General features: G+C 63.3%; 206 protein-coding genes, 2 pseudogenes and 1 other annotated feature (2 of these 209 running past the window's edge). Of the genes and pseudogenes, 89 read left to right on the plus strand and 119 right to left on the minus strand.

The genetic code is table 11. The annotated features are described in order from the left end of the window. Together HWY05_RS10555 and HWY05_RS10560 are read left to right on the plus strand one after the other, a co-directional pair. Positions 1-1,530 carry the 3' portion of an ATP-binding protein gene (locus tag HWY05_RS10555; RefSeq protein ID WP_176058267.1) on the plus strand. Its footprint begins 480 nt before the window's first position, so only the last 1,530 of its 2,010 coding nucleotides appear in the window; its start codon lies beyond the left edge, outside the window; it ends in the stop codon at positions 1,528-1,530. Beyond that, complete coding sequence (locus tag HWY05_RS10560) at positions 1,527-2,795, plus strand: hypothetical protein (RefSeq protein WP_176058268.1); 1,269 nt, start codon at positions 1,527-1,529, stop codon at positions 2,793-2,795. Before HWY05_RS10555 ends, HWY05_RS10560 begins: the two co-directional genes overlap by 4 nt. Before the next feature lie 111 nt (positions 2,796-2,906). Here the strand turns inward: HWY05_RS10560 and HWY05_RS10565 are convergent, their stop codons facing one another. The 3 genes from HWY05_RS10565 to HWY05_RS10575 all read right to left on the minus strand — a co-directional run bounded on the left by HWY05_RS10565 (position 2,907) and on the right by HWY05_RS10575 (position 4,827). Beyond that, positions 2,907-3,119: an ogr/Delta-like zinc finger family protein gene (locus HWY05_RS10565; protein WP_176058269.1), complete on the minus strand. Its 213-nt coding sequence runs from the start codon at positions 3,117-3,119 to the stop codon at positions 2,907-2,909. Continuing rightward, complete coding sequence (locus HWY05_RS10570; RefSeq protein ID WP_347880803.1) at positions 3,116-3,415, minus strand: ogr/Delta-like zinc finger family protein; 300 nt, start codon at positions 3,413-3,415, stop codon at positions 3,116-3,118. The genes HWY05_RS10565 and HWY05_RS10570 overlap by 4 nt, the downstream gene beginning before the upstream one ends. Before the next feature lie 177 nt (positions 3,416-3,592). Next, a protein-coding gene (locus HWY05_RS10575; protein WP_176058271.1) for an IS3 family transposase occupies positions 3,593-4,827 on the minus strand; the annotation gives its coding sequence in 2 pieces (ribosomal slippage) (positions 3,593-4,533 and positions 4,533-4,827; 1,236 coding nt in all). Further along, positions 4,430-4,546 (minus strand) — a sequence feature (AL1L pseudoknot). Its footprint overlaps the gene before it by 117 nt. Positions 4,828-5,451: 624 nt before the next feature. Here HWY05_RS10575 and HWY05_RS10580 point away from each other — a divergent pair. Then, positions 5,452-6,138 (plus strand): phosphonate utilization associated transcriptional regulator, encoded by a 687-nt coding sequence (locus HWY05_RS10580; RefSeq protein WP_176058272.1) that lies wholly within the window; start codon positions 5,452-5,454, stop codon positions 6,136-6,138. Here HWY05_RS10580 and ald read toward each other — a convergent pair. The 6 genes from ald to HWY05_RS10610 form a co-directional block, all read right to left on the minus strand. Continuing rightward, positions 6,123-7,238 carry an alanine dehydrogenase gene (gene ald, locus HWY05_RS10585; protein WP_176058273.1) on the minus strand — a complete coding sequence of 372 codons (1,116 nt, stop codon included), beginning with the start codon at positions 7,236-7,238 and terminating at the stop codon, positions 6,123-6,125. The two genes, HWY05_RS10580 and ald, sit on opposite strands and share 16 nt — an antisense overlap. Positions 7,239-7,426: 188 nt before the next feature. After that, the gene (locus HWY05_RS10590; protein WP_176058274.1) at positions 7,427-8,503 is read right to left on the minus strand and encodes a putative 2-aminoethylphosphonate ABC transporter substrate-binding protein; all 1,077 of its coding nucleotides are present in this window, start codon (positions 8,501-8,503) and stop codon (positions 7,427-7,429) included. A 64-nt stretch (positions 8,504-8,567) separates the two neighbouring features. Continuing rightward, positions 8,568-9,701 carry a 2-aminoethylphosphonate--pyruvate transaminase gene (locus HWY05_RS10595; RefSeq protein WP_176058275.1) on the minus strand — a complete coding sequence of 378 codons (1,134 nt, stop codon included), beginning with the start codon at positions 9,699-9,701 and terminating at the stop codon, positions 8,568-8,570. A 35-nt stretch (positions 9,702-9,736) separates the two neighbouring features. Further along, a complete protein-coding gene (locus HWY05_RS10600) occupies positions 9,737-11,125 on the minus strand; it encodes an FAD-dependent oxidoreductase (protein ID WP_176058276.1) in 1,389 nt (462 codons plus the stop codon). Between the two features lie 36 nt (positions 11,126-11,161). Further along, a complete protein-coding gene (locus HWY05_RS10605; protein ID WP_176058277.1) occupies positions 11,162-12,889 on the minus strand; it encodes a putative 2-aminoethylphosphonate ABC transporter permease subunit in 1,728 nt (575 codons plus the stop codon). Further along, positions 12,886-13,977: a putative 2-aminoethylphosphonate ABC transporter ATP-binding protein gene (locus tag HWY05_RS10610; RefSeq protein WP_176058278.1), complete on the minus strand. Its 1,092-nt coding sequence runs from the start codon at positions 13,975-13,977 to the stop codon at positions 12,886-12,888. The genes HWY05_RS10605 and HWY05_RS10610 overlap by 4 nt, the downstream gene beginning before the upstream one ends. A gap of 149 nt (positions 13,978-14,126) precedes the next feature. Here HWY05_RS10610 and HWY05_RS10615 point away from each other — a divergent pair, with 149 nt between their 5' ends. The 4 genes from HWY05_RS10615 (at position 14,127) to HWY05_RS10630 (ending at position 19,558) form a co-directional block, all read left to right on the plus strand. Beyond that, entirely contained in the window at positions 14,127-14,927 is an 801-nt protein-coding gene (locus tag HWY05_RS10615; protein ID WP_244146568.1) for a phosphonate utilization associated transcriptional regulator, read from the plus strand. Then, positions 14,924-16,159, plus strand: coding sequence for a phosphonoacetate hydrolase (gene phnA / locus HWY05_RS10620; RefSeq protein WP_176058279.1), 1,236 nt, complete (start codon positions 14,924-14,926; stop codon positions 16,157-16,159). The genes HWY05_RS10615 and phnA overlap by 4 nt, the downstream gene beginning before the upstream one ends. A 34-nt stretch (positions 16,160-16,193) precedes the next feature. After that, positions 16,194-17,651, plus strand: a complete 1,458-nt coding sequence (gene phnY, locus HWY05_RS10625; protein ID WP_035549923.1) for a phosphonoacetaldehyde dehydrogenase — start codon at positions 16,194-16,196, stop codon at positions 17,649-17,651. A gap of 107 nt (positions 17,652-17,758) precedes the next feature. After that, positions 17,759-19,558 carry a methyl-accepting chemotaxis protein gene (locus HWY05_RS10630; RefSeq protein ID WP_176058280.1) on the plus strand — a complete coding sequence of 600 codons (1,800 nt, stop codon included), beginning with the start codon at positions 17,759-17,761 and terminating at the stop codon, positions 19,556-19,558. A 36-nt stretch (positions 19,559-19,594) separates the two neighbouring features. Here HWY05_RS10630 and HWY05_RS10635 read toward each other — a convergent pair whose 3' ends face one another. The 4 genes from HWY05_RS10635 to oxlT all read right to left on the minus strand — a co-directional run bounded on the left by HWY05_RS10635 (position 19,595) and on the right by oxlT (position 24,567). Further along, complete coding sequence (locus HWY05_RS10635; protein ID WP_035549917.1) at positions 19,595-20,023, minus strand: PAS sensor domain-containing protein; 429 nt, start codon at positions 20,021-20,023, stop codon at positions 19,595-19,597. 108 nt (positions 20,024-20,131) lie between these two features. After that, positions 20,132-21,382 (minus strand): formyl-CoA transferase, encoded by a 1,251-nt coding sequence (gene frc / locus HWY05_RS10640; protein WP_176058281.1) that lies wholly within the window; start codon positions 21,380-21,382, stop codon positions 20,132-20,134. Between the two features lie 25 nt (positions 21,383-21,407). Continuing rightward, on the minus strand, positions 21,408-23,150 hold the full coding sequence (gene oxc / locus HWY05_RS10645; RefSeq protein WP_176058282.1) for an oxalyl-CoA decarboxylase: 1,743 nt from the start codon (positions 23,148-23,150) through the stop codon (positions 21,408-21,410). Positions 23,151-23,235: 85 nt separating this feature from the next. Beyond that, entirely contained in the window at positions 23,236-24,567 is a 1,332-nt protein-coding gene (gene oxlT / locus HWY05_RS10650) for an oxalate/formate MFS antiporter (protein WP_176058283.1), read from the minus strand. Positions 24,568-25,006: 439 nt separating this feature from the next. Here oxlT and HWY05_RS10655 point away from each other — a divergent pair, with 439 nt between their 5' ends. After that, the gene (locus HWY05_RS10655; protein WP_176058284.1) at positions 25,007-25,396 is read left to right on the plus strand and encodes a hypothetical protein; all 390 of its coding nucleotides are present in this window, start codon (positions 25,007-25,009) and stop codon (positions 25,394-25,396) included. A 103-nt stretch (positions 25,397-25,499) separates the two neighbouring features. Here the strand turns inward: HWY05_RS10655 and HWY05_RS10660 are convergent, their stop codons facing one another. After that, the gene (locus HWY05_RS10660; protein ID WP_176058285.1) at positions 25,500-26,462 is read right to left on the minus strand and encodes a D-glycerate dehydrogenase; all 963 of its coding nucleotides are present in this window, start codon (positions 26,460-26,462) and stop codon (positions 25,500-25,502) included. 288 nt (positions 26,463-26,750) lie between these two features. Between HWY05_RS10660 and HWY05_RS10665 the strand changes: the two genes are divergently transcribed. The 4 genes from HWY05_RS10665 to HWY05_RS10680 all read left to right on the plus strand — a co-directional run bounded on the left by HWY05_RS10665 (position 26,751) and on the right by HWY05_RS10680 (position 30,659). Beyond that, positions 26,751-27,509, plus strand: a complete 759-nt coding sequence (locus HWY05_RS10665; protein WP_176058286.1) for an SDR family oxidoreductase — start codon at positions 26,751-26,753, stop codon at positions 27,507-27,509. Positions 27,510-27,564: 55 nt separating this feature from the next. Next, complete coding sequence (locus HWY05_RS10670) at positions 27,565-28,881, plus strand: MFS transporter (protein WP_176058287.1); 1,317 nt, start codon at positions 27,565-27,567, stop codon at positions 28,879-28,881. A 26-nt stretch (positions 28,882-28,907) separates the two neighbouring features. After that, a complete protein-coding gene (locus HWY05_RS10675) occupies positions 28,908-29,300 on the plus strand; it encodes a VOC family protein (protein WP_035549893.1) in 393 nt (130 codons plus the stop codon). A gap of 108 nt (positions 29,301-29,408) precedes the next feature. Beyond that, entirely contained in the window at positions 29,409-30,659 is a 1,251-nt protein-coding gene (locus HWY05_RS10680) for a citrate synthase (RefSeq protein ID WP_176058288.1), read from the plus strand. Positions 30,660-30,682: 23 nt separating this feature from the next. Here the strand turns inward: HWY05_RS10680 and HWY05_RS10685 are convergent, their stop codons facing one another. The 11 genes from HWY05_RS10685 to HWY05_RS10735 form a co-directional block, all read right to left on the minus strand. Continuing rightward, positions 30,683-32,083 carry an MFS transporter gene (locus tag HWY05_RS10685; protein ID WP_176058289.1) on the minus strand — a complete coding sequence of 467 codons (1,401 nt, stop codon included), beginning with the start codon at positions 32,081-32,083 and terminating at the stop codon, positions 30,683-30,685. Between the two features lie 248 nt (positions 32,084-32,331). Further along, positions 32,332-32,586: a hypothetical protein gene (locus HWY05_RS10690; RefSeq protein ID WP_176058290.1), complete on the minus strand. Its 255-nt coding sequence runs from the start codon at positions 32,584-32,586 to the stop codon at positions 32,332-32,334. Positions 32,587-32,641: 55 nt separating this feature from the next. Beyond that, positions 32,642-34,510 (minus strand): chloride channel protein, encoded by a 1,869-nt coding sequence (locus HWY05_RS10695; protein WP_176058291.1) that lies wholly within the window; start codon positions 34,508-34,510, stop codon positions 32,642-32,644. A 242-nt stretch (positions 34,511-34,752) separates the two neighbouring features. Continuing rightward, on the minus strand, positions 34,753-35,142 hold the full coding sequence (locus HWY05_RS10700; protein ID WP_156126603.1) for a MarR family winged helix-turn-helix transcriptional regulator: 390 nt from the start codon (positions 35,140-35,142) through the stop codon (positions 34,753-34,755). A 153-nt stretch (positions 35,143-35,295) separates the two neighbouring features. Next, complete coding sequence (locus tag HWY05_RS10705; protein WP_176058292.1) at positions 35,296-36,480, minus strand: serine hydrolase; 1,185 nt, start codon at positions 36,478-36,480, stop codon at positions 35,296-35,298. A 47-nt stretch (positions 36,481-36,527) separates the two neighbouring features. Then, the gene (gene glnQ, locus HWY05_RS10710) at positions 36,528-37,256 is read right to left on the minus strand and encodes a glutamine ABC transporter ATP-binding protein GlnQ (protein ID WP_244146569.1); all 729 of its coding nucleotides are present in this window, start codon (positions 37,254-37,256) and stop codon (positions 36,528-36,530) included. Next, complete coding sequence (gene glnP, locus HWY05_RS10715; protein WP_176058293.1) at positions 37,253-37,909, minus strand: glutamine ABC transporter permease GlnP; 657 nt, start codon at positions 37,907-37,909, stop codon at positions 37,253-37,255. Before glnP ends, glnQ begins: the two co-directional genes overlap by 4 nt. Further along, a complete protein-coding gene (locus HWY05_RS10720; protein ID WP_244146570.1) occupies positions 37,906-38,658 on the minus strand; it encodes a transporter substrate-binding domain-containing protein in 753 nt (250 codons plus the stop codon). The genes glnP and HWY05_RS10720 overlap by 4 nt, the downstream gene beginning before the upstream one ends. Positions 38,659-38,795: 137 nt before the next feature. Beyond that, the gene (locus HWY05_RS10725; protein ID WP_176058294.1) at positions 38,796-39,257 is read right to left on the minus strand and encodes a RidA family protein; all 462 of its coding nucleotides are present in this window, start codon (positions 39,255-39,257) and stop codon (positions 38,796-38,798) included. Then, positions 39,254-40,165 (minus strand): PhzF family phenazine biosynthesis isomerase, encoded by a 912-nt coding sequence (locus HWY05_RS10730; RefSeq protein ID WP_176058295.1) that lies wholly within the window; start codon positions 40,163-40,165, stop codon positions 39,254-39,256. Before HWY05_RS10730 ends, HWY05_RS10725 begins: the two co-directional genes overlap by 4 nt. A gap of 87 nt (positions 40,166-40,252) precedes the next feature. Continuing rightward, on the minus strand, positions 40,253-41,128 hold the full coding sequence (locus tag HWY05_RS10735; protein WP_051980499.1) for an AraC family transcriptional regulator: 876 nt from the start codon (positions 41,126-41,128) through the stop codon (positions 40,253-40,255). A gap of 259 nt (positions 41,129-41,387) precedes the next feature. On the opposite strand from HWY05_RS10735, the gene HWY05_RS10740 reads away from it, so the two are divergent. Both HWY05_RS10740 and HWY05_RS10745 read left to right on the plus strand, forming a co-directional pair. Next, positions 41,388-41,972, plus strand: a complete 585-nt coding sequence (locus tag HWY05_RS10740) for a TetR/AcrR family transcriptional regulator (RefSeq protein ID WP_035549863.1) — start codon at positions 41,388-41,390, stop codon at positions 41,970-41,972. Positions 41,973-42,061: 89 nt separating this feature from the next. Then, positions 42,062-42,802, plus strand: a complete 741-nt coding sequence (locus HWY05_RS10745) for an SDR family oxidoreductase (RefSeq protein ID WP_347880804.1) — start codon at positions 42,062-42,064, stop codon at positions 42,800-42,802. Between the two features lie 18 nt (positions 42,803-42,820). Here HWY05_RS10745 and HWY05_RS10750 read toward each other — a convergent pair. Continuing rightward, positions 42,821-44,475, minus strand: a pseudogene (locus tag HWY05_RS10750) (AMP-binding protein). 229 nt (positions 44,476-44,704) lie between these two features. Here HWY05_RS10750 and HWY05_RS10755 point away from each other — a divergent pair. After that, a complete protein-coding gene (locus HWY05_RS10755; protein WP_244146571.1) occupies positions 44,705-45,868 on the plus strand; it encodes an AraC family transcriptional regulator in 1,164 nt (387 codons plus the stop codon). Here HWY05_RS10755 and HWY05_RS10760 read toward each other — a convergent pair. Beyond that, positions 45,862-47,007, minus strand: coding sequence for a mandelate racemase/muconate lactonizing enzyme family protein (locus HWY05_RS10760; protein WP_176058297.1), 1,146 nt, complete (start codon positions 47,005-47,007; stop codon positions 45,862-45,864). The two genes, HWY05_RS10755 and HWY05_RS10760, sit on opposite strands and share 7 nt — an antisense overlap. Positions 47,008-47,134: 127 nt before the next feature. Between HWY05_RS10760 and HWY05_RS10765 the strand changes: the two genes are divergently transcribed. The 4 genes from HWY05_RS10765 to HWY05_RS10780 all read left to right on the plus strand — a co-directional run bounded on the left by HWY05_RS10765 (position 47,135) and on the right by HWY05_RS10780 (position 51,351). Next, positions 47,135-48,046 carry a LysR family transcriptional regulator gene (locus HWY05_RS10765; protein WP_176058298.1) on the plus strand — a complete coding sequence of 304 codons (912 nt, stop codon included), beginning with the start codon at positions 47,135-47,137 and terminating at the stop codon, positions 48,044-48,046. A 128-nt stretch (positions 48,047-48,174) separates the two neighbouring features. Continuing rightward, entirely contained in the window at positions 48,175-49,209 is a 1,035-nt protein-coding gene (locus HWY05_RS10770; protein WP_176058299.1) for a dihydrodipicolinate synthase family protein, read from the plus strand. A 114-nt stretch (positions 49,210-49,323) separates the two neighbouring features. Further along, complete coding sequence (locus HWY05_RS10775) at positions 49,324-50,631, plus strand: MFS transporter (RefSeq protein WP_035549848.1); 1,308 nt, start codon at positions 49,324-49,326, stop codon at positions 50,629-50,631. 75 nt (positions 50,632-50,706) lie between these two features. After that, entirely contained in the window at positions 50,707-51,351 is a 645-nt protein-coding gene (locus HWY05_RS10780) for a thiol:disulfide interchange protein DsbA/DsbL (RefSeq protein WP_176058300.1), read from the plus strand. A 95-nt stretch (positions 51,352-51,446) separates the two neighbouring features. Here HWY05_RS10780 and HWY05_RS10785 read toward each other — a convergent pair whose 3' ends face one another. The 9 genes from HWY05_RS10785 to HWY05_RS10825 form a co-directional block, all read right to left on the minus strand. Further along, entirely contained in the window at positions 51,447-51,974 is a 528-nt protein-coding gene (locus tag HWY05_RS10785; RefSeq protein WP_035549843.1) for a GNAT family N-acetyltransferase, read from the minus strand. A gap of 3 nt (positions 51,975-51,977) precedes the next feature. Next, a complete protein-coding gene (locus HWY05_RS10790; RefSeq protein ID WP_081935841.1) occupies positions 51,978-53,060 on the minus strand; it encodes an LLM class flavin-dependent oxidoreductase in 1,083 nt (360 codons plus the stop codon). 91 nt (positions 53,061-53,151) lie between these two features. After that, positions 53,152-54,048 carry an ABC transporter substrate-binding protein gene (locus HWY05_RS10795; protein ID WP_051981162.1) on the minus strand — a complete coding sequence of 299 codons (897 nt, stop codon included), beginning with the start codon at positions 54,046-54,048 and terminating at the stop codon, positions 53,152-53,154. A 100-nt stretch (positions 54,049-54,148) separates the two neighbouring features. Beyond that, positions 54,149-55,993 (minus strand): amino acid ABC transporter permease/ATP-binding protein, encoded by a 1,845-nt coding sequence (locus HWY05_RS38615; RefSeq protein ID WP_081935837.1) that lies wholly within the window; start codon positions 55,991-55,993, stop codon positions 54,149-54,151. 34 nt (positions 55,994-56,027) lie between these two features. Continuing rightward, a complete protein-coding gene (locus HWY05_RS10805; protein WP_176058301.1) occupies positions 56,028-57,350 on the minus strand; it encodes an LLM class flavin-dependent oxidoreductase in 1,323 nt (440 codons plus the stop codon). A 43-nt stretch (positions 57,351-57,393) separates the two neighbouring features. Next, positions 57,394-58,395 (minus strand): LLM class flavin-dependent oxidoreductase, encoded by a 1,002-nt coding sequence (locus HWY05_RS10810; protein WP_176058302.1) that lies wholly within the window; start codon positions 58,393-58,395, stop codon positions 57,394-57,396. Between the two features lie 166 nt (positions 58,396-58,561). Continuing rightward, a complete protein-coding gene (locus tag HWY05_RS10815) occupies positions 58,562-60,937 on the minus strand; it encodes a TonB-dependent receptor (protein WP_244146572.1) in 2,376 nt (791 codons plus the stop codon). Positions 60,938-61,184: 247 nt separating this feature from the next. Then, positions 61,185-61,736, minus strand: coding sequence for a GNAT family N-acetyltransferase (locus HWY05_RS10820; protein ID WP_176058304.1), 552 nt, complete (start codon positions 61,734-61,736; stop codon positions 61,185-61,187). A gap of 305 nt (positions 61,737-62,041) precedes the next feature. Next, positions 62,042-63,034 (minus strand): succinylglutamate desuccinylase/aspartoacylase family protein, encoded by a 993-nt coding sequence (locus HWY05_RS10825; protein WP_035549830.1) that lies wholly within the window; start codon positions 63,032-63,034, stop codon positions 62,042-62,044. A 212-nt stretch (positions 63,035-63,246) separates the two neighbouring features. Between HWY05_RS10825 and HWY05_RS10830 the strand changes: the two genes are divergently transcribed. Genes HWY05_RS10830 through HWY05_RS10850 form a run of 5 tightly spaced genes read left to right on the plus strand, consistent with a single transcriptional unit; the run spans position 63,247 to position 67,466 of the window. Beyond that, positions 63,247-64,059, plus strand: coding sequence for a GntR family transcriptional regulator (locus tag HWY05_RS10830; protein WP_176058305.1), 813 nt, complete (start codon positions 63,247-63,249; stop codon positions 64,057-64,059). After that, positions 64,056-65,804: a fumarate reductase/succinate dehydrogenase flavoprotein subunit gene (locus HWY05_RS10835; RefSeq protein ID WP_176058306.1), complete on the plus strand. Its 1,749-nt coding sequence runs from the start codon at positions 64,056-64,058 to the stop codon at positions 65,802-65,804. Before HWY05_RS10830 ends, HWY05_RS10835 begins: the two co-directional genes overlap by 4 nt. 46 nt (positions 65,805-65,850) lie before the next feature. After that, positions 65,851-66,096, plus strand: coding sequence for a ferredoxin family protein (locus HWY05_RS10840; protein ID WP_035549825.1), 246 nt, complete (start codon positions 65,851-65,853; stop codon positions 66,094-66,096). 12 nt (positions 66,097-66,108) lie between these two features. Then, positions 66,109-67,158: a HEAT repeat domain-containing protein gene (locus tag HWY05_RS10845; protein ID WP_176058307.1), complete on the plus strand. Its 1,050-nt coding sequence runs from the start codon at positions 66,109-66,111 to the stop codon at positions 67,156-67,158. Continuing rightward, positions 67,155-67,466: a gamma-butyrobetaine hydroxylase-like domain-containing protein gene (locus HWY05_RS10850; RefSeq protein WP_176058308.1), complete on the plus strand. Its 312-nt coding sequence runs from the start codon at positions 67,155-67,157 to the stop codon at positions 67,464-67,466. The genes HWY05_RS10845 and HWY05_RS10850 overlap by 4 nt, the downstream gene beginning before the upstream one ends. On the opposite strand, the gene HWY05_RS10855 is transcribed toward HWY05_RS10850, so the two are convergent. From HWY05_RS10855 to HWY05_RS10865, 3 genes are all read right to left on the minus strand, one after another. Continuing rightward, entirely contained in the window at positions 67,456-68,136 is a 681-nt protein-coding gene (locus tag HWY05_RS10855; RefSeq protein ID WP_176058309.1) for a hypothetical protein, read from the minus strand. The two genes, HWY05_RS10850 and HWY05_RS10855, sit on opposite strands and share 11 nt — an antisense overlap. Then, positions 68,133-69,539, minus strand: coding sequence for a selenium-binding family protein (locus tag HWY05_RS10860; protein WP_176058310.1), 1,407 nt, complete (start codon positions 69,537-69,539; stop codon positions 68,133-68,135). Before HWY05_RS10860 ends, HWY05_RS10855 begins: the two co-directional genes overlap by 4 nt. 223 nt (positions 69,540-69,762) lie before the next feature. Continuing rightward, positions 69,763-73,299 carry an ABC transporter ATP-binding protein gene (locus HWY05_RS10865; protein WP_176058311.1) on the minus strand — a complete coding sequence of 1,179 codons (3,537 nt, stop codon included), beginning with the start codon at positions 73,297-73,299 and terminating at the stop codon, positions 69,763-69,765. A 113-nt stretch (positions 73,300-73,412) separates the two neighbouring features. Between HWY05_RS10865 and HWY05_RS10870 the strand changes: the two genes are divergently transcribed. From HWY05_RS10870 to HWY05_RS10880, 3 genes are all read left to right on the plus strand, one after another. Further along, positions 73,413-74,360 carry a LysR family transcriptional regulator gene (locus HWY05_RS10870; protein ID WP_176058312.1) on the plus strand — a complete coding sequence of 316 codons (948 nt, stop codon included), beginning with the start codon at positions 73,413-73,415 and terminating at the stop codon, positions 74,358-74,360. A 131-nt stretch (positions 74,361-74,491) separates the two neighbouring features. Continuing rightward, positions 74,492-75,793, plus strand: coding sequence for a UDP-N-acetylglucosamine 1-carboxyvinyltransferase (locus HWY05_RS10875; RefSeq protein ID WP_176058313.1), 1,302 nt, complete (start codon positions 74,492-74,494; stop codon positions 75,791-75,793). A gap of 290 nt (positions 75,794-76,083) precedes the next feature. After that, a complete protein-coding gene (locus HWY05_RS10880; protein ID WP_244146573.1) occupies positions 76,084-76,890 on the plus strand; it encodes an AraC family transcriptional regulator in 807 nt (268 codons plus the stop codon). Positions 76,891-76,910: 20 nt separating this feature from the next. Here HWY05_RS10880 and HWY05_RS10885 read toward each other — a convergent pair whose 3' ends face one another. The 8 genes from HWY05_RS10885 to HWY05_RS10920 all read right to left on the minus strand — a co-directional run bounded on the left by HWY05_RS10885 (position 76,911) and on the right by HWY05_RS10920 (position 85,746). Next, entirely contained in the window at positions 76,911-77,867 is a 957-nt protein-coding gene (locus tag HWY05_RS10885) for a D-aminoacyl-tRNA deacylase (RefSeq protein ID WP_176058315.1), read from the minus strand. A 55-nt stretch (positions 77,868-77,922) separates the two neighbouring features. Continuing rightward, positions 77,923-78,519, minus strand: a complete 597-nt coding sequence (locus HWY05_RS10890; protein ID WP_035549802.1) for a LysE family translocator — start codon at positions 78,517-78,519, stop codon at positions 77,923-77,925. Continuing rightward, a complete protein-coding gene (locus HWY05_RS10895; protein ID WP_244146574.1) occupies positions 78,516-79,391 on the minus strand; it encodes a formyl transferase in 876 nt (291 codons plus the stop codon). Before HWY05_RS10895 ends, HWY05_RS10890 begins: the two co-directional genes overlap by 4 nt. Beyond that, positions 79,388-81,958: a lyase family protein gene (locus HWY05_RS10900; protein ID WP_176058316.1), complete on the minus strand. Its 2,571-nt coding sequence runs from the start codon at positions 81,956-81,958 to the stop codon at positions 79,388-79,390. Before HWY05_RS10900 ends, HWY05_RS10895 begins: the two co-directional genes overlap by 4 nt. A 3-nt stretch (positions 81,959-81,961) precedes the next feature. Beyond that, positions 81,962-82,966 carry a pyridoxal-phosphate dependent enzyme gene (locus tag HWY05_RS10905; protein ID WP_176058317.1) on the minus strand — a complete coding sequence of 335 codons (1,005 nt, stop codon included), beginning with the start codon at positions 82,964-82,966 and terminating at the stop codon, positions 81,962-81,964. A gap of 8 nt (positions 82,967-82,974) precedes the next feature. Further along, a complete protein-coding gene (locus tag HWY05_RS10910) occupies positions 82,975-83,886 on the minus strand; it encodes a GHMP kinase (protein ID WP_244146575.1) in 912 nt (303 codons plus the stop codon). A 398-nt stretch (positions 83,887-84,284) separates the two neighbouring features. Next, positions 84,285-85,004 (minus strand): ABC transporter substrate-binding protein, encoded by a 720-nt coding sequence (locus HWY05_RS10915; RefSeq protein ID WP_244146576.1) that lies wholly within the window; start codon positions 85,002-85,004, stop codon positions 84,285-84,287. Positions 85,005-85,311: 307 nt separating this feature from the next. Next, entirely contained in the window at positions 85,312-85,746 is a 435-nt protein-coding gene (locus HWY05_RS10920) for a rhodanese-like domain-containing protein (RefSeq protein WP_176058320.1), read from the minus strand. Positions 85,747-85,856: 110 nt separating this feature from the next. Between HWY05_RS10920 and ftrA the strand changes: the two genes are divergently transcribed. Further along, positions 85,857-86,885, plus strand: coding sequence for a transcriptional regulator FtrA (gene ftrA / locus HWY05_RS10925; RefSeq protein WP_176058321.1), 1,029 nt, complete (start codon positions 85,857-85,859; stop codon positions 86,883-86,885). A 55-nt stretch (positions 86,886-86,940) separates the two neighbouring features. Here ftrA and HWY05_RS10930 read toward each other — a convergent pair whose 3' ends face one another. From HWY05_RS10930 to HWY05_RS10945, 4 genes are all read right to left on the minus strand, one after another. Then, on the minus strand, positions 86,941-88,173 hold the full coding sequence (locus HWY05_RS10930) for a beta-propeller fold lactonase family protein (RefSeq protein WP_176058322.1): 1,233 nt from the start codon (positions 88,171-88,173) through the stop codon (positions 86,941-86,943). 453 nt (positions 88,174-88,626) lie between these two features. Continuing rightward, the gene (locus HWY05_RS10935) at positions 88,627-90,030 is read right to left on the minus strand and encodes a GGDEF domain-containing protein (RefSeq protein ID WP_176058323.1); all 1,404 of its coding nucleotides are present in this window, start codon (positions 90,028-90,030) and stop codon (positions 88,627-88,629) included. Positions 90,031-90,204: 174 nt separating this feature from the next. Continuing rightward, positions 90,205-90,660: a hypothetical protein gene (locus HWY05_RS10940; RefSeq protein WP_244146577.1), complete on the minus strand. Its 456-nt coding sequence runs from the start codon at positions 90,658-90,660 to the stop codon at positions 90,205-90,207. Continuing rightward, positions 90,641-91,060 (minus strand): helix-turn-helix domain-containing protein, encoded by a 420-nt coding sequence (locus HWY05_RS10945; RefSeq protein WP_035549785.1) that lies wholly within the window; start codon positions 91,058-91,060, stop codon positions 90,641-90,643. The genes HWY05_RS10940 and HWY05_RS10945 overlap by 20 nt, the downstream gene beginning before the upstream one ends. 105 nt (positions 91,061-91,165) lie before the next feature. Here HWY05_RS10945 and HWY05_RS10950 point away from each other — a divergent pair, with 105 nt between their 5' ends. The 3 genes from HWY05_RS10950 (at position 91,166) to HWY05_RS10960 (ending at position 94,637) form a co-directional block, all read left to right on the plus strand. Then, entirely contained in the window at positions 91,166-92,050 is an 885-nt protein-coding gene (locus HWY05_RS10950; protein ID WP_176058324.1) for an SDR family oxidoreductase, read from the plus strand. 465 nt (positions 92,051-92,515) lie between these two features. Further along, positions 92,516-93,535, plus strand: a complete 1,020-nt coding sequence (locus tag HWY05_RS10955; protein ID WP_176058325.1) for a glycosyl transferase family 1 — start codon at positions 92,516-92,518, stop codon at positions 93,533-93,535. Positions 93,536-93,563: 28 nt separating this feature from the next. Then, positions 93,564-94,637, plus strand: coding sequence for a hypothetical protein (locus HWY05_RS10960; RefSeq protein WP_176058326.1), 1,074 nt, complete (start codon positions 93,564-93,566; stop codon positions 94,635-94,637). Between the two features lie 330 nt (positions 94,638-94,967). On the opposite strand, the gene HWY05_RS10965 is transcribed toward HWY05_RS10960, so the two are convergent. Continuing rightward, a complete protein-coding gene (locus tag HWY05_RS10965; RefSeq protein WP_176058327.1) occupies positions 94,968-95,252 on the minus strand; it encodes a hypothetical protein in 285 nt (94 codons plus the stop codon). Positions 95,253-95,314: 62 nt separating this feature from the next. Between HWY05_RS10965 and HWY05_RS10970 the strand changes: the two genes are divergently transcribed. The 3 genes from HWY05_RS10970 to HWY05_RS10980 all read left to right on the plus strand — a co-directional run bounded on the left by HWY05_RS10970 (position 95,315) and on the right by HWY05_RS10980 (position 98,717). Then, on the plus strand, positions 95,315-95,908 hold the full coding sequence (locus HWY05_RS10970) for a hypothetical protein (RefSeq protein WP_156126599.1): 594 nt from the start codon (positions 95,315-95,317) through the stop codon (positions 95,906-95,908). Between the two features lie 373 nt (positions 95,909-96,281). Continuing rightward, positions 96,282-98,060 carry a serine hydrolase gene (locus HWY05_RS10975; protein WP_176058328.1) on the plus strand — a complete coding sequence of 593 codons (1,779 nt, stop codon included), beginning with the start codon at positions 96,282-96,284 and terminating at the stop codon, positions 98,058-98,060. A 156-nt stretch (positions 98,061-98,216) separates the two neighbouring features. Next, positions 98,217-98,717 carry a hypothetical protein gene (locus HWY05_RS10980; protein WP_176058329.1) on the plus strand — a complete coding sequence of 167 codons (501 nt, stop codon included), beginning with the start codon at positions 98,217-98,219 and terminating at the stop codon, positions 98,715-98,717. A gap of 247 nt (positions 98,718-98,964) precedes the next feature. Here HWY05_RS10980 and HWY05_RS10985 read toward each other — a convergent pair whose 3' ends face one another. Next, positions 98,965-99,633: a Type 1 glutamine amidotransferase-like domain-containing protein gene (locus HWY05_RS10985; protein ID WP_051980489.1), complete on the minus strand. Its 669-nt coding sequence runs from the start codon at positions 99,631-99,633 to the stop codon at positions 98,965-98,967. Positions 99,634-99,888: 255 nt separating this feature from the next. Next, a complete protein-coding gene (locus HWY05_RS10990) occupies positions 99,889-100,623 on the minus strand; it encodes an SDR family oxidoreductase (protein WP_244146578.1) in 735 nt (244 codons plus the stop codon). 129 nt (positions 100,624-100,752) lie between these two features. Here HWY05_RS10990 and HWY05_RS10995 point away from each other — a divergent pair, with 129 nt between their 5' ends. Together HWY05_RS10995 and HWY05_RS11000 are read left to right on the plus strand one after the other, a co-directional pair. Further along, positions 100,753-101,700 (plus strand): LysR family transcriptional regulator, encoded by a 948-nt coding sequence (locus tag HWY05_RS10995; protein WP_347880806.1) that lies wholly within the window; start codon positions 100,753-100,755, stop codon positions 101,698-101,700. A 70-nt stretch (positions 101,701-101,770) separates the two neighbouring features. Further along, on the plus strand, positions 101,771-102,691 hold the full coding sequence (locus tag HWY05_RS11000) for an NAD(P)-dependent oxidoreductase (protein WP_176058331.1): 921 nt from the start codon (positions 101,771-101,773) through the stop codon (positions 102,689-102,691). A 15-nt stretch (positions 102,692-102,706) separates the two neighbouring features. Here the strand turns inward: HWY05_RS11000 and HWY05_RS11005 are convergent, their stop codons facing one another. From HWY05_RS11005 to HWY05_RS11015, 3 genes are all read right to left on the minus strand, one after another. Continuing rightward, complete coding sequence (locus HWY05_RS11005; protein ID WP_035561673.1) at positions 102,707-104,089, minus strand: MFS transporter; 1,383 nt, start codon at positions 104,087-104,089, stop codon at positions 102,707-102,709. Positions 104,090-104,278: 189 nt separating this feature from the next. Further along, the gene (locus tag HWY05_RS11010; protein WP_176058332.1) at positions 104,279-105,958 is read right to left on the minus strand and encodes an AMP-binding protein; all 1,680 of its coding nucleotides are present in this window, start codon (positions 105,956-105,958) and stop codon (positions 104,279-104,281) included. After that, entirely contained in the window at positions 105,955-107,400 is a 1,446-nt protein-coding gene (locus HWY05_RS11015) for an aldehyde dehydrogenase family protein (protein WP_176058333.1), read from the minus strand. The genes HWY05_RS11010 and HWY05_RS11015 overlap by 4 nt, the downstream gene beginning before the upstream one ends. Positions 107,401-107,604: 204 nt before the next feature. Between HWY05_RS11015 and HWY05_RS11020 the strand changes: the two genes are divergently transcribed. Then, positions 107,605-108,369 carry an IclR family transcriptional regulator gene (locus HWY05_RS11020; RefSeq protein WP_035549754.1) on the plus strand — a complete coding sequence of 255 codons (765 nt, stop codon included), beginning with the start codon at positions 107,605-107,607 and terminating at the stop codon, positions 108,367-108,369. A gap of 12 nt (positions 108,370-108,381) precedes the next feature. On the opposite strand, the gene HWY05_RS11025 is transcribed toward HWY05_RS11020, so the two are convergent. Both HWY05_RS11025 and HWY05_RS11030 read right to left on the minus strand, forming a co-directional pair. Beyond that, a complete protein-coding gene (locus HWY05_RS11025) occupies positions 108,382-109,689 on the minus strand; it encodes an MFS transporter (RefSeq protein ID WP_035549751.1) in 1,308 nt (435 codons plus the stop codon). 217 nt (positions 109,690-109,906) lie between these two features. Continuing rightward, on the minus strand, positions 109,907-111,562 hold the full coding sequence (locus tag HWY05_RS11030) for a choline dehydrogenase (protein WP_176058334.1): 1,656 nt from the start codon (positions 111,560-111,562) through the stop codon (positions 109,907-109,909). Between the two features lie 223 nt (positions 111,563-111,785). Between HWY05_RS11030 and HWY05_RS11035 the strand changes: the two genes are divergently transcribed. Beyond that, a complete protein-coding gene (locus HWY05_RS11035) occupies positions 111,786-112,622 on the plus strand; it encodes an IclR family transcriptional regulator (protein ID WP_035549744.1) in 837 nt (278 codons plus the stop codon). 142 nt (positions 112,623-112,764) lie between these two features. Continuing rightward, on the plus strand, positions 112,765-113,517 hold the full coding sequence (locus HWY05_RS11040) for an IclR family transcriptional regulator (RefSeq protein ID WP_035561669.1): 753 nt from the start codon (positions 112,765-112,767) through the stop codon (positions 113,515-113,517). Positions 113,518-113,666: 149 nt separating this feature from the next. On the opposite strand, the gene HWY05_RS11045 is transcribed toward HWY05_RS11040, so the two are convergent. Next, a complete protein-coding gene (locus HWY05_RS11045; protein ID WP_035549742.1) occupies positions 113,667-115,196 on the minus strand; it encodes a PLP-dependent aminotransferase family protein in 1,530 nt (509 codons plus the stop codon). Between the two features lie 184 nt (positions 115,197-115,380). Here HWY05_RS11045 and tauA point away from each other — a divergent pair, with 184 nt between their 5' ends. The 11 genes from tauA to HWY05_RS11095 all read left to right on the plus strand — a co-directional run bounded on the left by tauA (position 115,381) and on the right by HWY05_RS11095 (position 126,214). Then, entirely contained in the window at positions 115,381-116,439 is a 1,059-nt protein-coding gene (gene tauA / locus HWY05_RS11050) for a taurine ABC transporter substrate-binding protein (RefSeq protein ID WP_176058335.1), read from the plus strand. Between the two features lie 46 nt (positions 116,440-116,485). After that, positions 116,486-117,301 (plus strand): taurine ABC transporter ATP-binding protein, encoded by an 816-nt coding sequence (locus tag HWY05_RS11055; protein WP_176058336.1) that lies wholly within the window; start codon positions 116,486-116,488, stop codon positions 117,299-117,301. After that, positions 117,294-118,223 carry an ABC transporter permease subunit gene (locus tag HWY05_RS11060; RefSeq protein WP_156126596.1) on the plus strand — a complete coding sequence of 310 codons (930 nt, stop codon included), beginning with the start codon at positions 117,294-117,296 and terminating at the stop codon, positions 118,221-118,223. Before HWY05_RS11055 ends, HWY05_RS11060 begins: the two co-directional genes overlap by 8 nt. A 187-nt stretch (positions 118,224-118,410) precedes the next feature. Next, positions 118,411-120,243, plus strand: coding sequence for a sulfoacetaldehyde acetyltransferase (gene xsc / locus HWY05_RS11065; protein WP_035549733.1), 1,833 nt, complete (start codon positions 118,411-118,413; stop codon positions 120,241-120,243). 165 nt (positions 120,244-120,408) lie between these two features. Next, complete coding sequence (gene pta / locus HWY05_RS11070) at positions 120,409-121,428, plus strand: phosphate acetyltransferase (protein WP_176058337.1); 1,020 nt, start codon at positions 120,409-120,411, stop codon at positions 121,426-121,428. Between the two features lie 84 nt (positions 121,429-121,512). Beyond that, complete coding sequence (locus HWY05_RS11075) at positions 121,513-122,400, plus strand: SDR family oxidoreductase (RefSeq protein ID WP_176058338.1); 888 nt, start codon at positions 121,513-121,515, stop codon at positions 122,398-122,400. A gap of 659 nt (positions 122,401-123,059) precedes the next feature. Beyond that, positions 123,060-123,371 (plus strand): flagellar biosynthesis anti-sigma factor FlgM, encoded by a 312-nt coding sequence (gene flgM / locus HWY05_RS11080; protein ID WP_176058339.1) that lies wholly within the window; start codon positions 123,060-123,062, stop codon positions 123,369-123,371. Between the two features lie 299 nt (positions 123,372-123,670). After that, entirely contained in the window at positions 123,671-123,799 is a 129-nt protein-coding gene (locus tag HWY05_RS38620; protein WP_279614144.1) for a hypothetical protein, read from the plus strand. An 8-nt stretch (positions 123,800-123,807) separates the two neighbouring features. Continuing rightward, a complete protein-coding gene (locus HWY05_RS11085; protein WP_176058340.1) occupies positions 123,808-124,569 on the plus strand; it encodes a hypothetical protein in 762 nt (253 codons plus the stop codon). Between the two features lie 519 nt (positions 124,570-125,088). After that, positions 125,089-125,634 (plus strand): hypothetical protein, encoded by a 546-nt coding sequence (locus tag HWY05_RS11090; protein WP_244146579.1) that lies wholly within the window; start codon positions 125,089-125,091, stop codon positions 125,632-125,634. A 151-nt stretch (positions 125,635-125,785) separates the two neighbouring features. Continuing rightward, positions 125,786-126,214, plus strand: coding sequence for a lipocalin-like domain-containing protein (locus HWY05_RS11095; protein ID WP_176058341.1), 429 nt, complete (start codon positions 125,786-125,788; stop codon positions 126,212-126,214). 86 nt (positions 126,215-126,300) lie between these two features. Here HWY05_RS11095 and HWY05_RS11100 read toward each other — a convergent pair whose 3' ends face one another. From HWY05_RS11100 to HWY05_RS11115, 4 genes are all read right to left on the minus strand, one after another. Continuing rightward, complete coding sequence (locus HWY05_RS11100) at positions 126,301-128,025, minus strand: cobalt chelatase (protein WP_176058342.1); 1,725 nt, start codon at positions 128,023-128,025, stop codon at positions 126,301-126,303. Beyond that, positions 128,022-128,999: an AAA family ATPase gene (locus HWY05_RS11105; protein WP_035549714.1), complete on the minus strand. Its 978-nt coding sequence runs from the start codon at positions 128,997-128,999 to the stop codon at positions 128,022-128,024. Before HWY05_RS11105 ends, HWY05_RS11100 begins: the two co-directional genes overlap by 4 nt. Positions 129,000-129,174: 175 nt before the next feature. Then, the gene (locus HWY05_RS11110; RefSeq protein ID WP_176058343.1) at positions 129,175-130,590 is read right to left on the minus strand and encodes an FAD-binding oxidoreductase; all 1,416 of its coding nucleotides are present in this window, start codon (positions 130,588-130,590) and stop codon (positions 129,175-129,177) included. 18 nt (positions 130,591-130,608) lie between these two features. Further along, complete coding sequence (locus tag HWY05_RS11115; RefSeq protein WP_035549708.1) at positions 130,609-131,013, minus strand: nuclear transport factor 2 family protein; 405 nt, start codon at positions 131,011-131,013, stop codon at positions 130,609-130,611. 320 nt (positions 131,014-131,333) lie between these two features. On the opposite strand from HWY05_RS11115, the gene HWY05_RS11120 reads away from it, so the two are divergent. From HWY05_RS11120 to HWY05_RS11155, 8 genes are all read left to right on the plus strand, one after another. Beyond that, the gene (locus HWY05_RS11120) at positions 131,334-131,543 is read left to right on the plus strand and encodes a DUF3311 domain-containing protein (protein ID WP_176058344.1); all 210 of its coding nucleotides are present in this window, start codon (positions 131,334-131,336) and stop codon (positions 131,541-131,543) included. A 12-nt stretch (positions 131,544-131,555) separates the two neighbouring features. Further along, positions 131,556-132,941, plus strand: coding sequence for a sodium:solute symporter (locus HWY05_RS11125; RefSeq protein ID WP_035549702.1), 1,386 nt, complete (start codon positions 131,556-131,558; stop codon positions 132,939-132,941). A 19-nt stretch (positions 132,942-132,960) separates the two neighbouring features. After that, positions 132,961-134,619, plus strand: a complete 1,659-nt coding sequence (locus HWY05_RS11130; RefSeq protein ID WP_176058345.1) for an amidohydrolase — start codon at positions 132,961-132,963, stop codon at positions 134,617-134,619. Beyond that, positions 134,616-135,551: a CobW family GTP-binding protein gene (locus HWY05_RS11135; RefSeq protein ID WP_176058346.1), complete on the plus strand. Its 936-nt coding sequence runs from the start codon at positions 134,616-134,618 to the stop codon at positions 135,549-135,551. The genes HWY05_RS11130 and HWY05_RS11135 overlap by 4 nt, the downstream gene beginning before the upstream one ends. A gap of 195 nt (positions 135,552-135,746) precedes the next feature. After that, on the plus strand, positions 135,747-136,538 hold the full coding sequence (locus HWY05_RS11140; RefSeq protein ID WP_176058347.1) for a transcriptional initiation protein Tat: 792 nt from the start codon (positions 135,747-135,749) through the stop codon (positions 136,536-136,538). Between the two features lie 9 nt (positions 136,539-136,547). Next, positions 136,548-137,621 (plus strand): substrate-binding domain-containing protein, encoded by a 1,074-nt coding sequence (locus HWY05_RS11145; protein ID WP_244146580.1) that lies wholly within the window; start codon positions 136,548-136,550, stop codon positions 137,619-137,621. A gap of 165 nt (positions 137,622-137,786) precedes the next feature. After that, complete coding sequence (locus HWY05_RS11150) at positions 137,787-138,464, plus strand: c-type cytochrome (protein ID WP_176058464.1); 678 nt, start codon at positions 137,787-137,789, stop codon at positions 138,462-138,464. Continuing rightward, positions 138,461-139,417: a c-type cytochrome gene (locus tag HWY05_RS11155; protein WP_176058348.1), complete on the plus strand. Its 957-nt coding sequence runs from the start codon at positions 138,461-138,463 to the stop codon at positions 139,415-139,417. The genes HWY05_RS11150 and HWY05_RS11155 overlap by 4 nt, the downstream gene beginning before the upstream one ends. A 71-nt stretch (positions 139,418-139,488) precedes the next feature. Here HWY05_RS11155 and HWY05_RS11160 read toward each other — a convergent pair whose 3' ends face one another. The 12 genes from HWY05_RS11160 to HWY05_RS11215 form a co-directional block, all read right to left on the minus strand. Next, positions 139,489-139,947: a hypothetical protein gene (locus HWY05_RS11160; RefSeq protein WP_035549686.1), complete on the minus strand. Its 459-nt coding sequence runs from the start codon at positions 139,945-139,947 to the stop codon at positions 139,489-139,491. Beyond that, on the minus strand, positions 139,944-140,345 hold the full coding sequence (locus HWY05_RS11165) for a hypothetical protein (protein WP_208459086.1): 402 nt from the start codon (positions 140,343-140,345) through the stop codon (positions 139,944-139,946). The genes HWY05_RS11160 and HWY05_RS11165 overlap by 4 nt, the downstream gene beginning before the upstream one ends. 273 nt (positions 140,346-140,618) lie before the next feature. Beyond that, complete coding sequence (locus tag HWY05_RS11170) at positions 140,619-141,377, minus strand: class II aldolase/adducin family protein (protein ID WP_035561658.1); 759 nt, start codon at positions 141,375-141,377, stop codon at positions 140,619-140,621. A 158-nt stretch (positions 141,378-141,535) separates the two neighbouring features. Continuing rightward, positions 141,536-143,155 carry a methyl-accepting chemotaxis protein gene (locus HWY05_RS11175; protein ID WP_176058349.1) on the minus strand — a complete coding sequence of 540 codons (1,620 nt, stop codon included), beginning with the start codon at positions 143,153-143,155 and terminating at the stop codon, positions 141,536-141,538. 14 nt (positions 143,156-143,169) lie between these two features. After that, complete coding sequence (locus tag HWY05_RS11180) at positions 143,170-145,779, minus strand: EAL domain-containing protein (protein ID WP_176058350.1); 2,610 nt, start codon at positions 145,777-145,779, stop codon at positions 143,170-143,172. A gap of 110 nt (positions 145,780-145,889) precedes the next feature. Continuing rightward, positions 145,890-146,576, minus strand: a complete 687-nt coding sequence (locus HWY05_RS11185; protein ID WP_176058351.1) for an amino acid ABC transporter permease — start codon at positions 146,574-146,576, stop codon at positions 145,890-145,892. Then, positions 146,573-147,340, minus strand: coding sequence for an amino acid ABC transporter permease (locus HWY05_RS11190; RefSeq protein WP_035561655.1), 768 nt, complete (start codon positions 147,338-147,340; stop codon positions 146,573-146,575). Before HWY05_RS11190 ends, HWY05_RS11185 begins: the two co-directional genes overlap by 4 nt. 131 nt (positions 147,341-147,471) lie before the next feature. Further along, positions 147,472-148,290, minus strand: coding sequence for an ABC transporter substrate-binding protein (locus HWY05_RS11195; protein WP_176058352.1), 819 nt, complete (start codon positions 148,288-148,290; stop codon positions 147,472-147,474). 148 nt (positions 148,291-148,438) lie between these two features. Further along, positions 148,439-149,566: a hybrid sensor histidine kinase/response regulator gene (locus tag HWY05_RS11200; RefSeq protein WP_176058353.1), complete on the minus strand. Its 1,128-nt coding sequence runs from the start codon at positions 149,564-149,566 to the stop codon at positions 148,439-148,441. A gap of 166 nt (positions 149,567-149,732) precedes the next feature. After that, positions 149,733-149,984 (minus strand): hypothetical protein, encoded by a 252-nt coding sequence (locus tag HWY05_RS11205; RefSeq protein WP_176058354.1) that lies wholly within the window; start codon positions 149,982-149,984, stop codon positions 149,733-149,735. Between the two features lie 185 nt (positions 149,985-150,169). Then, positions 150,170-150,679 carry a nucleoside deaminase gene (locus tag HWY05_RS11210; protein WP_035549676.1) on the minus strand — a complete coding sequence of 170 codons (510 nt, stop codon included), beginning with the start codon at positions 150,677-150,679 and terminating at the stop codon, positions 150,170-150,172. Between the two features lie 39 nt (positions 150,680-150,718). Beyond that, entirely contained in the window at positions 150,719-152,107 is a 1,389-nt protein-coding gene (locus HWY05_RS11215) for a nucleobase:cation symporter-2 family protein (protein WP_176058355.1), read from the minus strand. Positions 152,108-152,281: 174 nt separating this feature from the next. Between HWY05_RS11215 and HWY05_RS11220 the strand changes: the two genes are divergently transcribed. From HWY05_RS11220 to HWY05_RS11245, 6 genes are all read left to right on the plus strand, one after another. Next, a complete protein-coding gene (locus HWY05_RS11220) occupies positions 152,282-153,196 on the plus strand; it encodes a LysR family transcriptional regulator (RefSeq protein WP_035549674.1) in 915 nt (304 codons plus the stop codon). A gap of 360 nt (positions 153,197-153,556) precedes the next feature. Then, entirely contained in the window at positions 153,557-154,459 is a 903-nt protein-coding gene (locus HWY05_RS11225; protein ID WP_035549671.1) for a CoA ester lyase, read from the plus strand. Between the two features lie 23 nt (positions 154,460-154,482). Next, positions 154,483-155,172 (plus strand): pyridoxal 5'-phosphate synthase, encoded by a 690-nt coding sequence (locus HWY05_RS11230; RefSeq protein ID WP_176058356.1) that lies wholly within the window; start codon positions 154,483-154,485, stop codon positions 155,170-155,172. Further along, positions 155,163-156,410 (plus strand): cystathionine beta-lyase, encoded by a 1,248-nt coding sequence (metC, locus tag HWY05_RS11235; protein ID WP_244146581.1) that lies wholly within the window; start codon positions 155,163-155,165, stop codon positions 156,408-156,410. Before HWY05_RS11230 ends, metC begins: the two co-directional genes overlap by 10 nt. Further along, the gene (locus HWY05_RS11240) at positions 156,404-157,048 is read left to right on the plus strand and encodes a glutathione S-transferase (protein WP_035549665.1); all 645 of its coding nucleotides are present in this window, start codon (positions 156,404-156,406) and stop codon (positions 157,046-157,048) included. Before metC ends, HWY05_RS11240 begins: the two co-directional genes overlap by 7 nt. Before the next feature lie 31 nt (positions 157,049-157,079). Continuing rightward, the gene (locus HWY05_RS11245) at positions 157,080-157,910 is read left to right on the plus strand and encodes a glutamine amidotransferase (protein WP_176058357.1); all 831 of its coding nucleotides are present in this window, start codon (positions 157,080-157,082) and stop codon (positions 157,908-157,910) included. Here HWY05_RS11245 and HWY05_RS11250 read toward each other — a convergent pair. From HWY05_RS11250 to HWY05_RS11270, 5 genes are all read right to left on the minus strand, one after another. Continuing rightward, entirely contained in the window at positions 157,824-158,570 is a 747-nt protein-coding gene (locus HWY05_RS11250; RefSeq protein WP_051980483.1) for a LuxR family transcriptional regulator, read from the minus strand. The genes HWY05_RS11245 and HWY05_RS11250 overlap by 87 nt on opposite strands. Positions 158,571-158,661: 91 nt before the next feature. After that, positions 158,662-159,075 (minus strand): hypothetical protein, encoded by a 414-nt coding sequence (locus HWY05_RS11255; RefSeq protein WP_176058358.1) that lies wholly within the window; start codon positions 159,073-159,075, stop codon positions 158,662-158,664. A 96-nt stretch (positions 159,076-159,171) separates the two neighbouring features. Further along, a complete protein-coding gene (locus HWY05_RS11260) occupies positions 159,172-160,728 on the minus strand; it encodes a DHA2 family efflux MFS transporter permease subunit (RefSeq protein ID WP_176058359.1) in 1,557 nt (518 codons plus the stop codon). Then, entirely contained in the window at positions 160,725-162,083 is a 1,359-nt protein-coding gene (locus tag HWY05_RS11265) for an efflux RND transporter periplasmic adaptor subunit (protein ID WP_176058360.1), read from the minus strand. Before HWY05_RS11265 ends, HWY05_RS11260 begins: the two co-directional genes overlap by 4 nt. After that, on the minus strand, positions 162,080-163,537 hold the full coding sequence (locus HWY05_RS11270) for an efflux transporter outer membrane subunit (protein ID WP_176058361.1): 1,458 nt from the start codon (positions 163,535-163,537) through the stop codon (positions 162,080-162,082). Before HWY05_RS11270 ends, HWY05_RS11265 begins: the two co-directional genes overlap by 4 nt. Positions 163,538-163,750: 213 nt before the next feature. Between HWY05_RS11270 and HWY05_RS11275 the strand changes: the two genes are divergently transcribed. From HWY05_RS11275 to HWY05_RS11285, 3 genes are all read left to right on the plus strand, one after another. Continuing rightward, positions 163,751-164,674 carry a helix-turn-helix transcriptional regulator gene (locus HWY05_RS11275; RefSeq protein WP_176058362.1) on the plus strand — a complete coding sequence of 308 codons (924 nt, stop codon included), beginning with the start codon at positions 163,751-163,753 and terminating at the stop codon, positions 164,672-164,674. Positions 164,675-164,864: 190 nt separating this feature from the next. After that, complete coding sequence (locus HWY05_RS11280) at positions 164,865-166,268, plus strand: glutamate--cysteine ligase (protein WP_176058363.1); 1,404 nt, start codon at positions 164,865-164,867, stop codon at positions 166,266-166,268. A gap of 115 nt (positions 166,269-166,383) precedes the next feature. Beyond that, the gene (locus tag HWY05_RS11285; RefSeq protein WP_035549650.1) at positions 166,384-166,794 is read left to right on the plus strand and encodes an acyl-CoA thioesterase; all 411 of its coding nucleotides are present in this window, start codon (positions 166,384-166,386) and stop codon (positions 166,792-166,794) included. A 106-nt stretch (positions 166,795-166,900) separates the two neighbouring features. Here HWY05_RS11285 and HWY05_RS11290 read toward each other — a convergent pair whose 3' ends face one another. Beyond that, positions 166,901-167,722, minus strand: coding sequence for an AraC family transcriptional regulator (locus tag HWY05_RS11290; protein ID WP_176058364.1), 822 nt, complete (start codon positions 167,720-167,722; stop codon positions 166,901-166,903). Positions 167,723-167,902: 180 nt separating this feature from the next. Here HWY05_RS11290 and HWY05_RS11295 point away from each other — a divergent pair, with 180 nt between their 5' ends. Then, positions 167,903-168,664, plus strand: a complete 762-nt coding sequence (locus HWY05_RS11295) for an alanyl-tRNA editing protein (RefSeq protein ID WP_176058365.1) — start codon at positions 167,903-167,905, stop codon at positions 168,662-168,664. Between the two features lie 71 nt (positions 168,665-168,735). On the opposite strand, the gene pheA is transcribed toward HWY05_RS11295, so the two are convergent. The 5 genes from pheA to HWY05_RS11320 all read right to left on the minus strand — a co-directional run bounded on the left by pheA (position 168,736) and on the right by HWY05_RS11320 (position 173,916). Beyond that, positions 168,736-169,701, minus strand: coding sequence for a prephenate dehydratase (pheA, locus tag HWY05_RS11300; RefSeq protein ID WP_176058366.1), 966 nt, complete (start codon positions 169,699-169,701; stop codon positions 168,736-168,738). After that, the gene (locus tag HWY05_RS11305; RefSeq protein WP_244146582.1) at positions 169,698-170,795 is read right to left on the minus strand and encodes a 3-deoxy-7-phosphoheptulonate synthase; all 1,098 of its coding nucleotides are present in this window, start codon (positions 170,793-170,795) and stop codon (positions 169,698-169,700) included. The genes pheA and HWY05_RS11305 overlap by 4 nt, the downstream gene beginning before the upstream one ends. A gap of 80 nt (positions 170,796-170,875) precedes the next feature. Continuing rightward, on the minus strand, positions 170,876-172,033 hold the full coding sequence (locus HWY05_RS11310) for an acyl-CoA dehydrogenase family protein (protein WP_176058368.1): 1,158 nt from the start codon (positions 172,031-172,033) through the stop codon (positions 170,876-170,878). A gap of 533 nt (positions 172,034-172,566) precedes the next feature. Continuing rightward, positions 172,567-172,953, minus strand: coding sequence for a LysR family substrate-binding domain-containing protein (locus tag HWY05_RS11315; protein WP_176058369.1), 387 nt, complete (start codon positions 172,951-172,953; stop codon positions 172,567-172,569). Between the two features lie 264 nt (positions 172,954-173,217). Beyond that, positions 173,218-173,916, minus strand: a complete 699-nt coding sequence (locus HWY05_RS11320; RefSeq protein ID WP_176058370.1) for an NUDIX domain-containing protein — start codon at positions 173,914-173,916, stop codon at positions 173,218-173,220. 134 nt (positions 173,917-174,050) lie between these two features. Between HWY05_RS11320 and HWY05_RS11325 the strand changes: the two genes are divergently transcribed. The 6 genes from HWY05_RS11325 to HWY05_RS11350 all read left to right on the plus strand — a co-directional run bounded on the left by HWY05_RS11325 (position 174,051) and on the right by HWY05_RS11350 (position 178,620). Beyond that, positions 174,051-174,875 (plus strand): phosphoribosyltransferase family protein, encoded by an 825-nt coding sequence (locus HWY05_RS11325; protein ID WP_176058371.1) that lies wholly within the window; start codon positions 174,051-174,053, stop codon positions 174,873-174,875. Between the two features lie 48 nt (positions 174,876-174,923). Then, the gene (locus tag HWY05_RS11330) at positions 174,924-176,636 is read left to right on the plus strand and encodes a nicotinate phosphoribosyltransferase (protein WP_035549635.1); all 1,713 of its coding nucleotides are present in this window, start codon (positions 174,924-174,926) and stop codon (positions 176,634-176,636) included. Between the two features lie 212 nt (positions 176,637-176,848). Next, the gene (locus HWY05_RS11335; protein ID WP_176058372.1) at positions 176,849-177,139 is read left to right on the plus strand and encodes a nucleotidyltransferase family protein; all 291 of its coding nucleotides are present in this window, start codon (positions 176,849-176,851) and stop codon (positions 177,137-177,139) included. Then, complete coding sequence (locus tag HWY05_RS11340; RefSeq protein ID WP_176058373.1) at positions 177,136-177,522, plus strand: DUF86 domain-containing protein; 387 nt, start codon at positions 177,136-177,138, stop codon at positions 177,520-177,522. Before HWY05_RS11335 ends, HWY05_RS11340 begins: the two co-directional genes overlap by 4 nt. Positions 177,523-177,581: 59 nt before the next feature. Next, the gene (locus HWY05_RS11345; protein WP_176058374.1) at positions 177,582-178,160 is read left to right on the plus strand and encodes a YcxB family protein; all 579 of its coding nucleotides are present in this window, start codon (positions 177,582-177,584) and stop codon (positions 178,158-178,160) included. After that, the gene (locus tag HWY05_RS11350; protein WP_244146583.1) at positions 178,150-178,620 is read left to right on the plus strand and encodes a hypothetical protein; all 471 of its coding nucleotides are present in this window, start codon (positions 178,150-178,152) and stop codon (positions 178,618-178,620) included. Before HWY05_RS11345 ends, HWY05_RS11350 begins: the two co-directional genes overlap by 11 nt. A gap of 81 nt (positions 178,621-178,701) precedes the next feature. Here the strand turns inward: HWY05_RS11350 and HWY05_RS11355 are convergent, their stop codons facing one another. Continuing rightward, entirely contained in the window at positions 178,702-179,361 is a 660-nt protein-coding gene (locus HWY05_RS11355) for an NADPH-dependent F420 reductase (protein WP_176058375.1), read from the minus strand. 131 nt (positions 179,362-179,492) lie between these two features. Between HWY05_RS11355 and HWY05_RS11360 the strand changes: the two genes are divergently transcribed. The 4 genes from HWY05_RS11360 (at position 179,493) to HWY05_RS11375 (ending at position 185,938) form a co-directional block, all read left to right on the plus strand. Further along, on the plus strand, positions 179,493-180,413 hold the full coding sequence (locus tag HWY05_RS11360) for a LysR family transcriptional regulator (RefSeq protein WP_035549626.1): 921 nt from the start codon (positions 179,493-179,495) through the stop codon (positions 180,411-180,413). Positions 180,414-180,618: 205 nt separating this feature from the next. Next, positions 180,619-181,197: a DUF2760 domain-containing protein gene (locus HWY05_RS11365; RefSeq protein ID WP_176058376.1), complete on the plus strand. Its 579-nt coding sequence runs from the start codon at positions 180,619-180,621 to the stop codon at positions 181,195-181,197. Then, the gene (locus tag HWY05_RS11370) at positions 181,194-183,053 is read left to right on the plus strand and encodes an Hsp70 family protein (protein WP_176058377.1); all 1,860 of its coding nucleotides are present in this window, start codon (positions 181,194-181,196) and stop codon (positions 183,051-183,053) included. The genes HWY05_RS11365 and HWY05_RS11370 overlap by 4 nt, the downstream gene beginning before the upstream one ends. Further along, positions 183,050-185,938: an Hsp70 family protein gene (locus tag HWY05_RS11375; RefSeq protein ID WP_176058378.1), complete on the plus strand. Its 2,889-nt coding sequence runs from the start codon at positions 183,050-183,052 to the stop codon at positions 185,936-185,938. Before HWY05_RS11370 ends, HWY05_RS11375 begins: the two co-directional genes overlap by 4 nt. Here the strand turns inward: HWY05_RS11375 and HWY05_RS11380 are convergent. Then, on the minus strand, positions 185,919-186,950 hold the full coding sequence (locus HWY05_RS11380) for a fimbrial protein (RefSeq protein ID WP_176058379.1): 1,032 nt from the start codon (positions 186,948-186,950) through the stop codon (positions 185,919-185,921). The genes HWY05_RS11375 and HWY05_RS11380 overlap by 20 nt on opposite strands. Positions 186,951-187,136: 186 nt before the next feature. After that, entirely contained in the window at positions 187,137-187,919 is a 783-nt protein-coding gene (locus HWY05_RS11385; protein ID WP_176058380.1) for a glucose 1-dehydrogenase, read from the minus strand. Positions 187,920-188,070: 151 nt separating this feature from the next. On the opposite strand from HWY05_RS11385, the gene HWY05_RS11390 reads away from it, so the two are divergent. After that, positions 188,071-188,997 (plus strand): LysR family transcriptional regulator, encoded by a 927-nt coding sequence (locus tag HWY05_RS11390; protein WP_035548888.1) that lies wholly within the window; start codon positions 188,071-188,073, stop codon positions 188,995-188,997. A gap of 81 nt (positions 188,998-189,078) precedes the next feature. On the opposite strand, the gene HWY05_RS11395 is transcribed toward HWY05_RS11390, so the two are convergent. Next, complete coding sequence (locus HWY05_RS11395) at positions 189,079-190,110, minus strand: sensor domain-containing diguanylate cyclase (protein ID WP_231584811.1); 1,032 nt, start codon at positions 190,108-190,110, stop codon at positions 189,079-189,081. Between the two features lie 265 nt (positions 190,111-190,375). On the opposite strand from HWY05_RS11395, the gene HWY05_RS11400 reads away from it, so the two are divergent. Both HWY05_RS11400 and HWY05_RS11405 read left to right on the plus strand, forming a co-directional pair. Then, complete coding sequence (locus HWY05_RS11400) at positions 190,376-191,572, plus strand: amidohydrolase family protein (RefSeq protein WP_176058381.1); 1,197 nt, start codon at positions 190,376-190,378, stop codon at positions 191,570-191,572. A gap of 23 nt (positions 191,573-191,595) precedes the next feature. Then, positions 191,596-192,549 (plus strand): LysR family transcriptional regulator, encoded by a 954-nt coding sequence (locus tag HWY05_RS11405; RefSeq protein ID WP_035545653.1) that lies wholly within the window; start codon positions 191,596-191,598, stop codon positions 192,547-192,549. Between the two features lie 43 nt (positions 192,550-192,592). On the opposite strand, the gene phnX is transcribed toward HWY05_RS11405, so the two are convergent. Both phnX and HWY05_RS11415 read right to left on the minus strand, forming a co-directional pair. Then, positions 192,593-193,396, minus strand: coding sequence for a phosphonoacetaldehyde hydrolase (gene phnX, locus HWY05_RS11410; protein ID WP_176058382.1), 804 nt, complete (start codon positions 193,394-193,396; stop codon positions 192,593-192,595). 95 nt (positions 193,397-193,491) lie between these two features. After that, positions 193,492-194,718 (minus strand): 2-aminoethylphosphonate--pyruvate transaminase, encoded by a 1,227-nt coding sequence (locus tag HWY05_RS11415; RefSeq protein ID WP_176058383.1) that lies wholly within the window; start codon positions 194,716-194,718, stop codon positions 193,492-193,494. A gap of 119 nt (positions 194,719-194,837) precedes the next feature. Here HWY05_RS11415 and HWY05_RS11420 point away from each other — a divergent pair, with 119 nt between their 5' ends. Then, the gene (locus HWY05_RS11420; protein WP_035545657.1) at positions 194,838-195,719 is read left to right on the plus strand and encodes a LysR substrate-binding domain-containing protein; all 882 of its coding nucleotides are present in this window, start codon (positions 194,838-194,840) and stop codon (positions 195,717-195,719) included. 78 nt (positions 195,720-195,797) lie between these two features. Here HWY05_RS11420 and HWY05_RS11425 read toward each other — a convergent pair whose 3' ends face one another. The 4 genes from HWY05_RS11425 to HWY05_RS11440 all read right to left on the minus strand — a co-directional run bounded on the left by HWY05_RS11425 (position 195,798) and on the right by HWY05_RS11440 (position 200,447). Next, positions 195,798-196,550 carry a glucose 1-dehydrogenase gene (locus HWY05_RS11425; RefSeq protein WP_035545660.1) on the minus strand — a complete coding sequence of 251 codons (753 nt, stop codon included), beginning with the start codon at positions 196,548-196,550 and terminating at the stop codon, positions 195,798-195,800. Between the two features lie 243 nt (positions 196,551-196,793). Continuing rightward, a complete protein-coding gene (locus HWY05_RS11430) occupies positions 196,794-197,816 on the minus strand; it encodes a histone deacetylase family protein (protein WP_176058384.1) in 1,023 nt (340 codons plus the stop codon). Between the two features lie 53 nt (positions 197,817-197,869). Continuing rightward, positions 197,870-199,117, minus strand: coding sequence for a Zn-dependent hydrolase (locus tag HWY05_RS11435; protein ID WP_176058385.1), 1,248 nt, complete (start codon positions 199,115-199,117; stop codon positions 197,870-197,872). A gap of 19 nt (positions 199,118-199,136) precedes the next feature. Beyond that, a complete protein-coding gene (locus HWY05_RS11440) occupies positions 199,137-200,447 on the minus strand; it encodes an MFS transporter (RefSeq protein WP_176058386.1) in 1,311 nt (436 codons plus the stop codon). A 158-nt stretch (positions 200,448-200,605) separates the two neighbouring features. On the opposite strand from HWY05_RS11440, the gene HWY05_RS11445 reads away from it, so the two are divergent. After that, entirely contained in the window at positions 200,606-201,565 is a 960-nt protein-coding gene (locus HWY05_RS11445) for a LysR family transcriptional regulator (RefSeq protein WP_035548897.1), read from the plus strand. Positions 201,566-201,707: 142 nt separating this feature from the next. On the opposite strand, the gene HWY05_RS11450 is transcribed toward HWY05_RS11445, so the two are convergent. Continuing rightward, positions 201,708-202,457 (minus strand): sulfite exporter TauE/SafE family protein, encoded by a 750-nt coding sequence (locus HWY05_RS11450; protein ID WP_244146584.1) that lies wholly within the window; start codon positions 202,455-202,457, stop codon positions 201,708-201,710. Positions 202,458-202,617: 160 nt separating this feature from the next. Here HWY05_RS11450 and HWY05_RS11455 point away from each other — a divergent pair, with 160 nt between their 5' ends. Continuing rightward, positions 202,618-203,502 carry a LysR substrate-binding domain-containing protein gene (locus HWY05_RS11455; RefSeq protein WP_035545672.1) on the plus strand — a complete coding sequence of 295 codons (885 nt, stop codon included), beginning with the start codon at positions 202,618-202,620 and terminating at the stop codon, positions 203,500-203,502. Positions 203,503-203,566: 64 nt separating this feature from the next. Here HWY05_RS11455 and catA read toward each other — a convergent pair whose 3' ends face one another. The 5 genes from catA to HWY05_RS11480 all read right to left on the minus strand — a co-directional run bounded on the left by catA (position 203,567) and on the right by HWY05_RS11480 (position 208,770). After that, positions 203,567-204,475 carry a catechol 1,2-dioxygenase gene (gene catA, locus HWY05_RS11460; protein ID WP_176058387.1) on the minus strand — a complete coding sequence of 303 codons (909 nt, stop codon included), beginning with the start codon at positions 204,473-204,475 and terminating at the stop codon, positions 203,567-203,569. Between the two features lie 96 nt (positions 204,476-204,571). Continuing rightward, on the minus strand, positions 204,572-205,705 hold the full coding sequence (locus HWY05_RS11465; protein ID WP_035545676.1) for a muconate/chloromuconate family cycloisomerase: 1,134 nt from the start codon (positions 205,703-205,705) through the stop codon (positions 204,572-204,574). Between the two features lie 172 nt (positions 205,706-205,877). Beyond that, complete coding sequence (locus tag HWY05_RS11470) at positions 205,878-206,684, minus strand: ATP-binding cassette domain-containing protein (protein ID WP_176058388.1); 807 nt, start codon at positions 206,682-206,684, stop codon at positions 205,878-205,880. Beyond that, on the minus strand, positions 206,684-207,673 hold the full coding sequence (locus tag HWY05_RS11475) for an ABC transporter permease (protein WP_051980428.1): 990 nt from the start codon (positions 207,671-207,673) through the stop codon (positions 206,684-206,686). Before HWY05_RS11475 ends, HWY05_RS11470 begins: the two co-directional genes overlap by 1 nt. 8 nt (positions 207,674-207,681) lie before the next feature. Beyond that, complete coding sequence (locus HWY05_RS11480) at positions 207,682-208,770, minus strand: sugar ABC transporter substrate-binding protein (protein WP_035545683.1); 1,089 nt, start codon at positions 208,768-208,770, stop codon at positions 207,682-207,684. A gap of 374 nt (positions 208,771-209,144) precedes the next feature. Between HWY05_RS11480 and HWY05_RS11485 the strand changes: the two genes are divergently transcribed. From HWY05_RS11485 to HWY05_RS11505, 5 genes and pseudogenes are all read left to right on the plus strand, one after another. Beyond that, the gene (locus HWY05_RS11485; protein ID WP_035545685.1) at positions 209,145-210,665 is read left to right on the plus strand and encodes a diguanylate cyclase; all 1,521 of its coding nucleotides are present in this window, start codon (positions 209,145-209,147) and stop codon (positions 210,663-210,665) included. 251 nt (positions 210,666-210,916) lie between these two features. After that, positions 210,917-211,669, plus strand: a pseudogene (locus HWY05_RS11490) (HPP family protein); the annotation flags it as partial. Between the two features lie 61 nt (positions 211,670-211,730). After that, on the plus strand, positions 211,731-212,147 hold the full coding sequence (locus HWY05_RS11495; RefSeq protein WP_176058389.1) for a MarR family transcriptional regulator: 417 nt from the start codon (positions 211,731-211,733) through the stop codon (positions 212,145-212,147). A 2-nt stretch (positions 212,148-212,149) separates the two neighbouring features. Then, the gene (locus tag HWY05_RS11500) at positions 212,150-213,949 is read left to right on the plus strand and encodes a chloride channel protein (RefSeq protein WP_176058390.1); all 1,800 of its coding nucleotides are present in this window, start codon (positions 212,150-212,152) and stop codon (positions 213,947-213,949) included. A gap of 107 nt (positions 213,950-214,056) precedes the next feature. Next, entirely contained in the window at positions 214,057-214,944 is an 888-nt protein-coding gene (locus HWY05_RS11505; RefSeq protein WP_035545692.1) for a LysR family transcriptional regulator, read from the plus strand. Positions 214,945-214,982: 38 nt separating this feature from the next. On the opposite strand, the gene hypB is transcribed toward HWY05_RS11505, so the two are convergent. The 16 genes from hypB to HWY05_RS11585 all read right to left on the minus strand — a co-directional run. Next, the gene (hypB, locus tag HWY05_RS11510; RefSeq protein ID WP_176058391.1) at positions 214,983-215,909 is read right to left on the minus strand and encodes a hydrogenase nickel incorporation protein HypB; all 927 of its coding nucleotides are present in this window, start codon (positions 215,907-215,909) and stop codon (positions 214,983-214,985) included. Continuing rightward, positions 215,909-216,238 carry a hydrogenase maturation nickel metallochaperone HypA gene (hypA, locus tag HWY05_RS11515; RefSeq protein ID WP_035545697.1) on the minus strand — a complete coding sequence of 110 codons (330 nt, stop codon included), beginning with the start codon at positions 216,236-216,238 and terminating at the stop codon, positions 215,909-215,911. The genes hypB and hypA overlap by 1 nt, the downstream gene beginning before the upstream one ends. Positions 216,239-216,258: 20 nt before the next feature. Further along, positions 216,259-217,362 (minus strand): hydrogenase expression/formation protein HypE, encoded by a 1,104-nt coding sequence (hypE, locus tag HWY05_RS11520; protein ID WP_176058392.1) that lies wholly within the window; start codon positions 217,360-217,362, stop codon positions 216,259-216,261. Then, positions 217,362-218,675, minus strand: coding sequence for a hydrogenase formation protein HypD (gene hypD / locus HWY05_RS11525; RefSeq protein ID WP_176058393.1), 1,314 nt, complete (start codon positions 218,673-218,675; stop codon positions 217,362-217,364). Before hypD ends, hypE begins: the two co-directional genes overlap by 1 nt. Continuing rightward, on the minus strand, positions 218,672-218,995 hold the full coding sequence (locus tag HWY05_RS11530) for a HypC/HybG/HupF family hydrogenase formation chaperone (protein WP_176058394.1): 324 nt from the start codon (positions 218,993-218,995) through the stop codon (positions 218,672-218,674). Before HWY05_RS11530 ends, hypD begins: the two co-directional genes overlap by 4 nt. Before the next feature lie 56 nt (positions 218,996-219,051). Next, a complete protein-coding gene (hypF, locus tag HWY05_RS11535; RefSeq protein WP_176058395.1) occupies positions 219,052-221,457 on the minus strand; it encodes a carbamoyltransferase HypF in 2,406 nt (801 codons plus the stop codon). A 174-nt stretch (positions 221,458-221,631) separates the two neighbouring features. Further along, entirely contained in the window at positions 221,632-222,201 is a 570-nt protein-coding gene (locus tag HWY05_RS11540) for a hydrogenase maturation protease (RefSeq protein WP_176058396.1), read from the minus strand. Further along, entirely contained in the window at positions 222,198-223,721 is a 1,524-nt protein-coding gene (locus HWY05_RS11545; RefSeq protein WP_176058397.1) for a hypothetical protein, read from the minus strand. The genes HWY05_RS11540 and HWY05_RS11545 overlap by 4 nt, the downstream gene beginning before the upstream one ends. Then, entirely contained in the window at positions 223,718-224,389 is a 672-nt protein-coding gene (locus HWY05_RS11550) for a DUF6084 family protein (RefSeq protein WP_176058398.1), read from the minus strand. The genes HWY05_RS11545 and HWY05_RS11550 overlap by 4 nt, the downstream gene beginning before the upstream one ends. Continuing rightward, positions 224,382-225,023 carry a DUF5947 family protein gene (locus HWY05_RS11555; RefSeq protein WP_176058399.1) on the minus strand — a complete coding sequence of 214 codons (642 nt, stop codon included), beginning with the start codon at positions 225,021-225,023 and terminating at the stop codon, positions 224,382-224,384. Before HWY05_RS11555 ends, HWY05_RS11550 begins: the two co-directional genes overlap by 8 nt. Next, positions 225,020-225,688 (minus strand): NifU family protein, encoded by a 669-nt coding sequence (locus tag HWY05_RS11560; RefSeq protein WP_176058400.1) that lies wholly within the window; start codon positions 225,686-225,688, stop codon positions 225,020-225,022. Before HWY05_RS11560 ends, HWY05_RS11555 begins: the two co-directional genes overlap by 4 nt. Next, positions 225,685-227,499 carry a nickel-dependent hydrogenase large subunit gene (locus HWY05_RS11565; protein WP_035545708.1) on the minus strand — a complete coding sequence of 605 codons (1,815 nt, stop codon included), beginning with the start codon at positions 227,497-227,499 and terminating at the stop codon, positions 225,685-225,687. Before HWY05_RS11565 ends, HWY05_RS11560 begins: the two co-directional genes overlap by 4 nt. Positions 227,500-227,560: 61 nt before the next feature. Then, positions 227,561-228,619, minus strand: coding sequence for a hydrogenase expression protein HypE (locus HWY05_RS11570; protein WP_176058401.1), 1,059 nt, complete (start codon positions 228,617-228,619; stop codon positions 227,561-227,563). A gap of 277 nt (positions 228,620-228,896) precedes the next feature. Next, on the minus strand, positions 228,897-229,952 hold the full coding sequence (locus tag HWY05_RS11575; RefSeq protein WP_035545715.1) for a HoxN/HupN/NixA family nickel/cobalt transporter: 1,056 nt from the start codon (positions 229,950-229,952) through the stop codon (positions 228,897-228,899). 159 nt (positions 229,953-230,111) lie between these two features. Next, positions 230,112-230,492, minus strand: a complete 381-nt coding sequence (locus HWY05_RS11580) for a copper resistance protein CopC (RefSeq protein WP_176058402.1) — start codon at positions 230,490-230,492, stop codon at positions 230,112-230,114. A 42-nt stretch (positions 230,493-230,534) separates the two neighbouring features. Then, positions 230,535-230,686, minus strand: the 3' end of a protein-coding gene (locus tag HWY05_RS11585) for a hypothetical protein (RefSeq protein WP_035545718.1). Its footprint extends 745 nt past the window's final position; only the last 152 of its 897 coding nucleotides appear in the window; its start codon lies off the right edge, out of view; its stop codon occupies positions 230,535-230,537.

Here is a 230,686-nt window from a genome sequence, read left to right on the forward strand (position 1 = left end):
CGGGTCTGCGACATCCTGTTGATGCCGCAAAGCGATGCGCAGAAAGAGTCACACAGCGAAGAAGAAGGGTTCGTAACGGGAAAGGTAAAAATCCAAACGTTGCCGGCCGAAGACGTAGACGCGCAAGGAACGGAAATAACGTTGCTTGATATTCGGGGATTTGTGCGGGAAAGCCTTCAGTCCACCGCCTCATGGGCAGCCATCGAGGGAGAGTCTGCTGAGACAGCGGATGCTGAAGACGATCAGGGCGCGAAGTTGTTGGCCGAATTGAGCGGTGAAGTGCCACCAGACGACTTTTACGATCGGCCACCGGTGCCATCTTTCCACATCGGCCGCGTAAGTCGTGAAGATGGAGAGATGCTCGCCATTCAGCCGTCCCTTCCTTGGACCCCTGACGATAGCCCGAGAGAGAAATTCGAGAAGTTCGTGCTTGGCGTTACCGCGCTGGCTAGCGCTACTACCGAGCGGATTCGACTGAGTGAGGTCCTAGACACGTATCTTCGAACGATTTGGACACTCAGTCTATCCGTGCCACTTCCCTACGTCGAAAAGCATCCTTTTGATCTCACAGGCGATGATATAACGTCGTCGTTTGCTCTGAGCAACAAGGCGGTAAGGCCGAAAGTTCAGCCGCTCGACCTGACAGCGAAGCAGACTATTCGCGATAAGACAGCCTTGACGGCGTCGACAAATCCGGAGCCATTGCCGTTTGAAGTCATAGTAGACGGGCTTTCACTTGCACGCCCTTTGCGCTTTGGCGACGCCGCCGGAACTATCGACGGAGTGCGTCCGCTTATGTTCGTCGGAAAGATAAAATCAGATATGGCGAGCTTGCCGAACGAATATAGCGGCGGACCACTTGAATTCGAAGCATATTTTTACTGGCAGCAAAGCGTTGTTCCTGTGGATCATAATGGCATTATGGTTCGAATCAATGGTGCAAGCGGAATTCTGTTTGACGAACACTTTCTCAAATATCAAATTTCCGAACAAAATCGTCTTCGGCAAATCACTGCAGAGATCTTCGTTCACCGTGGACTGGATGCCGCGTTGAACATCGACCGTGAGTCGTTCAATATTGCTCACCCCCACTATCAATTTCTAAAAAAGTGGGTGCATCACTCACTTCGACAACTGATTACACGTCAGAAATCACTGACGGCGTCCGCAAGTGGCGAAAGAATGCAAGGCAACTTGTCAGCCGCGTTGGACGAAATCCGCGGCATTGTGGTGTCCGGGTCTCCGGAGTCACAACAAGCTCGAAAAATAGAGTTCTCTTCAGCGCCGCCACTGATCAGGCAAGCAGAAGACGGCTTGGTATTTGATCGCGCGACTGTATTCAGTCCGCGAAAGGATAAAAAAGCGGTCACGAAGTCGGACAAATTGCGAGAAGAACTTCTCGAGCAACAGATAAAAGCCGTTGCGACAGTTTTGGCTGATTTTAAGGTGTTCGAATCGATGGACAACTCCACTCGCGACGAACTACTGCAGAAAATTGTTGCTATCTTCTCGGTTGATTTCAAGAAATGAACGATTTCAATGCTGATTTTGGCGATCCGGATGATAGCTTCGAACAGGGGATCGCCCCGACATCGACAGACCACGTTAATTTCGAGGTCCGGACGAAGTTTCTGCCATGGCATAAACCTCGCAAACAGTGGGTGCGTACTAAGCAATGGGCCGACAGCATCGGAAAGCTCATTGACACGTTGAACCTGGTCGAATCACAACGACCTGTGCGGTATCTGAGCTTACCTGGCCCGGATCTTTTGGACGTTCGATCCATTCAACCGGTATGTGAGGCAAAGAACGTACCCTTGCAATTCCTTGGACTTAACAGCGGCGATGATGACAATGCCGAGGTTGGGCTTGAGGCTGCACTGTTGAATCGTGTCCGATCGCTTCCGTTCATCGATCCTGCGTCTGAGGTGGTGAAGGATCGTCTTGAGCAGCTTGCAGTAAAGAAGTCGGTAGCATACGCGCGCGTCATTTCTGCTCAGAGATCCTTCGACGTCGTCAACATTGATCTGTGTGGTTCGTTTGCAGAGGGGCCGACCGGCGTGAAAGGAGGGAACCTCGTCAACGCCCTTTTCTCACTATTGCATCACCAAGCAACCCATCGGCAGGATGACTGGTTGTTTTTCATTACGACGAGATCGAACAAAGACATGGTCGATCCGCAGACTATGGTTCGCCTAGTCAAAGCCGTAAATGACATTCTGGACGAAAAACCGGAACTCAAAGAAGATCTCCTCGCGTCTGGAATTGTCAAGGAATCGGACCTCACCGAGGGGCGGCTCGATATTGAGAAGCTTTCCACTAGCGCCTATTCCAACTCGTTTGCGCTCGGCATGAGCAACTGGGTAGTACATACTTTGTTCAACGCGGAGCGCGCTTGGCAGGCCAATATGCTTCCCCATTGTGAGTACCACGTGTTGCTCAACGATCCGGCTTGCGACATGCTATCACTAGGCTTCTATTGCAAGCGTGTCAAGGTTCCACATCCAGACGAATTTGGCCTTGCGCATATGGACGACAATATCCCTGAACCGCAACTAGACACGATCAAACTTCGAGTTAGGAGATTGATTCAACGTCGAGTCGCCGAACGGCAGGACCTGGATCGCACGCTTTGCCAGCAGCCGGAGCTATATGAAGAGTGTCTAGAAACATCCGCCAAATTACTTGGCAGTTCCAGCTACGACGAAGCGAAATACAGAGAATGGGCGAGCGACGAACAAAATAAGCTAGTCACGTTCATGAAAGCTGCCGGACTTGTCGAGCAGGTCGATTGACTCCCGCTTCTGAAAGATGCAATTTCATGGATCAGCACTGCAAGCGTCCAGTCGCATAGCTTAATCGGAAACCTGAATGTCGCGTTGCCGTCCCCATAGCGGCAACGCCTCCTAGACGTCGAACGGGAGTGCTTCGGTTTTCCGCGGCAGGCGTTCCGGTATGGGTAGTTCGGGTGGGAACATTTCGAGTCGCGTTCGGTACGTGTGTCCGCACGTCACGTCATCACACTGAAAATCAATCTCCCACTGCGTGCAGGATTTCTTTTCCATCGCTCGGGCGATACCGCGAGCGCCGCAATGTGGACAAGCAATCGTGAATCTCATCTGCGCTCATCCCGGTTCATCGTAGTGCGCGCGTTGACCGCTCCGCGAAGCATCGGCGACGGCCGTACCTCGAGTGACACGCCTTCCCGCGGCCGGGACGAAGCCGAGAGCGAGAACAGTATTTCGAAGGCCGCCGACGTACGATAGCCGCAGTCTTCGCAAGCGAAGTACATTCGTCGCAACGTCGTAGATAGACCTTCGGTATGGCGTGCGTCAATTTCACCGGCGCAGCACGGGCAATCGATCTTCATTTGTATCATGGAAATTTCTCGGTCTATAGGTTCCATTGACCCCATTTCGCGCAGTTCCCTTCCCCACCAACGCTGACTTCGTTACTTCGATCCAACTGCGCAGCCGGAACAGCCACCCCTGGCCGAACGGTACGCGTACAGTTATTGACACGAGTCCGAGTGCTCGCGGCTTCGCCGCTGCGCTGAACTGAACCGCCCCGGGAATCGTGGAGGCTGGTTGGTTTAAGTTGACGCAGATGCAACTGCGGCTGTTTCAAGTTGCCGATAGAAGTTTGCCTCAGCTTCGGCGGGCGGGATATAGCCGAGCGGTTCCATCAACCGGTGGTGATTGAACCAGGCCACCCACTCCAGCGTTGCCAGTTCAACGGATTCCCGCGTTTTCCACGTGCGGCGATGAATCAGTTCAGCCTTATACAAGCCGTTGATCGTTTCAGCCAATGCGTTGTCGTAGCTGTCGCCCCGGCTGCCGACCGACGGCTCGACGCCAGCTTCAGCCAACATTTCGCTGTAGCGAATGCTGACGTATTGGGACCCTCTGTCCGAATGATGTATCAAGGTTCCGTCGTCGCCCGGGCGCCGCGCGTAAAGCGCCTGCTCAAGTGCATCCAGAACGAAGTCCGTAGTCATCGAACTGCTGACTCGCCAGCCGACGATACGGCGAGCGAACACATCGATCACGAAAGCCACATACAGCCAGCCCTGCCACGTCGAAACGTAGGTGAAATCCGAAACCCAGAGCTGGTTCGGCCGTGCCGCCTTGAACTGGCGATTTACCCGATCCAGCGGGCGCGGCGCCATGGCATCAGGAACTGTCGTGCGAACACGCTTGCCTCGCATCACGCCGCGCAAACCCAGTTGCTTCATCAACCGTTCGACCGTGCAGCGCGCCACCGCGATATGCTCCCGGTTCATCTGCTTCCAAAGTTTATCCGCGCCGTAGACCTGCATGTTGGCCTGCCACACACGCTTGATCTCCGGCCGCAGACGTTCATCGCGGATTGCGCGAACAGAGCGCCGCGACGGATCTCGAAGCTGCGCGGCGTGGCGTCGGTAGCCCGACGGGGCAATCCGCAAGACCTTGCAGATCGGCTCGACCCCGAAGGTGTGGCGATGCTGATCGATGAAGGCCTTCAGGACTTGAACCGGCGGTCGAGCTCCGCCTGGGCGAAAAACGCGCTCGCAACCTTGAGAATCTCGTTGGCACGACGCAACTCCTTAACCTCGCGCTCCAAGGCCTTGAGGCGTTCGCGCTCGTCTGTGGTCACGCCATCGCGCTCACCGTGGTCGACCTGGTCGCGCTTGACCCACTCGTGCAGTGTCTGCGGTGTGCAGCCGATCATCGGTGCAATCGATTCGACCGCCGCCCACATCGACGGATGTTCGCTACGCTGCTCGCGCACGAGGCGCACTGCACGCTCCCGGACTTCCGGGGAAAACTTGGTTACCTTCTTGTTCATGGCTCCATTCTCTCAAGAGTTGGAGCCTCCACAAAATCCGGGGCGGTTCACTTGGGCGCCTCTCCACTTATAGTGGTCCAGCAAGATCAATGACCAACAAATTCGCATGCCGAATCAATTCGCGTAAACCAGATGACTCTTCCAGATCATTCGCGACGCCACGCCTTTTATAAAGAATCCTTTCTGACCACGACGCGAGGTGAGGCGGATTCTATGAGCAAAGAAAACAAACAGGCAATAACGTTGAATCGAATCCAGGATGTGGGAGCTTCTCGATTAGCGGAATTTGTCAGTTTGAAGCGATACCCAAATAATGAATAAATCCGGATTCCTATTTATGTAAGAACTGATTTTCACGTCGAAGCTTTTTCAAAAAAAGCTTCTGCCGATACGCGTCGAGGCGGGGAGATATTCCGGGTGTAGGGACTCTGTCGGTACGCGATCCACACGCTGTCGACCGAAGATCCACTGTGGACATCTTGATGTCGCGATGCGGCGACATGTGGCATTAAACGGCATTGTGTGTTTATTGTCAACAACCAACAAGTGCAGGCAAAAAGACACTTTGTTGACAGTTGACGATCCTCATGCTACCGTCGCCAATTATTCTGAGTCCGGTCCGCCATGATTGACGAGCCCTCCGTCGGTGCAATTCAACTACTCAAAAAACACTCGCTGACAACGTTGGTGCAGGATGAACTTGAGCGTCTGATTCTCAGTGGCGAATTCGCTCCTGGCGACAAATTGAACGAAGCGCAATTGGCCACGCGCCTGGGTGTCTCTCGCGGACCCGTGCGCGAAGCATTTCGCGCGCTTGAACAGGCGGGTCTGCTGCGCACCGAGAAGAATCACGGTGTGTCGGTGCGAAGCCTGTCGCTCAAGGAAGCCGAAGAAATCTATCAAGTCCGCGCCATGCTCGACGAGCATATTGGCCGGCTACTGGCCGGCGACATATCGGCTGAGCATTTAGGCGCGTTGCGCGGCATCGTCGAGTCAATGAAGCTCGCGCAGAGCAGTCACGACGGACAGACTTACGGTCATCTGAACCTGCAGTTTCATGACACGATGGCAGCCGCGGTGGGTAACCGGAAACTGCTCGACACGTATCGCCGCCTTGTCGGCGAACTAAGCCTGTTCCGGCAAGCGGTGCTGACACGTAACGTCGACGCGATCGACCAGTCCGCGCAGGAACACGAAGACATCGTCGAGGCCATTGCCGCCGGTGACGCGGATCTAACCGAGAGGTTGATCCGCAACCACCTTGCGCATGGGCGCGAACGCATGCGGCAAGCGCATCAGCCCAGCAATTGATCCGCTGAAACGTAGCGATAGCCAAGATCTTTGGCTACGGCTTCGTACGTGACGTGACCTTCGCAAACGTTCAGGCCGGCTTTCAGATGCGGATTATCTTTTAGCGCCTGCTTCCAGCCCTTGCCTGCCAGCGCGACCGCATGACCGATCGTCGCGTTGTTGAGCGCGAAAGCAGAGGTCCGGGCCACCGCGCCGGGCATGTTCGCCACGCAGTAGTGAACGACATCGTCGACGATATAGGTCGGCTCGGCGTGAGTCGTGGCATGCGAGGTCTCGAAACAGCCGCCCTGATCGATCGCCACGTCCACGACCACCGCCCCGGACTTCATTCGCGAGATCATGCTCGCCGTGACCAGCTTCGGGGCCGCGGCGCCCGGTATCAACACACCGCCGATCACCAGGTCGGCATCCAGAACCGACTCTTCAATGCTCTGTCCGTTCGAATAGAGTGTGGCAATACGATTGCCGAACACCAGATCGAGTTGCCGCAAGCGATCGACATTCGTATCGAGAATCGTCACCTTGGCGCCCATCCCGACCGCCACCTGCAGTGCGTTCGTGCCGACCACACCCGCGCCGATAATGACGACGTGCGCCGCGGCCACGCCCGGCACACCGCCGAGTAGCACGCCAAGACCGCCCTTCGATTTCTCCAGGTGAGCCGCGCCCGCCTGGATCGACATGCGACCAGCCACCTCGCTCATCGGCGCGAGTAGCGGCAGGCCGCCGCCCGGCCCGGTGATGGTCTCGTAGGCAATGCAGACCGCGCCGGACTTCACCAGCGCCGCGGTCTGTTCGGGATCGGGCGCCAGATGCAGATACGTGTACAGGATCTGCCCCGCGCGCAGCATCGCGCATTCGGCGGGTTGCGGTTCTTTGACCTTGACGATCATGTCCGCCCGCGAAAAGATCTCCGCCGCGCTGTCGCACAGTGTCGCGCCGGCAGCGGTATAAGCGTCGTCAGCAAGTGCAATTGCTGCGCCCGCGCCGGTCTGGACCAGTACCTGATGACCCCGTGTGGTTAGTTCACGTACGCTGGCCGGTGTCAGGCCCACGCGATACTCGTGATTCTTGATTTCCTTCGGTACGCCGATCAACATCTCTCACCTCGATCTGGATAGGTTCGCCGCGCTTCTAAAGCGCGACATGAGCAGGCCAGTATGCGCTGCAAAGCTGCCAAAACTGCCGAAGCGACTAAAGCGACTAAAGCGACTAAAGCGACTAAAGCGACCCAAGCGACCCAAGCGGCCAAAGCGCGAAACTGAAAGCGCTCTAGCCGCCCCGTCGACTATTGCTTCTTCTCGCTTTTCGCCGAATAGCGCTGACTCCATTGAGCGAGAATCTTTGCGCGATTATTCGCCGCCCAGGTGAAGTCGTTCTTGACCAGCAAGCCGGCATAATTGGCGGGGATATTGGGCAGCGGTTTGGCCGTTCCCGACACCGCCGTGATCGCGTAGCTTTTTGCGTAAAGCAGGTTGGCGTCGCGGCTCGCGGCAAAGTCGGCGAGCTTTTTCGCCGCGTCCAGCTTGGTGGTGTTCTTCATGATCGCGAACGCCTCCAGATCCCAACCCAATCCTTCAGCCGGGAACACCAGATCGATCGGTGCGCCCTGCGCTTTCAGCGTTGCCGCGCGGTATTCGAACGAGATACCGATCGGATATTCGCCGGAAGCCGCCATCGTGCACGGCGCGGAACCCGAATGGTTGTACTGCGCGATGTTCTTGTCGAGCGCATCCATGTACTGCCATCCGCCCTGCTCGCCGAATAGTTGCAGCCACGCGGTCACGTCGAAATAGCCGGTTCCCGATGAAGCCGGGTCCGCCATTACGATTTTGCCCTTGTAGACCGGCTTGGTCAGATCCTGCCAGCTCTGCGGTTTCGGCAGATGCTGCTCGGCGGCCGCCACAGTATTGAAGCAGATCGTCGCGCCCCACACGTCCATGCCGAACCAGTTCGGCGGCGACTTCGGATCGCGATAGGTCGCGCTGACGGCGGACAGGTTTTTCGGCGCATACGGCAGCAGCATGTTGTCGCTCTCGAACTTTGCGATGCTGGTTGCCGCGAGCCCCCAGATCACATCCGCCTGCGGGTTGTTCTTCTCCGCGAGAATCTTGGCGGTGATCACACCGGTCGAGTCGCGCACCCATTTGATTTCGATGTCCGGATTGGCCTGCTCGAACGCATCCTGGTACGGCTTGAGCTGTTCATCTTCGAGCGCCGTATAGACGAGCAGCGTCGTCTTGGCGACAGCCGTCGCCGTACTGCCGGCGAGCAGCGCGACGGCCACAGTCGTCAGCAGCGCAATCGTACGGACGCCGTGTAAAGCGGGAACACTGTGCAGCGTGGTGCTGTTGAGCCTGAACATCTCTTTCTCCCGGTATGAGGGTCTTTCACATGAGCCGCGCTAGCGGAAAACCATCTTCGTGCGCCTACGCGGTCATCTCGCGCGACGAGATCTGCTTGACGCCCATTTCGGCGAGCGTCTCCTCGATCGCTCGGACCGCGCGCTGCATCACATCGCGATCGATATCGCCGATACAGCCGACGCGGAACGTATCCACTTCGGTCAGCTTCCCCGGATAAAGAATGAAGCCTTTGGATTTGACCTTCTCGTAGAACGCGCGGAATTCGTAGGCCGGATCTTCCGGCGCATGAAACGTCACGATGATCGGCGCCTGGACGTTGCGCGGCAGGAACGTGCGAAAGCCGAGTTCCTCCATGCCGTTGATCAACGCGTCGCAATTGGCCTGGTAGCGTTTGCCGCGGGCGGCCTGCCCGCCTTCGGCTTTGAACAGATCGACCGCCGTGCGCAATGCGGCGACGATCGACGTCGGCGGAGTAAAACGCCATTGCGACGTCTTCTCCATATAGACCCACTGATCGTAGAGATCCATGGACAGCGAGGCCGAATGACCCTGGCACTTTTCCAGCACAGCGCGCCGTGCGATTACGAAGCCCATGCCCGGCAAACCTTCGAGACACTTGCCCGACGCTGCCACGAGTGCATCGAACGGCGTCGTGCGGACATCGATTTCGATGGCGCCGAACGAACTCATCGCATCGATAATGAGTCCCTTGCCCAGTCTCGCGCAGATTTGCGCGATCTCCTGCAGCGGATTGAGCGTGCCGGTCCCCGTTTCGCAATGCACCTGGGCGACGTGAGTAATCGCCGGATCGCGCAGCAGCGCCTCTTCGATCATGGCGCCGGTCGGCAACGTGCTTTCGGCGATCGGCAACTCGACGACAGCGCGGCCCATGTATTCGCAGATTCGCACCACGCGCTTGCAATACGCGCCGTTCTGCGGCACGAGTACTTTGCCGTCGCGCGGCACCAGCGTGCCGAGCGCGGCTTCCACGGAGAACGTGCCGCTTCCCTGCAACGGCACGCAAACGTGCGTGTCGCGCCCATTCACGATGTCCACCAGATCCGCACGCAGGCTGGCCGTGATCGAGTTGAACGCGGTGTCCCACGATCCCCAGTCGCGCAACATCGCGCTTCGGGTGATCAACGAGGTGGTCAACGGGCCCGGCGTAAGAAGAACGGGATCCTTTTCAGTATTCACGGTTGTCTCCTGATAATGGGTCAATCTGATCGAAGTTAAGCCTTGTCGGCCTTGCCGGCCGCCTGAGCAAGTCGGCTCAGCGCACGGTCGAAAAACCACGGTGTCGCGCCGGCGTCTTCCGCCCGCTCCTTGCGGCGAATGGCATCGCGCACGACGAGCGAACCGAGGTAGCGAATCGGCTCCGGCGGAAAAACGCCGCGCGGTCCGCGCACGATCGGCGAGCGCGTCCATGCGTTGTCGAGACCGAGTACGAGCGACGAAAGAATCTCGCCGCCCATGTAACTGGGTCCGACGCCGTTGCCTGAATAGCCGAAGCCATAGAACACGTCATGCCGGCCATCGAGGCGGCCGAAGAATGGCAGGCCGGTCGCCGAGCGATCCGACGGTCCGTTCCAGCTCGCCGTGATCGGCACTGCGGCGAGCGCCGGAAAGAAGCGGCCCAGATCGTCGGTGAGCGCCGCGCGATACGGCGACGGTTGGTCGAACACGGGCAGAACGCGTCCGCCGTACGCGAAGGTATTGCCGCCCTTGCCGAGCATCAGCCGGCCGTCCGGCGTGGTGCGGTAGTAATAGACGAAGGTTCTCGAATCGAGCACCGACAGACCGTCCGTCAAACCGACGCGTTCCAGAAGGTCGGGCGCGCGTTCGGTGATGATCATGTCGCTCGACACCAGCGCGATGCTGCGCTCGAACTGTTTGAAGGTTTGCGCCATCCAGGCGTTGATCGCCAGTACGACGCGCTTTGCGCGAATCGCGCCGCAGGTGGTGCGGACCAGCGGCCCGGGTGCATAAGACAGGGCTTCGAATGGCGTCTTCTCATACAGGCGCACGCCCATTTCCAAGGCGACGCGCCGCAATCCACGCACGAGCAACGCGGGCTGCACCGTCGCCGCTGCGGGCGAGAAATCACCGGCAAGGTGTCGCTTCGAACCCGCGCGCCGATGAACCTCGTCGACGTCGAGGCCCGAAAACGAGCTCATGCCACGTTCTTCAAGCGCCGCCACGACGGCCTCCAGGCTTCCCATCTGCGCCGCGCTCGTCGCGGTATATAAGGTGCCGTCCACACGCATCTGTGCATCGATCCGATGCTCGCGGCAAAAATCGGCGATCTTGCCGACCGCTTGCCGCGACGCCTCCACGAGCCGCCGCGCCTCGCTCTCGCCGAATAGCCGGAGCAGCGTCAGAAAGCGGGTTTCCCACGTCAGCATGCAGCCGCCGTTACGTCCGCTCGCGCCCGCTCCGCAGATATCCGCTTCGATCAGCACGACGTCCAGATGCGGATTGGCGCGCTTGAGTTGCAACGCGGTCCAGAGGCCGGTAAAACCGCCACCGACGATGCAAACATCCGCGTTCACCGTACCTTGCAACGCGGGCGCGTCCGCGGCTTCGCCGCGCAATGCCTGCTCGAGCCAGAAAGGTCTCATTGCTATTTCCTGTCGTGTCCTGTTGTTTCGTACGCGTTAGCGGCAACGCGAGGGTTGGCGCCAGCGCTGCGTATGCGCCAGCAGCAAGCGGTTCACCACCGCATACAGCACGCACACGAGCGTCGAGGTGATCACGATCAAGGTGGCCATGGCCGCGGCCGGTCCGATCTGCCCCGCCTCGTCGAGATTGAGAATGGCCACGGAAGCGGGTTGCGTCCCCGGCGAATAGAGAAATGCCACCGCCGAAATCGTCGTCATACCGTTGATAAAGAAGTAGCGGCTGATCTCGAGAATCGAGGGCAGACACACCGGCACCGTCACGCGAAAAAACGTCACGTAGAAAGGCACTTTCAACGACGCGGACACGGCTTCGAATTCGTTGTCGATCTGCTTGAGCGCGGTGATCGCGGTCAGATGGCTGGACGAGTAATAGTGAATGATCGTGACGATGGCGAGCAGCGGCAACGACCCGTAAAGCACATTCAGCGGATTGGCGGGATGATTGAAGAAGAAGATATAGCCGATACCCAGCACGAGACCCGGCACACCCATCGGCAATACCGCGCACAGGTTGATGACCGGACGCAGCCAGTCCATGCCGCGCGTCTTCTCGACCAGATAGGCGCCGCAAAAAACCAGCGCGGTTCCGGCTACGGCAACCAGCGTCGCCATTTCCAGGCTGTTCTTATAGGCGCCGATGATGCCCGCGCCGACGAGTCCCATCCGGTAATGACCGAGTCCGAGCGACAGGTTGTACGGCCAGAAGCGCACGAATGAGCCGTAGATCGAGATGCCGACGATCGCCATCATCAGCAGACAGACAACGCCGCAGTAAGCCAGCATCGCCATGTCGAAACCGCGCGAGGGCTTGGGCTCATACGGCACCGAGCGGGCGCCAAGCAGCGAACGCTGCTTGCGGCGCACGAAGAAATCGGTCGCGAAACTGAGCAGCGCCGGCACCAGCAACAGGATGCTCACCACCGCGCTGGTGTTGAAATCCTGCAGACCGACGATCAGCTTGTACACATCGGTGGAGAGGACGTTATACGAGCCGCCGATCACGATCGGCACGCCGAAGTCGTTCACGCAGATGGTGAACACCACCATCGTCGCGCTGATCAGCCCGTACTTCGCGCCGGGCAGCGTGATCGTGAAGAACTTGCGCAGACGGCTCGTGCCCATGGCGTCCGCGGCTTCGTACAGACGCGCATCGGTCAGCGACAGCGCGGTGATCAGAATCATCAGCACGTGCGGCATCGACGCGTACACCAGGCTTGCAATGATGCCCGGCGCGCCGTAGATGCTGTGGCCCACCATCCAGCGCCGCAACAACCCCGCATTGCCGAACCAGTAGATGAACGACACCGCGGAGAGCAGTGTTGGCGCAAGCAGCGGGATCAACGCGATGTTGCGCACCAGTCCCTTGAACGGCATGCAACTGCGGGTCAAGGCATAGGCGAACGTAAAGGCCAGCGGAATCGCAATGGCCGTGACCGACACGGCGACGATCAGCGAATGCGCGACCGAATTCCACAGCGCCGGCGTCTGAAAATACGAGGTGAAATTGGCGAGGCCGACAAAGCGCCCTTCGCGGTCCACCACGCATTTCATGACGACCATCGTGAGCGGCGCGAGCAATGCGAGCAGCAGAAAGGCGGTCATCAGCAGCATGCCCGCGTGGCCGATCCGGTCCTGCCAGTGAGTCCGCTGGCGCACGTCGGGGAGCACGACGGTCTTTTTCGGTTCGGTAAGCGTCGCGCTCATTGAACCCTCCGCTGGTCTTCGCCGAAGATCCGCACGCGGTCGCCGAGCACGGCGAGGTTCAGCGGCGAGCCCTGCTGCAGGCCGAACTCGGTCATATCGTGATACGACAGATCGGCAAGCAGTTCAGTCCCGGCGAGACCGTCCACCTGAACGCTGACGCGACAGAACGCACCGAGAAATTCCATCTTCTCGATCCGCCCGCGCAACGTGTTGCCGGCTTGCGCGTCGACACCGCGCACCACGAAATCCTCGGGCCGCAGAAACAGCGACACGCGCGCCCCGCTCGTCAGCGCGTTACGCCCGCGCACACATTGCAAGCCGATGTCACCGACCTGGATCGCCCCGTCGTCGCGCACGGTGGCGGGCAACATATTGGCCTTGCCGACGAAATCGGCGACGAACGGTGTGGCCGGTTCGCGGTAAATCTCGCTCGGCGTGCCGATCTGCTCGATCACGCCGTGGTTCATCACCACGATCCGGTCCGCCATGGAGAGCGCTTCTTCCTGATCGTGCGTGACCATGATCGTCGTCACGCCCAGCCGCTGCTGCAATTGCCGGATTTCCTGGCGCAGGCGAACCCGCACGCGCGCGTCGAGCGCCGACAAAGGCTCGTCGAGCAACAGCAGACCGGGCGACGTCGCCAACGCTCGCGCCAACGCGATCCGCTGCTGTTGACCGCCGGACAGTTGCCCAGGATGTTTCGCGCCGCTATCCGGCAGTCCGACGAGCGTCAGCAATTCGGCCACGCGCTGACGAATCACGGCGCGGCCGGCCTTCCGGTTCGTGAGTCCATACGCGACGTTGTCGGCCACGGTGAGGTTCGGGAACAACGCGTACGACTGGAACACGATGCCGTAGTCGCGCAGCATCGGCGGCAAATTGGAAATGTCCTTGCCGGCCTGCGCGATTGTGCCGGCGCTTTGCGTCTCCAGCCCCGCGATGATCCGCAACAGCGTGGTCTTGCCACAACCCGACGGGCCCAGAAAGCAGACCATTTCACCTTTGAAGATCGTCAGATTGACGTCCTTCAGAACCGGGGTCGCGCCGAACTGCTTGTGTATCGCGTCAATGCGCAGGTATTCCGTCATCGTCATCCTCCTGGAAATTTCTGTTCCGCTGCCGTGCTCCGGCGTTGCGGATCACAGCCGACCCGCAGCGCCGCCGCGGCGCGCCTGGTACTTCGGGCAAAGGACGTTGTGGAGACGCCTTTAGTTGTAGAGTGCTTTTTGTCTATTGCATGTTGTTGACAATCTACGATTCACAAAGTCTAATGTCAAGCATGCAAAAAAACTATTCGACGACTGCCGTGGAAACCCTGACTCGCGCACCGACTATCGGAATGTTGCAAAGCCATTCACTGACGCGGCTGGTGAGGAGCGAGATCGAGCGGATGATCCTGAGCGGCAAGCTGGAGGCCGGCGCCAAGCTGAGCGAACTGGCGGTCGCCGAGCATCTGGGCGTGAGCCGCGGCCCGGTGCGGGAGGCATTTCGCACGCTGGAAGAAGCCGGTCTGGTGCGGCTGACCCGCAATCGCGGCGTGTTCGTGCGGGAGATTTCAGTCGCCGAGGCCGACGACATCTTTGCCGTGCGGGCGTCGCTGGAGGAACTGATCGGGCGCACCCTCGCCCGCTGCATCACACTGCCCCAGCTAAAAAGCCTGCACGACCTGCTGGACCGCATGGATGAAGCGGCAGCGCTCGGGCAGATGGCCGACTACGCCGCGCTTAATTTCGAATTCCACGACCAGCTCGCCGTGTTTACCGGCAACCGCAAGCTGGTCGATATGTACCGGTGCCTGGTCAAGGAACTCACGCTGTTCCGGCATCAAACGCTCGCGCATCCGCAAACGCTTGCCGTCTCGCTGGCCGAGCATCGGGCGATCGTCGACCGGATTGCCCTCGGTAACGGCGACGCCGCCGGACACGCGCTGCGCGCTCACGTCGCCGCCAGTTGCGAACGCATGCACACCACTCACCCCGAGACCCAACGCAACGCCAGTCTCAACCCTCACCTGACTACTCAAAGGGAATCCTCATGAACGCGAACACTCCGACTGTCAACGTCAATGGACGTAGTTACCGCTGGATGGACCGGCCTCTCGTCGTCGTCTGTGTCGACGGTTGCGAATACGACTATCTGACGCAAGCCGCCGAGGCTGGCGTCGCGCCGTTTCTGGCCCAGATCCTCAAAGACGGCGCGGCGCTCAAGGGCGAATGCGTCGTGCCGAGCTTCACCAACCCGAACAATCTGTCGATCGTGACGGGCGTGCCGCCCGCCGTGCACGGCATTAGCGGCAACTACTTCTACGACCGCGAGAGCGGCGCCGAAGTCTTGATGAACGACCCCAAGTACCTGCGCGCGCCGACGGTGCTGGCGGCGTTCGCCGATGCCGGCGCGAAGGTGGCGGTGGTGACCGCGAAAGACAAACTGCGCCGCCTGCTCGGCGATCAGCTGACCGGCATCTGCTTCTCGTCCGAGAAGGCCGATCAGGTGACTGAAGCGGAAAACGGCATTACGGGTGTGCTGGAACTGGTGGGCAAGCCGGTGCCGGAGGTGTACAGCTCGGAGCTGTCCGAGTTCGTGTTCGCGGCCGGCGTGCGTCTTCTGGAAACGCAGCCCATCGACCTGATGTATCTGTCGACCACCGACTACGTGCAGCACAAATGCGCGCCGGGCAGCGTCGGGGCCAACGCGTTCTACGAAATGATGGACCCGTATCTGCAACGGATGGCCGAGCTGGGCGCCACCATCGCGATCACCGCGGACCACGGCATGAACGACAAGCACGACGAAGCCGGCAAGCCGAATGTGATCTACCTGCAGGACGAACTGGACGCATGGCTCGGCTTCGCGGTGGCGCGCGTGATCCTGCCGATTACCGATCCGTATGTCGTGCACCACGGCGCGCTGGGTTCGTTCGCCACGATCTATTTGCCGCCTTCCGTCGATCAGGAGCAGGTCATCGCCAGACTTCGCGAGCGCGCCGGGATCGAGCTGGCCGTCAGCGGTGCCGAGGGCTGCGAGCGCTTCGAGCTGCCGCGCGACCGCCTCGGCGACATCATCGTCGTGTCGGGCCGCCATGTGGTGCTGGGGACGAGCGAATCGCGCCATGACCTGTCCGGTCTCGATGCACCGCTGCGCTCGCACGGTGGCCTGTCCGAACAGACCGTGCCGCTGCTTTTCAGCCGCCCCGTCGAACGGGCCGCTTCGCAGCGGGCACGTCTGCGCAACTTCGACATTCTCGACCTCGCGCTCAACCATCTCCAGTAACCGTCCGTCACCTTCTGCCCTATCAGGAGACAGCATGAATGCCATCGTGGAACCGCGACCGTCTTTGGCGGTCCGTCATGAAGCCCTTCGAATCGGCGGCGAACTGATTCGACGCGAGCAGGTCATCGAAGTGCGCAATCCGTATAACGGCGAGCTGGTCGGCACCGTGCCGAAGGCGACGCTCGCCGACGTCCGGCACGCGTTCGCTTACGCCCACGCGTACCGGGCGCGGCTCAGCCGCTACGAGCGCTCGCAGATCCTGCGGCGCGCGGCGGAAATCGTGCGCGAGCGTACCGAGGAAATCTCCGCGCTGATTACCGCCGAAGCCGGTCTGTGCAGGAAAGACTCCCTCTACGAAGCGGGCCGCGTCAGCGACGTGCTGATCTTCGGCGCCAACGAAGCGCTCAAGGACGACGGCCAGGTGTTCTCCTGCGACCTGACGCCTCATGGCAAGAAGCGGCGCGTCTACACGCTTCGGGACCCGCTGCTGGGGGTCATTTCCGCGATCACGCCGTTCAATCATCCGATGAACCAGGTCGCGCACAAGATCGTGCCGTCCATTGCAACGAACAATCGGATCGTCGTGAAGCCGTCGGAGAAAGTGCCGCTGTCCACGTACCTGCTGGCGGACATTCTGTATAGCGCCGGCTTGCCGCAGGAAATGCTGCAGGTCATTACCGGCGACCCGAAGGAAATCGCAGACGAACTGATCACCAATGAGCACGTCGATCTGATCACCTTCACCGGCGGCGTGCCGATCGGCAAATACATCGCCGGAAAAATGGGCTACCGGCGCGCGGTGCTCGAACTCGGCGGCAACGATCCCATCATCGTGATGGAAGACGCCGACCTCGACGAGGCCAGCACGCTCGCCGTGTCGGGTTCGTACAAGAACTCCGGCCAACGCTGCACGGCGATCAAACGGATGCTCGTGCATGAAGCGGTGGCGGATCGCTTCGTCGAGTTGCTGGTGGAAAAGACCCGCGCGTTGCGGTATGGCGATCCGGCGGACCCGGACACCGATATGGGCACCGTGATCGACGAAGCGGCCGCGAAGTTCTTCGAAGCACAGGTCAACGACGCGGTGAGCCGTGGTGCAAAACTGCTGTACGGCAACATCCGCGACGGCGCGCTTTATTCGCCGACCGTGGTGGATCGCGTGACGCCCGACATGCCGCTCGTCAAATACGAAACCTTCGGACCGGTGTCGCCGGTGATCCGTTTCCGCGATATCGACGACGCGATCCGCATTTCGAATTCGACCGACTATGGCCTGTCGTCTTCGGTGTGCACGAATCGCATGGACTACATCGCGCGTTTCATCGCCGAGCTGGAAGTCGGCAGTGTCAACGTGCGCGAAGTGCCGGGGTATCGGCTGGAACTCACGCCGTTCGGCGGTATCAAGGACTCCGGTCTGGGCTACAAGGAAGGCGTGCAGGAAGCGATGAAGAGTTTCACGCATGTGAAGACGTACTCGTTGCCCTGGGCTTGAGTATCGATCCTTCCCGGTGCGCTGGAACGGCGCCGGGAAGGTTTATCTTTGGTGAGGCGCCTGCCTCACCAGCCACGACTCACCCCCTACTCCGAAAAACTCCCGACATGTTCTCTTCCATTCGCGCGCGCATCGTCGCCCTGTGCGTCGCTATCGTTGTGGTTGCGCTCGCCACCAACGCGGGCCTCAACTATCTCGTCGCCAGTTCGTATAACGCCGACGCGATCGAAAGCAGTCTGAGCGCCGTCGAAAGCGGTCACACCGACGGGATCGGCGACTGGATCGCCAGCCATGGCCAGATGATCGATTCGCTGCAGGACGCCGTGCTGCAGCCCGATCCGCTCACCGCGTTGAAGCAGGTCGCCGCTGCCGGCAAGTTCACCAACGTGTACGTCGGGTACGCGGACAAGACCTGGAAGTTCACCGACCCGACCGGCATCCCACCCGACTACAATCCGACCGGCCGCCCCTGGTACAAGCAGGCCGCCACGGCCGGCAAGCCGGTGGTGACGCCGCCGTACGTGGATATGGGCACCGGCAAACTGGTGGTCTCGTTCGCCGCGCCGGTGGTGCGCGACGGCGTGGTGAAAGCAGTGGTCTCCGGTGACGTCGCGATGGACAGCGTGATCGCCAACGTCAAGGCGATTCATCCGACGCCCGCGAGCTTCGGCATGTTGATCGACGCGAGCGGCCATATCGTTGCGCATCCGGATTCGAAACTGACGTTGAAGCCCGTGTCGGATCTCGTGCCCGCACTCACCAGCGACAAACTGGCCACCCTCCTCAGCACCGAACATCCGCTCGAAGTCGACGTGAACGGCAGCGCCAAACTGCTGCGCACCGAAGCGATTCCCGGCACCGACTGGTACGCGGTCGTCGCGCTGGATAAAGCGGAAGCCACCGCCGGCATGCGTTCGTTGCTGACGGCCTCGCTGATCGCGCTGGTCGTAATCGCGGGCATTGCCGCAGCGGTCGTGGCCGCCGTCACCGCCGTATCGTTCAAGCGCCTCTCGAACGTACGCGACGCGATGGACGCGATCGGTTCGGGCGACGGCGATCTGACCCATCGCCTGCCCGCCGACGGCAACGACGAAGTCGCGCAGATCGCGCGCTCGTTCAACACCTTCATCGACAAACTCAGCCATGTAATGCGCCAGATTCGCGATGCCAGCGAATCGGTGCGGGTGGCCGCGAATGAAATCGCCGCGGGCAACGTCGATCTGTCGGGCCGTACGGAATCCGCAGCGGCGAGCTTGCAGCAAACTGCCGCGTCGATGGAAGAAATCACCTCGACGGTCACGCACTCGGCAAGCGCCGCGAAGCAGGCCGACGACACTGCCGTGTCCGCGTCGAAAGTGGCTTCGCGCGGCGGCGTGGTGATCGCGGAAGTGATTACGACGATGGGCGAAATCGAACACGCGTCGGTGAAGATCGCCGAAATCATCGGCGTGATCGACGGCATCGCGTTCCAGACCAACATCCTTGCGCTAAACGCCGCAGTGGAAGCCGCGCGCGCTGGTGAACAGGGGCGCGGTTTCGCGGTGGTGGCCGGCGAAGTGCGTAGTCTCGCGCAACGCAGCGCGCAGGCCGCGAAGGAAATCAAGGCGCTGATCGAATCGACGGTGGCGAGCGTCACGTCGGGGTCGGGTCAGGTGCGTCAGGCCGGCGAAACGATGACGGAGATCGTCAGCAACGTCGCCAACGTCACCACCATCATTTCCGAAATCACCCAGGCCGCGAACGAACAGACGCGCGGCATTCAGGAAGTAAATCGCGCCGTCAGCCAGCTCGACGAAATGGTTCAGCAGAACGCCGCGCTGGTCGAGCAATCGACTGCGGCGGCCGCCGCGTTGCAGAGCCAGGCGGTGAGCCTCGCGGGTGCAGTGACGCAATTCAAGCTCGACTAACGCGCACCGCGGGGACTCACGTTGCCGCTCACAGGACTAGGCCGCCGACGCTTCCAGTTCCGCAAGCCGTTTGCGCAGCAGACGATCTTCGTGGAAACGGCTGGTCTCGTCGCGAATCACGGCGACGATGCCGTTGAGTTCGTTTTGCGGCGAATGCAGCAACGCGACCGTGAAGGCAATCGACAAGGCCCGCCCGTCCTTGTGGACGGCGGGAACGCGCAGCACGTCGTTGCCGTAGCGCGTTTCACCGCTTGCCATGGTCTGGTGATAACCGTCCCAATGGCGGCCGCGTAATCGTTCCGGAATGATCAGATCGAGCGACTGTCCGATCGCCTCGTCCTGAGTAAAGCCGAACATCCGTTCGGCCGCCGGGTTCCAGAATTCGATGTGGCCGCGCGCGTCGGAAATGACGATCGCGTCGCCGATCGCATTGGCCAGTTGCTGGAAATCGATGACACTCGGCACGGCGCTTCCCCGAAGTTGAGCGTAAAAATTTGAATCGAGAACATGACGTCACGACTGCAGGCCCGACTCTTCAGCCGGGCCTGCCCAACATGACTGCCGCTGAGCGCGTTAAACCGCTTTCACTTCGCGCAGATTGAAGATGTCCTGCTTGCTGTAGCCCAGGCTCGCGAGGACTTCGTCGGTATGTTCCCCAAGCAATGGCGACGCCGTCACCTCAGGTTTCATATCCGAAAACTTGATCGGGCTGCCCACGGTCAGATACGAGCCGCGCTTGCTGTGCGGCACTTCGACAATCGTGCCGCTGGCGCGCAATGAAGGATCGTTAGCCAGTTCCTTCATGGTCAGCACCGGCGCACACGGAATGTCGAACTTGCGCAAGATATCCACCGCTTCGAATTTGGTCTTGTCGGCCAGCCACTCTTCGATCGTCTTGAAGATCTCGAAGATATGCGGCTGGCGCGCTTCCGCGGTCTTGTAGGCCGGATCGTCGATCCACTCGGGTTTGCCGAGCGCCTTGCAGATCGGTTCCCACGCATGACCCTGAATCGTGAAGTAGATGTACGCATTCGGGTCCGTTTCCCAGCCTTTGCACTTGAGCACCCAACCCGGCTGACCGCCTCCACCCGCGTTGCCGCCGCGCGGCACCACGTCGCCGAATTCGCCGTGCGGGTACTGCGGATATTCTTCGAGATATCCCACCCGCTCCAGCCGCTGCTGGTCACGCAGTTTCACCCGGCACAGGTTCAGCACGCTGTCCTGCATCGACACCGCGACCTTCTGGCCTTTGCCGGTTTTGTCGCGGCCCAGCAGCGCGGTCAGAATGCCGATCGCCAGATGCATACCGGTGTTGCTGTCGCCGAGCGCCGCCGCGCTGATGGTCGGCGGACCGTCCCAGAAGCCGGTGGTGGACGCTGCGCCACCCGCGCATTGCGCGACGTTTTCATAGACTTTCAGGTCGTCGTAGTGGTGGCCGTCGCTAAAACCCTTCACCGAAGCGACGATCATCTTCGGATTCAATTCGTTCAGACGTTCCCACGAAAAGCCCATGCGGTCCAGTGCGCCGGGACCGAAGTTCTCCACGAGCACATCGGATTCGCGGATCAGTTTCTCGAGTACTTCCTTGCCTTCGGGTTTTTTCGTGTCCAGCGTCAGCGACCTCTTGTTGCTGTTGAGCATCGTGAAGTACAGCGCGTCGGCGTCGGGTATATCGCGCAACTGGTTGCGCGTCACGTCGCCGGAACCCGGCCGTTCGACCTTGATGACGTCCGCGCCGAACCAGGCGAGCAACTGCGTGCACGCGGGGCCGGCCTGAACGTGCGTGAAGTCGATGATCTTGATGCCTTCGAGGGGTTTGGTCATGGTGATATCTCCTGGGTTGCCCGGATTACTTTTTCGTTGCCGCGCTTTGCGGATTCAGATTGGTCAGGCGGCCGCTTTCGGTGCCGGCCGCTTCGTCGATCACGGCATTGATCAAGGTCGGCTTGCCCGATGCGATGGCTTCGACCAACGCCTTTGTCAGTTCTTCCGGCGTCGTTGCGTGGTGGCCGACGCCGCCAAAGGCTTCGATCATCCGGTCGTAACGCGCGCCCTTCACGAACACGGTCGGCGCGACGTCCTTGCCGCCGGTCGGATTCACATCGGTGCCGCGATACACGCCGTTGTTGTTGAAGACGATGGTGCAAACCGGCAGGTCGTAACGGCAGACGGTTTCGAGTTCCATGCCGCTGAAGCCGAACGCGCTATCGCCCTCTATCGCGACCACCGGCTTACCGGTCGTCACCGCCGCACCGATCGCGAAGCCCATGCCGATCCCCATGATTCCCCACGTGCCCGAGTCGAAGCGCTTGCGCGGCTCAGCCATGTCGATGATGCTGCGCGCGTAGTCGAGCGTATTCGCGCCCTCGTTGACGACGTTGATGTCCGGGCGCGTCTTCAGCACATCGCGAATCGCCCGCAATGCGCTGTGAAAATTCATCGGCGACGGATTCTGGTCGAGTGTCGCGGCCATCTTCGCGAGATTCTTGTTCTTGCGCTCGGCAATCGCGGCAGTCCATTCGGTGTTCGACGTCATGAAGCTCGTATCGACGCCGGCGCGCAGCGCCGCCACGCACGAGCCGATATCGCCGATCACCGGCGCGGCAATCGCGACGTTGCTGTCGATTTCGGTCGGCGAAATATCCACCTGCACGAACTGCTTCGGCTGCGCGCCCCACGTCTTGCCTTTACCGTGCGACAGCAGCCAGTTCAAACGCGCGCCGATCAGCACGACGACGTCGGCGTTCTCCAGCACGAACGAGCGCGCCGCGGACGCGGATTGCTCGTGCGTATCGGGCAGCAGGCCTTTGGCCATCGACATCGGCAGATACGGAATGCCGCTTTGCTCGACGAACGCGCGAATCTCCGCGTCGGCCTGCGCGTAGGCCGCGCCCTTGCCGAGCAGAATCAGCGGACGTTTGGCGTTCTTCAATACGTTGAGCGCACGTTCGACCGATTCCGGCGCCGGCAACTGACGCGGCGCGGCGTCGACCACTTTCACCAGCGACTGCTGCGCCTTGACGACGTCGAGCGTTTGCGCGAGCAGTTTGGCCGGCAGATCCAGATACACGCCACCGGGCCGGCCCGACACCGCGGCACGAATCGCCCGCGCTACGCCAATGCCGATATCCTCCGCATGCAACACGCGATACGCCGCTTTCGCGTACGGTTTCGCCGCATTCAACTGATCCATTTCCTCGTAATCGCCCTGCTGCAAGTCGACGATCTCGCGCTCGCTGGAGCCGCTGATCAGGATCATCGGGAAGCAGTTGGTGGTCGCGTTGGCGAGGGCCGTGAGGCCGTTCAGAAAACCCGGCGCCGACACGGTCAGGCAAATGCCTGGCTTCTGCGTGATAAAGCCGGAAATCGCCGCCGCATTACCGGCGTGCTGCTCGTGACGGAAGCCGATGAAACGCATGCCTTCCGCTTGCGCGAGCCGCGCGAGGTCGGTGATAGGAATACCGACCAGGCCAAAGATGGTGTCGATGTCGTTCAGTTTCAGCGCATCGATGACGAGATGGAATCCATCGGTCGTCTCAGCGGCCTGCTGTTTCGACGTAACGTCTGCTGCGGGCTGGTCGGCTTCTGCCATGACTGCTCTCCTTGGTGGCTGATCGCTGGGTTGTTATGCGTTGGGGTGTGAGCGGCGCGTTCGTGTGGTCGTGCAGCGTGATGGTTTATTCACGCGAGCTGCCGGATAAAGGTTGCAGTCGGGCTTCGTTGATCGCCGCGCCGGCTGTCGTGCCCGAGTTGTCGATCCAGCGCTTTCTCATCGGCGCGAGGACGAACTTCGCGGAGACGGCGGCGGCGATCGAGATCACCGCAGCCGAGATGAACACCGTGCTCCAGCCGCCGTTCGCCGAGAGCAGCGAGGCAAGCGGCACCAGCATCGACGCGGTGCCCTTCGCGGTATAAAGCGTCCCGGCGTTCGCCGCGGCGTATTTGCTGCCGAACGTGTCCGCGCAGGTGGCCGGGAAGATCGAAAAGATCTCGCCCCAGCACAGGAACACGGCCGCGGCAAAGAACATGAAGGCGTACGGGTTATGGCCGAACTGCATCAGCCCGAGCAACGCGACGCCTTCGCCGAGAAAGATCATGAACATCGTGTTTTCGCGGCCAATGCGGTCCGATAGAAAACCGCACAACGGACGGGTGAAGCCGTTGCACAGATTGTCGATCGACAGCGTCATCGTGAGCAGCGGCAGCGTGATGCCCATCAGGCTGACCGGCAATTTCGCGAAGCCGTATTCCTTTGCAATCGGTCCAAGCTGCGCGGTCGCGATAATGCCGCCGGCCGCCACGAACACGAACATCAGGTAGAGCACCCAGAACAGCGGCGAGCGGATCATCTCGCCGGGCGTGTAGTCGATCTTGCTGGCAACCACACGTTTAGCCGCGATCGCGCCGACAGGCGGCTTGGGTCGCACCAGCATCGTGGCCAGCAGCAGAATGCAAACGCCCTGAAAAATGCCGAAGAACATGAACGTATGCTCGTAGCCCGAGCGCTGGATCATGTTGGCGATCGGAATCACCGTGACGGCCGCGCCGGCGCCGAAGCCCGCCGCGGTCAAACCGGCGGCGAGGCCGCGCTTGTCCGGAAACCATTTGAGCGCCATGCCGACGCAGGTGCCGTACACGCAGCCCGCACCGATACCGGCGATGACGGCCGCGACGTACAGCGCGGCGAGACTGCTTGCATGCGCGTCGATGATCCAGCCGAGCGCCGCGCACAGCGAGCCGCCGATCACCACGGGACGCGGGCCGAACTTATCGACGAGCCAGCCTTCGACGGGCACGAGCCAGGTTTCGGTAACGATGAAGATCGTGAACGCGGTCTGGATCGCCGCTTGTCCCCAGTGGTGGGCGTTGTCCATCGGCACCACGAACAGCGTCCATGCATATTGCAGGTTCGCCACGAGTCCCATGCACACGACGCCGATCGCGAGTTGCGCCCAGCGGTGATGCCAGAAGGCGGTGCGGCCGCTCTCCCGTGAGTTGGAATGTTCCATGTCTGCGTCTCCTGCATGTTCCGTCGCGCTCGAACGGCGCGTGGGACTTACGTGATCGAATCGCTTCGCTGCCGGTCTGAGTGCAATGAAGCGCCAATGGTCGGCCAGAGGGAACTCGTTGTACGTGCAACCAGCCGGTAGCAGGCGGTTGGGGGCGTAGCGTGTCTGAGTGGATGCTGCGCGTGATGATCGATAAGTAAAAATTAAAACATTTTATGGTTTGTATTAGGTATGCCTAATACACCGGTCACTGCCCCGCTCCATGGGTCGATGAATAACGTGATGCGCTGTCGGGACGAGTGAGATCGCGTCGCGGAGGGGCTTCGGGTAAACCAACACATAAACAAAGCGCTATGGTTTTTCGAAAAAACTTTGACTGTTGTTTATCGATTCGTCCTTCTACTCTCCGTTCATGCCACCTGCCCTGAGGAGATTGACCATGAACGCCTCGTCATTCGAAGCATCCGATCCCGCGCTCGATGCGGAAATCCAGGCGCAGTTATGCGCCTACAACGCCGCGTTCGACGAACTCGGCCTGCGTTTTCGTTGGGACGTGCGCACGCTCGCGTCGCTGGCCGCGATAAACGGCGAGCGGGAGCAGATCGAGGCCTACATCGAGGCACACCATGCGCACTTGCTGAAGGCTTATAGCGCGGTGTTTTTAAGCGAGGCGATTCTTGAGAAAAAACGCCTGCGTTATCCGGCGTGCTTGCAGATTCAGATTGAAAGCGCGCCGCAGATGAATCGCGCGTTGCCTCAGCAAACGGCGATCAGCCGCAGCGAGCGGCTTTCGTTTGAGATGGAGTTGCCGGCGCTGGCCGGTATCTAGACGCGGCGCAGCACGTTCAGGGCGTTTTATCGCGTGTGGCGAGTGAGCCGGGGCATCCCCGGCCACTCAACCATCGCTTGCCCGGATGCCGGGCAAGCGCGCATCAGACCGGATTCAACGCAGCGCGCCGATCCAGCACGGCGGCCACGTTGTCCAGTGCCGTGAAGCCCATCTGGTCGCGCGTCTCGATCGTGGCGCTGGCCATGTGGGGCGTCAGGAACACGTTGTCGAGTCCGGAGAAGCGTTGGTCGACTTTGGGTTCGTGTTGATACACATCGAGACCCGCGCCAAACAGATGGCCCGAGGTCAGCGCGTCATACAGCGCATCTTCATCGACCAGGCCGCCACGCGCCGCGTTGACGAATACCGCTCCTTTACGCAGCAAGCCAAACTCTTTTTTCGCCATCAGCGGTACACCACCGCCCGGCACATGCAGCGTGAGCACCTGGCATTGCGGCAGCATGTCGTCGAGGCTGGCGTAAAACGTCGCGCCATTCTCCACTGCCGCATCCGCGCGCCGGACGTCGGTGTAGATCACGCGCATGCCGAAGCCTTGCGCACGCTTCGCGACCGCACGTCCAATGCGCCCAAAGCCGACGATGCCGAGCGTCTTGCCGTTCACGCGCGTGCCCAGCATGTCGGTCATACCGAACGACTTACCCCAGCCGTTGCGCATGATCCGCTCGTATTCCGACGCGCGTCGGCAGGCCGCCAGCACTAGCAGCAGCGTGAAATCGGCGGTGCATTCGGTCAATGCGTCGGGCGCGTTCGTGACGGCGATGCCGCGTTCGCGGGCGGCGGCGACATCCATGTGATCGAAGCCCGCGCTTGCGTTGGCAATGATCCTGACCGTCGACGGCAGCGCGGCAATATGCTCGGCCTGCAGGCCGGACTTCTTGCCGATCAGGATGGCCGGCACGTCGTGCCGGTTGCAGAAGTCGACCACTGACGCCGAGTCCATATCGGACTCGGTCACGAACGCGTGGAATTCGGCCTCGGCGCGACTCGCCACGGCGGCGGGGACTTTTCGCGCAATCAACAGACGGGTGCGGTGAGTTTGCGACATGATTTTTCCTTCGATGGAGTGACGTCGAGAGCCTACGAAACCGCCGACTCCGACGTCAATATTGATTCGATCAATCAACTCCTGCGACCCCTCCGACCCGCTCCCGTACCGGCACGGCCCACGCCCCCCCGCTTCCCGCTCCCCGCAATAAAACGCCTCAGGAAAACCCTAAGGCATTCCCGCCCGCCAAGCCCTTTGATGTTGATTCAATCAATCAAGCTTGCTCAACGACCTGGGCGAATGCAACTCTGTTTCCCATGTTCAATGGAATGCTCAGGAGGAGACGAAATGCCTGCATCGAAACAATTCGCCGCTGTGACGGGCGCCGGTTCCGGCATCGGCCGTGCCGCCGCCGTGGCGCTCGCCGAAGCCGGATTCACCGTCGCGCTGATCGGGCGCCGAGCCGAGCCGCTGCTCGAAACGAAAGAAGTCATCGGCGTGGCCGGCGGCGAAGCGCAGGTATTTCAGGCCGACGTCAGCAACGCCGCCTCGGTCGATCAGGCTTTTTCGCACATCGCTGCGGCATTCGGCCGGCTCGACGTGCTCTTCAATAACGCGGGCCGAAACGCCGGCGCCGTTCCGCTCGAAGACTACGACACCGATTTCTGGAACGACGTGGTGGCCACCAATCTGACCGGCGTGTTTCTGTGCGCGCGGGCCGCGTATCGTTTGATGAAAGCGCAGTCGCCGCAAGGCGGGCGCATCATCAACAACGGCTCGATCTCCGCGCACGCGCCGAGGCCGCATACCATTGCTTATACGGCGACCAAACATGCGGTGACGGGTATCACCAGGTCGATTGCGCTGGACGGACGCGCGTTCAATATCGCCTGCGGTCAGATCGATATCGGCAACGCAGCGACCTCGCTCACGGAACGGATGAACAAGGGCGTCCTGCAAGCGGATGGACGCATGGCGCCCGAAGCGCGAATGGACGTGACGCACGTGGCCAACGCGGTCGTGCACATGGCCAGCCTCCCGCTCGAAGCCAATGTTCTGAACATGACCATCATGGCGAGCGCTATGCCGTTCGTCGGCCGCGGATAAATCGTCATTCAGCCAGATATAAAAAAAATCAACTGGCCACTGTTTGGAGACACCGATGAAAGTCGCAGAGGAACACAGCTTGCCGGCTGGCAATCCGGCTTACGCGGATACCACGAAACGCTCCAGAGTCCGCTACGTCGTGCTCTCGATGCTGCTCGTGGCGACCGTCCTCAACTACGTGGATCGCTCGGCGCTAGGCATCGTCGCACCGGGTCTCTCGAAGGGGCTGGCGCTCAACCGGATGGAAATGGGCGAGCTGTTTGCCGGATTCGGCCTCGCCTATTCCATTGCGCTGGTGCCCGGCGGCGTGCTGACCGACGTGCTCGGTTCACGCCTCGCCTATGCGCTGTCGCTGGTCGGCTGGTCGTTCGCCACGCTGACGCAGGGTCTCGCGACCGGCTATCACATGTTGCTCGGCTCGCGGCTCGCCATCGGCGCGCTGGAGGCGCCGGCGTTTCCTTCGAACGCGCGCGCCGTGACGTTATGGTTTCCGGCCCGCGAGCGCGGCTTCGCGACCAGCGTCTACGTGATGGGGCAATACATCGGAACGCCGTTGTTCACCGGCCTGTTGCTGTGGATCTCCGCCACGTACGGTTGGCGTTCGGTATTTTTCGTGACGGGCGGCTTCGGTATTCTGTTCAGTTTCGTCTGGTACCGGATTTATCGCGACCCGCAGCATCATGCAAGCGTGAATGCCGCCGAACTGAACTACATCAACGAAGGCGCTACCGCCACGCGCAAGCCGCGCGAGAAGTTCAACTGGCGCCTCGCGCTCAAGCTGCTCAGCTACCGGCAGGTGATCGCCATCTGCATCGGCAAGTTCTGCAACAACACCTTGCTGGTCTTCTTCACCACGTGGTTCATGACCTATCTGATCGAAGCGCGTCACATGTCGATGATCAAGGTGGGGATTTTCCAGGCGCTGCCTTTTATCGGCGCGACGCTCGGCATTCTTATCGCCGGCTTGCTGTCGGACTTTTTTATCCGGCGCGGCGTCTCGCTGTCCACCGCACGCAAGGCGCCGCTCATCATCGGCACCCTGCTCGGCGCGTCGATCATGCTGGTCAATTTCGTCGAATCGAATGAAGGGGTGATCGCCATTCTGACGATCGCGTTCTTCGCGCAGGGCGTCGGCTCGATGTCGTGGGCCGCCGTCTCCGAAATCGCACCACGGCAATACGTGGGCCTGACCAGCAGCATCACCAGCCTCGCGGCCAATATCGCGGCGGTCACCACGCCGCTGATGATCGGCTACATCACCCAGCACACCGGGCACTTCTACTGGGCACTCAACCTGATGGGCGGCATCTGCCTGCTGGGGACGCTCTCGTACTCCGTGCTGCTGGGGAAGCTTTCGCGCATCGAACTGTAATGCTGTCGACTATCCGGAGAAACTGAATGATCGAATTCAAGTGGGATCATCTGCAACTGTGCTCGGCGGATGCCGAAGCCACCGCCGCCTGGTTCGGGCGCTGCCTGAACGCCGACATCGTGCGTCGGCCCGGGCGAGTGGATGTACGTATCGGCGGCATCAATCTGTTCATCACGGCGCTGCCGGGCGCACAAAGCGGCCGGTCGCCTGAAGGCGAGAAAGCCGAGGGCATCGACCATTTCGGCGTGCTCGTGGACGACCTCGACGCCGCGTTCGATCACCTGGTGCGCTGCGACGCGGAGATCGTCGAACCGGTCAAGCAGGTTCGCGCCGGTGTTCGAGCCTGCTTCGTGCGATCGCCGGGCGATATCCTCATCGAGATTCTGGAACGCCGTCCCGCCGAGATGACTTTTACCTGAAACAAGACCAGAATCGACCCAGCATCGGCCGTGGGTGCAGGCAACTCGCGAGCCGCGTCGACCGTTCTTTGCGGCCCTTTTCTCTCGCAGCATCGCGCCTGATATCCCATGCGAAACTGGATCACGCTAACCGAAGCGGCCCGACAACTCGGCGTGCAGGCGCAGACCGTCTACGCGTACGTCAGCCGCGGCAATATCGCGGTGATGCCGGATCCGCTCGATCCGCGCAAGAGCCTCTATCGCGCCGAGGACGTCGCCGCGCTGTGCCGCAAGAAACAGGTGGGACGCAAGCGCGAGGCGCTCGCCGCCGGCACGATATTCGGTGCGGAGCCCTGCATTTACAGCGGCATTACGACCTTCTCGAAAGATCGCCCGTATTACCGGGGACGCGACAGCATCCGCCTCTCGGAAACGGCCACGCTCGAAGAGGTCGCGGCCATTCTCTGGAATGCGCGCGCACCGATTGCGTTCGACACCGGCGACCTGCCGTTACAAGGCGAGGAGCGCGGCAGGCAATGCGCGTTCACGTCGCTGGCGGCGCTCGCGGCTTGCGGGCACTCCACGCTCGGGCGTACCGACAGCGCCTTGCATGTCGAGGCCGGCCGGCTCGTGGCGCTGATCGCGCGAGCGTTCGGCGCGCGCGGCGACACGCCCGGGCAACGCACGCATGAACAGCTCGCGCTCGGCTGGGGCCAGGACCGCGCCGGCGCCGAGTTGATCCGCCGCGCGATGGTGCTCGTCGCCGACCACGAGATGACGAGTTCGGCGTTCGCCGCTCGGATTACCGCGTCCACCGGCGCCTCGTTGCCGGGCTGCCTGCTCACGGGGCTCGCCACCTTCTCCGGCCCGCTACACGGCGACGCGTCAGGTCGAGTGCGCGCCGTGTTCGACGACGTCGAGCGACTCGGCGCGGAAAACGTGGTGGCCCATCACTTACGCTCGGCCATTCCCATTCCGGGCTTCGGCCATCATCTGTATCCGGACGGCGACACGCGAGCGGCGGCCCTGCTGGACGTGCTGGATCCGCCTGCTGAGATCATGTCGTTCATCGAGCGGGTGGTGGCGCTGACCGGGCTCAAGCCGAATATCGACGTCGCGCTCGCCAGCCTCGCGGCGCAACTGGCGCTGCCTCGCGATGCGTCGTTCGCGCTATTCGCCACGGCGCGCAGCGTGGGCTTGCTCGCGCATTGCATCGAGCAGCTGCGGGTGGGCAAGGTCATCCGGCCACGCGGACGTTACACCGGACGCGCGCTGGAAGACGCGAGCGCAACGAAACCCGAGCCCGCGGCCGATGCCGGCAAGCCGCTCGACCCGGTCACGCTCGACAGGAATCGCGTGTTCAAAACGGTGGGACGCTGAGCAGGCGCACCACCGCACGGGCTTCAATGCTGGTTGATGGTTTCGAGCGAGAGTCCCTTTGTGGCGGGCCCAAGCAGGATCATGCAGATGGCGACCAGCATGGAAACGCCGATGAAAGCCGCAACACCCGGCACGCCGTAACCATGCAACAGAATGCCGATGGCGAGACCGGCGAAGGCGGCCGAAATCCGGCTCCATGAATAGACAAAGCCGATTGCCCGGGCACGTATCCGGGTCGGGAAAAGCTCCGCCTGGTAGCCGTGATAGGCATACGACATGATGTTCGCCGCCAGCGTAAACACCACGCCGAGTACGGTCAGGATCCAGGGCGTCGACACTTGCGAAAAGACCGCGATCACCACGGCCATCGTGATGAGTCCGCCGCAGATCTGGGTTTTGCGTTCGAGTTTGTCGGCGAACAACGTGCCGATGAGCGGACCAAAAGGATTGGCGATCGCGATAACGAACGCATAGCCGAGGCTTGCCGTGACGTGAATGCCCCGATGGATCAGCAGCGTCGGCACCCACGCGGCAAAGCCGTAGAAGCCGATCACCTGCGCCATATTGAAGATCGACAGAATGATCGTCCTGCGCCGATAACCGGGGGCGAAGATTTCCCTGAACGCGCCACGCCCCTCTTTCTCGGGTTCCACCGCTTGCGGCGGCGGCAGCGTGATGCCTTTCTCGAGCGCGACGCGCCGCTCGATCTCGGCGACGATCCGTTCGGCTTCGTCGAAACGGTTATGCCGTGCGAGCCAGCGCGGACTCTCCGGAATGTTGCGCCGCAAGAACCAGACAGCGACGGCGCCGACCGAGCCGATCAGGATCACCACCCGCCAATAGTCGAGGCCGAGCGGCTTGGTGCCGTTCAACGCGTACGCGAGAAACGCGACCACCGGCACCACCGAGAACGTGATGAACTGGTTGACCGAATATGCGCGACCGCGCTCCCGGCTCGGAATCAGTTCGGAAATATACGTGTCGATCGTCACCAGTTCGACACCAATGCCGATGCCCGCGACGAAGCGCCAGATATTGAGTGCGTACCCGGTTGTCTGGAACGCCATGATGATCGTGCAGACCATGTACCAGACCAGCGACCAGGTGAAGATCACGCGCCGTCCGAAGCGGTCCGCCACATACCCCAAGGTCAGCGCGCCGACCCACAGGCCCGCGAACGTGGCAAACACAAAGGTGCCGAACCCCGCCACGGCGAGCGGCGCGAGCGCGGCGAACGGGCCGAGCGATTCGGGCTTGAATAGGCCGGACTGCACCATCCCCGGGGCCACATAGCCGGTGAAAAACAGATCGTAAAACTCGAACACACCGCCGAGCGAGATCAGGATCACCATGGCCCAGACAGTGCGCGAAGGGGGAAGCCGGTCGAGACGTGCGGCAATTTCAGCGGCCTGCTGGTTGGACATAGTCGCCTCTTGTTTCTTGTTAGAAAGGACCGCAATGAAATGAGCGCGTTCGCCGTGGCCCTACCGGCTGAATGAAGACGACGCGGCTTCATCGTTCACCGGTAGCCAAGGCACGTTTTGCAATTTCCCATAGGATCGCCCGGTTCTGCAATACGCATGAACACTGAGGCGCTGAGGCTAGGTGCGGGACACGACACGAGCGTCGTGTGCGTTGCTTGGGTGCGGCGTCCTGATCGAGCGTAAGGCTTTCATAAGCCGATGAAATAAGTCTGCACCTCCATTTCCTCGGACCAGATCTGAACGTCGAGCATTTCGTCGAATTCGATCGGTGCGCCCTCGTACATGCAGCAAAACCCCTGCGCCGTGCGGTAGACAATCACCCATCCGCACGCGGGCGCCTCTCTCGTTGCTCGCCTCTCGCCTGACACGCTTTTCAACCCGTTGAGGTGCAACGCCTTGCCGATGCGTTTGCATGCCGCATCCAGTTCATGGGACAGTTTCACGGTTCGCTCCTTCGCAATACACCCCGCGCGGCGGCATGCTATTCGCCCCTGCCGCCTAGCCGGGGAATATCCTGATGCTACTCGCCACCGCGTCGGCGATGTGCTCTTTCGCGATGATCCCAAGCACGCGCGCGGGGCCATGCCCCTCGTGACGCCCCACCACGACCGCCATCATTGCGTGCTGTTTCCACAACTGCGTGATCACACCGAACGCCACGTCGTTTTCTCGCACGACGATGAAATTCCTTTGTGCCAGCGCGCCGAGCGAGATATCCGATTCGCTCTCGCTCACCGCCCGGCGCAGCCCCGTGTTGATGCGCAAGACACCATAGATCTCGTGCTCGCGCGTGACCACCACGTGCCGGAATGCCGGGCCCTCCGAACGGGTCAGCAAGTCGCGGAACGGCACCTGGGCGTCGAGCACGAACACGTCGGTTTCCATCACCTGAGCCGCGTTCTGCACGAGAAACATGTTGGCATGCATCGCATTCGGAATCGGGTGGCCGCGCCGTACCAGTTTGAGCGTATAGATGCTTTCCGGCGACAACAGCCGGCGCGCGCCCAGGCTGAACGCCACCGCGAGAATCATCGGCAGCACGATGTCGTAGTCGCGCGTCATTTCGAAGATCATCGCCACCGCGGTCATCGCGGCGCCGGTGCCGCCGCCCACCATCGCACCCATGCCCACCATCGCGAAAGCCGGCGCGCTAACCGGCGCACCGGGCATGACCATCGCGACCAGCGACGCAAAGGCTGCGCCCAGCGTGGCGCCGATAAAGAGCGACGGCGAAAAGACGCCGCCTGACGAACCCGAGCCCAGACTGACCGATGTCGCCAGCGTCTTGCACAGCGCCAGCATCAATAGAAATGCGCCGCCCTGAAGCTGACCGTAAAGCGTCGCCTGAATCGTGGCGTAGCCCACGCCTTCCACGTAATAGTGACCCGCAAGGCGAAACAGCAGATACATCGTCATGCCGACCAGCAGCATCCCGCAGACGTGCCGCTGATAACGTCCGGGGATAAGGTCGAAGGCGTCTTCCGCCCAATGCAACGCGCGGATCAGCAGCGCTGCCGCGGCGCCCGTCAAGGTGCCGAGCAACGCGTAGAGAATCAGCGTCAACACGCTGCCCGGCTGATTCGGAATGGCGCCGAGTTGCGCCGGGACAAAGAATGCCGGGGCGTCGCCAAAGAACAGCCGCCCCAGAAACGTTGCCGTGCCGGTTGCGATCGCCACCGGTAAGAACGTGTTGACGCTGATTTCCGGCATCATCAGTTCCGTGGCGAACAGCACGCCGCCGATCGGCGTGTTGAAGGTCGCGGCGATGCCGGCTCCGGCGCCCGCCGCTACCAGCGTGATGCGTTGCCCGGCGGACATCCGCACGACCTGGCCGAGCGTCGAACCGAGCGCCGAGCCGATCTGGATAATCGGCCCCTCGCGGCCCACCGCGGCGCCGGAACCAATCGCGAAAGCAGACGCGATCGACTTCACGACCGCCACGACCGGGCGAATCACACCGCGCTTGTAATAGATCGCGTCCATGACCTCGGGCACGCCGTGACCTTTGGCCTCCGGCGCAAACGTGCTGACGATCCACGTGACGACGAGGCCGCCCAGCACAGGCACGAGAATCACGAACGCACCCCACGGCGATGCCGCGGTGAAATGACTGGCGTCATAAGCGAACGACAGACGGCCGAGAAAGAACGCGTTGTGCACAAGCCCGATCAAGGCGCGAAATACCACCGCGCCAAAGCCCGTGACGATACCGACGACAAACGCCAGCAGGCATAGCCAACGCAGCGCAATGGGCTCAACGGCATCGTCGTCCTGATGGCTAACCGCGCGCGGCTGGAGCGGCGCCACCTTGACGTGGCGCGATTCGCTTCTTTCTGTCTGATCAGGCCGATCGGCGTCGCCCGGCATCGTATGAGGTCCTCAGAGCACTACGGGTTCGCGGGCCGAACCGTCGGCGTGGACCTCCAGCACCTCGATTCGCCGCCGGCGAGTCCCTTTCCCGACAACGAACGCCGCGTTACCCAAACGCCGGGCGCGGCATGACGGTATATGTCACCCTGTGATCTATCATAGTGTGCGGAAGCCGGGTTTCCCAATTTCTTTCCGGACGAGGACGGGCAAGGCAAGGCGGGATTCCGCCGTCCTCACGCTCAGGACGGCGTGCGGTCGAACGCCCATCCGAACGCCTCGATTTCCAGCTTGTGCTTCGACGCGAGTCGCGCGAGGCACTGCTCGCCTTTAAGAGTCAGGCGGACTTCGACCTGACGCCCGTCGGCCCGGCTTGCGTGGCGCGAAACCAGACCGTTTGCCTCGCAGCGCGATACCAGTGCGACGGTACCGTGCGGCGCGGCCTGAAGCCGCTCCGCCAGTTCCCCGACCGTTGCCCAGTCACGGCCCGAGAAACCGCGGACGTGCAGCATCAGTTGATATTGCAGCGGCGTGATCCCTTCGGCATGAGTCACTTCCTCCGAGAAACGAAGAAATCGACGTAGCTGATAGCGAAACAGCGACATCGCTTCGAGGTCCTGTTTGGCCGGCATGCCTACTGGAACTGCAGGTTTCCTGCGCGTCGTCATGCTATCGGCTCTCGTGATCGGAATGGGCGGGTTGATTCGCCATCATACTCACGATGCACTCCATGAAACGACGTTTTCCCGCGCAGCACGCGGGAGTCCGTCATGCGAGGACAGCGTTCAGCCAGCCGCCGCAATCGATTCGAACAACGCGAGGTTCAGCCGCTTGACTTCGTTGTTCGTCGGGTCCGGCTGCGAAGAGAACTTGGCGATCACCGTCTCGTGTAACGGGTCGACGTACAGCCACTGGCCATGAATGCCGATCGCGAAGCACGCGCCGCTGGCGTTGCCGACCTGATACCACTTGTTGCGATACTTGCCGTTCGGCAGCCAGTCCGAAAAACTGCCTTGGCGCCACGCTTCGGCACTGCCGCCCGTCAACGTGTCGTTCATCCAGTCGGCCGCGATCAGCCGGCGTCCGTCGACCACGCCACCAAGGCGCACCAGTTCGCCGACCCGCGCCAGATCGCGCACCGTCATGCACAGGCCGCCGCCCGAACGTGCGGTGCCCGCGATGTCCACCGTCACGCAACCGTCCTGGCGCAGCCCCAACGGTTGCCACAGCCGCGTTGACGCGAAGTCCGCATAGCGCTGGCCCGAAGCGCGCTCGATCACGAGGCCGAGCACGTCGGAGTTGGGCGAGCAGTAATGAAACGGGCCGCCGTGCTCCCCTGCCCCTTTGCGCAGCAACGCGAGCAACTCGATCACCGTCTCGGCCGGTTCGCCGTCGCGCCGCGGATCCAGCAGACCGGCCCGGCGATAACGGGCGTAGATGCCGCTCGCGTTGAGATAGTCCTCGTCGAATTCGAGGCTCGTGCGCATATCCAGCACATGCCTGACACGGGCATCGCCGAAAGCCGAATGCGCGAGTTCCGGCACGTAATGCGCGACGAGCGCCTCGGGGTCCAGAAGCCCATCGCCGACCAGCATCCCCGCGAGCAGACCCGCCACCGACTTGCTGGCCGAAAACAGAATATGGCGGCTCTGCAGCGTGAAATGCGGAGCGTGAAACTCGGCGACGAACTTTCCGGCTCGCATTACCGTGAGCGCGTCGGTCGAGGTCTGCCGCAGAATCGAGGCGACCGTGCGGCGTTCGCCGTCGTGCATCAATTCGTGTGCGCTGAGCGCGTCGGCGTCGAGCTTCGGTTCTTCCGCGAGACCGGGCGTGGCCACGATGCGCGCCGTCGGAATCAGTTCGTGGACGTGGCGAAACGCCCAGACGTTCCAGGGCGCCTCGCGCCAGTTGCCATGCCGCACACTGTCGCGGCGAAAACCGTAGTCGTTTTCGAAGCTTGAAGAGATCATCTTGACTGCAAACTCCTGAGGCGGTCGATCGTGAAAACGCAAATGCATCAATGAACGTGCTGCAGGAACTCGCGAAAGCGATCCCCGGGCGGCGCAGACAGCATTTCGGCGGGCTTGCCGTCGTGCGCCACGCGGCCCGCTTCCATGAACAGCAGACGCGAACCCACGCGCTGTGCGAAGCCCATTTCGTGGGTGACGACAACCATCGTCATGCCCTCGCCGGCGAGCGTCTGCATGACCTTGAGAACTTCCTGGCGCAATTCGGGATCTAGTGCCGAGGTCGGTTCGTCGAACAACATCAGCTTCGGCTGGACCGCCAGCGCTCGCGCGATCGCGACGCGTTGCTGCTGACCGCCGGAAAGCTGCGACGGGTAGTGCTGCATCCGCTCGGCCAGGCCGACCTTGTGCAACAGCGCCCCGGCGATCTCGCGCGCTTCCGCCTTGGTCTGGCCACGTGCGCGAATCGGTCCGAACATGACGTTCTGCAGCGCCGTCAGGTTCGGAAACAGGTTGAACTGCTGGAACACCATGCCGGCTTCGAGCCGGATGCGTCTGATGTCGCGCGCGGAGCCCAGCACGCTGATGTCGTCCACGCGCAGATCGCCCGCGCTGATGGTTTCGAGTCCGTTGATGCAGCGTAGTAGCGTCGACTTGCCCGAGCCGGACGGGCCGACGATCACGGCGACCTCGCCGCGTTCGATAGCGAGATCGAGCGGATGCAGCACGACGTTGTGACCGAAGCGCTTCGAGACTTGCTTGAATTCGATCATGCTCATGGCAAACGCACTCTCCGTTCGAGCACTCGCAGACTCAGCGCGAGCAGGCTGATCACGAGCAGATAAATGATCGCGACGGCGGTCCAGATTTCTACCGCCCGAAAGTTCTCGGCCATGATCTCCTGGCCGCGCCGGGTCAACTCACCCACGCCGATCACGAGAAAGATCGAGGTGTCCTTGACCAGATTGACGAACTGGTTGCCCATTGCCGGCAGCGCGCGTCGAAACGCGATCGGGCTGATGACGTGAGCCAGCACCTTGTGAAACGGCAGGCCCATCGCGAGTCCGGCCTCGCGCAGTCCGAGCGGCACGCCATCCAGCGCGCCGCGGATGATTTCCGCGTTATACGCGCCCGAGTTGACGATCAGCGTGATGATCGCGGCGCTGGTCGCGCTGATGCGGATATCCATCATGATCGGCAGCGCGAAGTAGACGAACATCACCTGCACCACGATCGGCGTACCGCGAATCAAGGCCACGTAGATCTGCGCCGGGATGACGGCGAGCCGGCCGCCGTAGGTCAGCGCCACGCCCGCGAGGACCCCGAGCACGATGCCGCCGCCGAGCCCGGCGAGTGCGATCAGGAGCGTGAGCCGCAGACCCTGCAGCAGGTCCGGCAGCGCGGCAAACACTGCTGCCCAGTCGAAACTCATGACGCCGCCTCGCCGAACCATTTGCGGTTGAGCGCCTGTAGCCGCCCGTCGGCCCGCATGGCGGCGAGCTGAAGGTTGGCCGCGGCGACCAGCGGGCTGCCTTTCTGGAAGCCCATGCCGACATCGAGCCCTTCGAGCGGCGGTTGCACCACGCGGACCTTGCCCTTGCCGGCGGTGTTGGCGTAGTACAGCAGTTGCGGCTTGTCGTAGACGACCGCGTCGGTGCGACCCGCTTCCAGCGCGAGCAGCGCATTGTTGATGCTGGGCAGTTGTTCGAGCGTGGCGTCCCTGACGTGATCCTTGATGTAGGCAACCGCAACCGTGCCCGTTTCGGTGCCGATGTGTTTGCCGGCCAGATCGGCGGGCGTGTGGATGCTGGTGTTGTCGATGCGGGTCAGCGCGATCAGGCCGCTCTTGTAGTACGGCGTCGAGAAGTCGATCACCTGCTGGCGCTCCGGCTTGATAAAGAGCTGCGAGACGATCACGTCGAGGTTGTGCGTCTGCAGCGCCGGGATCAGCGCGCCGAACTCCATCGGTTGCAAGCGCCATGTGCGATTCAGGCCTTTGGCGACCTCGCCCCAGACTTCGACGTCGAAGCCGGAATAGGTGTCGCCCTGCTTGAACGCGAACGGCGGCGCGCCCACGTTGGAACCGACCACCAGTTCGGCATCGGCGGCCAGCACTGAGCGGGACAGCAGAATGGCGGGCCCGGCAGCCAGGCCGAGTTGCAGCAGTTGACGGCGATTCATGGTTGTTACTCCACGGTAGGTGATCGTGCCCGGCACGTCGTTTTCAGCGCGGCCGGATGGTGTGTCATGCGTCGGTGTCGCTACGGCTGCCGCCGCGTTTCAGCGGGAGGCGGATGCCGCTCGTGCGCTATTACCTCTTACATCAGCGCCACGGTGAGTTCGATTTCGAGCAGGCCGCTGCCCGGCAGACTGGAGACGCCGAGTGCCGATCTCGCGTGCCGGCCGTGATCGCCGAACACGTCGTGCAGCACGGCCGAGGCTTCATCCAGCACCGTGCTGTGATTCACGAAACCGGGCACGGCATTGATGAAGCCGCGCAGGAACAGGATGCGTTCGACCGCGCCCGACGCCGGCAGCGCGGCCACGAGCGCGCTCAACGCGCGCAGCACGCAGGTTTGTGCCGCGTACTGGACGACGCTGGACGGCGTGTCGCGATCCACCGGCCCGGCGATGATCCCGTCGGCGGTACGGCTCACCTGACCGCTGACGTAGGCGATACCGTTGTGAATCACGACGCCCTGATAGGCGCCGCGCGGCGTCGGCGCGGGCGGCAGCGTCATGCCCAGTTGCGCGAGCCGGGCTGGAATGTCGATCGTCATGACGGCGCTCCGCTGTGTGCTTCGAGGCGAACCGGACCGCCGAGCCAGCAGCCGTCGGGGCGGCCGGCGCCGGCTTCGGCGTCGAAGCTGAAGCGCACCGAGATCTGCGACGGCCGTTGCATCGCGCGTCCCTGACGGATCGTGATGGTTCGCGTGGACGCGTCCACCATGCCGTTGGCGAGCAAACCGAACGACAGCGCGGACGCCGCGATACCCGTGGCCGCGTCTTCCGGATAACCGGAGGCGCGCGGAAACTGCCGGGCGTCGAAGATTTGCCGGGCGGCGTCGAAGGTCGCGTAGGGATAGAGGCCGGTGGAGCCGATGCGCTCGCACAGGGCCTCGATTTTCTCGAAGCGCGGAGCGAGCGCATCGAGACAGGCGGGACTGGCCAATGGAATCAGCGTCTTGACCCGGCTGGTGCAGGCGTTCTGTATCGGCAGCGGCGCCAGTTGTGCGGCGCTGATGCCGAGCGCGTCGAGGATCTCGTCGCGGCTGAGTTGCGCTTGCGGCAAGGCTTCGATCCGGCCCACGGGTTGGGAAATTTCGACCGCGGCGCCTTCCGGTGTGGCGCCGGTGATGCGTACGCCGACCCGACCGCTGCGGGTCTGGACGGTCAGCCGGTCGCGCTGCAGGTGCCCATTTCGATGCAGCAGCCAGACCGCGCCAACCGTGGCGTGGCCGCACATCGGCATTTCGTGGTTCGGGACCCAGAAGCGAAACTCGTAATCGCAATCGGAATCAGGTGGCGCCGGCAGCACGAAGCCGCTTTCGTGGCCGTAATGCCGCGCGACCTGCTGCATGTCGCTGTCGGACATGCCGGCGGCGTCGACCACGATAGGTGCCGGGTTGCCGCCGCCGGGACCGGCGGCGAACACGCTGACGAGTTCGACGGTATGACGTAAAGACATGGCGGCGTGCGCCCCGCTGACCGGGGGATGTGTTTCCATCCGGCCAGATTACGGGGATCGGCGCCGCGCCGCGCGGTCGAGCGGGCCCTAAGATTTGACCGAACGGGCCACGCCGGCGCGCAACTCGGAGGGCGACTGGCCGCCGATACGGCGCATCGCGCGCGAGAGCGCCGCGCCGCTTTCGAAACCGACGCGGAACGCCACCTCGCCGACCGGCAGGTCCGTGTCGGCGAGCAAACGGCGGGCGTTCTCGTAACGCACCTGTTGCTGGAATTCGCCGATCGAGCGTCCGGTGTTTTCGCGGAACAGGCGCGTCATGTGGCGACGCGAGATGCCGAAACGCTCTTCCAGCGTGTCGAGCGGAATGTCCTGATCGGCATGACGGGTCAGGAAGGCTTCGAGGTCGGCCACGAGCGCCATGCCGTGCTCGCGCGGCGAGGTTCCGGGTTCCGTTTTACCCGCGATCACCTCGCCGATGCACTGCATTAATAGCGCCGACGACAGCGCCTGGCGGGTCGCCGCGCTGCCATAGGCGTCGCGGTCGTTGCGCAACGAGAGTTCCTGCAAGGTGCGGATGGCGGCGGTCCGGCGCACGAGAATCGGGTTGCGCGTACGGCGGCGGAATTCGCCCAGCGAGCCGACTCCGACGTCGAGTTTGTGCAGCGCGTCGCCGGTCACGTAGACGGCGACGTGCGTGTGCGTGCCGCAGCCCGCGCGGGTTTGATGGGCACGGCCGGGCGGCACCACCGCGAAGCGGTCCTGCGACAGCCAGGTGCCCGCGCGACGGTCTTCATGCCGCAGCTCAACCGCGCCATGGCTCGGCAGAATGAACATCAGGCAGTCGTGCCAGTGCCAAGGCATCGCGTAGGTGCCGCCGCCGGTGAGTGTTGCGTGGCCGTCGTCGGCAGCGACCAGCAGGTCCTTGTTGACCGGCTGACAGAGTTGATCGAACGAACGCAGCATGGCGGTACTCCTGGGCGATACGAAATCGGTGTCACACCGTTCGCCGGCCGCGACGACGTTTGATTCGCAAGGCGCTGGACAAGGCGTCGGCCGGGGATGAACGGGTTCCGACGCAGGATAGCAACTCAAAATAGCGGCGGGTATCGGGCTTCGCCCTGTCTTACATCCCGACAGGTAGCGCCGCTGTTGCTTCTTTCGTGTCGGAGTCGGCCGCACATTTGTTATTGACAGATCAGTCCATAACAAATAATCTCCGTTCATGGTGAGACCTAGAGAGTTCGATCGGGAAGAGGCGCTGGAGCGCGCGACGCGCGTGTTCTGGGAGAAAGGCTTTGCCTCGACTTCAACGGAAGACCTGCTCGCTGCGATGAATATCGGGCGGCAGAGTCTCTACAACGCGTTCGGCGACAAGCGGAAACTCTACCTTGAAGCGCTGGAGCGATATCAACGGGAAAGCACGGCGGGCCATCTGGAGCGGCTGAACAGCGCGACGTCACCGCTGGGAGGATTGGAGGCGCTTCTGCTCGGTCTGATTGCCGAAGACGAGAGCGAGCGCGCACTCGGGTGCATGGGCGTCGGGGCGGTGGGTGAATTTGGCGCCGCGGACCCGGAGCTGCTGATGCTACGGAGCAAAGCCGGGCCGAAGCTGTCGCGACGCCTGGTGGAGCGCATTCGTGAGGGACAGGCCGGCGGAGAAATCGACCCGAGCCTCGACGCCCGCGAAGCCGCCGCCTTTTTGCAGATGACGATGCAAGGCATTCAACTCGGCGCGCGTGCGGGTAGCGACGCGAAAAGTCTGCGCGTACTCGCCAGGTTCGCCATCAATCGCTTTAGAGCACGTTAAGCCGCGTTAGCGCCACGTCAGGCAAGAAGCGCCCGACGTGGTTTGCGTGCGCCCCATTATGGACTGATCTGTCAAAAACGGAGATGCAAATGAATGAAATTCGCCAGCTCACAGGAAAGGTTGCCCTTGTCTTCGGCGGTTCGCGAGGCATTGGCGCGGCGGCCGCGAGACGGCTGGCCAACGAGGGCGCCGATGTCGCGGTGACCTATGTATCGGCGCCGGAACGGGCAGCCGAGACGGTCGCGGCGATCGAGTCCACCGGACGGGCCGGCCTCGCCATCGAGGCCGACAGCGCTGACCCGGCAGCGATCGCAGCGGCGGTCGCGCAGACGGTGAAGCGCTTTGGGCGACTGGATATCGCGGTGGTCAACGCGGGCATTCTGTTGCGTGGCGATGTGGCGACGGTCAGCGTGGAAGATCTCGACCGGATGTTGAACGTCAACGTGCGAGGTGTCTTTCTTGCGATTCAGGCGGCGGCCGCGCGTCTCACTGAAGGTGGCCGCATCATCACGATCGGCAGCAACACGGCGGTGCGCAGCGGACACCCGGGTTCGAGCGTTTATTCGATGACCAAGGCCGCCGTCGCGGTCATGGTGAAAGGTATCGCGGTCGACCTCGCCGACCGCGGTATCACCGTCAACAACATTCAGCCGGGGCCGACCGTCACGGACATGACGGTCGAACATATCGAGCGGATCACGCCGCTCATTCCGCTCAAGCGCGCGGCAGATCCGGACGAGATTGGCGGCCTGGTGGCCTACCTCGCCAGCAAGGAGTCAGGCTATATGACGGGCTCCAGCATCACGATTGACGGCGGCATGGCGTTGTGACCGTCTCTCGCGAGCAGCTCATTCCACCTGACGAAGCGCCCGCCGCAGAATCTTGCCCACCGGCGACTTCGGCAGCGCGTCGACAAAGCGGACGATCTTCGGCACTTTATAAGCGGCCATGCTGGCGCGGCAGTGGGCGATTAGCGCCTGTTCCGTGACATCAGCATCCGGCGCCATCACCACGAAGAGCTTGAGCGCCTCGCCGGTCCGTTCGTCCGGCACGCCGACGCAGGCACATTCGGCGATGCCGGGGAACGCGGTCGCGACCGCTTCCACTTCGTTCGGATACACATTGAAGCCCGACACGATGACCATGTCCTTCTTGCGGTCGACAATCCTGAGGAAGCCCTCTGCGTCGAAGACACCGATGTCGCCGGTGCGAAAATAACCCTCGTCGGTAAACGCCTTCGCATTCGCCTCCGGCTGATTCCAGTAGCCGAGCATGACTTGCGGCCCCTTGACGCAGATCTCGCCGGCCTCCCCCACGCCGACCGCCCTGTCCTGCTCGTCCAGCAGCATCACATCCGTGGACGGCACGGGGAACCCGACGGTGCCCGTGAACGCGGCAATGGCCTGCGGATTGAACGTCAGAATGGGCGACGTCTCCGACAAGCCATAGCCCTCGCGAATAAAGCTGCCGGTGAGGCTTTCCCAGCGCGCCGAAACGACGTCGATCACCGCGGTGCCGCCGCCCGCGCCGAGCCTCAGACGCGACCAGTCCACCTCCGTCAGTCGCGGGTGGGCCACGAGGCTCGCGTAGAGCGTGTTGACGCCGGCGAAGACGGTCGGCCGCGCCGCCTTCAGCACGTCGATGAACGCATCGCCATCGCGTGGATTGGCCACCAGCCAGTTCGCCGCGCCGACCGAGAAGAAGGTGAGGAAATTCACCATCAGCGCAAAGATGTGATACAGCGGAATCGCGGTGACGACCACCTCTTCGCCGGGGCGCTGCACATCGGGCATGAAGGCCTTGAACTGCTCGATGTTGGCGACCAGATTGCGGTGCGACAACGCGGCGCCCTTTGACGGACCGGTCGTGCCGCCCGTGTATTGCAGGAACAGCAGGTCGTGGCCGCCCACCTCCACCGGTTCCAGTTGCAACCTCTCACCCTGAGCGATGGCGGCGGAGAACGTGATGGCATCGCTCAACGACGCATCGACGGGGGTCCTGGAATCGCAGCGCCGCCGCTGTTGCGATCGTTGTTACCCCAGTCGCCGGGACTGACCGTGATAACCGTCCTGATGCGCGTCTTGCCGATCGCCTGGGCTAGCGTGGGTGTCGAGCCGTTGTACACCACGACGACTTCGGCGCCGGCGTCGTTGAGTTGATGCTCGAGTTCGCGCGCGGTATAGAGCGGATTGACGTTGACCTGGACCCCACCGATCTTGGCGATCGCAATGAAGGCAATCGGAAACGCCAGCAGATTGGGCAGCATCACGGCCACCCGGTCCCCCTTCCTGATGCCCGCTACTTGCTGAAGATACGTGGCAAACGCGTGCGAGGCACGGTCGACATCGGCGAAAGTCAGTGTCTGGCCCAACGCGTGGAAGGCGGGCTTCCCGGCAAACTCGCGCATCGCGCTGTCCAGCAACGCATTCACGGATGGATAACGGTCGGCGTCGATCTCGGCGGGAATCGAGCCATACGACTGGAGCCAGTGTCTCTTGTTCATGTCGGTTTTTCGCGCAACGGCAGAGGATCGGATGCTGCGACTATGGCGCGCGACGCCGCAACTTGCAAATGCTCTACGCGGCCAAAACCGTGATTGAAATGGACAAACGCAACGCTTGCGCGCCATGGGCAACGTGCCAGCCGGACCACAAAAGCCAGCCCCCGCGCCGGCGATCAGGGTGAACCCTATGGCATCGAAGCACGGACGAGCGCAAAATCTGGCACCCACCATGGATATCGATTCGGACACAAGGCCTCACATGCAGCACAGCACGGCGACTCCGGCGCCGGCAACGCGACGTCAAAGCAATCGATGGAAACACGCGTCGTCGGCCATCGTCCTGCGGGAAAAACGCTTCTCGCCGTCCAAGCTCGCGGTGCTGATTGGGGTCGCCTCGCAAGCCGGTCTGGACGCGAGCGCGGTGCTGGCCGGCACCGGTCTCGACGTCGAGGCCATCGCCGACCCGTTCACGCTGACGTCGCCGCTGCAGTTTCTCACCGCCGCGCGCAATGCGGTCAGCCAGTACGGCGAGTCGGACCTGGGGGTTCGGGTTGGGCGTCAGATGCATGCGTCGAGTTACGGCATGTACGGCTACGCGCTGCTCTGTGCCGGCACCATGGCCGGCATGTTCGACACGGCGGTCAAATACTTCGAACTGGTCAATGGCGTGCTCGATCTGTGCTGGGTCGAGCACGAAGGTGTGGCGTCATGGCTCTTTCCGCAGCGCGAAGAAGTCCTGCTGCCCGAGGTGGACGATCAGCTCTACCGCTTCCTGATCGACCTGCAAATCACCGTGCACGCAACCGTCACCAGAGATGTGATGGGCACCTGGTGTGTGCCCGCGCATGCGTCCTTCACGCAAGCGGAGCCGCCGCATGCCGCCGCGTTGGCCGAGGCGCTGGAATGTCCGCTTGCCTTCGGCCAGCCGCGCAACACGCTCAGCTATCCGGCGGCGTGGTTGTCGCGCGCGCCGCAACTCGCCAACCCGATCACGGCCGCGCAGGTGTCGACGGAGTGCGCCCGTCTGCTCGAAACATTCCGCTGGCAGGCGGGCCTCAGCCGGCGCGTGTATCAGGAGCTGATTCGCACGCCCGGCCAGTTCCCGGTGATCGAGCAGATCGCCGGGAACCTGTGCATGACCTCACGCACGCTTCGTCGCAAACTGGACGCCGAGGGCACGTCTTATAGCGAGTTGCTGACCAGCGTGCGCAAAGCGCTCGCCATCGACTATCTGACGACCACCACGCTCGGCACCGAAGACATTGCCCTGACGCTGGGCTTTAGCGATGCCGTGGGTTTTCGGCATGCGTTCAAACGGTGGACCGGCAAAACACCCCATGAGGTCCGGCAAAACCGCACGACGGTGATTAGCGGTTCGACCGGCGATCAGTGATTGCCGGCGCCGGCAGCGTCGATCACCGTCCACTTCCCCACTTTCGCGACTTCCCGCTCGTCGAAATTGAAGCCGAGTCCGGGCGTTTGATGCAGCACGATGCGGCCATTCTTGTGGCCAAGTTGCCGGTCGATCAACCGCCGGAAGTTCAACACCTGATCGTCCCAGAAGTACTCGACATAGCGCGCATTCGGTGTGGCCGCAACCAACGGCGCGTGCACGTCGTGAAACCAGTGCGGGCACATCACCACGCCGTAGCTCGCGGCGGTTGCCGCGATTCGTCGCCATTCGCTGATGCCGCCGCACACCACCGCGTCCGTTTGCAGGATCGCCGCGCCGCCCTTGTCGAGCAGTTCCTTGTGATACCAACGGCCATAGCCGATCTCGCCGGTGGCGACCGGCACGCGCGTGAGCTTAGCGAGTCGCGCGTGATTGTCGATATCGTCCGGCGAGAACGGCTCTTCGACGAAGTACGGATCGTATTGCTCGATACGCCGCAAATGCTGCAACGCCTGGGTCGTGTCGGTCCAGCCGTTGTTGATGTCGATCATCAGTTCGACGTCGGGACCGATCGCTTCGCGCGCGGCGCGCACGCGCGCTTCTTCGTCGCGCGGCGAAAGACGGCCGCCCTTCATCTTCACCGCCTTGAAACCCATCTCGACATAGCTCGCCATTTCCTCGCCGAGCATGCCCGCCGATTTGCCGTCGAGGTAATAGCCGCCGCTCGCATACGCCGGCACCGTTTCGAGTTCCACCGCGCCGAGATACTTGTGCAGCGGCACGTTGTGACTGCGCGCGTTCAGGTCCCACAGCGCCGTGTCGAGAATACTGAGCGCGCGCATTACCGTGCCGGCGCGGCCGTGCAGCAGGGCTTCCTGGTACATCGCCTGCCACAGGCCCTCCACCGCGTACGAGTCCTTGCCGATCAGCACCGGCGCGAGCAACTGCTCGACGGCCACGCGCAGCAGCTCACCGCCCGCGCTGCCCACATAACAGAAACCGATTCCTTCGACGCCATCGGTCGAACGCACTTTGACCAGGCCGTAGTGACGTGTCGTCACCGTGCGGGTAGCAAACGAAGTCACACGATCGAGCGGCACACCCGCCGCGCAAACCGATACCGATTCAATCTTTGGCATTTCCACACTCCTCCATGTTGGCGGACCGTTCGCGTCTGATGCGCGTTCGGTGAGATCGAAGTGTGATAGCCGCGTGGCATCAAAAACAGTATCCTTTGGCTTCTTCAAAAGATAAAAATTCTATTCGATGGACTCGCGCTATCTGCAGAGCTTTGTCTATGTGGTCGAACTCGGTTCGATCGCCGAAGCCGCGCGGCGTCTCGATCTGACGCCGGCTGCGGTGGCGCAGCGCGTGAAGATGCTGGAACAGGAACTCGGCGCGAAGCTGGTGCGCCGGTCCGGCCGCACGGTCGGCACGACCGAGGCCGGCGAGCGCATTCTGGCGCGCGCCCGTGCGGTGCTGCACGACATTCGCGACCTCTCCGCCGATCTGAACGACGCGTCCGTGCTGGCGGGTCAACTGCGGCTGGGCGGCACGCCGACCATGATGACGAGCGTGATTCCGGACGTACTGGCCGCTTTGCTCGCGCGGCATCCGCAGATCGATATCTATCTGGAGCCCGGCAATTCAGTCGATCTGTACCGCAAGGTGGTGAGCGGCGACCTGGACGCGGCCATGCTGGTGCAGCCGCTGTTCGAGCTGCCGAAAAGCTGCGACTGGCACACCTTCCGCGAAGAACCGCTGGTGCTGCTGACACCCGCGTCGATGCAGGTCGGCGATCCGCACGAGGTGCTGCGGCGCGAACCGTTCGTGCGTTACGACCGCAATGTCGTCGGCGGTCAGCTTGCGGATGGCTACTTGCGTCAGCACGGCATCCAGCCGCATCAGCGCTGCGAACTCGACGGGCTCGATGCGATCGCGGTGATGGTGGACCGGGGGCTGGGCGTGTCGCTGGTGCCGGACTGGCTGATGACGCGTTTCTCCGGACTCGCGCTCGCCCGATGGCCGCTGCCGCATGCGTTCCCGAAGCGCGTGGTGGGCCTGCTGTGGGGGCGTTCGTCGGCGCGTATGCGGCTGGTGCAGGCGTTTCTGAAGACCGCGCAGGAGCTCGACGCGATGCCCGCGACGAAACCGCTTCGGCCCGGGACACAAAAATAATTAACGTTTGAAGCAAGCGGCTCACGCTTCTTCGCCGTTCATGGTCACGCAATACTGCTTCGGCGCCTGAATGCCGTCAAAAGGCATTCAAGGACGCGGCCACTCTGAACACCGAAGGAGACAAAAACATGAGCACGCCCTCGTCCTGCTTACCCGGCACACGTGGCTTACGTGGCGTCCGTGGCTTAGGCGGCGTCCTGTCGCCGGTCCTCACGCCGTTCAATGCGGACGGCACGCCCTCGCCGGTCCGCTTCGTCAATCACTGCCGCTGGCTGCTGGACCAGGACGTCGGGCTCGCCGTGTTCGGCACCAACTCGGAAGCGAACTCGCTCACCGTCGACGAAAAGCGCGCGCTGCTTGACGCGTTGCTGGAAGCCGGCCTCCCGCCCGAGCGGATGATGCCGGGCACGGGTGCCTGCGCGCTGCCCGACGCGATCGACATGACCCGTCATGCGGTGGCCAGCGGTTGCGCCGGTGTGCTGATGCTGCCGCCGTTCTTCTACAAAGGCGTGAGCGACGAAGGCCTGTTTCGCGGCTTTGCCGAAGTGATCGACGCGGTCGCCGACAGCCGCCTGCGTCTTTACCTGTATCACATCCCACCGGTTTCGCAGGTCGGTCTCAGCTTTGGGTTGATCGAGCGATTGCTCAAGCGCTATCCGGGCGTCGTCGCGGGCATCAAGGACAGCGGCGGCGACTGGCAACACACCGCCGCGTTGATCGAGACATTCCAGAGCGAACACTTCGACGTGTTCGCCGGCACCGAAACGACCCTGCTGCCCACGCTGCAACACGGCGGCGCCGGCTGCATCACGGCGACCGGCAACGTCAACGCGGCGGCGATCGTGCGTCTCGCGCGGAATTGGCGCGACGCCGACGCCGCGGACCGGCAGCAGCGCCTGAACGACACGCGCACGATATTCCAGCGCTACCCGATCATCGCCGCGATGAAGGCCGCGATCGCCTGGCAATCGGGCGACGCGCAATGGACCGCGATGCGGGCGCCGCTGGTCGAACTCGACGACGCACAGCAACGCGAATTGCAACAGGCGCTCTCGCGCGACGGTTTCGAAATGGAAGGCGAGGTGAGGCTTGCGGCGGGTTTTCAGCCGCAGAACGGCTTTGCAAACCACAAGCCGCGTCGTCAGGAGAGCAGCACCGCCTGACCCTGACCCGTGAGCCCCGCCCCTGGAAGCACGGCTCACGGGCCCGTACACTCTTACATCGTTCGCCCGCCACCGCACTCAAAATAACCAGTACGGCGGGCCAGGAGACAAGCCTTGCTCAGTCACACGTCCTACCCCGTCGCGCTCGACGCGACGTCCGCCGACTCATTGTTCCGCCGCGTCGCGTGGCGCTTCATGCCGCTGCTGTTCGTCGGCTACGTGGTCGCTTATCTGGACCGCGTCAATGTCGGCTTCGCGAAGCTGCAGATGCTCAGCAGCCTGCATTTCAGCGAAGCGGCGTATGGTCTCGGCGCCGGTTGCTTCTTTATCGGCTATTTCCTGTTCGAGGTGCCGAGCAATCTGCTGCTGCACCGCTTCGGCGCGCGACGCTGGATCGCCCGCATCATGGTGACGTGGGCGCTGCTTTCCATGGTCACCGCGTGGGTCAGCACGCCGCTGATGTTTTACATCGTGCGCTTTCTGCTCGGTGTGGCCGAAGCCGGGTTTTTCCCGGGCATGATCCTGTACCTCACGTACTGGTTTCCGTCACATCGGCGCGGCAAGATGACCGCGCTGCTGATGGCCGGCATTCCCGTCTCCGGTTTGCTCGGTGGTCCACTGTCCGGCTATCTGATGCATGCGTTCAACGGCGCATGGGGACTCGAAGGATGGCAGTGGCTGTTCATCGTCGAGGCGTTGCCGTCCATCGTGCTGGGCGTGGTGATCTACTGCTGTCTCGACGATCGCGTAGCCGACGCCAGCTGGCTCACCGACGCGGAAAAGCGCCTGATTCAAGGCGAAATCGATGCCGATGGCGTGGTCCGCACACACGGTTCGGTGCGCGCGGTGTTCGGGTCGGCGCGGGTCTGGCTGCTGTGCCTCGTGCTGTTCGGCATCGTGATGGGCTCGTATGCGATCGGCTTCTGGCAGCCGACCATTATTCGCGGCACGGGCATCGACGATCCGCTGATGATCGGCTTGCTGACCATGATTCCGTATTCGGTCGCGCTGGTTTCGATGCTCACGGTAGGCCGCCATGCCGACCGCACGCGCGAACGCCGCTGGCATATCGTCGTGCCCGCGCTGGTGGCCGCGGCCGGTTTCAGCCTGTGCGCGGCCAACGGCCACAGCTCCGTGCTGTCGATGCTCGGCCTCACGCTGGCCGTCTCCGGCGTGGTCACCGCGCTGCCGATGTTCTGGGCGCTGCCCACCGCGTTTCTCGGCGGCAGCGGCGCGGCGGCCGGCATTGCGTTGATCAATTGCACCGGCAATCTGGCGGGCTTTATCAGTCCGACCGTGATCGGCTGGCTCAAGGGGTATACGCATACGCTGGCGTCCGGGCTGGTGCTGACGGCGTGTACGCTGACGCTCTCGGCGGTGCTGATTCTGGTGTTTATTCCGGCACGGCTGGTGAATCGCTGAGGCCGGCCCAAATCCTTAAGCATCGTTTAATTTTTTTATGTTTTGCTCGGGGCCCGTTCCCTCCCTTTTGCGATCATGAAAACCCTCTTCCGCGCCTCGATCGTCGCCGTTACGCTGTTTGCCACCGCGCTTTCCACTGCCCATGCATCGACGTCGGCACCGGTGGCCGGCAAGGAATACACCGTTCTCTCCACGCCGCAACCGGTGGATGCGCCCGGCAAAATCGTCGTCACGGAGTTCATGTGGTACGGCTGCCCGCACTGCGCGGAGTTCGATCCGTATCTGGAGGCATGGGTTAAAAAGCAGGGTCCGGACGTGGTGTTTCAGCGAGTCCCGGTTGCCTTCCGCGACGATTTCGTGCCGCATTCCCGGATGTTTCATGCACTCGACGCGCTCGGCCTGGCATCGCGCCTGACGCCCGTGGTCTTCAACGAAATCTACGTGAAGAAAGACTATTTGCTGACGCCGGATTCGCAAGCGGCCTTCCTCGCCACCCAGGGCGTGGATAAAACCAAATACCTGCAGGCGTATAACTCGTTCTCGACGCAAAGCGCGTTGCAGCGCGACACCCGGTTGATCAAGGACTATCAGGTCAATGCGACGCCTACGTTAGCCGTACAGGGCAAGTATTTAACCGGTCCCGCCAGCACGGAAAGTTTGCCGGGCACGATTCAGGTGCTGGATTACCTGGTGGCGTCGGTGCGGGCGAAAAAGATGTAAAGACACACGTGCTGTAACAGCGGCGACCGCCTTCTAACCCACGAGGCGCGCCGCGTTCAACCTGAGGCCGCGGCTAGATTCCCCGGCCGCTTGCGCTATCCGCCCTGCAACGCGGGCAAAGCCTTCTCGAACAGATACCCCGGCGGCTCATCCTCACCGAAGTCATGCGCCGACAGCAGCGTATAGCCGTTGGTTCGATAAAGCGCGATCGCTTCAGGCTGACGCGGCCCCGTGCCAAGAAACACGCGCGTATAGCCCAGCCGCACGGCCTGCGCTTCCAGTTCGGTCAGCACACGCCGCGCGAGCCCCTGACGGCGATGCCGGCTGCTCGCCCAGATGCGTTTGAATTCGACGGTGCCGGGATCGGTATGGCGCATGAACGCACCGCCCGCAATCGCTTCGCCATTGCGCAATACCAGCACGAACGCCCCCTCCGGCGCGGCGAACGCCTCGACCGGATAGCGCTGCATTTCCTGCGCGATCTCCTGCTCGTCGATCAGGCCGGCGTAACGGCTGCCATATTCCTGAGCCAGTTCGTCGAACAGCGGACGTGCCAACGGATCGAGAACCGAAACGTAGACGAGTTGATCGTCTGTTGCGACGGAGGGAAGCACCGCTGACATACCCTATCTCCTTGCCTGCGCGTAACGAACCGGCAGTTCCGCGGGTGTGGTGAGTTGCGGTCCCGGCGCGTCGGCCGGCCGCCAGCCCAGTTCGGGGGCGACTCGCGTGACGACGTCTTCGAGGATCTGCTGATAGTTCTCGAACGGCAAATCATACGGCAACTCGAGCCGCAGTTCGCTCACCTGGTTGAGCACCGGGTCATCGAGCAAACGGCCGACGATTTCATCGGCCGATCCCACCAGATCGGGCACGAACAGCGTGCGCCGTTCGCCCTGCGGCGCCAGCGTGCGCGCGTGGCGCGGTTCGGCGAACTCGCGATAGCGCTGCCGGGTGCGAGCATCGGCGCCATCCGTCGGCACGATCACGCGACCCAGCGCAATGCGCGGCGCGCGCGTCTCGCGCCAGTGCGAACGAAAGATTTCGAGCTGGCTCACCTGCGCGTCGCGATAGTTGTCGGTGCCCTCGCCGGTCGTGATGTTGCCGATCAGCAGATTGAAGCCGTTGCGGCCGGCCCATTCGATCGAGCGCTGCGAGCCGCCGCCGTACCAGAGCCGATCCGTCAGCCCCGGTGCATACGGACTCACGCGCGGCCGCACGCGACCCGCCGCCGATTCGACAAAACTGTCTTCCTCGCCGAGCCATTCGCCCGCCAGATTGCGCCGCAAGCGCTCGACACGCGCGTGCGAAAAATCGATCAACTCGGGATTGGCATCGAACAGCCGCTCGCCGAGCAGAATGCCGTGCGCCGGCGCGCCCGCGCTCAGGCCGATATTCAGGCGGCCGTGCGACAGCACGTCGACGGTGGCCAGATCTTCGGCCAGCCGGAACGGATTCTCGTAACCCATCTGGATCACCGCCGCGCCGAGTCCGATACGCGTGGTGCGCTGGCTCGCCGCCGCCAGAAACGTCGCGGCGGACGACACCGCGCGCTCCAGATGTCGCTGACGTACCCACGCGCTGTCGTAGCCGAGCGACTCGCCGGCGCGAAACAGGTCGAGCGTGCGCTCGAAACCGGCGAGCGGCGCATCGTCGGGATAATTACCCGGCGTCAGGAAAGCGAGATGATCGATGCGAACCGCGCACATAGTGGACCTCGTTATTGTTCTGAAACTGCGTCGATGCCGCGCTTGAAACGCCCGGTGCCGACAAACCGATATCGGACAACGCCCCCCCGGTTCACGCATCCGGATACCCCGGCGGATTGGTTTCCGAATGCTCGATGGCTTGCGCCTGCACACCCCAACGCGTCAACGCCGCGCGATACTGCCCGCCGTGGATCAACTGATTGGTCGCCGCCGTCAGCGCCGACGCAAGCCCGCTATCTTTGCGCGTCGCGATCGCGACGTCGGCCTTGAGCGGCCAGCCCGCGTTGACCGTGCCGACGCGCCGGGTCTGCCCTTGCGTCGCGGCCTCGTAGGCCAGTTGCGCATCCGGATTGAAGATCGCGTCCACGCGTCGCGACAGCAGCGCGAGCCGTCCCGACGCGGGGTCGTCGTCGTAGTACTGCAGCGTGGCCGCCTTCAGGCCTTGCGCGACGTTGCGCCGGCTCCATTCGAGGAGGATGTGCTCCTGAATCGTCCCGGAGCCGGTGACGATCCGCAAACCCGCGATATCGCGCGGCTCGCGGATCGCTTTGATCGGGCTGTCGTTGCGCACATAGAAGCCGTGCAGACCGAGCCGGTAGGTGGTGAAGTCGAACTTCTTCTTGCGCCCCTCGGTCACGCCGACGTTCGAAATCACCGCGTCGTAGCGGCCCGACGTCAGACCGAGCGGCCAGTCGGCCCACGCGACCGGCACCAGTTGAAGCCGCAGGCCGAGCGCGTCGGCCAGCAGTTGAGCGTAGTCGGGATCGGCGCCCACCACGCTGTGCGCATCGGTCGCATAAGTGGCGATAGGCGGCGCGGCCGGCGCGACCGCCACGGTGAACACGCCGGGCGTGACGAAGCGGTAGCTTGCGGCGGCCTTTAGCGCTTCGGCGTCTTTCGGTGCGCGCACGCGGCCTTTCTGCTCCGCGCTGAAGTCGAAAGACTGCGCGGCGGCCTGCGCGATACCGGCATGCCACGCGAGCGGCATTGCGGCCAGCGCGGTTAGCTCAAGCAGGAACGTACGGCGTAGCTTGAGCGATGGATTCGGATTCTGCGTGTCGAGTTGTCGTTGTCGTCGTCGCATACGGTCAGAGTACCTTCGATAAAAACTCGCGCGTGCGCGGATGAGCCGGGTCGCCCAGCACGTTCGACGGCGGACCGGATTCGACGATACGTCCACCGTCCATGAACACGATCGTGTCGGCCACCTCGCGCGCAAAGCCGATTTCGTGCGTGACGATGATTAGTGTGGTGCCGGAGCGCGCGAGCTGGCGGATCACGTCGAGCACCTCGTTGACGAGTTCGGGATCGAGCGCGGAAGTCGGCTCGTCGAACAGCAGTACTTTCGGCTTCAGCGCCAGCGCGCGGGCAATCGCCACGCGTTGCTGCTGACCGCCGGACAACTGGCGCGGCCACGCGTCGGCCTTGTCGGCGAGTCCCACGCGCGCGAGCAATGCGCGCGCTTCCGCCTCGGCTTGCGCACGCGGCACGCCCGCCGCGAGCGGCGCTTCGATCACGTTGCCGAGCACGTTCAGATGCGGGAACAGATTGAAGCTCTGAAACACCATGCCGACGTCAGCGCGCCGTCGTCGCAAGATATCTTTTTCCTTGAGTTCGTAGAGCGTGCGGCCATCGCGCCGATACCCGACCAGTTCACCGTCGATATCGATAAACCCATCGTCGACGCGTTCGAGATGGTTGATCGTGCGCAGCAGCGTCGATTTGCCCGAGCCCGACTGTCCGAGGATCACCGTGACGCTTCCCGACGCGAACGACAGCGAGATGTCATCGAGCACCTTCAGCGCGCCGAAGCTCTTCGACAGGTTGTGAATGCCGACCCGGCCGCCGATTCGCCGCTGCGCCCAGCCCGCCGCTTCCACTGCCGCCGTGTCAGATGGGCATGCCGTACTCGCCGTGTTCACCGCACGCGGTTGCGCATCCCGTTGCGCCAGGCGTTCCGCCCGCGCGCTGCCGCGCGCACCGAGCCAGCGCCCAAACAGCGCGCTCAACGGCGACACCGCCACCTGGTCGCGTGTCGCGCCACGCGCGAAATACCGCTCGATATGCACCTGAATCGCCGACAGCACGGTCAGAATGATCAGATACCAGACGGTGGCGACCATCAGCAGCGGAATGACTTCCAGGTTGCGGTGATAGACGATCTGCACCGTGTAGAACAGATCCGGCATCGCGAGGATATACACGACCGACGTGCCTTTCGCGAGACCAATCACATCGTTGAACGCGGTCGGCAGGATCGCGCGCATGGCCTGCGGCAGCACGATGCGCCGCACCTGCCGTCCACCCGGCAAGCCAAGCGCGGCGGCCGCTTCACGCTGCCCGTGATCGACCGACAGCAGCCCGCCGCGAATCGCTTCGGCCGCGAACGCCGCGTGATTCAGCGTGAGCCCGAGCACGGCCGCGAAGAACGGGCTGATCAGATCGGTGGTCGACTCATTCAGCAGCGCGATATGCGTGAACGGCACGCCGATCCAGATGGTCTCGTACAGATAACCCAGGTTGTTCAGCAGTAGCAGCAGCACGATCAGCGGAATCGAGCGGAACAGCCAGATGAACGCCCACGCGCAACTGGCGAGCAACGGCGAACCGGACACACGCGCAAGCGCGAGCGGCGTCGCCAGTGCGAAGCCGAACAGCGCACCGAGCGCCGTCAGCACCAGCGTGCGTCCAAGGCCCGAGAGCACCGGTTCCGCGAAAAACCACGCCGAGAACACGCCCCAGCCCCAGCGCGGATTGCCCAGCACCGAGTTCAGGACGAGCCCGATCAGCACGATGGCCAGCACCGTGCCGGCGGTGCGCGCGTGATGCCGCGTGGGCACGATCCGGTAGTGCGCGTACTCGTGCCGCTCGGTGGTGTCCGGTAGCTGGCCCGAGTGGACGGACCCGGCAAACGGCGTGGTGGTGTCGCTCATGATGTTGCCCTCCTGCGTTGCAAACCGTCGTGGTTCATGCCGTTTCCGCGGCCGCGTAGCGGCTTTCGCGGCGCGGCAGACCCAGGTGATCGCGCAGCGTCGTGCCGGCCAAGGTGCGGCTATAGCGGCCGCGTGCCTCCAGTGCCGGAATCACGTAGCGCACGAAATCGTCGAGCCCTTCGGCCTGCACCGGAAAGCCGAGAATGAAACCGTCGGCCGCGCCGGCGTCGAACCAGCGGATCAGTTCGTCGGCGATCTGCTCGCCCGTGCCGATGAATTGCGACTTCGGCGTCGCGACTTCGAGCGCGACCTCGCGCAGCGTCGAGCCTTTGCGCTTCGCTTCGGCCTTGATGCGGTCGGTCGTCGAACGGAAACTGTTCGTGCCGAGTTCGCCCAGTTCGGGGAACGGCGCGTCGAGCTCGTATCGCGTGAAGTCGTGGTGTTCGAAGAAGCGGCCCAGATAGGCGAGCGCATCGTCCACGGTCAGCAGGTCGCGGATCACGCGATACTTCGCCTCGGCTTCCTCCACCGTCGCGCCGACGATCGGGCCGATGCCCGGGAAGATCTTCACATCGTCCGCCGTGCGCCCGTGCAGGACCGCGCTTTGCCGTACCTGTTGCGCGAAGGCCTTGGTTTCCTCCAGCGACGGTGAATGCGTAAACACCGCGTCCGCGTATTTACCGGCCAGCGCGATGCCCGAGTCCGACGAGCCCGCCTGGAAAATCACCGGCTGACCTTGCGGCGAGCGCTGAATATTCAGCGGCCCGGCGACCTGGAAAAAGCGCCCTTTGTGATCGAGCGTATGCAGCTTGTCGCGCTCGAAGAAATGGCCGCTGTCGCGCTCGCGCACGAACGCGTCGTCGTCCCAGCTGTCCCACAGGCCCTGCACGACGTCGAGATATTCGTCGGCGATCTCGTAGCGCAGTTCGTGATCGGGATGCTCGCCGCCGTAGTTCTTCGCCGACCCTTCGAGCGGCGACGTCACGACATTCCATCCGGCCCGCCCGCCGCTGATCAGATCGAGCGACGCGAATTGCCGCGCCACCGTAAACGGATGGCTGTACGACGTCGACAGCGTGCCGGCCAGCCCGATCTTCGAGGTCGCGGTCGCGAGCGCCGACAGGACCGAGATCGGCTCGAAGCGGTTCAGGAAATGCGGGATCGACTTCTCGTTGATATACAGGCCGTCGGCTACGAACGCGAACGCCACGCCGTTGGCTTCGGCCTTCTGCGCGATACCGGTGATGAAGTCGAGGTTGACGCTGGCGTCCGCGGGACCGGCGGGATGTTTCCACGAATTCATGTGGCCGCCTGCGCCGTGCAGCATGATGCCGAAAGTGAGGTTTCGCTGAGTCATGGTCGGGTCCGTCAAAGGGGGAATGGGGAGAAGCGGGATGCGATTAAACGCTGGCGGGTTGCCGCGTTGCGGCGAGTGCTTCAACCGATGCGAGCCGCAACGCGTAATCCGTCACCGGGGTGTCGATCACGAATTCCTCGATCCCGAAGCGTTCGTGCAGCGCGTCGAGTTCGCCGCGGACTTCATCCGGCGTGCCGGTGATCACATGCGGCCGCAGTTCGTCGAGCCGGAAGTCGGTCACGCCGGTCTGCCGCGCGAATTCCGCCGCCGCTTCCGGGCTCGGCAGGTTCACGGTCTGGCCGCCGGCGAGCCGCACCTTGAACACTCGCAGCGCGCCGACCTGACGCTGTGCCTCGGCCTTCGACTCCGCTGCGAACGCATACACCGCGAGCAGCGGCGTGCGGCCCGTCGCGCTGCGATACGCGTCGAACGAACGCTCGATGTTGGCCTCGTCGCCATTGAAATGGCCGGCGTAGCAGTACTGCCAGTCGTGCTGCGCGGCGAGCGCCGCGCTCTCGGGACTGCCGCCCAGCAACACGCGCTGCGGCGGCTCAGGCGGCGTGGGCAGCGCCACCGCGCCGGCCAGCGGATGATCTTCTGCCACGCCCCACTTCAGGAACGCGTCGAGTTCGGCGAGCTGATGCGCGAAGTCAGGCTTCTTCGCCTTGTCGTGAAACCATTGCAGCGCGCGCGTGGTCAGCGGCAGTCCGCCCGGCGCCTTGCCGACGCCGAGATCGACACGCCCCGGCGCCAGCGCAGCGAGTACGCGAAACGATTCGGCCACCTTGAACGGGCTGTAATGCTGAAGCATCACGCCGCCCGAGCCGACGCGAATGCGCGATGTATGCGCGAGCAGATGCGAGACGACGATTTCCGGCGCGGAACTCGCGAGACCAGGCGCGCCGTGATGCTCGGCGATCCAGTAACGCTTGTAGCCCAACGCCTCCGCGCGCTGCGCGAGACGCACCGTGAAACGCAGCGCGTCGTGGGCCGTTTTACCGTCGGCGATGGGACTCTTGTCGAGAATAGAAAGTGAATAGGACACAGTGAGCCCTCCTGGTGTACCGCCAGGTACATGGGGATAAGTTGTGGGGAATAAGCCAAACGAAGCGCCGAACGAGCCGAACGCGGCGAACGAAACCGTTGATCCATTATGGTCATCCGCGCCCGATTCCGTTCGAGCAAATTTTGCTTTGCATATCAGCAAATCGTCAGAACAGGTAGCGGGCGCGCGCGTAATAGAAGCCGCCGTTCACGCCGGTCGTCGACGCGAACGAATCGTATTGCGCGCCTTCGAGTTGCGCGACGTAAGGCAGCCTGGTCGGATACACATCGAACAGATTGTTCGCGCCCACCGCGATCTGGAATTTCTTCGTCACGTCGTAGCGGACTTCGACGTCGGTGATATAGCGCGCCGCATTCTCGAAGTGAAGGAACTGCGTTGTCGAAAATGCATTCGGCCCGACAATGTAGGTTTCCTCGCTCGACGTCGAGCCGAAACGGGTCTCGTGCAGGCTGACGCCCCACTTGTCGAGATGCCACGTACCGCCGACGATGATCTTGTTCTTCGGCGTCGACGTGCTCAGCCACGCGATCTGCTGCGCGTTGAGTTCGGGCCCGCCATTCGCACCGGTTGCGATATGCGTGACCGACGTCGTGTTGATGTTCACGCCGAGGTCCCAGTCCACCTGCCCGAACGCGCCGAAACCCGTGTGATAGGTGCCGGTCAGATCGAGCCCGCGCGTGCGGGTGTTCGCGCCGTTGGTGAAGTAACTCGCCGACACCGCCGAGGCCGGAATTGAACTCGGCACCGACAACCCCGCGGCCTGCATCGCGGCGATCGCGGCCGCGCCCGACGCGGTGCCGCCTTCGACGATACGGTTGCGGATATCGATCTGGTACGCGTCGAGCGCCAGGTGCAGGCCCTTGACCGGCGTCAGCACGAAGCCGAGGTTGTAGTTGGTCGACTTCTCCGACTTCAGCGGCGCGGCGCCGATCAGTCGGGCCGCGCCCGAGTTGGCCGCCAGCAGCCCCTCGACCGAGGCCGGCGATTCGTTGATGTTGCTGTAGTACTCCTCGGCCAGCGACGGCGCGCGAAAACCCGTGCTGACGCTGCCGCGCACGGCGAATGCCGGCGTGAAGTCGTAGCGCGTCGAGAACTTGCCGTTGGTCGTGTTGCCCACGTCGCTGTAATGCTCGAAGCGTCCGGCCAGATCGACGGTCCATTTCGGCGTGAGATGTGTGGACAGATCGATATACGTGGCGACCACGTTGCGCGAGTTGTCGCTCGCGCTGACGGGCGCGAGACCCGGCAACGCCTGCGAGCCGCCGTCCAGATACGAAGCGGGATCGCCCGCCCCCACCGTATAGGTCTCGCGGCGCTGCTCGACGCCCCACGACACGGTCACCGGCGCCGGCAGCACCGGCAGTTGGAACGCGCGCGAGAAATCGAGGTTGTTGGTCAACTGCGTGTTGCTGACCGTCGCCAGATGGAAACTGGTCGGCGTATAGCCCTGGCTTGCGAACAGCCCCGTGTTCGCCGAGTTCGTCATGCCGATAACGTCATGATCGCCGCCGTAGGTCGAACTCAGATCCCACGACCAGCCGAAAAGGTCCTGACCTTTGATGCCCGTAGTCGCCGAGAAGTCGTTTTCGTTGACCGTCTCGGTCGGCACGAAACCGTTCGGGTAGATTTGCGGCAGCACGCCAGGCGGACGGTAGTTCTGATACGCCTGCGCATTGCGGTGCGCGTAGGTGCCGAAGCCGTACAACTCGACGTCGTCGCCGACGTAGTAGCCGGCGTTGTAGCCGACCGCTTCGCGCGTGCTGGCCGGGTCGCCTTCAATCGGGTTGTAGTAGCCGTGCCCCGGCTTGAACGAGCCGAAATAGTCGTCGGGGCCGGTGCGTACCGTGTGGTTCTGACGGTTGTAGTCCGCGCTCAGATCCAGAAAGCCGTTACCGCCGAGATTCAGGCCAATGGTGGCCGTTTCGCCGTTTTTGAAGCCGTCGCCCGCGTAGGTCTGGCCGTTGGTGGTCTGCAACTCGCCGCCGTGCGAACTCCGCTTCAGGATGACGTTGATGACGCCCGCGATCGCGTCCGAGCCGTATTGCGCCGCCGCGCCGTCGCGCAGCACTTCGATGTGATCGATCAGCCCGACCGGAATCATGTCGATATCGACACCGGTCGAGCCCTGGTTCAGGCCGCCGTCGAGCGCGATATTCGCCGTGGTGTGGCGGCGCTTGCCGTTCACCAGCACGAGCACGTGGTCGGGGCTCAAGCCGTGCAGCGTCAGCGCGTCGGTGAGCAACGCGGCGTCGCCTGCGTAGGTTTCGCGCGAGATCGACGGCGACAACTGGACCAGCGCATCGCGCAGATTGCTCTGACCGGTGGAGCGCAATTGCGCGCCGCTGATCACGTCGACCGGTGTCAGGCTTTGGCTCGCTTTGGTATCGGTGCGCGTGCCGGTGACGACGACCGTGTCCTGCTGCACGGTGTTGACGCTGTTGGCCACGGCGCCCGACGCAGGCGCACCCTGCGCCCATGCCGTGCCGTTGCAGGCGACCGCCAGCACGGCCATCGACAGCATGGTCCTGCGAACCTCCATGACGGGCTGAGTCGCCCGATGCTTGCTGTTTGTCCCGCGCATCGACTGTTCCGTTTTGTATGGACGAAGGGCGCCGGCACACCGGCTGATCGCAGCCGTGCGCAAGGCAGTAACGTGGTGATGAAAACGATGGAAAGCGAATTCCCGCCAGGCAGCGATCGCTGCCCTCACGGTCCAGCTAGTGTTCCAACTGCCGTTTCCAGCTCTTGGGCAAGCCGGGAGTCTCGCGCTACGACCGTTGACCGAGCGGCTCGGCGCGGCGCAGATCGCTGAGCGATTCGAGGCGGCCCGGCGCCAGCAAGTCCTTGCCGAACGGCAGCCGGAAATGAATCTCCGGCGCGATCGAGCGATCGAACAGCGCTTCGTAGCCCGTGCTCGCATAGAGCCCAGCCGCTTCCGGCTGCCTGAAACCCGTGGTCAGGTAAACGCGGCGATAGCCCTGGCGTAACGCGCGCTTTTCGAGTTCCTCCACGACGCGGCGAGCGAGTCCCTGGCGACGCTCGCTCTCGTGGGTCCAGATCCGCTTGAGTTCCGCCGTGTCCGTGTCGTAGCGCTTGAACGCACCGCCGCCGACCGTCCGCCCGTCGCGCTGGATCACGATAAAGGCGCCCTCCGGCGGCGCGAACAGTTCGGCCGGATAACGCAACATCTCTTCGGTCACCGACGCGGCGCTATCTTTGCGGAACTCGCGATAACGCGTCGTGTATTCGATCTCCAACGCGGCCAATAGCGGTTGAGCGATGGAATCGAGCGGTGTGGTATCGATAATCTCGTAGGTCATGATGGATGCGGGGATGGCGCTGCCGCCGGTCGATTGTCCGTGGAATCTTGAGCCTGTCCGACTTCGAATGCTGTCGAACTAAAAGCAAGATAACAGGCCCGCAATGCGGAATGAACCAAACATTTAGCGAATGGTTATTCCATGATTAATGGAGTTTTATTGGCGTCGTTATTCGCGCTATAGCGGCGCGATTTAGCCATTAGAGAAAGATGGGAATTCAGAAATCGCGCGTTCGGATGCCGGTTATTGCAAATGAAACGCGCGTTTCTCCAGGATAACGCCGGTGAACGAATGTCTGCCCGGCTTCAAACCGGTTCGGCGAGATGGAACAGACAGTCGCCGCGCTCCACCGCGGCGGGCACGCGTTTGCAGACCACCTGCCCGGCTCCCGCAAAAAACGTCGTGACGGGTTCGCGCAACGGCGTGTCGGGGAAATGAATACGTGCCGCGGGCTGCCCTGCCACGACCTGATCGCCGAGTTCGACGAGCGGCTCATAGACACCGCGATCGTAGGCGTAGACGTAATGGCGCGAGCCGGACACGCTGAAGAAACGCGTTTGCGACGGCGGCGCGTCCGGTACGAGCGGCCCGCTCAGCAGACCGATAAAGCCGAGCAGATGCAGCAGCCCTTGCCGTGCTTCGCGCAACAGTCTCGCCTGCACGGTGCCGCCACCGCCGAGTTCCGCGAGGATCGACAGCGCGCCCTGCCGCCGTGCCGCGCTGGCCGAATGAACCGGATTCGGCCGATGCAGAAACGCCCGCGGCAACCCGAACGCGGCGAGCAAGGCTTTGAGGCGTTGCTCTTCTTCGGGGTCACGCGGTTCGATAGCAAGCATATTCGCGCCGTCGTAGAGCAGCGAACTGCCGCCCGAATGCAGGTCGATCAGATACTGCGCGCGAGTCAGCAGCGTGTTCTCGATGTAGTCGGCGATCGCTGCCGTCGGCGTGCCTTGCGGATCGCCGGGGAAACTGCGGTTCAGGTTGCCGCCGTCGAGCGGCGAGGTTCTCAGTCCCGCCGCTGCGGCGGGGAAATTCGCCATCGGCAGGAAGATCAGTTGGCCGCGCACCCACTGTGGCTCGATGTCGCGAATCAGGCTGGAGACTAAAACCTGACCTTCGTATTCATCGCCGTGATTGCCGCCCATCAGCAGCACGACGGGGCCTTCGCCGTTGCGCACCGAGGCGATCGGAATCGGGATCCAGCCGTACGCGGAACGGTGCACCGAATGCGGCAGGCGCAGATAGCCGACGTGACGTCCATCGGCATCCAGATCGATTTCGTTGTGCAAGGTAGTCATCGGGGCTCCATGAACGACCGGGAGTGGGACACGTTACCGGAATCCCGACTATCCGTGAACCGGGCTTTGCGCATTTGGATTCCCATCAGCGCATCGGAAAGGAACGCGCGCGCCGCTTGCACGATTGCGCAGATCGATAGCAGAAATAGTTGGTTTGATCCGCCCAATCCGCTCACTAGACTGCGACTCATCTTGTCATAACAAGTTGAACCATGACGAACTCGCTGTCTAGCCCGCTCCCCCAGTTTGCTTCGCCCTCGCCTCTGCCGCTCTACGCGCAGATCAAGGAAACGCTACGCACACGCATCCTCGACGGCAGTTACGCGCCGCATAGCCAGATGCCGTCCGAACACGAGCTCTGTGCGATGTTCGGCGTGAGCCGCATCACCGTGCGCCAGGCGCTCGGCGATCTGCAGAAAGAAGGCTTGCTGTTCAAGCTGCACGGCAAAGGCACTTTCGTTTCCAAGCCCAGGGCGTTTCAGAACGTGAGTTCGCTGCAAGGCTTCGCCGAAGCGATGTCGTCGATGGGCCACGAGATCGTCAACCAGTTGCGCAGCTTTCGTGTGGTCGAGGCCAATCGCCAGGTTGCCGCGCGGCTGAAGCTCGACGAAGGCGCGCCGGTCGTCGAAATTCATCGCGTGCGTTTGCTCGATCGGGAGCCGGTGTCGCTCGAACTGACGTGGCTGCCGGAAGCACTTGGCAAGCGCCTCGCGAATGCGGACCTGGTCACGCGCGACATCTTCCTGATCCTCGAAAACGACTGCGGCATGCCGCTCGGTCATGCCGACATCGCGATCGACGCGATGCTCGCCGACGACGAAATCGCCGACGCGTTACGCGTCGAGCCAGGTGGGCCCGTGTTGCGCATCGACCGTCTGACCCACGACGCCGACGGCGCGCCGATTGACTACGAGCACCTCTACTTTCGCGGCGACGCGTTCCAGTACCGGCTGCGGGTCGACCGGGACAGGACGGCCGGCGCCGACCACACGGTCAAACGCAACGCAACCAGGACAGCACCATGATTACCCATGTACTCGACTACGACATCGTGATCGTCGGCGGCGGCACGGCGGGCCCGATGGCCGCCGTCAAGGCGAAGGAAGCGAATCCCGGCCTCAAGGTGCTGCTGCTGGAAAAAGCACACGTCAAGCGCAGCGGCGCGATTTCGATGGGCATGGACGGCCTGAACAACGCGGTGATTCCCGGCCACGCGACGCCCGAGCAATACACACGCGAAATCACGATCGCCAACGACGGTATCGTCGATCAGGAAGCGGTCTATGCGTACGCGAAACACAGCTTCAAGACCATCGAGGAACTGGATCGCTGGGGCGTGAAGTTCGAGAAGGACGGCACCGGCGACTATGCGGTGAAGAAAGTGCATCACATGGGATCGTACGTGCTGCCCATGCCCGAAGGCCACGACATCAAGAAGGTGCTGTACCGGCAATTGAAGCGCGCGCGGGTGGCGATCACGAACCGTATCGTCGCCACGCGTCTGCTCAAGGACGCGCAGGGCAACGTGTGCGGCGTGCTCGGTTTCGACTGCCGTACCGCGGATTTCTACGTGGTGCGCGCCAAGGCGGTGATCCTGTCGTGCGGCGCGGCCGGACGACTCGGCCTGCCCGCGTCCGGCTATCTGATGGGCACTTATGAAAACCCCACCAATGCCGGCGACGGTTATGCGATGGCCTATCACGCGGGCGCCGCGCTCGCGAACCTCGAATGCTTCCAGATCAACCCGTTGATCAAGGACTATAACGGCCCCGCGTGTGCTTACGTGACCGGCCCGCTGGGTGGGTTCACGGCCAACGGCAAGGGCGAACGCTTCATTGAATGCGACTACTGGAGCGGTCAGATGATGTGGGAGTTTTACCAGGAACTGCAAAGCGGCAACGGCCCCGTGTTCCTGAAACTCGATCACCTCGCCGAAGAAACCATTCAGACCATCGAGCAGATCCTGCACACGAACGAGCGCCCCAGTCGCGGACGTTTCCATGCGGGACGCGGCACCGATTACCGGCAACAGATGGTCGAGATGCATATCTCGGAGATTGGTTTCTGCAGCGGCCACAGCGCCTCGGGCGTGTATGTGAACGCGCGCGCGGAGACGACCGTGCCGGGCCTTTACGCTGCCGGCGATATGGCCGCCGTGCCGCATAACTACATGCTCGGCGCTTTCACGTACGGCTGGTTCGCGGGACAGAACGCAGCGGCGTATGCAGCGGGTCGCGAGCATGCTGCGTTGGATCAGGAACAGATCGACGCCGAACGCGCGCGCATCTATGCGCCGCTCGAACGCGACAACGGTCTCGCACCTTCGCAGGTGGAATACAAGCTGCGCCGCATGGTCAACGATTATCTGCAACCGCCCAAGGTCACGCGCAAGATGGAAATCGGCCTGCAACGCTTCGCGGAAATCGCCGACGACATCACCGCGATCAAGGCCAACCATCCGCACGAGCTGATGCGCGCCGCCGAAGTCCGCGCGATTCGCGACTGCGCGGAAATGGCCGCGCGGGCGTCGCTGTTTCGTACCGAGAGCCGCTGGGGGCTGTATCACCATCGGGTCGACTATCCGCAGCGCAACGACGCCGACTGGTTCTGCCACACGCATCTGCGCAAGGACGACGCGGGCCGCATGGTCAGCGAGAAGCGCGCGGTCGAACCGTATGTCGTGGCGCTCACCGAGACCGAACTCGACTCGTACCGCAAGCTGCGCATCCCCGAAGCGGAGAGCCGCCCGCTCGCCGATGCCACTGTCTGAAAGAAAGAACGTAAGAACGCCAGAACGAAAGGAAGGAAGCCCCCCGATGTCCTATACCCCCCACGAGATTTTCCAGCGCAGTAGCGCGCCCGTCACGATCGATGAAAACAAATGCATCGCGGACAAGGGCTGCACCGTCTGCGTCGACGTCTGCCCGCTCGACCTGCTCGCGATCGACGTGAGTAAAGGCAAGGCCTACATGCAGTTCGACGAATGCTGGTACTGCATGCCGTGCGAGCAGGATTGCCCGACCGGCGCGGTGAAGGTCGAGATTCCCTATCTGCTTCGCTAGGCGCACCCGTTCATGACCGATTCCACTTTACTGACGCACGATCCCGACACGCTGGCGCCCGAAGCCGCTGCGCTGCTGCCGCGTCTCGCCGATACTGATCCGGTCGTGCGCCGGATCGCGCTGCTCGAACTGGCCGATCTCGAAGAACCGGATACCCTGCCGCTGATCGCGCACGCGCTGGCCCATGATGTATCGGCCGAGGTCAGGCGCGAAGCGGCGCGCGTGCTCGGTTCGTGGGAAGAAGCGTGGATTGCCGACGCGCTTTGCCACGCGTTGCTCGACGCCGATCACGACGTGCGTACGGCCGCCGCGCAGAGTCTGTCCGCCTTGAAGGACGACGCGTGCGGTCCAGTGCTGCACCGCTGGACGGATCACGCTGAACCGTTCGTACAGGCCGCCGTGTTGCGCGGCTTGCGCGAGCTGCGTTACGCCGACGCGCTGGAACCCGCGTTGCGAGCGCTCGACCATACCGACGACAGCGTGCGCACTGAAGCCGTCGTGCTGCTCGGCTGGTTGAAGGACACGCGCGCCTTGGCGCCGCTCGCCGACACCGTCACCGGCGACACCAACGCGGATATCCGTCGCGCGGCAGTCGGCGCGCTGGGCTTCGCACCGGCCACGCACACGGCGACGCTGACCGCATTGCTGCAAGCGCTGAGCGATCCGGTCTGGCAAGTCCGCGAAGAAACCGCGACGACGCTCGGCAAACTGCGCGCGAACGCTGCGCATGACGTGCATGACGTGCATGACGTGCATAAGGTGCATAAGGTGCATAAGGTGCATGACGCACTGATCGCCGCACTCGCCGACGACTACTGGCAAGTCCGCCTGCGCGCGGTCCGTGCACTGGGACACATGGGCGAACGCGCCGCCGCGTTGCCTATCGCCGCGTTGTTGTCGAATCCGATCAGCAATCTGCGCAAGGAAGCCGCGCTCGCGCTGGGCGAATTGCGCGAACCCGCGACGCTGCCCGCACTGCGCGACGCGTTGAACGACGCGGACCCCGACGTGCGTAAAGCGGTGCGAATCGCGCTTCAGCAGATCGAGGACGCCAGCCGATGAACATACCGAAGCGCGTCGAACTGAGTGCCGACGCCGTGATTTTGCATTGGCCCGGCGCGGCCGCGCAGCGGATCGCACACCGCACGTTGCGCGACGCGTGTCCGTGTGCGGGATGCCGTCGTCTGCGTAGGGAGGCCGGTGAAACTGTGCACGCGCAAGATGTGGTCGTAAGCACAGTCCAGCCGATGGGTTACGGCGTGCAACTGGTCTTCAGCGACGGACACGATCGCGGCATTTTTCCCTGGCCGTATCTCCACGCTCTGCCGGAGATCGCAAGCACAGTCACCGCCACTGCGCTCACAGCCTGAAACCGTCGACCGCGATCAGCGCCAGCGAAAGCGTGCCGACCAGCACAAGGCTCACGGCCCAGACCGTATCCAGATTGAACCAGCTTCGCGACACGAATTTCAGGCCGAGGTAGCGGTAAACCAGCCACGCCAGCAGACCACCGCCCGCCATCATCGCTGCGGCATGCACGGCGGACACCAGCAAGGCCATCTGGAGATTCGCATCGATCAGCGTCTGCGCGGCCCGATGCGCGTGATCCATGCCGTACGAGCGGCACAGTCCGAGATAAACCGGCACGAGCATCAACCCCGCGCCGTGCGCGATGGCCACGGCGAACGACCACAGCGCCAGCCGCGACGGCGGAATCCGCGCGAGCAAGCGCGGATGCCGTCGCTGGATCAGCAGCCACACGCCGAAGCCGATCACAAGTACGCTTGCCCCGGCCTGGATCTCACGCTGCCACGCGAGCAGAACCGCCAGCATCGCGAACGGCATCATCACCGCGAGCATGGCCAGCACGTGTCCCGCCGCGAGATAAAGCAGCGCGCCGGCGAGTGCCCGCGCGCGTCGTTGCATCAATCCGCTCGACACCGCGAGCGGCCATCCCATGGCCGGGTTGAGCCCGTGATAGAGGCCGCTCGCGAGCACCGCCAGCCACAGGCCGGTCTGCGACCAACCTGCGCCGATCAACTGCCCACCGACGGATAACAGAACGAATCGGTCGAGCAGTCGCCGCCTTCCAGCCGGATCTGATGCGACCGGTAGCCGTCGGGGAACGTGACCCAGAACTCCTTGTCCAGCGTGAGACCGCCGCCCGGCTCCACATGCGCCATGACCTTGGCTGCGGGTACGCCCTCCGGATAGAACTGGTCGTCCCACGTGGAATATAGCGAGTTGGTCCAGTAGACGCGCTTGCCGTCGCGGCTGATCTCGATCATCTGTGGGCCGCCGCCGAACGTCTTGCCGTTCGCATGCGGCGTGCGCCGCACGATGCCGCCGATATGCACCGAGCCGGTCAGCTTCGGCTTGCGCGGTTCGGTTACGTCGTACTGGCGCAATTCACCGGTGCCCCAGCAGGCGACGTAAAGGAATTTGTCGTCGATCGACAGATCGATGTCGGTGACGAGCGGCGGCACCGCGCCGAAACCTTGCAGCAGCGGCGGCAACAATTCCGCAGCGGCCGGTTCGGCCGGAATGGTCGCGGTCTTTTCAATGTGGAACTGCCCGCCTTCGCGCCACCAGGTCCAGATCGAACCTTCCAGATTGGTCGTGTCGACCACCACGCCGAGGAAGCCGTATTCGCGGCTGGGATCATGCGCGGGCCGCACTTCGAGCGCCATCTGATGATTCGCGCCGAGGTCGAGCGTCTGCACGTTGCGCCGGGCGCGCAGATCCCAGAAGTGGACCCGGTGCCCGTATTGATTGGAAAGCAGATCTTCGGGGACGATCCCGTTCTCGAACTGCGGCGGCAACGCCCACTCGCTCGACACCATGTAGTCGCGCGGCAGATTCCACCAGAAGTCGTAGTGCTTCGCCTGCATGCCGCGATCGATCTCCCAACGGCCGAGCACCTCGAAGGTTTCGCAATCCATGATGAAAATGCCCGGCGGCCCGTCGGTGCCGTCTTTGCCCGCGCCACCCAGCGTGCTGATGTAAATCCCTTCCGGTCCGCAATGCACCGTATGCGGACGCGAGTACCCCGTTTTGCGGAAAATTTCCTCGGGCTCGATGATCTTGTGAATGCGCGCCTGCGTGGGATGCGGCTTGGTATCGACAATGTAGATGCGCGAAGAACGCAGCCCCGGAATGATCAGATAGCGCCGTTCGAGAAACGCATGTCCGGTTAGCGGCGACAACGACGACGAACACGCATTCCAGCCGAAGTGATGGAATTCGTCGCCGGTGTTGGGCATGGTCACCGTGTGCACCACCTGGCTGTAGGTGGGCGAACCGGGTTTCACGTCGATCACGGCGAGCGCGTCGGGTTGCGAGAAATCGGGGCTCAGCAGCAGCGTGTACGCGTAATCTTCCGGCGGCGCCTCCATCGCGAGTTTCGGCGATGCGTGGAACGTGGGATCGGGGCGCATACCCATGACGGGAGTCTCCTGGTTTGTCTGATTCGGAAGGTTGGATACCGGATGATCTTGACCGTGCGCGCCACGCGATGCACGCGCTCCGGTTTAGATTTGTAGTGCACGGCGGCGACGAGAGCAACCGGAAGTTTGCCGATTCCGGCAAAGACTGTGACGATACGTGCCACGCCACGTATCGGACACTAGCAAAACGGATAGGTCGCCGAGGTCGCCTTAAGCCGTGCTACGCGGCCACCATCCACGACTGGTTCGCGACAAGCCGCGCATAGGCACCGCGCGCGGCCAGCAACTCGTCATGACTGCCGGCCTCAACCACACGGCCCGCGTCCATCACGAGAATCGTATCGGCGTTCTGAATCGTCGACAGACGATGCGCGATGATGATCGACGTCCGTTGCGACATCAATTCCTCCAATGCCGCGCGAATCTGCTGTTCGCTGATCGTGTCGAGATGCGAGGTCGCTTCGTCCATGATGAGGATCGGCGCGTCCTTGAGAAACGCGCGCGCGATCGCCACCCGCTGACGTTGCCCGCCGGACAACTGCACGCCGCGTTCGCCCACGCGTGTGGCCAGGCCTTCCGGCAGACTGTCCACGAAGTCGCTCAGCGCGGCGCGTTGCAGCGCCCGGCGCACATCGGCATCGGACACGTCGCGGCCGGCGAGACGGATGTTGGCCTCCAGCGTGTCGTTGAACAGATACGTGTCTTGTGCGACCAGCGCGATGTGGCGGCGCAAGCCGTCCGAGTGCAAGTCACGCAGATCGACGCCGCCCAGCGTGATGCGCCCTTGCTGCGGGTCCCAGAAACGCAGCAACAGATTCGCCACCGTCGATTTCCCCGCGCCCGACGCGCCGACCAGCGCCACCGTACTACCAGGACGCACCGCGAAGCTCACCTCGTCCAGTGCGCCTGCGCTGCGGCCCGGATAAGCGAAGCTCACCGTGTCGAAACGCACCGATGGGTTCGACGGCACCGGCTGATCGCCATCCACGATCGGTTCAGGCTCGGACTCCACGACATGCAGTCGGCGTGTCGACGCAATCGTATCGGCCAACTGGCGCGCCACCTGACCGATCTCCGCCACCGGCATGAAGGCCGCCACCGAAACCAGCACCAGCAACGGCAGCCATTCATGCGCAAACCAGCCGCGCGCGGCCAGCACCGCGCCAAGCAACGCCACGGCGAGACCGCCCAGGCCGGTCGCCACTTCGAGCGCGGCGCTCTGGCGCGACAGATCGTCCTGCAACGCCGAGCGCTGCGCCTGGTAAGTGGCGAGATCATCGAGAAAAACCGCGCGGCGACGCCCCGTCGCCTGAAACGCGATCAGTTCGGCGAGCCCCTGGATCGTCTCCGTGAGATGCGCGCCGACCTGTCCCAACGCGGCGCGCGCACGACCACCCAGACGGTCGATCTTGCCGCGCGCGAGGATCGGCGTTAAACCGGCCGACGCGAGAAACGGCAGCAACACCAGCGCGAGCGGCCAGGCGGTCCACGCGAGCAGCGCCAGCACGGCGGCGGGCACCAGCAGCGCGACGAACGCCGGCGCCACGGTGTGCGCGTAGAAATACTCGACGGTCTCGACGTCCTGGGTGGCCAGCGCCACCAGATCGCCGGAGCGACGGCGCAACAGATACGCGGGCGCGAGCCGTTCGAGCTTCGCGAACAGCGCGATCCGCATCTCGGACAGCAGACGGTACGCCATGGCATGCGCCATCCACGACTCCAGCCAGTGCAACGTTGCCGCGACCGGTGCGCTGATCAGCAGCGCAATGGTCAGCGTCGTGACCGGCCGGCCCGACGCAATGCCCGCGACCACCAGCGCGCCCAGCACACCGACGCCGATAAACGCCAGCACCCGGCCGATGCCGCATAGCACCGTCAGCGTCAATTGGGTTCGCCACGGCCGCACGAAGCGCAGCAAACTGCGCAGCGTGTCGACCCAGCCGATCTCGGCGGCGTCGACGGCGAGCGCGCGTTCCTCGGGCCCCGACGCACGCGACGCGGCACGGGCCGGCGCGGCTAGCGTGGAACGCTCGACGGGTGCGGCGACCTGCGGCCCCATCAACTGCCGATAGACCCCTGAACGCGCGATCAACTCGGCGTGTTTGCCGCTCTCGACCACGCGCCCCTGGTCCAGCACGAGAATCCGATCGGCGCCGATCACGCTCGACAGACGGTGCGCCAGAATCAAGGTCGTGCGGCCGCGCATCAGCCGGTCCAGCGCCTGCTGGATCACGGCTTCGTTCTCGGCGTCGACGGCCGACAGCGCTTCGTCGAGCACGAGAATCGGCGCGTCGCGCAACAGCGCGCGGGCAATCGCAATCCGTTGGCGTTGGCCGCCGGACAGCGTCGCGCCGCGTTCGCCGATGCGGGTGGCGTAACCGTCGGGCAGCGCCTTGATGAAATCGTGGATATTGGCGGCTTTGGCTGCGGCGATCACGTCCGCTTCGGCGGCGTCGTGCCGCCCGAGCCGCAGATTGTCCGCAATCGTGCCGTCGAACAGCGTGGTGTCCTGCGCGACGATCGCGATCATGCCGCGGATCTGGTCGGGGTCGAGCGTGCGGATGTCCTGTCCGCCGATCCGGATCGTGCCGGCCTGCGCATCGTGCTGACGCAACAGCAGGCGCAGAATCGTCGACTTGCCCGCGCCGCTCGGCCCCACGATGCCGACGGTTTCGCCCGCGGCGATCTCGAAGCTCAGACCGGTATGCGCGACCGCGCGACGTCCCGGATAGCTGAAGCCGACCTGCTCGAACGTGATGCGTGGGCTGAGATCCGGCACTTGCCCGGCGCCCTTGGCGGGGGCGTCGCTGCGCGCCTCCAGCAGCGTATGAATCGCGGTCGCCGCCGATTGGCCGATCATCCCCTGATGCAGCACGTTACGCAGATCGCGCAACGGACGAAACACCTCGGTGCCCGCCATCAGAACGATCAGCAGGGCTTCGAGGCTCATCTCGCCATGGCTGACCCGCCACGCGCCGACGGCAATCGCCGCGGCCGCGCCGAGTCCCGTGCCGAGGTCGGTGAAGAAGCGCGTCAGCAAGCCGAGCGCGAGCACCCAGAAGGTGCTGCTGGATAACGCCCGCGCCCGTTCGGCGAGCTTCTGCGCGAACGCGCCGCTCTGGCCGAACGCCTTCAGCGTGGGCAGACCCTGGACCGCGTCGAGAAACTCCTCGCCGAACGCCTTGAACGCACGCGCCCTTGCAATGGCCGCCTGCTTGTCGGCGTTGTGGACCAGCATCGGCAAGCCGAGCGTGGCCAGCGCGGCAACCAGCAGCACGGCAGCGGTCGGCACGTCCCACCAGGCCAGCACCGCGAAGATCATCAGCGGTGCGCAGGCGGCGATGATCAACTGCGGCACGTAGGCGCCGAAGAAGGTCTGCAACTGCTCGACACCGTCGATCACCGCCAGCATCACGCCGCCGGTCCGCTCCGCGCCGAACCAGGCTGGGCCGAGTTCGACGATCCGGTCGAACAGCCGCGCCCGCAGCACCGATTGCACGCGCCCTGCCGTGTGCTGCGCGACCACCACGCGACGATGATCGAGCGCGGCGCGCAACAGCACGCAAACCGCGACGCCCGCCGCGGCCAGCGCGATCTGGCGCACTGGCGCGCCCTGCAACGCGAGCGCCAGCATCCGGCCAAGGAACACGAAACGCAACACACCGAACACCATGGCGATCAGACCCAGCCCGACTGCCGCTGCCACGCGTAGTCTCAGCCCGGCCAGCATCGCCCATAACCTGCCATCGAAATACATGCCTGCCCCTTTTGATTGCTTGTCGTATCGGATGGATGCGACGTTACAGGGGCGCGCGAAGCGAGGCAAAAGATGGTTTTTCAACGGGTGTTGAGTATCCTACAATACCCCGCATGACTCTCAAGTCTCCCACGTCCCCCAAGTCGCATATCCCGCCGCTGGCCTCGCTGCGCGCTTTCGAAGCGACCGTGCGACTCGGCGGCTTTGCCCGCGCCGCGGTCGAACTCAGTGTGTCGACCAGCGCGGTCAGCCATCAGATTCGCGGCCTCGAAGACCTGCTCGGCGCGCGGCTGCTCGAACGCAGCACGGGCCTCGGCGGCATTGGCCTCACCGAGGCGGGCGCGAGCCTGCTGCCCGCCGTGAGCCACGCGCTGTCGCTGCTGGAAGAGGCCTGCTCGCAGGTCAAGGGCGTGCCGAAGAAACTGACCGTGGCAGCCAACGGCTCGTTTTCGTCGATGTGGCTCGCGCGCCGTCTCGCCGAATTTTCGGCGCGCTATCCCGAGACGCCGTTGAGCGCGATCACACTCGATGGCGAGCCGGAGTTCGCCCGTCATGAGGTCGATGTCGCCATCGTGCATATTCATGTCGACAAGGTGCGCGCCGACGATCTCGTGCTGTTTCGCGAGGAGGTTTTCCCGGTCTGCGCGCCGGAACTGCATCCGTTCGCGTCGAAGGCGGTGTGCCGCTGCCGTCTGCTGCAGGAAACCCATGAGAACGCGCCCGAATTCGAATGGCGCAACTGGAAGGGGCAGTTCGGCTTGCCCAGTGACTTCGAAACCAAGATCGTCCGTTATAGCGGCTTTAGCCAGGTGCTCGGCGCGGCGATCGGCGGCGCTGGAATCGCGCTCGGACGCTTGCCGCTGATCGAAGCGGATCTGCGCAGCGGCCGTCTGATGCGGCTTTTTCCGGACCTGTCGCGGCCGGCGTCGTGGTGCTTCGTGTTGCGCACGGCGCCGGAGCGCCGGCATAAGCTGCTCGAACCGTTGATCGAGTTTCTGCGTCTGGAGGCGGCGTTGCCGGCGGCGCAGGCGAGTTCGTCGACGGTGGCGGCGGGCGTGTAAACACTCAGGCTAAGCGCTCAGGCGCGCGATTCGCCGGGTCCTGCCCTGGCCCGGCGGATAGTTGCAGCAGGCACGCCCCGGCGATGGCATCATGACGGCCTCGCGTCTTCATTCTTCAAAGCTTTCCGAACATGTCCAACCTGATCGTCCACGGCGGCCTGCCGTTACGCGGCGAAATCACGCCGTCCGCCAACAAGAACGCTGTTCTGCCGATTCTCTGCGCTACCCTCCTCACCGATCAACCGGTACGCCTGATCGGCGTGCCCGAGATCACCGACGTCAAGAAAATCCTCGACATCTTCCGCGCGCTGGGCAGCGATGTGTCGGTGGACTTCTCGACCGGCCTGCTCGATCTGCATCACCACGCCACCACCTTCGATCCGGCCACGCACAAGCTGCCCGAGGAGATGCGTTCGTCGATCATGCTGGTGCCGCCGCTGCTCGCGCGTTTCAACGTGGCGCGGCTGGAAAGCGACGTGAAAGGCTGCACGCTCGGCGTGCGCGAGATCGACCCGCACGTCGAGGTGTTCGAGCGTTTCGGCGCTCGCGTCAAGCGCACCGACGAGTCGTTGATCGTGCGTACCGAGCGGCGCATGGCCGCCAACGATCACTGGCTCGACTATGCGTCGGTGACCACCACCGAAAACTTCGCGCTATGCGCGGCGGCGGCCGACGGCACCTCCACGCTCACCAACGCGGCGTCCGAGCCGCACGTGCAGGAGTTCTGCCGCTTTCTCGCGATGCTCGGCGTAGGCATCGACGGTATCGGCACCTCGCGGCTCAGCGTGACGGGCGGCAAGCGGCTCGGCGGCGGCGAGTTCCGCTTCAGCGAAGACTTCCACGAAATCGCCACGTTTCTCGCGCTGGGCGCGATCACCGGCGGCGACATCGTGGTCAGGAACTCGGCGCCCGAGCAGTTCCCGCTGATCGACCGCACCTTCGCGAAGTTCGGTGTCGACGTGGTGCATCGCGATGGCTGGTCGCGCGCGCATAGCAACGGCGCGCTGCAGGTGCGCCGGCCGTTCACCCAGAACATTCTCACCAAGGTCGAAGCCGCGCCGTGGCCGTATGTGCCGGTCGATCTGCTGCCGATCTTCGTCGCGCTCGGCGTGAAGGCCGAGGGCAGCGCAATGTTCTGGAACAAGGTTTATGACGGCGCGATGGGCTGGACCAGCGAACTGTCCAAGTTCGGCGCGCACGTGTTCCTGTCCGATCCGCACCGGCTGATCACGTTCGGCGGGCTGACGCTGAGCCCGGCGCGCGTCGAGAGCCCGTACATCATCCGCGTGGCGATTGCGTTGCTGATGGTCGCGGCCAGTATTGAAGGACGCTCGGAGATCATGAATGCACTGCCGATCCGCCGCGCGCATCCGCGTTTCGTCGAGAATTTGCGTTCGGTGGGCGCGAACGTGGAGTGGACCAGCAGCGAATAAAAGCCGCTGAAAACAGGTTGTTTTATGCGCGCTGGCTACCCCGCCCAGCCGCGCGCTCACCACCCTCATCTTCTGACACAATAGCCACCTCGTTGGCTACCTTATTGGCCACCTCTATTAGCCACAACGCATTCCGGACCGGCGGCCCGCTTCTGCTGATTTCCATGGCACAGCGCGCCGCCCCCCGCTCTACCACCAGCCGATAAGCGATCATTTGCAAGATGCGGTCTTCAAACTCGATTAACGTCAGAGGCGCGCTGAAATCGGCGGGTGCCGAGCTCGTCCGGTCCATGCACTTGCCGTCGGGCATCGTGGTGTCGGAATGGACCGGCCGCAATACGCTCACCGAGTATCAAAGCTCGAACGAAAACGTGCTGAGCGTATATCTGTCGGGCGGGGAAAACTGCAACCAGGTGCTGGGCCGGCAGATTTTGCGGCGCGGCTTCAAGAACGCGGTCTGCCTGTTCCCTATTGGCGAAGGCCAGTCGCAGTGGCAGATCACCGAGCGGCTGAATTTCCTGCACGTGTATTTCGATCCGCGCAACTTTGAGGAAAGCCTGCTGCAGTCGCTGCGCCAGCCGCCGGAGAGTTATTCGTTCCGCGAGGTGTTCCAGGAGGCGTCGCCGGTCATTAGCGCAGCGGCCGCGAGCATCGCGCTCGCCGATTGGGACGACAAATCGCTGCTGCTCGGCGTAGACGGTCTGATGAGCTGGATTCTGCTCAACACGATCCGCTCGTATGCCGCCACGGATCTGGACGCGCCGAATACGCGCGGCCGTTTCTCGGTCCAGCAGACCAAACTGCTGCGCGACTATCTGAGCGACAACCTCGGCGAACCGGTGCGGCTCGAAGATCTGGCGAGCCTGGTGAGTCTCAGCCGGTATCACTTTCTGCGTAAATTCAAAACCACCTTCGGCCACTCGCCGCATGCGTTTCTGACCCACGCGAGAATGAGCCGTGCGCACAACCTGTTGAAGAACAGTCCGCAGAAGATCACCACCATCGCGCTGGAATGCGGCTACGCGCAGCATAGCCAGTTCACGACCGCGTTCAAGAAGCACTTCGGCTATCCGCCGAGAGCGCTTCGAGGGCTTTGATCGGCCACGTCCATCACGCATCACGATTCGACGCGGGCGTCGCGAATCAGACCGGCTATGTCGTCCGATCGCAGTTTGCGGTGCGAGAACGCCGGCACGCCAAGCTCGCTGGCAAGCAATTGCACCTGATGTTTGTAGCTGCTTTTCAGATTGTCGTGGAACGCAATCGCGTCCACGCCGCCTTTGATCGAGCGGGCGCAGGCCAGCAGATCGGGCAGCCGCGCCGACGATTCATAACGATGCGCAACCAGCCAGTGATTCGGCAGCAGATGCGAAAACGCGAGCCCTTGCGATTCGCCGTAGTCGCGCAGCAGTTGCGTGAAGCCCGCTTCGAAATGCGTGCCGCCGATCCCGAGTAGCGAAATCGCCGGTTTCCGCGGTGACTCGAACGCCGTGAGCAGCGCCCGCGCGAGCACCTCGGCGGCGGCCGGATACGACCACGCGCGCGGCGTGCTGCCGATCTCCAGATCGATCACCGAGGGCTTCACGAGGTTGACCAGCTTGCCCGACGCGGCGCCGTACAGTGGCCCGGACCAGTGCGTCGCCTCCATCCACGTCGAGAATTGCCCGAGGCCGGCCTTTTGCCGCTGCGCTTCCACCGCGAGGAACAGCGCGCGCGTCACGGTGGGATCGACGGGGCTGAAGGTGCCGGTTTCGATGTCGCCCGTGGTTTGCACGGTGAAGATTGGATCGGGCGCGTTCTTGCCTTCGTGCCAGTTGACGATGATGACCGCGTCGGCGGTGCCGAACCCGTCGTTGAGGATCGGCGCGTAGCGGGGATAGTCGTGGCTCAGCACGTCGTCGAGTTGCAGCAGATCGCAGCGCACGCTGCCCAGTTGCGCACGCAACACGGGGTGGCCGTCCACGCTGCCGTCGGTCGGCGTGAAAGCGCCCGAGGCCAGCAGTCGCGCGAGCACATGCGACGAAACAGGATCTTTTGCCGGGTCGATGCAAAAAGCTAGCACGATGTGGTTCATGGCCGTCCTTGATAGAAATGCGCGCAAGCCGTGACGTCGCGGCGAATTAGCCAACTCAAAACAGCACGAAAAAGACCGACGACGCGGTCATCAACCCCATGGTCCGGTAAAACGCCCTGCCGCGCATGACCCCGCGCATCACGAGTCCGAACAGCGCCCAGATCGAGTTGCACGGAAAGAAGATCGCGCCGAGCGTGAGCGACAGCAGAATCGCGTCGACATGCACGTTGCCGGTCAGGGGGAGAAACGTGGAACAGGCCGTTGCCGCGAGCAGCCAGATCTTCGGATTCAACACCTGCAGCAAGGCCGCCTGAACGAAAGTGATCGGCCGTTCGGTCGATTTCTTCTGCGCGCTCGACGAATGCGACGTGAACAGCAGATACGACAGATACAGAATGTACGCGGAACCCACCACTTTCAGTGCGAGATGCAGTTGCGGATAGCGAGCCAGCACGCCGCCGAGACCCAGCGCCACCACCATGAACAGCACGAACACGCCGAGCGAAATGCCGACCAGCGAAGGCAGCGTGCGCCGGAAACCGAACTGGGCGCAATTGGTGGTCATCATCAGATTGTTCGGCCCCGGCGAAATGGTCAGCGGGATCGAAAACAGCGCGACCTGCGAAAGCTGGGCAATCAGGGCGCTGTTCATCGAGCCTGATTCCCTTTCCGGCGCACGGCCGACACCGCGTGCAGGTGGCGCAACAGCGCGAAGCGGTGCGCGATTTCGAGCAGCGGGCCGCGATCGCGCATCCGGTAAGTCGCGCCCGCGTCGGGTTGCGGTTCGCTGTCCCAGCGCGTGACATCCGGGTCCATCTTGAGGCGGGCGACCAGGTTGTCCACGGCCCGTTTTTCGGCGCGCGAATAGAGCGTTTCCGAATTGTCGCCTTGCTGGAATTGCACCGTGTGGTGCGAGACGATCTCGCCGGTATCGAGACCGGACGCCACGCGGTGCAGCGTTGTGCTCAGCTTGTCGAAATCGCCGTGATGCAGCGCGAAGAAGAAGCAGTGATTGCCCTTGTAGTGAGGCAGATGACCGCCGTGCAGATTGAGAATCCGGTCCGGCGGAATCTGCGCGAGCACGGCCTCGCCGATCTTCTTGGTGCCCATCACGATATACGCGTCGGCGCCCTCTTCCTGCAAGGTTTCGACGACGCAGGAATCGTTGATCCACGGCGTTTCGATCAGCCGAACGCGGGCGTCGCGGCGCAGCGCGTCCCAGGTGAGCGGCGCTTCGCCTTGCGTGAAATAGCGCTGACGGTACGCGTCGTAGCCGAACAGGCTGCGCCGCCATTGGTGATAACGCGTCCAGCCATACGCGCGGTATTGGCGGTTACGCCACAAACGCGACACCTGAGCGTGGCCGGGTTCGACGATGAGGCGCACCTTGCCGAAGGTCTTCAGGATTTCGCCCGCCAGATACAGATGATGCGGCCCGTCCGAGCACAGCACGGTGATGGCCGGCATCGACGGGCTGGATGGGGTGGACGGGGGCGATTGGGGCGATGGGGTCAAGCTGTTCACAGGGTTCTCCTGAAGCGGCGATCGAGTTCGCGCGCGAGCGCGTCGGCACGCGCGTCGCGCGCCAGATGATGTCGGCGGGCGTCGCGGAGTTGCGCGTCGAGGGCTTTCCATGCCGCGCGCGTGTTATCCGCCGATGGGCCGCCGCCGCCGCTGAGCCGCTCGAATACGTGGCCGGTGGTCAGTTCGTCGTTGATGCTGGCGAGCAAAGCTCGCGCGCTTGCGTCGGCGGATGTGGGCGCTGTGGTCATGGCGGCCGGCGCGAGTGCGCGGCCCACCCGCGAGTGGGCATCGCGGAACGACGCCTCGTGCTGCTGCACCAGCCGTTCCGCCGCGAGCGTCGCGCAACCGTTACCCGCTTCAAGCGCGCGACGTGCGGCGTCGGCATTGAAACGCGCGCCGTCGATCGCATAGGTCAGCACGGTCAGCATATCCACGATCTGCACGGTCGATTCGACCAGCGTTTCGATAGCCGTGCGGCTCGCCTGATAGGAGTTGCCGGTCGGCAGATGCGACAGCGACGATACGGCCATCGTCAAGCGGGCGGCGTTGCGTTCGTGGCCCAGACGCAGCCATTCGAGCAGGTACGGGTTGCGCTTTTGCGGCATGTTGGACGAGCCGCCATACATCGCGTCCGGCAATGCGACGAGCGCCAGCTCGCGCATGGTCCACAGTTGCAGGTCGCTGGCGATCCGGTTCAGGTTGCCGCTCAGTTCGGTCAGCAGATACACGCCGCGCTGCGCATGATTCTTGTCGCTGATCGCCCGCAACGAATTCGACGGGCCGCTCGCGAAGCCGAGCAAGGCCGCGGTGCTGTGGGTGTCGGTGGCGAACGTCGTCCCCGCGCCCGCGCAGGCGCCGAGCGGCGACACGCTCAGGCTGTCATGCAAAGCCGATAACGCACCCAGCGTATCCAGCAGGATCTGGCATTGCGCGACCAGATAGTGACCGGCGGAACCCGGCATAGCCGTTTGATACTGGCTGTAGATCGGCAACAGTATGTCCGCGGTTTCGTTGGCACGGCGCGCCAGCACGGCGGCCAGATCGACGGTGCGTGAACTCACCCGCGACAGCGCCTCGCGCAAGGTCAGCGACAGATGCGTGCTGTTGATGTCGTTGCGCGAGCGAGCCGCCTGGATCATGCCGCCCGTTTCGCGTCCGCACCGGTCGATCACGTAGTTTTCGTAATCGAAGTAATCGCCGCGGCCTGAGTTGTGATTACGTAGCAGACCCGGATCGGCTTCCAGCGCGAGGACGGCCTGTTTCAACGCCTCGAACTGGGGAGCGCTGAGCATGCGTTGCTGACGCAGCATCGTCAGGTGCGCTTTTTCAATCACGAGCAGCGTGTCGGTCAGTGCGCCGAAGCTCGGCCCGTTTTTGCGGTAGACGATCTCGTGAATCGTCTGCGCGTCGGGCGGCGGTTCGCGCCGGTCGTCATAGAGCACAGCAGAACGCATACGCAGCGACAGGCTTTGCCGCAGCGCCGACATCGCGCTACGGCCAACCGAAATCACATAACCCGCGCGGTCGGAAAAGTCGAACTTGCCCGCGTTGACGCCTTCGCTGCGGAACATGCCGGCGTCGGCGTAATCGCTCGGAAAGTCGATGCCGACATAGCGACGCCCTACCTCCGGCACCACGAACGCAACGGCGCTGTAGAGCGCGGGCGTCGGCACCACGAACTGGCTCCGGCCGGCCAGATAGCTGCGTATATACAGCTCCGCCATCGACCAGCCGAACGAGCGTTCCATCAGCGTCGGAATCATGCCGCCGGCGAGCCGCGCGTTGATTTCGATGATCGATACCGCGCCGTCGTGTACCTTCACCTCGGTATGCGCGGGGCCGAAGCTGTAGCCGACCGCGTCGAGCGCGCGCCGCACCGTATCGACGATCCGCGAGCGAATCGCGGTGTCGAGGTCGGCCGGAAACACGTGGGCCAGTTCGAGGAAGTGCGGCGGCTTGGTGACGAACTTGCGTGTGACGCCGAGAACCTGATGGCCGTCGGCGTCGCTGAACGATTCGACCGAAAACTCCGTGCCCGGAATGAAGCGCTGGCAGATCATGTCGTCGTCGAATTGATCCGGAAAGTCCTGCGCGCTTTCAACCAGCCGAACGCCGATGCTGCCCGTGCCTTGCCTCGGCTTGACGATCACCGGAAAGCTCAGGCGCGCCACGGCGTCGGCGGAGCGGATCGTGGTGGTGTGCGGATACGCGACGCCGCTGTCGCGCAGCACGTCCTGCAAGCGCAGCTTGTCGCGGCATAGCGCAATGGCCGCGGCGGAGTTGGTCGGCAAACCGAGTTCGTCGGACAGCCGCGCGGCGATGTCGATGAACGCATCGCTCGTCGACACGACATAGCGGATCGCGTCGATCTGCGCACACGCCTCGCGAAGCGCGTCGACTGAACGCGTATCGCAACGCACGACATTCACCCCGGCCGGCAACTGGTCCAGAAAGGCATAGCGCGCCGGGTCGCTAATGAAGAAAACCACGCTGTCATACAGACACGACACCTCCAGCAAACGATGCCCAAAGCCCGTGGTGTTCGATTCGACGTAAATGATCGCCATGGCTTAACGGTATTGTTGAATATCGGCGCGTTGCCAGTTCATCCATGCCCAGTCGGCGCCAGGCGCGTACGCGGTCGGCTGCGCGATCTGTTGCGGTGCGAGCGTGTCGTAGGTGGCGTTGGCGGGGTCGGCGGCGTAGGTCGTGTCGACGTAGCGCGAACCGTCGTCCGGACTCAGGAACACCACGGGCGTCGCTGCATAGCGCTCGCGGACGAAGCGCGCCACCGCGAAAGCCGCGCCGGTGGTCGGTCCGCGAAAATGTCCAGTGGACGAATACAGCTTGCGCGTGAAATGCTCGGCGAAGTCCGAGCCGACCCAATGCACGTCGTCGAAAAGGGTTTGCCTGAGGTTCTTCGGCATCACCGTGTTGCCGAGGCCGCGCAGTTTGCGCGGTCCGTCCGGCTGGCCGAACAGAATGCTGTTGAACGTATCGACGCCCACTAGCGTGCAGTCCGCGCCGGCCGCGCGCAATGCACTGGCGATCCCGCAGCTCGAACCGCCCGAGCCGACCGGCGCGACCAGCACCAGCCGCCGGCCCACGGCGGCGAGCAGCTCGCGGCCTAGCTCGCCATACGCGTTCGCGTTGTCCTCGTTGTCGTATTGGCGGCACCAGAACGAGCCGGGTTCGTCGTCGAGAATTTCATGCAGACGGTCCAGGCGCGCTTTCTGATAACCCTGACTGCCCTTTTTATCCGTGATGATTTCGACCTGGCCGCCCAGCATTTCCAACTGGCGCTGGTAGGACGGCTCGATAGCCGGATCGCCGATCGCGACGAAACGATGCTTCAGGCGGTTGCAGACGATCGCCATGCCGAGCGCGAAATTACCACTCGACGTTTCCACGACCGTGCCGCCCGGTTTCAGATCGCCGCGCGCGATTGCCTTCTGGATGATGAAGTTCGCGGGCACGATTTTCATCGCCTTGAACGACACCATGTGCAGCGCATCGTCAATCGGAAACAGCGTGGCGTCCCGCATCGCGTCCAGCGAGGATTCATATCTGAGCATCTGGATTCCTATACCGTCGTGTATTGACTCGATTCAATCTGTAGCGTGCGCAGCGACGCCTGAACGTGCGCCGTTTTGGCGTGACGCTCGGGGTCCTCGGTGTCGTAAAGCAGGCCGATGCAGGTGCCGGAATGGGTCGCCACGAGGCCGAGCGCGTCGGTCCCGGCACGCAGTTCGCGCATCAGGTCGATGTGCGGATGCGGATTGAACGCTTGCGACAGATCGCAACTGCGCGTCGCGATGGCGCCGATGGTGCGCAGGTCGGACGCGCGGATCGCCTCTTTCATGCCGGCCAGCATGTCCCGGTATTCGTGGCGCACCGCGCTGGGCATCTCGTGTTTGCGGCGGTTGAATTCGACGGTGTCGCATTCGCCGCCGCGATCGGCGGACACGATTGCGAGGCCCGGCGTGGCGCCGAGCTGTTCGTCGAGTTTGACTTCGCGGTGATAGAACGACACGACGCCGTCGTACATCACGCCGTCGGTCGGTTCGATGAAGCGCAGCACCGATTCGATCGTTTCCGGCGCGGGCGTCTGGCCGTAATGGCCGGCTGCCGCGCGAATCGCCGCGACCATGTCGGCAGAGGAACTCGCCAGCCCTTTGCCGACCGGGAACGTCGATCTGAAATTCAGCAGGCCGCCGGGCGGCAGGTCCGCGAGGCGCAAATAGTCTTCGACGGCGCGACACGCCTTGGTCTTGCGGCTGACGTCGGCGCCCACCCGGTCGGTGCGCGCGGCGCTGAATTCGATCACGCTCTTCAGGTTGATCGGCAGCGTGACGAGAATATGCCGGTTGTCCGGCAATACGCCTTGCATCAATTCGCCGAACGTTCCATGGCACTGACCCGTCGATGCCCGCGGTGCGGAATCGTGACGCTGAAGCACCTCGTCCAGCTCATCGTGCTCGAATAGAACAACCATATATCTCCTCGTAAAAGACGCGACGATTTGATAAAGCCGAGCCCGGAGCATAGCGACGGTTGGCCGGTCAGTTCTTAGGGGAAATTGCGCAGTGCTATCTGAAAATTGCTGTCTGGCGGCGAGTGGGCTTCGCCTTTGCTTGATCGGCCGTTGAGGCGATGGGAATCGATGCGCGGGACATGAGTTGCTGCGCGATCAAGGCAATAAGCGCAGTGGATTACGCGGTGTATGAACGACGCCTGATTGCCGCGTTCTGCGACGCGCGTCGTGTTTATGAGTCTTGAATCGTTATGAAGATTGAATCATAAACGCGGAAACGTTTGCGTGAGAAGTCGGCGCGTAAAACTTCATGCGCCGATTTGTGTTTCGTACCGGCGAGGACCCGACGACAGCGCTTGCTAGTCGCCCTCACCCGCGACGGCCGCGCCGTCGATATGGTGCCGCGCCAACGACGCCTTCACGAAGCCCGACGCCTTCATCTCCTCGACGAAGCGCGCGAGATACGCGGCCGCGTCCTCGCCTCTCGCCTTAGGTACACCCATCGCCTGACGGATCACCATGAAGCGCTGATCGAGTATGCGTAATCCACCTGTGTGGGCAGCGTCTTTCTGAAGTTGTTGTTTGACGCCCGCGGCCACGTCCAGATGCTGATCCAGGAAACCCTGCACCACTGCCGGCGACGTCGGAATGCGCACCAGCGTGGCGTGCTGAAGTTCGCGCGTCAGGAACAGGTCGTAGGCGCTGCCCTTGCCGACCGCGACCGTCACGCCCGGTTGATCGACCTGCGCGTTGCTGCTGATCGGCGATGCGTCGCGCACCAGATAGAAGCCCTCAATCAGCACGTACGGCTTCGTGAACGCGATCTCTTCGCCCCGTTTCGGATCGACGGCGAAGAAGCCGATGTCGGCTTTGCCCTGATTGACGTTGTCGACCGATAGACCCGCCGATTTGACCGGCACCAGTTGCAGCGGCACGCCGAGGCGTTTGGCGAATTCGGCGGCAAGATCGACGGATACGCCAACCGGTTGACCGGTGGCCGGATCGAGACTGGCCAGCACCGGATTGCCGAGATTGATTGACGCGCGGAGCGTGCCGTGCGGCGCGAATACGGAGGTCATGGCGGGCCCTGGTCGGTTGAGGGGGTTTGTCGGAGCCGTCGGTTGCGAGGCGCTTGCGTTTTGCGTTTGTGCGAATGCGGATGGGGCTGCGGACAGGAGCGCGATAGGCAAGAGCACGCTCGTTGCCAGTAAGACAGCAGCGGCCCGCGTTTTGATTTTGAACGCGGCGCGGTGGGATTTCATTATTGAAAGCTTGTTCATCTTCGGCTGCCTTGGGTTAGCGAACCAGAGCGACATTATGCGGGTGGTCGCTGGAATACTTCACCCCGGGCGGCGCAACGCGGCGGCGTGTGTCGCTTTTCCTGGGTCAGGGAACGGCGACGGCCTCGCTCACAGCCAGGCTGCAGCCCTCGTCGAGCCATCCCGTGATCCCACCAATCATGACCTTCACCGGCCGGCCCAATTGCGCAAGCCGTATCGCGCCGCGTGTCGCCCCGTTGCAATGCGGACCCGCACAGTACGTGACGAAGAGCGTATCGGACGGATAGTTCACCAGCTTCGACTCGACTATTTTGCCGTGCGGCAGATTGAGCGCGCCCGGCACATGGCCCTTCGCGAACAGCGCCGGACCGCGCACATCGAGCAGGACGAAACCGGGCGCGCCGCTGGCGAGCGCGCCGGCGATATCGGAGCAATCGGTTTCGAATTGCAAAGTCGCGCGGAAGTGCGCAAGCGCGACCGCGCTGTCGGCGGCGGGAACGGCGGTGACGGCATTGGTAGTCGACATGTTTGAATCCTGCATGAGTGGTCCGGTGAACATGGGCCTGGAAAAGTGATCCAGGAGCCTCATTCTGGCGTCGAGTCGCGAACCGGATAAGTGGCGTAATCGTCAATCTCCGGTAACATCGCGCCATGGACAAGCATCTCGTCGTCGCGCTGGTTTACGACCGGCTCTGTACTTTCGAATTCGGCTGCGTGACCGAACTGTTCGCGCTCGAACGTCCGGAGCTGGGCGTCGACTGGTATCGGTTCGCGGTTTGCGCGGGCGAGCCCGGCCCGCTCCGCGCCGCAGGCGGCATCACGGTCGCCGCACCCTACACGCTCAAGCTGCTCGATCGCGCGGATACGATCGTGGTGCCCGGCTGGCGCGATGCGGACGAATTGCCGCCCGACGCGCTGCTAAAGAAGATCCGCGCCGCCTACCAGCGGGGCGCGCGTCTTTGCTCGATCTGCTCCGGCGTGTTCGTGCTGGCAGCGGCCGGCGTGCTCGACGGCAAGACCGTGACGACCCACTGGCGATACGCGACGAAACTGCAACAGCGCTACCCGCTAGTGCGCGTGCAGTCCGACGCGCTGTATGTCGACGAAGGACAGATCATCACGTCGGCGGGATCGGCAGCGGGGCTGGACATGCTGCTCCATCTGGTGCGACGCGATTACGGTGGCGCGGTGGCGAATCGGGTCGCCCAGCGGCTCGTGGTGGCGCCCCATCGGGAGGGTGGTCAGGCGCAGTTTGTGCCGCGTCCCATGCCGCGGGACGAAAGCGGACGTCTGGCGAAGTTGATGGACTGGGTGCGCCAGCATCCTGCCTTGCCGCACACGCTGCGCTCGCTCGCAGAACGGGCTGCGATGAGCCCGCGCACGTTGCAACGGCAATTTCATGACGCCACCGGCATGGCACCTTACGAATGGCTTGTGCGTGAACGCGTGGCGGTGGCCCGTGAGATGCTCGAAGCGCAAACGCCATTGCCGATTGGCCGCATCGCCGAGCTGGCGGGGTTCGGCTCGGAGGAGTCGTTGCGCAGGCACTTCCGACGTATCGCGCTCACGAGTCCGGCCGCATACCGGGAGAAGTTCGGCCATGGCGCGAGGGCTCAGAAATTCGATTCCGGAATCGAGCGGCGGTCGCGCGGAACGCGGGGTCATACTCAGCCTGGCTGATCACGATGCGATGCGTGACAAGGGTGGGCTCGGTCATTGACTTCTGATTACGCTTCTACCGGCGAAATATCACAATGGACACGGGCGTCGGTCCCGCCTGCACGGCCGGGCCGCTCATGGTCGTGAGCGCGCCGTCAAGACCTATCGTGTACTGCACAACCGTGCCTTGGGGCGAGGTTGCCGTATAGGCGAAGCGACCTGAAGGATCAACCGCGAAGGTTGTTGGAGAGTCTTCGGTAGAGATGGTCGTGGGACTTATGGCCGTGAGCGCACCGTCAACACCTATCGTGTACTGCGAAACTGTGTCGTCGGTGCCGTTTGCCACGTAGGCGAAGCGGCCAGACGGATCGATGGTAATGGATTGTGGACCGAGTCCCGCTGGCACGGTCGGGGCACTCATGGCCGTGAGCGCGCCGTCAGCACCTATCGTGTACTGCGAAACCGAGTTGCTGTCCCTGTTTGGCACATAGGCGAAACGGCCTGAAGGATCGAGGGCGATGGATTCTGGAAGGCTTCCCGTAGGCACGCTTGGCGAACTCATGGCCGTGAGCACACCGTTCGTGCCAATCGTGAACTGCCAGACCGAGTTGTCCTGGCAGGGCACATAGGCGAAGCGACCCGTGCGATCGGTGATGATGAACTCCGAATAACGTCCCGTCGTCACAGTCGGCGAACTCACGGCCATCAGCGCGCCGTTAGTGCCTATCGCGTACTGATAAATCGTAGTTCCCTGTGCCACGTAGACGAAGCGACCTGAAGGTTCGACCGTGACGGACATTATGAAGCCGCCAATCGATGGGCTCGATACGCTCGTGGAACTCGCGGCGGTGAGCGCACCGTCAGCGCCAATCGTGTACTGCGAAACCGTGCCGTCGATTGAGTTTGTCACATAGGCGAAGCGAGCCGAAGGATCGATGGCGATGGAATCTGGTTCCTCTCCCGTCCGCACAGACGGGACAGCCATGGGGGTGAGCGCCCCGTTAGCGCCTATGGCGTACTGCGAAACCGAGTTGCCGAGTATGTTCACTACATAAGCGAATTCCGGGCCGATTACGCAGTTGATTCCCACGCTGGCGACATTGGCCGTCACGCCCGACCCGGAGCCGTTCGACAACGTGCAGGTTTGTCCTGCGGGCTGAGCGCCGATGGTGACGGCGTAAGCGCCATTGAGCGGCACCGGGGTAGCGAAGGTGAACCCGCCATTCGCACTCACAGTAAGCGGATCACCGGCATTGTCATTCAGCGTGAGCGTGGTGCCGGTGGCCAGCCCCGATACGGTGCCGCCCACGGTGAAAGTCGGGGGCCCCGCTGGCGGCTGCGGCGGATTTGCTGGCGCCGACGATCCGCCGCAGCCCGCTAGCGCGAGCGCGGTGCACAGCGAAACACCAGCCAAACGCCGGAACAGGTCTGGCACACCCCTTTCTTGACCCCGTGACATAAATGCGCTCCCGACGTTTATGTAGGTTTGGCTGAATTACCCACGATGATCATTGCCCATCTATTTTGAATTGTTTAAGGGGAGTTATCACGCGATGATTGGCGAAATTCGGCTAATCACTGCCTCCTGCAGTAAGCATATATCACCCCAACTCCGCAAGGTAGCGATCGGCAGCCGCCGCCCTCAGCTGACGTTCAGTTTTCCTCGAGGCGGACGCTCACGAACCGAACATGGGCCACCTACCGGCACCTCCACCGAGTTAGCCCAGTCGCACCCGGTGCACCTATCGCACCGCCGCCTCGCTTAAACCCCGATCACCCCAACGGTTGCACGTTGTTTGCCGTGACGACGCTTCGCCAGTTTCGCCTCATACATCATCGCGTCGGCCCGTGAGACCAGTTGCTCGAACGATTCGTCCCCGGTCGGATCGCGGCTCGCTTCACCGGCGCTATAGCTGATCGGATAAAACCTGCCGCCGTTTCGATTCATGGCCGCAGCGCTCTCATCCATCCGCGCCATGGCAATTTTGGCCTTTGCGCTACCGTCGTGTATCACCACGGCGAATTCATCGCCACCGATCCGCGCGACGATATCCGAGCCGCGAAAGGTGTTCCGAAGCAACGTTGCAACATCCACGAGAAATCGCGATCCTGCTTCGTGGCCAAAACTATCGTTGACCTGCTTCAAGCCGTCGAGGTCGAAGAACAGCACCGTCAGAGGGGACTCGTCCCGTCGCGCCTGCAGCACCGCCTGCTCGCCGAGCAGATTAAATCCGCGGCGATTCAATATTCCAGTCAGATCGTCGGTGAGCGACATGTCGCGCAGATCCCGTTCGAGCTCGTTGATCCGCCCGGCCATCAGAACGACCAGGCCGAACAACGCGACAGAGATAACGGACGCGCTCAGTGCCGCTGCGTACGACGCGGACAGCCAGCCCTGTCGGGTCGTATAAGCGCTGCCGCTCACCATCAGGAACGGCAAGAGCAGCGCGAATGGCAGAACGCTCCGTGCAATCCGGCTGCCGATGCCGATGCCCAGCAGAACGGAAAAATGGCCGCTCTCGGCCCGGCGGCCGATTTCCACGAACACCAGTAGCGCCATGCAAACGAGGGTATGGGGCGAGGTCCGCGTGTCGGACGATTCGCCAAACAGCCTGGCTGCCCCAAAGCAATATCCGGAGAGGACCACCAGCGTCAGAATTACCATCGCCAGCGTCAGCGCGTCGGCCATGTTTGAAAGTGGGCTTTTGCGCGAGCGGACAAACAGCAATGTCACGCCAAGCAGAAGAAAAAACACCGACGTCTGCAGGGCCATGCGTCCTGGCCTGCTCGATGTCGGATCGGCGGCCAGCAGGATATCGAAACCGCTCGCCGTTCCGGTCAAATGCTCAAGCAACACAGATCCGGCGATGAGCAGCAGCGCCCCGGCGAGAACGCGGCTTACCATCAGCTGACGGGCGGTTTGCCTGTTTCGGGACAATGCCAGACTGCCCGTTCCGAGCAGCAGGCACAACGCGGTGTTGACCTTCATCAGCGACCAGCCATGCGGAAGCAGCGTCGCTAGAGCAGGCATCAGCCAGGCGCACAGGACAATTCCCGCCGTGAGTGCGACGAGCGCGAGCGACACCATCTGCAGGGAGGCAAGCCGGGCGATGACCTTCAAGTCAGGCCGACTGGACAATAGTTTTAACGGATCGGCAATGGACATTGGAGCGACATCGTAATGCGTGACTTTCCTCTGGACGAGAGAGCGAAGTGTAGCGTTTCCGATGCCGGAGCTCGCCAGCATTTTCACGACGTTACAGTTTCCTCCTGGCTGAACGCCGGCTGAGACAGATCGATGGCACGCCTGCCTGAACCATTCGATGGAACGTCGTCAGAACTATCGTCGCGAGCCGGGTTGCGATCCCGCGTGCCAACGTCGCCGTACGTCACGTGTCGACCACGCGATGCAGGCAAGCAGCGCGACCTGAAGCGGCAGGCGAAGTGTCAGCGCCCAGTAGGGAATCGACGGGAATTGGCTCGCTTGCTGCCACATGTAGATGTTCGCGGGCGTCACCGCGATGGTCAGCAGCATGAGCCCATACCCGGCTGCCTGCCGGGTGCGTGGTATCAGCACACCGATCGCGCCGAGCAATTCGAACACGCCGCTCACCAGAACCAGAAGCCTGGGTTCTGGCAGCCATGGCGGCACAATGCGCATCTCCAGACCGGTCGCGGCAAAATGCGCAATCCCCCCTATGAAGAACCATAAAAACACGAAACCCAAGCCCAGCTTTCGCCCGATACCGCTTGTCTGCTGTTCGATGGCGCGTCTCCTAGGCAGATTCTTTCTCACGATCAAAGTCGAGGCGAGCTGCGGTGACCGCGGCATGATTCCCGTCGGCCCACATAATCAAAACGTTCAACGCGTCGAACATCGAACGACCAAGTTCGGTCAGGCTGTATTCAACGCCGGGGGGCTTTGTCGGGAAGACCTTGCGATGCACATAACCATCGCGCTGTAGCTCATGCAGCGTCTGCGTGAGCATTCGCTGCGAAATGTCCGGCACCAACCGGCGCAGTTCGCCGAACCGATGCGGATGCTCGGCTAACGCCATCATCAACAATGAACTCCATCGCCCGCTAATGACGTCAATGACATCGCGCACCGGGCAATTCGTCAAAGGACCGTATTGGGCCCGGGCCGCCTCCAGCCTCGTTTTGAGGGCGCCTGGCGATGCGTTGGTGGTTCCCATCGGGTAACTATCTCCTGAAAAACTGCCTTCTTTACGAAAGCCTGCCAAAGCTCGATGATCTGCTCGCTCTCAAAACGAGAGTAACACTCAAAACGAGGCCAGGCCATGAGCGATACGATTTTCGTCACCGGTGCATCCGGTCAACTCGGTCAACTTGTTGTCAAGCATCTGCTTGCGCGCGGCGTGGCACACAGCCGCATCATCGCCGGCACCCGCAGCCCCGGGAAACTTGCCGGCTTCGCTGCGGCGGGCATCGAGGTTCGCAAGACGGACTTCGAAGATCCGACGAGCCTGACCGAGGCGTTCAAAGGCGCGGGAACGGTCCTTATCATTTCAACCGATGCGCTGGATGGCGCGGACACACGCCTGAAGCAGCATCGCAATGCGGTCATGGCAGCCGTCGCCGCGGGCGTCGAGCGTCTTGCCTATACATCGCAGCCCAATCCGGACAGTTCGTTGCTGACCTTCGCGCCGGATCATCTGGAAACCGAGCGGGCCATCAAGGCCACCGGTCTGCCGCACGTGATTTTCCGGAACGGCTGGTATCGGGAGAATCTGCTCAGGTCGCTCCCCAATGCGCTGAAGAGCGGGCAATGGCATTCGGCGGCTGAAGGCGGCAGAACGTCATACGCCGCAAGAGAGGAAATCGCTGAAGCGATTGCCGCAGCGCTGGTTACGTCAACTCCCGATAACCGGACCTACACGCTCACGGGCCCCGAGGCGCTGTCGAACGAAGAGATCGCCGAGCTTGCTCGCCAGGCGACAGGCAAGCCCCTTGCCGTCGTCCCTGTGACCGATCAGCAACTCGCCACGGGGTTGAAAGCGGCGGGTGTGCCTGACGTGTTTATTGCTGTCCTGGTGTCGATTGAAGCAGAGGTTCGGGCCGGCAATCTTTCTATCGTGACGGACCATCTTGAATCGCTTATCGGCCGTGCTCCGAAGCGGCTTGCCGATTATCTGGAAGAGGCTCAGTCCAGCTATGCGGGGTGATTGTCTTTGCTACGGGATCGGAAAAATATCGAGCGGATGACGCGGTTCGGCTTTCCTTGTCGAACACATAAGAGAATTTGCGAATCTCAGGCTCAAGCGATGTATTGGACACGCTCTCATAAGGCAACAACAGACAACGAGGCAGACTCCCCTCTCCATCAGAGGGCAGTCCAACATCACTGCTTTGAGACTTTCAAGAGCGCCCGATTTATTTCGGCAATTTACGGAATATTCTGTAACCTGATAATTTCGCAAGCAACCCGAATATTCGGTAATCGAATCCCTCCGCCAGCGAGCCGTTTTCCGTCCTGTTTCGCCGACTCAGCGCCTGGTCCGCTGCTATGATGGTTCAAGCTATTCAGCCCCTCAACCTGACCACGGTTTCCGCACCTCTTTCGCTTCTGCGTTGGGTCGTCCTCGGCCTATGCATGACTGTGTTAAGCGTCTCGCGGCTCGAACCGCCTGATGACTCGCATTAATGCGCTACTAGGGCATATCGTGACGGAAGTCTATTCGCATTCCTATCCCTCTTTAGAAAATGACCTCCCCGCTGTCAATCGTTCACATACTGAATCGACGCTCATTGTCGTCTTAGGCATGCACCGAGGCGGAACTAGCGCCATTACTCGGGCCATGGAGACAATAGGCGCGGATTTCGGCACCAACCTTGGGAATCCCGTCGCAGGAGAAAACGACAAGGGCTTTTTCGAAGATCTCGATATTCACCGCATCAACGCCGAACTGCTGCACGCTGCCGGCGCGAGTTGGGACTCATTGGCCCCCATCGATCTCGATCGGATCGCACCCGCAATGCTCGATGTCTTTCGCGAGCGCGCGACTTCGGTGCTGCGCGAGAAGTGTCGAACGGGAATCTTCGCGCTCAAGGACCCTCGCCTGTCGCGATTGCTGCCGTTCTGGATGCCGGTGTTCGAGCGCACCGGGATACGCATTGCCTACGTCATTGCAATCAGAAATCCGCTCAGCGTGGCCCGTTCGCTGAAACGTCGGGACCGCTTCAGCATTGAGAAATCGTGCCGCTTGTGGCTCGCTCACATGGTGCCCGCGATTCGCGCAACAGACGGGCAACGGCGGGTACTCGTCGACTACGATACGCTTATCGATGCGCCGATCGCGGAGCTCACGCGTGTCTCGACGTGCCTGGGACTTGCGTTGAACGCTCAGCGAGTCGCCGTCTACGCGCAAGAGTTCCTCGATAATCGCCTTCGGCATTGGCAATTTACCCCTGAGGAGTTCGACGCCGCGCACGCCGCGCCGCAACTGGCACAGCGCCTGTTCCAGGCACTGCGCGCCATGCTTTCACACAAGGAAGAAGAGTCCAGATCCGCGCTCGTCCTGGCGCTCAGAGACGCCGAGCATTACGCCTTGTCTCAACAGGAACCGACGCGAACGCCCGCGGCGGTTCAGTCGATCTCGAGAATGGTCTCGGCTGCGGTGCGAGCCCTGCGCGCGGTTCGCTTGTCCTAGCCGAAATTTGACGAGTCACGCATTCGCCATGCCCTCTTTAGCGCACGATTCTCGCGGCCCCATCAACGTCCGGAAAACGTTGTTTTCATTCGTTGTCGACCGGCACCCCAAGTTCGCCTCCATGGGGTATCAGTTGGCGCTGTCTCTGCGTCGGCATAGCTGCGACGACCCGGCCGATATTCACGTCCAGTTTACGGAGAGCGTGCCGGATGAAGCCAGGCGTATCTTCGAAGAGCTGGGCTGCACGACGCACGAGATCGAACCGTTCGGCGACGGTCGTTACTGCAATAAGCTGGCGCAGCTGGGCAATCTGAAAGACCTCGACTTTTCGATTGTTGTCCTGCTCGATACCGACATGATCGCTCTTGATGATCTACGCCCTCATCTCAGCAACGCGGAGCTGACGGCCAAGGTCGTCGACGGTCCGAACCCGCCGCTGTCCGTATTGCGACAGGTCGCCCGCCTTGCTGGACTGCGCGAGGAACCGCAGCTGATTGAAGTCGATGCTTCGAGCGGATTGGGGCTCGTGGCGAGTAGCGATGGAGGCAAGCGCGCCGCTCACGAGTCTTCGGACAAACAGGCTGGCCACGCGTCCAGGCCGGCGATGATTCATCTGTTGCGAAAGCCGCTAATAGCGCTGCGAGAACTGGTGGGGTCCACCAGGAAGCATGCCGAGCAGGATCTGACGTTCGTGGGGAATTGCAACGGTGGTATGTACGGCATCCCCAAACATCTGGTCGAGCAAGTGGACACGGCTTGGCGATATTGGGCGCTCTGGCTGTTGCAGAACATCGAACCGCTAAAAAGAGCCCGCAAGCAAACGCACGTCGACCAGGTGGCGATGTGGCTGGCCATTCACGTAGGGCAGATTCCGTTCCGACACGCACCTTCGAACGCCAACTACTACTTGCATTTTGCAGGACGGCACAGGTGGTTCGATGAACGCACCGGTATCGCGCTGCTTCACTACCATGACTCGGCGGTGGATACGACGACGGGACGCCTCAAGGCACCGCCGGGAGCATCCGCCATGGAGCAAGCCGCCATATCGGCAGCCAACGCTCAGATAGATCGGTCGGGACGGTCTGCTGCGTGGGTTTAAGCGACGTTCGAACGCCTCGTCATGCATGGAGCTGCCGAGTCCACGTCCGTTAAAACCATTCCGCACACACAGTCCAGGCACATAACCGGCGATCGGTTCTTGAGGTCCCCAATGCCTTTCGCCGTCCAGATCGAGCGACAACGTTCCGACCGACGCGCCATCCCGTTCAACGACGTACACTTCTGTCTGAGTCGCCTGCCACGCGGATGAATATGTCTGCCATCGATCATTCCTTTTGATCGCTACGTGAGAGCGAATGTTAGCAACGTGCCGTTGCGTTGACGCAGCCAATTTTCAGGCTGTCAGAGATCGCGGGTACGCGGTTGAAAGTCAAGCTTGTGGCAGAGCGCCGCGCAAGACAATCTTTCGTCTGTTCATGCGCATCCGTTCGTGTTGCATTTCATCGTGAGTTACCCGGGTTTCATTGTCGACGATTTGGCTGATCGCATCGACCGTCACTTGTTGACCGAATTCCACTTCATGCAAATAGCATCGAAGCCTTGACCTTGCAAGGCTGCGACTGACCTCCAGTCTTTCATGAAAAAAATCTTCTAAAGTTTTCCGCCATGCCGCCGACATTTCATTACGGGAAGAAGATGCACAGGCCAATAACATTACAAATAGCCTTCCATGAAAGACGAAAAACTGATTTGCTTCTACGTTTCCACGGGGACTTAATGAACAGGTTTGGAATGATTTGCCTTGGTGCAGCGCTGGTCGGCGCGCTAAGCGGTTGTGCGGGTACGAACTTTGTACGTCCGGATGATATGGCCTTGCAAAATGGCAAAACCACCATCGCTGAGGCACGGACAACCTACGGCAGCCCGTTTCGCGAGAGCAAGGTCACCAAGAACGATGAGGATATAACACTGTTGTCTTATGCGTATGCATCGACAGGCGGCACACCACTTGAAGCCGGCGTGATACCGGCTCGCTCTTTGGAACTGGCCTTCTGGAAGGACCGGCTGGTGTCTAACGTCTTTATCTCTTCGTTCAAGGACGATGCCAGTACCTTCGACGAATCGACGCGCAGTGCAATCGTCAAAGGCAAGACGACACGCGAAGAAGTTGTCAAGTTACTGGGCAGGCCTGCCGGCTATGCTATCTACCCGGTCACCAAGGAAAAGAATGAACAGGCATTGGTGTACTCATACCACACGACTAGCGGCTCAGCCTTTAATTTGAAGTTCTCGAAGCGGGATCTGACCGTAACAGTCGATCCGAATGGAATTGTCACTGATGTGAGTTATGTTTCTTCTGGTATGCAATAGCAGCGAAATTTGCCAGAACGGTAGCGACCATAGAAACCCGGCCTGAGTGCCGGGTTTGTCTTTTACGACATCGCAACACATCGTGGCGCTGTCACCCGATTACGGCAATGAGTCGGCGATCTTGCGCTGAGATTGCTAGCGCTAACCTAACACCCGGCGAGCGGACATTGGTGGCGCGGCCACGACCAGCCGCTTCTGGCCGTCGGCCGCCACCCCATGCAATCGGCATGAATCGTTGCTCGCGCGACGAGATGCATGATTCGCCGCTGCTTTATTTTCCCGACTAGAATCACTGGCCGGCAATGGCCCCGTCGCGGGTTCCTGCAATACAGTCCGCATTTTGACGCTTCACTCTCCACTCAAAGGAAATTCGATGCTGAGCGATTCGCGTGATTTGGATTTGGGAAATGTCGATGAGTACATGCAAGCCTTAATACGTGACTGGCATGCGCCGGGAGTCGGCGTGAGCGTTGTCAGAAACGATCAGATCGTGCTGACGCGCGGCTACGGTTATCGCGACGCCGCAAACTTACTTTCGTTTACGCCCTCGACGCTCTTTCCTATCGCGTCCAACACCAAACTGTTCACTGCCATCGCCGCAGGTTTGCTGGTCGAACGTGGCCTGCTGAGTTTCGATGAGCCGATTCGCAATGCAGTACCCAGTCTGCGGTTTTACGACCCATCGCTCGATGCCGCGGTGACGTTGCGCGACATGCTCGGACACAGAACGGGTGTGCCGCGCTACGACATGATCTGGGACGACTCGGATTATTCGACAAAAGAGCTGTTCGAGCGTATCCGCTTCATGAAGCCGGTGGCGCCACTCCGTTCGCGGATGATCTACAACAACATGATGTACGAAGCGGTTGGCCATATTATCGAGTTGATGAGCGGCAAGCCGTGGGATCAATTCGTGCGCGACGAGATTTTGGCACCGCTTGGCATGCAACGAACCCTGTTCACGTATGGTGATGCCAAGGCCGAAGGTGACTACGCATTACCCTTCTCCGAACGACGCGATAGCGACGAATTCTGGCAACCGCCTGCACCCAAGGACGACGAGAGAAGCCCCGCAGGCAGCATCGTCACGAGTCTGGAGGACATCGCGCGCTGGTCGATCATGCTGATGAACGACGGTGTGATCGACGGCAAGCAGCTGATTCCCGCGAGCGTTCTGAAAGCGACGCTCGTTCCCGGCTTGGCATGGCCAAACGGCATGAGCGACCTGCTCGGTTTCGACACCGAATTGAACAGTATTTACGGCATGGGACGCATGACGTCGGTGTTTCGCGGCCATCTGTTGGCGAGTCACGGCGGCAATCTGCGCGCGTTTCATTCGCAGGTTTCCTATCTGCCGAACGAAAAGATCGGCGTATCGGTGTTCGTGATCGGCGACCATTGCGCACCGCTGTGCAACGCGATTGGCTTCGACATCTATAGTCGCGCGCTTGGCCTGGAGGCGACCGACTGGACGGCGCGATTCCGCGACCTTTGCTTAAAGGCCAAGGCCACGATGCGCGAGGCGCGAGAACGCTCCGGGTCGCGAGCGGTTTCGAATACGCGCCCGTCGCACGATCTCGCCGACTACGTTGGCTCGTACGAGCATCCGGCGTACGGCAAAATGAATATCACCATGGACGGCACGCAGCTTCTGTTCGGTTTCCGACATACCGACCTGCCTCTGATCCATTTCCATTACGACCGCTTCGACACCCGTGACGACGAAGCAAAAGGTGCATGGTCGGTTTCGTTCCTGACGAGCACGCTCGGCGACATCGACCGTGCGGTAATACAGCTTGACCAGATCGAAGCGGTGTTTGTCCGTCTGGCTATACGCCCTGAAGCAGACGTGCTCGCAAAGCTGGTCGGGACATACGAGACGCCTCTCGGCACGAAGATCGGCGTCAGACTGAATCGGGACGGCGATATCGTGCTCTCCGCCCCGGGCGATCCTGCCGAGGTTCTCAAGCCGCTCAAAGGCCTGCAATTTCGTAGCGACGATTTTCCTGACGTCACGTTCGAATTCGTCTTCCATGAGGAGCGCGTAACGGCGCTGCGTCACTGGGACGCACACGTGGAGATCGTGTGGCCTCGCATTGGCGACGCCGTCCCCGCGGACACGCTCGAGGACAACGCGTTACTCAGGAGTTAGCGTGTCTTGCCGGGCGACGGGAACGGTGTGGCTGAAAGAGCCCAGCACGCCGCGTGGAAATTGACGACAACGTATTCCGGGTGCGTGGCCTGAATCGATAGAATTCCACGAACTGTGGGCCGCCAAAAATCATATCCAACCGATATCGAAGACCAGATGCAATCCACGCCGAACGTACTTCCCTTAAAAAATACCCCAGATGAGATGGCGTGCAGTCTCGCAATGGGTCATCTTCTAATAAACCTTCAGCCGCGATTGAAGGGCAATCGCCGTGTCCACGCCGAAACCTATATTTCGGCGGTCGGGGCAATTGCGGGCTACGCTGCGCAGCGCACGCTATTCGCCGAGACGCCACCGGTTGTCGGGCGCAACATCCATTGCGTAGGCGCGAAGTCTGGGCAACAGTACGGGTATGGCGATGCACTGAACAACATGCTCCTACCCAAAACTGAAGCCGACGGGAATCGCTGTATTGGGTCATTGGCGGCTGGCGGCTGGCGGCTGGCGGCGCACTGGGCGCGGGCTTGCAACCTCGGAAAATGCCCAGTCTGGATGCGATGTTTAAGCACGTCACATCGACAATTGGCGGAGCAAATGAAGGTAGATCTTCAGTTCCGGCCCAACATCAAGCTCACCTTGCGGCACGCGACCTGCTGAAAATAGTGTGGCAAGTGTTGGCCCCCAATATCGCGCTGACGTTGTTTATGGAGTCCGCAATATCTTGCAGCAAACTTGACCAATCGAGTATCGAGTAGCTCCGTCGACAGTCCCTTTCTGGCCGAACCGAGACGAACAACGGCCCTCCCGTTTCGACCCTGAGGTGATGTTCGCTCTTCCCGGAAACGGCCGCTCCCGGGCCGAACATGCGCCACCCGCACAGTGCGTGCGAAACAACGGGATGACTTCAATCCTCGAGCGGAGTAGGACGAACTACTCCCAAATCGTAACGATGCACCTGTCCGAATAGCTCGACTTCCTTGCCATCGACGACGATCCCCGAACCATCCGGGCAAGCATAGAGTTCCGGGATCGTACAGGACAACTTCGACTGCTCCTGAGTCACACATTCGGCATTGAAGTGCGGCCAGAAGTTGAAATCAACAAGGCCGAGTCCTGCTTCATTCGTCAACGGTTCGTCCCGAACGTCGCCACACAGCAATGCGGAATTCACACTCGGCGTCATCAAGATAGCGCCCGCGCTTACACCGATCAGCACCCCTCCTTCGGAAACGTACCGAGCCAGAAGCGGCAGTACGCTTTGTCGCTGCAACCAGGATAAGAATGAAAACGTATTCCCGCCAGAGAGGTGGATCGCGTCGCATGTCAGCAGAGACGACCAATCCGCTTCCGATGTGTCTTGAGTCGGGTCTACGTACACGGCCAAATTCGCGCCAATCCCGGCGTAGTACTCGGCTTTGCGCCGAAAATAGATGCGCTCGGGATCGCTTGTCGCGGGAATATAACCAATCCTCGGCTGCGCTCGCCCGATCAGCCGTAGAAGACGCGCATCCATTTCTTCATTGGCAGGCATCTCCTGGTCACTATATAACGCCAGTTTTCGATAGAAGGCCATGTTGCTTTTAAATTCGCCCTGGTTGGATGTCTCTGCTGGTTATGTGGCACACCTCGTAACCACGAATTATCGTCATTTCAGAACCTTTGGTCGACCGTCCGAAACTGGCCGAACCAACACGGACTCGAGACCGTCCGCCACTCCGCCCGAGCACTCGGAAGGTTTAACGCATCTGTGCCAGGAGAGAATCTCCGACAAAAGCCCCCAAAGATCCCTACCGGCAAAGGCAAACAAATCAATCCAACAGCACCGCCCTCAGACCAACACCCCGCCGCCGTCCACCACGACCGTCTGCCCAGTCGCATAACGGTTGGTCATCAAAAAAACATAAGCGCCCGCCAGATCGTCGGCCTCGGCGACATACCCCACCGGCATCGCTTCCCCACTCGCAGCAAAAAGCGCCTCACGGTCAACATCGGCCAAATGGGCCCACAGCGGCGTGCGTACCAGCCCCGGGCTCACCAGATTGACGCGAACCGGCGCCAACTCCACCGCCAGGGCCCGCACGAGGCCTTCCATGGCGCTACAGGCACCGGCAAGCGCCACCCAACCCCGCTGCGGCCGCAGGCTGGCGACACCGCCCGTCAGTACCACGGAGCCGCCGGGACGCAGATACGGCGTGGCATGTTTTACGGCGGCAATGGCACCGAATACACGCACATCGAAAACCCGCCGCACCGTGTCGAGATCCATCCCGGCGAGCGGCCCGGTTTGCAGCGCATCGCCTGCGCTGTAGACCAGATGATCGAACGGCCCGAGTTGTTCGAACAAAGCGCGCACGTCGGACTGATCACTCAAATCGACCGCGTATCCGGAGGCCCGCTCGCCAAGCTCGCTCACGGCGTCGGCAACACGTTTAGCGCTCGACGAAACCACGATCACCGAGGCCCCCATGGCCAGCGCGGCACGAGCCGTGGCGAGGCCGATGCCCGAGGTGCCGCCCAACAGGACGACGCGTTGATTCCGAAGCTTCATGTCTGCCGTAGTCATTGAAAATTCCTTGCAAGCGGGTTGTGAGTGAAGCAAGGACGCCAGTATTATTCTTTAACTAAAGTTGATAAACCCGACTTATCTTCGAGCACCTCTTAACAGGACTTGCGAATGGATCGATTTAGCAGCATGACCATTTTTGCGCGCGTGGTCGAATGCGGCAGCTTTACCGCGGCGGCCGAAGGCAGCGGCATGACGCCGACCATGGTCGGCAACCACATCCGCGAGTTGGAGCGGCGCCTCAAAGGCCGGCTGCTGAATCGCACCACGCGGCGTCAGAGTCTGACCGAACTCGGCAAGCGCTATCACGCGCGGTGCCTCGAAATCCTGGCGCTGGTGGACTCCGCCGAACTGGACGCGCGCGAGATGCAGAGCAAACCGCGTGGCCGGCTGCGGGTGAGTTGTCCTGTGATCTATGGCACGCGCGTGCTCGTCCCGGCGCTTGCCGCTTACCTCGACCGCTATCCGGAGGTGCAGGTCGAGTTGTCACTCAACGACCGCTTTGTCGATCTGGCGGAAGACGGCTTCGACGCCGCCATTCGCGCCGGTGTGTTGCCCGACTCGGGCTTGATCGCACGACCGCTGGCCTGTTCGCCGCGCATTGCCTGCGCATCGCCGACCTATTTGGCGCGCCATGGGCATCCACAAGTGCCCGCCGATCTCGCCCAGCACAACTGCCTAGCCTTTATGGTCGCGACCGGTCCCGAACGCGAATGGAGTTTTCGACGCCCCGACGGCAAGGGCGTGGAGCAGATCCCGGTGCGAGGCCGCCTCGACGTGAATGGTGGTCTGGCGCTTCGCGAGGCCGCGCTCGCGGGATTGGGGATAATTTTCCAACCTCAGATGATGCTGCAGGAAGATCTGGACACGGGCCGGCTCGTTCGTCTGTTTCCCGACTGGCCTGCGCAAACCTGGCCCATCCATCTGGTGCATCTGCCCGACGCGCACCTGCCGCCGAAGCTGGTGACGTTCATTGCCTTTCTCCAGGAAACCTTCGGGCAAGGCAGCGCGCCGCGAAACCCGCTTACGGGAAGCCCCCGGCCTGGATCTTCCGGGCGGCGCACCAGGTCTTCGTAGCTGCTCTAGCCACTTCCGGCGTCTTAACGGGCATGATGCCGTTTTCCGACGCCACTTCAAGGAGCCCTCCATGAGCCATCCCGCCACCCACCCTTCCCGCCCTGCTATTCGTCGCGTCGCGTTTCTCGGCCTCGGCGTGATGGGTTATCCGATGGCCGGCCATCTCGCGAAGGCCGGCTTCGACGTGACCGTGTACAACCGCACCGCGTCGAAAGCGGATCAATGGGTCGCCGAATACGGCGGCCGCGCGGCACGCACGCCGCGTGAAGCGGCCGACGGCGCGGAGCTGATCCTCGCCTGCGTCGGCAACGACGACGATCTGCGCAGCGTCGTGCTCGGCGAGCACGGCGCGTTTGCCGGCATGGCGGCGAATACCGCGTTCGTCGATCACACGACCGCGTCGGCGAACGTCGCGCGTGAACTCGCGGCACTGGCGAGCGGTCAAGGCCTGCATTTCATCGATGCACCCGTCTCCGGCGGCGAGGCCGGCGCGCAGAACGGCAAGCTGACGATCATGTGCGGCGGCGAAGCGGAGGTGTTCGACGAGGCATCGCCCGTGCTCGCGCATTACGCGGCGGCCGTCACGCTGATCGGCCCCGCCGGCGCGGGGCAGCTCGCGAAAATGGTCAACCAGATTTGCGTTGCGGGCATGGTGCAGGGACTGGCGGAGGCGATCAACTTCGGCCAGATCGCGGGCCTCGATATGCCGCTGGTGCTGCAGGTGATCGGCAAAGGCGCGGCGGCGAGCTGGCAGATGGACAACCGCGGCAAGACCATGATCGACGGCAAGTTCGATTACGGTTTTGCCGTCGACTGGATGCGCAAGGATCTGGGCGTCTGTCTGGATGAAGCGAAACGCAATGGCGCGTCGCTGCCGGTGACCGCGCTCGTCGACCAGTTTTACGCCGACGTGCAGGCGCTGGGCGGCAACCGGTTCGACACGTCGAGTCTGATCTGGCGTTTGCGGGCGCTTAAACCGGCTGTTGAGTAAGCGCGCGCCCGGCCCTCACTTCCACCACCGCAACGGCCGGCGCAAGTGGTGCCGCTCCAGCCGCACCGCCGGCCCCGCATGCAGAAACGCGGGCATTCCATCGAGCGGCGCACCGATGGCGCGTTCGCGTTCCTCGTCGGCCTCGACGGTCTTGCTGGTGTCGATGAACAACGCAGCCAGCACGCCGACCGCGAGCAGCCCCGCCGAAATCGTGAACGGCACGTTGTAGCTGCCGGTCTTCTCGATCAGATAGCCGAACACGACCGGCGAAATCATCCCCGCCACGCCGAAGCCGGTATTCATCATGCCGCCGGCCGTGCCCGCGTACTTACCGGCAATATCCAGCGGCAAAGTCCAGAGCACCGGATTGGTAATTTCGAGGAAGAAGAACGACGCCGACAGATACCACACGGCGGTGAGCGGATTCGTGGCGGACACCATCGGCACCAGAAACACCAGCGATCCGCCCATGCCGACCACCAGCACCGCGCAGCGCGCAAAGCGCAGGCGTCCGGTGATCTTGAACAGCTTGTCCGACACCACGCCGCCGAGCGTATCGCCCACCACGCCCGCCAGCAGCGGCAACGCGGTGAACAGCGCCAGTTGCTTGAGATCGAAGCCGCGCGATTCGCGCAGATACGACGGCAGCCAGGTCAGATACACCCACAACAGCCAGCCATAACAGAAGTCGACGAAGGTCACGAGCCACATGCGCCGAATCAGTTTGCGCCACGGCGTCGCCGCGTGTTTCGCGCGGTCGCAATCGCCGGTGTGGTAGCCGATTTCGCTGGTTTCTTCGGGCGTGATGCGGCGGTTCTGCTCCGGCGAGTTCGTGAACACGAACAGGTACAGCACCGTCCACGCGAGGCTGGCGATCCCGAGCAGGATGAACGCATCGCGCCAGCCGCCGGTGGCCACCACCGCGAGCACGAGCGGCGGCGTGACGGCGCCGCCCAGGCGCGCGAAGCTGTGCGTGATGCCCTGCGCAAAGCCGCGTTCCGAGACCGGCATCCAGTAGGTAAATGCACGGGTGGCGGTCGGAAACGCACCGCCTTCGCCGATGCCTAGCGCGAAGCGCATCAGCACCAGCATGGTCACGCTGCCCGCGAAACCGGTGGCGAGCGTGGCCACGCCCCAGATCAGCGACAGCACGGTCAGCACCAGCTTCGGCCCGAACTTGTCGGCGAGCCAGCCGCCGACGATCTGCATTGCCGCGTACGGATACGCGAAGGCCGAGAACACCAGGCCAAGCTGAACCGTGGTGAGGCCCATCTCATGACGGATCAACGGACCGGCTACGGCAATGTTCACACGATCGATGTATGAGATGAAGTACATCAGACACATGACCGCCAGGATGATATGGCGTGTTTTGATACGCCGGATGCGCGTTTCCATGCTGTCTCCATGCAACGTAGTTGCTGTCTTTTGTGTGTCGAGAGCGGTGTCGATCAACCGCCGTTCGATGCTGCCGTTCTGCTGCGACTGCTGGCGCGATGCGGTGCGCGGTTCATCGGCTCTCTGGCCCTTCGGCACTTTTCCGCGTGGCTCGACGCCCCTGCTTCAACGCCCCTGCTTCAACGTCACTCACGTGGGCACCAGCTTCAATCGCTGCACCTTGCCCGACGGCCCACGCGGCAATTCGTCGACGAAACGGAATTCCTTCGGCGTCTTGTAGCGGCCCAGTTCGCGCAGGCAGTGCTCGCGAAGTTCGGCCGGATCGGGCGCGGCGCGACCGTCGTTCAGGCGCGGCACCACGAAGGCGACGATGTCCTGCCCATACGCCGGATCGGGCACGCCGACCGCTGCGGCATCCAGCACGCCCGGATGACGCAGCAACGCCTCGTCGATCTCGCGCGGTGCGATGTTTTCGCCGCCCTTGATAATCAGTTCCTTCGCGCGGCCGTTGATGTAGAAGTAACCGTCCGCATCGCGATAACCGAGGTCGCCGGTGCGTAGCCAGCCATCGGCGGTGAACGCGGCGGCGGTTTCTTCGGGGCGCTTGTAGTAGCCGCCCATCACCTGTTCGCCGCGCAGAATCAGCTCACCGCATTCGTCGGCGGCGCAGTCTCGCCCCTCGCGATCGATCACGCGCGCTTCGCCGCCCGAAGGCAGGCCGATGCTGCCCACCCGCCGCCGCTCCATCTCGTACGGGTTGCTGAACACTGGCGCGGCGGTTTCGGTCATCCCCATCGTTTCGATCACGCCGATGCCGAAGCGCGCCTCGAACGCGCGATGATGGTCGGCCGGCAACGCCGCCGACGCGCTGCGGCAAAACTTCAGCGCGGCCAGATCGTAGGTGCAGGCTTCGTCGGCGTTGAGCAGATAGGCGACGATGGTCGGCACCACGTTGATCCACGTACACGCATGCAACGCGACATCGCGCCAGAAGGTGCGTGCGGAAAACCGTGGCGTCATCACCGCCGAGCCGCCGTGAAACAGCGGCGCGAGCAGCGTCACCACCAGACCGTTGATGTGATAAAGCGGCAGCGACGCGAGCACGCGATCGTCCGCGTTCAGCCGATGTTCGGCGGTGATATTGCGTGCGTTCGCAACCAGATTGCGGTGGGTCAGCAGCACGCCTTTGGGCGTGCCGGTGGTGCCTGAGGTGTACATCAGCAACGCGACTTCGCTGGCGGCGGGTTCAGTCGAGGCGTCGGTGGGTTCGTCGGTAGCAAGTTGCGGGACGCCGCGCGGCGCAAGCGGAGTGGAAGCTGAAGTCAAAGCCGACGCCGCAGCCAGCGCAGCGTTGTGCGCTCCGGTTTCCGCCAACGCAGGCTCGCATCGCATCAGCAACGGCGGCGCCGGATCGTCCGGTTCCGTTTCAATCAACGCGATCTCGCGCGTTAGCCCTTCGGCGCGCAGAGCGGCGAGCGCCGTTTCGATCGTGGCGTGCGTGTCGCGCGCGGCGAAGATCATCCGCGTATCCGAGTGCCCGACGATGTAGCGCACCTGCGACGGCTGGCACAACAGATTCAGCGGATTCGCCACCAGCCCGCTGTACATCGCGGCAAGCAACAGCCGCGCGGTCTGGATGCCGTTGCCCATGAACACCGAAATCACGTCGCCCGGCCGCAGTCCGGCGTCCCTGAAACGCGTCTCCAGCACGCGGCAATCGTCGCGCAATGCGCCGAACGTCAGCACGGTCGCACGACGCTCGGGGGCGACCGTTTCTTCGTCGTCGAGCGCGGCCAGCAGAAAAGGCTTGTCGGGATACTGCGCGGCGCGCTCGTCGATCAGCGCGCGGAGCGTGGCGGGCGTGTTCATCGACCGTACCTCGCGAAGAAGTCGCCGAGCAGGTCGTCCGTATCCGGCACGCGCTCTTCGATCGGGTACGCGACCCGCGTCGTGTTCAGGTAGTGGCGGAAACCCAGGTTGCCCGAGAAGTTGTTGCGGCCCCACGTGCCGCAGCCCATCGACAGTGAAAACGGCAGGCCGTTGTCGAAATTGCCGCCGGTCGCGAGGCAATGCGCCTGATTCACGATCACGCGCGCCACCGGCAAGCTCACACCGAGTTGCACGGCTTGCGCCGCGTCGCTCGAATGCAGGCCGACCGAATGGCCGGCACCCATGTAGGCGTAGATGTCGCGCACCACGTCGGCGGCGGCGCCGAAATTCGCCGCGCGATAGACGGTCAGCACCGGCGAGAGTTTTTCGCCGGAGAACGGGTAGTCGCTGCCGGCGCCGCTCTCTTCCACCATCAGAAACGCGGGATGCCGCTCGGCGATCTCGTCGAGACCCGCCACGCGGGCGACGACCTCGGCGGATTTCGCGGTGCAGTGTTCGGAGAGCTTGCCGTCAACCCACATCGCCGCCTGCAGGCGGGCTTTCTGCGCGGCGTCGAGCAGGATGCCGCCACAGGCAGTCAGTTCGGCCAGCATCGGCTGATAAACGGCCTCTTCGATCACGATGCTGTTTTCGGATGAGCAACTCGTGGCGTTGTCGAAGGTCTTCGAGCGCAGAATTTTTTGCGCCGCATCATGCAGATCCGCGGAGGCAGTCACGATCGACGCGACATTGCCCGCCCCCACGCCGAACGAGGGCGTGCCGCTCGCATACGCCATCCGCACATTCGCCTGCGAACCGGTGGCGACCACCAGATCGCACTGCCGCATTAGCGCGGCGGTTGCGGCCTTGCTGATCGGCGCGGGCAGCATCTGCACGAGATCGGGGTCGAGCCCGGCTTTGGCGAACTGCGCGTGAATGAACCCGATCAGCAGCGCGCACGACGAATACCCCTTCGGCGACGGCGCGACGATGACCGCATTGCCGCATTTGAGCGCGTTGATGATCTTGTTGGCCGGCGTCGCGGCCGGATTGGTCGACGGCGTGATCGCCGCCACCACACCAACTGCGCGAGCGATCTCGATGATCCCGCTGGCGTCGTCGCGCGCGATCACGCCGGTGGTTTTCTCGCCTTGCAGATCGCGTAGCAAACCCAGCGTCTTGCGATAGTTCTTGCGGAACTTGTCGTCCGCGTTGCCGAGGCCGGTGTCGCGCACCGAGAGGTCGGCCAGTTGGCGGTTGCGCTGCGGCTCCATGATGGCCCACGCTGCCGCGGCGGCAGCGGTGTCGAGCGCCTCCTGCCCCGCGCTTTCGAAAGCGCGCTGCGCCGCGCGCGCTTTCGCCACGAGTGCGGCAACCACACGTTCGGCTTCGCCGTCCGTGCGTTCGCCCGCGATTTCGGCTCCTGTGGCCCTGACGTTCATATCGGTATGCTCCGGATAGCGGTTTCGATTGCAGTGCTACCAATCTAGCCACCGGCGCGCAGACCGAAGTCCCGTTTTTCGCGCTAAGCGTCGCAACGCATTCGCGCGCATCGGAAAGTGCGGAATTCGGTACTTTCCACAGTCCCGAAAACCGTTCAATCCGATGCAAAATCAGACTTATAGCCACGTGGGCAAGGAAGCGGAATGTCGACGTCGAATCAGTCGAATGCAGCGGCGGTGCGCGCGTTTCGCGTGCTCGAAACGCTGGCCGAAGCGGGCGGCCCGTTGTCGATGACGGAGCTCGTCAACGCGCTCGGCCTGCCCAAGCAGACCGTGCACCGCATTCTCGTGCAATTGATGGACGCGTGGCTCGTCACGCGTGGCGCGGGCGACCGTCTGTACGAGTGCTCGCCGCGCGTGCGGATGCTGGCCGTGAACGTGCTGATGCACGCGGGGCCTGCTGCGGCGCGGCACGTTTTGCTCGAACAGCTGGTGGCGAAGATCGGCGAGACCTGCAATCTGACCATGCTGTCCGGCAACGACGTGGTCTACGTGGACCGCGTGGAAACCGAATGGCCGTTGCGGATGCATTTGCAACCGGGCTCGCATGTGCCGCTGCATTGCTCGGCGAGCGGCAAACTGCTGCTGAGTTTTCTGCCGAAGGATCGACGCGAACGTGTGATTGAAACGCTGCCGCTACGCGGCTATTCGGAACGGACCATCACCGATCGCGACGCGTTGCGCAAGGAGTTGACGACCACGCGGCGGCGCCTGCTCGCGATCAACAATCAGGAGCATCTGCAAGGGCTGATTGCAATCGCCGTGCCGGTGATGCTGGACCGCAATCGCGCGTGCGCGGCGATTGCGGTCCAGGCGCCGGTGGGCCGCGTCACGCTCGACGATCTGCTCGCCTTCGTGCCCGATCTGCGCTACGCGGCGGAGGAAACCGCGAAAACGTTTCGCGAGTAAGGCGGTGAAGACTTACTGCGCGTGCACCACCGAATCGAACGCCCCCGCCCGCCGCCGCTCTATCGCACGCGCCGACAACGCCGACACCAACGCCGAGAACAGCACATACGCGCACACCGTCCACGGCTTGCCGCCGTTCAGCCGCATCAGGATCGTCGCGATGATCGGCGTGAGGCCGCTCGCGAAGATGCCCGAGAACTGATACACGAACGAGATACCCGTATAGCGGACTTTCGCGTCGAACAGTTCGGCGAACAGCGCGGCCTCCGGACCATAGACCATCGCGTAGAAAATGCCGAACGGAATCACGATCGCGGTCCAGATCAGCAGCGTGTTGCCCGGCTGCATTTCGATCAGCCAGAACGACGGAAACACCGAGATGCCGCAAATCAGCGAACCCCAGAAATACACCTTCGCGCGGCCGATCCGGTCCGACAGACTGCCGAACAGCGGAATGAAGAAACACATCACAGCGGCCGCGATCATCACGCCGAGCAACGCATCGGTTCGGCTCATCGCGACGTGTTGCGTCAGGTAACCGATCGAAAACACCGCGAAGACATTGAAGAACACGCCGTCGATATACCGTGCGCCCATGCCGAGCATCACCTCGCTGCGATAGCGCGTGATCATATCGATGAACGGAATCCTGGCTTCCCGTCCGCCGCGCTTGAGGGCCATAAATTCCGGCGTTTCCATCACTTTCGAGCGGATATACAGGCCGATCACCACGAGCCCCAGCGACGCGCCGAACGCAATCCGCCAGCCCCACGACAGAAACGCCGCTTCGGGCAGCAGGCGCGACAGACTCGCGACCATCCCCGACGCGAGACAGAGGCCAATCGACAGACCGATCTGCGGCAAGCTCGCGTAGAGCCCGCGCTTTTCAGGCGGCGCGTATTCGTACGCCATCAGCACCGCCCCGCCCCATTCGCCGCCGAGACCAATACCCTGCAATACGCGCAGCGACAACAGCAGAATCGGCGCCCAGATACCGATCTGCGCATACGTTGGCACGAATGCGACGCCGGCCGTGGAAATCCCCATGATGATCAGCGTCAGGATCAGCGCCGACTTGCGGCCGATCTTGTCGCCGAAGTGGCCGAACAGCACGCCGCCCAGCGGCCGCGTGACGAACCCGACCGCGAAGGTCGAATACGCGAGCAGCGTGGACACCAGCGGATCGCTGGCGGGGAAATAGAGCTTGTTGAAGACGATGCCGGCCACCACGCCGTACAGGAAAAAGTCATACCATTCGACGGTTGCGCCGATCACACTGGCGAAGGCCACGCGCCGGATAGTACGGGGATCGATTGCCATAGCAGTTGCTCCTCAATGGACGGCCATGCCACTTGTGTTCAGCACTCGTGCTCACAGGCGGCCGGACGAAAACCCCAGTTGTCTCCTCCGGGGGTGTTGTTGGCAGACAGCGAGCCGTTCGTGAAACGGCGGGCTCGCGACTGCATTGCGCGGCGCGTTTCGGCCGCGTTGTTTTGCACCTGCTGTGTTGCATCTGCTGTGTTGCACCTGCCAACTTCTAAGCCGCCACCTTCGCCGCGGGCGCCACCGCCGCGCCGCGATCGACGCCGCGCGCGTCGTCGAGAATCATGTCCGACGCTTTTTCCGCCACCATCACGATCGGCACATTCGTATTACCCGACACCAGCGTCGGCATGATCGAACAGTCCACCACGCGCAAGCCCTGCGTGCCGTACACGCGCAAACGCTCGTCGACCACCGCGAGCGGATCGCCGGCCGTCCCCATCTTCGCTGTACCAGACGGATGGAAAATTGTCTGTCCGTATTCCCGGCAGAACTCGAGCAATTCGTCGTCGGTCTGCGCGTCCGCGCCGGGCCGGACTTCGCGCTTCATCAGACCAGCCATCGGCTCGGTTGCCGCGACGCGACGCGCAAAGCGCACGCCGGCAATCGTCGTGCGACGGTCGAACTCGGTGTCGAGATAATTCGGCTGGATCGACGGCGCTTCACGCGGATCGGTACTGCGAATCCGCACCGCGCCGCGCGATTCGGGACGCAACTGGCACACCGAGTACGTGCAGCCGGGAAACGCGTGAACGTTGCCGCCCGCCGAATCCGCCGATAGCGTCGAGAAATGGAACTGGATATCCGGCGTTGGCGATTCCTGCGGCAACGCGCGGCAGAACATGCCGCCCTGGTTAATGCCGACGGCCAGCGGGCCACTGCGCAGCAGCGCCCATTGCAGGCCCATTTTTGCGCGGCCCGTCCACGATCGCAGTTGATCGTTGGTGGTGATCGGCTTGCTGACTTCATAGATCAGACGGATCTGCAGATGGTCCTGCAGATTGCCGCCGACACCCGCCCGATTGGCCACCACCGGAATACCGAATTCGCGCAGCAGCGCGGCCGGTCCCACGCCTGACAGTTGCAGCAACTGTGGCGACTGCAGCGCGCCGGCCGTCAGGATCACTTCGCGATTCGCGCGCACTTCCCGCAGTTCGCCGCGCTGCCGATACTGCACGCCACAGGCGCGGGTGCCCTCGAACAGAATTTTCGAGGCCATCGCATCCGTTTCGACGTGCAGGTTTTTGCGTTGCCGCGCAGGCTTCAGATAGGCCACCGCCGTGGAACAGCGGAAGCCGCGCCGGGTCGTCAACTGGTAATAGCCGACGCCTTCCTGATCGCCCGTGTTGAAATCGTCGACGCTTGCCACGCCTAACGAATTGGACGCCGCGATAAACGCGTCGACCAGTTCATGCCGCTGCTTGATGGTCGAGGCCCACAACGGCCCGTCGACGCCACGCGTCGGCCCTTCCCCGAGTTCGTTGTGCTCCAGCCGCCTGAAATACGGCAGACATTCGTTCCAGCTCCAGCCACGATTGCCGAGCCGCGCCCACTGGTCGTAATCGTCTTTCTGGCCGCGTACATAGATCAGGCCGTTAATCGAACTGCTGCCGCCGAGCGTGCGGCCGCGCGGCCAGTAAAGCCGGCGATTGTGCATGTTCGGATCGGGATCGGTATAGAAGCCCCAGTTATAGACCGGGTGAAACATCGTCTTGCCATAACCAATGGGGATATGAATCCACATGAAGCGATCGGCGGGGCCGGCTTCGAGTAAACACACCGAGTAGCGGCCGCCTTCGGAAAGCCGGTTGGCGAGCACGCAGCCCGCTGAACCCGCGCCGACGACCACGAAGTCGAATCGATCTGCCATGTGACGTGTCTCCGATCACGCAACCTGAATTGCGAGCGTTTTATAAAAACCGGTATGTTTCGTTGAAATTTATGTTCAGCCGGTTTCTTGTTCAAGAAATTCCCGCTAAGATCGGCCCATGTGAAACAGAAACACGATTTTTTGTTTCAGTTTTCGCAATGACCGCCCCGCTGCGCAACGGTCGCGGACGCCGGGCACTCCTCGATCGACAGCAAGGAAGCGTATGCAGGCACACTGCCCATCCCCTCGCAGCGAACCCCTGACCGAAGATTCACGGGCGTTGCGCGCATTGGCGGTGCTCGAACAACTGGCGGCGGCGGGACAGCCGTATTCGCTGTCGCAACTTTCGCTGCGCCTGCACATTCCCAAAGCCACCTTGATGCGCCTGATCGAATCGCTCGAAGCGCAGGGCTATGTCACGCATCTGCCCGACTCGCGCGGCACGGATCGCGGCATCACGCTGGGGCCGAAAGCGGCGCAACTCGCGCTCACCACGCTGGCCAACAACACCTTCGGGCGCGCCTGCCGCTCGCTGCTACGCGCGCTGGTGGATGCGCTCGGCGAGACCTGCAACCTGACCGCGCTCGACCGCGACACGGTGCTGTATCTGGAGCGTGTGGAAACCGCCGAGCCGTTGCGCCTGCATCTGCAACCGGGCACCCGCGTGCCGCTGCACTGCACGGCCAGCGGCAAACTGTTCCTCGCGCAGATGCCGCCCGTAGAACGTCGCGCGATGCTGGCGCGGCTGACGCTCGAACGCAAAACCCAGAACACGCTGACGGAGATGAATCTGCTGGAAGCGGAACTCGACCGGCTCGCGGTGCGCGGTATCGGGATCGACAATGAAGAGCTGGTGCGCGGCATGGTGGCGGTCGCGGTGCCGGTGCGCGACGCGAGCGGCACGCATCTGCTGGCGGCGCTGGCGATTCACGCGCCCACCGCGCGCGCGAGTCTGAACGATCTGCTGAAGACCGTGCCGCGGCTCAAGGAGGCGGCGCTGAAGCTCGCGCCGCTGTTGTCCGCCACGACCTCCATGGAGCACGCGAACCATGACCGCTGACGCCTTGCCGATGAGCGATCCGTACGATCCGGGCCACGTATCCGCCGACGCTTCCGCCGCCGCGCAAACCGCGCGTGCGAAGGCCGGGCCGCCCGGAACGGAACGGTACAATGACGCCGATCCATTTTCCGGAACGGCAGGCATGACCAAAGCGGATACCCCGACGCTGCGCGCCTTCGCGCTGCTCGAACACCTCGTCAATACCGACGGCCCGGTGTCGCTCGCCGACATCGCGCAAGACGTCGCGCTGCCCAAGGCGTCGTTGCATCGCATGCTCGCCTCGCTGGAGGCCGGCGGCCTGGTGATCCGCGAACCGGGGCAGAAGAACGCCTATGTGATCGGGCCGCGCCTCGCGCAACTCGCGTTGGGCGTGGTGATGCATCCGGGCACGCGGCGCTTGCGTCACGCGATCCTCGCGCGGCTGGTGGCCGATCTCGGCGAAACCTGCAATCTGACGATGCTGCATGAAACCGAGGTGCTCTACCTCGACCGCATGGAAGCGCCCTGGCCGTTGCGCCTCGATCTCAAACCAGGCTCGCACGTGCCCGCGTATTGCAGCGCGAGCGGCAAGCTGCTGTTGTCCATGCTGCCGCGCGAACAGCGCTCGGCGCTGGTGCGCGCGCTGAAGCTCGAACGCTTCACGCAGAACACGATTACCGATCCGGAGTTGCTTGAGGCGGAACTCGATCGCACCGCGCACAAGCGCATCGCGATCGATAACGAAGAGTTTCTGGCCGGTATTGTGTGCGTCGCGGCGCCGGTGGTGGATGACAGCGGTGCGTGTATCGCGGCGATCGCCGTGCATGCGCCGGTGTCGCGCGCGCCGCTGTCACGGACGCTGGAATTTGTGCCGCGGCTTCAGGAAGCGGCTAGAGAACTCGCCAAGACCTTCTGACGCGGTGTGGGGCGTGTGATGAGGTGCGTGAGGCGCAAACTGCGGGCACGTGCCTGCGTTATGCCTGCGTTGTACCTGCCTTGTGCGTATGTTGGCGCGCCGCCGGGTTCGCGTATCGCGCGCGATACGGTCCCGGCCGCTTCACCGCTTCATTCTTCCGCGGGCTTCTGCTTACGCACTAACCCGGCCAGCAAACGCACGCCCTCATCGATCTTCTCCAGCTTGATCGCCGAGAAGCCCATCCGGAAGCAATGCTTCTGCTCCAGCCCATCCATAAAGAACACGTCGCCCCGTTCGATCAGAATGCCGTGCGCTTCGGCATCGGCGACGAGACGTTCGGCGTCGAGCCATAGCGGTCCTTCCACCCAGCATGACGCGCCACCCGTCACCGGCAGATAGCGGGCCTCGGGCAGATACGCGTCGAGCGCGGCCATCAGCGCCAACGCACGCTCGCGGTACGCAAACGCCAGCCGCCTCAGCAGCGCATCGTGATGACCCAGCGACAGAAACGTCGCGAACGCGCGCTGAATATAGGCCGCCGGATGACGCACCATGAGCCGCCGCAGCGCGCGCAATTCCAGCACCAGTTCGCGTGGTCCGACGATATAACCCAGCCGCAAACCCGGCGCGAACGTCTTCGACAGACTGCCGATATAGATCACGCGATCGGCGGTATCCAGGCTCTTGAGCGCCGGATGCGGCGTGCCCGAGAAGTTGTTCTCGCTCTCGTAGTCGTCTTCGATCAGCACGAAATCGTGCTGCTGCGCGAGTTCCAGCAGCGCATGACGGCGGTCGATCGGCATGGTCGCCGTGGTCGGGCACTGATGGCTCGGCGTCACGTACACGTAGTCGCACTGCGCGAACAGGTGAGCATCTTCGACGGGACGCACGCCGCCCGCATCGACCGGCAGCGGCACCAGCCGCGCGTTGCGGTTCTCGAAGATGTTGCGCGCGTCCGGATAGCCGGGGTTTTCGAAACCCACGGTGGTGCGCTCGCGGGCCAGCAGATCCGCGATCAGATAAAGCGCCTGCTGACAGCCGATCGTGATGACGATCTCGTCCGGCATGGCGAACACGCCGCGCCGCGGCAGCACGCGCGTGCGAATCTGCTCGATCAACGTATCGTCGTCGCGACCGATCAGATCGGGCGCCCAGTTGCGGATCTCCATCACAGAAAGCGCCTTCATGCAGCATTCCCGCCAGTCGTTGGTGGGAAACAGCGTCTGGTCGAATTGTCCGTAGATGAAGGGATAGTCGTAGTTCTGCCAGTTGCCCGGCTTGACGATGTTGCGCTGCGCCGACGGTGGCCGCTGCACGCGCTGCGCCCAGTCGGGCCGCGCATGCGCGTCTTCGTGCCCATTCGTCGCGACCGTCTGCGTCGGCGTGAAACCGTGACGCCCTTCCAGCATCGCCGGATTGACGAAATGGCCGCTGCGCTCGCGCGAAATCAGATAGCCCTCCTCGACCAGCTGCTGATACGCCAGCACGACCGTATTGCGCGCGACACTCAGTTGATCGGCCAATTCGCGGCTCGACGGCAGCGCGGTCTGCGGCGGCAACTGGCCGTCCAGAATCGCGGCCACCAGCATCCGCCGGATCTGCCCTTGCAGGCTCATGGTCGAGTCGCCCGGACGCTGAAAACGCTGCGTCCATAGGGCTGTCGCGGTACGGCTGGACATGCTTCCTCCTCAAATGACAGGGAGCCGGGCGGATGTGGACTCAACGATCGCCGCCGTCTGGCACTAACTTGCTCCATTTTTTACTGACGATACTCGACTCACCCCGTCCAACGCGATCGGGACAAGCACCGGTCGTGGCCACACGATCTTCCTGCTCCATCGGCAAGACCTTCTGAGACCTATTATGAAACGCCATAAAAACTCGACATCAAGGCCCTGGTTCCAATGGACGGCGCGCTGCGTGCTGTCGCTGCTGTTCGCCGCCACGGCGGCTCTCGTGGCGACGCCCAGCCACGCCGAAGACAAGGAAATCACGATCGCCTATCAGCAGATCGTCGATCCGTGGGTGGTCGGCATCGCGAACGGCTCGATCGAAAAAGCCACCGGCTACAAGATCAACTGGCGGCAATTCGAGTCGGGCGCGAAAGTGGCGACCGCGCTTGCTTCCGGCGACGTCAAGGTCGGCGTGATCGGGTCGAGCCCGCTCGCGGCTGCGGTCAGCCAGGGGCTCGATCTGCAACTGTTCTGGATTCTCGACAACATCAATCAGGCTGAGGCGATGGTGGTGCGCAACGGCGCCGGCATCACGAAACCCACCGACCTGAAGGGCAAAACCATCGGCGTGCCGTTCGTCTCCACGACCCACTATCACACCATGTTCGCGCTGCAGCACTGGGGCATCGATCCGTCCAGCGTGAAGATCCTGAACATGCAGCCGAACCAGATCGTCGCGGCCTGGGAGCGTGGCGATATCGACGCGGCCTACGTGTGGAATCCCGCGCTCGCCGAGCTGAAGAAAAGCGGCAAGGTGCTGATCACGTCGGGCGATCTGTCGAAACTCGGCAAGCCGACCTTCGACGGCATCGCGGTGGACCGTCAATGGGGCGAAGCGCATAAGGACTTCATGGCGAAGCTCGTCAAGGCCATTGCCGACGCCGACCAGCAATACCGCGCCAATCCGGCGCAATGGAACGCGACCTCGCCGCAGGCCGCAGCGATCGCGAAGATGATCGGCGGCACGCCTGCCGACGTGCCGGACTCGCTGTCGCTGTATGCGTTCCCGACGCTGCAGGAGCAGGCCTCCGCGCAATGGCTCGGCGGCGGCGCAACGAGCCGCGCGGCGCTGGCGCTCAAGGACACCTCGGAGTTCCTGAAGAGCCAGAAGCAGATCGGCACCGTGCTGCCCGACTACTCGAAGTTCGTGACGCCGGCTTATGCCGAAGCCGCGGCCAAACTCAAGTGACGTCGCCTTGGGCTTCAACAGAGATTGACGCGTTTCAGGAGGCAATATGGAAAACATGACTATCAGGAACGTCAGCGTGACGTTTCCGGGGCGTCGGCCCGGCCAGACCGTACGGGCGCTCGACGACATCAACCTGACCATCCGCCCGGGCGATTTCGTGGTGGCGCTGGGCGCGTCCGGCTGCGGCAAGACGACGCTGCTGTCGTTGATGGCCGGCTTCATCGCGCCGACCCAGGGCGAACTGCTGCTGGGCGGCGAGCCGATTGCGGGCCCCGGTGCGGATCGCGGCGTGGTGTTCCAGAAGCACGCGCTGCTGCCGTGGCTCAACGTGATCGACAACGCCGAATTCGGCCTCAAGCTGCAAGGCGTGCCGCGCGCTCAGCGCCGTGAGATTGCCGTGCGTAACCTCGCGCTGGTGGGCCTGCAGGACTTCCACAAGCACATGATCTATCAGCTCTCGGGCGGCATGCAGCAACGCGTGGGGATTGCCCGCGCGCTCACCTGCGACCCCGCCATGCTGCTGATGGACGAACCGATGGCCGCGCTCGACGCCCTCACCCGCGAGACCATTCAGGAGCTGCTGCTCGACGTCTGGAAGAAGACCGGCAAGATGTATTTCTTCATCACCCACAGCGTGGAGGAAGCGCTGTTTCTGGCGAGCCGCCTGATCGTGATGTCGCCGCGGCCGGGGCGCATCACGCACACCTACGAACTGGATTTCAACCGCCGTTTTCTCGACACGCGCGACGCGCGCGCCATCAAATCGAGTCCCGATTTCATCGCGATGCGCGAGCAGGTCCTCAACATCATTTACGGCGACGAGAAGCTGCACGCCGTCGAAGCCGGGGTGGCGCATGTTTAGTTCCAAATCCGCACAAGCCGTTCTGCGGCACGAGGTCTCGCCGATGGACACCAACGCGCCGATCGAACCAATCGAACCACCCCGCCGGCCAGGCCGCAAAACCCGCGTGCTGGCGAAGAAACCCGCTCGCCCCGGCGACACCTTCGGCGTGCCGGGCCAGGGCAGCAGCGTCGTGACGAGTCTGATTACCGTGGCCGCGTTTCTCGGCCTCTGGTTCGCCGCGACCAACCTGCACTGGATCAAGCCGCTGTTCCTGCCGTCGCCGCAGGCCGTGTACGCGAAGTTCATCTTCGTCGCCACCGAAGGCTTCGCCAACTCGACGCTCGCGCAGCACACAGGCGTGAGCCTCTTGCGCGTGTTCGGCGCGTTCGCGCTGGCCTGCGTCACCGCGATTCCGATCGGCGTGATGATGGGCGTGTCGCGTTTCGCGCGCGGCGCCTTCGATCCGCCGATCGAGTTCTACCGGCCCCTGCCGCCGCTCGCGTATTTGCCGCTCATCATCATCTGGTTCGGCATCGGCGAATTTTCGAAAGTGCTGCTGATCTATCTCGCCATCTTCGCGCCGCTTGCCATCGCGGCGCGCGCCGGGGTGCGCTCGGTATCGATCGAACAGATTCACGCCGCGTATTCGATGGGCGCCTCGCGCACGCAAGTGGTGCTGTACGTGATCCTGAAGTCGGCGATGCCGGAGATTTTCACCGGCATGCGGATCGGTATCGGCGTCGGCTGGACCACGCTGGTGGCCGCCGAAATGGTCGCGTCGACCAGCGGCCTCGGCTTCATGGTGCTTAACGCCGCGGAGTTCCTGGCGAGTGATGTCGTGATCATGGGGATCATCGTGATCGGCTTCTTCGCGCTCTGCTTCGACCTGCTGATGCGCTACCTCGAACGCGTGCTGGTGCCGTGGAAAGGCCGGGTTTGACGGCTCGGGCGGCGACGCTCGCGGAGCGCTGCCGTGTTGCCCTTCGCATATCGGAACATATTGGTACAAAACGTTCCACTTATTGTATTTTCGATTGACGCCCCGAAAAGCCTGCCCTACATTTTAGACACCAAGCATTTTTCGGTATTTTTTGTTCCACTTATCTTAAAGAGCCGGAGACACCCCCATGAGCGAGCAGAATCCTTCCCCGCGTGACGCCAGCGCCGACCACCGCGCGAGCGGCCCGCAAGCCATGACGCCGTCCGAAGCCTTCGTCGAAACCCTGGCGGCCAATGGTGTGACCGACATGTTCGGCATCATGGGCTCGGCGTTCATGGACGCGATGGACATCTTCGCACCCGCCGGCATCCGCCTGATTCCCGTGGTTCACGAGCAAGGCGCCGGCCACATGGCCGACGGTTATTCGCGCGTGTCGGGCCGTCACGGCGTGGTGATCGGCCAGAACGGCCCGGGCATCAGCAACTGCGTCACGGCGATCGCGGCGGCCTACTGGGCCCATAGCCCGGTGGTGATCGTGACGCCGGAAGCCGGCACCATGGGTATCGGTCTCGGCGGCTTCCAGGAAGCCAAACAACTGCCCATGTTCCAGGAGTTCACCAAGTACCAGGGCCACGTCACGCACCCTGCGCGGATGGCGGAATTCACCGGCCGCTGCTTTGACCGCGCGATGGCGGAAATGGGCCCGACCCAGCTCAACATTCCGCGCGATTACTTCTACGGTCAGGTCAAGGTGGAGATTCCGCAACCGCAGCGGCTCGACCGTGGCGCCGGCGGCGATCAGCGTCTGGACGAAGCCGCCGAACTGCTCGCGCAGGCCAAATTCCCCGTGATCATTTCCGGCGGCGGCGTGGTGATGGCCGACGCCGTCGAAGAATGCAAGGCGCTCGCCGAGCGCCTCGGCGCGCCAGTGGTCAACAGCTATCTGCACAACGACTCGTTCCCGGCGAATCATCCGCTGTGGTGCGGCCCGCTCGGCTATCAGGGTTCCAAGGCGGCGATGAAGCTGCTCTCGCGCGCCGACGTGGTGATCGCGCTCGGCTCGCGGCTCGGGCCGTTCGGCACGTTGCCGCAGCACGGCATGGATTACTGGCCGACCAGCGCGAAGATCATCCAGATCGACGCCGATCACAAGATGCTCGGCCTCGTGAAGAAGATCTCGGTGGGCATTTGCGGCGATGCGAAGGCCGCCGCCATTGCGCTGACGCAGCGTCTGGCCGATCGCAAGATTGCCTGCGACGCGACCCGCAACGAACGCGGCGATCAGATCGCCTCGGAAAAAGCGGCGTGGGAGAAAGAACTCGACGAGTGGACCCACGAACGCGACCCGTACAGCCTCGACATGATCGAGGAACAGAAGCAGGAACGCACGCCGGGCGGCGGCACCTATCTGCATCCGCGCCAGGTGCTGCGCGAACTGGAAAAGGCCATGCCGGAAGACGTGATGGTCTCGACCGACATCGGCAACATCAACTCCGTCTCCAACAGCTACCTGCGCTTCAACAAACCGCGCAGCTTCTTCGCGGCGATGAGCTGGGGCAATTGCGGCTACGCGTTCCCAACCATCATCGGCGCAAAGGTTGCAGCACCGCACCGCCCTGCCATTTCGTATGCCGGCGACGGCGCGTGGGGCATGAGCATGATGGAAACGATGACCTGCGTGCGCCACAACATTCCGGTGACGGCCGTGGTGTTTCATAACCGCCAATGGGGCGCGGAGAAGAAGAACCAGGTGGACTTCTACAACCGCCGCTTCGTCGCCGGTGAACTCGACAACCAGAGCTTCGCGGAGATCGCGAAGGCAATGGGCGCCGAAGGGATCGTGGTGGACCGACTCGAAGATGTGGGCCCGGCATTGAAGCGCGCCATCGATCTGCAGATGAATCACGGCAAGACCACGATCATCGAGATCATGTGTACCCGCGAACTGGGCGACCCGTTCCGCCGCGATGCGCTCGCCAAGCCGGTGCGCATGCTCGACAAGTACAAGGACTACGTTTGAGCACAGCAGGCATCTGAGTGTCGGCGGGCTCCGGTTTTCGTCTTGTAGCTTGAGGCGGTCGGAGCCCGCCGTGCTTGCGGGTCGCCGGTTCGAATGCCGTTCGCGGCGTTCCTCTGCACGGCCCCTTCGCTGCGTGTCTTGCGGCCTCCGTTATCGGGCATTGCCATGAAAGCCATTCTTCGCATCATCGACCAGGCGCGCGCATCGCCCATGCGCATCGTGCTGAGCGAAGCCGACGATCCGCGCGTGCTGCAGGCCGCGCAGCGCGCAAGCCGTGAAGGTGTCGCGCGTATCGTGCTGGTGGGCGACACCGCGCGCATTCGCGAGGCCGCCGCGAGCTTCGATATCGATCTGTCCGGTATGGAACTGGTCGACCCCGCGAGTTCGCCGCTCGCCGCTGCCTACGCCGCCGAACTGTTCGCGCTGCGCGGCAAGAAAGGTATGACGCTGGATCAGGCGCAACAGGAAATCCTCAAGCCGCTGTGCTTCGCGAACCTGATGGTGCGTCTCGGCGACGCCGACGGTTCCGTGTCCGGCGCCGTCAACACCACCGCCGACGTGGTGCGCACCGCGATTCAGGTGATCGGCATTGCGCCGTCGTTCAAACTCGTGTCGAGCTTCTTCCTGATGATGCTGTGCGAGCCGTTCCACACGCTCAAGGGCGGCTTGATCTTTTCCGACTGCGCGCTCGTTGTCGAACCGGATGCCGACCAGCTCGCCGAGATCGCGATTGCCGCGGCCGACAGCGGACGCAGCCTGCTGATGGATGAACCGCGTGTCGCCATGCTGTCGTTTTCGACCAGCGGCAGCGCGCATCATGCCGCGGTCGATAAAGTGGTCAACGCGACGCATCGGGTGCAGGAACGTCGGCCGCATCTCATGATCGACGGCGACGTGCAGCTCGACGCCGCGATCGTCTCCGAAATCGCGCTGCGCAAGGTCAAGCATTCGCAGGTCGAGGGGCACGCGAATGTGCTGGTGTTCCCGAGTCTCGAAGCGGGCAACATCGGCTACAAACTCGCGGAGCGGATCGGCGGTGCGAAGGCGATTGGGCCCTTGCTACAGGGCTTGCAGAAGCCGGCTAACGATCTGTCGCGCGGTTGCAGTGCGGATGATATTTACTATGTGATCGCCGTGACGGCGGTCCAGGCGCAAGCGGCGCTTGCGCGCGTCGGATCCTGTTAGTCGGTTTACCATGATGAGCTCACTACTTCTACGGAAGGAGAAATGATCGGATAGTGAACGGGTGACACACACGGAGAGTTCACTATGCGTATTTTTCTCACGGGCGCGACGGGTTTTATCGGATCGGCCCTCGTTCCCGAGCTCATCGCAGCCGGCCATCACGTAATCGGCATGACGCGTTCGGACGCCGGCGCGCAAGCACTTGCCGATGCGGGCGCCGAAGTGCATCGCGGCACCCTGGAGGACACCGCGAGCTTGCGCGAAGGCGCCGCGAAAGCGGATGCCGTCATCCACGCGGCCTTCGATCACGACTTCTCGAACTTCGTCGCGAATTGCGAGAAGGATAAGCGTGCCATCGCCGCACTCGGGTCCGCGCTCACTGGCTCGGATCGTCCACTGCTCATCACGTCCGGAACGGGTGTGGGCAGCGGCGAGCACGGCGAACCGGCGAGCGAAGACGTTTTCAACACCGCCCACCCCAATCCGCGGATCGGCTCGGAACTGGCCGGCAATGCGCTGCTTGAGGCCGGCATCAATGTATCGGTGATGCGGCTGCCGCAAGTTCACAATCCTTTCAAGCAGGGGCTGATCACGCCGCTGGTCGCCGTTGCCCAAGAGAAAGGCGTGGTGGCCTATGTGGGCGAAGGGCGTAATCGCTGGCCCGCGGGTCATCTTTCCGACGTTGTGCGTCTGTATCGGCTCGCGATCGAAAAGCGCGAGCCGGGTGCCCGTTACCATGCGGTCGGAGAAGAAGGCATCAGCAGTCGCGAGATTGCCGAGTCGCTCGGACGCGGTCTGAACCTGCCGGTCGTGTCGATCTCGCAGGAAGAAGCGGCGGCGCACTTCGGATGGATGGGGATGTTTGTCGGTCTGGATATGCCGGCGTCGAGCGCGCTGACGCAGGCACGGCTGGGCTGGAAGCCGACGGGTCCGACGCTGCTCGCCGATCTCGACGAAGCACGATACGTGTAAGGGTCGTTGCGCTTTGAAGCCTATCTGATGGGCAGAGGATCGGGCTATGCCGCCCGATCCGTCGACGCCGCAAGGCAAGAAACGCCGCACGAGCGCGCCCTGCCCGTTCGCAGCCGACCGGCGCTCACGGTCGTTTCGGCACCGCATTCGCAGCGGCAAGTCCACAATCCATCGCCGGCGTACCGCAGCGTTGTCAACTGGCCGAAAACCTCGCCGCTTTTCAGCGCGGGGGAGCCCGGCCGCGACCGCCACACACGACGCTGCTCACGGCAACCGCAATCCTGCACTTCTCCGCTTTCCACCTTCTTCAGCGCGGCAGTCACCTGCCCGCCGCAGCGGCATTGCCAGAGCCACGACTCCGCGCCGCAATATTGAAGCGCGACGAGATCGCCGAACGAGCGACCAGCGACATCGCGACGCGGCGGAAAGGGCCATTGCGGCGGTAAAGGGCGGCGGATACGTTTGTTCACACGTGGTAAATGGGGTGCTGTGTGGTATTGCTCACACTTTGTTTCAATTTGTTCCAGGTGGCTGCAGGTCCCGCCCAGCAAGGCTTGGCGGCTTGAAACGGACCCCTGACACCGTTGCGCTTCATGCGACAGGGTGAAGATTTCAAACGCGGGACCGTTAAAGGATTCAACAGATGGGGAACATATACCATGAAGATTGAATCCGGCAATTATCCGCTCACAGCTCGACAGAGCGGCGCACGAGGCACAACCGTCAATAGCGATGCGGAGGGCGCGGTCGAGTCCGTGCCACAGGTCGGCGCTGCCGACGCGCAGAATTCGACTGTCAGTCTCTCGTCAATGTCGGCGGTGCACACGTCGGGCGATTCGGACATCGATACGGCGAAGGTCGAGTCGATCAAGGCCGCGTTGCGTGACGGTAGCTACCAGATCGACTCGGGCAAGATCGCCGATGGCATGCTCGGCCACGCGCGTGATTTGCTGCAAACGAAAACGCCTTGAGCAGAAGCTGAACAACGGCGTGCGCGACTCAGCCCGGCTGACCTCGCGGCTCGCTATGGATCATCAACTCCTGGAACCCGGTAACCGGATCGAACCCGCCGGCGGCCATAGGTCATAGCGCAGCCATCGGGGCGACGCTTTCGAGAGATTGGTCGCCCCTCTTCCCGTGAGATTTCCACGCGCTCAACGCGGCAACGACGCGCGTCTGCCTGCCCTCGCCTGTCGACGGACGAATGAGGGAATAAACGGCCCTCGCGAATAGTCTTGCAAGGAAAGCACACACGGAAGAGAGGGTCAAAATGGACATCATCGAGCGTTTTATTCGATTGCACCCGGCGCACCTTGCCCGCACGAAGCGGGAGCGCCGTGCTCACCAGAAAGCAATTGGCAAGGCGATGGTCGGCATATTCGCCGCTACCGCGAGTTGAACGTTCAGATGCAATCCATTCTGCGCCGTTTGCAACTCGGATCGGGTGTGGTGCTGCTCATCTATCTTTTTCTCCACCTGGTCAATCATGCGCTCGGGATCTGGTCACTCGAGCTTGCCGGACACGGACTCGCATTGGCGCTGCGACTCTGGCGAAGCAAGGCTGGCACGATCGCGCTATACGGTGCGGCGGCGCTGCATTTTTCGCTGGCGTTGCGCACGATATATGACCGTCGCCACTGGACGTTGCCACCCGCCGAATGGATCCGCCTGTGGGCAGGCCTTAGCCTGCCGCTGCTGCTCATACGCCATGCGGTGACAACGCGCCTTGCGTCCTCGCTCTATGGTTTTGAACCCGACTATGAACGCGTCATCGTCGCGCTGCTCATGAGCGGCAAGCAGGGTTTGCAACTTGCTCTGCTCGCACCCGGCTGGATACACGGATGCCTGGGGCTGTGGTTCCGATTGCGCCACTATCCGTTGGCTCGTCGACTGAAGCCTGCGCTGCTGGCACTAGTCATCCTGTTGCCGCTGCTGTCCGCGGTGGGCTTTTTCCGGATGATGCGCGCCGTCGAGGCAAAGAACTTCACTCTGCCAGCGCTCGATCCGAAACTGGTTGCGCATCAATTCGCCCTCGAAAGCTGGCGTCATAACCTCGTTACGTTTTATCTGGCGGTGATTGCCAGCGCTTTTGTTGCGGGGCAATTGCGTAACGGGCTTGAGCGTCGGAGATTGCAGAGAACCCTTGATAGTGGGCGCGATGCTGCGTAATGGCAGCACCTTGTGTCTATCGCCGTGGTGCCTCCTGATTTGCATCGAGGTTGTACTTTCAGAAAAAGTAGCCAATTCATGCGGGCGGAGACTGGGTTCGGCCGGGTACGGCCGCTCGGGGTTGTGCCGATGGCCCGTTTTGAATGTCCGATTGTGTCTGACGTTCAGACATGTCCATAATTTCGCCATCGGGTGAGCGTCGAGCTTAAAGAAGCGCCCCGTAAGCCGAGCGGATAGCGATCCCAATGCAAGCGCCAGCGATAGCCGGCGCTGCAACTTTTGCGATTCTTGAGCCGGCTGAGACCAAAATTGCAATTCCCGGCAGATCAAGCGGATGAAGCCAAAACCCGGCGTAACGATTAAGCACCGATGCCGGGAGTGCGCCATGTTTGACCATCTCGTTTGCCACACCTACGAGCGCCGTACTTCCTGCAAGATATTTCGCGCGGCCCCGTCGATCTGGAGCCGCTGGCAGCGTGGGTTCGCGACACAAACTCTGCCGTAGCAGTCGGGCCGCTTGTGCAGCAGGTCATAGGCCGTTTATTCAGTCCCAGCTTCGAAGCCGGCGAAGCCACCTGGGCCGCTGCGCAAGTGATTGCCGCGTCGCTTGCGCCGGGAAATACGCTGCGCAATCTGGCTTGGCAAATAACCGGCAAAATGACCCGCGCGAAGGCGTTACTCGCTCCAATGGTCGGCGGAGACCTTGCAGGTGTCCACGCGGTCGCCGTAGCAATACACAATGTCGTAAAAGGCCTGAATCAAATGCATAGTCTTTATCTCGATGCCTCGGTGCGGCAGACACTCTCGCCCGAGATGGTCAGCGATCGCTGCCTTTTCGCCCCGGGCGTGGTCCTTCGCCAAGCGACATCGAGTGGAACGGTCGGTGGCTGCCCCTACTCCGCAGGTACGCTGCTGTTGTTGGAACTGGAGAAGGCTCGGCAGACGAGTGGTGACGAATCGATGATTTTCCTTGCCGACACCTGGAGTCGCTGCCCGGCCGAGCAATGGGTGCCTGCGACGCTGGCAGGCGTATGGAGGCGAGCCACAAGTGCCCAGGAACAGTAAGATCCGTAGCCGGTGGGTACACGTTGAGCAAGCCTATCGGCAATGGAGACATTCTCCTGGTCATTCGGCCGTCGGACTTCTTGAAAAACAGGCGCTATCTCAAACATTCGACATGCAGCTACATTCAGGCGAACCACTACGGGAAGGGAATATGTCCGAGCACGACACAAATCTCCACGGTAACTGGCGATTGGTTTCCTTTGAAACCGAGCTTCAGGATTCAAAGGAGCGTACTCAACCGTGGGGCGCCGACCCCAATGGATACCTGATGTTCAGCGCTGATGGCCGAATGATGGTACTGGTCACCGCACAGGCGCGCGAGCCAGGCAATACAGACGAAAAAATGGTGGCACTCTTCCGCACCGTGATGGCCTATACAGGACGATATCGGATAGAACGCGACAGGTTCATCGTAAAGATCGACTCGTGCTGGAACGAAGCCTGGAACGGCACTGAGCAGGAACGCTTCTACAAGCTCGACGGAGACACGCTCGAAGTCAGTACGGCCTGGATGCCGAATCCGTTAGTGCCAGGCAACCCGATCGGAAGGGCGATTCTCAGTCTTCAACGAGAGTCATAGTCCCTGCGTTGAATTCGCAACCAGATCGACAACGAACACGCGACGTGATCGGTGCAACCTCACACCATCCGCACGGCCCAAGCCCCCTACCGCCGCGCACCAATCCAGCTCACCACTTCACCGAACAGCGCCATATCCGGCGGCGTCGACAGATCCACCGCAAGACAGCGCCGGTAATACGGACTCAGATCAAGCCCTACCCCAAGCCCCAACACTTCGACATCGCGCGCCGCTTCATTGCGCGCGACCACCTGCTTCAGATGATTGTCGAGGTAATACGCGTCGTTGACCTGCGCGGTCGCGCTGTCCATCGGACTACCGTCCGAAATCACGATCAAAATCCGCCGAGGCTCCGCGCGCGCGCGCAAACGCGTGCATGCCCAATCGACCGCTTCACCGTCCACGCCTTCACGAAACAGATCGGCCTTGAACAACGCGGCGAGATTCGTGCGCGCGCGCCGCCAACTCGTCGCGGCATCCTTGAACACGAGATGAGCGACTTCGTTCAGACGTCCCGGATGCTGTGGCCTGCCACCTGCCAACCAGTCCAACCTTGCCCGCCCACCATTCCATGCTCCAGTACTAAACCCGAGCACTTCAGTCGCGACGCCGGCCTGATCGAGCGCACGCGTGAGCACGTCGACCAGCACCGCGACCTGTTCGATATGTGCCCGCATCGACCCCGAACAGTCGATCAGAAAACTCACCACGCAATCGGCCATCGGCCGGTAACGATCGAGCAGAAACAGACGCCGCTCGCCCGGCGAGCTGACGAGTTGCGCGAGCCGGCGACCGTCCACACGCCCCTGCTCTTCGCCGAACGACCAGCCATCGCGACGCGGCACGGCAAGCGCCGCCTTCAGCGCATACGCGAGCCGGGGCACGTTGATGCGTTGCGCGGCGATTCGTTGATCGAGCTGGTCGCGGTATTGCGCGAGCAACTCCCTTCGAATTCCTGGGGCGGGCACAAGCTCGCGGTCATAGCGCGTCGTGTAGGCCTGATAACGCTGATCGGCCTCTCGCAGCACGCGGCTGTCGCCAGTGGCCGCAAGACCCATGTCGACCTGCTCGCCGGCGTCGGAATCGAACCATAGCGCGAACATCACGCGCACGGTTTCATCGTCTTCGAGCGCGTCTACGTCCTCTTCTGCGGCGTCCCCACGCGCTTCGCGCATCATCACGCCAACCAGACGCGCCAGTTCGAGCGCATGAAGCGCGAACACGCGCTGTTCTGCGCGATGCCGCCGCAATGCCGCGAGCGGCACGCCCAACGTCGGCGTGATCGCGGCGCGCGTCGCTTCGATCAGGCCTTCGCTTTCCTCCAGCACGGGCCAGCCCGACAATCGCGACCAGACAATCTGTGCAACCGTATAAAGCAGAATCCCAAGGTGCCCATCCGCCAATCCCGCGCGACAGAAAGCACGCGACCACGTTTCGAAACGATGCCGCAGATTGTGCGCAAGCCCCGGCATCGCAACCGGCGCCAGCGCTTCGCAACGCAGTTGCTCGAACAGTTCGAACAGCAAACGCTCGACCGGCTCCGTGGGGCAAAGGCTCGCGTGCAGAACCGCGTCCGAATGCGTAAGCCGCAACGCCGCGCCATCCGCCGCACCGCGCAGCGAGGCCAGATCGTCCACTTGCGGATCGGTGCGCAGATGCGGTGCATGCAGCGGCAGCGGATGCAACCCGCGACACAAACGGCCGGCGCGGTAATGCAATTGCGCGTCGCCGGTGAACGCGCGCGCGGCCGCCGCGCACAGATTCTGCCGCTGCTCCGCACGACGCGCCGCTTGTCGCTCGGCGGCGCTCATTGCGCCTCCGTAGAGCGGACCTCACTGTCCAGTTCTCGGTCGAAGCAGCGCTGAAAATATTCGGCGACGATCGCCCGTTCGGCCTCGTCGCACTTGTTGACGAACGTGAGGCGAAACGCGAGCGCCGGGTCGCGGAAAATCTGGCAGTTTTCCGCCCAGTCGATCACCGTGCGCGGCGACATCAGCGTCGACAGATCGCCGGTGGCGAAGCCTTTGCGCGTCAGATCGGCGACGCTGATCATCGACTCGATCAGCCTGCGGCCGGCCTCATCGGCCAGCTCCGGCACGCGCGCCTGCACGATGCTCGCCTCTTCTTCGCGCGGCAGGTAATTGAGTGTGGCCACCACATTCCAGCGGTCCATCTGCGCGTGATTCAGCAACTGCGTGCCGTGATACAAACCGTTCAGATTGCCGAGCCCGACCGTATTGGTCGTAGCAAATAGCCGGAAAAAAGGATGCGGATGAATCACGCGATTCTGATCGAGCAGCGTGAACTTGCCGTCGCGTTCGAGAATGCGCTGGATCACGAACATCACGTCCGGTCGGCCCGCGTCGTATTCGTCGAAGATCAGCGCCATGGGACGCTGCAACGCCCACGGCACGATGCCTTCCTGAAACTCGGTTACCTGCAGATCGTCGCGCACGACGATCGTGTCTTTGCCGACCAGATCGAGGCGGCTGATATGACCGTCGAGATTCACGCGCACGCACGGCCAGTTCAGGCGTGCGGCAACCTGTTCGATATGGGTGGATTTACCGGTGCCGTGCAAACCCTGCACCATCACGCGGCGCTCGCGCATGAAGCCGGCGAGAATCGCCAGCGTCACCTCGGGATTGAAGCGGTACACCTCGTCGATGTCCGGCACGTGGTCGTCGCGTTCGCTGAAGGCCGGCACCATCAAGCCTGAATCGATGCCGAACACCGTGCGCACCGAAACCATGCGGTCGGGTCGGGCTGTCGAGATATCGGTCACTGCGCTCTCCTCTGTGCTCTGTGCGTCGCCTGCCTGGCCTGTGTTTGGCCAGTATTTGGCCTGCCTCACGACAAGGGCCGCGCACACGGAAAAGCGTGGCGCGGCCTCGCCGGTTCATGATACGCAGTTTATTTTTCCGATACAAATCATTCCGTTTTTTATATTTCTGCGCGACTTACGGCTTCTCGTCACGACGGAAGTACAACTGGTACAGCGCCCGCTGCCCAATCCGCCGGAACGGCGCGAATGGATGCCCCGGCAAGGGCGACGCGAAAATCGGCAGCGTCTCTTTCGCGGCCTTCCCTGCAATGCGCTCGGCCAGCCGCCGCCCGGCCTGCTGCGAATACGACACGCCGTTGCCGCCATAACCCAGCGCGTAATAGATGGTCTCCCGCGGATCCGGCTGGAACACGCGCGGCATCATGTCGTGACTGACGTCCACCCAGCCCCACCACGAGTAGTCGATCGCGATGCCGCGCAGCGCGGGAAACTTGCGGACCATGCCGTCGACCAGCAGTTCGTAGTGGCGCGGATTCGGCGCATCGGCGCCGGTGATCGCGGAACGACTGCCGATCTGCAGGCGGTTGTCCGGCAGGAATCGATAGTAGAAGCGCAGCGTGCGCGTATCCGTCAGCACCTGGGTCGTGCGGAAATTGCACGCGGCGATTTCCTGCGCGGTGAGCGGACGCGTCACCATCGAATTCGACAGGATCGGCATGATGCGACTGCGCAACGAATCATGCAGCGTTTGCGCCGTATAAGCGCCGGTCGCGATCCCCACCGCGCGCGCGCGAACCATGCCGCCCGGCGTGCGCAAATGATGAATCCCGTTGATGGTCTCCCAGCCGAGCACCGGACTCGCCGGATGCACCTTCGCGCCCGCTTCGCGCGCGAGCCGCAGATAGCCGAACGCGAGCTTCAGCGCATGGATGCCGATACCCTCGGGCTCGTGCAGCGCGCCGGCCGCTTCCGCGTCGTTGACATACTCGCGCTGAAACGTCTGCCGGTCGATCAACTCCGACGGATAGCCGAACACGTCCTTCCAGACCTTGGCCTCCGCAGCGAGCTTCTGCATGATGCGCGGCCGGTGCGCGATCAGAAAGTGGCCACCCGGTTGTGGATCGCAATCGATCTCCGCGATCAGCGACTTGAAGTTGTCGAAGCCTTCCTGAATCTCGTCGTGCATTTTCAGCGCGACGTCTTTGCCCCAGCGCTCGATCCATTGCGAACGCGACAGCCGTCCCGACGCGTTCTGTCCTTGCCCGCCGTTGCGGCTGCTGCAGCCCCAACTGGTCTTGTTGGCTTCCAGCACCACCGCCTTGATGCCGTGCTCGCGCGCGAGACACAGCGCCGTCGCGAGCCCCGTATACCCGCCGCCGATAATCGCCACGTCCACATCCACGTCAGCGGTAATCGGGCCGTCGTCGGCGGGCGGCGTGCCGGCGGTCGCCACCCAGTAGGTCGGCGCGTACTGCTTGCCCCAGCCCGGTCCGGGCGACACCAGCGGGTCGTAGGTGGGATCGTAGCGGGTATCGTCCTCGCGCTCCGACGACAGACGCTGCGCGACGCGTTCGATTTCACTGTGCTCCATCTGCGGCTCCTGTGAGCATCAAACGTTCTGCTTCGGACGTTCCTTGCGGAAGGCGCGCTTGACCGCGATCAGTCCGTCGCGGAACTCGAACAGATCGCAGCCTTCCGCCTCGATGCGCCAGCCTTCCGCATGCGTGCCCGTGAACAGCCATTCGGATACGCCGCGCTCGCCGTTCACGGTGTGACGGCCTTGCCCCCAGTGCGCGTCGGGGAAGGTCTTGAAGACCGCTTCGAACGCCGCGCGCGTCGCTTCCCTGCCGACGAAACGTGTGCCGAAGACTTCCGGCCCGCCGGCCGCGTCGAATACGCAGTCTTCGGTCATGAAACCCATCAACGCCTGCGCGTCGTGACGATTGAAGGCGTCGGAAAACGCGGCGAGCGTCTCGGCCGTGACTTGCGGTTGTGCGGTTTGTGTTTGAGCCATGAAGCTCTTCTCCTGGATGATTTTCGGTCACGCATGGGATGCCGCCACCGACCCGGCGATCCGTGCGGAAATTGTAGGCAGGGGGGTTGTCTGACGGGTAGGTCCAGTGCCGGGCTTTCGCCTGGTGCAGCACGCTACGGCACGGCTTGCGATCCCACCTGGCACATGGCGCGCCGTCGGGGTTTCGTCACCTATGCGGCGTACACTGAATTGGACTCAACGAGTCCCGTCAACTGGCTCTATGGTTCTGTTTTTTTGTTCGGCAACACTGGTGGTCAGGCTCGCTTAATCATCCATGACTTCATCCGCGAGGAACCAAGGTGCTCAAATTCTTTATCGGACTCGGCATTCCGTATCTGGGCGTGATCGGCCTGCTGCCGTGGGTGGCTTCCGTCGACCGCTTCGTGTTCGGCGTGCCGTTCATCTACGCGTGGATCTTCGCGTGGTTCATTCTCACTTCCGGCTGCCTGATGATCTGCTGGCGCGTGTTCGACCGCCATCACGACGAGTCCCACCCGCAAAACCGCTAAAGGAGTGTCCGGATGGCCACCGCCGTATTCCTCGGTTTCATCGCTTTCTCGCTGTATCTTGCGATCCGTTCCAATCAGGGACGCGGCCCGCAAAGCATGCATGACTTCTTCGTGGCGTCGCGGCAGTTCGGCGCTTACCTGGTGTTCTTCCTGGCTGCCGGCGAGATCTACAGCATCGGCACGATGGTCGGTTTTCCGGGCGGCATCTATGCGAAAGGACCGACCTACGGCGTCTGGTTTCTCGGCTACATTCTGCTGGCCTATCCAGTCGGCTATTTCATCGGCCCGAAAATCTGGCAAGCGGGCAAACGCTATAACGCGATCACGCTGCCCGATCTGTTCAAGGGCCATTTTCAGAGCCGTCCGCTGGAGTTGATCGTGGCCGCCTCGGCGATCGTATTTCTGCTGCCGTGGGGCGAGTTGCAATTCACCGGACTCGTCGCCGCGTTGAACGGTCTCGGCTGGCACTTCAAACCGCTCTATCTGATCCTGTTCGCCGCGCTGCTCGCGTTCACCTATATCGCGATTGCCGGCGTGCGCGCATCGGCCTACATCGCCGTGCTGAAAGACATTCTGATGGTCGCCGCGATCGTCGTGACGGGTGTTGCCGTGGCCATGGAAACCGGCGTGACTGACGTCTTCCATGCAGCCAGTCTGCATGTGAGCAACCGGATGAACTCGCATCAGCTCACCTTCTCCATGAGCACCATGCTGTTCCAGTCGCTAGGCTTTTACGTGATGCCGTTCGCGGTGCAGAACTTCTTCACCGCGAAGAGCGCGAACACGATCCGCCGCACGCAGGTCGCCATGCCGCTCTACATGCTGATGTATCCGTTCCTCGTGGTCGCCTCTTACTATGCGATCAGCCAGAACCTGCAACTGGCGTCGCCGAACGAAGCGTTCTTCGCCGCCGCGATCCGTCTGCTGCCCGGCTGGCTGCTCGGGCTCGTCGCCGCGGGCGCGTCGTTGTCCGGCCTGCTGGTGCTGGCCGGCATCTGTCTGGCGATCGGTCCGATCGTCACGCGCAATCTGCTGCCGGGCATGCCCGAGTCGCGTCAGAAGAAAAGCGCGAAAGTGGTAATCGTGCTGTATCTGCTTGTGTCGATCGTGATGACGCTGCTCACGCCGAATCTGATGCTCACGCTGATCAACACCACCTACTACGGCGTCACACAGTTCTTTCCGGGCGTGATCATCATTCTGTTCGGCCTGCGCGTGCGGCCCGCCGCGATTGCTTGCGGCATGTTGACCGGACAGGTGCTGGCGGTCATTCTGTATATGCTGCAGGTCGACCTCGGCGGCTTCAATCTGGGACTGCTGTGTCTCGGTGTGAACCTGCTGGTGCTGACCGCGGTGAATCTCACCGCGAAAGCGAGCCGTGCGCATGCATTGCCCTGACCGAACCACTTTCCTGCCCATGACACAGTCAGATAACCGAAACCGGACTCAGGTGTTCGTCGCGAAGAAGATCGTGACGATGAACCCGATGCAGCCCCACGCCACCCACGTCGCGATTCGCGACGGCCGGATTCTGTCGGTAGGCGACGCGGACGACGTGAAGCAATGGGGCGATGCCGAGGTCGTCGACACCTTCCGCGACAAGGTGCTGATGCCCGGCTTTGTGGAAGGCCATTGCCATCTGATGGAAGGCGCGATGTGGGACGCCGTCTACGTCGGCTACTACGACCGCCGTGGACCCGACGGCCGCCGCTGGCCGGGATTGAAAACGCTGGACGCGGTGATCGAGCGTTTGCGCGAAGCGCAAGCCGACATGCCGTCCGCCGACACACCGCTGCTCGCGTGGGGCTTCGATCCGATCTTCTTCGGCACGCAGCGTCTGACCGTACGCGAACTCGACACGGTGTCGGCCGAGCGTCCCATCGTGATCCTGCATGCGAGTGTCCATCTGATGAACGTCAATTCGCCGATGCTGCAGCGCGCGGGTATCGACGAGGAAACCGATATCGACGGTATCGACAAGGATAGCAACGGTCAGCCCACCGGCGAATTGCAGGAGTTCGCGGCGATGTTCCCCGTGTATCGGGTGATCGGCGGCGGCTTGTCGATCGCCGCGAGCGAGAGCGTCGAGGCGATCTGGAATTTCGGCCGCGTCGCGCAACTCGCCGGCGTGACGACCGCCACCGATCTGGTCAACGACTTCTCCGAACGCGGCAATCGCAATCTGCGCGACGTCACCGGGGCGGCGGATTTTCCGGTGCGGATCATGCCCGCGTTCGCGCCGCAACGCAGTCCCGAAGGCGGCGCGCAACGGGTGCTCGACGCCATGAAAACCGCGACGCCGAAGCTGCATTTCGGGCCGGTCAAATTCATCGTCGACGGATCGATTCAGGGCTTCACCGCGCGGCTGAAATGGCCCGGCTATCTGAACGGCAAGCCCAACGGTTTATGGCTGATTCCGCCGAGCCAGTTCGTCGAGGTGTTCACGCCGTTCCATGAAGCCGGCCTGCAACTGCATGTTCACACCAACGGCAACGAAGCGACCGAACTCGTGCTCGACGCGTTCGAGCAGCTTCTGACACGCCATCCGCGCCGCGATCATCGGCACACGCTGCAACACTGCCAGATGGCGGACGCGAGCCAACTCGCGCGTGCGGCGAGCCTCGGCCTGTGCATCAACTTCTTCTCGAATCACCTTTATTACTGGGGCGACGCGCACTACACGCAGACCATGGGCGCCGATCGCGCGAACCGCATGAACGCGGCCGAATCCGCGCGACGTCTGGGCATTCCATTCGCGTTTCATTCCGATGCGCCGATCACGCCGCTCAATCCGTTGTTCACCGCATGGTGCGCGGCGCAACGCGAGACGTCGTCGGGCCGCATTCTCGGGGCGAGCGAGCGCGTGCCGATCGCGGATGCATTGCGCGCGATCACATTGGGCGCCGCTTACACGCTGAAGATGGATCACCTGGTGGGCAGTATCGAAGTCGGCAAATTCGCGGACTTCGCGGTACTGGCTGAAGATCCCGCCGAGGTCGCACTGGAAAAACTCAAAGACCTCGAAGTGTGGGGCACGGTGCTCGGCGGCCGCGTCTTCCAGGCGCCGGTGGGATGAGCGCGATTCCGCTCGTCGTGATCGGCGGCTATCTCGGCGCCGGCAAGACCACCCTGCTCAACCACGTCCTGACGAACGCCGGCACGCGCCGTATCACGGTGCTCGTCAACGACTTCGGTTCGATCAATATCGACGCCGCGCTGATCCGCGAACGCACCGACGACGTGATCAATCTGGAGAACGGTTGTGTGTGCTGTTCGATCGGCGGACGGCTGGTCGACGCGCTGCTCGCCATCAGCTCGCGCGACGATCCGCCGGACCTGCTGATCATCGAGGCGAGCGGCGTGTCGGACCCGGTTCGCATCGCACAGATTGGCTTGCTCGATCGGGCGTTCCGGCTCGACGGCGTGGTCGTGCTGGTGGATGCCGAGCGCATCGAGGCGACGCTTGCCGATCCATATGTCGGCGATATCGCACAACGGCAGATTGAAGGTGCAACGGCCCTCGTGCTGAACAAGATGGATCTGCTCGATGAGACATCGCGTGAGACGGTGAGAACGCGTGTCGAAGCGCTGGCGCATAGCCGCGTCATGCTCGAGGCGGTTCATGGCGTGGTGCCGCTCGGTTTGATCTTCGACCGTCAGGTCGTGCCCGCCCGGTGTCACGACGGGTCGCCGTTGTCCGCCGCTGCCTCGCCCACACCCACGCTCGCAGCGCTGAGCAGTTTTTCTTTCGTCACCGACGCGTGCCTGAGTCGCAGCAAGCTCAAGGAAGCGCTGCAAAGTTTTTCGGCGAAGCTGCTGCGCGCCAAGGGCTTCGTGCGTCTGGACAGCGACGGTGCGTTGCATGAATTGCACATGGTCGGCCGTCGTGTGCTGATTACGGCATCGCCCACGCGAACGGCGGCGGAGTCGCTGATCGTGCTGATCGGCATGTTCGATCGGGACGAGGAGTCGCGTGCGAGAGCCGCGCTCGGCGCGGCAGAAATCTGACAGCGTCTTGAGAAAAACAGAACGAACGATCGGACGCGCCAATACTTCACATCCGATTTTATGATTGTTTTTATGGAACGGATGTCTCTAGACTAGGCACGCGACAACGACGCCGCAGCTTGTCGGGCGCGAGGACTCACCTCGACCCCCAACCACGACGGCGAACGGTTCGGACAACAGGTTGGAGACATAACCATGACTAACAACACTACCCGCCGCAATGCATTGAAAACCTTCGCCGTCGCTGCCGGCACGGCGATCGTGAGCGCGGGCGGCTCATCGCAGGCGCTCGCGGCCGGCGCCGCGTCGCTGCTGCCCGACGGCGCCGCCAACCTCACCGAGCTGACCCGGCGCCTCGGCGCCGCGCCACGGCGCCGCGACTTCAAAACGGTGCCGATGATTCTCGACCACCCGGATCAGTGGGATCACGCGGCGCTAACGGAAGTGATCGGCTATCGCGCCGGTCCGAAACAGGCGTGGGACAACACCGACATTGCCGGTCCGTGGCTCAACCTGATGCGCAATTCGTTGAACGCGCAAATCTGGTCGTTCAGGCATCCGGATTTTCTGGCCGTATCGGCCACGCACGGTTCCGCGCATCTTGCGCTGTTCGATCAGCTCGCCTGGGACAAGTACGATCTCGCCAAAATGAGCGGCGGCAAGTTCGCGTCCAATTCGTTACTCGACAACAAGGCAGCCGCCGCCAGCGGCACGCTGGATCACCAGAGCCCCGACGGCGCGTTTTCGTCGCATGAAAACTGCATTCCCGCGCTGCAGCAACGCGGCGTCGTGTTCCTGTCGTGCCACAACGCGATCTGGGAACTGGCCGACCGGCTGAACGCCGCCAACGTGAATCCGGACAAACTGCCGCTCGACGCGCTCGCGGCCGATCTGACCAACCACGTGATTCCGGGCGCGGTCGTCACACCAGGCGCGGTGGCCACGCTGGTCGAACTTCAGCAGGCCGGGTTTCACTACATCGCGTAGGGGGTCGTCATGCCGTTTAGTTACGCGCTCAGCGCGTCGCAGGGCTTTCGACGGTTCGTGCGGATGACGTTGGCGGTCTCGTTGTGTTGCGTGGCAACTGGCGCGTTTTCAGCGACTGCTGCGCCAGGCCCAGACGCGAGCCCAGGCCCTGCTTCGAACCCGAACCTCTTCCCGCCCTGGCAGCACGGTGCGAACAACGACGCCGTGAATCGCGGCATGGAATTCACGGTCCCGCAGGTCGACGTGCTGGCCGATTTTCACGGCGACCTCACGGCGCCGAAGCTGGTGCTGTTCGTCGGCGGCAACTACTTCTTTGCGATGGCGCCGCTGGTGGCCCGCTTCGAGCAGGATCACCCCGAGTTTCGCGGACGCATCTACTGGGAAACGATTCCGCCCGGCCTGCTGGTCAAGCAGATCAAGGCCGGCGGCACGATCACCGTCGGCAATATGACGTGGACGGTCAAGCCCGACGCCTACTTCGCCGGGCTCGCGAAGGTCAAGGCGCTGATCGCGGACGGCACGCTCACCGGACCCGCCGTACCGTACGTGACCAATCAGTTGACGATCATGGTTCGTCAAGGCAACCCGCAACACGTGAGCTCGCTCAATGATCTGGGCAAACCCGGCTTGCGTCTCGCCATGCCGAACCCCGAGTTCGAAGGCGTGACGCGGCAGATCAATGCGTCGCTGGTCAAGGCCGGTGGCGAGGCGCTGGCGACTACCGTGTACGGCGACAAGGTGCGGGCGGGGTCGACTGAGTTGACGCATATTCATCATCGCGAAACCGCGCTCTTTCTGATGCAGGGTCGTGCGGATGCCGGCGTGGTGTGGAAATCGGAAGCGCTGTTCCAGGAGCAGATCGGTCATCCGCTGGAGCATGTGGATATTCCGGCCGCCGAGAACACGACGGCCATCTATGCCGGCGCCGTGGTGCAGGGTGCGGCGCATCCGCAAGCGGCGCGTCGGTGGCTGGCGTTTCTGCGCTCGCCCGAGGCGTTCGATATCTTCCAGCGCTATGGCTTCGGGAAGTATGATGAAGCGGCTTCGAAGTCGAGCGCCGCCGATCCTTCGAGCGCAAAATGAAGCGCTTTCGCGAGCACGGCGTCCCCACAGGCGAACGTTGTCCGCGTACCAGGCAGAAGCGGTGCAAGCGGCGGAAGTGGCAGAAGCCTGCGTAAGAACATAAAACGACAAATCGTAGGAGACGATGTGGACGATTCCATCATCAATTTACGGCGTGCCTGCGCGATGCTGGCCGTGAGCGTGGCATCGACGTTATCGGTCATGCCCGCGGCTCAGGCGACCGAGGCTAGCGCTGGGCAAAACATTGCCACTCATGGCACCGCACAAGGTGTCGCGGCCTGTATCGGCTGCCACGGTGCGAAAGGCGAAGGCAACGCGGCGGCAGGTTTCCCGCGACTCGCCGGCCTGAGCGCCGCTTATCTGTCGACCCAGTTGACGGCCTTCGCCGAAGGCACCCGTCCGAACCCGATCATGCAACCCATGGCCAAGCTGTTGACCGCGAGCGAACGCTCGGCGGTCGCGAGTTACTTCGCCGGCTTGCCCGCGCCTGCCGGAATCAAAGCGTCCGACAGCGCTTCCGTCACGCCGGCCGATGTCGGTGCGTGGATCGCCACGCGCGGACGCTGGGATCAGACACTGCCCGCGTGTGTGCAATGCCATGGACCGGGCGGCATCGGCGTGGCCCCGACGTTTCCGCCGTTGGCCGGGCAGCCGGCTGCTTATATCGTAAGTCAATTGCATAACTGGAAGGACGGCAAGCGTCCGCCTGGACCGATGGCGCTGATGCCCGTGGTCGCGAGCAAACTGTCCGACGCGGATATCACGGCGGTGGCCGACTACTATGCCGGCGTGAGCGTGGGTGTGACCGGCGCGGGCAAGTCGGCAAATGGGAGCAAGCCATGATCGATCGAAACAGCCTGGTTCGCATGGCGCTGATGGGTGCGTCGAGCGCGGTGTTGAGTGTGGCTTCGAGCGCGGCGTTTGCTGACGGGAGTGCGCCTGCCGTTGCGTCGGCGGCGGCGTCGGCGTCGGCGCCGTCAGTGAGCGCGGCTGCATCGCCCGCGAAAAAACCGTTCACGCCCCCCGCCGAATCCACCCTGCCGACGGATGGCTTCGGCCAATCCGTCAAACTCGGCGAACAGATTTTTACCCATACGACGCAGTTCGCCGGCAAGTACGTCGGCAATACGCTCAATTGCGCGAGCTGCCATCTGGATGCGGGACGCAAGGCGGATTCCAGTCCGCTGTGGGGCGCGTATCCGTTGTATCCGGCCTATCGCGCCAAGAACAATCGTGTGAACTCGTTCGCCGAACGCATGCAGGGCTGCTTTCAGTACAGCATGAACGGCAAGGCGCCGCCGCTCGGCGACCCGATTCTCGTGGCGCTCGAAAGCTACGCGTACTGGCTCGCGAAAGGCGCGCCCGTTGGTACGAAGTTGGCGGGGCAAGGCTATCCGAAACTGCCCGCGCCCGCGCAGAAAGCGGACTACGCGAGAGGCGGTGCGATCTACGCGCAGCACTGCGCGCTGTGTCACGGCGCGGACGGCCAGGGGCAATCCAGCGGCGGCGCGACGGTTTTCCCGCCGCTGTGGGGCGCGCATTCGTTCAACTGGGGCGCGGGCATGGGCGACATTCAGAACGCCGCGGGTTTCATCAAGGCGAATATGCCGCTGGGACTCGGAGGAACGCTGACGGATCAGGAAGCGTGGGACGTGGCGACGTTCATGGACAGTCATGAGCGGCCGCAGGATCCGCGCTTTGTGGGATCGGTGGCGGCAACGCGCGCGAAATTCCACGACTCGCCGCTGTCGATGTATGGGCAGAAGGTGAATGGGCGCGTTTTGGGGACGCCGTGAGGGGCGGGTCGTGACGGGGCGGTTTGTGGATCGCGAATCACAATCACGCCCCACCGCTCCCCCCTTAAAACTCACCGCACCGGCGTGCAATCTTCCCCCAGCTTCACGCTGCGCTTGCCCAACTGCAACCGATTCCCCGTCAGCTTCACGCGCCCCGAAAACGACTCGCTCTTCCACCGCACCTTGCAGGTCGCCGCATCGATCGCATAGACGTTCTGTTCGCTACCCGAGTACGCGGAAACGAGCAACTGCTTGCCGTTCGTGTACAGCGGACGTTCGACGATGCTCACGTTCGGATCCACCGAACACGCTTCGCCGCTCGCATGCGTGACGGTGACCGGCCCCAGCCACGCGGTCGGGTTATCCGAGCCGTCGCTTTGCCCGAGATCGATCGACAACTCGCCGGCGCTAACCTTCCCCTTGCCGGGATCGACTTCGCTGTAATGACACGTCTGTGCGAACGCAACCGGTGCGGCCACCACCAGACCGGCGACGATAATCGCTACCTGCTTGACGAAATGCTGTTTCATGGCTTGATGGCGTAATACTGCACGTTCGCGAGATCCGCATGGTTCCACGAAAAGTTAATCGCGGTATTCTGCCGGCCGATGCCGCCATAGCGGCCCCAGTAAGCAAGCGGATAGGGTTTGGATTGACCCGGCATGATAATCGCCACATGGCCATGATGGGTCGCCTTCAATCCGGCAACCACCAGATAACCCAATCCGGCATAGGCAACGGCTTTATCCGCATCCGCGCCGAGTTGAAGCCACGGCGAGCGACCCATCTGGTCGACAATGCTATTTGCATCGCCCGTCAGCGTGACGTCGAGGTCGGCGGCGACGGCTTTCAGAAAGCCGCTGCAGTCGGCTTTCCATTGCGTCCAGTGATTCTGACAAAGCGTTTTGATATTTTGTGCGGCAGCCATTATCGTGGTCCATTAACCGTGTGACGGCGTCAGTTTTTATGGCGATGTCGGCATCCCGTCAAAAAGCCCATCGCGCTCGCGCAGGTAAAGTGCCAAAAATGCAGGCGTTCGGATTATAGCGAGGTCGGATGAAATGTGAATGGGGATTTTTAGAGCGAATCAGATCGATTCTGGCCAGATCAATTCGGCATGAACGTTTTTGAATGAACTGTATTTTTTACCCGGGCCGCGCATTTAATGCAATGCGCGGCCCGGTTACCGGATTAGTTTTTATCAGCTTCGATACGCGGCGGCCTGATCGCCGATCAGCCGCAGCGCAGCCTGCCAGGCGAGGTCCATCAAGTCGTATTCACCGGCCGCATCGAATTGCTTCGCCGTTTTCTCGCAAACCGCCGCGTCCGGCACCCGCAGACGCGCGTTACCGGCCATCGCGCCGATCTGAATGCGGCACGCCTGTTCGAGAAAATAGATCAGGCTGAACGCTTCCGCCGCGCTCGGCGCGCCGACCAGCACGCCGTGATTGCGCAGCATCATGGCCTTGTGCGCACCGAGATCCGCCACCAGACGCTCACGCTCGGCCGTGTCGAGGGCGATGCCTTCGTAGTCGTGATACGCGAGCCGTCGATAGAAACGCAGCGCATGCTGGCTGATCGGAAGCAAGCCGTCTTCCTGCGCGGACACCGCGCTGCTCGCGGCGGTATGCACATGGATCACCCAATGCATGTCCTCTCGCGCGCCATGCACCGCCGAATGAATCACAAAGCCCGCCACGTTCACGCGATGCCGGACCGGGTCCGGATCGCGTTCCACCACGCGGCCTTCTGCATCGATCTTCACCAGGTCCGACGCCCGCATTTCGTTGAACAACACGCCGTAGCGGTTGATCAGAAAATGACCGGGCTCGCCCGGCACGCGCGCGGTGATGTGCGTGTCGATCAGATCGGACATCTTCAGATGGGCCATCAAACGGTATAGCGCCGCCAGTTCGCAGCGTACCTCCCATTCGGATGACTTCGATGCCTCCTGTTGCAGCCCCGCATGCGTCGCGTCTTGCGTTTGAACTTGCGTCACGTTGTGCCTCCATTGCGTCGATGCCGTGATTTCACGGATTGCTGGCGCCAGTGTACTGCGACAGCTAGCGCCGGCCGATCGACACCTACGCCACGTGGACTCACAACGCCGCCGGCCTTCTACGCGACTTCGGCCGTTTCCTCGCTACGCTCTTCACCGCGCGTCTCACTGCGCAAATGAAAAATACTCATCGCCGACTCGAGCGACTGCGTCTGTTGCTGAAGATCGGAGGATGCCACCGCCGACTGCTCGACCAGCGCCGCATTGCGCTGGGTCAGCCCGGCCACCTGCCCGACCGCTTCGTTGATCTGCGCAATCTGCACGCTCTGGCCGCGGCTCGCGAGCGCGATGTCGTACAGCGTGCGGGTCAATTGCGTGACCGTCTGCTCGACGGTATTCATCGTCTCGCCGGCGCGCGCCGCCGTTTGCGAGGCCGTGGTGACCGTATGCAGCGACGTTTCGATCAAGGTTTTGATTTCCTTCGCGGCGCCGGCCGCGCGTTGCGCGAGACTGCGCACCTCGGAGGCCACCACCGCGAAGCCGCGTCCGTATTGTCCCGCGCGCGCCGCTTCCACCGACGCGTTCAGCGCGATGATATTGGTCTGAAACGCAATCGCGTCGATCACCGACGTGATGTCCGAAATCTTGCGCGAATGCTCGCGCACGCGCTCCATTACGGCGACCGTCTTCTGCACCTCGCCGGCCGCGACTTCGGCGGTTTCCGCCGTTTGCCGCCCGGACGTATTGGCGCGCTCCGCACCGAGCGCGTTCTGTTCCGCCGTCTCCGTGATCTCGGCGAGGCTGGCGGTGGTCTGATCGATAGCGCTCGCCTGTTCGTCGGTGCGGGTGGCCAGATCGCTATTGCCGCGCACGAATTCGTGGGTCTTGTCGCGGATCGCATCGATTGAAATCTTGGCGTCGATCAGCACGCCGACCAGCTTCGCGTTCATCTGGTTCAGCATCCGGCCGAGCATGCGGGTCTGCGCGTCGCCGCGTTCCGGAAACCGCTGCTGGATGTGGCCGTTCAGCACGCTCAACGCGCCTGCGTTGAGCGCCTGCAGCGGCATCAGCAGATTGCGCGTCAGATAGACGCCGCAGGCAAGCGCGATACCGGTTCCCACGCCGGCCAGCCCCAAGGCCTGCCACAGCGGCGGCATCTGCGGCAGCACCCAACCACTCGCGACGAGCGTTTGCAGCAGGATCACGGCGATCAACATCGCCATGGTGGCCCACACGCGCAGATTGACCGGCAGGCGCAGCAAGCGGTCCACGACACCGGCCACACCCGTGCGGATCACCGTTCCGCCGGACAGGCGCAGCTTGTGGCCGGACGGCGAATTGAGCCGCTCATACAGGCGGTCGGCCCGCGCGATCTGCTCGCTGGACGGCTTCGTACGCACCGACATATAGCCGACCTTCTCGCCCTTCTCGAACACCGACGTGACATTGGCGAGCACCCAGTAATAGCCGCCCTGCTTGCGGCGATTCTTGACCACGCCGGTCCACGGCCGGTCGCCGCCGATGGTCTCCCACAAATCCCGATACGCTTCCTCGGGCATGTCCGGGTGGCGGACGATATTCTGCGGCTTGCCGATCACCTCGGCGTGCGGATAGCCGCTGCTGCGCAGGAACGCTTCATTGGCGTAGACGATGTTGCCCGTCAGGTCCGTGCGGGTGATGATCACGTCCAGTTCGGACAGCACGTACTCTTCATCGGTGACCGGGAGATTTTCACGCATGGGGTTGTCGCTTGTTACGCCTGTAGTGAGGCCGATAGTGATACGTGCAATGAGGCCGGTTCAGCAGCAGTTTCGAGCTTGCCGTCGAATCGGCCGCGCTCGCTCGCCAGGGCGGCACACGGCGCATAGCGCGCGTCGTGCGCGGTGCGGATCAACTGCTCGGCGGGAACCGGCCGGCCTAGCAAATAACCCTGCGCGCGGTCACAGCCGATTTCGCGCAGAAAGCGCCACTGGGCGTCGTATTCGACGCCTTCGGCCACGACCGTGATGCCGAGCGCCTTAGCCATTGCGACGATCGCGCGAACGATCGCGCCGTCGGTGGTGCCGGGTCCGATCTGCGCGAGAAACGAGCGGTCGATCTTCAGCGTATCCACCGGCAGACTCTGCAAATAGGCGAACGCCGAGTAGCCGGTGCCGAAGTCGTCGATTGCGAGACTGATGCCGCGCCGCGCCAGTTCACCCAGCAACGCGGCGGTCTCTTCGCGGCCGGTCATGGCCATGCTCTCGACCAGTTCGAACTGCAGGCGCTGCGCCGGTAAGCCGGTGTCGCTCAACACGCGGGCCACGTCGTGCAGAAAACCGTCGTGACGGCACTGCTTGCCGGACAGGTTGACGGCAATGCGTCCGAACTCGAAGCCTTCGTCGAGCCACGCGCGCGCCTGGCGGCACGCCTCGCGCAGCACCCAGCCGCCGATCGGCACGATCAGCGCCGACTCTTCCGCGGCCGGAATAAACTGATCGGGCCCAATCAAGCCACGCTGCGGATGCTGCCAGCGGACCAGCGCTTCCACGCCGGTCATCGCGCCGGTGCGCAGATCGAATTCGGGCTGGTAGTGCAGACGGAATTCGCCGGCCAGCAGCGCCTGACGCAATTCGCCTTCGAGCACGATCCGCTCTTTCGCCGACGAAGTCATCGTCGCCGCGAAGAACTGGAAGTTGTTCTTGCCGACTTCCTTGGCTTCGTACATGGCGCGATCCGCCTGCATCAGCAATTGCTTCGGATCGGTGCCGTCGTCGGGAAACATGCTGATGCCGATGCTCGGCGTCACGAACACGCTTTGCGCGCCGACACCGATCGGCCGGCCGATTACTTCGAGCAGCGATTGCGCGATCTTGCCGACATGGCGGATATCTTCGATATCTTCCGCGACGATCGTGAACTCGTCGCCGCCCAACCGCGCGACCGTATCGGTTTCACGCACGCCGTGCTTGAGCCGCTCCGCAATCACCTTCAGCGTTTCGTCGCCGATGCCGTGGCCGAGCGTGTCGTTGATCAGCTTGAAGCGGTCGAGATCGAGGAACATCACCGCGACCCGTTTGCCGCTGCGTTGCGCGCGCACCATCGCGTGACCGAGCCGTTCGCTGAACAGCGTGCGATTCGGCAGGCCGGTGAGCGCGTCGTGCGTGGCCAGATAACTCAACCGCTCCTCCGCCAGTCGGCGCCCGGTGATATCCGAAAAGATCGCGGCGTAATGCGTGCAGAGGCCGGTTTCGTCGCAGATACCGGAGATCGACAGATATTCCAGGTACAGCTCGCCGCTCTTCTTGCGGTTCCAGATTTCGCCTTGCCAATGCCCGGCTTCCTGCAGGTGTTGCCATAGCTCGCGATAAAAACCCGGCGGCTGGCGGCCGGAACTCAGCAGGTTGGCGTTGCGCCCCACCACCTCGGATTTCGCGTAGCCGGTCAGTCGGGTGAAAGCCGGATTGACCCGTTCGATGGTGCCGTGCAGATCGGTCACCATCACGCCATCGAGCGACGATTCGACCACCCGGTCGGCGAGGCGCAGGTTGTAGCGCGACTCGAACAACGCGTCGTCGCGCTCGCGCAGCGCGATTTGCAGTTCCTGCACGTACTCGTGTTCGATGTCGTTGAGAATATCGGCGAGACCCAGCACACCGATCAACACGTCGTGCCGGTCGAGAATGCCGACATGACGCATGCGATGTTCGATCAGATACTGGCGCGCGGCATACAGACTCTGCGACTGGCGCAGGCACCGAAGCGGCCGGCTCGCATGGCAACCCACCGTGCCGTTCGTCGCGCCGTTCGCGACCAGACCGACGATATCGCGCTCGGTCAGAATGCCGTGCACGCCGTCCGGATACGCGACCACCACCGCGCTCAGTCGTTGCGCGCGCATCAAACGCATGGCTTCCTTCACGCACAGCGCGTGATCGACCAGCACCGGCGCGGCGGTTTTGATCGATTCGATCGACTTCATCCGCAGGAAGTACTCGGCGCCCTGATTCATCACGAAGTCGGTCTGCGTGAGAATGCCGAGCGAGTGCCCCTGGTCGTCGACCACGAGGCAATGACGAATGCCGCTGTTCCTGAAGTGCAACGCGGCATCGCCCAGGCGCGTGTGCTGCGGCAACGACATCACCGGCCAGCTCATCACGGCTTCCACCGGCGTGGCGTGGACGTCGGTGTCGTCGGCCAGCGCCAGCGCGTCGTGTTCGGTCCAGATGCCGACCGCGCGCGGACCGTCCATCACGACGATCGCGCTGCGACGTTGCTCCGCCATGCAGTGGGCGGCGTCATGAATCGATGTGCGCGGCGAGCACTCCAGCATCGAGCCGGAAACCAGCCGCCCGATTTCGATATCCAGCGTGTGATGAGCCATGGCTTGACGGGATCGTAGGTCGCAATTCTGAGATGGCGCCGACAGTACCAGCGCCCACCCCAGCTCACCTTGATCCACGTCAAACGCGCTTTGCCTTGCGCTTTTCCTTGCTAGCCCGGCGTGCCGAAGCGTGCGCTCAGCACGCGCGTCACGGCCCATTGAAACGTGCAGCACAGCACCAGATATACCAGCCCGACGAACAGAAAGATCTGCGCGGGATAAACCATCAGCCGGCTATTGACCTGATTGGCAAGAAAGGTGAACTCGGGCACGCCGACGATATAGGCCAGCGACGTGTCCTTGATCAGCGACACCCATTGATTGACGAACGACGGCGTCATCACCCGCACCGCCTGCGGCAACAGCACGTAACGCAGCGCCTGGCCGCGCGTCATGCCGAGCGACAGCGCCGCCTGCCACTGCCCGTCGCCGATCGCGACGATGCCCGCCTGCACCGAATGCGACAGATAGGCGCCGCCGATCAGCGCGAGCGCGCACACCACGGTCGCGAGTCCGGGGACGTCCGCATGCAAAAGCACGGGCATCAGGAAGAAGGTCCAGAAAATCAGCATCAGCACGGGAATCGCGCGGAACAGGCCCACCACGGTGAGCAGCACGAGATGCGCGATGCCGCGCGTCATCGCCAGCGCGACGCCGCCGGCCAGGCCGAGCAGCACCGACAACGACGCCGACGCCAGCGTCAACACCACGGTCAGCGCGACGCCGCCGAGCGGGCCATTGGGAAACGTGCCGAGCAGCAGGTAGCGGAGGATAGACAGCCAGTCGGGCGCGTTCATGAGCGGCCTCCGCGCGTGATGTAAGCACCACGAGCACCACGAGTACTGCGAGCACCGTGAACGCCATTGCGCTGCCGCAGCAGCAACGCGATTTCAATCGTGGCAATCGTCGCGATGTAAAGCAGCGTCGCCATGCCGAACGACTGGAACGTCTTCAGCGTTTCCGTCTCGACCTGGCGCGACGAGTACGACAACTCGGCCAGCCCGATCGCCATGGTGAGCGACGAGTTCTTGACGATATTCATATATTGCCCGGCCAGCGGCGGCGTTGCGATCCGCACCGCCTGCGGCAGAATCACATAGCGGAACGCCGCGAAGCGCGTCAGTCCGAGCGCGGCGGCCGCCTGATGCTGACCGTCGCGCACGCCGCGCAGCCCCGCGCGGAATTCTTCGCCGATAAAGGGGGTTGCATAGCACGTGAGGCCGATCCAGCCGGCCAGAAACTCGAAGCTCGGCCAGCCGGGTGTCAATGGCCCGAGCGTGAGTGTATGCGGTGTATTCAGCCAGCTCATCGCGCTTTCCGGCATTAGCGCGGCCGCGCCGAAATACCAGAACAGCAGTTGCACGATCAGCGGCGAGTTACGGAAGATCAGCACATAAGCGGCCGCCGCGCGGCGCACGGCCGCATAACGCGCGCTGCGGGCGAGCGCCAGGCCGAAACCCAGCAGCGTCGCGCCCACGATCACACAGGCCGACAGCGCCAGCGTCATGGCGAAGCCGTGCCAGATCCACGCCGTGTAGCGCGGTTCGAGCCACGTGTTCATCGTCATTGTTTGGAAACCATTGCTGTGCGGGAAAATGCGAGGGAAATGCAGAAACAGATCAGCCCGCCGTCAGATGCGCGGCGGGCCGGAGGGTGAGCGCGCTGTGCCTGGCGCTCAGTTCAACGCTTCGCTCAGCTCTTCTGCGGATCGCCGATCTTGAACAGACGCGGCAGCGGCGCGCGGCTCTTCGGGCCGAACCACTGGTCGTAAATCTTCGACGCGTTGCCCTTCGCTTCCAGATCCTGCAGCGTCTCGTTGACCACGCTCAACAGACGCGGCTGGTTCTTCGGCACACCGACGCCTTCGTAGTCGTTCGAGATCGTGAACGGCGGAATCTCGTACTTGTCCTTATCCGGCACATTGGCCAGCAACGCGACCAGCTTCGGGCCGTCCTGCGTGATGGCCTGCACGTTGCCGGCGCGCAGCGCGGCAAACGCGAACGGCGTGTCGTCGTAAGCGACGATGGTCGCGGCCGGATACTGCGCGCGGACCTGCTGTTCGTTGGTGGTGCCCTTGTCCGCGCCGATCCGCAGACTCGCCAGTTGCTGCGGCGACTTCAATACGCCCTTCTTCGCGATGAACTGCGTGCCGGACGCGAAATACGGCGTGCTGAAGTCGATTTCCTTCTTGCGTTCATCTGTAATCGTGAAGTTCGCGAAGACCAGATCGACCTTGTTCGACTTCAGAAACGCGATCCGGTTGGCCGGGTTGGTGGGCTGAATCTCGAGCTTCACGCCGAGTTTCGCCGCGACGGCGCGCGCATAGTCGACGTCGAGACCGACAATCTGATTACTCTTCGGATCGACGAAACCGAACGGCGGATTACTGTCGAATGTGGCGACGCGCAAGACGCCGGCCTTTTTGATGTCGTCGAGTTGATCGGCGTGCGCGACGCCCGCCAGCGTCAATAGCAGTCCGGCAATAGCGGCACGGCGAGTCCAGTTCTTCATGGTGAAAGCCCCTTAAGCAATTGATTTTCTTGATCGTTGCGGGCGCACCCGTCAGCGTGGCGGCCACTGTAGCAGCGCGCCGGGAGGCCACGAACCAAGCATTTGTCAGCTACTAAGTCGGGGATGTCATAACAGCCGTGCGGCGAATCTATCCGCGCGCGGTCGACGACAAATGGCCGGGAAACGCCATCGTCACGGTCGTCCCCTCGCCGAGCGCGGAGTCGATCCGCAGCGAGCCGCCGGACGATTGCATGATGCGGTTGCAAAAGATCGTGCCCATGCCGTGGCCGCCGGCTCCCGCATACGTGGTGACGGGGTCCTGCATCAGACGCGCCTTGATCTCCGGCGCGATGCCGGGACCATTGTCGCGAACCCGGATTTCCGGCTCGGGCGTGGCGACGACTTCGAGTCGCAGCAGAGGATCGGCAGTCGTCTCAAGCGCGCGCAGCGCATTGGACAACAGCGAAGACAGCACCAGCGCCACGCAGTTGGGCATGGTGCGGACCACGAAATCGCCTTGCACGTCGACCTGAATCCAGTCGCGCTGCGAGGCGGCGAACGGATAAGTGTCGAGCAAGGTGGCGATCAGCCGCGTCGCGGTCACTTCGCGCAGACTCACGCCCGACGCCGATTGCTGGGCGCCGCTCTTGTGCACCGTCGCCCAGAACGACGAGATCAGCGTCAGGCAATACTGCGCGTTGTTGAGCATCGACGTGGCCGCGTGACCGATCTCCTTCTGACGCTCCGGATCGTATTGCTCCGCGACGTTGCTGCCGACCGATTGTGCGAACAGCGAGATCGTCGCCAGCGGGGTGTTCAGTTCGTGAGCCAGGAAGGCCAGCGTTTCGTCCATGGCCAGCAGGCGCTGCTGACGCGTTTCCCGCTCGGCGTAGCGCATCATGGCCAGTTGCAGCACCTCGCGGACCTTCTCCGTGCGCAACGGTTTTTCGAGGATGCGGAAAATCTCGCCGGTATTGACGGTTTTCAGCAGCAGGTCTTTATCGGCGTACGCGGTCACGAGAATCCGCACGATCTGCGGGTATTCGTGCGCGACGTGGCGCAGCAGATCGTCGCCGTCGCGGCCGGGCATGCGGAAATCCGTCACCAGCACGGCGATCTCCGCGCCGTGGCGGTCGAGCACGGCCATGGCCTCCTCCGCGCTGCCGGCGACATGCACGTTGTAATCCGCGCGAATGGCGCGTGCGAAATGGTTGCGCGACAGCTCGTCGTCGTCGACGAAGAGAATGGAAAACGGCGGCTGCGGGGTGTCACTCATAGCGTTGTCTGCCGATCGCGGTGGCCAGGGTTGAATGGCGCCCGATTCACGAGTGATGAAATTGGCGTTGGGGGGAACATGTTAGCGCGTTCGCCAAAGCGCGGGAATATTCCGCCTGAGTGCTTATGCGGATTGCGTCGACGCGCCGCTGTGCTGCACGGCTCACTCAGGGGCGCGGTTTGCGCCAGCCGCGCGTGTTTTTCAGGCCGCCGATCCGGCCGACGTTTCGCACGTCTCTGACATCCTGAACGTTGCGCACGTCGGGCACGTCGCGTTTCCCCAGCGCGCCTCGCAAGACGCGCGCGCCCTGTGAATCCCGCTCGCCGCGTTTGCCGCGCAGCACGCCGGAGCGCGCGAGGACCACCGCGACCCAGCAACCGGCGCAGATCAGCACGAGCATGTCGGCCGAGAAGCTCATCTCCGCCCTCCTTTCAGTTCCATGGCGCTTTGTACGCTTTGCATGACCGACCAGACGGGCGAGCGCGAAGAAACGGCGTGCGCGGCGCGTCGGCCGCTTAAAACGGGGGTGCGCCACGCGAGAGGATACTGCATCGGCGGGCCGTCCGGTATGCCGACGAGAACTCGCTCACTCAGTCACGCTCCTTAGCCCCAGAAGCCGATATGCGATTGTTCGGCTTCCTCTTCGAGCAGCGGACCGACCACTTCAATATGCCGTTGTCCGCGCAGGAAGATCTCCCGGCAAGGCAGCGAGAACGTCGGGTTCTCCGGATGATCCCCGGTGAGCGTCAACAGCCGATGCTCGGACAGCGCATACACAACCCGGCCGATGTTGCACCAGTAGATCGCGCCCGAGCACATGCAGCACGGTTCGGCGCTCGTGTAGAGCGTGCATTTCGCGAGTTCGTCCGGGGACAGCAGTTTCGCCGCTTTGGCCGCCGCCGCGAGTTCGGCGTGCTGGGTCGGGTCGCCTTCGGGTGGCATCGAATTATTGCCGGCGGTGGCGATGATTTCACCGCGCTCGTTCGCCACGATCGCGGCGAATGGATGGCGGCCGCTCTTCTTCGATTCCTCGGCGAGGTCGATCGCCGCGCGGAGCAAGGACAGATCGGTCTCGGACAATGTCGATGCGGTGGAAGCTTTTTGTATGTTCATTTTCTGATTCCTTGAATGAGAGTTGAGAGCGTTGAGTGATTAAAGAACTTCCGATTGCGCACTGTGCGCGGAAAGCGATGTAGACGAACCGTGGTCCAGCTCCGACGCCGATCCAACAAGCTGACCGGACCCGCTTTCGCGATTAAGCAAAACATTGAGCACGATGGCGCTGATCGCCCCAAGAAAAATCCCACTGTCCAGCACCAGCTTCAGCGGTCCAGTCACGTGACCGAACAGCGCGGGAAACGACATCGGCAACACGCCGACGCTTACCGATACCGCAACGATAATCGCGTTGCGGGTGCCGTCGAACTTCACACGCGACAACTCCTGAATGCCCGCCACGGTCGTCATGCCGAACATGACGATCGCGCAGCCGCCCAGCACCGGCCGCGGCACCGAAGCGATGATTGCGCCGAGCTTCGGAAACATGCCCATCAGAATCATGATCGCTCCCGCCGACGCCACCACATAGCGGCTTTTCACATTCGACAGCGCTATAAGGCCAGTATTCTGCGTGAACGCGTTATACGGAAAGCTGTTGAAAATACCGCCCAGCAGGGTCGACAAACCATCGGCGCGAAACGCGTTGCCGAGCGTGCTTTGCGACGACGGCCGGCCGATGATCGTGCCGATCGCGAGCACGTTGCCGGTGGTTTCCGCCATGATGACGAGCATCGCCAGTGTCATCACAAGGATAGGCGTCACCGCGAAACGCGGCCAGCCGAATGCGAACGGTGCGCTGATTTCGAACCACGCCGCATCGCCCACGTGCGCGAAGCTCGTCATGCCGCAAGCCGCCGCGATCAGCGTGCCCGCAATCAGCCCGATCAGCACCGAAAGATTGCCGATAAAGCCCTTGAAACGCGCGTAGATGAACAGCGTGATGGCCACCGTGACGAAGCCGAGCACGAGGTTCGCCACCGACCCGAAAGCCGGCGCGCCAGGATCGCCGCCGCCCAGCCAGATCGCGGCCGCCGGCATCAGCGACACGCCGATGATCGTGATCAGACTGCCGATCACGACCGGTGGAAAGAACCGCAGCAAACGGCTGAATACCGGCGCGATCAGCATTGTCAACGCACCGCACGCGATCACCGAACCGAACACGTGCGCCAGGCCATATTGCTTGCCGATCATGATCATCGGCGCGATGGCGATAAACGAACAACCCTGGATCAACGGCAGCCGCGCGCCGAACTTCCAGAAGCCGAGCGTCTGGATCAGCGTCGCGATGCCCGAGGTCAACAGATTGGCGTTGATCAGCGTGATCATCTGTTGCGGCGTAAGACCGAGCGCGCTGCCCAGAATCAGGGGAACGGCCACCGCGCCGGCGTACATCACCAGCACATGCTGCAGGCCAAAACTGACGAGTTGCCGGACCGGCAATATTTCGTCGACGGGATGGACGGCGCTACGTTCACTCATGGTTGTCTCCATTATTTGCATGGCTTCGGGACCGCCGGTTTGCACCGGCGTATCGGGGAAGCTGGCCCGTCGAAGCGCTTGGCCGCGGGCTGGTCGGTGCGCCATAATCCATCAAGGCCGCCGGGCCACCAAATGAACATCCATCGTTTTTTTCAATAGATCGGAAACACGGCCATGCGCTATTCCCTCGATCAACTCGAGATGTTTGCCCGCGTGGTAAAAGCCGGTTCGTTCTCGGCGGCCGCGCGCAGTCTCGGCAAAACGCAATCCACCATCAGCATGGCCATTGCCAATCTCGAAGTGGACTGGGGACTCGCGCTGTTCGACCGAAGCAGCAAATTGCCGGTGCTGACCGCGGCGGGACGCAAACTGCTCAATGAGGCGGAGTTGGTGCTGGAGCGCTGTCTCGATCTGGAGTCGCATGCGAATGATCTGGGTGAGCTGGTCGAGCCGGGTCTAACGCTCGCTATCGAAGTGCCCTACAACACGCTGATGCCCGCGTTGTTCGATTTCGCCGCGCAGTTTCCCGATGTCGATCTCGACATTCGTCATCCGCTGCATGGCGATGTGAGCAAGCTGCTGCTCAACGATGAAGTGGACCTGGGGGTCGCGTTCGCGCAACCGGACTATCCGCGCGATCTCGGTTTTTCGCAGATGGGCAAGCTGATTCTCGCGCACGTGGCGCGGCGCGATCATCCGCTGGCGCAACGCGATAGCGTCAGCTTCGCCGAGCTTGGCTCGCATCGGCGGCTGGTGTTCAGCGCGCACAACAACACGTTGCCGAGTACCGAATATCTCGACTCGACGCGTTGCTGGCAGGCCGAGAGTTATCTCGCGCTGCTGGAGATGACGCGGGCGGGCCTCGGCTGGACCACGTTACCGAGGCAATTGATCCGGCGCGAGCTCGACGAAGGGGAATTCGTCGAACTGCAACTTGCGGCTTATCCGCATACCGACTGGCAGGTCGGCGTCGATCTGATCTGGTCGAAGGCGCGCGTGCTCGGTAAAGCGGGGGTCTGGCTCAAGCGCCGGTTGCAGGAGCACAAGGTGTTCGAGCTGGACCGCAACGGCAACGCCACCACGTTGTAGCGCGTACGAAATACCTACGCTTGTCTGCCGCACACTGACATTCCTGATAGTTGTTGCCGGCGGCGGCCGCGTTTAATCTTTGGCCGACTCAACGACGCCTGACGCAACCGGGACTGCTCACCGACACAACGACCGATCGACCGATGCATGACGAGCGGTAGCCCGCACGGAATCACGTCATTCACTCAACCGTATCGGTGTTGCGGACTCAACCCGTCCCGGCCACGGGCGTCGCCAGATCACTCCATCCCATCACGTAGCGCACCGGCTTGAACGCTGGCGCGTTGCGCGGCCTATCCGCTTCATCGTCACCAACGTAGCGCGCGCACTCACGAGGTCCGCGCCTGAGAGGAATATCCGATGCCCCTGCTCAATCGACGTCCGCCGCAGTTGCGCCGCTCCTGGCTGTTTCTGGCCGGCGCCGACCGCGAAACACTTCTCGCCGGTCCGCAGACCGGCGCCGACGTCCTCGTTCAGGAACTCGAGACTTTCACGCCGCCGGCACGCCGGCCGGAAGCCCACCGTATCGCGGACGAAGTCCTGAAATGCTGGCGCGACGCCGGCGTGCTGACCTCCGTGCGCGTGAACCCGCTCGACAGCGGCGGCGTGGACGATCTGCGGGCCGTCATGCGCAGCCGCCCGGACATCATCATGATGTCGTTCGTGTCGACGCCCGAACAGGTCGTCGCGCTCGACGAAGCCGTCACGCGTTGCGAAGCGGAGTACGACATTCAACCGGGTTCGACCGAGCTCGTGCCGAATATCGAATCGCCGCTGGGCGTGGTCAACACGATGGCGATTGCCCGCTGCAGCCGCCGGATTTCCGCGGTGCTGGTCGGCACCGAAGACATGGTGGCCGATCTCGGCGCCGAACGCACGCACGCCGGCCACGAACTCGATTACGTGCGCTCGCGGTTTCTGCTCGAATGCGCGGCCGTCGGCGTCACGGCGATCGACTGTCCGTACAGCTACGCGGACGTCGAAGGCGCGGAACTCGACATGCGCAGGTCGCGCGCGTTCGGCTACAAGGCCAAGGGCATCGTCAACGCGCCGCTCACGGCGATCGTCAACCGCGTGCTGACGCCGAGCGCAGACGAAGTCGCGCTCGCCCGCCGCGTGATCCAGACCTTCGACAAAGCCCGCGAACAATCGAACGGCCAGCGGGTCGCCGCCGCCGTGGTGGACGGCTTTCTCGCCGAAGTCCCCGACTATCTCGCCGCGCACCGGTTGCTCGCGCGCGCCACGCAATTCGGCCTCGCATGAACGACATGGACACTCGCCTAGCTATGACCGCCTTTGAAAGCCGCCTGAAGTCGCTCAAGACCCTCGCGGGCGCTCACCAGACCTTCGACACGAACGCCGTGCCGGCCACGCCGCACGCGCTGTTCGAGCAGTGGTTCGATGCCGCGGTGGAAGCCCGCGTCAGCGAACCGCAAGTCATGACGCTCTCCACGGTCGATCTGGACGGCGCGCCCGACGCCCGCTCCGTCGTGCTGCTCAACATGGACACGCAAGGCTGGCATTTCGCGGCCAACGCCACGAGCCCCAAGGGCCGTCAGTTGACGCACCGGCCCGAGGCCGCCATCACGTTTTACTGGCCCGCCACGGCCCAGCAGATCCGCTTGCGCGGCAAGGTGGAGCGTTTGTCCGACGAGGCGTGCCGCGCGGATTTCATGGCACGTCCGGAGCGCTCGCGCGCCAGCATTCTGATCGGCCGGCAGAGCGAAGTGCTGAACAGCCAAGACGATCTCCGGCACGCACTGCACGAGCAACTCGCGCGCGTCGCATCGCAGCCGGAGCTGGTGTCGCCGCACTGGGGCATGTACGCGTTGGCGCCGCATGAAGTGGAGTTCTGGCAGTCGGATGCCGAGCGCCGTTTTACGCGACTGCGCTACGTGCGCGTAGGCAGCGGCAAAGACAATGGCACGGGCAGCGGCGTGGACGCTTCGTGGGAGCGCAGCCTGCTATGGCCATGAGTCGCGCTACGCCGGACGCGCCGCCCGCGTCGCCGTACACGCCGCTGCTGGACCGGTTCGCCGACGCGACCCGGCTCACGCTCGCGGGACGCGACCCCGGCGCCTATCACGGCTTCGTCAATCCGCCGGTCTATCACGGCTCGACGGTACTGAGTCCGACCACGCACGACCTCTTGCACCGGACCCAGCCGTACATCTACGGCCGGCGCGGCACGCCGACCTCCGACGCGCTCGAACACGCGCTGATCGAGCTCGAAGGCGGCGCCGGCGCGGTGCTGTGTCCGTCGGGGCTGTCCGCCTGCACGCTCGCGCTGCTGTCGTGTCTCACGCCGGGCGATCATCTGCTGATGACGGACAGCGTCTACGGCCCGGTCCGGCATGCCTGCGACGGCGTGCTGCGGCGCATGGGCATCGACACCACGTACTACGATCCGCTGCTGGGCGCCGCGCTCGAACCGTTGATCCGGCCGCGTACCCGCGCGGTCTACGTGGAGTCGCCGGGGTCGTACACGTTCGAAGTGCAGGACATCGGCGCGATCACCCGCGTGGCGCACGCGCACGGCATGAGCGTGATCGCCGACAACAGTTGGGCCACGCCGCTGCTGTTCCGGCCGCACGATCATGGCGTCGATCTGTCGATCCAGGCCGGCACCAAATATCTGGTCGGCCATTCCGACGCGATGCTCGGCACCGTGTCCGCGAACGCCGCCGCGTGGCCTGCGTTGAAGCAACTGCACGGCGATCTCGGTCTGTGCGTCGGCCCCGACGACATGTATCTCGCACTACGCGGCCTGCGCACGCTGGGGCTGCGTTTGCGCCAGCATCAGGAGAACGCGTATGCGGTGGCGAGCTGGCTCAAGCAGCAGCCCGAGGTGCTGGGCATTCTGTTTCCCGCGTTCGAGGATTGCCCCGGTCACGCGCTCTGGAAACGCGACTTCAAAGGCACCTCCGGACTGTTTTCGGTGATCCTGCATGCCGCGCCCGACGAAGCGCTCGCGGCCTTTCTCGACAGTCTCGAACTGTTCGGCCTCGGCTATTCGTGGGGCGGTTTCGAAAGTCTGGCGGTGCCGTTCGACCTGCAGTCGCAGCGTATCGCGCAGCGTTGGCCGGACGGCAGTATCGGCGTGCGTCTGCATATCGGCCTCGAAGCGCCCGCCGATCTGATCGCCGATCTCGCCGCCGGTCTGCAACGCTACAGCGCCGCCTGCCCCGCGCGGCAGGATGCCGCCACATGCTGACGATCTGGGGAAGACGCAGTTCGTTCAACGTGCAGAAAGTGCTGTGGCTCGCCGGCGAGTTGGGGCTGGCGTACCGGCATGTGTCGATTGGCGGTGAATTCGGCGGTTGCGAAACGGCCGAATTCGAAGCGCTCAATCCGACCCGGCGTATTCCGGTGATCGAGCTCGACGGCGAGATTGCGTGGGAATCGCACACGATCCTCCGGCTGCTTGCCGCACAGACGCGTCAGGCGCCGTTCTGGCTCGCCGATCCGTTCGCGCGCTCGCATGCCGAGCGCTGGATGGACTGGTGCCAGACCACGCTCGAACCCGATCTGATGACCGGGCTGTTCTGGGCGATGGTTCGCACGCCCGAGTCCGAGCGTAACTGGCCGCTGGTTCACGAGAAGAACGCGCGCTGCACCCAGCACTTCCAGATGCTCGACCGGATACTCGCCACGCGGCCGTTTCTGAGCGGCGACGCGTTGGGGCTCGGCGATATTCCGGTCGGCGCGACGCTGTTCCGCTATTTCTCGCTCGACGTCGACCGCCCGGCGCTGCCGCATGTGAACGCGTGGTATCGGCGACTGCAACAACGCCCCGCCTTTCGCGAGCACGTGATGGTCTCGTTCGAAGCATTACGCGGCCGTCCCGGCTGACCCACTGAATTTGCCAATCCGCCTATCCGCCATGTCCCTTTCACACGACGCACCGCACACGGCATCCGGCAACCCGCATGGCCGGATTCTCATCGTGCTGCATCGCGAGCAATCGAGCCCCGGGCGCGTGGGCCGTCTGCTGCTGCAACGCGGCTACGAACTCGACATTCGCCGGCCGCCGCTCGGCGATCCGCTGCCCACGACACTGCGCGACCATGCGGGCGCGATGATCTTCGGCGGCCCGATGAGCGCCAACGACAACGACGCGTGGATTCGCACCGAAACCGACTGGATCGGCGTGCCCTTGCGCGAGCAGGCGCCGTTTCTCGGCATCTGTCTTGGCGCCCAGATGATGATTCGTCATCTGGGCGGAAACGTGACGACACATCGCGACGGCCGCGCTGAAATCGGCTACTGGCCGATCAAGCCGACACCGCTCGGGCGCGCGTTGTGTCTATGGCCGGAGCGCGTGTATCAATGGCACCGCGAAGGCTTCGACAGTGTCGCGGGACTCGAACGGCTGGCCGCCGGCGACGAGTTTGAAAACCAGGCGGTGCGTTACGGCCCGGCCGCGTACGGCGTGCAATTTCACCCGGAGGTCAGCTATCAGATGATGCGGCGCTGGACCGCCGCCGCCGCACACAAGCTCTCCGCGCCGGGCGCCCAGGATATTCCCACTCAGACTCGCGAAGCGCATCGGCACGATCGTGCCGGCGTCGCATGGCTCAACAGTTTTCTGGACACATGGCTCGCCGGACGGCCTGCCGATTCGTTACTAGCTGGCGGCGAGACCCGCGGTCATGTCGGTGACGCTGAGCAGGCCCCATTCGATCGCCTTCAGCACGGCCTCATGACGACGTGACACGTTGAACTTGCGGCGGATATTGTTGAAGTGAAAGTTGATGCAGGACTCGCTCACGTTGAGAATGTGGCCGATCTCCCATGAGGTCTTGCCGAACGCATGCCAGCGCAGACATTCCGTCTCGCGGCGGCTCAGGCGGGGCGCCGAGCCGGATCGGGTATCGAACCCGAACTGGCCGATCGCCTCGCTCGTAATGTCGCGCAGCAACGACAAACGCGGCAGGCAGCGCAGGCAATTGTCGTAGGTGAGCGCGTATTCATCGTTCACCGCGCACGTCAGCATGCCCACCTCCCCCTTCAATCCATACAGCGGCAGCGTGACGCCACGGTTCAGACCAAAGGCGCTCGCTTCGTCATGAAACTCGCGCTGCGCCGGGGCGACGAAAAAAGCCGGGTCCCAGATCAGCGGCATGCGTGATCTGAAACAATGTTTGAGCAGCGGATCGACCTGATCGAAGGAACGCTCGCGATAGCGCTGCTCCCATTCCGGCTCGCAGTTGCTCCACATGTGCGCTGCGCAGAAAGACACCCCCTGCGACGGCAACACCGCGAGCACCACCTTGTCGAAACCCATTTTTGCAGTCGCGTCGAGAATACGGTGGCGTAGCGCGCACTCGTCGGTCGGCACGAGCAAATCCAAGTAATCATTCTGGCCGTTCATTCGTATACTCCCGTTTTTTCTGTTCGTTCTGGTGTACTGATATAACCGTCCCGAGCGTCTCGCAGCCCTGTTGCCAATCGGAACGGCGGCGTTAGTCTCCCGTTTCCGACAGCAATTGCCTACCTATCTTCTTGGCATCGTCGAGCGTGGCCACCGCTTCGAGCGGAATGCCGAAGGCTTTCGAGATCGCCGCCGCGCCGGCCTTCGACTCTTCGCGCTCGCGCTCGTCGGGTTCGACCGTGATCAAGGCCTTGCAGACTTGCGACAGTGCGTCGCGGTTCGTCTTGAGCCACATGCCGCGGTGCTTGCGGTCCTCGTGCGTTTCCTCGGGGCGCGGCGAGATGAACAGCAACACGAAGTGCTCGCCGGTCTTCAGCAGCGCATTCATGTCCTGCTCCCAGGCCACCGCGTAACCGGGTGCGATCGCGTCGTTGCGGGCGATCACGAGCGGGAATTCCGACAGATCGAACACGGCGGATGTGCTCAGTTCATGGCTCAGATTCATGATTCAGGTTCCTCTTGCAAGTTGAAAAAAATCTTGATTGGGCGGGTGCGCCGGCATTCGATGCCCGGCGCACCCGCGCTTCATTGCTTTAGCGATTCAGCGCTTGGCCCCCGCGGGCGCACCGCCGCCCGGCCTCGGCCCGAATGGCGGTTTAGCCAGCCACACCAGCACGATCACCGCGATGTAGACCCAACCCAGCGCGAACGCGACGTCGTTGAACGAGATCTGATAGGCCTGCGCGTCGATCATCCGGTCGAGCAGCTGATAGCCGGTTTGCGGATCCCCCTGCCCCAGCACGCGCAACTGTTGACGCACCGCCGGATCGAACACGCTGATGCTCTCGGTGATCTGCGCGTGGTGCTGCACCGCGCGGCGCTCCCACAGGAACGACGTGATCGACACCGCGAAGCTCGCGCCGAGCGTGCGCAGAAAGGTCGACAGGCCCGAGCCCGCGGCAATCTCGTCGGGCTTCAGATCCGACAGCAGAATGCTGTTGATCGGCATGATGAACAGCGCGAGCCCGAGTCCTTGCAGCAACTGGATCAGCGCGATGTGCTCGAAGTCCACGTCGAGAAAGAACTGCGACCGCAGAAACGACGCGCAGCCGAGAATGCCGAACGCCATGCACACCAGCATCCGCATGTTGAAGCGCGGCGCGTACTTGCCCATGAACGGCGTGAGCAGCACTGGAATGATCCCCATCGGCGCGGCCGCGACCCCGGCCCAGAAGGCCGTGTAACCGAGCGTGCGCTGCAGCCATTGCGGCACGATCACGTTGACCGCGAAGAACGCCGAATACGCCAGCACCAGCGTCAACGTCCCGGCGGCGAAATTGCGATGCTTGAAGAGCCGCAGGTTGACGATCGGATTCGGCTCGGTCAGCTCCCAGATCAGGAACAGCAGAATGCCGAACGCGGCCACGACCGACATCCACACGATGAAGGTCGAGTTGAACCAGTCCTCGTCGTTACCCTTGTCCAGCACGATCTGCAATGCGCCGACGCCGAGTATCAGCGCCGCGAGACCGACATAGTCCACCTTCGCCTTCGCGGTGGTTTCGGGCCGCCCCTGCATCTGCGCGTACACCATCGAACACGCGAAAATGCCGATCGGCACGTTGATCAGGAACGACCATTCCCACGAGTAGTTCTCGGTGATCCAGCCGCCGAGCAAGGGCCCCGCGATCGGCGCGACGACGGTCACCATCGCGATCATCGAGAGCGCGAAACCACGCCGCGCCGGTGGATAGATCGACAGCATCAGCGCCTGGGTGGTCGGAATCATCGGTCCGGCAACGAGGCCCTGGAACGCGCGGAACGCCACCAGTTGCGGCAGACTATGCGCCAGTCCGCACAGCAGCGAGGCGAATGTGAACAGCAGCGTCGCCCAGACGAACAGCTTCACCTGGCCGAAGCGCTTCACCAGAAAACCCGTCAGCGGCAGCGCGATCGCGTTGCTCACCGAAAAGGTGGTGATCACCCAAGCGCTCTGATTCGTGCTCACGCCAAGATTACCGGCGATGGTCGGCAGCGACACATTGGCGATGGTGCCGTCCAGCACCTGCATGAACACGGCCAGCGCAAGGCCGAAGGTGGTAAGCGGGACGCTGCGGGGCCGGAAATCGCTGCCGGCCACAGCCGCGGGCGCGCTCATTTCACGCTCGCCGTGGCACCGGCTACCGGCAGGTTGTCGTGGATCACCTTGTCGACCAGCGCATTCGCGAGCTGTAACTGGCGTTGATACAGATCGCTACTGAACAGCGGTTCGCTCGGCGGCTGATGCGCCAGCATCGCGCCGTCGCGATTATGCAGATCGACGCTGGCGTGCATCGACAGGCCAATCCGCAGCGGATGCTTTTCCAGCTGTGCCGGGTCGGTGAATTCGATCCGCACCGGCAAGCGCTGGACGATCTTGATCCAGTTGCCGGTGGCGTTCTGCGCGGGCAGCAACGCGAACGCGCTGCCGGTGCCCACGCCAAGCGCCTGCACCTTGCCGCTATAACGCACGCTGCCGCCGTACAGATCCGAGCGCAGCTCGACCGGCTGGCCGATACGCATCTCCGAGACCTGCTTTTCGGTGAAGTTGGCGTCGACCCAGACTTGCCGCAGCGGCACCACGGCCATCAACGGCGTGCCCGGTTGCACGCGCTGGCTCAATTGCACCGTGCGTTTCGCGACGTAGCCGGTGACCGGCGTGACCAGCGTGGCACGCGCGTTTTCCAGATAGGCGGCGCGCAAGCGCGCGGCGGCCGTTTCCACATCCGGATGCGACGCCACGGCCGTATCGTCGACCAGCGCCTTGCTGGTCTGATACTGCTGCTGCAGATTCGCCAGCGCGCTCTGTGCGCCGACGAACGCGCTTTGCGCCGATACCAGCGTGTCGTGTGCATGCGCCAGCTCTTCGGCCGAAATCGCACCCGTGCGGCCGAGATCGCGGCGGCGTTCGTAGTCGGCACGGGCTTTATCGAGCGACGTACGGCGCGCGTCGACTTCCGCCTGCGAGCCCTCGAGACTGTCGTGCAAGCCGCGTTCGTTGCTGTACAGCCCGCGCACCTTGCGCACCGAGCCGGCCAATGCGGCCTGCGCACCGGCCAGTTCCACTTCGGTATCGCTCGGGTCGAGCTTCACCAGCGTGTCGCCGCTGCGCACGAGGTCGCCGTCGTCGGCGCCGATCGACACCACCGTGCCCTGCACCTGCGGCGTGATCTCGACGACGTTGCCTTGCACGTACGCGTTATCCGTCGCCTCGTACCATTGGCCGTATAAAAAGTGCCACGCGAGCCACACGGCGATACCGATTGCGAAGCCGGCGATCAGCAAACGCAGCAGCAGTTTGCGACGCCCGGAAGCCGGCGGCGTCGGACTGCCGCCCGCGCCACCCGAGCCGCCGGGCGCGGCGCCGCCCGGCGACTGTTTCGCCGGTTCAGGCGGGGCGCCCGGACGTAGCGCGGTTTGATTCGCAGGCGCGGCGGCCTGACCTACGGGTTCGAGAATTTTTTCGCTGCTCATGGCGTAGCTTGAATGTCGAGAGAAGGAGAGACGGCTGCGAACGCGGCGTCGGGGCGCTGCGGCATGAAACCGCCGCCCAGCGCCTCGACCAGTTGCAGAGACAGATCGACGTGTTGCGCGCGCAATTGCGCCATCCGTTTGCTGGCAACCAGCAACTGCTGACGCACCACCAGCGCTTCCAGATAACTGCCCACGCCCGCGCGATAGCGCTGGTCGGCGAGCGCCCATGCGTCGTGGGCGGCGTCGAACGCGTGTTGCTGCGCGTCGATTTGCAGTTGCATCGATTGCAGGCTGTGCAGGTTGTCGGCGACCTGATTGAGCGCGCCGATCAGCGTCTTGTTGTATTGCGCGACCGCCACGTCGTATTGCGCGTCGCGATGCTGCAGATTGCCGCGCAATGCGCCGCCGTCGAAGATCGGCAGACTGATGGCCGGCGTCACCGAGTACGTGCGCGAAGCCGCCTGGAACAGCGACGCGCCGCCGCGCGTGGCGAGCCCCGCCATGGCGCTCAGACTGATGTTGGGCAGGAATTCCGTTTTGGCGCTGGCGATGTTGCGGCTCGCCGCCTCGACCCGCCAGCGCGCCGCGACCAGATCGGCGCGGCGGCCCAGCAGATTGGCCGGCAGGTCGGCCGGCACCGCGAGCGCGGGCACCGGCAACGCCGCAGGACGCTGGATCGACAGACCCGCGTCCGGCCCCTGGCCCAGCAGAATCGCGAGCGCGATCCGTGCGCTGGCAATCTCCTGCGCGGCCATCGCCTGTTGCTCCATGGCGGTTGCCACTTCGCTATCGGACTGCTTGAGTTGCGCCTGGTTGTCGATGCCTTTGTGAACCCGCTGCAGCGTCAGATCGCGCGCTTCGTTGGCGCGGTCCGCTTCCGACTGCGCGACTTCCTGCTGCGCATACGCGTAGTTCAAATTCGTATAGGCGCGCGCCACGTTCACCGAGAGCTGGATGCGCGCGGCCTGCGCGTCGACTTCCGTCGCGCGCGCTTCGCCTAACGCGGCTTCCCATGCGGCTCGCTTACCGCCCCACAGGTCGATGTCCCAGTTGAAGCCGAGATTGAGTCCGCGCGTGTGATAGAAGAAACCGCCGCCCTCTTCTTCGCTATACACGGTGCCTGACTGACGCTGCGCGGTGAAGTTGGCGTTCGCGGTCAGATTCGGAAAGCGTGCGGCGTTGGCTTCGGTCACCTGCGATTGCGCGTCGCGGGCCCGTGCGTCGGCGATCGCGAGGTCGGGGTTGCCGGCGAGCGCGCGCTCGATCAGCGCCGTCAATTGCGGGTTCCCCAGCGCGACCCACCAGTCGGTGGCAGGCCATGCGCGGTTGGCGTCGATGCCCGCGAGACTCTGCGACGCCTGCAACTGCGACGGATCGCTCAGCTTGCCGACCGGCGCGAGCCCGCGGCTGGTGACGCAACCAGCGGACGTGATCAGCAACGCCGTCGCCGTCATCCATGCCGCGATGCGAGATGCATCACGACGGTGCCATGTCGATCGTTTCGATCGTTGCGATCTCGTCGATCCCGTCGAAGTGACGTGTCGAATATCAGCCCATCCTTCCATTGAATACTCCATCTATCGGGCGACTTGCCATGACCCGCATTGTTGGACGTTCAATAGAAAAGCTGATAACGTTGTTTAGACAAAAAATAATGAATTCCAGCCATGCCATATCAGAAGACTACCCCGAGCAAGGCGCAGCACCTCCTGCACAAATCCGCGCATAAAAACGCGGACCACAGTGAGCCTAAAACCGCACGCAAAACAGCGACGCCGACCGCACCCGTCGCCCCGTCATCCGATCCGAGCGAACGCGCCGACGGGCCGGCGCTGATCGCCGTATGGGGCGAGCATGAAGGCGATAGCGACTATCAACTCGGCACGCGCGAAGTCGATTGGCATAACCATTTGCGCGGCCAGGTGTTTTGCGTCGAGAGCGGACTCGCGCATGTACGCACTCAGCACGGATCCTGGTTGTTGCCGCCGCATCGCGCCGGTTGGATCCCGCCAGGCGAATCGCATAAAGTCAGCATTAGCGGCGCAATGAGCGGCTGGAGCGTCGTGATCACGCCGGCGGCAAGCGCCAGCCTGCCGGAGCGGCCATGCGTGATCAGCATCAGCGAACTGATGCGAGCGTTGGTCAGGCGCGCGGTCTCGTGGGCCACGCAGTGCCGGCTCGATGCCGAACAGGAACGCATGAGCTTCGTGCTGCTCGACGAGATGCGCCGCGCGCCACATGAGCCGCTGCATCTGCCGATGCCCACCGACCGCCGGCTCGTGCGCATCGCCAACGCGATCCTCGGCCAGCCCGACGACACCCGCACGCTCGACGAATGGGCCGCCTGGGCCGGCCTGTCGGCGCGCACGCTGAGCCGTCTGTTTATCGCCGAGACCGGCAGCAGTTTCGCGCAGTGGCGTCAGCAGGCGTGTTTGACGCGCGCGCTCGAACGTCTTGCGCAAGGCGACAGCGTCGCCAACGTGGCCGACGCCTTGGGCTACGCGACGCCGAGCAATTTCATCGCCATGTTTCGCCGCTGTTTCGGCGATTCCCCCGCGCACTATTTCGCGAAACGCAAACCCTCGCTGTAACCCCCGTCCGACACCGTTTTCCTACACGGTGACGCGAAAAACCTGTCAACGCTATCAGTAGTCGCTTAGCAGCGGGCTAGATATAGTTAGTCCGTTGCGTCATAACGTGCGCGCTTCGCTCGAAGCGTCCGACACACTGATCAGGATCACTACCTGACGGTTTTCGCCCCCACTTATGTAGAGCTTACCCATGTCTAACGCCGTGGATTCAGACGAGACGCCTATCGTCTCCGTGCAGCAACTGGCCGACTACATCGCCGCGGGATGCAAAGACCGCGCGGCGTTTCGCATCGGCACCGAGCACGAGAAATTCCTGTTCGACCGCAACACGCTCAAACCGCTTTCGTATCACGGCAACGCGGGCATCGGCGCGGTGCTGCAACGGCTGCTCGAACAGCAAGGGTCGCCGATTCTCGACGACGGGCATCTGATCGGCGTGCGCTATGACGACGGCGCGGCGATCTCGCTCGAACCCGCCGGACAACTGGAATTGTCCGGCGCGCCGGTGGCGTCGCTGCATGACACGCAGACGGAACTGCACGCGCATCTGGACACCGTTAAGGCGATCGGCGAGCAACTCGGGTTCGAGGCGGCGCCGCTCGGTTTTCATCCGCTGATGCGCCGCGACGAGATGCCGTGGATGCCGAAGCGCCGTTACGCGATCATGCGCCGTTATATGCCGCAGGTCGGCACGCGCGGCCTCGACATGATGCTGCGCACCTGCACCGTGCAGGTCAATCTCGACTATGCGTCGGAAGCGGACATGGCGGCCAAGATGCGCGTGTCGCTCGCGCTTCAGCCGCTCGCCACCGCGCTATTCGCCAACTCGCCGTTTCGTGAGGGCCAACCGTCCGGCCTGATGTCGACGCGCGCCGACGTCTGGACCGACACCGATCACGACCGTTGCGGCATTCCCGCGCTGTTCATGTCGCGCAGCTTCGGTTTCGAGCGCTACGTGAACTGGTTGCTCGACGACGTACCCATGTATTTCGTGCGCCGCAACGACCGTTATATCGACGTGGCCGGCCACACGTTCCGCGATTTTCTCGGCGGGCGCATTCCCGGTCTCGAAGACGACACGGCGACGCTGGCCGATTTCGCCGATCACATGACGACGGCGTTTACCGAGGTGCGGTTGAAACGTTTCCTCGAAATGCGCGGCGCCGATGCCGGCACGCCCGCGATGATGGTCGCGCAGTCGGCGCTATGGGTCGGGTTGTTGTACGACGCGGGCGCGTTGTCCGATGCGCAGACGCTGACCGCCGGCATCAGCCGCGCGGAGTTGCTGGCGGTGCGCCGCGACGTTCCGCGCCTCGGTCTCGACGCGCGTCTGCAAGGCCGCACGCTGCGCGAACTCGCGGGCGACGTGGTGGCGATCGCGGCCAAAGGCTTACGCGCCCGAGCGCGGCATGACGCCGCCGGCGACGACGAAACGCAATACCTTGCACCGCTCCAGGACATCGCCGCAGGCGCGCCGAATCAGTCGGAGTACTGGCTCGCGCGTTTTCGCGAGGCATGGGACGGCGACGCCACGCGTATTTTTGGCGAGTTGTTGCAGAACGATCGCTCGGCGGAGTTTTTTGAAGTTCAGTAGCAATCAGGCAGGCGCATTAACCTGGCAAAAGCCAGGCAAAAACCAGGCATCAAGCAGGACGGCGAGACGCCAAGATCGAGCCGATACGACAATCACTTCTCATGTTGAGGCAACCATGTCAAAGCGACACTACGAAACACCGATCGACGTTAAGTACCGCGACACCGATTCGATGGGCCACGTGAGCAGCCCGGTCTATTACGACTACCTGCAGCATTCGTATTTGAGCTACATGTTCGATCTGCTGGACATGCCGCGCACGGAGAAACTGCCGCACATCATGGTCAAGACGCAGTGCGAATATCTGGCGCCCGCCATGTTCGGCGACAAGCTGACGGTCCGCTCCAGCGTCGTCAAATTCGGCAGCAAGAGCTTCGAGCTCGAACATGTGATGGAACGCGACGACAAGCAGATCATCGCGCGCGGCGCGTCCACGCATGTGATGTTCGATTACACGACCAATAAGACGGCGCTCGTGCCGGATGCATTCAAGGAACGGGTGATGACGTTTCAGGGTTCGCTGTAACGGGCGCGAGAAGCGCTTGGGTTTGAAATGAAACGACCCGGTCGCAGCCGCGACCGGGTCGTTTCAATTGCGGAGGACTTAACGCGGCGTCCGTACAGATCTTTTCTCAATCACCCCGCAAACGACTGGGCGTGATCCCCAGGCGGCTCCGAAACGCGGCCGTCATATGCGCGTGCGAAGAGAAACCGACCGCGAGCGCGATCTCGCGCAAATCATGACGCGAGCTTTCCAGTAGCACGCGAGCGGCGGCCAATCTGCGATCGATCAGGTAGCTATGCGGGCTCTTTCCGACCGCCGCCTTGAAGGCCCGAATGAAGAATGCCTCGGAGAGTCCCAGCGCGTCCGCCATCAGCTTGACGCTGATATCTTCGCCGAGGGTCGAGTCGATGATCTCGTCGATCTGCCGCAGGCGCGCGGAGGTCATCGAGCGGGCTTGCCGGGGCGCGCTCAATCCGCCATGAACAACGGAGTTGACGCGCTCCGCCAGAACGATGAGCTTTTCTTCCAGCAACAACGTGGCGGGTGCGTCCGTGAGCAACAAAGTCCGAATGGTTTGCGCGGCGTCGATCGCGATCGGATCGATGAAATCGTTGAACTGTCGCTGGACCGACACGCTGCCGGCAAGATCGCGAGACATGGTGACGCGCAGATATTCGCCCCCATCTTGCGACGACGAAAACACCGTGCAACCGCCAGGCACATAGGCCAGGCTGTTCGGCTTCGAGAAGAACGGCAACACACGATCGCTTGAAAACGCGTGATGGCCCCGCTGGCTTTCGAACGCGAAGCCGATCACCGCCTGGTCCGGGGTGTACATGACTTCATACGCATGTCGCGGCAATAGCTCGACGCCCCAGCGGCCGATCACGAGCCGCCGGCCCGCCTGCTGGCTTATCCGCTCCGGGTTCGGTGTTTCTGCCGTATTCATCGTCCCTCATGCGGGTTGAGCGATTGCGGAAACCACTGGTTGTTCGACGTGCCCGCGAGATGCGCCGACTTGTTCTTTGGGTCAGTTTTCTGACAACGCAGACGCCGCGATTCACTATCATCGCCTGAAATGCAGTCAGGCAGTCAAGCGACCGTTCTCTTTCTGGGCCTATCGGACATCATGTTTTCACTAAACCGGAAAACGCGCAAACTCTATTACGAGAACGCCGCCTTATCGGCGTGCGCCGCCAGGATCGTCAAGGTCAACGCAAACAGTATCGAACTCGATACGACGGTCGCCTATCCGGAAGGCGGCGGCCAGGAAGCCGATCATGGCGCGATTATTCTTGAGGATGGGCGCGCGTTGCGTTTCGTCGATGCGAGAAAAATGTACGGCAATTTCGCACGCATTCCCGATTTCCCGAGCATCCTCGTGGACGGCATTATCGAGCACGTGATTCATCCGGACGATCTCGCGTTGCTGAGCGAACTGGAGGTCGGCGCTGAAGCCACCGTGCGTATCGACCGGTTGCGACGCGCGCAGCTCTCGCTCAGTCATACGGCGTCACATCTGCTATATCTGGGCGTTAACGAGGTTCGACCCGATGCTATGCCGGGTCTGTTCGGTTGTCATATCAAGGTCGACGCCGCGCGCTTCGATTTCAGCGTGGAAACCCGCTTCACGGCCGACGAGCTTCAGGAAATCGAACGGATCGCCAACGCGTACGTGCTGCGCGGCAGTGAGGTCGTCACGTATCAGCATCCGTTGTATCGGGACGCGCGGTATTGGGCGTGCGAAGGTCAGGTGATTGCTTGCGGCGGGACGCATATCGCGTCGACGGCGCCAGTCGGACGCATTCAGGTACACCGGAAAAACCTGGGGCGTGGCAAAGATCGCCTTTCGTGTGACTTCGCGGAGTCGATGCCGGAGTTGCGGGCCTGAGCCACGGACCTTAGTCGCGTACCTCAGCCACCGCATTCACCAGGCGCCGCTCCGCCCGCGCAGCCTGACCGTCACAACACCGCACCACCACCCGGCGCCGCCGGAAACGAACCCAGCAAAACCAGCGCACGAGCATGCCGTTTCATCTGCGCGAGCGCGTGGGCCATCTGCACGTCATGCCGATGCCTGGGCAACTCGACGAAGAACCGGTATGCCCACAACTCGCTTCGAAGCGGCCGTGCGTCGAGCCGCGTCACCGGAATCCGATGCTCGGCCAGCGGCGCGAGCACGCGCTGCAGCGCCCCGCTGCTGTTCTCGAGTTCGACACACAACAGCGTGCGATCGTCGCCGGTGGGCGGCGGTTCGTCGCGGCCGATCACGTAGAAACGCGTGCTGTTGAAATGCTCGTCCTGAATCGCCGATGCGACGATCCGCAAGCCGTAGTGATGCGCCGCCCGCTGGCTGCCGATCGCCGCGTGACCCGCCGAACGCGCGGCAAGCTGCGCCGCCTGCGCATTGCTCGCCACCGCCTGTCGGGGCACGTCCGGCAGATGCGCGTCGAGCCAGCGCCGGCACTGCGCGAGCGCCTGTTCGTGCGCCGTCACACAGGTAATGCCGTCGAGCGCGCCATGCGCCGTCATCAGCATATGCCGCACCGGCAGCACGACCTCGCCGCTCACGGTCAGCCGGTTTTTCAGCAGCAGATCCAGCGTGCGTGCGACGATGCCTTCCGTCGAGTTCTCGACCGGCACGACGCCGTGACTCGCGCCGCCGTGCGCGACCGCATCGAACACGGCGTCGACGTTGGTGCAGGACATCGCGTCATGCGTCTCGCCGAAGCACAGCCGCATCGCGTCTTCGGTATAGGTGCCGCATGGCCCGAGAAAGGCGATCGCATTACGCTCGATTTCGCCGCAAGCCGGCGCGAGTTCGAGCAGGCGCGCGGCGTGTTGCGCGGCCTGCGGCGCGGCAACCTTCGGCGCAATAGCCGCCATAGCCGCAATAGGCGCGATTGGTGCATTCGGCGTCGCCATCATGCCGCCGACTGCAAGGACGACAACGACGGCAACGACGGCAAGCTTTCGCGCATCGGCGTCGCCTCGTGCCGCTGACGGCGCTGCCGCACGGCGTCGGCGAGTTTGCCCAGCAATGCTTCGGTCGCGTCCCAGCCGATACACGCGTCGGTAATGCTCTGACCGTAGGCGAGCGGCACGTCGGCCACCACGTCCTGGCGGCCGGGCAACAGATTCGATTCGATCATCACGCCGGCAATCCGCTCGCCGCCGCCGGCAATCTGCTCGCACAGCGAATCGCACACGCACAATTGTTTGTCGTGCTGCTTGCAACTGTTGCCGTGACTCGCGTCGATGACAACCCGCCCCGGCAGCCCACCCGCCGCGAGCGACGCGCAGGCTTCGGCGACGCTCTGCGCGTCGTAATTGGGCTGCTTGCCGCCGCGCAGCACGAGGTGACAGTCCTGATTGCCGCTGGTCGCGACCTTCGCGAACCGGCCGCTCTCCGTCACGCCGAGAAAATGATGCGCATGGCCGGCGGCGTGAATCGCGTCGATCGCGATCTTGACGTTGCCGTCCGTGCCGTTCTTGAACCCGATCGGACACGGCAAGCCCGAGGCCAGCTCGCGATGAATCTGCGACTCCGTGGTGCGCGCGCCGATCGCGCCCCAGCTCACCAGATCGGCCAGGTAGTGCGGCGTGGTCACGTCGAGGAACTCGGTCGCGACCGGCACGCCGGCCCGCGTAATGTCGAGCATCAATTGCCGGGCGAGCCGGATGCCGGCGTCGATCGCGTAGCTGCCGTCCAGATGCGGATCGTTGATCAGGCCTTTCCAGCCGACCGTGGTGCGCGGCTTTTCAAAGTACACGCGCATCACGATCTCGAGCTCGTCCTGCCACACATGCCGCTGCTTCGACAAACGCGCGGCGTATTCGAGCGCGGCGACCGGGTCGTGAATCGAACAGGGGCCGACGATCACGATCAGCCTGCCGCTGAGTCCCTGCAGGACCTCGGAAATCGCGCGGCGCGTTTGCATGACGGTGTGCAGGCTTTCGACGTCGCACGGCAACTGTTGCCTCAATTCCGCCGGCCCGATCACCGGCGTCGTCGCGCTCATGCCTCTTCCGATATCCCAACTCAACATAGACAGACCCCATGAGCGTGTCACGCCCGAGAGAAACCACGCGGCCGAACCGCTCAGCCTTGCGAGGACGATGCGCTGCCGGCGAGCCGCTGCATCTGGTTGAAAATATTCTTGCGGTGCATCTCTTCGGTGCCGCCGACGCTCGCAAACCCCATCGCGTCCTTCAGCAACGTGGCGATGCCGCCGTTGTGATAGCCGATGCTGCCGTACAACTTGACGAGGCTCGTGGCGTTGTCGATCAGATCGCTGGCGCCGACCAGCTTGGCCACCGAACACGCCAGCAGCGCCTCGGGATGCGCGTTCAGCAAACGGCCCAGCGCGCCGTAAGCGGCCCAGCGGCTGCGCTCCATGCCGATCTTCATGTCGACTAGACGCTTCTGGATATATTGATGCGAGTCGATCGTGCTTTTAAAGCTGGTGCGCTGCGCCGCGTAGTGCATCGCTTCGTCGACGAACGGCAGCGGCAGGTTCGCCGCCACCAGCCCGTAGTAAAGGCGGCCGAGCGAGATGATGTCGATCAGGTGGCCGAGGCCGCGCCCCGCCTGGCCGAGTATCTGCGACGCGTCGACGTGGATGTCGTCGAAGCGCAGTTCGCCGGTGGGCAGATTGCGGTTGCCGAGCTTGTCGTCCTGCGCGCCGATCACGAGGCCCGGCGTATCGCGATCGAGCAGCACCAGCGCGATGTTGCTCGACTCGCGCCGCTCCAGACGGCTCACCACGAGGATGAAGTCCATGATCGGCGCATGCGCGATGTTGTATTTGCTGCCGTTGAGGCGGTAGCCGTCCGGCGCCTCCGACAGCGTGGTTTCGATGCTGCGCACGTCGGTGCCGGTGGACGGCTCCGCAATGCCGGTCGCGCTGACCTTGCCGCGCATGATGGCGGCCAGATAACGCTCCTTCTGCAACGGGCTGCCGTGCCGCACCATCGCACGCACCATGCCGGCCTGGGCGATCACCGACAACAGCAGTTCCGGCGTACGGATCGTCGACGACAGCCCGTCGAGCGCGGCGGTGAAACCCCACCAGTCTTCGCCATGGCCGCCGTAGTCTCTGGGGACCACGAGATGCCAGAGCTGCTCGTCGCGCAAGCGGTTCCACCCGGCGTAATCGAAACCTTCCGGCTGCTGGTCGCGCGCTTTCGCAAGCTGCTCGCCAACCGCGGCGAAACGCTCGCGCAGTGTCAGTTGTTCGGGGGTCCAGTCGTGAAACATCGTGCGCCGCTCCGTCGATCAGATTTAAATGGACGGCATGGCGGAGTCCGCATCGGAAAATATGCGCTCTGATACCAGGCCGGTGATAGTCGAGTCGTTACCGCGCGCCGGATAAATCGCCGCTGTCATCCGGCTTTAACATTTTCTCTATCAGTCAAAATAATCGCGAGATTATGCATTTCGCAGATTTTTGCGAATTCAGCACCCCGGCTATTCGCACACGTCAAATTAACCGCGCGCCTGCAACCGGATCGGACTGTATTAATGGAGAATCGGATATTCACGCACAGCTATAGTGCATGGGAGATGTCGCCCTTATTTTGCGGCGAGCTGTATGCCCATTGATCGTGCTGCGGGTTGATTCGCTGGCTAGTCTACTCGCGGATCTTCTTGCTGTACGCCTGAGATTTCTGATAGGGGTCGAGCTGGTATCGCGAATGATATAAGGCGCGCCGGTTTATTCTCAGGAAACGAAGTGAGTAAAACAACGCGCACGCAGACTCGCCTTATATTTCCAGGATATGCCGCGATATTTATCGACATACATAAACCATTCCAAAGCCGTTCGCCCGGTGCGGATTCCCGTCAGCGCGCCGCAGCCGCGCCTTCCGCGCAGCGTTTCGCCAGCCGGACAGCACGATGCTTTGCAACGTAGCCGGCACGAGTGCGATAGCCAGCCCAGTCGCGGTCAGCCCGATCAATGTGGAAGCCTGTTGCGCCTCCTGCACGACCTCCGGGTCGAAGCCGCGTTTCGCGCATAGCGCGAGCGTCCACTGCGAAATCGTTACGCCCGCCTGGCGCGGATAGGCGATAAACGGCTCGCCGCGCAGATACTTCAGCTTGAGCGAGGCCGCCTTCGCCAGCCAATGCCCCGCATGCATCGCCACCAGTAATGGCTCTTCCGTCAGTGGCGTGAACATCAGTTCGGCGGCGGCGTGCTGCCACGACCTATCTGCGCACGTTGGGGGCGCCGCGCCAGTGTTCCTCGGCGGGGGGCGGCGCCGGTGTTTACCCATGGGATGTATGTGGGCACCGGCAGTTCGTCGACGGCGGTGCGGGTGGGGATGCGGACGTTGTTTTGAAGTGGGTGGCGCTTGTGGTGTGGCATGAGCGGCGTGTGCGGTGCGATGGCGCGCGCGCCGCACTGCAGCCGCCGCTTGCCGCTGCATGTCACGCCTCCCGCCCTACCAGAACGCCCGCCTGAACAGACTCAACCGATTCACCCTGAACAACCGCGCGGGCCGCTGATTGCCGCCCTGAAACTCGTCGGTGGCGATCAGGATATCGGCCTCGTCCGCCGCGTCGCCGGGTTGCAGATCCGCCACCTTGATCCCCAGTCGCGAGCGGAACGTGCCGCGCGACACCGTCTCGCCAAAAATCTGTTCGTAGATCGACTGCAGTTGCGTCAGCGTGAACAACTCCGGCAGCAGCCAGCACGGCAACGTCGAATAGCTCGCCTTGTTGCGCACCCGCTGCACCGCTTCCTCCACTTGCTCGGCATGATCGAATGCCAGTTTGGGCAGGTCGTCCACATCGTAGAACTGAAACACGCCCGCACCGGCCTCGCTCAATTCCGCATGCGGGATCAGCGCGACGTGCGACACGGCAACCGACCAGCCGCGCGGATCGCGCGCCGGGCCGCCGAACGTGCGCAGTTGCTCGAGATAGCGCGGTGCGAAGCCGGTCTTCTCCCCTAGCACGCGCTTCGCCGTCGCTTCCAGCGACGCGTCTTCGCCCACGTGGACATAACCACCGGGTAACGCCAGGCTATGCTTCGCGGGCGCTCGATCGCGCTGGTGCAAGGCCACCTTCAGCAGGCCCTCGTCCAGCGTCAGCAACACAATGTCAACGCTCACGTCCGGCGTGGTGTAGCTCTGTTTCATGGATCACTCCTGTGCCCGGTCCGAATATGCGTCGTGAGTATTTCCACCTACATAGTTGCAATTCTCAACTAAGTCATCTTATACTGGCAACCAGTTAGTCGGATATTCCGACGAAGCCGGACGGAGGATAACAAATGATTCAGGTTTTTGCCGTATCGAGCGATCGGGGTGAAGTGCCGCTGGAACTCCGCAAGCTGGTGTTCCCCGGCGGCGAGGTCAACGTCACCGTCGAACTGGGTAAGCCCGCGCACACGCTGCGCATTCAGGCGCATCTGCCCCACGCCGAGGCGGTCATGACGCTGCTGCTCGTGACCGACGCGCTGCGCCGCGGCTACCCTGGCACGCCGATCCTGTTGTCCCTGCCGTATGTGCCTTATGCCCGCCAGGACCGCGTGGCGAATGCGGGCGAAGCGCTCAGCGCGCGCGTCTTCTGCGACCTGATCAACACGCAGCAGTATGCGCAGGTCGAAGTGCAGGACCCGCATAGCGACGTCGTGACCGCCCTGCTCGACCGCGTGGTGATTGCCGATCCGTTGCCGTCGTTGCGCCGTGCGCTCACAAGCCTCGGCCTCGGCCTGGGCCGCGCTGCGCTGGTCGCGCCGGACGCCGGCGCCCGCAAGCGCGTCATGCACCTGGCGCACGCGCTGGAACTCGACGTGGTATTCGCCGAGAAAGTGCGCAACACGCAGACCGGCAAGATCACCGGTACTCAGGTGGTGGGCGATTTGCCCGACGCGCCGCTGCTGGTGGTGGACGATATCTGCGACGGCGGCCGCACCTTCACCGAACTCGCCGCGGCATTGCGTACCCGTCAGGCCGAACAGCGCCAGAGTCAGCCGCTGTACCTGTATGTCACGCACGGCATTTTCAGCAAGGGCCTCGCGCCGCTGCTCGAACACTACCAGACGGTTTTCACGCGCAACAACTGGACGAGCGACGCACGCTGCCAGCTGGTTTGAACCGAATCCGAACCTATCGTCTGAATCCGAACTCGCCAGGAGATGTTGATGAACGCCCCCGACCGCACGGAAGTCCTCGAAAAGAACCAACTCGTTCCGTTCAATCTCGCCGATTTCTACAAGACCGGCCACCCGTCCATGTACCCGAAAGCGACCACCAAACTCGTCGCGAACTTCACGCCCCGTTCCGCGAAGTACGCGCCGGTGCTGCGCGAACTGTTCGATGACAAGGTGGTGTGGTTCGGCCTCCAAGGCTTCATTCAGGAATTCCTGATCGATTTGTTCGGCGCCGAGTTCTTCCAGAAGCCGAAGGCGCAGGCCGTGCGCAAGTACAAGCGGCGCATGGATACCGCGTTGGGACCGGACGCCGTGCCGGTGGCGAGCCTCGAAGCGCTGCACGATCTCGGCCACCTGCCGCTTGAAATCCGCTCGCTGCCGGAAGGCTCGCGGGTCGACATCAAGGTGCCGCCGGTGATTTTCACTAACACGCACCCGGATTTTCCGTGGGTGTCCACCTACTTTGAAACGGTGGTGAGCTGCGAATCGTGGAAGCCGTCCACGGTCGCCACCATCGCGTTCGAATTCCGCAAGCTGCTGACCTACTTCGCGAACCTGACCGGCGCGCCGCTCGACTTCGTGAACTGGCAAGGTCACGATTTTTCGATGCGCGGCATGAGCGGCGTGCACGACGCCATGCGTTGCGGCGCGGGTCACCTGCTGTCCTTCACCGGCACGGACACGATCCCTGCGATCGACTATCTCGAGGACCACTACGGCGCGAATGCGGAGCGTGAGCTCGTCGGCGGTTCGATTCCGGCGTCGGAACACAGCGTGATGGCGCTGCGCATTCTGCTGACGCAGCAACGCCTCGAACGCGATCCGGCGCAAGCCATGCTCGACCCGAAGGCGCTGCGCCGCAAGGCCGAACTGGAAGTGATCCGCGAGTTCGTCACCGAAGGCTACCCGCAAGGAATGGTCTCGCTCGTCAGCGATACGTTCGACTTCTGGAACGTGATGACGGTGATCGCCAAAGAACTGAAGGCGGATATTCTCGCCCGCCGGCCGGACGCGTTGGGCAACGCCAAGGTGGTGTTCCGCCCCGACTCCGGCGATCCGGTGAAGATCCTCACCGGCTATACCGACGACGAACTCGTGCTGGACAGCGACGGTAAGCCCGCCGTTACTGAAACGGGCCGCTACACGGTCAAGGAAAGCGGCGAGACGATCAGCGAAGCGGAGCGCACCGGCGCGGTGGAGTGCCTGTGGAATATCTACGGCGGCACCACCACCGAGAAAGGCTACAAGGTGCTGGATTCGCACGTCGGGCTGATCTACGGCGACTCGATCACGCTGACGCGCGCGCGCGACATCATGTTGCGCATGGCGGCCAAGGGGTTCGCTTCGTGCAACGTGGTGCTGGGCATCGGCAGCTACGTGTATGGGATGAACTCGCGCGACACCTTCGGCTATGCGCTCAAGGCGATCTACGCCGAGGTGGATGGCGAAGCGGTCGACATCTATAAAGACCCGGCCACCGACGACGGCACCAAGAAGTCCGCGAAGGGGCTGCCGCGTGTCGAGAAGGAAGGCGATCACTTCGTGCTGTACGAACAGCAGACGGTCGAGCAGGCTGAAGGCGGTGCGCTGGTGCCCGTGTTCCGGAATGGCGAATTGCTGGTGAGGCAGTCGCTGGCGGAGATTCGCGAGCGCTTGCAGTCGTCGTGGACGTGTCCGGAGGCGGGGTCGATTGTTTGGGGGTGAGGATGCGGGTGAGCCCTGGTGCGATGGTGTGCCGGGGCGAGCAATCGTCCCGATCCTCCCATTGCCGGTGAAAACGCGGGCTTGCGGCCAGCGTGCCCGCCAGTCGCGCGTGGCGGGGGCAATCGAGGCGTTACAATTCTCGACTATAGTTCTTGAAGCGGTATTCTCAGTCTCTTACCCTTTCAGCGGGTTTCGATAAGGAAAGACGCACTATGCGACCGTCCGTTGTGCTTGATCTCAAGCGAAGCGCTGTGCGCGAAGCAGCGAGTCGCTTCCGCACAGTGAATCCGCGCGTGTTCGGCTCGGTGCTGCATGGCACCGACCAGGACGGCAGCGACCTCGATCTGCTGGTCGATGCATTGCCCGGCGCCACCTTGTTCGATCTGGGCGGGCTACAGGACGCGCTTGAATCCTTACTCGGCGTCCATGTCGATCTTTTGACGCCTGCCGACCTGCCGCCGAAGTTCCGCGCCAAGGTCCTTGCGGAGGCCAAGCCGGTATGAGCGAGAACCGCCTTCCCGACTACCTGGATCACATGCAGCAGGCCGCGACGGACGCGATCAGTTTCCTGGATGGGTTGAGTAAAGACAGTTTCCTCGAAGACAAGCGCACTCAGCAGGCGGTCATCATGAGTCTCATCATTATCGGTGAGGCTGCAACGAAGGTGATGGACGGCTACGCGGAGTTCGCCAATGCCCATGCCGGGGTGCCGTGGCGCAGCATGCGCGGCATGCGTAACCGTATTGCTCACGGCTATTTCGACATCAACCTCGACGTGGTGTGGGACACCGTGCAAACAGCACTGCCCGATCTGTTGAAGCAACTGTCTGCCGCGCACCTGGATGCCGAAAGTAAAACCGGCGACGACGACCGGACGCAGTCATGACCGCAATAGAACGCGTTTCCTGACGCCATCAGCATTGCTCGTGTCCGCTAGACAAAAAAATGACCAACTCCGACACGCAGCTCCCCTTTCAAGTCTCCGTCACCTTGACGGATGAAGACTTTATCGCCGCGCATGTCGTGCTTTATTCGGCGAAACGCACGCTGCGCAGACGGCTTCGTTCGATCGGGATTGCCGCGGTAGTCGGCGGACTCGCCGGCTGGTATTGGTCCGCAACGCATGTCGACATATCGATCGCAACAAGCATCGCCGCTTGCGCGATTGCGGCCGCCGCGCTGGCGTTCTGCAACGACGCGTATTTCGCCCCCCTCTTCCTGCGCGGTATCGCGCGGGCCGGCCTCAAAGCGCGGATCAAACGCGGCGCGGTGCCGTTTCTCGGTCTGCAGCAAGTCACCTTCGACGCAACCGGCGTAACCGGCGAGTCGACGCTATCAAGCCTGCGTCTGAACTGGTCGAGCCTGACCTCGCGCGCGGACGACGCCGAGCGCATCTATCTGTTCGCAGGCGGCTCCGCGTTCGTCGCGCTGCCGCGTCGCGATTTGCTGCCGACGCAGCTCGCGGCAATCGAGCGTGTGATCGCGCGATATATGCCGGTGAGGGACCGCAGCGTTGAACGATGAACCGAACGGCGCATCATGCGTGACGCCCATCCAGCGCTTCACACTTGAACAACACCACGGCCCCTATGAATCATGGCCGCCCGCGTCGCGCCTGATCGTCGACGGCAATACGCTGCCGCTCGCGATTCCCGGCTACACGTTGCTGTTCCAGTTCGACACGCCATCCGGCTATCTATTCGCCACCGACTTCGATTGCCTGTTCGAAGAAGCGGCGGCGTTCGTGCTGGTCAGCAAGGACCTGCAGCGCGTGCTTGCCGTCCGTCAGATCGGCGCGCCGTATTGTTCGTTCTGGCTGGAGGACATCCGCTGGACGGACAGCACGCATTTCATCGCGACGTTCGCCGACGATCCGAACCGCTGGTTCTTCACAATCCGCGAACACGGGATCACGTGGCGCGGCCTCAGGTGGCTGTGTCCGCGCCTGATGATGCGAAGGATCAAAGCATCCAGCGAAGCATGAATCGATAGCGCGGCGCCGCAACCGCCCTCCAGACTGCGCCGCGCCTTCACCCTTCGCTCCCTCCCTCGCCGCAACCGCCCCTCACTTGCGCCACGACCCATGCGGCAACTCGACGTCCCGCTGCGCCGCCGCCAATCCCGCAACCATCCCATCACGGTCGAACGGAACGCAATACACCGGCTTCGCCCGTTCAAAGCGCCAACTATCCCGCAACGCGCCGACGTCGACCGGATCGAAGCCAAACTGATCCATCAGCCCACTCACGACCTGTTTCGCCGCCGCGTCATCGCCCGCGAACGGCAAAGCGCGACGCTGCGGCGCACCAACCGGCCGACCGTCTGTGTGCAGATCCGCAGCCAGAATCGCGTTGAACGCCTTCACCACCTTCGAGCCCGGCAACAAAGCGGCCAGCATCTGGCTGGTCGTAGTCGTACGCTCGTCGAGCGCCGCGATAGGGCCGTCGCGCTCCGGATAGTAGTTGCACGTATCGATCACGATCTTGCCGTCGAGCGCGGCGACCGGCAGCGCGCCGATCTGCGAAAACGGCACGGCCATCACGACCACGTCACCGAAACTCGCCGCCTGTTGCGCGGTGCCGAGCGCGCAACCGAGCGCGGCGGCAGTGCTCATCAAGGTCGATGGATCGCGCGAATTGCTGATCATCACGTCATGCCCGCTCTGCTTCGCGAGGGTTGCCATCGCGCGGCCGATAAAGCCCGCGCCGAGAATGCCTATCTTCACGTTTCACACTCCATCACTGGTTGAGGACCGCGCCGTCGAGCGCGCCTGTCGGTGAGAAACACTATGATTCAAAACTTCAACATGATAAACACGCATGATCCGACGATTGTCGAAACCACAAGTAGGGAATCATGGACCGTCTGACCAGCATGGCCGTGTTCGTCAAAACCGCGGACAGCGGCTCGTTCGCCGCGGCCGCGCTCGCGTTCGGCATCTCGTCACAGATGGCGGGCAAGCACGTGAGCACGCTGGAAGAGCGCGTCGGCGCGCGCCTGCTCAACCGGACCACACGCCGCCAGAGCCTCACCGAAATCGGCCAGATCTTCTACGAGCGCTGCAAGGCGCTGCTCGCAGATGCCGAAGCCGCCGAATCGGTCGCGCAGGAACTGTCGGCCTCGCCGCGCGGGCGCCTGCGCATTACCGCGCCGGTCACGTTCGGCGCCAATTGCCTCGCGCCGATGATCGCCCGTTATCTGAAGGGCCATCCGCACGTGCGGGTCGACCTGACGCTGACCGACCGCTTCGTCGATCTGATCGACGAAGGCTACGAGGCCGCGATCCGGCTCGGCGCGCTGACGGATTCGTCGCTGATCGGCCGGCAACTGATGCCGTACCGGCTGCTCGTGTGCGCCTCGCCCGACTATCTGGCGGAGCACGGCGAGCCGCGAACGCCCGCGGAATTAGCCGATCATGCGTGCCTGAGCTTCGTCTACATGACCCGGCCGGTCGCGATCGAATGGCATTTCTCGGACGCGCACGGCGAGTACGTGGTGCCGGTCTCGGGCCCGTTTCACGCCAACGACGTGAAAGCGCTGCGCGCCGCCGCGCTCCACGGCGCGGGCGTGATGCTCGCGCCCGAGGTGGCCGTGCAGGAGGATCTCGCCGCAGGCCGTCTGGTGCGCCTTCTGCGCGACTACGAAACGCCCGCCCGGCCGATGCATCTGGTGTTCCCAGCGAGCCGTGCGACCCCGAAACTGCGGGCCTTCATCGACCAGGTGGTCGCGGAATTCGGTCCCGACACGGTGCAGGACGGCCAGTTCGAAGCGACCTGACGGCGCTTGAATCCGGCTCTTCAAAGTCCGCCAAATTACGCGCGCCGAACGCTAGAATGCCCGGCTTTGTCCGCGTCGGACCCGCCGCAAGGCAAAATACGGGTCTCGCACGCGCCAACCACGGCCCGATGAAGCCTCGCCAGGCCCGTCGCGTGCGGCACAGTCAGGACAGCTCGTCCTTTAACAGAGCCTCTCAGGAGCATTGATGACCGATTCGAACCCATCCTTCCTCGGCAGGATTTCACTTGCCGTCGGCACGTTTTTTAGCATTCTCGGCGACGGTGAATTTGCTGCCGGCGTACTGCGTCTGCGTCAAGGCGGCACGACCGCTGCCGCCACACCGGCTCCGGCGCCCACACCTGCGCCCGCCCCCGTTGCAGCCCCCGCGCCCGTGCTGAAAACCGCCAGCCCCGACGCCGCGCTGCAACTGCTCGGCCTGCTGCAACGCGACGCACGCTTCATCGATTTCGTCGAAGAAGACATCAAGAGCTACAGCGACGCCGACATCGGCGCGGCCGCGCGCCTCGTGCACGACGGCTGCCGCACGACGCTGCGCGAGCATTTCACGATCCGTCCGGTGCGCGACGAAGCCGAAGGCAGCCGCATCACGCTGGCCGAAGGCTTCGACGCCAGCTCGGTTCGCCTGACCGGCAACGTGGTCGGCAAGGCGCCGTTCAACGGCAGCATCAGCCACCGCGGCTGGCGCGTTGACGAGGTGCGTCTGCCGAAACTCGCCGAGAGCCACAACGCGAACGTCATCGCACCGGCCGAGGTGGAACTATGAGCGACGCCCGCTATTCGATCGGTATCGATCTCGGCACCACGCACTGCGCGCTGTCGTACGTCGACACCAGCGCCAGCGACGGCGAGAAAACCACGCAAGGCGTGCTGCCGATCGCGCAACTTACCGGCCCCGGCGCGATCGACAATCTCGATCTGCTGCCCTCGTTCCTGTATTTGCCGCACCCGGACGAACTGGCGTCCGGCGACCTGTACCTGCCGTGGACCGGCCAGCGCGAATTCGCGGTCGGCGAGTTCGCCCGCAATCGCGGCGCGGCCACGCCGATCCGGCTGGTGTCGAGCGCGAAGAGCTGGTTGTGTCATCCGGGCGTCGACCGGCGCGCGGCGATTCTGCCCAACGACGCGCCGCCGGAAGTCGCGCGCGTCTCGCCGCTCGAAAGCTCGGTGCGCTATCTGACGCACTTGCGCGAAGCATGGGATCACGCGCATCCGGAGGCGCCGTTCAGCCAGCAGGACGTCACGGTGACGATCCCGGCCTCGTTCGATCCGGCCGCGCGCGAACTGACCGCCGAAGCCGCCGAGGCCGCCGGCTTCGCCCGCATGACGCTGCTCGAAGAACCGCAGGCCGCGCTGTATAGCTGGATCCAGAAGAGCGGCGGCCAATGGCGCAAACAGGTGAAGGTCGGCGACATCATCCTTGTGGTCGACGTGGGCGGCGGCACGACCGACCTCTCGCTGATCGCCGTGATCGAGCGTGAAGGTAATCTCGAACTGCATCGCGTCGCGGTCGGCGAACATATTCTGCTCGGCGGCGACAACATGGACCTCGCGCTCGCGCACGTCGTCGCACGCAAGCTGGCGGCGCAAGGCACCCAGGCCGACGCGTGGCAATTGCGCGCCCTCACCTACGCGTGCCGCTCGGCCAAGGAAACGCTGCTCAGCGATCCAGCCACCGACACCGTGCCGCTCGTCGTACCGAGCCGCGGCTCGAAGCTGATCGGCGGTTCGATCCGCACCGAACTCACGCGCGCCGAACTGACACAAACAATCCTCGAAGGCTTTTTCCCGCAGGTAGATAGCGCGGCGCGTCCGGTGAGCCGCGCGCGCGCCGGTCTGACGCAACTCGGTCTGCCGTATGCGCAGGACGCGGGCATTACGCGGCATCTGGCGGCGTTCCTCGGCCGCCAGGTCGGCGCGCTGGCCGAACTCGAAGGCCTCGGCGAGGCGGCGGCCCACGCCGCCGCGCAAGGCGCGAGCTTCCTGCATCCCACCGTGGTGCTGTTCAACGGCGGCGTGTTCAAGTCGCCGCTGCTGGTCGAACGCATCATGGGCACGCTCAACAACTGGCTCGCGGCGGAAAGCGCGGCGCCGGCACGACTGCTCGAAGGCGCCGATCTCGACCTCGCGGTCGCACGCGGCGCGGCCTACTACGGCTACGTGCGACGCGGCCAGGGCGTGCGGATTCGCGGCGGCACCGCGCGGGCGTACTACATCGCGATCGAATCGGCCATGCCCGCCGTGCCCGGCCTCGAACCGCCGATCCAGGCGCTGTGCGTGGCGCCCTTCGGCATGGAGGAAGGCACCGACGCCGAGTTGCCCGCGCAGGAGTTCGGTCTTGTAGTCGGCGAGCCGGTGCACTTCCGTTTCTTCGGCTCGTCGGTGCGTCGTCAGGATCAGGTCGGCACGCTGCTCGACTTCTGGGGCCCGGATGAATTGCAGGAACTCGAAGAGATCCAGGCAACGCTGCCGGCCGCCGGCCGCACCGCCGGTGAAGTCGTGCCGGTGAAGCTGCACGCGCGCGTGACCGAAACGGGCACGCTCGAACTCGAAGCGATACCGCGCGGCACGGACGCGCGCTGGAAAGTCGAGTTCGACGTGCGCGGCAACGCGAATGCATGAGTGAGATGAAGCGGTATAGCGTCGGTATCGATCTCGGCACCAGTAATACGGTGCTGGCTTATGCGCAGGTGGGGTCGCAGTCGATCCACGTGTTCGAGATCGAGCAACTGGTCAGCCCCGGTGAAGTGGCGGCGCGGCCGTTACTGCCTTCGGTGCGGTATCACGCGGCCGAAGGTGAACTGGCCGCGGGCGATGTGCAGTTGCCGTGGTCGTCGGTGGAACGCAGCGCCGACGCTTCTACGCCGCCGGTCGTGATCGGCCGCCTCGCGCGCGTGCTCGGCGCTCAGGTGCCGGGACGGCTGGTGGCCAGCGCGAAGAGCTGGCTGTCGCATGCATCAGTTGATCGCGTCGCGCCGATCCTGCCGTGGGGCGCCGCCGACGACGTCCGCAAAGTCTCGCCGGTCGAAGCCAGCGCGAGCTATCTCGCGCATGTGCGCTCGGCGTGGAACCAGCGTTATCCGGATGCGCCGCTCGAACAGCAGGACGTGGTGCTCACGGTCCCCGCTTCGTTCGACGAAGGCGCACGCGCGCTGACCGTGGCCGCGGCGCGCATGGCCGGGCTACCCAAACTGAAACTACTGGAAGAGCCGCAAGCGGCCTTCTACGACTGGCTGTTTCATCATCGCGAACGGCTGGCGGACGAACTCGCGGCGTCCCGTCTCGTGCTGATCTGCGACGTGGGCGGCGGCACGACCGACCTCACGCTGATCGCCGTCGACGTGCGCGACGGCGAACCGCAGTTGACCCGCATCGGCGTGGGCAATCATCTGATGCTCGGCGGCGACAACATGGATCTCGCGCTCGCGCATCTGATGGAAGCGCGGCTGCCGGGCGGTGGCGAACGCGCGCGGCTGTCGGCGGCGAGTTTGTCGCAACTGGTCGAGCGTTGCCGCGCGGCGAAGGAACAGTTGCTCGGGCCGCAGGCGCCCGACTCGGCGTCGATCACGCTGCTCGGCGCGGGCTCGAAGCTGATCGGCGGCGCGCGTAGTGCGCAGGTCACGCGGGACGAAGTGGAGCGGATCATCGTCGATGGCTTCTTTCCGGCGGTGGCGTCGCATGAACGGCCGGGTAGACCGCGTGGCGCGATCGTCGAATTCGGTTTGCCATATGCAACCGATGCGGCGGTGACGCGGCATATCGCGGCATTTTTGAGCCGGTTTGCGGCGCAGTCGCGTCAGGCGTTGGGCGCGGGCAATGCCGCGGAAACTCCGGCAACAGACACGCTCGCCCCATTGCCGATTCCCGACACGCTGCTGCTCAACGGCGGCGTATTCCGCGCCGAAGCCCTCACGCGACGTCTCGCCGACACCCTCGGCGCGTGGCGCGGCGAAGCGCTCAACGTGCTGCACAACGACAACCCCGACGTCGCCGTCGCGCGCGGCGCGGTCGCCTATTCACTGGCGCGTGCGGGCGCCGCGCCGAAAATCGGCGGCGGCTCGCCGCGCAGCTACTTCCTCGTTCTTGAGGAAAGCGGCGAACGCGCGAGCGAACGCACCGATGCGAACACCGAAACCAACACCGCCGAACCCGCGCAACGCGGCATCTGCCTGCTGCCGCGCGGCACCGAGGAAGGCCAGGAAATCCTGATCGCGGACCGCACGTTCGCGTTGCGCCTCGGCCACCCTGTGCGCTTCCACCTGGTGTCATCGAGCGCGGACGCGGTCTATCGCGCCGGCGAGCTGATCGATCTCGCCGATGGCGATTTCGTGCGCCTGCCGCCGATCGCCACTGTCGTTCAACCGCGCGGCGCGAGCACCCCACGCGAAACCGTCGTGCGGATCGCCACCTCGCTCACCGAAGTCGGCACGCTCGACGTGCACTGCATCGAACTCGACGATCCCGCGCAACGCTGGCTGCTCGAATTCCAGTTGCGCGGCGACACCGCGCAGGTGAATCTCGCCGCCGATCCGGCACAAGCGCGGCATCCGCGGCTTGACGACGCGATCGAACAGATCGACCGCAGTTTCGGCACGCGCGCGCAGAAAATCGACCCGAAAGAAGTCAAGCGGTTGCGCGCGCAACTTGAGCAACTGCTCGGACCGCGCGACGGCTGGAACAGCGCGCTGCTGCGCGAACTGTTCGGCGCGCTGTGGGAACGCGCGCGGCGTCGGCGGCGTTCGGCGGATCACGAGCGGCTGTGGCTGAATCTGGCCGGCTATTGCGTACGCCCCGGCTTCGGCTATCCGCTCGACGCATGGCGCGTCGAACAACTCTGGACTTTGTTCGACGACGGCATTCAATACATCAACGAAAGCCAGGTCTGGTCCGAATGGTGGACGCTGTGGCGGCGCGCGGCCGGCGGTCTCGACGAAAGCGCGCAACTGCGCGTGCTCGACGCGATGGCGTATCTGCAAAACGCCGCGCAATCGCGTCACAAGCTGCCGTTCGACGTCGCGAAAACCGGCATCGCCGATATGGTGCGGCTGAGTGCATCGCTTGAACGGATTCCTGTCGAGCGCAAGATCGAACTCGGCGAATCCGTGCTCGCGCGGCTGCAAAAGGCCGCCGAAAATCATCAAAGCTGGTGGGCGGTCGGACGGATCGGCGCGCGGCGACCGTTCTACGGCAGCGCACATAGCGTGGTGCCGCCCGAGATCGCCGCGCAGTGGCTGAACGCGATACTCGCGCTCGACTGGAAGAAGGTCGACCCAGCCGCCTTTGCCGCGACGCAGATCGCCCGCATGACCGGCGACCGCTCGCGCGACCTCGCCGACGATTTACGTCATGTAGTCGTGCGGAGGCTCGAAGCGGCCAACGCGCCGCGCGCGTGGATCACGATGGTGAGCGAGAGCGTCGAACTCGATAACGCCGACGAAGGCCGCGTGTTCGGCGAGTCGCTGCCGGTGGGGTTGAAGCTGATCGGGGCTATTGATAGCTCATTGTGAACATCGCGAGCCCTTTCACCGTGCCGCCACTCACCGGCCCCGTGCGCACATAGCGCGCGCTCAACGGAATGCGGTTCGCCCCGGCGCTCATTTTTCCAACGAACGAAACATTCACGTCGCCGCTGTCCGGATCGTGCGGACCGAACGACAACGCTCTCGACTCCGACATGATCTGCATCCCCACGCCTTTGGCGGTCGACCCTGCCGCAGCGCTCAGGATCGTCGACCGGTTACCCGGGTTCGACGCGTCGTCGAGCGACAGATAGGCACTCGCCGACGCGGCGCAATTGAGCCCGATTGAAAACGGTGCAGCGCCGGCACTCGCCAGGTTCGACGGCGACACGCGCGGCGGCAACGCAACCTGAATCGCCCGGGTCGTGACGCTGCATGTGCCGGCCGTGAACATACTGCCGGGTGTCACGTGCTGCGTCCTGCTGACCGTATCGAAGCAGCGGCCGGCAAAGGTGACGGTGAGGCTCGGAATCGTCGTCAACGTGCCGCCGCCGAGCGGCCCCGTCACCACGAGTTCGGCCATGATGTGGTACTCGGCGGCATGGCTGACAGGTGGGAAAAAAACCGTGGAATACGGCGCGTTCCTGAACTGACCTTTCGATTGACGCTTGATCGAATAGCGCACGCCCAGGCCGGGCACATTGGTCGTGAAGAGTGAGGCTGAACCGGATGCCAACGTCCCGTTCACCGCGACCGTCTCGAAGATCCTGCAGAGAACCTGCGGCGTGCCCAGGCCGACCTCATGGGAAGCCGATTGCAACACCTGTCCCACCGATGGGTTGTTCGGAACCCGGATCGTCGGCGCAAACGCGAGGTTGGACAGCGACGTTCCGTTGCCCGGAAACCTGATCGAGCCGGTGAACGCCACTGCGCCGCTCGCGTACAGGAGCGCAGCGGCAAGCACGCCGGCACGCGCCGTGGCGAACCGTGTTCTGCACGAAGCGGTATTCGCGCACCTTCCACCGAACCCTCCGGCGCCCGGATTAACCCGATCGAACATCTTGACGCTCCGCGTTACCGCATGGATAGCAGGCGCCCATGCTAGCCATCGCGGCGGCGAAAAACCATGAGACCGATGTTCGCATCCATCGCCCATAAAAAACCCGTCGTATCGTTGCCGATGGACGGGTTTCTTTTTGCAGCGCCGGTCATTGCGCGGCTAGCGCCGCTGCGTCGCCGCTCGCCTTTACACCTGCGCCATGCCGCCATCCACAAACAATTCGATGCCCGTGATGTAGCTCGCGTCATCGGACGCCAGGAACGATACCGCCTTGGCGATCTCATCGGCTTCGCCGACGCGGCCCAGCGGCGTCGTGTCGCTGACATGCTGGCGATAAGCTTCGATCTGCTCGTCGCTCATCTTCAGTTCGGTTTTATAGGCGGGCGTCACCACCACGCCCGGCGCGACCACGTTGACGCGAATGTCGCGCCCCTTCAGATCCGACGCCCATGTCCGCGCGAACGAACGCAACGCCGCCTTGGTCGCGGCATACACGCCAAAAGCCGGCACGCCCTGAATCGACGTGATCGACCCCGTCAGCACGATCGCACTGCCCGGCTTCATCAGCGGCAACGCTTTCTGCACCGTGAACAACGTGCCCTTGACGTTGATATCGAAGTACTTGTCGAACTGCTCCTCGGTAATCGCGCCGAGCGGTGAAAACTCGCCGCCGCCCGCGTTCGCGAACAGGATATCGAGCCGCTGATGCGCGGCCTGTACCGTGCTGAACATGCGGTCGAGGTCGGCGGCCGACGCAATATCCGCGCGAATCGCCACGGCGCCGTGACCGATCTGCTCGACCGCGGCGTCGAGTTCGGCCTGACGGCGGCCGGTGATAAAGACCTTCGCGCCTTCCTGCGCGAAACGCACCGCGGCCGCAAGGCCGATACCGCTGCTGCCGCCGGTCACGAGCGCGATCTTGCCCGCGTGTTTGCTGGTGTTGACGTTTTCAAGTGTGGACTGGTTCATGGAAAGCTCCTGGGTGACATCCGTTGAGTTCGTTAAGTTCGCTGAGGTCGCTTGACCCTTGACGTCAGCTTATTTGATGCGCCCATGGAGATAAATAGCTATGCTGTGGTTTCTTTATCCACTGTTGTGGATAATCAATCGGAACTGGACCATGGATCATTTGCAGGCAATCCGCATCTTCGCGCGCGTGGTGGAAACCGGCGGCTTCAGCCGCGCGGCGCAGTCGCTGCAAATGCCCAACGCCACGGTCAGCAAGTGGGTCAAATCGCTCGAAGATCACCTCGGCGTCAAACTCCTGGAACGCAGCACGCGCAGCGTCAACGTCACGACCGAGGGCGCCGCGTATTACGAGCGCACCCGGCATCTGCTCAGCGAACTCGACGATATCGAGGCGACGCTCGGCCGTGACCGCGCGAGTCCACGCGGCGCGTTGCGGGTGGATAGCGGCGGCTCGACCGCGAGCGGCATTCTGATTCCGGCACTGCCCGAGTTTTGCGCGCGTTATCCGGACATTCAGATGCAGTTGAGCGTGACGGACCGCACGGCGGATCTGATCGCCGAGAACATCGACTGCGCGATCCGCAGCACGGCGAATGACCCGGCGCTGGTCACGCAGGCCATCGGCACGCTGCGCTGGACCACCTGCGCGAGTCCGGCGTATCTGGCCGAACATGGCACACCGTTGCATCCGCAACAGATCGTCGACGACCGTCATGCGGTGGTCAGCTATTTCTCCGCGAGCACGGGGCTCACCCAGCCGCTGCAATTCACAGGCGATGCCGATGCCGATGGCAACGGCGAGCCCATCGTGCTCGAAGGCGTGCGCAGTCCGGTGATGGTGAGCGAAAGCAATGCGCACCTGGCCACCGCGCTAGCGGGCCTGGGCATTGTTCATACGTTGGATTTCATGGTGCGGCCCGCTATCGCGCGAGGCGAGCTGGTGCCGATTCTGGCGGACTACCGGCGTCCGCCGCTGGAGGTGTATCTCGCGTATCCGCCGAGCCGCCGTTACAGCACGAAGCTGCGGGTGTTCGCCGACTGGGTCAAACAGGTTTACGCGAACGTGCGGGAGCGTTGAGCGCGGCGGCGGAGAAGCGCTGCGTTAAGTGCGGATCGGGTTGCTCGCGCCGCACGCGTCGCGTTACGTTCGCGTTACGTCTTACGCCATCGTCACCAGATTGCGCCCCGCATGCTTCGACCGATACAGCGCCCGGTCGGCGCTCGCAAATCCATCCCGATGTGCAGTTCGCGAGCCTTCGTTGATCCGCGTCATCGCACCGCCCACGCTCACCGTCACCACGCCCAACGGCGACGCGCGATGTTCGATCGCCAGATCGACCACGCCCTGCCGCAACGTTTCCAGCGTGCCCTGTAGCGCCGCCGGTTCCGCGTGCAGCACCAGCAGACCAAATTCCTCGCCGCCCATGCGCCCGGCGATGATGCCTTCGCCATCGGCCGCGGCCTGCATCACCGACGCCACCTTGCGCAGGCAATGATCGCCCGCCTGGTGACCATACGTGTCGTTGTATTGCTTGAACCAGTCCACGTCGACCACCACCGAACCCATCACGTCGCCGTCGCGGGCTTCTTTCCAGCGGCGCGCAATGCTCTCCAGCAGGAAGCGGCGGTTATACAACTGCGTCAGCGGATCGATCGCGGTGGCCGTGCGCATCTTCAGATCGTTTTCGATCATCGCGCGCAGGTGGTAGAACACGCCGCGCTGACCTTCGTTGAGGCGGCCGGGCGACGGGTCCATCGCGCACAACGCGCCGACGATCTCGCCGTTCGGCGCGCGCAACGCGATCGCCGCGTAAAAGCGCACGAACGGATGACGCTGCACCAGCATGCACTCGCCGAAGCGGGCGTCGTCGTGCGCATCTTCGATCACGAACAGGTCCGCGTCGCGCACCGCGTAGTCCGCGAGCGAGCGCGCGCGCGTGACGAGCGGCATCGCCATGCCGACTTCGGCGCGGTAATGCTGGTGTTCCTCGTCGAGCAGCGTGATCGCGGTAATCGCCGCGCCGGTTACGCTCTTCAGGATTTCCGCGGCGTGCGTGAAGCACTCGCGCATCACCTGATCGTCATGCAACAGCCACTCGATCACCGACGATTCCACCTCGGGTTCGCCCGCGATGGACGGGTCGACCGCCATCCGGCTGGACAAACGGTCGTTACTGTAAGCGAGTTGCACGGCTGGGTTCCCGAATTTGATTTGCATGTGTGTCAACGGCATCGACACGCGAAACTTGAGCGCCTGTAACGGTTTGCAACGGGTTTTCGCGGGTCGGCGGCGAAACCGCCAGGCGGATGGGCCCGCTGCATCAGGAAGTACAATTCACCCGCCGGACGTGCGCCGCCCGCGCCTGCTCAACAAACAGGCAGCGCACTCTTTCAGCAGACCATTGCTTATCGCCGACGCGCGCCCGGATCACGCGCATCGCAGCCGACCCGCTCTCATGACCACCACCACCCACGCTTTGCTCATCACCAACGTCCGTCTGCCGGACGGCGCCCGCGTCGACGTATCGATCGCCGACGGCCGCATCGCGGCGCTCGGCCCGAACCTGCCGCGCGAGCCCGGCGTGACGCGGGAGGACGGCGCGGGCGCGTTGCTGCTGCCCGGTTTCGTCGAAGGTCATACGCATCTGGACAAAACGCATTGGGGCTTGCCGTGGTATCGCAACGAGGTCGGCCCGAAGCTGACCGACCGGATCGAGAACGAACGGGGGTTTCGCGCGCAAGGCGATCACGATGCGGGCGTGCAGTCGCTCGCGCTCGCCCGTGCGTTCGTGCAGGCAGGCACGACGCGTTTGCGCACGCACGTGGATATCGACACCGACGCGGGGCTGCGTCATCTGGAAGGCGTGCTCGCCACATGTGACGCGTTGCGCGACGTGCTGGAGATGCAGATCGTCGCGTTTCCGCAGTCGGGCGTGCTCGGGCGTCCCGGCACCGGCGCGTTGCTCGGGCAGGCGCTGGACGCCGGTGCGGACGTGCTGGGTGCGCTCGATCCCGCGCTGATCGACGGCGATCCGGTGGCGTCGCTCGACCTGACGTTCGAGCTCGCGCAACGCCACCAGAAGCCGATCGACATTCACCTGCACGAGCCCGGCGAAGTGGGCGCGTTCACGCTCGGGCTGCTGCTCGATCGCGTCGCGGCGCTCGGCATGCAAGGCCGCGTGGTGGTCAGCCATGCGTTCTGTCTCGGCGCGCTGCCCGAACGTGAACGCGACGCATTGCTCGCGCGCCTCGCCGATCTGCGCGTCGCGCTCTTGACCACGGCCCCCGCTTCGACGCCGGTGCCGCCGCTGAAAGCCTGCCTTGAAAAAGGCGTCACGCTGTTCGGCGGCAACGACGGCATACGCGATACGTGGACGCCTTATGGCTCGCCGGACATGCTCGAACGCGCGATGCTGATCGCAATGCGCTACGGCCTGCGTCGTGACGACGAACTGGCCATCGCGTTCGATTGCGTCAGCACGACAGCCGCGCGCGCTTGCGGCTTCGCCGACTACGGCCTGTCTGCCGGCGCCCGCGCCGATCTGGTGCTGGTCGACGCGGACACGCTCGCGCAGGCGATCGTCGCGCGGCCCGCTCGCAAACTGGTGGTGGCGAACGGGCGGATCGTCGCCCGCCACCCCACACACGCTTAAACGACACCGCTTTTCGCACTGACATGATCAATCTCTTTCAGGCCATGCAGGCCTTCGTCAAGGTCGCCGAAGCGGGCAGCTTCGCGCAGGCCGCCGAGCAACTCAACGTCTCGACCTCCGTGGTGACGCGCCACGTGTCGAGCCTCGAAAAACATCTCGGTATCCGGCTGTTCCAGCGCACCACGCGCAAGGTCGTGCTGACCGAAGCCGGTGCGGATTACGCGGACGGTTGCCGCGTGGTGATGTCGGAACTGGAAGAGGTCGAATCGCGCGCGACCACCACGTCGAAAGAAGTGGCGGGTGATCTGCGGATCGTGGCGCTCGGCAGCTTCTCGCTGTTCCGTCTCACGCCGCTGTTCGCGGAATATCAGGCAAAGTTTCCGCAGGTGAATCTGCGCGTCACGCTCACCGAGAAACGGGTCGACCTGCTTGAAGGAGGATTCGACGTGGGGATCGTCACCGAACATATGATCCGTTCGGAGTCGCTGGTGGTGCGGCGGCTGATCAACTCGCACGCGGTGCCGGTGGCGGCGGCCGCGTATCTGGCGCAGGCCGGCCAGCCGAAAACGCCGGCCGATCTGGCGCGGCATCGCGTGATTGCCGCCGCGCTCGACACCAGTCCGCAGACGTGGGTGTTCAGCCATAGCGGTGACAACGGCAGGCACGGTAACAACGGCACTGCGAACGGCACCGCGAACGGCACGGCGGGCAACGAAGAAAGCATCGCGCTCGACGCCTCGTTCACGGTCAACAGCATGATCATGCAGAAGCAGGCCACGCTAGGCGCGATGGGCATCGCGCTGTTGCCGCTCGAAATGGTCGCCGACGAATTGCGCAGCGGCACGCTCGTGCGCGTTCTCGACGACTATGCGGTCACCAACGGCGACGTGGCCGTGTCGCTCGTGTACCCCAGCCGCGAGTTCGTGCCGCGCAAGATTCGCGAGTTTATCGATCTGGCGGTGGGGTTTTTCAACTGAGCGCCTGACTCACAAAGCCAGACGAGGACCGATCAAGGACCGCTTACGGCCGCTCGCCACGCTCCAGGCGCGCTTCGATGTCATACACCACCGGCATCAGATCCGCGACGCTGTCGATCACATAATGCGCGCCGGCCGCCTGCAATTTCTGAATCGCCGCCTTGCGCCGCCAGGCGAACTCGGCCGGCGCCAGGGCCTTGACGTCGTCTTCGGCCATGCCGAACGCGTTGCCGCTCACCGCGACGCCGACCGCCCACGTGCCGCCGTTGATGCCTTCTTCAATGCCGACCTCGGTGTCGTCCACCTTGATCGCCTCTTTGGCGCGCCACACGCCGAGCGCCGGCAAGGTCTTGTAGATCATGTACGGTGACGGCCGGCCTTCCGGCGTATCGCCGGTGCAGACGATGCTATCCGGCGAAAAACCCTGCTCGGCCGCGCCCGGCACGATCTCGGCCATGATCTCGCGGGTGTAGCCGGTGGTCGTGCCGATGCGGATATCGTCGCCGCGCAGCGCGCTCGCCACGGCCGCGACGCCCGGAATCACCGAACTGTAGCTCGCCGCCACCGCGATGTTCTTCGGCACGAAGACGTCGTAGACCGCGTCGATATCCGCTTCGCCCGGCGCGTGGCCGTACTTGTCCGCCCACGCCTGCGCGACGCGCGGCAACGCCATCAGCGCCGCGATATGCGGGCGCTTGGCCATGCCCATCGGACCGCGCGCTTCGTCGACCGAGATCGACACGCCGAACTGTTCGAAGGTCTCGACGAAGGCGCCCATCGGCGCGAGAGAACCATAGTCGACCACCGTGCCGGCCCAGTCGAAAATCACTGCTTTGACGTGTTTCATTTCACTTCGATCCTTTGATATTGCCCAGCCGCGCGCAGCGTGCCGCGCGGTTGATGACCCGCTATCCTTGCGTGTTCCGCCGACGTCCGGCGCATTCAGTCCGCGTCCGCCAACGCCTTGCGTTCTTCGAGCGCGGCAGCCGGCGGCTCGGCGCCCGGCACGCCCATCTCTCGCAGCGAACTGGCGCAAGCCCGCACCACAGCGCGCATGACGTGCTCATCCACCTGACCGATACAGCCGATGCGAAAGCTGTCCGCCACCGTCAATTTGCCCGGATAGATGATGAAACCCTGCTGCTTCATCGATTCGTAAAAGCGCTCGAAGCGGAACGACGGATGCGCCGGCGCAAAAAACGTCACGATGATCGGCGAGCGCCAGCGCGCGTTCAGCAGCGGCTCGAAACCGAGCTTGCCCATGCCGGCGACCAGCACGTCGCGATTGTTCGCGTAACGCGCGAGACGTCCGGCCTGGCCGCCTTCGAGCTTATGCAGACGCAGCGCTTCGATAAACGCGGCCACGGTGTGCGTGGGCGGCGTAAAACGCCACTGCCCGGTGCGGTTCATCACGTCCCACTGATCGTAGACGTCGAGCGCGAGCGAATGGCTGCGGCCCTTCGCGTCCTGCAACGCGCTTTTACGAGCGATCACGAAACCGAACCCCGGCACGCCTTCGATACATTTATTCGCCGACGAAACGAACGCCTCGCACGGAATCTGTCGCACGTCGAGCGGCACCGCGCCGAACGCGCTCATCGAATCGATCAGCAGTTTGCGGCCCTGCTTCGCGGTGGCGGCGGCGATCTCTTCGATCGGATTGAGAATCCCCGAGCTGGTCTCGCAATGCACCGCGACCACGTGCGTGATGCTCGGATCCGCGGCCAGCAGACGTTCGACTTCGGCGCCGCGCGGCGGCAGGTAGTCGCCCTTGTCGAGCACCGTGGCGGTGCGGCCAAGATAGCCGAGCGTGGTGGCGATGCGCTTGCCGTACGCGCCGTTGGCGAGCACCAGCGCATGGCCGTCGCGCGGAATCAGGCTGCCGAGCATCGCCTCGACGCAGTAGCTGCCGCTGCCTTGCAGCGGCACGCATTCGTAGTCGCCGGCCGTATCGCCCGCGATCTCCAGCAGGCTGGCGCGCAGTTGCGCGGTCATGGCGCGGAAATCGCCATCCCACGAGCCCCAGTCGCGCAGCATCGCCTCTTTGGTCGAGAGCGCCGTGGTGAGCGGGCCCGGCGTCAACAGATATGGCTCGCCTTTGGCCGGCGCCGCACACATGAAGGTCTCTGCCGGGGACGCTGCGATGGGACGGTCGATCACGCTGTGCATGGCCGGAATCTCCGATAACGCTGTTTCGATGACTGACACAGTAGCGAAACTTAGTCCATCGGTAAAATCGATATAATCGATGCAGGTATCGCAAAAACTTATCACTCAGCGAGGCACAGGTGCAATACGCGCAATTGCGGGCGTTTCATGCGGTCGCGGAACACGGCGGCTTTTCCAAAGCGGCGCAGGCGCTGTCGCTCACGCAACCGGCGGTGTCGGACCACGTGCGACGGCTGGAGCAGGATTACGGCGTCAAACTGTTCGAGCGCGGGCCGCGCGGTGTCGAAACCACGGAGCTCGGTCTGCGTCTGTTCGCGGTCACGCGGCATATGCTGAGTGGCGAGCGCGACGCGCGGCAACTGCTTGAATCGGCGGGCGGGCTGGAGTCAGGTTCGCTGTCGATCGTGGCCGACGCACCCGATCTGGCGGTCGCGCTGATCGGCGCGTTTCGCAAGCTGCATCCGGGAATCGTCGTGACGCTGTCGATCGCCAACGCGGCGGACTGCATGCAGCGCGTGCTGTCGAGCGCGGTGGACGCCGCCATTACCGCCGCGCCGCAAGTGCACAGCCGGCTGGAGGCGCGGGTGTTGCGGCGCGATCCGCTGGTGGCGATGGTGCCGGCGAATTATCCAGCGGCGAAGAAACGCAAGCTGAGCTACGCGGAACTGGTCCGGCAGCCGATGATTTTTCGCGAGCCGCAATCCGTCACGCAGCAGTTGCTCGAAACCGAGCTAGTGCGCGAGTCCTTGCAGGTCGAACCGGTGATGTATGTGGACGGCCGCGAAGCGCTTGAAGAAGCGGTCGCGCAAGGGCTGGGCGTAGGGGTGATCGCGCGCGCGGAATTCAAGGAGTCGCGGCGGATCCGCATGGTCCCGCTGCAGGATTGCCAGGTGCGGATGATCGAATCGCTGACGCGACTCGCCGAGCGGCCTGGATCGAACCTGCTCGATGCGTTGTTCGCGGTGGAGTTGCCGGAACCGGCGCCGCATGTGGCGGGATAGCGCGATAGCGCTATCGCGGCATAAAACAGCGGCGGCGCCAAGACGTTTAAAAACCTCACGTCTCAGCGCCGCAACCACTTAACGCGAGCCGCCGCTCGCAATCAGGCTTTCACCCGTCACCCAGCGTGCGTCGTCCGACACGAGGAACGTCACCACGTCGGCGATATCGTCCGGCTGGCCGATGCGGCCAAGCGGCGTCGTGCTGAGCGCCCACGCTTCGAAATCGGAGTCAGCGCCGGTAATGCCCGCGCTATGCGTGCCTTCGGTCGCGACCATGCCTGGATTCACCGAGTTCACGCGGATCTTGCGCGGACCGAGTTCGCGTGCGAGCGCGCCGGTAATGCCGTCCACCGCGCCCTTGGTTGCGGTATAAACCGCGCTGCCTGCCGGCGTGATACGGCTCACCACCGAACTGACGTTGACGATGCTACCGCCTTCGCCGATATGCTTGACGGCCGCCTGCGTGACCAGCAGCACACCCAGCACGTTGACGTTGAAGTGCTTATGGAAATGCTCTTCGGTGATTGCTTCGATCGGTGCGAACGCGTACACGCCCGAGTTGTTGACCAGAATGTCCAGACGGCCATACGTTTCGACCGCCGCGTCGACGATACCTTGCGCGTCGGCCGCTTTGGACACGTCGCCGCCCACCGCCACGGCCTTACCGCCCGCCGCAGTAATCGCGGCGACGACGTCGTCGGCACCCGCCTTGCTCGACGCATAGTTGACCACCACCGACGCACCTTGCGCAGCCAGCGCCTTCGCGATGGCCGCGCCGATACCTTTCGATGCGCCGGTTACCACTGCCACCTTACCTGTGAGCTTGCTCATGATCGTTTCCTTTAATGGGGTTTCGCGCCGGCCAGTTGCCGCGAAGAGTCGCGGTACTGACCCCGATGAAGCCGATGAAGCCGGACATGCAATGGCGCTGTCACTGGAAACAATGTAGGCGGATATGCGTTGCGGATAAAGCGGTTGCAAACGAACAGATACGTCGCTTGAGCAGAACAATCGGAAACGGATGGCGCAAGCGTTACGCGTTGCGCCCGGAAAAATGTTATCGATCCGATTACATTAACGCCTCGAAGCAAAGCCGCCGAAGAACGAACGCGCATTCGCATCCAGCGTTTCGATGTGATAGCCGCCTTCCTGCACGATCAGCGTGGGTAGTTTCAATCCGCCGAGCTTGCTGCCTAATTCGCCGAAACCTTCGGTCGTCACGGCCACCATCGCTTGCGGGTCGTCCTTGTAGATGTCGAAGCCGAGCGCAACCACCAGCACATCTGGTTGAAAACGCGCGAGCGCGCCCAGCGCGGTATCGAGTTGCTCGAAGAACACCGCTTCCGGCGAACCGTGCGGCATCGGCAGATTGATGTTGTAGCCCTCGCCTTGCGCCGTACCGCGTTCGTCTTCGAAACCCGCGACCACCGGATAAAAATTGGTCGGGTCGCCGTGAATCGACACATACAGCACGTCGTCGCGGTCGTAGAAAATCTCCTGAATTCCCTGCCCGTGATGCATGTCGGTATCGAGAATCGCCACGCGTCCATACCGCTGGCGCAGCGCCTGCGCGGCGACGGCCGCGTTGTTCAGATAGCAGAAACCGCCGGCCGCTTCGGCGCGCGCATGATGCCCCGGCGGACGGCACAGCGCATACGCTTCGCCCGCGCCGTCGAGCAGCGCCTGCGCACCCGCCAGCGCGCTTTGTGCGGACCAGTAGGCCGATTCGTAGGTGTGCTCGCCGACCGGGCAACTGCCGTCGGCCAGATAGCGCGCGGCTTGCGCGAGCACGCCGCGCAGCGGATTGTTCTCGCGGATATACACGTTCGACATCACTTCGTCGCCCCACTGCGCGGGCATCTTCTTCCACTCGCGGTGCGCTTCTTCGAGAAAGCGCAGATAGTTCACGCCATGCACGGCGGCAAGCGGCGCGCTGCCGAAATCGGCCGGCTCGCGCACGTCGAAGCCGAGTTTCTTTGCCGCCTCGACGAGCCGCAACGCGCGCTCGGGGACTTCCTGCGGCGTGCGCATCTGGCCGCGCGACAGATAGCTGCGCGGATGATGCTTCAACTGCGCCGGATGAAAAAACGTCTGCATCGTGAGATTCCTTGGTTCAGGCTGGTTCAGGCGGGTTCAGGCATTCAGATGTGTCACGCGACCACCGGCGCAACCACTTTCGCGCGCGCCAGCACCGCATTGAGCAACACGTTCGCGCCGGCGGTCACATCGGCGGGCAACGCGTCTTCGGCTTCGTTGTGCGAGAGGCCATCCACGCATGGAATGAAGACCATTGCGGTCGGCACATGGCGCGCCAGATGAATCGCATCATGCCCCGCACCGCTGACGATACGCTCATAGGTGTAGCCGAGTTGCCGCGTGGCGTCCTCGACCAGCGCCACGCAGGCTGGATCGAACGGCGTGGCGGGACTCGTCCAGTAGGTCGAGATCGACGCCTGCACACCGCGCGGCGCGGCGACGCGTTCGAAGGCGGCGCGCACGTCGCGCTCCATCGCGTCGATCTTCGTGTCGTCGGGATGACGCAGGTCGACGGTGAACGCTGCCTTGCCCGCAATCGTATTGCGCGACGAATTCGGCACGTCGATCTGGCCGATCGTAACGAGTCCGTGCGGCGCGTAACGCCCGGCGACGGCTTCGAGTTCGAGCGCCATCGCCGAGGCCGCGAAGAACGCGTCCTTGCGGTAAGGCATCGGCGTGGTGCCTGCATGCGCCGCTACGCCGCTTACGTCGATATCGAGCCAGCGGATAGATTGCCCGCCCGTCACGACGCCGATCGGATGACCGTGGCTTTCGAGAATCGGCCCCTGTTCGATATGGGCTTCGAAATAGGCTTCGACGTCATGCGTCGTCAATTTTTCGGCATCACTCGTGCAGCCGCACACTTCTAGCGCTTCGGCGAGCGTCACGCCTTGCGCGTCCTGCGTGCGCAACGCATCGGCCAACGGCGTCGCGCCGACGAACACCGCCGAGCCCAGCATCGCGGGCGTGAAACGCGCGCCTTCTTCGTTGGTCCACGACACGACCTCGATCGGATGATGCGTGTGGATTCCCTGTTCATTCAGCGAACGCACGACTTCGAGACCGGCCAGCACGCCATACACGCCGTCGAAACGGCCGCCCTCGGGTTGCGTATCCAGATGGCTGCCGATCAGGATCGGCTTCGCATCCGCATCCGTGCCTTCACGGCGCGCGAACAGGTTGCCGACCGCATCGGATCGCATCGTCATACCGGCCGCTTCGCACCATTCGGCGAACAGCGCGCGGCCGCGCCGATCTTCCTCCGTCAGCGCCAGCCGGCGCACGCCGCCACGCGCGGTCGCGCCCACTTGCGCCATTGCCATCAAACTCGCCCACAGGCGTTGTCCATCGACTTTCAACATCACGATTGTCCTCTTCGATTCAACGTGCCGGCAGCGCTTCGGGCGCATCGGCGCGGCGGTGCTTGAGCGCATCGAGCGCGACGATGCACGACAGCGAAATGCCCGCGAGACACGTATAAAACACCGCCAGCGGCCACCATTGCCCCACGAACTTGTGCGCGAGCCAGGTGCCCGCGAGCGGCGTCAAACCCCCGGCAATCGCGCCGCACACCTGGTACGACAATGAGATCGCGGAATAACGCACGCGCACCGGAAACACACCGCTGACAAAGCCCGCGATCACCGAATAAAAGCTCGCCATGCACACCACCGCCAGCGCGATACCGATGATCATCGAACCGCGACTACCGCTCTGCACGAGCGTAAACATCGGATACGGCGACAGCATCGCGGCGAACGCGGCGAGTTTCAGAAAACGCGCACTGCCGAGTTTTTCAGCGAGCAAAGCGGCGAGCGGCTGCGCCAGAAACTGGATGATCGCCACCGCGAACAGGCAGTCGAGAATCAGCGACTTCGACACGCCGACGTTCTGCGTGGTGTACGAAATCATGAACGTGTTGGTGAAATACACACCGGCAATCCCGATCGTATTCGCGCCGATGCACAACGCGACGAGCGCGCCGGACGAGCGGAACACCTCGGCGATCGGCAACTCGACGGTGCGCTTCGCCGCTTTCTCGCGCGCGAATTCCGGCGACTCGTTCACGCCCATCCGGATGAAAATGCCGACCGCGAGCAGCACCGCGCTCGCCAGAAACGGCAGGCGCCAACCGTAAGCCAGGAAATCGTCATGCGGCATGGCGGTCACGGCGCGAAACGCGATCAGCGACAGAATCAGGCCAGCCGGACTGCCCAGTTGCGCGAACGACGCGAAGAACGTGCGCCGCCCTTGCGGCGCGTGCTCGCCCGCCATCAGCACGGCGCCGCCCCATTCGCCGCCGACCGCGATGCCCTGCACCACCCGCAGCAACACCAGCAGCACGGGCGCCAGCATGCCGACCTTCGTGTAGGCCGGCAGCAGGCCGACGCATACGGTTGCCACGCCCATCATCATCAGCGTGGTCATCAGCGCCTTCTTGCGGCCGATCCGGTCGCCCAGGTGGCCGAAAATCACGCCGCCCAGCGGCCGCGCGAAGAAGCCGACCGCGAAGGTCGCGAACGACGCCATCGTGCTGACGAACGGATCGTGCGACGGGAAATACAACTCGCCGAACACCAGCGCGGCGGCCGTGGCGTAGATATAAAAGTCGTACCACTCGATCATGGTGCCGATGAAAGCGGCGCTGGCCGCTCGCACAGGCTGGCGGGTCGGGGCGGTCGAAGTGTTCATGGCGGCTCCTCAGTTGTTATTCCGGATGGATATCTGTCGAGGGCTTTTATCGCCATCCATAAAACATTAGTCAAATTTCGGTTTATTATCTTGACTATAAATCTGGCTAATACCTCAGCCCTACTTTGCCGACCCACCGAGGCGAACCGATGACCCAACTGCGCGCGGACGTCACGCGTTTTCTGAACGACCGGCTCGACTGGAACCTGCTGCGCACCTTTCTCGTGATCATGCAGGAGCGCAGCGTGAGTCGCGCGGCGGCGCGTTTGCATCTCACGCAACCCGCGGTCAGCCAGGCGCTCAAGCGGCTCGAAGACACGCTCGGGCGCACGCTGATCCAGCGCCGTGGTCCGCACTTCGAACCCACGCGCGCCGGTGAAGAGGTGTATCGCATCGCGAGCGATATCTACGGCCACATGTCGCGGCTCGAAACCGAACTCGACGATCGCAGCGACGACATCACCGGTTCGATCCGGCTGCTGAGCGTGAGCCGGATCGACTCGGGCGTCTACGACGAATTCCTCGCGGAATTCCACAAGACGTATCCGCGGGTGGATTTGCAGATCGAGGTGATGCGTTCGTCGGACATCATCTCGTCGCTGTTGCAGAAGACCGCGACCGCCGGGCTCGGACTGTGCCGCACGCCGGTCGACAAGCTCGAACAGCGCTGTTTTCTGCGGCAACGGTATGCGCTTTTCTGCGGCCGGCATCATCGGCTGTTCGGGCGGCATGCGCTGTCGGTCGATCAGTTACTGGCGGAAAATTTCGTGTCGTTCACCAGCGATCAGATCGGCGACAGCCTGTCGCCGCTCACCGTGTTTCGCGATCAGCGCGGTTTTACGGGGCGCATCGTGGCCGCGTCGCCGAGTCTCGACGAAGTGCGGCGGCTGATCTTCGCGGGTTATGGCATCGGCTGTTTGCCGGAGCACATCGTGCGCGACGATCTCGCGCAACAGCGGCTGTGGCGTCTGCCGCCCGATGAAGGTCTGGTCGATGTCGATATCGATCTGCTGTGGCTGCGCGCGCGCAAGATGAATGCGGCCGAGCAGGCGTTTCTCGACGGCATGGAGCGCACGATGCAGCGCTATGCGCTGCCGGAGCGGCTCGCGCCGCGTTGAGCTTTACGGCTTGCCGCGCAGAAACGCGATCTGCGCGGCCACACTGGCCAGCACCGCCAGCGCGCCTAACGTATCCAGAATAGTGGCCCACACGTTTTCACCTCGCCTTCGTTTTGACTGTCGGTTGACTATCGGTCATGGGTTAAACGAGTACACGCGCCATCAGTTGAATGCCGAGCACGAGGAGACAGATAAAGAACCAGCGCCGGAAGGTTTCCGCACCGATGCGCCCGCGTATCCGCTGTCCGATCCACATGCCGAGCAGCGCGGGCACGACCGCGAACAGCGACTCGCGCAGATCGTCGACGGCGAACGCGTGCTCGCGGGCAAGCCCGACCGCGAGCGCGATCGTGGACACGGTGAAGGACAGCCCAAGCGCCTGCACCATGTCTTCCTTCTTCAGCGCAAGACCCTGCAGATAAGGCACCGCCGGCACGGCGAACACGCCAGTGCCGCCGGTGATCACGCCCGTCACCACGCCGACTGCAGGCGACAGCCAGCGCTCGTGTCGCGCCGGCACCGAGAACCGCCAGGCCAGCAGACCGGCGGCCGCATAGAGCGATAACGCGGCGCCCAATCCGACGACGGCCCATGCCCCGCCGCCGCCCGCAATGAACGACGCCGCCGCGATCGTGCCGGCGACGATGCCCAGCATCATCGGCCAGAGCCGTCTGAGCAACGCGCCGACATTCGGCCCCGCGAATAGCTGCCAGACATTCGTGACGAACGACGGCAACAGCAGCATCGCGGCCGCCTGAGCGGGCGGCATCAGCGTGCCGAGCACGGCCATCGCGACGGTCGGCAGTCCCATGCCGGTCACGCCCTTGACGAAGCCGGCGAGCACGAACGTCGCGGCCACCACGCCCGCCCGCATCGCAAACGAAGAGATCATTGGAGAGTTTTAGGGAAGCGATGTCGGCGATTGTCGATTGCGTCAACGCTGCCCACAATGCGTAAGATACGTACCGTGACTTAGGCCAGGACTAAGGCTGAAACCCAGGCCAAGGCCCAGGCTGAACCTTGGCGGCCTGCCCTCTACTACCACGCCCTCCATGCGCTTCGATCTCGTCGACTTACGGCTGTTTCTCTACATCCTCGAAACCGGCAGCATTACCCACGGCGCGGCACGCGCGAACCTGTCGCTGCCGTCGGCGAGCGCGCGGCTGCGCGGCATGGAAGACACGCTCGGCATGCCCCTGCTCGAACGCGGCCGGCGCGGTGTGGAATCGACGCCGACCGGCGACACGCTCGCGCATCACGCGCGGCTCGTGCTCGGTCAGATCGAACGGATGCAGGGCGAACTCGGCGAGCATCAGGAAGGCCGTAAAGCCTGCATTCGCCTGTGGACCAATTCCGCGGCGATCACCGAGTTTCTGCCGTCGCCGATCGGCCGCTTTCTGCGCGATCACCCAAACGTGCAGATCGATCTGAAGGAACGCCAGAGCAGCGAAACGGTGAAAGCGGTGCTGACCGGCGCGGCGGAAATCGGCATCATTTCCGATGCGGTCGAACACGGCGCGTTGCAGACGCTACCGTTCGCGGTCGACAGACTGGTGCTGATCGCGAGCCGCGACGACCCGCTCGCGCAATTGACCCGCACCACGCTGGCGGAGGTTGCCGGGCGGGAATTCATCGGCCTGAGCGCGGACAGCGCGTTGCAGGCCTACCTCGGCGAGCGCGCGCTGATGGCCGGGCGCACGCTCAGTTTCCGCGCCCACATGCGCACCTTCGACGGCGTCTGCTGCATGGTCGAGCAAGGCGCCGGCATCGGCATCGTGTCGGCTGCGGCGGCGCAGCGCTATCGCGGCACGCCCGGCATCGGCACGATCGAACTCGCCGATAGCTGGGCGACCCGCCAGTTGCTGATCTGCATGCGCGACCGGGACGCGATGCCGCGCGCGGAGAAGGCGCTGGTGGAGCATCTGGCGGGAGTTTGACGTTGCACGCTTTGACGTTCCACGCGTTGAGACCTCACGCTTCGAGACCTCACGCGTTGAAGCCTCACGCTTCGGCGCGCACACGCTCCACTTCGGCATCCGGCAGGTTGTCGCGTTCCTTGAACAGCGTGAAGTCGAAATCGATCAGCGCGAACCGACCGTCCACGCCATACGCCTGACCTTCCGCCCCTTCGGCCTGTTTGACGGCCGGCACGAGACCGTCTCGCGTGGCGAACGCGAAGTCGTCCCACAGATACGGATCGCCGTCGATATTGATCTGCGTGGTCAGCTTGCGACAACCGGGCGCGGAAATAAAGAAGTGGATATGCGCCGGACGATGCCCATGCCGACCCAACTGGTCGAGCAGCAACTGCGTCTGTCCTTGCGGCGGCACGCTATAGCCCACGGGTACGACGCTGCGAAAGCTGTACTTACCCTCGGCATCGGTACGAATGGAGCGGCGCAGATTGAAGGCCGGCTGCGATTTGTCGAAGTACGAGTAATTGCCGAGATGGTTCGCGTGCCACACCTCGACCAGCGCATGAGCCAGCGGCTGACCGCCTTCGCCGAGCACACGGCCGCGCATTACCAGCGTCTGGCCCGGATCGGTGCCGTCGTCGAGGCGCGCGTGTCCTTCCGACAGCGGCGCGCCCGCCACATACAACGGACCTTCAATCGTGCGCGGCGTGCCGCCCTCGATGCCCGCCTTCGCTTCCGCTTCGTCCAGCCGCAGATCGAGAAAATGCTCGAAGCCGAGACCCGCGGCCAGCAGACCCAGTTCGCCGCTCTTGCCGGCATCGCCGAGATAGTTCAGCGCGGTCCAGAATTCGTCGGGCTGCACGTCGAGGTCTTCGATCGTATGGAACAGATCGCGCACGATCCGGTGGACGATCTGCTTCGCGCGCGGATTGCCCTCGCGGGTGGCGCTGTCGTTGATCTTTTGCAGCAGGGCGTCGATGGTTTGCGGGTTCATGGGGCATCTCCTTCGTTTGATGTTCGGGATGGCTAGCGGATGAGCCTTCCGTGCGTACTGGTGCGGATAAAGCTGCGGGTAATGCCGGGCGAGGCGCTAATGCGTAGCGCGCCGCAGCCGGTCGATCTTGTCCCAGTCGAGCGCGATGCCGAGACCGGGACCGTCAGGCAGATGCAGCGCGAAATTCTCGTAGCGCAGCGGTTCGGTGAGGATTTCTTCGGTGAGCAGCAAGGGGCCGAACAACTCGGTGCCCCACTTCAGCTCGCCGAAGGTGCTGAAGAGTTGCGCGGAGGCCATCGTGCCCACCGCGCCTTCAAGCATGGTGCCGCCGTAGAGATCGAGATGCGCGGCCGATGCGATCGCGGCCACTTGCGCCGCGCCGGCCAGACCGCCCGACTGCGCGATCTTCACCGCGAAGACGTCGGCGGCGCGCGCGCTCGCGAGGGCGAACGCATCGGCGGGACCGTGCAGCGCTTCGTCGGCCATGATCGGCACGATGGCAAGGTCGGTCAGGCGTTTGAGGCCCGCGCGGTTGTGCGCCGCGATCGGCTGCTCGATCAGCGTCACGCCCGCGTCGGCGAAACGGCGCGCGGCCCAGATCGCTTCGGTTTCGCTCCACGCCTGGTTCACGTCCACCCGCACTTCGCCACGGCTTTCGAGCGCCCGCCCGATCGCGACCACATGCGCGACGTCGTCGGCCAATGCGCGCGCGCCGATTTTCAGTTTGAAAATGCGATGCCGCTTCGCTTCGTAGACGCGCGCGGCTTCGTCGATATCGCGCTGCGTGTCGCCGCTCGCGAGCGTCCAGGCGACCTCGACGGAATCTCGCACGCGGCCGCCGAACAGCTCCGACAAGGGCACGCCGAGGCGCTGCGCCTGCGCGTCGAACAACGCGGTTTCCAGCGCGGATTTCGCAAACCGGTTGCCCTGGAACAATTTGCGCAGCGTCGCCATCGCGGCGCCTGGGCGCGTGGCGTCCCGCCCTTTGAGCAGGGGCGCGAAATAGGTGTCGATATTGATCTTGATGCTCTCGGGGCTCTCCTCGCCATACGCGAGCCCGCCGATGGTGGTGCCTTCACCGACGCCGACGATGCCGTCCGCGCAACGAATGCGCACCAGCACGAGGGTCTGGCAGTTCATCGTCGCGACCGAGAGGCGGTGCGGGCGAATCGTCGGCACGTCGACGAGAATCGTCTCCACGCTGTCGATCTTCACGGGTGCTGCTGTCATGCGTTGTCCTCCTGAACTGCGCGACTGAGGACACCATGGTAGAAACAAACCCGCGAAGCCGTCCAACACCGATTCCGACTACTTTCATACCTTGGCGGTATGGAAGGCGAAGCGTTCAGGGAAGTAGAGCTTCAGGCGGAATCACGCCGCGGCGGCGTAAAAACGGCCAGGATCACGACGCGGCGCTGCGCATTTCCCGATACTCGCGCCGCACGATCTCCATCAGTTCCGCCACCGAGGTACTGGCCGCTTCCCGCTGATAGGTCACGCGGCCGCGCTGCATCAGCATCACGCGATCGGCGATGTCGAGCGTCTGCGCGTAGTTGTGCATGATCATGACGATGGAGAGCCCGCCCTTCTCCTTCAACCGTAAAATCAGGTCGATAATCAGCCCGGCCTCGCGAGCGCCCATGGCCGCGAGCGGTTCGTCGAGCAGCAGAATCCTGGCGTTGGAGTTGACCGCGCGCGCCACCGCGATCGCCTGGCGCTGCCCGCCCGACAACTGCTCGACCGGCAGATCCACTGAAGGCACGTGCACGCCGATCTCGTCGAGACACTCCGCGGCGCGAGCGCGCATCGCGCGATTGTTCAGCAGCCGGAACGGACCCCGGCGGATGATCTCGCGATTCAGGAACATGTTGTGATAGATGCTCAGCGAGTTCGCCAGCGCCAGGTCCTGATACACGCATTCAATGCCCAGCGAGCGCGCGTGATCGACCGAGCGAAGCAGCGTTTCCTCGCCATGCACGAAGAGCTTGCCGCTGGTCTGCTGATGAAAGCCCGTCAGAATCTTGATCAGCGTCGACTTGCCCGCGCCGTTGTCGCCCAGCACGCCGAGTATTTCGCCCTGCCTGAGCGTCAGGCCCACGCCGTCGAGCGCCGTGACCGCGCCGAAACGCTTGACGATATCCTCGCCGCGCAGCGCTTCGGGTGGCACCTCGGGTGGCACCTCGGGTGGCACTCCCGGCAGCGTCGCCATCACAACTCCCCCTTGCGCGCGAGCCGAACCACGTGGATGTTGAAGATCATCGCGGCCAGAATCGCGGCGCCGAGAATCATGTTGAACGTGAACGCGTTGATGCCGATCAGCGTGAACCCATCGTTAAGAATCCCCAGAACCGCCGCGCCGATCAGACCGCCGATGATCGTGCCCGATCCGCCGGCCAGGGGCGTACCGCCAATCACCGCCGCGGCGACCGCGAGGAACATGATCTGGTTGCCGCCCGCCTGCGGATCGATCGAGGTAATCCGGAAGCCTTCGAGAATACCCGTGAAGCCCGCGAGCACCGCCGCGATCACGAAGTTGCCGAGTTTCAGGCGTCGAACGTGAATGCCGGCCTCGCTCGCGCCGAGCGGATTCGCGCCGCCCGCGATGGTATGCAAGCCCCAGCGCGTATGCCGCAACAACACATGCATGATGGCCGCGATCGCGACCGTCCAGATGATTTCGCTGTAACCCCACGCGCCCATGAAGGCGGCGAAATTCGCATTGTCCGGCGGCGACACCGGCGTGCCGCGCGAGATCGTCAGCGTGAAACCGTTGACGAAAAAGAGCGTACCGAGCGTAGTGACAAATGAAGGAATGCGCAGATACACCGTCACCGCGCCATTGATCAACCCCACCAGCGACGCCGCCAGCAGACCGGCAAGCAACGCGGCCCACACCGGCAGACCGGCTTCGGCCGCGAAGTGCATGACGAACGGCGCGAACGCGAACACCATGCCGGCGGACAGATCGATCTCGCCGCCGATCATCAGCATGATTTCGCCGAACGCAATCAGCGCCACCGGCGCGATGAACTGCGACAGGTTTTCCAGGCTCGCGCCCGTCAGCAGGAAGTCATGATTCGCGGTTTCGAAATAGGCGCACAGAATCAGCGCCACCGCGAGAATACGAATCTCGCTGGAACGCCAGATGCGCCTCGACCCGAAGCGCCGGCGTTCGCGCGATGTCGAGGCGTCCGTCACGGAAGACGTCACCCTTTGATCCCACCCGTATGCGGCACGATCTGCGGCTTGGTGCTCTTGCCTTCATACCGCGTCGAGGTGCTCAGATACGGATCGACGCTGCCCTTGGTGACGAATTTCAGACCGGTGTTGACGTTCGCCGGTCCCACCAGCCCGCCGGAAGCGAGAAACACGAAGGCCTGCACCACGGTATAGAAACCTTGCACGTACGGCTGCTGGTCGATCGTGAAGTCGAGAAAGCCGTCGTGGATCAGTTCGACCGTGCGCGGCAACAGATCGAAGCCGCCGCCGTGCACGCCCTTGGACGGCAGGTTCGACGCCTTCATCACTTCGGCCACGCCTTGCGTGCTGCCCGCGTCGACGGCGAACATGCCCTTCAGGTCCTGATGTCCCAGATAGAAGGATTTGATCTTGGAGAGTTCTTCGTTGACCGTCGCGCCGGTCGCGATGGTCTGCACGTCGATCTTCTTGCCGGACTTCCTGATCGCGGCGACCGCGCCGTCGAGTCGCGGCTGAATGTTCAGTTGCCCGGGCGTCGCGATGAAGAGCGCGACCATGCCGCTATCGATCAGGCTCGCAATGCGCTCGCCCATCTGATACCCGGACAGATACAGATCCTGGCCGATGTACGCGAGTCGTGGATTCGACGTGCCTTGCGGCGCATCGGCGTTATAGGCGAATACGGGAATGCCGGCGTCGAGCGCGGCCTGGATCGGTTTGTCGAAGGCTTTCGGATCGACGATCGGCACGGCGATCGCGTCCGCCTTGCCGGCAATGGCCGCGTTGACCGCGTTCACCATCTCGGCGATATCCGCATTCGCGGAGCCGGTCCACTGGTAGTCCATACCGAGTAGAGCCGTGGCGTCCTGAATGCCGTACTGCGTCGGCACGAAGAAAGGATTCGTCGTGACGTGGTTGACGAAGACGATCTTCCAGCGCTTGTGATCCGGAAACGGCCCGCCTTCCGCCGCCTGCGCCACCTGGGTGGCGGCCAGGCCACCGCCCAGCAGTGCCAGCGCCGCGCCAAGGCCCGCGCCTTGCAGCAGTCCGCGGCGTGTGTGTTGTACGTCGCCCTTGTCTTCCTGTTCGTCCGCCATGTCAGTCTCCAGTCGTTCAGTTATGGAATAACTCGCTGTGTGCATGACGGCGCAGGCCAGGAAAGCGCCGGTGCCGGGCTCCACCACACCCACAAACCCGTGTGCATGCGCGTGCGCCAGACAACCCCGAAGAAAATGCTATATCACGTACTTTTGCCCGCTAATCGATGTATACCCTGGACTCGTTAGAGGATTGCGAAGCACGCTTACCGTTAGCCGACGTCCGCCTCAAACAAACGGGAACAGGCGGTTTAAGCCTGATACCATGAGCACCGCATCAGCGAAGCGGGATGCCCGGCAGAGCCTGCCGCCACGGTGTCCTCCTGACGATCGACCCGGCGTCGCCAAAGCCGGGCTTGCGTAGTCCGATAAAGATGATAAAAACGGAAAACGATCTGCTTGCAAACTTCCGGGGGCTCGTCACACGGAAATTCGCGTCGTCGTCGCTACTCGTTGCGGGATGCGGCGCGGTGATCGCAATCGTCATGGTCGGGTTATGCGGAATCGTGCTTTACCAGAGCCGCCAGGACACGCTCGATCACACCCGCGAGACCTTGCGCGATATCGCGCTGATCGCCGAACGCGACATAGAACGCAATTTCGAGCTTTACGACCTCTCGCTGCAAGCCGTGGTCGACAACGTCAAGGACCCGGAGGTCATGGCGCTGTCGCCGAGAATGCGCCGTGAGGTGCTGTTCGACCGGGCTGCCAGCGCCAAATATCTGGGCTCGATCCTCGTGCTCGATGCCAAGGCCAATATCGTGATCGATTCCGGCGGCGACGTGCCGCGCCACGGCAATTTCGCCGACAGAAAATACTTCACCGTTCACCGCGACAACCCAAATGTTGGTACGTACGTCAGCGATCCTTACGAGTCGCGCCTGAGAGGCGGTTCGCCGAGTATCGCGCTGACCCGGCGCATTTCGAATCCCGACGGCTCGTTCGGCGGCATCGTGCTGCTGGCGGTCAATCTCGAGTATTTCCACGCGCTGTTCGCGGGGCTTTCGCTGGGGCCGCACGGTTCGCTGTCGCTGATCGGCAAAGACGGCGTGATGGTGATGCGACAGCCTTACGATTACAAGATTATCGGCCGCGATATCCGCAAAGCCAGCACCTTCCGTCATTTCATGGCGGCCAACGAAGGCAGTTTCGAAGACACCGCGTCGATCGACGGGGTTCGGCGCCTCTACTGGTTCAGGAATTTCCCCAACACGCCGATGATCATCATGGCCGCCGCCGCGGAAGATGACATCTACGCGAACTGGCGCCGCCGCGCGCTGACGATCGGGTCGCTGATGGTCGTGTTCGGTTCGGTGTTTATCGGCTTGACCTCGCTGCTCGGCATCCAGTTGCGGCGGCGCATGCGCGCGGAGTCGGAATTGCGCCTGCTGGCGCGAACCGACGGTCTGACGGGTTTGAACAATCGCCGCAGCCTCGGCGAGATTCTCGATACGGAATGGCGCCGCGCGAAACGCACCCGCAGCATGGTGTCGCTGCTGTTCGTCGATATCGACCGGTTCAAGTCGTACAACGATACCTACGGCCACCAGGCCGGCGACGATGCGCTAGCCGCCGTGGCGCGCTGCATTACCGACAGCATCCGGCGGCCGGCGGATACCGCCGCGCGTTACGGCGGCGAGGAATTTATCGTCGTGTTGCCCGATACGCCGGCGGAAGGCGCAACGGAAATCGCGGAACGGATTCGCAACGCCATTTCCGAATGCGCGATCGAACACGCCGGCAGCGAATATGGACGCGTGACCGCGAGTATCGGTGCGGTCAGTTGCGAGCCCCAGCGCGACGACGAAGTGACCGCCGTAATCAAAGCCGCGGACGAAGCGCTCTATGACGCCAAAGCGAGCGGGCGCAATAAGGTGTCAATGTCGCGGGTGTAGCGGTCGAATTCGGGCGCGTGCGACGGCGCCCGGCAAGCGCGCATATAGATCATGTTGTGATAGATGAGCCAACGGCTCGCCCTTCGCGAAACGCCAGGCCGCTGCTTAGTGGCCCAAAAAGGCCACGACAGGCCCGCCAGCAATTTATATCACATTGACATATAATTGCGGCCACCGCGCCTTCGCGTTGCCGGGTTTTCTTCGGCAATTTCGCGCCCGGCATTGTCTTCAACCTCGCTCGTCCCTACACCGTGTTCCATTCCGTCGCGCTTCGCTGGCTGGCCCGTTTTATCCCCGCACCGGTTTCCGTGCGATGGCAGGAGCGCGTGCGTTCCTGTCTCGGCGCGCTGATCGGCATCGCTTTCACCAGCGGCTCCATGCGCCTGCTGCTCGGGCCCACGGCGAACATTCCGTTGCTGGTCGCGCCAATGGGCGCCTCCGCCGTGCTGCTGTTCGCCGTGCCCGCGAGCCCGCTGGCGCAGCCCTGGTCGCTGATCGGCGGCAATCTCGTTTCTGCCGCAATCGGTGTGACCTGCGCCAGCCTGATCGGCGACCCGACGCTCGCCGCCGCGTTGGCCGTCGCGCTGTCGATCTGCGGCATGTTCGCGCTGCGCTGCGTTCACCCGCCGTCAGGCGCGGTGGCGTTGACGGCAGTGCTGGGCGGCCCCGCCATTCACGCGCTGGGCTACCGCTTCGTGCTGGAGCCAATAGCGATCCAGTCGGCCGCGCTGCTGGCGGCGGCGCTGGCTTATCACGTCGCCACCGGCCACCGCTACCCGCACGCGCACCGGCCGAGCCGCGCCGCGACCGGCAACGCCGTCGGCGAACCGCCGCACGCCGGCTTTACCCGCGCGGATTTCGAAGCGGTGCTGAAGCGTCGCAGTGAAATGCTGGACATCGACCCGGACGATCTCGAAGCGCTGCTGCATGAAGTGGAGCTTCAGGCCATGTCGCGCGGTTTCAACGGCAACGCGCAAAGCATGCAAAACGTGCAAAGCGCGAACGGAGCGGCCGCGCAAGCCGTTGCATCATCACGTGACACGAATTCGAACCAGCAGACACGCCATGAAAGCACGCACTAACGGCTTGAAAAAAACCGACTTCGAGCAACTGTCGGAGTTTCGCTACCAGATGCGCCGCTTCGAACGCTTCTCCGAACAGGCCGCGCAGAGCGAAGGCATCACGCCGCTGCAGTATCTGCTGCTGCTGCATATCAAGGGCTATCCGGAGCGCGACTGGGCGAGCGTCGGCGAACTGGCGGAACGCTTGCAGTCGCAACATCACGGCGTGGTCGCGCTGGTGTCGCGTTGCGAAGCGCTCAATCTGGTGCGCCGCCAGGTCAGCGAAACCGATCGCCGCCAGGTGGAAGTGCATCTCGAGAAAGCCGGTGAACAGGTGCTGGCGCGACTGGCGGAATTGCACCGGGCGGAGTTGAAATCGCTGCAGGGCGCGTTCCAGGTTCCACAGATCGACTACGAGTAATCATGAGCACAGCCTCACACAAGCGCGATTTTGCAGCCAACGCGCGGCTGCCCGGCATTTTTGCGTTGGCCGCGTGCATCGGCGCGGTCAGTACGCTCGCGGCGTACGCCCTGCTGAATCTGATTCGCCTGTTCACCAATCTGTTCTTCTTCGGCACGCTGTCGTTCGTCGAACGCTCGCCGGCTGGAAATACGCTCGGTCTTTGGGTGATCGGCGTGCCGGCGGTGGGCGGTCTGATCGTCGGTCTGATCGCCCGTTACGGTTCCGAGAAAATTCGCGGCCACGGTATTCCGGAGGCGATCGAAGCCATCCTGTTCGGCAAGAGCCGCATGTCGCCGAAAGTGGCACTGCTCAAGCCGTTGTCGTCCGGTATCGTGATCGGCAGCGGCGGGCCGTTCGGTGCGGAAGGCCCGATCATCATGACCGGCGGCGCACTCGGCTCGCTGATCGCGCAATGCGTGAAGGTCACCGCGGCGGAGCGCAAGACGCTGCTGGTTGCCGGCGCCGCGGCCGGCATGACCGCCGTGTTCGGCACACCCGTAGCGGCCGTGCTGCTGGCGGTCGAACTGTTGCTGTTCGAATGGCGGCCACGCAGCTTCCTGCCGGTGGCGATCGCCTGCGCGGTGGCCGGTTTCGCTCGCGCGCTGTGCTTCGGCGCGGGCCCGCTCTTTCCGCTCGAAACCGCGGTGCCGGATAGCTGGGCGCTGCTGTCCTGCGTGATTGCCGGCTTGCTGTCAGGCGCGCTCGCGTCCGGGCTTTCCGCGGCGTTGTACAAGACCGAAGATCTGTTCGGCAAGCTGCCGGTTCACTGGATGTGGTGGCCCGCACTCGGTGGGGTTGTGGTCGGTATCGGCGGCTGGCTCGAACCGCGTGCGCTCGGTGTCGGCTACGACGTGATCGGCGACCTGCTGCATCAGCACATCGCATTGCAAATCGCCCTGCTGCTGCTCGCCGTGAAGGCGGTGATGTGGGTCGTCGCGCTCGGCTCCGGCACTTCCGGCGGCGTGCTCGCGCCGCTATTGATGCTCGGCGCCGGCCTCGGCACGGTGCTGTCGCACTGGCTGCCGGGCAACCAGCCGGCGCTGTGGCCGCTCGTCTGCATGGCCTCCACGCTGGGCGCCACGCTCGGTGCTCCGTTGACGGCGATCGTGTTCGCTTTCGGCCTGACTCATGACAGCAATGCGCTGCTGCCGCTGTTGACGGCCACGCTGATCGCGCATGGTTTTTCGACGGTGGTCATGCGCCGTTCGATCATGACGGAGAAAATCGCCCGGCGCGGGTATCACATCTATCGCGAGTACGGCGTCGATCCGCTCGAACGTCATTACGTCGACGAGGTCATGACGGCCACCGTCGACTCGATCGATGCCAGCATGACGGTCGGCGCGGCACTGAACGCGTATTTCGGCGCCGGCCAGTCGCGTCGCGCTTATCCGGTCACACGCGACGGCGCGGTGATCGGTGTGGCCGACCGGGCAACACTCGACCGCTTCTGTCGCGACGATGAAGCTCTTGCACGCGCGGCGACACTCGCCGACGTGTTCGCTCAAACGGCGCCGGTCTTTGCGTTGTCGTCCGAAACCTGCCGGCTCGTCGCCACGCGGCTGGCCGTGCAGGGACTCGAACGGCTGCCCGTGGTGGCCGACGGCAAGACCTTGCGCCTCGTGGGCATCGTATCGCGCAGCGACCTGGTGAAGCCGTCGTTGAGCCACTTCGAAGAAGAACACAAGCGGGAACGTTTCAGAAGGCCCGTCCCGATGCCGGCCAGGCGACGTTTTGCGGCGGGTCGCAAAGCCGGCTGAAGGCAACCGCCGCCCGCGCCGTGCGGGAATCTGCGCGGCAAACCGCGTGGCAAATTGCGTAACAAACCGCGGCAATCGATCAGCGCACCTCTCCCTCAGGGATCTGCATGGAACTTCGTCAACTGCGTTACTTCATCGCGGTCGCGGAAGAAATGAACATCACGCGGGCGGCGAATCGTCTGCATATGACGCAGCCGCCGCTGAGCCGCCAGATCCAGCAGATCGAGGAAAGCGTCGGCTTGCCGTTGTTCGAACGCGGCGCGCGGCCGTTGCGGCTCACGGAAGCCGGGCGGATTTTCTACGCGCAGGCCAGGCGCCTGATCGACGATGCCGACGAACTCGCGCCGCTCACCCGGCGTCTCGCGCAACTGGCCGAACGTATCGTGATCGGCTTCGTGCCGTCGACGCTCTACGGCGCGCTACCCGCCGTGATCCGCGCGTTTCGCGAGGCCGCGCCGCAGATCGAGCTGTCGCTGATCGAGATGTTTACGATCGAACAGCTCGGCGCGCTCAAGGGCGGACGGATCGATGTGGGCTTCGGCCGCCTGCGTTTCGATGACGCGCAACTGGCGCGCGAGGTGCTCGTCGAAGAACGGATGATCGCCGCGTTGCCGCAAGGCCATCCGCTCGCGAAGCAGAAGAAGGCCGTGACGCTGGCCGCGCTCGCGGCGGAAACCTTGATCGTCTATCCGAGTACGCCGCGGCCGAGCTACGCGGACCAGCAACTCTCCGCGCTGCACGATCATGCGCTGGAGCCGAAAGCGATTCATGAAGTGCGGGAATTGCAGACCGCGCTGGGTCTGGTGGCCGCGCAGGTAGGCGTGTGCCTCGTGCCGGAAAGCGTGGAAGGCTTGCGCGCGCATGGCGTGGTGTATCGGCCGATTCCGGCGGCCAACGTGGTCTCGCCGATCATCATGAGCCGCCGCTTGCAGGATGAATCGCCGGCGACCACGCTGCTGTGCTCGCTCGCACGAGAACTGTTCAAAAAGAGCTGACTCGAAGACCTGCCCCAACGACCTGACGCGCCGCGTTTTCAGCGCGCGGCGGCATGCGGCGCGGCGTCCGCCGTCAGCGTGCGCAGCCAGCCGTACCATCCGTCCATGCCCTCGCCCGTCTGCGCCGACACCTGAAGAATCCGCATGCGCGGATTGACGCGTCTGGCGTAGTCGATGCAACGCTCGACATCGAACCGCATGTGCGGTAACAGATCAATCTTGTTCAACAGCAGTAACGAACAGGCCTGGAACATGTGCGGGTATTTGACCGGCTTGTCCTCGCCTTCCGTCACCGACAGAATCAGCACCTTGGCGGCTTCACCGAGATCGAACAGCGCCGGGCACACCAGATTGCCGACGTTCTCGATCATCACGACCGAATGCAACGGCGGGTCGAGTTGCGTCAGTGCCCGCGCGGCCATGGCGGCGTCCAGATGGCATCCCGTCCCCGTGTTGATCTGCACCACGCGGGCGCCGGTCGCGCGAATCCGTTCGGCGTCGTTGAGCGTGGCTTGATCGCCTTCGATAACCGACATCGGCAACGTGTCGCCCAGGTCGCGGATCGTCCGTTCGAGCAGCGTGGTTTTGCCCGAACCGGGAGAGCTCATCAGGTTGAGCGCCACGATCGAACGGCCCGCCAGCCAGCCGCGATTGCGTTCGGCCAGTAGCTGGTTTTTCGCCAGGATGCCCTGCTCCAGGGTGATCGTCGCGCCGTGTTCGTCGTGGCGATGCGGCGTGTGGTCGTGCTCGTGCGTGTGCTCATGATCGTGTTCGTGAGGATGCGTGTGCGGATGCTCATGCGCGTGCGCGTGCGGATGAGCATGCCCATGCGCCCCCTCATCCACCCGCCGATAAACCGTCTCAACCGCCCCAGCCGCCCCCACCGCCGCCGGCTTCGTCTGCGCATCCAGATCGGTCACGGCCGCCGCACGCCCCGTCTCCGAGCACCCGCATGTCGTACACATCACACCACCTCCATCTGCCGGATTTTCAACTGCTGGCCGGCGATCAACTCGAGATCCTCGCTACCGCACGCACACTGTCCGAACGGCACGTCGACGACGAGCGTCGCGCCGCAGGCGAGGCACTTCGCCTGCCCCGGAATTTCGACGATCTCCAGCGTGGCGCCTTCGAGCGCCGTATCTTTCGCGCACACGTCGAAACAGAAGCGGATCGCCTCCGGCATCACCGCCGAGAGTTGCCCGATCTCCAGCGTGACCCGTCTGACGCGCGCACCGTGCGCCTGCTCCGCGCAAATCTCGACGACACTGGTGGCGATACTCAACTCGTGCATGAGACGCTCCCGGCGTGTCGTCAGCAGATGCGCGGCAATTGCTCGCCCACCAGCATATCGACGATACGTTGCCCGCCGAACGTGGTCTGCATCACCACGAGGCTTTCATCCGCGCTTTCGTCGCACGCTTCGACCGTGCCGATCACCGCCGCCTCGCGGCCGGCCGGATGCGCGCGCATCGCCGCCAGCACCTGCTGCGCGGCATCGGCGGGCACCACGGCGACCAGCTTGCCTTCGTTCGCCAGATAGAGCGGGTCCAGACCGAGAATTTCGCACGCGCCCTGCACCGGCTCGCGCAGCGGCAATGCGGTTTCGTCCAGCCGTATCCTCACGCGCGAGCTCTGCGCGAACTCGTTCAACACGGTCGCGACACCGCCGCGCGTCGCATCGCGCAAACAGTGGATTCGCGGGCACGCGTCGAGCATCGTCGCGATCAGTCCGTTGAGGGGACAACAATCGCTTTCAATGTCGGCGTCGAGCGCAAGCTGCTGGCGCGCCACCAGAATCGCGGCGCCATGATCGCCGAGAAAACCGTTGACGATCACCACGTCGCCGGGCCGCGCATTGCGCGCCGAAATCGACACGTCGCGACGCACCACGCCAATCCCCGCCGTGTTGACGAACAGCTTGTCGGCGCAACCCCGCTCCACCACTTTGGTATCGCCCGTGACGATCGCGACGCCGGCTTCGCGCGCGATCCGTTGCATGCTCGCGGCGACGCGCCGTAGTACGTCGACGGCGAGCCCTTCTTCGATTACCACCGCGCACGACAGATACAGCGGCGTGGCCCCGCAGACCGCCAGATCGTTGACCGTGCCCGATACGGCGAGCGTGCCGATGTCGCCGCCGGGAAAGAACAGCGGGTCGACGACATAGCTGTCGGTCGTAAAAGCGAGGCGGTCGCCGCGTGTGGCGAGATCGGCCAGCGCGAACACCGCCTGATCTTCGAGCGCGGCCAGCGTCGGATTGTCGAAGGCCGACACGAACACGTCTTCGATCAGATCGCGCATGGCGCGTCCACCGCTGCCGTGCGCGAGATTGACGGCGACGTCGTTCACGCGGCGCCGCTGACGCACGCGCCGCGGCTCGCCCGGTTCGATGGAAACAGCCACCCGGTCGTTCATCACGCGCCTCGCGCGATCGAAGCGGCCAGCGTGTCCGCCGTCAAGACAGGCTCCGCGATCGCGCTAACGGTGTTGCTTGCGGCCCCTGCGCCGACGCGTTCCGCCGTGCTCGCAGCGCTCGCACCGAGGCACGCAGCGGCCGCCTCGCCTATCTCGCCCCCTGCCGCCTGCCGCGCACGACGCCGTTCCTCGATCGCAGATACATCGATACGCCCGTAGTTGTAATACGCCGCGCAAGCGCCTTCGCTCGACACCATCAGCGCCCCGAGCGGCGACTCCGGCGTGCACGCGGTGCCGAACACCTTGCATTGATGCGGCCGGATCAAGCCCTTGAGCACCTCGCCGCATTGACACGCCTTCGGATCGGCCACGCTCAGATTCGGCATCGCGAACTTGCGCTCCGCGTCGAAGCCCGCGAACGCCTCGCGCACCCTGACACCGGAACGATCGATCGACCCAAGCCCACGCCACTCGAAGAACTCGCGCGTCTCGAACACCTGATTCACCGCCGACAACGCCTGTGCATTGCCGTCCTCCGGCACGATCCGGCCGTATTGATTCTCGACCTCGCAACGGCCCTCGGCAATCTGCCGGATCACCATCCACATGGATTGCAGGACGTCGAGCGGTTCGAAGCCCGCCACCGTAATCGGCTTGCGATACTCGCGAGCAATGAAATCGTAGGGTCGCGTACCGATCACCATGCTGACGTGTCCCGGTCCGAGAAAACCGTCGAGCTGCAAATCCGGCGCATCGAGAATCGCCTTGATGGTCGGAATGATCGTGATGTGATTGCAGAACAGCGAGAAATTCGTGATCTTGCGCGCGTGCGCCTGCAACACGGTCATCGCGGTGCTCGGCATGGTCGTCTCGAAGCCGAGACCGAAGAAGATCACCTCGCGGTCCGGATTGAGTTGCGCGATTTTCAGCGCATCCAGCGGCGAATAGACCATCCGCACATCGGCGCCGTCGGCCTTTGCTTTGAGCAGGCTCTTCTTCGAACCGGGCACGCGCATCGCGTCGCCGAAGGTCGTGAAAATCACCTCGGGCCGCTCGGCCAGCGCCACGCAGTCATCCACTCGGCCGATCGGCAGCACGCACACCGGACAACCGGGGCCATGCACGAATTCCACCGTGTCGGGCAGCAGTTGCTGGATGCCATAGCGAAAAATCGTATGGGTATGGCCGCCGCACACTTCCATGATCTGCAGCGGCCGCTGCTTCACGCGCTCGATGCGCGACACCAGCGCGCGGATCTCTCTCGCCAGCGTCCGGGCTTTATCCGGATCGCGAAACTCGTCGACGTATTTCATGGCGCGCGACTCCCTTCGGTGCGCATCTCGTCCGTCTGGTTCATCTCGTCCGTCTGGCTCATCTCGTCCATCTCGCCTTGCGCGACGCCCAGCTCGTGCAGTAACGCGAGCGTGCGGGCCGCTTCCTGCTCGTCGAGCCGGCTCATTGCAAAACCGACATGCACCAGCACCCACTCGCCGACACAGGCACTGGCGGGCCGGTCGTCGTCGATCACGAAGGCGATGTTGATCACGCGTCGCACGCCGCCCACATTCACGAGCGCAAGATCGTTCGCCGCGTCCGTCACTTCGACGATCTGTCCTGGGATTCCCAAGCACATGTCCCTCTCCCCTTAGCGCGCTCATGCAGCATCCCGCCAGCGCGATTCAACGCGATTCAACGCCCTCGCGCCGCCGCCACGACCGCCTGGCCAAGCGACAAGCCACCGTCGTTAGCCGGCATCTGCCGATGCGTGAGCACCCGAAACCCGGCCGCGTCGAGGCGCGTCACGACCTGCTCGAACAGCACGCGATTCTGGAACACGCCGCCCGACAGCGCGACGCTGCGGGTATCCGCGGGACCGCTCAGCAGATCGGCCAGACCTTCCACCATCCGTTCGATCGCGATGGCAAGACCCTTGTGAAAACGTACCGCGATCAGCGGCGCCGGCACACCACGCAGCAGATCGTCGAGCAGCGCTTCCCACATGGAGCGCGGCTCGATGCAGCGCAGGCCGTCCGGCACGGTGCTGACGATTTCGAACGGGTACGCATGGGCGTCGCTGTCGTCGCGCAGCGCGCGCGGATCGACCAGCGCCTCCAGTTCGATCGCGGCCTGACCTTCGTAAAGCACGCGCTCGCGACAGATCCCCACGGTGGCCGCGACGGCGTCGAACAGGCGCCCCGCGGAACTCGATAGCGGGCTGTTCACGCGCTGCGCAATCATCGTATCGAGCGCGGCACGTGGCCGGCGGCTCAGGAACCTCACGATATCGAGGCCGCCGTATTGCCGTGTCAGACCTTGCCAGTCGAAGGCCGCGCGCAACTGCGCGTATGCGTTGCGCCACGGCTCGTCGATCGCGCGTGTGCCGCCCGGCATCGCCACCGGTTTGAGGCGGCCGAGGCGCGTGTAGCTGCGGTAATCCGCTAGCATGAATTCGCCGCCCCACAGCGTGCCGTCGTCGCCGTAACCGAGACCGTCGAGCGCGACGCCGAGCATCGGCAACGCGTCGAACGGCACGCCGTTTTCGGCCATACAGGCCGCCAGATGCGCGTGATGATGCTGCACCTCGACCACCGGAACCTGCATGGCTTGCGCGAGCTCGTAGCCGATCTTGCGCGACAGGTACTCGGGGTGAGAATCGAGCGCGATGACTTCCGGCTCATGGTCGAACAGGCGCAGATACTGGGCGATCGCGCGGCGATAGTCCGCATACGTCAACGCGTCGGCCAGATCGCCGAGATGATGCGAGACGATCGCCTGCGTATCGCGCGCCACACAGAAGGTGTTCTTCAGTTCGCCGCCCATCGCCAGCACGGCGGGCGTGTCGGCGAAACCTTCGGGCAAGAGCAGCGGCGCGGGCGCGTAACCGCGCGCGCGGCGCACCATGCGCGGCGTCCCCTGCACCACCCGCGCGACCGAATCGTCGACCCGTCTGGCGATGTCGCGATCGTGCATCAGAAAGACATCGGCGATACGGCCGAGACGCGCGCGTGCATTGGCATTGTCGACACAGGGCGGCTCGTCGCTGGTGTTGCCGCTCGTCACCACCAGCGCGCCCTCGATCGATTCCATCAGCAAACGGTGCAGCGGCGTGGACGGCAGCATGAAGCCGAGCGTGCCGACACCCGGCGCGACGCTCGCCGCGACGCATTCGGGGCCATTGGCGCGCAGGATCACGATCGGGCCAGCGGCATTCGCCAGCAGCTCGCGTTCGGTCTGGTTGGGCGTGCAATAGCGGCGCACGGCTTGCAGGTCGCGCGCCATCAGCGCGAACGGTTTGCGCTCGCGGCGTTTGAGGCGCCGCAAACGTGCGACGGCGACTTCGTCGGCGGCGTCGCAGGCCAGTTGAAACCCGCCTAACCCTTTGATCGCGACGATCGAGCCGTGCCGCAGCAGCAGACTGGCCGCGCGGCACGGATCGTCGCCTTCGACGCGGCGGCCGCCGTCGCGCGTTTCCAGCCAGACGCGCGGACCGCACGCCGGGCAGGCCACCGGCTGCGCGTGAAAGCGCCGGTCGGCGGGATCGTCGTATTCCGCGCGGCACGCGTCGCACATCGCGAATGCGGCCATCGTGGTGTTGGCGCGATCGTACGGAATGGCCTGCACGATCGACAGGCGCGGCCCGCAATGCGTGCAGTTGGTGAACGGATAACGGTAGCGGCGGTTGGCCGGGTCCGCGATATCCGCCGCGCAGTCGGCGCACACCACCGCGTCCGGCGTCACGCCGGTGTGAACCGGACCACCCTCGCTCGGCACGATCCGGAAGTCGCTCGCCTCGGCCGCCTCGTTCAGTTGATGCCGCTCGATCGCGTCGATACGCGCAAGCGGCGGGCACTCGGTGCTCAGACTTTCGATGAACCGCTGCAGCGTCCACGCGTCGCCCCACGCGTGAATCAGCACGCCGTCGCTGTCGTTGCGCACGTCGCCGACCACGCCGCAAGCGTGCGCGATCCGCCACACGGTAGGCCGGAAGCCGACGCCCTGCACCAGCCCGCGCACGCGGATTTCTTCCCCCGGCGGCCCGCTCAACGGCGGAAGCTGGGTTGAACTGGGTCCAGCAGGCTGTGCATGTGTGCTCATCGCCACCTCCCCGGCAGCTATCGTCTACATGTTGCGGATGCGGATATAGCGCTTGATGTCCTTCATATTCGCCAGCACGCCGACCACCAACGCCGGTAACAACAGGTATTTCAGCAAGCCTTTCATGACGTCTCCCACTCCGGTTACTTCAGCGCCTGTTCATTCGCCTGTTCATCAGCTCACAAGCGCGGCGTGTCGCTCCAACCTCGCCATCACGAGCCGTACCACCGCTTCCGCCGCGGGCTCGACCGCTTGCGCTACCGCGTGACTCAAACCCATACGCCCCTGCTCTCCGTTTTCGCAGCCGAAGTCCTGCGGCTCGCAACCGAGCACGACAATGTCCTCGCAGCCGCCGCCCAGCATCCGCACCGTTTGCAGCACCTTGACCGGATCCATCTCATGCGGCGACATCAGCACAGGCGTTGCATACGGATCGCCACCGCCGCCAACGCCGCCACCGCTTACGCCGCCACGGTCTGCTTCGGACGGCTCGATCACGTACAGCGTGCCGGGCGCGCCGCCGCGCTGCGTCGCGTCGATCAGGATCGCGCTGTCCACGCCGTCGAGCAGCGCATAGCAAAGATCGATGCCGCGAATGCCGAAATCCACCACGCTCACGTCGCTCGCGAGCGTCGGCCATTCGCCCGCGTCCAATCGCTCCCGCAGACGCCGCACGACTTCGACACCAAAGCCGTCGTCGCCGAGAAACACGTTGCCGATGCCGGCCACCAGAATCGTGCTCACGCGAGACCTCGCCGGCCGTTGGAGGTGGGTTTCTGCGGCTTCAGCGGCTTCAGCGGCTTCAGCGGCTTCAGCGACTTCAGCGACTTCAGCGACTTAAGCGACTTGAGCGGCTTCACGGTCTTCACCGGCGTCAGCGGCTCGATCTCGTCCGGGCCGAAAAAGAAGCGATGCCCCGGCATGCGTTGCATGCCGAAGTCCTTACCGGGATCGTCGTCGATCGTGACCGCCACATGCACGTGATCGTCGAAATCGCGTTCGATCGATTCGATCGTCGCGACCATGCCGCTCAGCGCGATATCGAAGATGTCGGCACGGCCACGCGGCCGCAGGCGCACCTGATCGCCGATGCGAATCTCCACGCCCGCCACCCGCACGCAGGCAAGATGCGGCCGCGCGTCGAGTTCGGCCCACGGCGAGACCGGCAGCGCGGCATCTTGCGGTGCCGTGAAAACCGGCACGCTCACGCTCGCGGCGTCGAACGAGCGCACCTGGCGAACCTGCCGCAGCGTGCCGTGCAGCTTCTGCATCTGCTCGGCGCCGAGGCCTTCGGTGCGCGTCAGTAACGCGCGTGCGCGTTCGTCGGTCGCGATCATTTCGCGCTTTTCGTCATCCGTCATGGTCAGAATGCGCAGCGTGAGAATCTCGTCGATCTCGGTCGCGTCGAACAGATCGCCGGCGCTTTCCGGCGCGATCTGCGGGAAGTCGTAGAGGATGATCGGCGACGCGAGCATCGTGTCGGGCTGCTGCTCGTCGCCCACCAGCACCGGCCACACGCCGATATTGCGGCACGCGGCGGAGCACGCCGCCAACTCGTCCGGCGGATCGATCGACGACAGCCACGTACCGCCGTCGACCGTGAGCACGGTGTGGCAGGACACCAGCGCGTACAACGACGCGGCATCGCGCGTCAGGTCGCGGGCGCGGTCGAGCGGCGTTTCGTTGACGATGCGCGTCTTCAATCGGTAAACCCCGGCGTTCACGCTGGCCGCGCTCAGTTCGACCCGCCCTTGCAGCGCCGCGCGGGTGCGACGCAATGCGCCGCACAAGGTCCCCTGGGAGTCCGCGAGCGGTTCGAGATCGCAGGCGGCGTCGAACGAAAAAGCGATCTCTGTTGGGGCTTTCAGCAAGTCGCCGAGTACCAGCACCGGCAAGGCGATGTGACGCTCGGCCGCTTCCTGCCACGGCGTATAGCGGCGCTCGCCGATATCGAGCACGGGCACCGTGCGCCACGTGGGTTCGCCCGATTCCGGCCGCACCGCCGTATTCTCCGCTTCCAGCACCGTACGGTCGATCACCTGCAGAAAACCGGGGCGCACCGCCACGCGGGTGTGCTCGCCGCCGCGCAGCAGGCACTCGCTCTGCGTCACCCACGGATCGCTGCCGGACGCCTCCGCATAGGCGCGCGGATACACGCCGCCGAAGGTCCAGCGCTGCCGGTTCTTCACCGAAGTCGGCCGGTACGGATACAGCAGGTAGCCTTCGTACAGCACCGCCTGAACGACACTCTCGACCACGTTCACGATAGGTCCTCCTCGAGGCCGTCGAGCAGGCTCGCCACCGCCTGATCCCAACTCGTGAGACCGCGCCGGGTCCTGAAACGCGCGAGGCGGTCGAACACATCCCGGTGCAGGGACAACCATGCGCCGTTCGGGTAGTAACGGCTCATCATGTCGCGCCACAACGCCACCGGCATACGGAACGCCGCGTCCTTGTGCCACGGAATCGGCGCGGCCTGCAACGCGCCGTCGGCTTCGCGGTAGAACACGGTGCCGCTGAATTGCAGGAGCAACGGAATCTCGCCGTCCTCCAGTCCATAGAAATATTTGCTGGCGGCGACGTTGAAGTCGTAGCTGCACGGCACGGGTAGCTCGACCGTGCATGCGCCGGTGAACGGCGGCACGACCACGGACGTATGCGTCCACAGCAGCGTGCGCAAGGTATCGCCCCAGCGCGGCGGCGCGCCGAACAGGTCTTCGAGTCCGTACTGCTCGGCCGGCGTGTAGCGGCGCCGGGTGGCTTCGATCTGGATCTGGCATTGCAGCGTGATGCTGGCGACGGCTTCGTGCGCGGACTTGGCGCTCGCCGTGTGCGGCGACGTATCGGCAATCCGCAGCCTGAACATCATGAGCGGCGCCGCGGCGAACGGCGCCACCTCGGCGGACTCGACCGTGAACCCGAGATCAGGCATGGAGCAAGCCCTCCGGTACGCGGCCATGGCTCTTTAGCGCGGCAAAGAAACGATGAATCGCGTCCCACGCCTGGCGACCGCCCGACACGCCGCGCCAGCGCGCGCGAATCACGCCGGTCAGCGCGTAACACTGGTCGATCGGCACACGGAAGTACTCGCGCGCGCCTTCGCTGCGATTCACCAGCAGCGCTTCGACGTCGGGCTCCAGTTGCGCGAGCAACGGATTGTCGGCAACGAGTTCGTCCCATGCATCTAGTCGCAGCAGCGATTGCGTGCCGCCGGCCGGTCCCGGATACAGGGCTACGACGCGTTGCGCCGAACTGTCGTGAAAGAAGAACGCAATGTCGATCGGAATCGCCAGCGCGCCCCACTGTGCGTCGCTCATGCGAAAGCCCGTGAGCCATTGCGCGTCGCGCGGCACCGGACGATAGCGCGTGTTCTGCTGATTGCCGAACAGCAGCGCGCACGCCCGGCAGCAACAATAAAGCTGCCGTTTGGCGGTTTCGAATAGATGCGGATGATCGGCGAGCAACAACGCGCCGCATAGCTCGCACTGCACGTCGTCGGCACGGCGCACGAAACGCCGCAGGCCCGCGACCCAACCGTGCGTTGGCGATGCGGCGGCGGGTGTCATGGCGCGCCGGCCTCGGTCCGGCGGGTTGGCTCGGGATGCACGGTGCGTTCGGCCTGCCCGCTGGGCTCGGTATGTTCGCTGGGCTCGGTATGTTCGCTGGGCTCAGCATGTTCGCTGTGCTCGGAATGCTTCGGCACGAAACGCAACTCATGCACGTTGACGTCCTGCAAGCCTTCGATAGCGACGCGCATGGCCTCCGGCGCCGCTTCAAAAATGGCGCGCTCGATTTCCTGCTGCAATTCGCCGATGGAATTGTGCTTGCCCTGCAAACGTCCCGCCACGCGCACGCGCACCGCCTCTTCCGCCGCATCCAGCAAATCGATCTGAATGCCTTGCACGCCGAGCAACGGCCGTAATTTTTCGACTGCCCGCGACGCCCGCGTCGGCAGATCCCGCGGATGCAAACCATGCAGCAACAGCAACGCCGAGACCCCGGCGTCGCGCTCGAACGCTTCGACCATCGCGTCGTCCACCACGCCGGCCGCCGCGACGATTTCCATTAGCCGCGCGAGGCCGTTCGTATGCAGATCGAGCACCACCTGCAGCAATTCCTGAGCGCTCTCGCGCGCCTCACGGTCGTCGAGCGTTTCCAGCCTCGCGATCAGTTCGTCGATGCGCTGCTGCTGCGCGGCGACCGCGCGCTGATCGTCGAGCCGTGCGCTCACTTGTGCGCTCCCTGCATCACGCCGAAGGTCGGCGAATGCGAGGTGTCGATCGTCTTGCCGTTGCCGACATACATGTGCACGCCGCACGGCAGGCACGGATCGAAGCTGCGCACCGCGCGCATGATGTCGATGCCCTTGAACTTGTCGGGTCCGTTCTCTTCGAAGATCGGCGTGTTCTGCACCGCGTCCTCATAGGGCCCGGGCGTGCCGTAGATATCGCGCGGATTGGCGTTCCACGGGGTTGGCGGATACGGATGGTAGTTGGCGATCTTGCCGTCGCGAATCACGAGGTGATGCGAGAGCACGCCGCGCACCGCTTCATGAAAGCCGCAGCCGATACCCTCTTCCGGCACGGTGAAATCGCTGAACGTGCGGGTCCGGCCCGCGTGCAATTCGGCGAGCGCCTGCTCGGCGAAATACAGCGCGGCCGCCGCCGCATACGCCTGAAAATAGGTCCGCGCGCGATCGCGTTCGAGCGCATTGCTCCACTTCGGAATCTTCCATTCGAATTCGACTTCGGGCTTCAGCGCGGTTTTCGGCAAATAGATTTTCACGCTATGACCCGTCGCCTTGATATAGCCGATATCGACGAGCCCAGCCAACGCCGTCGCCCAAAGCCGCGCGATCGGACCGCCGCCGGTGTCGAGCGCGAGGTGGTCGCCGGTGCGTTTGTCGAGCCAGCGCGGCGACATGACCCACGTGTAGTTGCCGTCGAATTTGCGCTTCTGCGGATGCGGCAATGTGGTCTGATTCCACGGATGCTTGCGGTCCACCGGATTGCCGAGCGGATCGTTCTTGACGAAGGTCTCTTCGTGATCCCAGTCGTCGTAGTACGAGCTGCCGAGCAGAATGCGAATGTTCAGGTTGATGTCGACCAGGTCCGTGGTCACCAGTTCGCCGTCCACCACCACGCCGGGCGTCACGAACATGCCGCGGCCCCATTGCGTCATGGTGTTGTAGTTGTAGTCGCACACGTTCGGGTCCTGGAACGAACCCCAGCAACCGAGCAGCACGCGGCGCCGGCCCACTTCCTCGTAACCGGGCAGTGCTTCGTAGAAGAAGTCGAACAGATCGTCATGCAGCGGCACGACCTTCTTCATGAACTCCACGTACTTCATCAGCCGCGTGATGTAGTCGGTGAAGAGCTGAATGGTCGGCACCGTGCCCACGCCGCCGGGATACAAGGTCGACGGGTGGACGTGGCGGCCTTCCATCAGGCAGAACATTTCGCGCGTATAGCGGCTCACCATCAGCGTTTCGCGGTAGAACTCGCCGGTGAACGGATTGAGCGCCGTCATGATGTCGGCAATGGTTTTATAACCGTGCTTGTCCGCATGCGGCGCGGGCGTTTTCTGCGCCTTGGCCCAGACACCCGGATTGGTTTCCTTGACCATCGTCTCGCAGAAGTCCACGCCCACCAGGTTGTCCTGGAAGATGTTGTGGTCGAACATATATTCGGCCGCTTCACCGAGATTGACGATCCATTCGGCGATCGCGGGCGGCTTCACGCCATACGCCATGTTCTGCGCATAGACCGAACAGGTCGCGTGATTGTCGCCGCAGATTCCGCAGATGCGGCTCGTAATGAAATGCGCGTCGCGCGGGTCCTTGCCCTTCATGAAAATGCTATAGCCACGAAAGATCGACGACGTGCTGTAGCACTCCGCCACGCGGCGGTTCGCAAAATCGATCCTGGTGTAAATCCCCAGACTGCCGACGATCCGCGTAATCGGATCCCAGTTCATTTCGACCAGCTTGCCCGGCGCTGCCTGGGTGCTGTGGGTTGCTTCAGGTGCGGTGCTGACGGCCATGACCTTCTCCCTGCTGACGGTGCTAACCATGCTGGAATGCGTACGAGTCGCGAATGCCGCCTTAGCGGCGGTAACCGGTGGTGAGTTTCGCGCCGTTGTGACGCCATTTCGGCTCGTCGTTCAGCGTGTGGTTGGTCAGCTTGCGCAGACTGCGAATCAGCGGGCCATACGTCTTGATGAGATTCGACGACAGCACCGCGCCGGGAGGCTCGTCCATGAACGGCATGAACTTGTCGGGAAAGCCCGGCATGGTGCAGCCGATGCAGATGCCGCCCACGTTCGGACAGCCGCCGATCCCCGCCATCCAGCCGCGTTTGGGCACATTGCACTGCACGACCGGCCCCCAGCAGCCGAGTTTGACGATGCAGTTCGGGCTGCCGTATTCGCTCGCGAAGATCGCCTGCTCGTACGACCCGGCGCGATCGCAACCGTCGTGGACGGTGCGGGAAAACAGCCACTTGGGGCGCAACGCGTCGTCAAGCGGAATCATCGGCGCGAGGCCCGCGAGTTGATACAGCAGGTACAGTAGCGTCTCCATGAAGTTGTCCGGCTGCACCGGACAACCCGGCACATTCACGATCGGCAGGCCCGCTTTCGACTTCCAGTCCCAGCCGAGATAATCGGCGAGACCCATACAGCCGGTCGGATTGCCTTCCATCGCATGAATGCCGCCGTAGGTCGCGCAGGTGCCCGCGCCGACCACCGCCAGCGCGCGCGGCGCCAGGCGGTCGAGCCACTGCGGAATCGTGATCGGATCGCCCGTATCGGGGTCGGTGCCCAACGCGGCCCAATAGCCTTCGCGATTGATCCGCTCGTTCGGAATCGAGCCTTCCATCACCAGCACGAAGTTCTCCAGCTCGCCGCGCGCGGCCTGATGAAACGGCTTGAGAAACTCGTCGCCGTTTTCATAAGCCAGTACCGGATTGTGCAGATGAACTTTCGGCAAGCCGGGAATCGCGCCGAGAATCACGTCTTCGATACTCGGCTGGGTCGCCGCGGTAATCGATACCGAATCGCCGTCGCAGCCGAGGCCCGCGGTAATCCAGATGATGTGCACTTCGCTGAGAGCGGGCGCGTGCTGGGTCTTGCGCCCATAGGGGACGTTGTCTGCTTCTGCCATGATGTGTCTCCACTGCGTTCACGTTCTTTTGGGCAAACAAAGATACGTGGCGAGTGCCGCACGGCAGTCACGTGTCCAGCAAGCGATCAGTCAAACTACCGCGTGGGGAGCGGCTAAAAGATCGTTTTTGCTGCATGTTTTCGTTCGAATGGTGCTCACCGCAATGAGCCCGAAAAACCTTTTGAGTATAGGTCAGCGCTACCAAATAACCCAGTTTTCGCAATGGATTCATGAAGGTGCGTGCGCCGTGAAGCGCGAATTGCGAATTGCGGCTCACTCAGGAGCGAATCTCCAGTTCCTCGAATCGTTTCCATTTGTAGAATGCCGCGGACAGCAGCCAGCTCGCCAGAAACAGTCCAATGATCGCGTAGCCGACCAGGCCGAAGTTGTCGTTGAGCACGCCCACCGCCTGCCAGAATCCGCCGCTCAGGTGCAGCCTGTCGGCCAGCAGGCCGAGCCCTTCGATACCGCCCACCAGCAGCGCCACCGCCACCGAGATCGTCGTGATCGTGATGTTGTAGTAAAGCTTGCGGACCGGCTTCACGAAGGCCCAGCCGTAGGCGCCTAGCATCATGATGCCGTCGGTGGTGTCGACCAGCGTCATGCCCGCCGTGAACAGCACCGGAAACACGAGGATCGACCAGATCGACATGCCCTGCGCGGCGCCGGCGGCGGAAATCCCGAGCAGACCAACTTCGGTCGCGGTATCGAAACCCAGGCCGAACAGAAAGCCGAGCGGGTACATGTGCCAGCTTCGTGTGATCAGGCGAAACAGCGGCCGGAAGAGTCGCGCGAGAAAACCGCGATTGGCCAGCAGCATGTCCAGATCTTCATCAACATAAGGTTCACCGCGCTGCACGCGGCGAAACGCGCGCAGCACCGAGCGCAGCACGATCAGGTTCAGCAGCGCGATTGCGAACAGGAAAAACGTCGAGACGAGCGTGCCGATCAGCGCGCCGGTTTCCTTGAAATCGCTCATGCGGCTTTGCAAGGCCATCGCGGTCGCGGCAATGCCGAGCGTCGCCAGCACGACGATGGTGGAATGGCCGAGCGAGAACATCAGCCCGACCGTGACGGGACGCTGGCCGGACTGCATCAGCTTGCGGGTGACGTTGTCGATGGCGGCGATATGGTCCGCGTCCACCGCATGCCTGAGGCCGAACGAATACGCCAGCAGACACGAACCCATCAGCAGCGGATAGCCGCGAAACGCCACGAAGGCGGCGGCCCATGCCGCGAGATTGAATGCGAGAAGCGCCGCGTAGAGCCACACGATCTGCCGACGCTGCCGGCCGCGTGTCCCGGCACCGAGCGCCTTGATGAGCTCCTTCATGGGTTCTTCTCCCTGGCGGCGAAGGACGGTTGCGTTGCACAGCCAGCCGCTTCACGCGTGCTTTCGATAATAGACCGTTTCACAGGCCCGCGATGCCCGGCGCTATCGTGCGCTGCGTCATCCATGGCGATGGATCACGCAGCGCTTTATCGCTTGTGCTTACTTCACATTGAAGCCGTAATCGCCATGCGTGCGATGGCCGTCATCGGCCACCGCCACCCAGTGCACCGTGTAGTGACCCGCCGCGAGCGCCGGCAGCGGCACGGCGATCGCGGCGGCCTGCTGCGCGTCGACCGCGGACTTCTCCGTGTTGACCTGCTTGCCGGCCGCGTCGGTGACTGTCAGCGAACTGAAGGCCGGTTCCAGCGGACCATCGAAAATCACTCGCACCTGCGCGGGCGACGCCACCGTCGCGCCCGCTCCCGGGTCCTGCTTCTGCGGAAATACATGTGCGAACGCGGCGCTTGCGAACACGAGGCAGGCCACGAACGTGGTCAGTTTCGCGGTTGTGTGCAGACTTGCCAGTCGATCGTTTTTCATCGTGCTTCTCCTGCGTGACTGAAGTTATCGAGGTTGCCGAGGTTACTGAAACAGCGGTTTGCCGATCGTGGTCGGCGCAACGTCGTCGAGAAACACATGGGCCTGAACCAGAATGCCCACATGCGATCCGCTGGCGCGATTGATTGGGATTTGCGCTTCCACGCCGAACTGACCGTAACGGTTGATCCAGATGA

It is taken from the genome of Paraburkholderia sp. BCC1876 (genome assembly GCF_902833695.1).
Taxonomy (GTDB): domain Bacteria; phylum Pseudomonadota; class Gammaproteobacteria; order Burkholderiales; family Burkholderiaceae; genus Paraburkholderia.

Excerpts from the sequence above, each read along its gene's own strand:
- HWY05_RS10850 (WP_176058308.1), top strand. The coding sequence starts at position 67,155 with ATGAACATACCGAAGCGCGTCGAACTGAGTGCCGACGCCGTGATTTTG.
- HWY05_RS11380 (WP_176058379.1), bottom strand. The coding sequence starts at position 186,950 with ATGTTCGATCGGGTTAATCCGGGCGCCGGAGGGTTCGGTGGAAGGTGC.
- HWY05_RS11130 (WP_176058345.1), top strand. The coding sequence starts at position 132,961 with ATGACACAGTCAGATAACCGAAACCGGACTCAGGTGTTCGTCGCGAAG.
- HWY05_RS11370 (WP_176058377.1), top strand. The coding sequence starts at position 181,194 with ATGAGCGACGCCCGCTATTCGATCGGTATCGATCTCGGCACCACGCAC.
- HWY05_RS11360 (WP_035549626.1), top strand. The coding sequence starts at position 179,493 with ATGGACCGTCTGACCAGCATGGCCGTGTTCGTCAAAACCGCGGACAGC.
- hypF (WP_176058395.1), bottom strand. The coding sequence starts at position 221,457 with ATGAGCACACATGCACAGCCTGCTGGACCCAGTTCAACCCAGCTTCCG.
- HWY05_RS11010 (WP_176058332.1), bottom strand. The coding sequence starts at position 105,958 with ATGAACACGCCCGCCACGCTCCGCGCGCTGATCGACGAGCGCGCCGCG.
- HWY05_RS10840 (WP_035549825.1), top strand. The coding sequence starts at position 65,851 with ATGTCCTATACCCCCCACGAGATTTTCCAGCGCAGTAGCGCGCCCGTC.
- HWY05_RS11060 (WP_156126596.1), top strand. The coding sequence starts at position 117,294 with ATGTTTAGTTCCAAATCCGCACAAGCCGTTCTGCGGCACGAGGTCTCG.
- HWY05_RS10740 (WP_035549863.1), top strand. The coding sequence starts at position 41,388 with ATGGTGAGACCTAGAGAGTTCGATCGGGAAGAGGCGCTGGAGCGCGCG.
- HWY05_RS10565 (WP_176058269.1), bottom strand. The coding sequence starts at position 3,119 with ATGAGATTCACGATTGCTTGTCCACATTGCGGCGCTCGCGGTATCGCC.
- HWY05_RS10700 (WP_156126603.1), bottom strand. The coding sequence starts at position 35,142 with ATGCCGGCCAAACAGGACCTCGAAGCGATGTCGCTGTTTCGCTATCAG.
- HWY05_RS11015 (WP_176058333.1), bottom strand. The coding sequence starts at position 107,400 with ATGAACGTCAGGGCCACAGGAGCCGAAATCGCGGGCGAACGCACGGAC.
- HWY05_RS11195 (WP_176058352.1), bottom strand. The coding sequence starts at position 148,290 with ATGAAGAACTGGACTCGCCGTGCCGCTATTGCCGGACTGCTATTGACG.
- HWY05_RS11345 (WP_176058374.1), top strand. The coding sequence starts at position 177,582 with ATGACCAACTCCGACACGCAGCTCCCCTTTCAAGTCTCCGTCACCTTG.
- HWY05_RS10580 (WP_176058272.1), top strand. The coding sequence starts at position 5,452 with ATGATTGACGAGCCCTCCGTCGGTGCAATTCAACTACTCAAAAAACAC.
- HWY05_RS11190 (WP_035561655.1), bottom strand. The coding sequence starts at position 147,340 with ATGAACACGTGGCTCGAACCGCGCTACACGGCGTGGATCTGGCACGGC.
- HWY05_RS10680 (WP_176058288.1), top strand. The coding sequence starts at position 29,409 with ATGCGAAACTGGATCACGCTAACCGAAGCGGCCCGACAACTCGGCGTG.
- HWY05_RS10980 (WP_176058329.1), top strand. The coding sequence starts at position 98,217 with ATGCAATCCACGCCGAACGTACTTCCCTTAAAAAATACCCCAGATGAG.
- HWY05_RS11215 (WP_176058355.1), bottom strand. The coding sequence starts at position 152,107 with ATGAGTGAACGTAGCGCCGTCCATCCCGTCGACGAAATATTGCCGGTC.
- pheA (WP_176058366.1), bottom strand. The coding sequence starts at position 169,701 with ATGATGGCGACGCCGAATGCACCAATCGCGCCTATTGCGGCTATGGCG.
- HWY05_RS11035 (WP_035549744.1), top strand. The coding sequence starts at position 111,786 with ATGCAGGCACACTGCCCATCCCCTCGCAGCGAACCCCTGACCGAAGAT.
- HWY05_RS10735 (WP_051980499.1), bottom strand. The coding sequence starts at position 41,128 with ATGCTGCGTTCGTTCGATCAACTCTGTCAGCCGGTCAACAAGGACCTG.
- HWY05_RS11180 (WP_176058350.1), bottom strand. The coding sequence starts at position 145,779 with ATGGCTCATCACACGCTGGATATCGAAATCGGGCGGCTGGTTTCCGGC.
- HWY05_RS11285 (WP_035549650.1), top strand. The coding sequence starts at position 166,384 with ATGTCAAAGCGACACTACGAAACACCGATCGACGTTAAGTACCGCGAC.
- HWY05_RS11385 (WP_176058380.1), bottom strand. The coding sequence starts at position 187,919 with ATGAACCAGTCCACACTTGAAAACGTCAACACCAGCAAACACGCGGGC.
- HWY05_RS10870 (WP_176058312.1), top strand. The coding sequence starts at position 73,413 with ATGACTCTCAAGTCTCCCACGTCCCCCAAGTCGCATATCCCGCCGCTG.
- HWY05_RS10570 (WP_347880803.1), bottom strand. The coding sequence starts at position 3,415 with ATGGGGTCAATGGAACCTATAGACCGAGAAATTTCCATGATACAAATG.
- HWY05_RS10950 (WP_176058324.1), top strand. The coding sequence starts at position 91,166 with ATGAGCGATACGATTTTCGTCACCGGTGCATCCGGTCAACTCGGTCAA.
- HWY05_RS10630 (WP_176058280.1), top strand. The coding sequence starts at position 17,759 with ATGTTCTCTTCCATTCGCGCGCGCATCGTCGCCCTGTGCGTCGCTATC.
- HWY05_RS10820 (WP_176058304.1), bottom strand. The coding sequence starts at position 61,736 with ATGACCTACGAGATTATCGATACCACACCGCTCGATTCCATCGCTCAA.
- HWY05_RS11415 (WP_176058383.1), bottom strand. The coding sequence starts at position 194,718 with ATGCACAGCGTGATCGACCGTCCCATCGCAGCGTCCCCGGCAGAGACC.
- HWY05_RS11160 (WP_035549686.1), bottom strand. The coding sequence starts at position 139,947 with ATGAAACAGCATTTCGTCAAGCAGGTAGCGATTATCGTCGCCGGTCTG.
- HWY05_RS10770 (WP_176058299.1), top strand. The coding sequence starts at position 48,175 with ATGAGCACGCCCTCGTCCTGCTTACCCGGCACACGTGGCTTACGTGGC.
- HWY05_RS11440 (WP_176058386.1), bottom strand. The coding sequence starts at position 200,447 with ATGAACACTTCGACCGCCCCGACCCGCCAGCCTGTGCGAGCGGCCAGC.
- HWY05_RS11495 (WP_176058389.1), top strand. The coding sequence starts at position 211,731 with ATGAAAGCACGCACTAACGGCTTGAAAAAAACCGACTTCGAGCAACTG.
- HWY05_RS38615 (WP_081935837.1), bottom strand. The coding sequence starts at position 55,993 with ATGAGCGACACCACCACGCCGTTTGCCGGGTCCGTCCACTCGGGCCAG.
- HWY05_RS10790 (WP_081935841.1), bottom strand. The coding sequence starts at position 53,060 with ATGTGCGCGGTTCGCATCGATCATCTCGCTTTCCTGACGCCGGGTAAT.
- hypB (WP_176058391.1), bottom strand. The coding sequence starts at position 215,909 with ATGTGTACGACATGCGGGTGCTCGGAGACGGGGCGTGCGGCGGCCGTG.
- HWY05_RS11135 (WP_176058346.1), top strand. The coding sequence starts at position 134,616 with ATGAGCGCGATTCCGCTCGTCGTGATCGGCGGCTATCTCGGCGCCGGC.
- HWY05_RS11565 (WP_035545708.1), bottom strand. The coding sequence starts at position 227,499 with ATGGCCGTCAGCACCGCACCTGAAGCAACCCACAGCACCCAGGCAGCG.
- HWY05_RS11465 (WP_035545676.1), bottom strand. The coding sequence starts at position 205,705 with ATGACAGCAGCACCCGTGAAGATCGACAGCGTGGAGACGATTCTCGTC.
- HWY05_RS10670 (WP_176058287.1), top strand. The coding sequence starts at position 27,565 with ATGAAAGTCGCAGAGGAACACAGCTTGCCGGCTGGCAATCCGGCTTAC.
- HWY05_RS38620 (WP_279614144.1), top strand. The coding sequence starts at position 123,671 with ATGGACATCATCGAGCGTTTTATTCGATTGCACCCGGCGCACCTTGCC.
- HWY05_RS11295 (WP_176058365.1), top strand. The coding sequence starts at position 167,903 with ATGTTTTCACTAAACCGGAAAACGCGCAAACTCTATTACGAGAACGCC.
- HWY05_RS11470 (WP_176058388.1), bottom strand. The coding sequence starts at position 206,684 with ATGGCGACGCTGCCGGGAGTGCCACCCGAGGTGCCACCCGAGGTGCCA.
- HWY05_RS11480 (WP_035545683.1), bottom strand. The coding sequence starts at position 208,770 with ATGGCGGACGAACAGGAAGACAAGGGCGACGTACAACACACACGCCGC.
- HWY05_RS10615 (WP_244146568.1), top strand. The coding sequence starts at position 14,127 with ATGTTGTTGACAATCTACGATTCACAAAGTCTAATGTCAAGCATGCAA.
- HWY05_RS10675 (WP_035549893.1), top strand. The coding sequence starts at position 28,908 with ATGATCGAATTCAAGTGGGATCATCTGCAACTGTGCTCGGCGGATGCC.
- hypA (WP_035545697.1), bottom strand. The coding sequence starts at position 216,238 with ATGCACGAGTTGAGTATCGCCACCAGTGTCGTCGAGATTTGCGCGGAG.
- HWY05_RS11210 (WP_035549676.1), bottom strand. The coding sequence starts at position 150,679 with ATGAACATACAAAAAGCTTCCACCGCATCGACATTGTCCGAGACCGAT.
- HWY05_RS10755 (WP_244146571.1), top strand. The coding sequence starts at position 44,705 with ATGGATATCGATTCGGACACAAGGCCTCACATGCAGCACAGCACGGCG.
- HWY05_RS11425 (WP_035545660.1), bottom strand. The coding sequence starts at position 196,550 with ATGAGCAAGCTCACAGGTAAGGTGGCAGTGGTAACCGGCGCATCGAAA.
- glnQ (WP_244146569.1), bottom strand. The coding sequence starts at position 37,256 with ATGAGCATGATCGAATTCAAGCAAGTCTCGAAGCGCTTCGGTCACAAC.
- HWY05_RS10795 (WP_051981162.1), bottom strand. The coding sequence starts at position 54,048 with ATGCCGCTCGCGTGGCATGCCGGTATCGCGCAGGCCGCCGCGCAGTCT.
- HWY05_RS11270 (WP_176058361.1), bottom strand. The coding sequence starts at position 163,537 with ATGACGGCGACGGCGTTGCTGATCACGTCCGCTGGTTGCGTCACCAGC.
- oxlT (WP_176058283.1), bottom strand. The coding sequence starts at position 24,567 with ATGGAACATTCCAACTCACGGGAGAGCGGCCGCACCGCCTTCTGGCAT.
- HWY05_RS10655 (WP_176058284.1), top strand. The coding sequence starts at position 25,007 with ATGAACGCCTCGTCATTCGAAGCATCCGATCCCGCGCTCGATGCGGAA.
- HWY05_RS11030 (WP_176058334.1), bottom strand. The coding sequence starts at position 111,562 with ATGGCAGATCGATTCGACTTCGTGGTCGTCGGCGCGGGTTCAGCGGGC.
- HWY05_RS10900 (WP_176058316.1), bottom strand. The coding sequence starts at position 81,958 with ATGGCGATCATTTACGTCGAATCGAACACCACGGGCTTTGGGCATCGT.
- HWY05_RS11045 (WP_035549742.1), bottom strand. The coding sequence starts at position 115,196 with ATGTCCAGCCGTACCGCGACAGCCCTATGGACGCAGCGTTTTCAGCGT.
- HWY05_RS10970 (WP_156126599.1), top strand. The coding sequence starts at position 95,315 with ATGAACAGGTTTGGAATGATTTGCCTTGGTGCAGCGCTGGTCGGCGCG.
- oxc (WP_176058282.1), bottom strand. The coding sequence starts at position 23,150 with ATGGCAGAAGCCGACCAGCCCGCAGCAGACGTTACGTCGAAACAGCAG.
- HWY05_RS10825 (WP_035549830.1), bottom strand. The coding sequence starts at position 63,034 with ATGACTACCTTGCACAACGAAATCGATCTGGATGCCGATGGACGTCAC.
- HWY05_RS10660 (WP_176058285.1), bottom strand. The coding sequence starts at position 26,462 with ATGTCGCAAACTCACCGCACCCGTCTGTTGATTGCGCGAAAAGTCCCC.
- HWY05_RS11265 (WP_176058360.1), bottom strand. The coding sequence starts at position 162,083 with ATGAGCAGCGAAAAAATTCTCGAACCCGTAGGTCAGGCCGCCGCGCCT.
- HWY05_RS11115 (WP_035549708.1), bottom strand. The coding sequence starts at position 131,013 with ATGGCTCAAACACAAACCGCACAACCGCAAGTCACGGCCGAGACGCTC.
- HWY05_RS11400 (WP_176058381.1), top strand. The coding sequence starts at position 190,376 with ATGACCACCACCACCCACGCTTTGCTCATCACCAACGTCCGTCTGCCG.
- HWY05_RS10780 (WP_176058300.1), top strand. The coding sequence starts at position 50,707 with ATGAAAACCCTCTTCCGCGCCTCGATCGTCGCCGTTACGCTGTTTGCC.
- HWY05_RS10935 (WP_176058323.1), bottom strand. The coding sequence starts at position 90,030 with ATGTCCATTGCCGATCCGTTAAAACTATTGTCCAGTCGGCCTGACTTG.
- HWY05_RS11555 (WP_176058399.1), bottom strand. The coding sequence starts at position 225,023 with ATGACACCCGCCGCCGCATCGCCAACGCACGGTTGGGTCGCGGGCCTG.
- HWY05_RS10760 (WP_176058297.1), bottom strand. The coding sequence starts at position 47,007 with ATGCCAAAGATTGAATCGGTATCGGTTTGCGCGGCGGGTGTGCCGCTC.
- HWY05_RS10955 (WP_176058325.1), top strand. The coding sequence starts at position 92,516 with ATGACTCGCATTAATGCGCTACTAGGGCATATCGTGACGGAAGTCTAT.
- HWY05_RS10805 (WP_176058301.1), bottom strand. The coding sequence starts at position 57,350 with ATGACTCAGCGAAACCTCACTTTCGGCATCATGCTGCACGGCGCAGGC.
- HWY05_RS10765 (WP_176058298.1), top strand. The coding sequence starts at position 47,135 with ATGGACTCGCGCTATCTGCAGAGCTTTGTCTATGTGGTCGAACTCGGT.
- HWY05_RS10830 (WP_176058305.1), top strand. The coding sequence starts at position 63,247 with ATGACGAACTCGCTGTCTAGCCCGCTCCCCCAGTTTGCTTCGCCCTCG.
- pta (WP_176058337.1), top strand. The coding sequence starts at position 120,409 with ATGAAAGCCATTCTTCGCATCATCGACCAGGCGCGCGCATCGCCCATG.
- HWY05_RS11025 (WP_035549751.1), bottom strand. The coding sequence starts at position 109,689 with ATGGCAATCGATCCCCGTACTATCCGGCGCGTGGCCTTCGCCAGTGTG.
- HWY05_RS10920 (WP_176058320.1), bottom strand. The coding sequence starts at position 85,746 with ATGCAGGATTCAAACATGTCGACTACCAATGCCGTCACCGCCGTTCCC.
- HWY05_RS11550 (WP_176058398.1), bottom strand. The coding sequence starts at position 224,389 with ATGCCTGATCTCGGGTTCACGGTCGAGTCCGCCGAGGTGGCGCCGTTC.
- HWY05_RS10685 (WP_176058289.1), bottom strand. The coding sequence starts at position 32,083 with ATGTCCAACCAGCAGGCCGCTGAAATTGCCGCACGTCTCGACCGGCTT.
- hypD (WP_176058393.1), bottom strand. The coding sequence starts at position 218,675 with ATGAAATACGTCGACGAGTTTCGCGATCCGGATAAAGCCCGGACGCTG.
- HWY05_RS11175 (WP_176058349.1), bottom strand. The coding sequence starts at position 143,155 with ATGCGTGAAAATCTCCCGGTCACCGATGAAGAGTACGTGCTGTCCGAA.
- HWY05_RS10905 (WP_176058317.1), bottom strand. The coding sequence starts at position 82,966 with ATGCTCAGATATGAATCCTCGCTGGACGCGATGCGGGACGCCACGCTG.
- HWY05_RS10600 (WP_176058276.1), bottom strand. The coding sequence starts at position 11,125 with ATGAGACCTTTCTGGCTCGAGCAGGCATTGCGCGGCGAAGCCGCGGAC.
- HWY05_RS10610 (WP_176058278.1), bottom strand. The coding sequence starts at position 13,977 with ATGACGGAATACCTGCGCATTGACGCGATACACAAGCAGTTCGGCGCG.
- HWY05_RS10995 (WP_347880806.1), top strand. The coding sequence starts at position 100,753 with ATGACCATTTTTGCGCGCGTGGTCGAATGCGGCAGCTTTACCGCGGCG.
- HWY05_RS11150 (WP_176058464.1), top strand. The coding sequence starts at position 137,787 with ATGCTGGCCGTGAGCGTGGCATCGACGTTATCGGTCATGCCCGCGGCT.
- tauA (WP_176058335.1), top strand. The coding sequence starts at position 115,381 with ATGAAACGCCATAAAAACTCGACATCAAGGCCCTGGTTCCAATGGACG.
- HWY05_RS11020 (WP_035549754.1), top strand. The coding sequence starts at position 107,605 with ATGTCGACGTCGAATCAGTCGAATGCAGCGGCGGTGCGCGCGTTTCGC.
- ftrA (WP_176058321.1), top strand. The coding sequence starts at position 85,857 with ATGGACAAGCATCTCGTCGTCGCGCTGGTTTACGACCGGCTCTGTACT.
- HWY05_RS11040 (WP_035561669.1), top strand. The coding sequence starts at position 112,765 with ATGACCAAAGCGGATACCCCGACGCTGCGCGCCTTCGCGCTGCTCGAA.
- HWY05_RS11225 (WP_035549671.1), top strand. The coding sequence starts at position 153,557 with ATGCCCCTGCTCAATCGACGTCCGCCGCAGTTGCGCCGCTCCTGGCTG.
- HWY05_RS11530 (WP_176058394.1), bottom strand. The coding sequence starts at position 218,995 with ATGTGCTTGGGAATCCCAGGACAGATCGTCGAAGTGACGGACGCGGCG.
- HWY05_RS10785 (WP_035549843.1), bottom strand. The coding sequence starts at position 51,974 with ATGTCAGCGGTGCTTCCCTCCGTCGCAACAGACGATCAACTCGTCTAC.
- HWY05_RS10845 (WP_176058307.1), top strand. The coding sequence starts at position 66,109 with ATGACCGATTCCACTTTACTGACGCACGATCCCGACACGCTGGCGCCC.
- HWY05_RS11290 (WP_176058364.1), bottom strand. The coding sequence starts at position 167,722 with ATGAATACGGCAGAAACACCGAACCCGGAGCGGATAAGCCAGCAGGCG.
- HWY05_RS10910 (WP_244146575.1), bottom strand. The coding sequence starts at position 83,886 with ATGGTTGTTCTATTCGAGCACGATGAGCTGGACGAGGTGCTTCAGCGT.
- HWY05_RS11325 (WP_176058371.1), top strand. The coding sequence starts at position 174,051 with ATGATTCAGGTTTTTGCCGTATCGAGCGATCGGGGTGAAGTGCCGCTG.
- ald (WP_176058273.1), bottom strand. The coding sequence starts at position 7,238 with ATGTTGATCGGCGTACCGAAGGAAATCAAGAATCACGAGTATCGCGTG.
- HWY05_RS11185 (WP_176058351.1), bottom strand. The coding sequence starts at position 146,576 with ATGAACGCGCCCGACTGGCTGTCTATCCTCCGCTACCTGCTGCTCGGC.
- HWY05_RS10605 (WP_176058277.1), bottom strand. The coding sequence starts at position 12,889 with ATGAGCGCGACGCTTACCGAACCGAAAAAGACCGTCGTGCTCCCCGAC.
- HWY05_RS11000 (WP_176058331.1), top strand. The coding sequence starts at position 101,771 with ATGAGCCATCCCGCCACCCACCCTTCCCGCCCTGCTATTCGTCGCGTC.
- HWY05_RS10705 (WP_176058292.1), bottom strand. The coding sequence starts at position 36,480 with ATGATCTCTTCAAGCTTCGAAAACGACTACGGTTTTCGCCGCGACAGT.
- HWY05_RS11340 (WP_176058373.1), top strand. The coding sequence starts at position 177,136 with ATGAGCGAGAACCGCCTTCCCGACTACCTGGATCACATGCAGCAGGCC.
- glnP (WP_176058293.1), bottom strand. The coding sequence starts at position 37,909 with ATGAGTTTCGACTGGGCAGCAGTGTTTGCCGCGCTGCCGGACCTGCTG.
- HWY05_RS11110 (WP_176058343.1), bottom strand. The coding sequence starts at position 130,590 with ATGGAGCACAGTGAAATCGAACGCGTCGCGCAGCGTCTGTCGTCGGAG.
- HWY05_RS11085 (WP_176058340.1), top strand. The coding sequence starts at position 123,808 with ATGCAATCCATTCTGCGCCGTTTGCAACTCGGATCGGGTGTGGTGCTG.
- metC (WP_244146581.1), top strand. The coding sequence starts at position 155,163 with ATGGCCATGAGTCGCGCTACGCCGGACGCGCCGCCCGCGTCGCCGTAC.
- HWY05_RS11145 (WP_244146580.1), top strand. The coding sequence starts at position 136,548 with ATGCCGTTTAGTTACGCGCTCAGCGCGTCGCAGGGCTTTCGACGGTTC.
- phnX (WP_176058382.1), bottom strand. The coding sequence starts at position 193,396 with ATGAAACACGTCAAAGCAGTGATTTTCGACTGGGCCGGCACGGTGGTC.
- HWY05_RS10865 (WP_176058311.1), bottom strand. The coding sequence starts at position 73,299 with ATGTATTTCGATGGCAGGTTATGGGCGATGCTGGCCGGGCTGAGACTA.
- HWY05_RS10730 (WP_176058295.1), bottom strand. The coding sequence starts at position 40,165 with ATGTCTTTACGTCATACCGTCGAACTCGTCAGCGTGTTCGCCGCCGGT.
- HWY05_RS11305 (WP_244146582.1), bottom strand. The coding sequence starts at position 170,795 with ATGAGCGCGACGACGCCGGTGATCGGGCCGGCGGAATTGAGGCAACAG.
- HWY05_RS11240 (WP_035549665.1), top strand. The coding sequence starts at position 156,404 with ATGCTGACGATCTGGGGAAGACGCAGTTCGTTCAACGTGCAGAAAGTG.
- HWY05_RS11140 (WP_176058347.1), top strand. The coding sequence starts at position 135,747 with ATGACTAACAACACTACCCGCCGCAATGCATTGAAAACCTTCGCCGTC.
- HWY05_RS10960 (WP_176058326.1), top strand. The coding sequence starts at position 93,564 with ATGCCCTCTTTAGCGCACGATTCTCGCGGCCCCATCAACGTCCGGAAA.
- HWY05_RS10990 (WP_244146578.1), bottom strand. The coding sequence starts at position 100,623 with ATGACTACGGCAGACATGAAGCTTCGGAATCAACGCGTCGTCCTGTTG.
- HWY05_RS10985 (WP_051980489.1), bottom strand. The coding sequence starts at position 99,633 with ATGGCCTTCTATCGAAAACTGGCGTTATATAGTGACCAGGAGATGCCT.
- HWY05_RS11165 (WP_208459086.1), bottom strand. The coding sequence starts at position 140,345 with ATGGCTGCCGCACAAAATATCAAAACGCTTTGTCAGAATCACTGGACG.
- HWY05_RS11205 (WP_176058354.1), bottom strand. The coding sequence starts at position 149,984 with ATGAGCTTCTCGGCCGACATGCTCGTGCTGATCTGCGCCGGTTGCTGG.
- HWY05_RS10560 (WP_176058268.1), top strand. The coding sequence starts at position 1,527 with ATGAACGATTTCAATGCTGATTTTGGCGATCCGGATGATAGCTTCGAA.
- HWY05_RS11455 (WP_035545672.1), top strand. The coding sequence starts at position 202,618 with ATGCGCTTCGATCTCGTCGACTTACGGCTGTTTCTCTACATCCTCGAA.
- frc (WP_176058281.1), bottom strand. The coding sequence starts at position 21,382 with ATGACCAAACCCCTCGAAGGCATCAAGATCATCGACTTCACGCACGTT.
- HWY05_RS10665 (WP_176058286.1), top strand. The coding sequence starts at position 26,751 with ATGCCTGCATCGAAACAATTCGCCGCTGTGACGGGCGCCGGTTCCGGC.
- HWY05_RS11125 (WP_035549702.1), top strand. The coding sequence starts at position 131,556 with ATGGCCACCGCCGTATTCCTCGGTTTCATCGCTTTCTCGCTGTATCTT.
- HWY05_RS11330 (WP_035549635.1), top strand. The coding sequence starts at position 174,924 with ATGAACGCCCCCGACCGCACGGAAGTCCTCGAAAAGAACCAACTCGTT.
- HWY05_RS11005 (WP_035561673.1), bottom strand. The coding sequence starts at position 104,089 with ATGGAAACGCGCATCCGGCGTATCAAAACACGCCATATCATCCTGGCG.
- HWY05_RS10975 (WP_176058328.1), top strand. The coding sequence starts at position 96,282 with ATGCTGAGCGATTCGCGTGATTTGGATTTGGGAAATGTCGATGAGTAC.
- HWY05_RS10720 (WP_244146570.1), bottom strand. The coding sequence starts at position 38,658 with ATGAATCGCCGTCAACTGCTGCAACTCGGCCTGGCTGCCGGGCCCGCC.
- xsc (WP_035549733.1), top strand. The coding sequence starts at position 118,411 with ATGAGCGAGCAGAATCCTTCCCCGCGTGACGCCAGCGCCGACCACCGC.
- HWY05_RS11320 (WP_176058370.1), bottom strand. The coding sequence starts at position 173,916 with ATGAAACAGAGCTACACCACGCCGGACGTGAGCGTTGACATTGTGTTG.
- HWY05_RS11575 (WP_035545715.1), bottom strand. The coding sequence starts at position 229,952 with ATGAAGGAGCTCATCAAGGCGCTCGGTGCCGGGACACGCGGCCGGCAG.
- HWY05_RS11570 (WP_176058401.1), bottom strand. The coding sequence starts at position 228,619 with ATGGCAGAAGCAGACAACGTCCCCTATGGGCGCAAGACCCAGCACGCG.
- HWY05_RS11315 (WP_176058369.1), bottom strand. The coding sequence starts at position 172,953 with ATGTTCACGCCACTGACGGAAGAGCCATTACTGGTGGCGATGCATGCG.
- HWY05_RS10695 (WP_176058291.1), bottom strand. The coding sequence starts at position 34,510 with ATGCCGGGCGACGCCGATCGGCCTGATCAGACAGAAAGAAGCGAATCG.
- HWY05_RS11390 (WP_035548888.1), top strand. The coding sequence starts at position 188,071 with ATGGATCATTTGCAGGCAATCCGCATCTTCGCGCGCGTGGTGGAAACC.
- HWY05_RS11095 (WP_176058341.1), top strand. The coding sequence starts at position 125,786 with ATGTCCGAGCACGACACAAATCTCCACGGTAACTGGCGATTGGTTTCC.
- HWY05_RS11055 (WP_176058336.1), top strand. The coding sequence starts at position 116,486 with ATGGAAAACATGACTATCAGGAACGTCAGCGTGACGTTTCCGGGGCGT.
- HWY05_RS11430 (WP_176058384.1), bottom strand. The coding sequence starts at position 197,816 with ATGCAGACGTTTTTTCATCCGGCGCAGTTGAAGCATCATCCGCGCAGC.
- HWY05_RS11375 (WP_176058378.1), top strand. The coding sequence starts at position 183,050 with ATGAGTGAGATGAAGCGGTATAGCGTCGGTATCGATCTCGGCACCAGT.
- HWY05_RS11335 (WP_176058372.1), top strand. The coding sequence starts at position 176,849 with ATGCGACCGTCCGTTGTGCTTGATCTCAAGCGAAGCGCTGTGCGCGAA.
- HWY05_RS10860 (WP_176058310.1), bottom strand. The coding sequence starts at position 69,539 with ATGGGTATGCGCCCCGATCCCACGTTCCACGCATCGCCGAAACTCGCG.
- HWY05_RS11255 (WP_176058358.1), bottom strand. The coding sequence starts at position 159,075 with ATGAATCTGAGCCATGAACTGAGCACATCCGCCGTGTTCGATCTGTCG.
- HWY05_RS11245 (WP_176058357.1), top strand. The coding sequence starts at position 157,080 with ATGTCCCTTTCACACGACGCACCGCACACGGCATCCGGCAACCCGCAT.
- HWY05_RS11485 (WP_035545685.1), top strand. The coding sequence starts at position 209,145 with ATGATAAAAACGGAAAACGATCTGCTTGCAAACTTCCGGGGGCTCGTC.
- HWY05_RS11435 (WP_176058385.1), bottom strand. The coding sequence starts at position 199,117 with ATGTTGAAAGTCGATGGACAACGCCTGTGGGCGAGTTTGATGGCAATG.
- HWY05_RS11100 (WP_176058342.1), bottom strand. The coding sequence starts at position 128,025 with ATGAGCGCCGCCGAGCGACAAGCGGCGCGTCGTGCGGAGCAGCGGCAG.
- HWY05_RS10745 (WP_347880804.1), top strand. The coding sequence starts at position 42,062 with ATGAATGAAATTCGCCAGCTCACAGGAAAGGTTGCCCTTGTCTTCGGC.
- HWY05_RS10815 (WP_244146572.1), bottom strand. The coding sequence starts at position 60,937 with ATGCTGTCGATGGCCGTGCTGGCGGTCGCCTGCAACGGCACGGCATGG.
- HWY05_RS10890 (WP_035549802.1), bottom strand. The coding sequence starts at position 78,519 with ATGAACAGCGCCCTGATTGCCCAGCTTTCGCAGGTCGCGCTGTTTTCG.
- HWY05_RS11580 (WP_176058402.1), bottom strand. The coding sequence starts at position 230,492 with ATGAAAAACGATCGACTGGCAAGTCTGCACACAACCGCGAAACTGACC.
- phnA (WP_176058279.1), top strand. The coding sequence starts at position 14,924 with ATGAACGCGAACACTCCGACTGTCAACGTCAATGGACGTAGTTACCGC.
- HWY05_RS10915 (WP_244146576.1), bottom strand. The coding sequence starts at position 85,004 with ATGACCTCCGTATTCGCGCCGCACGGCACGCTCCGCGCGTCAATCAAT.
- HWY05_RS10875 (WP_176058313.1), top strand. The coding sequence starts at position 74,492 with ATGTCCAACCTGATCGTCCACGGCGGCCTGCCGTTACGCGGCGAAATC.
- HWY05_RS10965 (WP_176058327.1), bottom strand. The coding sequence starts at position 95,252 with ATGTTATTGGCCTGTGCATCTTCTTCCCGTAATGAAATGTCGGCGGCA.
- HWY05_RS11200 (WP_176058353.1), bottom strand. The coding sequence starts at position 149,566 with ATGAGTGACACCCCGCAGCCGCCGTTTTCCATTCTCTTCGTCGACGAC.
- phnY (WP_035549923.1), top strand. The coding sequence starts at position 16,194 with ATGAATGCCATCGTGGAACCGCGACCGTCTTTGGCGGTCCGTCATGAA.
- HWY05_RS11075 (WP_176058338.1), top strand. The coding sequence starts at position 121,513 with ATGCGTATTTTTCTCACGGGCGCGACGGGTTTTATCGGATCGGCCCTC.
- catA (WP_176058387.1), bottom strand. The coding sequence starts at position 204,475 with ATGAACCCGCAAACCATCGACGCCCTGCTGCAAAAGATCAACGACAGC.
- HWY05_RS11310 (WP_176058368.1), bottom strand. The coding sequence starts at position 172,033 with ATGTTTCACGACTGGACCCCCGAACAACTGACACTGCGCGAGCGTTTC.
- HWY05_RS11500 (WP_176058390.1), top strand. The coding sequence starts at position 212,150 with ATGAGCACAGCCTCACACAAGCGCGATTTTGCAGCCAACGCGCGGCTG.
- HWY05_RS11280 (WP_176058363.1), top strand. The coding sequence starts at position 164,865 with ATGTCTAACGCCGTGGATTCAGACGAGACGCCTATCGTCTCCGTGCAG.
- HWY05_RS11250 (WP_051980483.1), bottom strand. The coding sequence starts at position 158,570 with ATGAACGGCCAGAATGATTACTTGGATTTGCTCGTGCCGACCGACGAG.
- HWY05_RS11220 (WP_035549674.1), top strand. The coding sequence starts at position 152,282 with ATGCGCTATTCCCTCGATCAACTCGAGATGTTTGCCCGCGTGGTAAAA.
- HWY05_RS10945 (WP_035549785.1), bottom strand. The coding sequence starts at position 91,060 with ATGGGAACCACCAACGCATCGCCAGGCGCCCTCAAAACGAGGCTGGAG.
- HWY05_RS11260 (WP_176058359.1), bottom strand. The coding sequence starts at position 160,728 with ATGAGCGCGCCCGCGGCTGTGGCCGGCAGCGATTTCCGGCCCCGCAGC.
- HWY05_RS10725 (WP_176058294.1), bottom strand. The coding sequence starts at position 39,257 with ATGACGATCGACATTCCAGCCCGGCTCGCGCAACTGGGCATGACGCTG.
- HWY05_RS10880 (WP_244146573.1), top strand. The coding sequence starts at position 76,084 with ATGCACTTGCCGTCGGGCATCGTGGTGTCGGAATGGACCGGCCGCAAT.
- HWY05_RS11230 (WP_176058356.1), top strand. The coding sequence starts at position 154,483 with ATGACCGCCTTTGAAAGCCGCCTGAAGTCGCTCAAGACCCTCGCGGGC.
- HWY05_RS11275 (WP_176058362.1), top strand. The coding sequence starts at position 163,751 with ATGCCATATCAGAAGACTACCCCGAGCAAGGCGCAGCACCTCCTGCAC.
- flgM (WP_176058339.1), top strand. The coding sequence starts at position 123,060 with ATGAAGATTGAATCCGGCAATTATCCGCTCACAGCTCGACAGAGCGGC.
- HWY05_RS11405 (WP_035545653.1), top strand. The coding sequence starts at position 191,596 with ATGATCAATCTCTTTCAGGCCATGCAGGCCTTCGTCAAGGTCGCCGAA.
- HWY05_RS10835 (WP_176058306.1), top strand. The coding sequence starts at position 64,056 with ATGATTACCCATGTACTCGACTACGACATCGTGATCGTCGGCGGCGGC.
- HWY05_RS10885 (WP_176058315.1), bottom strand. The coding sequence starts at position 77,867 with ATGAACCACATCGTGCTAGCTTTTTGCATCGACCCGGCAAAAGATCCT.
- HWY05_RS11365 (WP_176058376.1), top strand. The coding sequence starts at position 180,619 with ATGACCGATTCGAACCCATCCTTCCTCGGCAGGATTTCACTTGCCGTC.
- HWY05_RS10590 (WP_176058274.1), bottom strand. The coding sequence starts at position 8,503 with ATGTTCAGGCTCAACAGCACCACGCTGCACAGTGTTCCCGCTTTACAC.
- HWY05_RS11155 (WP_176058348.1), top strand. The coding sequence starts at position 138,461 with ATGATCGATCGAAACAGCCTGGTTCGCATGGCGCTGATGGGTGCGTCG.
- HWY05_RS11505 (WP_035545692.1), top strand. The coding sequence starts at position 214,057 with ATGGAACTTCGTCAACTGCGTTACTTCATCGCGGTCGCGGAAGAAATG.
- hypE (WP_176058392.1), bottom strand. The coding sequence starts at position 217,362 with ATGAACGACCGGGTGGCTGTTTCCATCGAACCGGGCGAGCCGCGGCGC.
- HWY05_RS11450 (WP_244146584.1), bottom strand. The coding sequence starts at position 202,457 with ATGATCTCTTCGTTTGCGATGCGGGCGGGCGTGGTGGCCGCGACGTTC.